Here is a 230,686-nt window from a genome sequence, read left to right as displayed (position 1 = left end):
AGGGTGATCCAGTCAATTATCGAGATGACTCTGGGAGGGTGCGGAAACCTGCTCGAAAAATATCATTATCTGAATTCCAACTGGCTTCATTGGCAAGCCTGGCTAAAGAATTGACAAAAGAAATAAGTATCTTGGATGAACAGCTTGAAAAAAGCGGAAGGTTGTTGAGGAGTAGCCCGTCGCGTGGAGCGCCAAGTTCCGCAGAGAAAAGCCTTCGGGAGTCGATGGTGCAATTACAGCTGAAAAGGCATGAGGTCGAGAAGTCTCTTGTAACAGTTAATAATGAAAGCGCCAAGCTTTCGCAGTCAACATCAGCGACGTCATCGGAGTCAGAGTCACAAGCTAGTCAGCCTACTTCGCCCACACTCGCACTAATTTCTGTGCAGGTTCGTCAATCCTCTAGCTCTTCAGTTCACCATGATCCAGGAGCGCCTCGCCAAGTAAAAGAGCATTATTTTGTCTACCCAGGCAGGTGACACACCATGAGACAGGCTACTGTACTTCTAGAAGTTGACAGGCAGAAGAGTGCCTTGAATCTCAATTCGGGTCGTGGGTACACGCCGTTTGGCTACAGGCAGGCATATTTTTCGCTGATGGGTTTCACAGGTCAGTTATGTGAGCGTGGCCTGGGGGCGTATGCGCTCGGGAACGGACACCGCTTCTATAACCCCTGGTTGATGCGCTTCCATTCTCCAGATGCATTAAGCCCTTTTCCCAAGGGGGGATAAATGCTTATGCGTATTGCGCGCTCGACCCCATAAATCATGTCGATCCTAATGGTCGATGGCTTTATACCGTCGCGAAGAACAATCTCGTGACGGCAAAAATATTCATGGAAGGAATTTATGTTGGTCAGAAGCTTGTAAAGCGCTATATCACCGGTTCAGAGGAGGGGTGGTATGAACCGAGAAAAGTTGGCGAGTATGTTTCCTACGCTTTCAAGGGGGCTGCAGTGGCGTTGTCAGCGATGTCTGAGCTTATAAGCAATCTACCAGGCCCTACGACGCCAAAAGAGCAGGATAGTTACGATCGACTAATGAGTGCCGCCGACAATTTGAAAGGCGCTGCCGCAGTTTTAAGTCTGGGTGCGACAGGTATCGAGATTCTCATCGCAAGTGTAGACATTTATGAAACGGTACAAAAAAATAGGCGAGTCGATGTGCGTCGTGAGGCCGATATGTTGAGGCAGGCCGAGCAAAATGATGATCTACTGAACAGGCTGTAAAAGGCGATGTTTGATCTGGCAAGAGGAACTTGCCGCAGTCGTTACACCCCATCCCAGTGATGACAGGGCTATAGCCGCATCTTCGCATGATGAAGGTGGATTGCCCTACCTGCCGCTGGTTCAGTACTAGGCAGCACGTAGGGCCTGGGGTTACTGAGAAATGACTTCCTTTAGATAAGGCGCCGGCTCGGCACCAAGATTGTTAAGCAAGCGTTGGCTGTACCAGTCAATAAAGTTCACCACCCCGAACTCATAGGTCTTGGAGTACGGGCCAGGCTGGTAAGCGGTAGAATTGATCCCCCGCTGATTCTCCTCCGCCAACCGCCGATCCTGGTCATTGGTGGCATCCCATACTTTGCGCATCTCCTCTGGGTTGTAATCAACCCCCTCGACCGCATCCTTGTGCACCAGCCACTTGGTGGTGACCATGGTCTCCTGCGCGCTGATCGGCCACACGGTGAACACGATCATATGGTCGCCCATGCAGTGGTTCCACGAATGCGGCAGGTGCAGGATGCGCATTGAGCCTAGGTCCGGATTCTTGATACGGCCCATCAGTTTCTGGCAGGCCTGCTTGCCGTCCATGGTCATCGACACGGTGCCCTTGAGCAGTGGCATGCGCACGATGCGGTTACGCAGGCCATGGCTCTTGTGCAGGTACGGAATCCCCTCGGCTTCCCAGGCGGCGGCCGAGGCGGCCACGTGGTCCTTGAATTCCTGGCTGGCGCGCGGGTCGTTGGTGTCGTCCCATTCCAGCAGGGTCTTCAGCAATTCGGGGTGTGAGCCACTGCAGTGGTAGCACTCGCGGTTGTTCTCCAGCACCAGTTTCCAGTTGGCCTTCTCCATCAAGGTGGTCTGCACCGCCACCTTGGTGTTCTCCATGTCGTACGGTTCCATGTAGTGGTCGAGGGTGGCGAGGAACTCGTCGATGGCTGGCGGGTTCTCGGCCAGGCTGATGAAGATGTAGCCACCGGCCACCTTCACGTTCACCGGTTTGAGGCCGTACTGGTTCATGTCGAAGTCGGCGCCCATCTCGGTGCCGGCGAACAGCAGGCGGCCATCGAGCTCATAGGTCCACTGGTGGTAGTGGCAGACCAGCTTGGCCACCTTGCCTTTGTCGCTGACGCACAGGCGCGAGCCGCGGTGGCGGCAGACGTTGTGGAAGGCATGCACCTTACCTTCGGCGCCGCGTATCACGATGATCGGGTTCTTGCCGATCTGCAGGGTGATGTAGTTGCCCTTGGTCGGGATCTCGCAAACCATGCCGGCGATCAGCCACTCCTTGTGGAAGATCTCCTGCATGTCGATCTGGAACAAGCGCTCGTCGCAGTAGAACGGCTGCGGCAGCGAGTAGGTGCGCTCGCGGGTCTGCAGCATTTCGGCGGTGGCCTTGCGTGCAGGTTCCAGTGGATCGCCCAGGCTCAGGGTTGCGGTGACGTCCATCGTGTGGTCCTCGTGGCCGCGCGCGGCCGGCTGAAGTGGCTAATCGTTGTTGTAGTGCCGCAAGGCTGTTGTTAGCGATAAACAACCTGTTGTTTTGCCGAGGAGTGTGCGTCCGGGCCGGGAAATGACCATATCCACGGGCGACATGGCCGCATCGAATTCCGACGCGCCAACCCTTGTAGCGCGGGGCTGGTCGCGATGAGCACGCCGATGTCGCGGATGGGAATGTACGGCGCGGTGCGCTTGCGCATTATCGGAGCCATGAGAATGGCCGACAGTCGGCTGCTGGAGATGAACATGTCCGATACCTTCCTTAATCCGGTTACCACCCAGACCTGGGCCAATGGCCGCCACATCGTGCGCTGCGTCAAGGTCATCCAGGAAACCTGGGACGTGCGCACCTTCTGCTTCATGGCCGACCAGCCGATCATGTTCTTCTTCAAGCCCGGGCAGTTCGTCACCCTGGAACTGGAGATCGAAGGTAAGCCTGTGATGCGTTCGTACACCATCTCCAGCTCGCCGTCGGTGCCCTACAGCTTCTCCATCACCGTCAAGCGCGTGCCGGGTGGGCTGGTGTCCAACTTCCTCCACGACACCATGCATGAAGGCGCTGAACTGCCGGTGCACGGGCCGGTGGGGTTGTTCAACGCCATCGACTTCCCCGCGGGCAAGACGCTTTACCTGTCCGGCGGCGTCGGCATCACCCCGGTGATGTCCATGGCCCGCTGGTTCTACGACACCAACGCCAATGTCGACATGGTGTTCGTGCACAGCGCCCGCTCGCCGAAGGACATCATCTATCATCGCGAGCTGGAGCAGATGGCCTCGCGCATCCCCAATTTCAGCCTGCACATCATCTGCGAAAAGCATGGGTTGGGTGAGCCCTGGGCCGGTTACCGCGGTTACCTGAACCAGCGGCTGATGGAACTGATTGCCCCGGACTACCTGGAGCGCGTGATCTTCTGCTGCGGGCCGACGCCCTACATGAACGCGGTCAAGCGCATGCTCGAGGCGGTCGGCTTCGACATGAAGAATTATCACGAGGAATCGTTCGGTGCGACGCCGCCTGAGGCGAAGGCCGACGCGGTGGAGCATGCCGAAGCGGCTGCCGATGCGCCGGAAGTGGATGTGGCCGACCTCAACCTGGTGGAGTTCGTCGGTAGCGACAAGAGCATCCGCGTGGCCCCTGGCGAGACCGTGCATGCGGCGGCCGCCAAGGTCGGGCTGATGATCCCCAAGGCCTGCGGCATGGGGATCTGCGGCACCTGCAAGGTACTCAAGCTCGGCGGCGAGGTGGAGATGGAGCACAACGGCGGGATCACCGAGGAGGATGAGGCCGAGGGTTACATCCTGTCGTGCTGCAGCGTGCCGAAGGGGGATGTGCGGATCGAGTATTGATCTACATTCGCAGGGGCCGCAAAGCGGCCCTGGTTACATGGGGTGCCTGATATTTTTGCCAGTTCCACTAGCGCCGCATCGCTGCCAATCTTCGGATGGAATTCACGGCGAAGGATTGTGGACAATGCCTACCTACTTGTTTGCCTGCGACAAGCAGAACACCCCCCTTGGCGGCATTGGTTTTTCCGATCGGGGCTTTACCGCCTATGGGGCGTTAACGTCACCGATCAGCCCGATGACAGGTTTCTGTGGACAGCCTCGGGACGCCCGGATGGATCGCTATCCATTAGGCAATGGGCACCGTCGGTACAGTCCTGCCTTGATGCGGTTCCAAGAACCTGACACGTTGAGTCCGTTCGACAAGGGCGGCATCAACGCGTACATGTATTGTGCGGGAGATCCGGTGAACCGGCTTGACCCGACTGGCGGATACTCTGCCTTGGTCTCGCAGATCATTCAGCGCTCCGGGACCATCGCATTGCATACCGCCTCGCCGCTGGCGTTGTTGTTGGGGCCAGAGCCCAAGGGGGCGTTGGCGGTGAACGCCACACGGGTTGCCCTGGCTGGTTCCGCCACCAGTGTGGTGGCAGCAGGGTTGGGGTTGGCCGGGGTGGGGGCGGCAACCTATGTTGCCAATGCCGGGACCGCTCTGCTGGCAGCGGGGGCAGGAACTCGGATTGCCAAGGCGGTCTGGGAGAACCGAGCGGAGCTCTGGCAGCATGTCAAGGAAAGTGTCAGCACCAATGTAAGGGCAGTGCTGGGCCTGCGCAGAGAAACAAGTACGCCGTCGACAACCGATGAAATGCCCAACGTTCGGGTGTTCACGCTTGACGACGTACCTGTTTCACCGACTGAGGCCAGAAGTGGCATCAGGAACTCTGCCTGATGCCGTTGGTTTAAGGTTGGCTAATCGCGGACTTGCTCCCCGATGGCTGCAAAGGTCAGGTACGGAATCGAGCCACCAGGCCGTTCAAGTCAACCGCCAGGCGCGACAGCTCGGCACTCGCCGCGCTGGTCTGATGTGCCCCGGTAGCGCTCTGCACCGACAGGTCGTTGATGTTCACCAGGTTGCGGTCCACCTCGCGGGCGACCTGAGCCTGTTCTTCCGCCGCACTGGCAATCACCAGGTTGCGCTCGTTGATCTGCGCCACTGCACCGGCGATGGTGTCCAGCGCCAGGCCCGCGCCACGGGCGATGTTCAGGGTTGACTCGGCGCGCTCGGTGCTGGTGCGCATCGAGTCCACGGCCTGCTCGGTGCCGCCCTGGATGCTGCCGATCATCCGCTCGATCTCGCTGGTGGACTGCTGGGTGCGATGCGCCAGTGCGCGCACCTCGTCGGCGACCACGGCGAAGCCACGACCGGCCTCGCCGGCGCGGGCGGCCTCGATGGCGGCGTTGAGCGCCAGCAGGTTGGTCTGGTCGGCCAGGCCGCGGATCACGTCGAGCACCTTGCCGATATCGCGGGACTGCTCGGCCAGGTGGGTGATCAGCTTGGCGGTGGACTGTACGTCGCCGCTCATGCGTTCGATGGCGCCCACGGTCTCCATCACCAGGTCGCGGCCATCGCCTGCCGAACGGCTGGCTTCGCTGGAGGCCTCGGAGGTGCTTACCGCGTTGCGCGCCACTTCCTCGACCGCGCTGGTCATCTCGGTGACGGCAGTGGCGGCCTGCTCGATCTCGTTGTTCTGCTGCTGCAGGCCACGGGCGCTTTCGTCGGTGACGCTGTTCAGCTCCTCGGCGGCGGAGGCCAGCTGGGTGGCGGAGCCGGCGATCAGCTGCAGGGTGTCGCGCAGCTTGTCCTGCATCTTGGCCATGGCCTTGAGCAGCCGCGCCGCCTCGTCGGTGCCTTCGGCGTGAATGCTGTGGGTCAGGTCGCCCTCGGCGATCTGCTCGGCGGCCTGCAGCGCATCGTCGATGGGCTTGACGATACTGCGGGTAAGCAGGAAGGCGAACAGCAGGGTCAGCACCGTGGCGGCCACCAGCAGGCTGATCACCAGGGCGAAGGCGCCGCTGTACTGGTCGGCGGCCTGGGCATTGGTGGCGCTGGTCTGGTCAGTGTTGATGCGCACCAGGGTGTCCATGATCTTGTTGATCTGTTCGGAGTTGTCCAGCAGGTCGCGGTTGAGCAGGTCGCGCAGGGCGTCCAGATCGCCGGCCTGGCTCAGCGTGCGCATGCGCGCCTCGAGCTGGCGGTACTGGTTGAGCAGCAGGCCGTACTGGTCGAAGGCGGCCTTCTCGTCGGCGGCGGTCACCAGCGGCTCGTAGGCGCGGCGGGCCTTGTCGATCTGTGCGTTGCGCTCGTCCAGCAGGCGCAGGGTGTCCTGTTGGGTGGCCGGTTCGCGGTTGAGCAGCAGGCGGTAGGACAGGGTGCGCAGGCGCAGGTTGAGCGCGGTCAGCTCGTCGAGGGTCTTGATGCTGGGCACGCTGATCTCCTCGATGGTCACGCCGGCCTGGCGGATGTTGCCCATCTGGATCAGCGAGAACACGCCGAGGCCCAGCATAAGCAGGCCGATCACGGCGAACCCGAGCAGCGCGCGCGGCGCGATATTCATATTGCGTAAGGACATGGAGGCAGTTCCCAAGGCAGAAGAGGTGCCGCGATCCATGCGACGGAAGAGGACCTGCCTGCCTATCGGTCGTGACCGGCCAGTCTTGAGTCCGTCAGGCAAAAATTGTGAGGCAGCTAACTATTTTCCTGACCAGCGGTTGATCCAGGTCGGAACAAGGGAGCCGATCCTGGGTCAACCTGAACCCGGCAAACACCTTTTGAATCCGATATTTAATGGCGGGGGCGGCAGTTTTTCCTTATCGTGTGCGCCCTTTGCAACAACCGAGATAGACGCATGTTGGAAACTTCCCTGAATCAACTCGAGCAACTGGTCAGCGACCTGATGCACAAGAACGCGCAACTGGCCGAGCAAAACGCCAGCCTCGGCCAGGAACTGGCCCAGGCCAAGGAAGAGAATGACAGCCTGCAGTTGTCGCTGATGGAGCAGGAAGAGAAGCACGGCGCCACCGCCGCGCGCATCCAGGCCCTGGTCGAGCGCGCCAGCGCGGGTGTCGTGAACGCATGAGACTGCAAGCGCAGCCGGTCAATGTCGTGTCGATCCTGGGTAACGACTACTCGCTCAAGGCGCCCGAAGGCCAGGAAGAAACCCTCTCCCAGGCCGTGCGCATGCTCAACGTCGCCCTGGCCGAAACCAAGCGCAACTATCCGACCCTGATCGGCGACAAGCTGCTGGTGCTGGCCGCCCTGAATTTGTGCTCCAAGCAGATCGAACTGCAGCGCGAGCACGACCGCACCCTCGAGCGCACCCAGGCGCAGATCGACGCCACGGTCGATGCCATCAGCAAGGCCGTCTCCGACGTCTGACTGACGCCATCGCGCGGCGACTGGTAGCAGGCTTGCCCCGCGACTAGGGCGGCCGTTGTGTCGCGGATCACTGGAACAACTGGATACTTAAGTGTATACACTTCCCGAAAAACAATAATTATCGGGGAGTGGAACATGCGCATCTGGCGGCGGAGTATCCAGTGGCAACTGATCGCAAGCATGGGCGCCGCCCTGCTGGCGAGCATCCTGGTGGTGGTGGCGATCTATACGATGGCGCTCAACCGCCTGACCGAGCGCTACCTGGTGGACACGGCGTTGCCGGCCAGCGTCGAAGCCATTCGCAACGATATCGAGCGCATGCTCGGTCAGCCGCTGGTGGCGGCGGCGGACATTGCCGGCAACACGCTCCTGCGCGACTGGCTGGCCGCCGGTGAGGCCCCGGCCGAGCTGCCGCGCTTCATCGAATACCTGGAGGCGGCCAAGCAGCGCAACCACGCCTTCACCACTCTGTTCGCCTCGACTGTCACCGGCCACTACTACAACGAGAAGGGGCTGGATCGCACGCTCAGCCGCGCCAATCCCAAGGACAAGTGGTTCTACGGCTACATCGACAGTGGTGCCGAACGCTTCATCAATATCGATATCGACGGCTCCACCGGCGAGCTGGCGCTGTTCATCGACTATCGGGTCGAGAAGGACGGCCAGCTGGTCGGCGTGGCCGGCATGGGCCTGCGCATGACCGAGCTGTCGAAGCTGATCCACGACTTCAGTTTCGGCGAGCACGGCAAAGTGTTCCTGGTGCGCAATGACGGCTTGATCCAGGTCCATCCCGACCAGCAGTTCAGCGGCAAGCGCCAGCTTGCCGAGCAGCTGGACGTCGAGGCGGCCAAGGCCGTGCTGGTGGGCGGTGCAGGCCTGCGCAGCAGCCGTTTCCAGCGTGATGGCAAGGATTACCTGGCCCTCGGCTTGCCCCTGCGAGACCTGAACTGGACCCTGGTAGCCGAGGTGCCGGAAGCCGAGATCTACGCCCAGGCCCGCCAGGCCATCTGGCAGACCTGCCTGATCGGCGGCGGCGTGGCGCTGCTTTCGCTGTTGCTGGTGGTACTGTTGGCACGCGGTTTGGTGCGGCCCATTCGCCAGGTCACTGCCGCATTGGTGCAGATCGGCGGTGGCGCGGGAGACCTCAGCCATCGCCTGGACGACTCGCGCCAGGACGAACTGGGCGACCTGGCCCGTGGCTTCAACCGCTTCCTCGACAGCCAGCGCGACCTGATCGGCGAGGTGCTGCGTACGACCGAACGCCTGCACCGGTCGGTGGAGCAGGTGACCCTGGTGGTGGACAACACCGCAGAGCGCTCGGGCCGCCAGCAGGAAATGACCGAGATGGTCGCCACCGCCGTGCACGAGATGGGCCTGACCGTGCAGGACATCGCCCAGAATGCCGGCTCCGCCGCCCATGCCTCGCAGTCGGCGCGTGACGAGGCGCTGCAGGCGCGGGAGGTGGTGCGCCGTTCCATCCACAACATCGAAGGCATGTCCGGGGAGATCGGCCGCGCCGCCGAGGCGGTGACGCAGCTGGCCGACGAAGTCGCCTCGATCGACGAAGTGCTGGCGGTGATCCGCAGCATTTCCGAGCAGACCAACCTGCTGGCGCTCAACGCCGCCATCGAAGCGGCACGGGCCGGCGAGATGGGCCGGGGGTTCGCCGTGGTGGCCGATGAGGTGCGGACCCTGGCGCGGCGGACCCAGGTATCCACCGACGAGGTGCAGCAGATGATCCACCGCCTCAAGCAGGGCGCGGGCACCGCCGTGGCGTCGATGCAGGCGGGGCAGCAGGCGACCGGCAACGGCGTCGAGTCAAGCCAGCGCACCGGCACCTCGCTCGGTGCGATCACCGATCAGGTCGAGCGCATCAGCGGCATGAACGAGCAGGTGGCCACCGCCACCGAGGAACAGTCGGCGGTGACCGAGGAGATCAACCGGACGGTGCAGGGGATTTCCGACCTGGCGCGGCAGACGGCCAGCGAAGTGCAAGGGTGTCGCGAGGAGTGCCAGGCGTTGCGTGGGCTGGCCGATGACCTGGCGCGGCAGATGGGTGGGTTCCGCCTCTAGCTGATCGCGGGGCAAGCCCGCTCCCACAAGAGGCTTGGAATGCTCGTGGGAGCGGGCTTGCCCCGTGATGACGATATATCAGGCAGCAAAGATGGCGCGGATGTCCGCCGCCAGTTCACGCACCCGGGCTTCCTGGGTATCCCACGAACACATGAACCGCGCCCCACCGCTGCCAATGAAGGTATAGAACCGCCACCCCTTGTTGCGCAGCACTTCCAGCGCATGCTCCGGCATCTGCAGGAACACGCCGTTGGCCTCCACCGGGAACATCAGCTCCACCTCCGGCAAATCGCTCACCAGCGATGCCAGCAGCTGCGCGCAGTGGTTGGCATGCTTGCCATGACGCATCCACGCGCCGTCTTCTAGCAGACCAACCCATGGCGCCGACAGGAAACGCATCTTCGATGCCAACTGCCCGGCCTGCTTGCAGCGGTAGTCGAAGTCCTCGGCCAGGGCGCGGTTGAAGAACAGGATCGCCTCGCCCACCGCCATGCCGTTCTTGGTGCCGCCGAAGCACAGCACATCGACCCCGGCCTTCCAGGTCAGTTCGGCCGGCGAACAGCCGAGGAACGCGCAGGCATTGGTGAACCGTGCGCCGTCCATGTGCAGGTTCAGGCCCAGCTCCTTGCAGATGGCGCTGATCGCCTTGAGCTCGTTGGGGCGATACACCGTGCCCACTTCGGTGGCCTGGGTGATGGTCACCACGCGGGGCTTGGGGTAGTGGATGTCCTGGCGCTTGAGGGCCACTTCGCGGATCGACTGGGGCGTCAGCTTGCCGTTGACGCTGGCGGCGGTCAGCAGCTTGGAGCCGTTGGAGAAGAACTCCGGCGCGCCGCATTCGTCGGTCTCGACGTGGGCGGTCTCGGAGCAGATAACGCTGTGGTAGCTCTGGCACAGCGAGGCCAGGGCCAGGGAGTTGGCGGCGGTGCCGTTGAAGGCGAAGAACACCTCGCAGTCGGTCTCGAACAGCTTGCGGAAGTATTCCGAGGCGCGTTCGGTCCACTGGTCGTCGCCGTAGGCGCGTTCGTGGCCCTGGTTGGCCTTTTCCATCGCGGCCCAGGCTTCGGGGCAGATGCCGGAGTAGTTGTCGCTGGCGAATTGTTGGTTGTTGTCGATCATGACGCCTGTCCTTTTGTACGACGCAGGAACGCACTCTAAACCATCGATTTGGCGGTTGCCTATACAGGCTGTTTGAGCCGGATGCGGTCTCTTGGGAGAAGCGGCGCACCGCCGCTCCCACGCAACTTTCCTCAGCGCCTTGAACAATGTCGTAAACGCGCCATTGCAAGGCGCGCGCAGGCATCTGTGCCCCGGTGCCCGGTCATACCATCGCTGCAAAGGGTGGGAAAACCCTCACCAGACAAGAAACGATCGCTGCCGGGAGATACACGATGTTCAGCAAGCAAGACCAGATCCAGGGTTATGACGACGCACTGCTGGCGGCGATGAATGCCGAGGAACAGCGCCAGGAAGATCACATCGAGCTGATCGCCTCGGAGAACTACACCAGCAAGCGCGTGATGCAGGCCCAGGGCAGCGGCCTGACCAACAAGTACGCCGAGGGCTACCCGGGCAAGCGCTACTACGGCGGCTGCGAGCATGTCGACAAGGTCGAGGCGCTGGCCATCGAGCGCGCCAAGCAGCTGTTCGGCGCCGACTACGCCAACGTCCAGCCGCACTCCGGCTCCTCGGCCAACGGCGCCGTGTACCTGGCTCTGCTGCAAGCCGGCGATACCATCCTGGGCATGAGCCTGGCCCATGGCGGCCATCTGACCCACGGTGCCAAGGTGTCGTCCTCGGGCAAGCTGTACAACGCCGTGCAGTACGGCATCGACACCACCACCGGCCTGATCGACTACGACGAAGTCGAGCGCCTGGCCGTCGAGCACAAGCCGAAGATGATCGTCGCCGGTTTCTCGGCCTACTCGAAGACTCTCGATTTCCCACGTTTCCGCCAGATCGCCGATAAAGTCGGCGCGCTGCTGTTCGTCGACATGGCCCACGTCGCTGGCCTGGTCGCCGCCGGCCTGTACCCGAACCCGATCCCCTTCGCCGATGTTGTCACCACCACCACCCACAAGACCCTGCGCGGCCCGCGTGGTGGCCTGATCCTGGCCAAGAGCAACGAAGAGATCGAGAAGAAGCTCAACGCCGCCGTGTTCCCCGGCGCCCAGGGTGGCCCGCTGATGCACGTGATCGCCGCCAAGGCGGTGTGCTTCAAGGAAGCGCTGGAGCCTGAGTTCAAGAGCTACCAGAAACAGGTCATCGAAAACGCTCAGGCCATGGCCCAGGTGTTCATCGACCGCGGCTACGACGTGGTCTCCGGCGGCACCGACAACCACCTGTTCCTGGTCAGCCTGATTCGTCAGGGCCTGACCGGCAAGGACGCCGACGCCGCCCTTGGCCGCGCTCATATCACCGTCAACAAGAACGCCGTGCCCAACGACCCGCAGTCGCCGTTCGTCACCTCGGGCCTGCGCATCGGCACCCCGGCCGTCACCACCCGCGGCTTCAAGGTCGCCCAGTGCGTGGCGCTGGCCGGCTGGATCTGCGATGTGCTGGACAACCTGGGCGACGCCGATGTCGAGGCCGATGTGGCCAAGAACGTCGCCGCCCTGTGCGCCGACTTCCCGGTCTACCGCTGAGTGGAGCAGAACACCATGCAACGTTATTCAGGCTTCGGCCTCTTCAAGCACTCCCTCAGCCACCACGAGAACTGGCAGCGCATGTGGCGCACGCCGACGCCGAAGAAGGTCTACGACGTGGTCATCGTTGGCGGTGGCGGCCATGGCCTGGCGACTGCCTACTACCTGGCCAAGGAACACGGTATCACCAACGTGGCGGTGGTCGAGAAGGGCTACCTGGGCGGCGGCAACACCGCCCGCAACACCACCATCGTGCGTTCCAACTACCTGTGGGACGAGTCGGCGCACCTGTATGAACACGCCATGAAACTGTGGGAGGGGCTGTCGCAGGACATCAACTACAACGTGATGTTCTCCCAGCGCGGCGTCTACAACCTGTGCCACACCCTGCAGGACATCCGCGACTCCGAGCGTCGGGTCAACGCCAACCGCCTCAATGGCGTGGACGGCGAGCTGATCCGCACCGAGCAGGTGGCGGCCGAGATCCCGTACCTGGACTGCTCGAAGAACACCCGCTACCCGATCCTCGGTGCCACCGTACAGCGCCGTGGCGGCGTGGCCCGTCACGATGCCGTGGCCTGGGGCTTCGCCCGTGCCGCCGACGCCCTGGGCGTGGACCTGATCCAGCAGACCGAGGTGATTGGCTTCCGTAAAGAGAATGGCGCCGTGATCGGTGTCGAAACCAACAAGGGCTTCATCGGCGCCAAGCGCGTCGGCGTGGTCACCGCTGGTAACTCCGGGCACATGGCCAAGCTGGCCGGTTTCCGCCTGCCGCTGGAGTCGCACCCGCTGCAGGCACTGGTATCGGAGCCGATCAAACCGATCATCGACAGCGTGATCATGTCCAACGCCGTGCACGGCTATATCAGCCAGTCCGACAAGGGCGACCTGGTGATCGGCGCCGGTATCGACGGCTGGGTCGGCTACGGCCAGCGCGGCTCCTACCCAATCATCGAGCACACCCTGCAGGCGATCGTCGAGATGTTCCCGATCCTCTCCCGGGTGCGCATGAACCGCCAGTGGGGCGGCATCGTCGACACCACGCCGGACGCCTGCCCGATCATCTCCAAGACCCCGGTGAAGAACATGTTCTTCAACTGCGGCTGGGGCACCGGCGGCTTCAAGGCCACCCCGGGCTCGGGCAACGTGTTCGCCGCGAGCCTGGCCAAGGGCGAGATGCACCCGCTGGCCGCGCCTTTCTCCATCGACCGTTTCTACAACGGCGCGCTGATCGACGAACACGGCGCCGCTGCCGTCGCCCACTGACCCGGAGACAACCGTCATGTTGCAAATCTTCTGTCCCCACTGCGGCGAGCTGCGCTCCGAGGAAGAATTCCACGCGTCGGGCCAGGCGCACATCGCCCGCCCGCTGGACCCCAACGCCTGCTCCGACGAGGAGTGGGGCACCTACATGTTCTTCCGCGACAACCCGCGCGGCATCCACCATGAACTGTGGGACCACGTCGCGGGCTGTCGCCAGTACTTCAACGTCACCCGCGACACCGTGACCTACGAGATCCTGGAAACCTACAAGATCGGCGAGAAACCTCAGGTTACCGCCGCCTCGAAACAGAGCACCGCGCCAGCGACCGCCAAGGGCCAAGGGGAAAAAGTATGAGCCAGACCTATCGCCTCGCCAGCGGCGGCCGTATCGACCGCAGCAAGGTGCTGAACTTCAGCTTCAACGGCAAGACCTACCAGGGCTATGCCGGCGACACCCTGGCCGCCGCGCTGCTGGCCAACGGCGTCGACATCGTCGGGCGCAGCTTCAAGTACTCGCGCCCGCGCGGGATCATCGCCGCCGGTACCGAGGAGCCGAACGCGATCCTGCAGATCGGCTCCAGCGAAGCCACCCAGATCCCCAACGTGCGCGCCACCCAGCAGGCCCTGTATGCCGGCCTGGTGGCCACCAGCACCAACGGCTGGCCAAACGTCAACAACGACATGATGGGCATCATCGGCAAGGTCGGCGGCAACATGATGCCGCCCGGGTTCTACTACAAGACCTTCATGTACCCCAAGTCGTTCTGGATGACCTACGAGAAGTACATCCGCAAGGCGGCGGGCCTGGGCCGTGCGCCGCTGCAGAACGATCCGGACAGCTACGACTACATGAACCAGCACTGCGACGTGCTGATCGTCGGCGCCGGCCCTGCTGGCCTGGCCGCTGCGCTGGCTGCCGCGCGCAGCGGCGCCCGGGTGATCCTGGCGGACGAGCAGGAGGAGTTCGGCGGCACCTTGCTCGACAGCCGCGAAACCCTTGATGGCAAACCAGCCGTCGACTGGGTCAATGCCGTCGTTGCCGAGCTGGAGTCGCTGCCGGAAGTCACCCTGCTGCCACGCAGCACGGTCAACGGCTATCACGACCACAACTTCCTGACCATCCACGAGCGTCTGACCGACCACCTCGGCGACCGTGCGCCCATCGGCCAGGTACGCCAACGCGTGCACCGTGTGCGCGCCAACCGTGTGGTCCTGGCTGCTGGCGCCCATGAGCGCCCGCTGGTGTACGGCAACAACGACCTGCCGGGCAACATGCTGGCGGGTGCCGTGTCCACCTACGTGCGCCGCTATGGCGTGGCGCCGGGCCGCAAGCTGGTGCTGTCGACCAACAACGACCACGCCTACCGCTGCGCTTTGGACTGGCACGACGCGGGTCTGCAGGTGGTCGCCATTGCCGATGCCCGCCACAACCCACGCGGTTCGCTGGTCGAAGAGGCTCGCGCCAAAGGTATCCGTATCCTCACCTCCAGCGCCGTGATCGAGGCCAAGGGCAGCAAGCACGTCACTGGCGCCCGCGTGGCCGCCATCGATGTGCAGGCGCACAAGGTTACCAGCCCGGGTGAAACCCTCGAGTGCGACCTGATCGCGACTTCCGGCGGTTACAGCCCAGTGGTCCACCTGGCCTCGCACCTGGGCGGTCGCCCGGTCTGGCGTGAAGACATCCTCGGCTTCGTCCCGGGCGATGCACCGCAGAAGCGCGTGTGCGTCGGTGGCGTGAACGGCGTCTATGCCCTGGGCGATGTGATCGCTGACGGCTTCGAGGGCGGTGTTCGCGCCGCCACCGAGGCCGGCTTCAAGGCCAGCGTCGGCACCCTGCCGAAAACCCTGGCGCGCAAGGAAGAAGCCACCGTGGCACTATTCCAGGTGCCCCACGACAAGGGCACCGCCCGTGCGCCGAAGCAGTTCGTCGACCAGCAGAACGATGTCACCGCCGCCGCCATCGAGCTGGCCACCCGCGAAGGCTTCGAGTCGGTCGAGCACGTCAAGCGCTACACCGCCCTGGGCTTCGGCACCGACCAGGGCAAGCTGGGCAACATCAACGGCCTGGCCATCGCCGCCCGCTCGCTCGGAATCGGCATCCCGGAAATGGGCACCACCATGTTCCGCCCCAACTACACGCCGGTGACCTTCGGCGCGGTGGCGGGCCGGCACTGCGGCCACCTGTTCGAGCCGGTGCGCTTCACCGCCCTGCATGCCTGGCACATCAAGAACGGCGCCGAGTTCGAGGACGTCGGCCAGTGGAAGCGCCCGTGGTACTTCCCCAAGCCCGGCGAAGATATCCACACCGCCGTGGCCCGCGAATGCAAGGCTGTGCGTGACAGCGTCGGCCTGCTGGACGCCTCGACCCTGGGCAAGATCGACATCCAGGGCCCGGACGCGCGCGAATTCCTCAACCGCATCTACACCAACGCCTGGACCAAGCTCGACGTGGGCAAGGCCCGCTACGGCCTGATGTGCAAGGAAGACGGCATGGTCTTCGACGACGGCGTGACCGCCTGCGTCGGCGACAACCACTTCATCATGACCACCACCACCGGCGGCGCCGCCCGTGTGCTGCAGTGGCTGGAGCTTTACCACCAGACCGAATGGCCAGAGATGAAGGTGTACTTCACCTCGGTCACCGACCACTGGGCGACCATGACCCTGTCCGGCCCCAACAGCCGCAAGCTGCTGGCCGAGGTCAGCGACATCGACCTGGACAAGGAAGGCTTCCCGTTCATGAGCTGGAAGGAAGGCCTGGTTGGCGGCGTGCCGGCACGGGTGTTCCGCATCTCGTTCACCGGCGAGCTGTCGTACGAGATCAACGTCCAGGCCAACTACGCCATGGGCGTGCTGGAGCAGATTGTCGAGGCGGGCAAGAAGTACAACCTGACCCCGTACGGCACCGAGACCATGCACGTGCTGCGTGCCGAGAAGGGCTTCATCATCGTCGGCCAGGACACCGACGGCTCGATGACCCCGGACGACCTCAACATGAGCTGGTGCGTGGGTCGCAACAAGGCCTTCTCGTGGATCGGCCTGCGCGGCATGAACCGTGAAGATACCGTGCGAGAGAACCGCAAGCAGCTGGTGGGCCTCAAGCCTGTGGACCCGAACGTGTGGCTGCCGGAAGGCGCCCAGCTGGTGTTCGATCCCAAGCAACCGATCCCGATGGACATGGTTGGTCATGTCACCTCCAGCTACGCGGCCAACTCCCTGGGCTATTCGTTCGCCATGGGCGTGGTCAAGGGCGGCCTCAAGCGCCTGGGTGAGCGGGTGTATTCGCCCCAGGCCGACGGCAGCGTGATCGAGGCCGAGATCGTGTCTTCGGTGTTCTTCGATCCGAAGGGCGAGCGGCAGAACGTTTGATTCCAGGATGACGGGATCTGCGAGGGAGCGCTCAAGCCCGCTCCCTCGAGGTCAGCGTGGTTCCTCGCACAAGAATTCAAGGCAGGTAAGAAATGAGCGCTATCAACGTCTTCCAGCAAAACCCAGGCTCCGATGCCAAGGCCCAGTCGCCGCTGCACCACGCCGACCTGGCCAGCCTGGTCGGCAAGAGCCGCAAGAACGCAGGCGTGACCCTGCGCGAGAAGAAACTCCTCGGCCACCTGACTATCCGTGGCAATGGCCATGACCAGGCCTTCGCCGGCGGCGTGCACAAGGCCTTGGGTCTGGAGCTGCCGGTGGCTCTGACCGTGGTCGCCAACAGCGAGATGTCGCTGCAATGGGTGGGCCCGGACGAGTGGCTGCTGATTGTCCCCGGCGGCCAGGAGTTCGCCGTCGAGCAGAAGCTGCGCGATGCCCTCGACGGCCAGCATATCCAGGTGGTCAACGTCAGCGGCGGACAGACCCTGCTCGAGCTGCGCGGCCCCCATGTGCGCGACGTGCTGATGAAATCCACCAGCTATGATGTCCACCCGAACAACTTCCCGGTGGGCAAGGCCGTCGGCACCGTGTTCGCCAAGTCGCAACTGGTGATCCGGCGCACCGCCGAGGACACCTGGGAGCTGGTGATCCGCCGCAGCTTCTCTGACTACTGGTGGCTGTGGCTGCAGGACGCGTCGGCCGAATACGGCCTGGCCATCGAAGCGTAAGGAGCATTAACCATGAGTCGGGCACCGGACACCTGGATCCTCACTGCCGACTGCCCGAGCATGCTCGGCACGGTCGATGTGGTGACGCGTCATCTCTACGAGCAACGCTGCTACGTCACCGAGCACCATTCCTTCGATGACCGGCTGTCGGGGCGGTTCTTCATTCGCGTGGAGTTCCGTGCCCCCGATGGCTTCGACGAGGACGGTTTTCGCGCAGGCCTGGCCGAGCGCAGCGAAGCCTTTGGCATGGCGTTCGAGCTGACCGCGCCGAATCACCGCCCCAAGGTGGTGATCATGGTGTCCAAGGCCGACCATTGCCTTAACGACCTGCTGTATCGCCAGCGCATCGGCCAGCTGGCCATGGACGTGGTCGCGGTGGTGTCCAACCATCCTGACCTCGAGCCGCTGGCACATTGGCACAAGATCCCCTATTACCACTTCGCCCTCGATCCGAACGACAAGCCGGCGCAGGAGCGCAAGGTATTGCAGGTGATCGAGGAAAGCGGTGCCGAGCTGGTGATCCTCGCCCGCTACATGCAGGTGCTGTCGCCGGAGTTGTGCCGGCGACTGGATGGCTGGGCGATCAACATCCACCACTCGTTGCTGCCCGGTTTCAAGGGCGCCAAACCGTATCACCAGGCCTACAACAAGGGCGTGAAGATGGTTGGCGCCACGGCGCACTACATCAACAACGACCTGGACGAAGGGCCGATCATCGCTCAGGGCGTCGAGGTGGTTGACCATGCGCACTATCCCGAGGACCTGATCGCCAAGGGGCGCGATATCGAGTGCCTGACCCTGGCGCGGGCTGTGGGTTATCACATCGAGCGACGGGTGTTCCTCAACGCCAATCGGACTGTGGTGCTTTGACATTGGGGCTGCTTTGCAGCCCATCGCGACACAAGGCCGCTCCCACAGGTAAAGCGCAAGTCTCAGGGGTTGCGCTGGCCATGTAGGAGCGGCCTTGTGTCGCGAAAGGGCCGCACAGCGGCCCCGGCTTTTGGCCTGCCGTGAACAGGCATTTGCTTGTCGCATCCAGTCACCGCCCCACCTCCTATCCAGCCCACAATTCCCTTCATTCCAGTAACACAGGCCGCCCACGGAAAGGCGGCGCTTTCCACCACCGCTGCATAAATACAAATCAAGCGAGGTAAGAAGCATGTCTGGTAACCGTGGAGTGGTGTATCTCGGCGCGGGCAAGGTCGAGGTGCAGAAGATCGACTACCCCAAGATGCAGGACCCGCGCGGCAAGAAGATCGAGCACGGCGTCATCCTCAAGGTGGTCTCCACCAACATCTGCGGCTCCGACCAGCACATGGTCCGCGGCCGCACCACCGCCCAGGTCGGCCTGGTCCTGGGTCATGAAATCACCGGTGAAATCGTCGAAATGGGCCGTGACGTCGAACGCCTGAAAATCGGCGATCTGGTGTCGGTACCCTTCAACGTCGCCTGCGGTCGCTGCCGCTCGTGCAAGGAGATGCACACCGGCGTCTGCCTCACCGTCAACCCGGCCCGCGCCGGTGGTGCCTACGGTTACGTTGACATGGGCGACTGGACCGGCGGCCAGGCCGAGTACGTACTGGTGCCCTACGCCGACTTCAACCTGCTGAAACTGCCGGACCGCGACAAGGCCATGGAGAAGATCCGCGACCTGACCTGCCTGTCCGACATCCTCCCCACCGGTTACCACGGCGCCGTCACCGCCGGTGTCGGCCCGGGCAGCACCGTATACGTCGCGGGTGCCGGCCCGGTCGGCCTGGCCGCCGCCGCGTCCGCCCGCCTGCTGGGCGCCGCCTGCGTCATTGTCGGCGACCTCAACCCGGCCCGGCTGGCTCACGCCAAGTCGCAAGGTTTCGAAGTGGTCGACCTGTCCAAGGACACTCCGCTGCACGAGCAGATCATCGATATCCTCGGTGAGCCGGAAGTGGATTGTGCCGTCGATGCCGTTGGCTTCGAGGCCCGTGGCCATGGTCATGAAGGCGCCAAGCACGAGGCCCCGGCCACCGTGCTCAACTCGCTGATGCAGGTGACCCGCGTGGCTGGCAAGATCGGTATTCCGGGCCTGTACGTGACCGAGGATCCGGGCGCAGTGGATGCCGCCGCCAAGATCGGTGCCCTGAGCATCCGCTTCGGCCTGGGCTGGGCCAAGTCCCACAGCTTCCACACCGGGCAGACCCCGACCATGAAGTACAACCGCCAGCTGATGCAGGCGATCATGTGGGATCGCATCAATATCGCCGAAGTGGTGGGGGTGCAGGTGATCAGCCTGGACCAGGCGCCGGAGGGGTATGGGGAGTTTGATGCAGGGGTACCGAAGAAGTTTGTGATTGATCCGCATAAGACATTTAGTGCGGCGTAAGATGTTAACTACAGCGCCCCTTTTGGGGCGTTGTGGTTTTTTGAAAACGGCCAGTGACTTTGCGGGTTAGTCCCTACGTAAGTCGATACTGCTATCTTGCATGGGGAAGAAGGTCCTGGGTTTGTAGTTGAAAGGTTCTGTCTCGCTAACTTCAAAGTTAGCGTCGGTAAGTGCTACTCTGCGGTCTGTTTTAAGGATTTCTAGGTCGATCTTTCCTGTATTTGGATATTCGCTACGCAAATCGAATACCGTCCCCTCATAGCCTTTTACCTTACGGCCTGAAATGTTAGATAGTTCCTGGGCGAATATTTTTCCATTGGCATCTGGTGTGGCTGAGTCGCATATTGAGATATGAATTTTTTTGAATTTTCTTACATTGATTTTATTGTCTGATAGGAAGTTGGTGAATTGTGCTGCGCTCATTGTTTTGTCGTTGGCTCGTACTGCACCTGGAAGTCCGTGAGCTTTTATGAGCAGTGAATCACGTTGAAGCTTTCTGGGCTGCGAAAGAACAAGCACCCCCTGACTGTTTAAAAGCGGTAGCACCGGCTTGTGGCCTGATGGGTCGGTTTTGTTTATGGGGTCATTTAGTACATAAGCGTACACATTAACCCCGCCGTCATCGAATGGACTAAAGCTGTCTGGTGAGTTGAAGCGCATCAGTGATGGGTTATACGTCCGATAGCCATTTCCGAGCAGGTAGAGTCCTGAGCGCGCTCTGTGTTCAGCATTGAATCCCAATAGTGTGGGTTCACTGCTATTGAGCGGGCTGTGGCCAAAAGCTGAATAAGAAATGGTGCTTTGGGCCGCGTTTGAATGTCTGATTATAGATCCATTCTTGTCTGTGCCAAGTAACACCTTTACTGATATAAGCATAGACTTTCTCGTCATGTTGCCTCCCTGAGATAGCCACCGTATTACATCATGAGTGCTTTCTGTCTAGTAATGCTCACTGGTTCGGTATTAACTATGGGATGTCGCGTTGGTCCCGTATGCGCTGAACGCTTTCATTATGAGCGGCGAGCCTGTCTAGGCTATCTTCGCGATGCTCGATAATTGGCCGCCCTATTGCGCGGCGGCGTCCGTTTCGACCGCTAGGGGGGACCTCAGTATCGCCCCATAGGCTTTTTAAATGCTGTATTCGGAGATCGAATATACGGTGTTCTGCCGCTTCGAGTGAAACACCTTTCATGTAAAACGTGCCTTCATCAATCGCGTCGCTAAAATCGCTATAGTTATCGCTCGTGATGTTTTCGAAAGCGGCTTTGTTTGATTTTTTGGTGGCTATAATTTTGGTTTTTTTTGCCAGTTTTTTTAAGTTGTTAGCTTCGGTGTCAGGTAGGTGTTTTGTAATTCCTTCGACTACGGTGTCATTGAGCAGCAATGCGGGCCAGCCGGACGACTTATCAATATTCCATGCAGTGTTTATTCTGCCGGAAAGGTTGAGGTCGAGGGCGTGTCCGGAACTGTCTGTCATGTTAACAGGGTCACCTTGGCAGTATGCGTAGCTATTCAGACCTCCACGCTCAAATGGGGACCAGCTGTCGGGCGAGTTGAAGCGCATTAATTCGGTGTTGTAACCGCGGTAACCATTGCCAAGTAAATAAGTATCATTTTTTTCACGGTGTACGCCGGTAAAGCCCAGCAAATTTGTCCTGCCATTGAAAGGACTGAAGCCGAATACGGTATAGGGGCAGGAGTGTTGCTCCTGCGGCTTATGCCGGTGCAATACAGATCCCTGCCGGTCTGTTGCCAAAAACACCGTTTTTGAGCTTCTTATAAATCGCTGTGTCATGTCGCACCCCTGGCGTTGGCTTGACTTTACATAACTCTGCGACGGAGGGGGGGGCTCAGCAACTGGCAAAAATGTCAGGTACGCAGAAGGGTCCTACCTGCTCACAGGATGTATCTCACTGACTCGATGAGGTTAAAGGAAATACCCTACGCAATCTGTCGATACACGTCTGATTGTTTGGGGAAATCCTGCCCACTAGGCTCTCCCGGTCGCTGTCGGTTTAGCGATCGGGCGTGGAAACCCGGCGGTTAGCATGGTTGTTGTCGTCATGACGGCTGTACGCGGGAGGTCTCTGGGCCTGCCGGGTTCACCATGCACCGGTCTTTCCACCCCGTGTACAGCTGTCACCCTGATGTGTGGAAGCGGAAGGGTGGCACCCAACACTGCATGGTGCCTCTATGAAAAAAATCGTCCCCGACCCACCCGAAAACCTCCACGCCAAATTCCAGCTCCCACCCGGCCAATCCCTTTCCACTGCCATCCTCGAAGGCGCCGTGCCCATCGAAGAGGTGCTGATGAACGTCTGCCATTTCATGTTCATCGCCTATACCGACGGTTACCACGCCCAGGAACTGGCGACCGAGGACGATTTGAGGCAACTCCAGGCGTCCAGCCTGCAGCATTTGACTGTCGCCTGGGGGCAGGTCGATGCGCTGGTGGGGGCGTTGAAGCAGGTGCCTGCCTCGGGGTTCTATCAGCCGGGTTGAAATAGCCGGGGCCGCTGTGCGGCCCATCGCCGGCAAGCCGGATCCCACAGGTACAGCGCAGGTCTCAGGCTATTGCGCAATACACTGTGGGAGCTGGCTTGCCAGCGATTGGGCCTCAGGGATGAACACCGATGGCCGGCCCGGAACAAACCCCCGGCGCTCCAGTCCAATCCCTCGTTTTCCGGCCATTCCGGCCGACGAGGCCCCTCCTGATGAAAGCATTCACCCTGGCAACCCTGATGACCCTGGCCGCAAGCCCGGTGTTCGCCTTCAACCTCAGCGACGCGGCCAACGCCGTCTCGGCCATGCAGAACCAGAACCAACAGGGCCAGGTGCAGGCGCCGGCCGGCCAGGCCAACCTCCTCAACACCTTGGGCAGCGAATTGAAGATCACCCCAGAGCAGGCCATCGGCGGCGCCGGGGCGATGCTGGGGCTGGCGCGCAACAACCTCAGCGGCGACGACTATGGGCAACTGACCAAGGCCGTGCCCGGGCTGGACCTGCTGTCGGGTACCAATGCGCTGGGAGGGCTGAGCGGCCTGGGGCAGTTGCTCGGCAATGACAAGAACAGCTCGGCGCTGAGCAACGCGCTGGGCGGTGAGGTGCAGAACCGCAGCGACCTGGACAACGCCTTCAAGGCGCTGGGCATGGATACCGGGATGATCGGGCAGTTCGCGCCGTTGATCCTGCAGTACCTGGGGCAGCAAGGAATTGCCGGGTCGTTGTTGCAGAACCTGGGCAGCCTGTGGAACGCCCCTGCGCCGTTGAGCCAGCCATCGGTCTGAGCGTCTGACACCGGCACTGAGCGGTCGTGGGATCAGCCTGACTTAGGCGCCAACTTGCTCAGGTGCAGCGCCACCAGCAATGCGACCGCCAGCAGGCTGGCAATGAACAGCCCTGTCCCGTTCCAGCCCCACTGGTGCCAGAACACCCCGCCGGCAGTCCCGGCGACACTTGATCCCGCGTAGTAGCAGAACAGGTAAAGCGAAGACGCCTGTCCCTTGGCCTTCAGCGCCCGGCGGCCGATCCAGCTGCTGGCCACCGAGTGCGCGCCGAAGAAGCCGAAGGTGAACACCAGCATGCCGACGATGATCATCGCCAATGGGGTGGCCAGGGTCATCAACAGGCCCCCGGCCATCACCAGGATGCTGGCCCAGAACACCTTGCGCCGTCCCAGCCTGTCGGCCAGGGCGCCGACCTGCGCCGAACTGTAGATCCCCGACAGGTAAACCACCGACAGCAACCCGACCAGCGCCTGGTTCATGTGATAGGGCCCAGCCAGCAGGCGGTAGCCGATGTAGTTGAACAGGGTGACGAAGGCGCCCATCAGCAGGAAGGCTTCGAGGAACAGCCAGGGCAACCCTGCGTCCCTGAAGTGCATGGCGAAGCCGTCCAGCAGGCTGCGCGGATTCAGGGCCTGGGGCCGGAAGTTGCGCGATTCGGGCAGCACTTTCCAGAACACCAGCGCTGCTGCCAGGGCCAATCCGCCGATGGTGAGCATCGCCGTGTGCCAGCTGACAAAGTCGATCAGCACGCCGGTGATCAGGCGCCCGCTCATGCCGCCGATGGCGTTGCCACCGATGTACAGGCCCATGGCCAGGCCGATGTGCTGCGGGTGGATTTCTTCGCTCAGGTAGGTCATCGCCACCGCCGCCAGGCCGCTCAACGATAAACCCACCAGGGCGCGCGTCGCCAGCACCAGCTCCCAGTTCGGCATCACCGCGCTGGCCAGGGTCGACAGGGCGGCGCAGAGCAGGGCGAAGACCATCACCGGCTTGCGCCCGATGCGGTCGGAGATCGGCCCGGTGACCAGCAGCCCGAACGCCAGCATGGCGGTGGACACCGACAGCACCAGGCTGCTCTGCGCGGCGTTGATGGAAAACTCCCGGGACAGCAGCGGCATCATCGGCTGCACGCAGTACAACAGGGCAAAGGTGGCGAAGCCACCGCTGAACAGGGCCAGCACGGTCTTCATGAAGGCGGGCGAGCCTTTCTCGATCCAGATATCGTTGATGACAGGCTCGGGTTCGGCAGACAGGGGGACTACGGCGGATCTCACGGAGGGTACCTCGGGCGCTGGGGCCGGTGCTGCGGTAAAAAAAGCATATAGCTGGCTAATGATTAGATCCAATATATTGTTCGACCCGTTCAAGACGTTTTACGACCTGTTTGGAGTCGATCATGGAGTTGCGTCATCTGCGCTATTTCATCGCCGTGGCCGAGGAACTGCATTTCGGCCGCGCCGCCCAGCAGCTGGGTATTTCCCAGCCTCCCTTGAGCCAGCAGATCCAGGCCCTGGAGCAGGAGCTTGGGGCCCGCCTGTTCGAGCGCACCAACCGCCGGGTCGAGTTGAGCGAGGCCGGGCGGCTGTTCCTCGAGGAGGCGCGCCAGGTGCTGGCGCAGGTGGAGAAGGCCGCCGATGTGGCGCGGCGAGCGCAGCTGGGTGAACTGGGCGAGATGAAGATCGGCTTCACCTCGTCGGCACCCTTCACCTCGCGGATTCCCCAGGCCATTCGGGCCTTCCGCCAGCGCTATCCTTCAGTGCACCTCAACCTCAAGGAAATGAGCAGCCGAGAAGTGGTGGAGGCGGTGTTCGACGAGTCCATCGAAATCGGCCTGATGCGACCGATGCCGTTGCCGGAAGGGATCGCTTGCACCGAGCTGTTCCGCGAACCCCTGGTAGCCGTGCTCAATGCATCGCACCCGCTGGCCATTGGCAGCGAACAGGGTGTACATATGCAAGCCCTGGCCCATGAGCCGTTCGTATTCTTCCCGCGCAGCTACGGCAGTGGCCTGCATGCCCAGTTGCTGAGCCTGGCGCGCCAGGCGGGTTTCAGCCCGCATTTCGCCCAGGAAGCCGGTGAGGCGATGACCATCATCGGCCTGGTGTCGGCGGGGTTGGGTGTTTCGGTGTTGCCGGCCTCGTTCCAGCGCATGCGCATCGAAGGCGTGGTGTACCGCACGTTGCTCGACGAAGAGGCCATGACCGCCGTGTGGCTGGTACGTCGCGAGGCGCCCGGCTCGGCCATGGCCAATGCCTTCATCGCCCTGCTGGCCGGGCTGGAACAGCCCGAAGGTGCTGGCTAAACCGCTGCGCTGACCACATACTCGGGCATTCGTTGATACACGGAGGTCTGACATGCGGCGCGTGGTGTTCAATCAGAAAGGTGGCGTGGGCAAGTCGAGCATTGCCTGTAATCTCGCGGCGGTCAGTGCCAGTGAAGGCTATCGGACCCTGCTGATCGACCTGGATGCCCAGGCCAACTCGACCCAGTACCTGACCGGCCTGACCGGCGACGACATCCCCATGGGCATCGCCGACTTCTTCAAGCAGTCGCTGTCCAGCGGGCCGTTCGCCAAGAAGAACAAGGTCGATATCTACGAAACCCCCTTCGACAACCTCCACGTGGTGACCGCCACCCCGGAGCTGGCCGACCTGCAGCCCAAGCTCGAGGCCAAGCACAAGATCAACAAGCTGCGCAAACTGCTCGACGAGCTGGACGAAGACTACGAGCGGATCTACATCGATACGCCGCCGGCGTTGAACTTCTACGCGGTTTCCGCACTGATCGCCGCCGATCGCGTGCTGATTCCCTTCGACTGTGACAGCTTCTCGCGCCAGGCGCTGTACGGCCTGCTGGCCGAGATCGACGAACTCAAGGAAGACCACAACGACGAGCTGGTGGTCGAGGGTATCGTGGTCAACCAGTTCCAGTCACGGGCCAGCCTGCCCCAGCAGATGCTCGACGAGCTGCTGGCCGAGGGCCTGCCGGTACTGCCGGTGTACCTGGGCAGTTCGGTGAAGATGCGCGAATCCCACCATGCCAGCCTGCCGTTGATCCACCTGGAGCCACGGCACAAGCTTACCCAGCAGTTCGTCGAGTTGCATGATCTGCTGGAGCGCAGCGCCTAGACACCCTGGCTGCGCAGCCACTCCAGCAACGACTGCAGTGGGAACGCGCCGGCCTGGCGAGCCACTTCGCGGCCGTTCCTGAACAGGATCAGGCTGGGGATCGAGCGGATGCCGAGCTGGCCGGCCAGGTTGCGGTTGGCCTCGCTGTCGAGCTTGGCCAGGCGGCAGCGTCCGGCGAGCTGACGGGCGGCCTGTTCGAACACCGGGGCGAAACTCTTGCAGGGGCCGCACCAGTCGGCCCACACATCCAGCAGCAACGGCAGGTCGCCTTTGATCTGGGCGGCGTAGGTGCCCTCGTTCAGTTCGAAGGGCTGAGCGAGCAGCACGTCCTGCTTGCAGCGGCCGCATTTGGGGCTGTCGCCCAGGCGCTCGGCGGGCAGGCGGTTGAGGCCGTTGCAGTGAGGGCAGGGGATTACCAGGGGGTCGGACATTTTATCTCCTTGATGTGGCTGGGGCCGCGTAGCGGCCCCGGGGTTCATGACGAACAGCTGATTTCCAGGTGCTTGCCCCACTCAGGTGGCCGTTCGGCATAGGCCTGCATCCCGGGCTGTTCCTCGAACGGCTTGCCCAGCACCTGATGCAGCCGCCGCACTTCACTGTAGTCGCCCGCCTCGGCGGCTTCGATGGCCTTCTGCGCCAGGTAGTTGCGCAGCACATACAGCGGATTGATCGCATGCATGCGCTCGCGGCGCCCTTCTGCATTGCCTGCTTCGCGCGCGCAGCGCGCCTGGTATTCGGTGCTCCAGGCGTCGAAGCCGGCCAGGTCGATGAAATCTTCCCGCACCACCTGCAGGGCCTGGGCCACGGGCTGCTCGCCCAGGCGACGGAAGAACAGGGTGTAGTCCACGCCCCCCCGCTGCATGCACTGCAGCAGGCGCTCGACCAGCGCCATGTCGTCGTCCTCGGCCGTGGTCAGGCCCAGGCGGCGGCGCATCAGGTCAAGGTAGTGCGCCTGGTACAGCGGCAGGAACAGCCCCAGCGCCTCCTTCAGCGGCTCGACTTCGATCACCGTGGTCAGGGCCTGGGCCAGGGCGCTGAGGTTCCAGTGGGCGATTGGCACCTGGTTGGCGTAGCTGTAGCGGCCCCGGTCATCGGAATGGTTGCAGATGAAGTTGGCGTCGAAGTCGTCGAGGAAGGCGTAGGGGCCGAAGTCGAAGGTGATGCCCAGGATCGACATGTTGTCGGTGTTCATCACTCCGTGGCAGAAGCCATAGGCCTGCCAGCGGGCGATCAGCTCGGCGTTGCGCTCGACGAGGGTGCGGAACATGGCCAGGTAGGGCTGCTCGGCGTCGCGGCACTCGGGGTAGTGCTGCTCCAGCACATGGTCTATCAGCACCCGCTGCTGTTCCGGTTGCTTGGTGTAGTAGAAGTATTCGAAGTGGCCGAAGCGCACGTGGCTTTGGGCCAGGCGCAGGAGCATGGCAGCGCTCTCGCGGGCTTCGCGCCATACCGGGGTGCTCGAGCCGATCACGCACAGCGCGCGGCTGCTGGGAATGCCCAGGGCGTGCAGGGCCTCGGAGGCGAGGAATTCGCGGATCGACGAGCGCAGCACGGCGCGGCCGTCGCCCATGCGCGAGTAGGGCGTCTGGCCGGCGCCCTTGAGGTGCAGGTCCCAGTGCTCGCCGGCATCGTTGAGAACCTCGCCCAGCAGCAGGCCACGACCATCACCCAGGCGCGGGTTGTACGAGCCGAACTGGTGACCGGAATACACCATCGCCCGTGGGTCGGCCTCTTCCCAAAGCTTGTGGCCGCTGAACAGCTCGGCGAACACCGGCAGCTCGGCCTGTGCCGGGTCGAGATCGAGCAGGGCCATGGCCGATTCACTGGCGACGACCAGGCGTGGATCGGCGATCGGGTCGGGCAGGACCTGGGTGGAGAAGGCATCGCCGAGTTGGGCGAAGCGGTTGTCGAAGGTGAGTTGGTCGAGGGACTTCACGGGGCCTGCTCCTGGATTCGGTGCCATCGAGGGCAAAGCCCTCGCCTGCATTCTGGAGGGCATGCCTGTCGTAGTCCACTCAGCTCGGCGGCGTGCTGTCCGGTTTGCCGTCCATCGGGATCAATTGCTGCTTGCCGTTCTTCGGGTCCATGAGGAACACCTCCACCTGGCGCACCGAGATCTTGATGTTGTGCGCCTTGAACTCCCGGTTGATATAGCGGTTCAGCTCGTCCAGCGTCGGGTTGCGGTCGCCCAGGTCGCGCACATGCATGCGCAGCTCGTGGTCCAGCGAGCTTTCGCCGAAGTTGAGGAAGTACACCAGCGGTTCCGGATCCTTGAGCACCCGTGGGTTCTCGTGGGCGCCCTTGAGCAGCAGGTCGCGCACCAGGTCAAGGTCCGAGCCGTAGTCGATGCCCAGCTTCAGCGTCACCCGGGTGACCGTGTCGGTCAGCGACCAGTTGATCAGCTGGCCGGTGATGAAGGTCTTGTTGGGGACGATGATGTCCTTGCGGTCGAAGTCGGTGATGGTGGTGGCGCGGATGCGGATCCTGCTCACCGTGCCGGACAGGTTGCCGATGGTGATGGTATCGCCGATGCGCACCGGGCGCTCGAACAGGATCATGATGCCGGAGATGAAGTTGGCGAAGATCTCCTGCATGCCGAAGCCCAGGCCCAGCGACAGGGCCGCCACCAGCCATTGCAGCTTGTCCCAGCTGACCCCGAGGGTGGCCAGGGTGCTGACGATGCCGACGCCGGCGATCACATAGGACAGCAGCGTGGTGATGGCGTAGGCGCTGCCCTGGGCAAGGTTCAGGCGCGACAGCACCAGCACCTCGAGCAAGCCCGGCAGGTTGCTGGCCAGGGCCACGGCGATGCCGGCGATGACCATGGCGCCGAGCAGGTCGCCGAGGCTGATCGGTACCATGCTCGCCGCCGCGCCGGTGCCGCTGCTGTATTCGTAGAGGGTGATGTTGTTGAGGTAGGCGAATACCGTGATCAGGTCTGCCCAGACCCAGTACAGCCCGCCGATGAAGCCGCCGAGCAGGGCCAGGCGGATCAGACGCAGGGACTGCTGGTTGACTTGCTCGATGTCCAGGGTCGGCTCCTCGACCACCACTTCGCCGTCGAGCCCTTCCTTGGCCGCCTGGCGTTTGCTCAGGGCGCGCTGGTAGGCCAGGCGCCGCGCCGCCACCGACAGGCCGCGCACGAATGCGGCCTCGATCACCAGCCAGAACAGCAGCAGGTAGAGGGTGTAGATCAGCCGGTCGGTGAGCTTGAGGGCGGTGTAGTAGTAGCCGAAGCACACCGCCACGAACAGGGCGATAGGCAGGGCGGTGAAGGCCACCCCGACGGCCTTGCGGAACAGCGAGGTGTTGCGGTGCGCCGGGCTGCTCAGCAGCAGGCGGCTGAGCAGCCAGGCCATCAGCGCGTAGCAGGTCAGTACCACGCCGATGCCCAGCACGTCCTCGGCCAGGGCCGATGGCTGGTGTTCGGCCACCGCCACCACGCCGACCAGGGCCAGCACCACGGTGCCGAGCCGGCGCACCCAGCCGCGCAGGAACTCGACCTGCGGCTTGTGCCAGCGGAAGTGGATCTCGGCCACGCCGCCCGGGGCGAGGATACGGTAGGCGGTGTAGAACACCAGCCAGGCCTGGGCGATCTGCCACAGGGCGGCGCCGAGGTTGGCGTTCTGCCCGCGGGCATCGAGCTGCAGGGCGTAGCTGCCCAGGGTCAGGGCCAGGGCCACCGGCAGGGCCAGGAGGATGTTGATCAGGATCGCCTGGGGCGTGTGCCACTGGCTGTCGCGCTTGAAGTGGCCGATGTCCTGGTGGACCTTGCCCAGCCGTCGGTACAGCGCCTTGCGCCGCCACAGCAGGGCGCCGATCACCAGGATCAGCGGCAGGAACAGCAGCGGCTGTTGCACCAGGCCGTCCGCCAGCTCCTTGATGCCCGCGCCCCAGGGCAGGCTGGCCACCTGTGTGGTCAGGCGCTCGGGTACCTCGCGCAGCCATTGCCAGTCCAGCGGCTTGTTGCTGGGGATCCAGAACATCTGTTCTTCCAGCGTGGTGCGCAGGTTCTGGGCGGTGCTCAGCAGTTGCTTCTGATTCAACTGCAGGGTGATGCATTCGTTGAGCAGCGCCGACAGCTCGCGGTTCAACCGCTCGAGCAAGTCGCTGCGGGTGATCGCCACTTCCAGCAGGGCCTTGCGCAGTTGCGGGGTGACATCTTCCTCGGGCTGGCTGGCCAGCAGCTTGTCCACATAGGTGGACGGGCTGCTCATCTGTTCGCGTTCCTGGTTGATCTCGAACTGGTAGAGGCGGATATCGGCGATCTGGTCGGCCAGGTTGCGGTCAAGCTTCAGGTGCGGCAGGGCCTGCTTCTGCTTGTAGAGGATCTTCGACAGCAGCAGGCTGCCCTTGAGCACGTTGATCTGTTCGTCCAGGGCCTGGTCGGCCTGGGTGAGGCTGTCGAGCTGTTGCTTGGTACGCAGGTTCTGCTGGGTCACCTCGTTGAGGCGATCGGTGCTGCGCAGCAGGTAGTCGGACAGTTGCAGGTTGGCGGTGCTCTCGGTGGCCAACAGGTTGCTGCCGCCGGCCTTCTGCGCCTCGATCGACTGGCGGGTGACGGCCTGTTGCGACTGGGCCAGGCGCTTTTCGTTGATCAGCGTCTGCAGGTCCTGGATTTCCTGCTCCAGGCGGGTGGCGCGCTCGATCAGCAGGTCGTGGCGGGCGTTGCCCAGGTCCTGCAGCACGCTGTTGCCGGCCAGTTCCTGGCGGCGCAGCAGGGTCAGCGCGTTGAGCGAGGCCAGCTCGGCGTTGAGCTGGTTGCGCTGGTCGGCGTTGATCGCCTTGCCGTTGTCCTTGCCGCTCTTGAGGCTGCTGTTGATCTGCTGGGCGCGCATCTGGTTGCCGCTGATCTCGGCCTGGGCGCGTTCAGGACGGGTCTGCGCATTGATGATCAGGCTGTTTGCTTCGGACAGCGCCTTTTGCAGATCGCCCTGCTGGGTGCTGCGTTCGCTGAGCATCTGCTCGAGCTGCGGCACCGTCAGGCTGGCGTAGCGCTGCGCCACCGGCGGGGTGGTGCTGGCCTTGAGCTTGATCAACTCGCGCTGGCTGTCGCGGATCTCCTGGGGGGCGCCGGCCAGCTGCTGCTTGAGGGCTTCGAGCTTCTTTTCGCTGTCGTCGCGGGCGTTGAGCAGCGCCAGGGTCTGCTCCAGCACCTGCTGCACGGCTTTCTGCTCGGTTTCCGGCAGCTTGCGCTCGGCGATCTTGCTCAGGCTGCTCTGGATGCCCGGGGTGGTCGGGACTTCCACCGCGCCGGCGGCGAACGAGAGGGTCAGGCACAGCCCCAGCAGGGCTGCGCGGCAATGGTCACGCAGGGACATAGGCAGAGTTCTTGTGTTACGCGGCAAATCGGAGTTTAGAGGAACAGCCCGGGTCCGGGGCGGGTACCTTCGGGGAATCTGACGCCCACTTTCTGGATCTTGTTCCCGTCCATGACCGCGACGGTCCAGATCGTGCCGTGCCATTCGATCTGGTCGCCTACTACTGGCGCGCCTCCGACCTTCTGTCGGATGAACTGCGCCAGCGGCATGTTCGCGTCCAGGCCATCGAGTTTCAGGCCATACAGCGCGGCCACCGCGCCCAGTTCGGCGTCGCCTTCGAGGACGAAGTCGCCGAAGAAACGCAGGTCCAGGCCACGCTGTGGTGCCTGGCTGAACAGCTTGCCCAGCGCCGGCAGGTTATGTTCGTGGCCGATCACGCAGAGCATGTCGCCGACTTCCAGCACGGTGCTGCCCGATGGGTGCAGCAGTTGCTCGCCGCGAAACAAGGCGGCGATGCGCGTGCCCTCGGGCATCTTCAGCTCGCGCAGGGCGGCGCCGATGCACCATTTCTCGGCGCCCAGGCGGTAGACGAACAGCTCCCACTCGCTGGTGACGTGCACTTCGAGTGCGGAGCGGGAAATCGGCGCCGGGTCCGGCGGTACCGTGACCTTCAGCAGCTTGGCCATCCACGGCAGGCTGGTGCCTTGCACCAGCAGTGACACCAGCACGATGAAGAAGGCCAGGTTGAAGAACAGCTGGGCCTGGGGCAGCCCCGCCATCAGCGGGAACACCGCCAGGATGATCGGTACCGCGCCACGCAGGCCGACCCAGCTGATAAAGCCTTTCTCGCGACCATGGAAGGCCTTGAACGGCAGCAGGGCGGCCACCACCGACAGCGGGCGGGCCACCAGGATCATCCACAGCGCCAGGCCCAGGGCCGGCAGGGCGATGGGCAGCAGGTCGTGGGGCGTGACCAGCAGGCCGAGCACCAGGAACATGCCGATCTGCGCCAGCCAGGCCATGCCGTCGAGCATGTGCAGGATGCCGTGGCGGCTGCGGATCGGCCGGTTACCCAGCACCAGGCCGCACAGGTACACGGCCAGGAAGCCGCTGCCGTGCAGGGCGTTGGTCAGGGAGAACACCGCCAGTCCGCCGGCTACCACCAGGATCGGGTACAGGCCGCTGGCCAGGTTGATGCGATTGACCAGTTGCAGCATCAGCCAGCCGCCGCCCAGACCCATCAGCCCGCCGATGCCGAACTCGCGCAGCAGGTGGGTGAGCAGGCTCCAGTGCAGGCCGGTCTGGCCGCTGGCGATCATGTCGATCAGGGTGACGGTGAGGAACACCGCCATCGGGTCGTTGCTGCCCGACTCGATCTCCAGGGTGGCGGTGACCCGCTCGTTCAGGCCCTTGCCGCCGAGCAGCGAGAACACCGCCGCGGCATCGGTGGAGCCGACGATGGCGCCGATCAACAGGCCCTGGATCAGGTTCAGGTTGAACAGCCAGGCGGCGACCATGCCGGTCAGGCCGGTGGTGATCAGCACGCCGACCGTGGCCAACGACAGGGCCGGCCACAGCGCCACGCGGAAGCTCGCCACCCGGGTGCGCAGGCCGCCGTCGAGCAGGATCACGGCGAGTGCCAGGTTGCCCACCAGGTAGGCGGTCGGGTAGTTGTTGAAGATGATGCCGCCACCATCGACCCCGGCAATCATGCCGACCGCGAGGATGATGACGAGAATGGGGATGCCCAGGCGCGATGACAGCGAGCTGACCAGGATGCTTGCGCCCACCAGTAAAGCGCCGATCAGGAACAGGCTGTTGATGGTGCTCGCATCCAAAGGTGGTACTCCGGGATATCGCGGGGGAAGGGACCTGGAAGCATGAACTAGCAGGTCGCGTGCCAATCGATTCTAACCTGATGAATTGGCAGGCTGTAAAGCGTTTCTGCAGATGTAGAAAAGGCACCTCGAGAGGTGCCTTTTCTTGTGTTGCCGCAGCAGGCTTACGCTTGCTTCACTTCACGCATCGGCTTGCCCTTCACCGGTGCATCGCCGGCCACGTAGTACTTGGCGGTGCTGCGCGGCAGCGGCTTGCGGCCACGGATCTTGTCCGAGATCTTCTCGGCGATCATGATCGTGGTGGCGTTGAGGTTGCCGGTGATGATCAGCGGCATGATCGAGGCGTCGACCACGCGCAGGCCCTGCATGCCATGCACGCGACCTTCGCCGTCGACCACTGCCATGTCGTCGGTGCCCATCTTGCACGAGCAGGATGGGTGGAAGGCGGTTTCGGCGTGCTCGCGGATGAACTTGTCCAGCTCTTCGTCGGTCTGCACGTGGGCGCCTGGGCTGATCTCGCGACCGCGGTACGGGTCCAGCGCCGGCTGGGCCATGATTTCGCGGGTCAGGCGAATACCGTCGCGGAATTCCTGCCAGTCCTGCTCGGTGGACATGTAGTTGAACAGGATGCTTGGGTGCTGGCGCGGGTCTTTCGATTTGGCCTGGATGCGACCACGGGCTGGCGAGCGCATGGAACCCATGTGCGCCTGGAAGCCGTGTTCTTTCACGCCGTTCGAGCCGTTGTAGTTAATCGCTACCGGCAGGAAGTGGTACTGGATGTTCGGCCACTTGAATTCAGGACGGGTGCGGATGAAGCCACCGGCCTCGAACTGGTTGCTGGCGCCGATGCCGGTGCCGTTGAACAGCCACTCGGCACCGATGGCTGGCTGGTTCCACCACAGCAGCGACGGATACAGCGACACCGGCTGGGTGCAGGCGTACTGCAGGTACAGTTCGAGGTGGTCCTGCAGGTTCTCGCCGACGCCTGGCAGGTCGTGGACCACCGGGATGTCGAGGCTTTCCAGCAGTGCGCGCGGGCCGACGCCGGAGCGCTGCAGCAGCTGCGGCGAAGCGATGGCGCCGGAGCTGACGATGACTTCCTTGCGCGCCCGGGCTTCGACACGCTCTTCGCTGTCACCGACCAGGTAGGTCACGCCGACGGCGCGCTTGCCGTCGAACAACACGCGGTCAGTCAGGGCGTGGGTGACGATGGTCAGGTTCGGGCGTTTCTTGGCCTGGTCCAGGTAGCCGCGGGCGGTGCTGGAGCGACGGCCGTTCTTGGTCACCGAACGGTCCATCGGGCCGAAGCCTTCCTGCTGGTAGCCGTTGAGGTCTTCGGTGCGCGGGTAACCGGCCTGCACGCCGGCTTCGACCATGGCGTGGAACAGCGGGTTGTTGCCGGCTTTCGGCGTGGCCACGCTGACCGGGCCGTCGCCACCGTGGTAGTCGTTCGGGCCGATGTCGCGGGTTTCGGCTTTACGGAAGTACGGTAGGCAGTCCAGGTAGGTCCAGTCTTCCAGGCCCGGCAGTTCCGCCCAGCCGTCGAAGTCCATGGCGTTGCCGCGGATGTAGCACATGCCGTTGATCAGCGAGGAGCCACCCAGGCCCTTGCCGCGGCCACACTCCATGCGGCGACCGTCCATGAACGGCTCCGGATCGGTCTCGTAGGCCCAGTTGTAGCGACGGCCCTGCAGCGGGAAGGCCAGGGCGGCCGGCATCTGGGTGCGGAAGTCGAAGCGGTAGTCGGGGCCACCGGCTTCCAGCAGCAGCACGGTGACGCTGGCGTCTTCGGTCAGGCGGGTGGCCAGGGTGTTACCGGCCGAGCCGGCACCGACGATGATGTAATCGAATTCTTGGGACATGAAAAGTACCCTCGTTGGCGGTGGTCAGGGAGCGCAAGCGCCCGTGCGCGAAGGCACGGGCGTGGCTAAACGGGGTTTAGAAAACCGAGTTGTAGCCGCCCAGCTCGACCTGGACCGACTTGATGCGAGTGTATTGAGCCAGCGAGCTGACACCGTTCTCACGGCCGACGCCCGACTGCTTGTAACCGCCAACCGGCATTTCCGCCGGCGACTCGCCCCAGGCGTTGATCCAGCAGATGCCGGCCTCGAGCTTGTGGATGATGCGGTGCGCGCGGCTGATGTCGTTGGTGCAGACGCCGGCGGCCAGGCCGTATTCGGTGTCGTTGGCGCGACGGATGACTTCTTCCTCGGTCTCGTAGCTGAGGATGCTCATCACCGGGCCGAAGATCTCTTCCTTGACGATGGTCATGTCGTCGGTGCAGTCGGTGAACACGGTCGGGGCCACGAACGCGCCCTTGGCGAAGTCGCCGTCCAGCAGACGCTCACCGCCGCACAGTACGCGGGCGCCTTCTTCTTTACCCTTGGCGATGTACGACAGCACGCTTTCCATGTGCTGGAAGCTGACCAGCGGGCCGAAGTTGGTGTTCTCGTCTTCCGGGTTGCCGGCACGGATGCGGGCGACGCGCTCGGCGATCTTGGCTTCGAAGGCGGCTTTCATCGAGGCTGGGATGAACACGCGGGTGCCGTTGGTGCAGACCTGACCGGAGCTGTAGAAGTTGGCCATCATGGCGATGTCGGCGGCCTTGTCCAGGTCGGCGTCGTCGCAGATGATCAGTGGCGACTTGCCGCCCAGTTCCATGGTCACTTCCTTCAGCGACGAGCTGGAGGCGCTGGCCATGACTTTCTTGCCGGTGGTGGTGCCGCCGGTGAAGGAGACTTTCTCGATGCGCGGGTGCTCGGTCAGCCAGGTGCCGACTTCGCGGCCGCTGCCGGTCAGGACGTTGAACACGCCGTTCGGCAGGCCGGCTTCGGTGAAGATCTCGGCCAGTTTCAGGGTGGTCAGCGAGGTGACTTCCGACGGCTTGAAGATCATCGCGTTGCCGGCGGCCAGGGCCGGGGCGGATTTCCACAGGGCGATCTGGATCGGGTAGTTCCAGGCGCCGATACCGACGGTCACGCCCAGCGGCTCGCGGCGGGTGTAGACGAAGGACGATTCGCGCAGCGGGATCTGCTCGCCTTCGATGGCCGGTACCAGGCCTGCGTAGTACTCCAGCACGTCGGCGCCGGTGACGATGTCGACGTAGCGGGTCTCGGAGTACGACTTGCCGGTGTCCAGGGTTTCCAGCATGGCCAGCTCGTCGTTGCGCTCGCGCAGGATGTCGACGGCGCGGCGCAGGATGCGCGAACGCTGCATGGCGGTCATCGCGGCCCAGATTTTCTGGCCGCGCTCGGCGCTTTCGACGGCTTTTTCGACGTCGGCTTGGGTCGCGCGCTGCACATGGGCGAGGACTTCGCCGGTGGCCGGGTTGATGGCTTCGAAGGTGGCGTCGCTGCCAGCGTCGACGTAAGCGCCATCAATGTAGAGTTTTTGCGTTCCGAAACGGGCCATAGTGTCCTCGCAAGTGCAGTGTGTGGTTGGCTGCCGCGTCACGCTCCTGCCGGTTGGCTGGTCGCTGCGCGCGGCTGTTCAGAGGCCTGGTCGGTTGTGCCCAGGGACTGCTGTTTCGCCAGTTGTAGATCCATGTATTCGTAAGCGATGCGTATCGCCTGGTCGGTGTCGAATGCATCACCCGACAGGGCGCCACGCAACCACAGGCCGTCGATCAGGGCCGCCAGCCCGCGGGCAGCCTTGCGCGCATGGTAGAGCGGCAGGACGCGGCGGAACTGGCAGCACAGGTTGGAATACAGACGGTGATCGTTGATCCGCTGCAACCTGTGCAAAGACGGCTGGTGCATGCTGGAGGCCCAGAAGGCCAGCCAGGTTTTCATTGCCGGGCCATTCACCTGGCTCGCATCGAAGTTGCCTTCGATGATCACCTTCAGGTGGGCACGCGGGCTGTCGTCCGTGAGTGCCTGACGACGCGCGATCACACCCTCGTTGAGCATGTTCATGATGTGGCGCATCGTCGCTGCGATCAGGCCGTTCTTGTCCTGAAAGTAGTGACTGATGATGCCGTTCGACACGCCGGCCAAACGGGCAATCAGCGCAATGCTGGCATCGCCCAGTCCGACCTGATCGACCGCCTGCAAGGTGGCTTCGATCAACTGCTGGCGGCGGATGGGTTGCATACCGACCTTGGGCATCTTGCTATCTCCTCAGGCCTGCGGGCAGACGACGAGCGGCTGCCTCGGCGAAGGCCAGTCTATTTTGTTTTGATTGAACGTTCAATCAATAAAGAATAAGCTCTGCGACAATTTGTGCCATTGACAGTTTTTCAGGCCGTCAAAGGGACACGAATCGACACCCCAGGAAATCGTGTAACCCCCGGAATACAAGGCGTTGACGGGCATGAGCGATGCAAAGGACAGATTCTGCCGAGCGGTCATGGACTGCGCGGTCGGCCCTTGGAGCGGGCCAGGTGGTCTGTGGCGAATGCGCGCACCTTCTGCTGAGTGCGTGGCAAGGCGACAGACGGCCGGTCTGTATTTTTTGCAGCGTTTCGATTCGGGATCACGGTTTCCAGGTGCCTTTTATAACACCTTGCGTAGTAGGGCTATTGCACCAATTGCGCGGGAAATAACTGTTTAGCCTCCACTGCCGCACTGCCCGGAGCATTCGTGCAATGAGTTCTGCCTCCCTGACAAAGCCTCCCGCCGAGCGGGTACGGGTCAACCGCGTGGTGTTCTACACCTCGGCGCTGATGATCCTCGTTCTGACTGCCCTGCTGATTGCTGTACCCGAAGCCGCCGGCCAGGCGCTGGGCGTTGCCCAGAAATGGCTGACCCGTACCTTCGGCTGGTACTACATGCTGGTGATCTGCGGTTACCTGCTGTTCGTCGTCTACCTGGCCTTCTCCGATTTCGGCAAGCTCAAGCTTGGCGGCAAGGACGACACCCCCGATTTCAGCTACGGCGCCTGGGCCGGCATGCTGTTCTCCTCGGGCATCGGTATCTCGCTGCTGTACTTCGGCGCCTCCGAGCCGCTGGACCACTACTTCAACCCACCCGAGGGCACCCCGGCCAGCCTCGAGGCCGCGCGCCAGGGCCTGCAGCTGACTTTCCTGCACTGGGGCCTGCACGGCTGGGCAATCTACGCCCTGGTGGGGCTTGCCGTGGGTTACTTCGCCTACCGTCACAACCAGCCGCTGGCACTGCGCTCGGCGCTTTATCCGCTGGTCGGTGAGCGTTGGGTCAAGGGTGGCGCCGGTCATGCCGTGGACATCTTCGGCATGTTCGTCACCCTGCTGGGCCTGGTGACCAACCTCGGTATCGGTTCGATGCAGGTGGCTTCGGGCCTGGAGTACCTGTTCGGCATGGACCACAGCAAGACCAACCTGCTGGTGGTGATCCTGGTCATGGCGGGCGTTGCCACCGTGGCCGCGGTGTCGGGCGTGGAGAACGGTATCCGTCGCCTGTCCAACCTGAATATCCTGCTGTTTAGCGGCCTGCTGATCTTCGTGCTGCTGGCCGGCAATACCCTGCACCTGCTCAACGGCTTCGTGCAGAACATCGGCGACTACCTCAACGGTGTCGTGCTGAAGACCTTCGACCTGTACGTCTATGAAGGCGACAACGACAAGTCCGAGCGCTGGCTGGGCCTGTGGACCGTGTTCTACTGGGCCTGGTGGATCTCCTGGGGCCCGTTCGTCGGCATGTTCATTGCCCGTATCTCCAAGGGCCGTACCGTGCGCCAGCTGGTCAGCGGCGTGCTGCTGATCCCCCTGGGCTTCACCCTGGCCTGGCTGTCGATCTTCGGTAACACCGCATTGGACCTGGTGATCAACCAGGGTGCGGTGGAGCTGGGCAAGACGGCGCTCGAACAGCCGTCGATGTCGATCTACCAGCTGCTGGAGTTCTTCCCGGCCGCCAAGATTGTCATCGGTGTAGCCGTGTTCGTCGGCTTCGTGCTGTTCCTGACTCCCGCCGACTCCGGCGCAGTGATGATGGCCAACCTGTCGTGCAAAGGCGGCAAGGTCGACGAGGACGCCCCGCACTGGATGGTGGTGTTCTGGTCGGTGGTCATCACCCTGGTCACCATCGGCTTGCTGTTCGCCGGTAACTTCGAGGCCATGCAGACCATGGTGGTACTGGCCGGCCTGCCGTTCTCGGTGGTCCTGGTGCTGTTCATGTTCGGTCTGATGAAGGCCATGAAGCAGGACGTCGCGGTCGAGAGCGAGCGCGCCGAGCTGGCCGCCCGTGGCCGTCGCGGCTTCAGCGAGCGCCTGAGCCAGTTGGACCTGCAACCGACCCAGGCCGTGGTCCAGCGTTTCATGGACAAGCAGGTCAGCCCGGCGCTGAAAGAGGCCGCCGAGCAGCTTCGCACCCTGGGCTTCGAGGTCGAGACCCGTGTTGGCCAGTCACGCAACATGATGGGCCTGCGGGTGATGATGGAAGAGGGTAACCCCTTCGTCTACGAAGCCAGCCTGGACGGTTACATGGCCGCGCCGAGCGAGGCGCCGGTCGAGGGCGAGCCGGAAGTGCGTCAGCGCTTCTACCGTGCCGAGGTGTACCTGCACGATGGCAGCCAGGAGTACGACCTGATGGGCTTCACCCGCGAGCAGATCGTGCGTGACGTGCTGGATCAGTTCGAGAGCCACCGTCAGCTGCTGGGGCGTGTTTACAGCTGATCGTGAGCGGTAACAGGCAGGGGTCTGGCGTGAAAGCGCCGGGCCCTTGTCGTTTCTGGGGCGCGCAATATGTACAGCCTCGCAGGCTGGTGGGTGACGGCATGGTGGCAGTCCACTCACCAGGAGGCGTTCACCATGACGACACCTTCGACACCCCTGTTCGATTTCAAGGGCGCTGCCGCCCGGCAGTTCGCCAACCGTCCGACCCTGCGCCAGGTGGCCAGCACGCAGGTGCTGAGCCTGCTGCTCGAACACTTGCCATGGCTGGCGTCGGTCACCCCGGCGCTGACCGACGCCGACCCGCTGATGCTCGACAGCCCTGTGCCCGGCACCAACTACTACACCACCGACAGCTTGGTCGACCTGGTGTTGCAGGCCATGGTCGCGGAGCAGCCCATGAACCTGGAAGCGCTCGAAGGGCGCCACCACAACCTCGGGCTGGTGGCGACCCACCGCTTCGCCGGCTCGCGCAGCGAGTTCGATACCCGCCGCCTGAGCGGGGTGACGGACGCCTTCAACGGGTTGCTGGCGCGCTTGCCCGAGTTCTTCTGCCAAGCGCAGCTGGACTATTGGCAGGGCCGGGGCAGCGCCGGCAAGAGCCGCGACCGGTGGCTGCAGTTGCTGTTGAAGATGGCGCTGCTGAGCAACCTGCCTGCGCAGGGGCTCGATGCCAAGGCGCAGGCGTGCGTGCGTGGCCTGATCGAGGGCGGTGCCGAGCAGCCGGCGACGTTCGTCGTGCAGGCCAGGCTGGGCTGGGATGACCAGGTGTTCACGGTCGTGCAACCCGGCCTGTTGGTGGTGGGCGAATGGGACGAAGCGCAGGTGGTGCTGTGGTGCAGGCCGTCGACCCAGGTCACGGCCTTCGCGTCGCTTGAGGCGTTTGGCCTGGCCCTGCGCGATGCGTTGGCGCTCGCGCACAGCTTCGACACGCTGAACTGGGAGCGCCATGCGCTCGAGGGCAACGTGTTCGCGCAGCAGAGTGCGCTGCTGCTGGCGAGGATGTGCGAGCACATCGCTCAGTTGCGTCTGCGTGGCCTCTCGGTGGCACGGATGGAGGCCCTGTTCGCGCAGTTGAGCGACCCCGCGCAGTGGCTACTTGGCGGCTACTTCCACGACGATGGCGTTCAGGCCAAACTCCCGCCAGGCCTGTCCAGCGCCTCGGCCAGCGACAGCTTCGCAGCCCAGGAAGCCCTGTTGAGTATGGCCTTGGCGCAAGCGCAGGCCGAAGGGGGCTCGGCGCTCGATGGCGTCCAGGACCTGCAGACCTACGCGCGCGAACGCTTGCGCGAACAGTTGCTGGCGGACTATCCGGTAGAAGCGAACTATTTTCCTGACGACCTGTTGCTGTCGCTCGCCACCGCCGAGGGCATTCCGGGTGGCGCGGGAAGCGGCGCAGGCGGGGGGGAGCCGTTGGCCGACAGGGGCGAGGTAAGCCTGACCGCCTTCGCCATCGGCAACCTCAGTTCACTGGGCGCGGCGGTCATCAAGGGCATACGGCACCGCACTGGACAATTGATCATGCCGTGGCTGACGGTCGACTACCTCAAGGGCGTGGTCCAGCGCGTCGACATCGGAGGCAAATACCCTCGCTACGTGGCGACCACCCTGGGTGACCCGTCAAGCCGGGCGCAGCGTACCCGGCACTTCGCCCGGGAGTGGCGCCAGGGGCTGTTATTCAGTGCCCTGCTGGCCAAGCTCGATGGCAAGGTTTCCGATGCCGGGCTGCAACACGTCGTCGATTTCTGCCAAGGCCACCTGGATCCTGAGTCACCCAGTAGCGTGCTGGCGCCCCTGGCCTTCAAGCGCCGTCCCGACGCCACGCATTCCGACCTGGTCCAGGCCATGTACGTATTGTTCTGTGCGCAGCCCTCGCGGGTGTTGCTGTACCGTCCGCTCTACGCCAAGGATACGCTGCTGGAGTACGCCAGCCTGGAGGCGATGATGGCGGCGATTCGCGCCTCCACCGAGCTGCAGCAGAGCCTGGTGGCGTGGATGAACCCAACGGCACGCTCCATCTATGACCACGACGGGTTCAAGGAACCGCACATCGGCAGCATCGGCATCGACCCTTATAACCTGCCGGAAAAGCCGGCCCCCGCCGAACTCGCCAGCTGCCACTGGGCCACGGGTGTGGATGAAAAGCTCTATGCCGCCAACCAGGCGTTGCGGGTGGCGCTGGCCGACGCGCAAAGCACCTCCACGGCAGAAAGCCGTTGGGCGCTGCTCGGCCAGGGCGCCTGGCTGCTGTTCGACGTGGCCAGCCTGGCGTTGCGTGGCCCGGTGGCATCGGCGGCATGGCTGGTGCAAACCCTCAGCGCCCTGGACAGCGATCTCGAGGCGGTGGCCCACAGTGACTATTTCAACCGGGACGCGGCCACGGTCGATCTGATCATCACCACCGGCATGACCTTGCTGCACGCGCACCTGCCCAAGGCTCCCCACGCCGATGCGCAGCCTTTACCCGGTGCGGCGGCGTTCACGCAAGCACCGGCCCAGGATGGCCGTTACCAGGCGCTCAAGGTCGTGCCGAGCCAAGGCCGGGTCACGTCACCTGGGCCCTTGGCATGGCCAGAGCCAGTGGTGGGCGACGCAGCCGTTGTGGACTTCAGTTGGCGTGGCAACCAGGGCTTCAACGACTTGCCGCCCTCGCGGCGCAAGGCGTTGATGGCCATGCGCTCGAACGTGGCACTCGCAGGTGAGCAGCCACAGGCATCAGGGGTTTACCGGGTGGCTGGGCAGGACTGCGTGCCGATGCTGGGCGAAGTGTTTGCCGTGAGCGCATCGGACGACGGCATCCGCGTGGTCGACCCGGCGGGTGGGCATGGCCCTTACTTGTCCTACGAGGCGGGCGCCTGGCGTGTCGATACCCGGCTGCGCTTGCGCGGTGGCATGCCCAAGCCTTCCCTGGAAAAGCAGTTCAACAGGATGCTCACGCAGATCGACCGGCTGACCCTGGAATCGAACCAGGCGGCGGGAGTTCTCAAGCCAACCCTTGATGAAGCGCTGGTATTGCAACGCAAGCACGATCAGCTCTGCGTGCTCGAGGCTGCGGAGCGAAAGCGTCGCCTGGACGCCGAGATGACAGGCGACACCTGCTTCGACAAGGTCGGCTCCGACCGCCTGATGACCAGCTACCAGGCACGACTCGCCGAGTTGAACACGGCGTTGAAGGCAAAGCGGCTCGAGGCGCTGTCGGCGCTGGACGCGGTCATGGCGCCCGATCGCAAGCAGATCGCCCAGATCAAGGTGATGCTCGAGCCCAAGTATGGTCGCTACCGGCAGCATGGCGCGGGCGCGCTCCTCGATGGCCAGTTGAACCTGCTCACGCAGTCGACGATTCGTAACGCCGATTTCGCGCTGACCGAACTCTATACGCTGGCCGACTACGCGCACATCAGTGAGATGCGCAAACAGTTCAGGGGAAAGTACCTTTTCGAAGTGGCGGAGCAATATCGGCAATTTCGTAACGAACTCATCGATCTCTGCGAGATCAACGAGCGGGTGCTTGCTTTGCACGGCGAGCTCGACGTGCTGCTGCTCGGCGTGCCGGATACCCTGAATGTCAGCGCCACGACGACGGCCCGCAGCGTGGCGCAGTTGATCATGGGGCGGCGCTTCACCACGATCGATTTGCGTTTCCAGCACGTGTTGAACCTCGCGGAGGCCGCGTTGCGGCTGGAGTCCAGGAGCATGCCGCGGCGCTTGTTGAGGTTCCAGCGGGGGCTGGTCAACCCTGCGCTGAATCGCGCCTCCTCGGCGCATGGGGATTCGTTGAAGGCCAACCTGTCGGCGGCCGACCGGATCAGCATCCTGCAAGAGGCCTGGGACGTGTACACCGCCGCGATCGTACACAGCCTGCACATCGAGCCCCAGGCCGGCGAGTTGCTCGACCCCGTGATGCTGCGCCGCTACCGGGCTCACATGATCCTGCTCAAGGAGGACGCGGGGCGCCGCTTGGTCGATGCCATCGCCGAGCAGGACGGTGCGCCGACGTCCAGCGGGCGCGTGCCTTACCCAGTCGCCCAGGAGCCCAAGCGGATAATTCGCAATGACGACGGCCAGTTGCTCATCGCCACCGAGGTAGACCACGAAGGACGGGTTGTCCTGGAGGTGCGCCAGTCGATCACCGACAAGGTCTTGCAGGTGTTCGAGCGCCAAGGGGATGCCTGGGTCGAGCGTGTTGAGGACGCGCCCGCGCCCAGCGTGCAGCCAGGCCCATCGATTGACGTCGCTGCGCAGGTCAAGGCGCTGCTCGCGGACCACCAGGACCTGCTCGACGCCGCCCAGGCGTATGTGCAGGACGATGTCAGTGGCGCGCTGCTGGATCGCCTGCTCAGTGAGCAGGTGAAGGTGTTGGAGCAAGCCTTGGCAGGCTTCGCCGAGCAGGGGGCGCAGGCGACGGCTACCGCCCCGCTGAGAAAGGCCTTGGAGGCCTTGAAGACTTACCGGGTCGAACAGTTGACCCTGCTCTACGGCAAGACCCCATACCCCACGGCCAAGGGGTTGCGCTTCCTGCATGAGCAGCAACTGATCAAGGTCGAGTACGTGCGGCGCGAGAGCTCGGTCAACACCAGCCCGTTCGATGAGTTCAAGATCGTGCGTCTGAACGCGCCGGCTGGCAGCAAGGGTCGCCCGCTTTGGGCCGCGCATTTCCACTTGCCGTCGCAAGCGGCAAACCTGGCGGACTTCACCCACGCCCACCTCAAGCTCTGGAGCCAACGCTTGTTGGGCCGGCAGTACGAGGCCGCCAGCGGTCAGCGGGTGCACCGCGGGCGTCTGGAGCAGGCCGATGTGCAGGGCATCATCCCGCTGACCTGACGCCCGCAGGGACAGGCCCGGTCTTCACGACAGGGCCTTCGATCATCAACTTTCCGGGCTCAGCAACTCGCTGCGGGTGGCCGAGACCTGCCCGTCGAGATCGATCGCCCGGCTGCAGAGGGTGACCGGAAGCTGCGCCGCCGTGATGACCTGAGACGACATCAATGCGCGTCGGTAACCAAAGGGATTGGTGCAGTCGACTGCGTCCGGCTTACCCAGCTTGAGCACGTAACGCCGCAAGTAGGGCTGGTCAGTCTGCCAGTTGATCCGTACATGGCCTGCTTGGTGACGATCGATGCTGTAGCGCACCTGCGGCGAGCCCTCGGCGAGCAGTTCCAGCGGCACGCTCAAGGCATTGGCCATTAACGCTGGCGAAGGCAGTTGGTCGGCCGACTGCACGCCGATCAGGCACAGGTGATACCTGCCGGGTTGGCTGCCGATCGGGTCGTCGATGTGGTTTTCACTGGACGCTAGGGTTGCGCTGTAGCCGACAGGATCCTCGCAGGCCAGCGCATCGCGCACGGTTTTGTAGCGGTAGTAAGGGGTATCGAGGCTGAAGCTCATGTTCCATGTCGCGGGGAGGGGCTGGCCCTGCGCGTCGCTGGCTACCCGCTTCAGCAGACGGATGGGCGGCTTCTGGACGAGTTGGAAGCCGGGCAGCAGGTCGCAGCCCTCTACGCTGAGGTCTACGTGTGCGTTGCGAAAGCATCCCATCACCCGTTGCACCGGAATCGCGAAGTTGTTCATGGGCGTACAGGCGCCACCGGGGGCGCAGGCCTGGCCGACCGCCGCACTGTTGAGCACGCTGACCACGCGGCCGTTGGCGCGTTCGATCACCGGGCTGCCTGAGGCGCCTTCGCTACGGGTGGGGCAGTCGTTGGTCTTGAGCTTGCGCCAGACCCAGGGGAAGTCGGTCACGCTGTCCACGTCAGTCTCTTTGCAATACGCCGCGCGCAAGCCGCTGTCTGGTCGGCTGGGCTCACCCACCATCACCACTTCGCTGCCCGCTGGGGCGCGTTTGCCGAGCGTCAACGGCTCGACCCCGGCGGCCATGACATCGGCCAGGCTGGCTTGCAGTTCCACCAGGGCCAGGTCACTGCCTTGCACGCTGCTCCACACTGTGCGCTTGAGGGGGAAGGCGGCGCGTGTATCGGGGGTGTCGATGAAGTAGTTGAATGTGATCGTACCTTGCGCCGGTGCGTCATGGACGATCTGGCCGTTACGGGTGCTCAGGCAGTGGCCGCTGGTCAGCACGTAGGCGGGGCCGTTGGTGGCAGATGTCTGCTCACGGCTGTCGATCAGGGTGGCGATGCATTGGGTGTAGGGCGGCACGCTCAGGCGACCGATGCCGGTCCAGTGGGCGTTTTCGCCGTTGGCATTGGTCAGCGGCGTGGGCACCGCCTGGGCGGCGATGGCGTTAAGGGTGGTCAGGGCCAGTACGCTGGCCAGGGCGTTGGTGGGGAGCATGGGCATGGGGCGGTTCTCTTCGTGGGGGGCGCCGTCACGCTGCCGTAACCGGACCCTGCGTTGTGGTGCTTATTGATGACGTCACCGCGCTGAGCAATATGTAGGCCTGCCCCGCGTTCTTGGCTGTATACGCTCCTTGGCCACCCTCAGCCTGGAGCCGCCCGCCCATGACCCCTTTGACCGATGACAAGCACGCCGTGGCGATTCAGTTCGCCAGCCGCCCGACCCTGCGCCAGGTCGCGGGGCGGCAGTTGATGCAGGTGCTGATTGAGCATCACCCGACGATTGCCGAGTACCGCCCGGAGCTGACATCTGCAGAGGTGCTGTACCTGATGATCCCCCAAGCGGATACCACCTGGCGCAACCAGCCGTTCGTCGACTACATCCTGCAAGCGCTGCTGGATCGACGCGTCCTCGATTTTTCCCGGGTGGCTGGTCTGGACTACCGCCTAAGCCTTGAGGTCCCGCGCCGGTTCTACGCCAACCCGGCCCCCTTCGAAGGTTCCGATGCCGACGTGGTCAGGCTCGAAGCGCTGACCGACGCGCTCAATGACCTGCTGGTACTGCTGCCCGAGCACTTCTGCCAGGCGCAGGTCGAGTACTGGCAAGGCACGGGCAGTGCCGGGGTCAGCCGCGACCGCTGGCTGCAACAGGCGATGAAGTCGGCCTGGTTGGCCAACCTGCCCCTGCAAGGCTTGGATGCCGAGCAACAGGGCTACGTCCATGGCCTGCTTCAAGGCGGCAAGCAATCGCCTAGCGTGAGTGTGCTCCAGGTGCAATTGAGCCAAGGCGCCGAGCGTTACCACACGCTGCTGCCGAACCTGCTGCTCATGGGCGAAAGCGATGCGCGCAAGGTGTTCCTCTGGTGCATGCCTTCCAGTGCCATCCGCGCGTTCGACTCGCTCGAAACCCTGGTCCTGTTCCTGCGCGATGCATTCGCTCAGGAGCAGGCGTTCGAGACGTTCGTGTGGAACCGCTACGAACTGGAGGGCGATGCGTTCGCCCAGCTGAGCACGTTGATGCTCGAGGCGTCGCTCGAGCGCGTGCGCCGTGTCCGCTACTCGCAACTGGCCGATGTCGACGCCCTGGAGCGCTGCTTCGCCGCGCTGTGCGACCCGTCGCGCCCCTTCATCGAGGGCTACCGCGTGAACGACCCGCAAGCCCGCGCGCTATTGCCGCCGCAGTTTCTGCACGCGGTGCCGGCCGACAGCTTCGCTTGCCAGTGCGCGCTGTTCGACCTGGCCCTGGCGCAGGCGCTGTCCGATGGTGTCGGCGCCCTGGATGGAGTGCTCGACCTACAGGCCTACGCGCGCCAGCAGTTGCGTACGCAGTTGCTGGCCGACCATCCCGACGACGCCAACTACTTCCCGGACGACCTGGAGTTGACCCTGACCATCGCCCGAGGCACACCCGGCGGTGCGGGCGCAGGCGTGGGTGGCGGCAGCGTGGCGCACCGGCGCATGAGCCTGACCGAATTCGCCATCGGCAACCTGAGTTCGCTGCAAGGCGCGCTGCTGAGCGCCGTCGAACACCGCAAGGGCCAGTTGATCATGGACTGGATGAACCCGGGCTACGTGCAGTCACTGGTCCAGCGGGTCGATATCGGCGGGCACTACCCGAACTACGTGGCGCAGTGCCTGGACGACCCTGCCCAGCGCGCGCAGCGGGTCGTGCGGTTCGGGCGCGAGTGGCGCTGCTCGCTGTTGTTCAGCGCCCTTTCGGCACGCCTGGCCAAGACCCTCAGCGAAGCGGCCCTGGGCTGCGTGGTCGACTACTGCCGCGGTGTCGTCGATCCGCAGTCGCCTGCGCAGATGCTGATGCCCTTGGCGTTCAAGCGCGAGCCCGATGCGACCTCCAGCGACAGGGCGGCGGGCATGTACGTGCTATTTTCCACCCAACCTGAATGTGTGCTGCTGTACCGGCCGCTGTACGGTAATGCCGCGCTCATCGAGTACGCCAGCCTTAGGGCGATGATGGCGGCGATCAGCCAGTCCGGTACGCTGCAGGACAGCGTCCTCGACTGGCTCACCCCCGAGGCGCGTCTTGTCTATGGCCGCGGCGGTTTTCTCGAGCCGCACCTGCTGCGGCCGATCGTCGACACCTCGGTGCTGCCTTCGCGGGTCAAGCCTGCCACCTTCGAGGCGCAGTTCTGGCAGCGCGACGTCGATGCCAAGCTGTACCAGGCCAACCGCGATCTGCTGGTGGAACTGGCCGACCGGCAATCGGTTTCCAATCGGGAAAGCCGCTGGGCGATCCTCACCCAGGGCGCCTGGTTGCTGTTCGATGTGGTCAGCCTGTTGCTGCGCGGGCCTGTGGCCACTGTTGCCTGGCTGGCGCAGGGCATCACAGGGATGCAGAACGACCTGGCGGCGCTGCGTGGCGACAACGCGTTCGAGCGCTCCGCGGCCGTGGTGGACCTGCTGCTCAACGCGTCAATGGCGTTGATGCACCTGCGCCTGCCGGGGGCGTCGGCCGTCACGCAATCGATCGTGCCTGCATCGGCCATCGAGCGCCTGCCGTTGCTGCAGCCAGCTCGCCGCGCACAGGCACTCAAGCCTTCGCAGGGCAAGGTCGGGTTAGCGGGGGCCCTGGGTGACGCGGCCACACGGCTGGACTTCTCGTGGCGCGGCGCCCAAGGGCTCAACGTGCTCACGGCCGAGCGGCGCAAGGCGCTGCAAGCCCTGCGTGTCGGGCAATCGCTTGACGGTCTGGAGGCGATTGGAAGCGGTGACCATCAAGGGCTGTATGCGCTCGAGGGACATCACTATTTGCCCTTGGATGGCGATGTGTACCGCGCTCGTGTCTCTGGCGAGGGGGTGCGCATCGTCGACCTTGCCGGGCAAGCGGGGCCTTGGGCGGTGTTCGTCGACGGCCAGTGGCGGATCGACCCGGCGCTGCGCCTGCGCGGCGGCATGCCGCGCAGTCGTCTGAAGGCGATGAAGGAGGAAAACCAGAGGTTGTTCGACAGTCTGCGTCATAGCGAGACGGTATTCGCGCAAACCAACAACCGACTGGGCAAGCTACTGGAGGACCACCGCGACCTACTGAACCAGAAGGACCGTCAGATTGCCGCATTGGAAGCCTTGCCCGCACTGGACGAGCTGAACCAGAACGTCCTCGACCTGACTCGGCGCTTGCGCAAGAAGATCAACGAGAAAGTCATCTACGAACTCAAGGCGGTGGTGGAGAACGGTATCGAGCATGACCGGCTCCTTGCTCGCCTGCACGACATGCGGATCGACGACACGGCGCTGCAAGCTTCGCTCGCGGAGCAGCGCAGTGGCGTGCGCCAGGCCCTCGTCGAGAATCTTTCGGTGTACTACAACGAGATGGCCTCGATGATCAACGAAGAGGGGCTGGATGATATCTCCAAGGATGTCGCCGTGCGCCCCGAGGGAGCGCTGGAGATACAGCACTACAAGACGTTCCTGGCCTCGCTGGAGAATGTCATCAAATGGGAGACCGACCTGGTCGACATCTCCCGAGTGCTGGACAAGGTGCTCGTGGATACCCTGAACGACACCTCGATCGTGTTCAAGAATGACAAGAACGAGGCGAGGATCAACAAGGACACCGAGCTCAAGCAGACTATCGAGCGCCGACGCCTGTCGGCCATCGACCTGGATTTCCGCCTGTTGCTCGACCTGGCCGAGGTCAGCCTCGACCGCTTGGTGGATGTCGAGGAGCGTACCTTGGAGCAGTACCTCGACTACCTGGCCAGCGAAGCCCTGAAGAGTGCGGGCAATGCCCATGGTGACCTGGCCGGGAGCGAGCTTTCGGTCAATGAGCGGATCGACGTTCTGACGGGCATCCTGGAGGCCTACGAAGAGGCCAGGGGGATGGCGGACTACCTGAGTAGCCTCGGTGGCCAGGCGATCCGGCAGGATCGTTTACAGCAGTACAAGCAGACCCTCGAAGGCCTCAAGAACTTGGCGGAAAAAGACCTGGCCGAGGCCGTCCGGGAAAAGGAACTCGAGCTGCCGCCGGTGAGACAGGCTTCCACCTACGCGCCACGCGGCGGCAGGCGCAAAGTAGTCAGGACCAGCCGCGGGCGCAGCGTCCTGGGTGAAGAGGTGGAGATCGACGGTATCGCGGTGATCCAGCAGCGGGACTTCCGCACCCAAAGCGTGATCAAGACTTTCCACAACCAGGGTGGGGAATGGGTCGAGCAAGCCTCGGGGAGCGGGGCTGACGACCTTCCGCCCGTTTCGCCCAAGGACCCGCGCATCGCGCGTCAGCGTGCCCATGCCTTGGTCGGCCAGGTGGACTCGGTAATCAACCTTGCCCGGCTGTACGTCAAGTCCGATGAAGCGCTCGGGCTTTCCGCGGTGATGGAGGGGCATATCGGCAAACTCAAGGAGGTGCAGGCCAAGTTGCCTAGGCTGACCCCTGAAGACGAGCTGTTCGACAACCTGAGCCAGGCGGTGACGCGTCTGCAGGCGACCCAGCGTGACCTGCTGACGGGCATGTACCTGGTCACCTCCCACCCCACGGCGAAGAGTTTGCGCTTTCTGTTCGAGCACAACGAAGTGACGGTTCACCGGGCCGGCCCACGGCGAATGCTGTCGGCCAAGGACTACCTGGACGTTTATGAGATTCGCCGCCGTCAGCGGGCGGGTGAGCAACAGGGCGAGGGCCTGTGGGAGGCGCATTTCCACTACCCTGCAACGACCACCGGCACACGGCAATTCAGCAAGGGCCATCTCAAGCTGTGGTCGCAGCGCAAGCTGGGGCGCAAGGCGCAACTGCATGCGGCGGCCAGCGGCAAGGACCTGCTGGCGATCTACCGAGGGGAAGTGCGACTGGGTGAGGTGGAGGGCGTTATTCCCTTCGACTGAGGCGCTCAGCGGTTCAGGTAGCGGCCTTGCTTGCCGTGCGCGGGCGTGGCCTGGTTGCCCCGTTCGGCGATCATCTGGTGCAGGCTGATCAGCTCGATGCCTTGGCTTTTCAGCCGGGGCAGTTGCTCCTCCAGGACCGCCAGGGTTTGTGGGTAGGGGTGGCCGATCAGCACCGCCGAGCCTTGCTTGCGCGCCTGGGCAATGCCCAACTGCAACTGTCCGCTGATCGCCTCTGTCGTGCGCACGTCATCGAGGAACACATCCCTCGAAACATGAGCCAGGCCGACGGTCTGCGCTTCGGCGGCTGCCACGGTGGCAGCGCTGGTGCGGCTGTCGACGAAGAACAGGTGGCGGCGCTGTAGTTCTTCCATAAGCCAGTGCATCGGCTTGCGCTGGGCAGTCATGCGGCTGCCCATGTGGTTGTTGATACCTGCGGCGAAGGGCACCTTTGCCAAGGCGGCGTTCAGGCGCCGGGCCAGCTCCTCGATCGGCGTGCCAGGGTGCCAGGCGTAGGGGCCGGTGGCCGGGTCCATGGGCATGTGCAGGATCACCGTGCGTCCGGCCTTGTGGGCCTGGCGGGCTAAGTCGGTGGCGTGCGGGGTGTCGGGCATTATCGCCATGGTCACCGGCCCAGGCAGGGCGAGGGTGCGGCTGTCACGCTCGCTGTTCTGGCCCAGGTCGTCGATGATGATGCTCAGGTAGGCCTTGCCCGGCGCCGCCTGGGCGGTACCGAGCATCAGGCAGATAAGCGTGAACAGCAGGTAACGCATTGGCAACGGTCAGTCGCCCTTGGTGATGTTCAGGCCCTTCAGCAGGCTGAGGGCCTGGCTGAGCTGGAAGTCGTTGTCCTGTGGGCGGTCCTTGCGCTTGCTGCTGCCGCTCGGACGGTCGGCGCCGCCGTTTCCGTTGCCCAAGTGACCCTGCAGATCGGCTTCCTTGAAGTTGTCGTTGTCGGCCTCGGCGGTAAGCTTGGCAGGACGCACCTCGATGTCCGGGACGATGCCCTGGGCCTGGATCGAGCGGCCGTTGGGGGTGAAGTAAAGCGCGGTGGTGAGCTTAAGCGCACGGTCGTTGGCCAGTGGTAGCACGGTCTGTACGGAGCCCTTGCCGAAGCTGTCGGTGCCCATCAGCACGGCGCGTTTCTGGTCCTGCAGGGCGCCAGCGACGATTTCCGAAGCCGAGGCGCTACCGCCGTTGATCAGCACCACCAGCGGCACGCCTTCGCTGGCGTCGGCCGGATCGGCAGAGTAGCGCAGCTCGGAATTGGCGATACGGCCCTTGGTGTAGACGATCAGGCCTTTGGTCAGGAAGTGGTCGGCCACTTCCACCGCCGACTGCAGCACGCCGCCGGGGTTGTTGCGCAGGTCGAGGACCACGCCGCGCAGCTTCTTGCCGTTGTCCTTGCGCAGCTTGGCCAGGGCCTTGCCTACCTCGTCGCCGGTCTTGACCTGGAACTGGGTGATGCGGATGTAGCCGTAGTCGTTTTCCAGCAGCTGGCTCTTGACGCTCTTGACCTGGATCACCGCGCGGGCCAGTGTCACGTCGAACGGCGTGCCGCCGTCGCGCACCAGGGTCAGGGTAATTTTCTCGCCGATCTTGCCGCGCATCTTGTCCACGGCCTCGGTCATGGTCTGGCCACGGGTTGGCGCGCCGTTGATCTTGACGATCAGGTCGCCGGCCTCGATGCCGGCGCGGGATGCCGGGGTGTCGTCAATGGGCGAGACCACCTTGACGAAGCCGTCTTCCATGCCCACTTCGATGCCCAGGCCGCCGAACTCGCCGCTGGTGCTTTCCTGCAGCTCCTGGAAGTCCTCGGGACCAAGGTAGGCCGAGTGCGGGTCGAGGTTGCTGAGCATACCCTTGATGGCGTTTTCCAGCAGGGTCTTGTCATCCACTGGCTCGACATAGGCTGCCTTGATACGGTCCATGACCTCGGCGAAGGTGCGCAGCTCGTCCAGCGGCAGCGGCGCCTTGGCGGTCACCTCGGTGGCCGGCACGGCGGCGGGCTTGGCCGTCGTCGGCTTGGCCGGCTCGGCGGCAACGGCCAGGGGCGCGCCGACGACCAGAGCGATGGTCAAGGCCAGCTGGGTGAGGCGAGGCGAGTGCAGCATGTCAAACGAACTCCTGATCCTGTTGGTGCTCCCGTTGGGAGCATCGGTGCCACCGTTTCGTGGGCGGCGCCGTAAAAGTAGCATTAACTAGCCTCGGCACCATTGCGCTGGGTCGGTTGGCCGGCCCTGCTGGCGAATCGCGAAGTACAAGCCCGCGTTGTCCTGGCCACCGCTGTCGCCTACGGTGGAGATGGCATCGCCGGCCTTGACGATGTCGCCAGCGCTCTTGAGCAGGCTCTGGTTGTGGCCGTACAGGCTCAGGTAGCCATTGCCATGGTCGAGAATGACCAGAAGTCCAGCGCCGCGCAACCAGTCGGCGAACACCACGCGCCCGCCGTGCACGGCGCGCACCTGGGTGCCGGCGCTGGCGCCGATCATCACCCCGTCCCACTTGGCCCGGGCATCGCCGCCGCGGGTATCGCCGAAGCGTGCCAGCAATCGACCATTGACTGGCCATGGAAGTTTTCCCCGGGCCGCAGAAAAAGCACCGCCGTAGCTGGCGCCATCGCTGGAAACCACTGGGCCGAGGGTGGTACGGGCCTTCTTCGGCGCTTCCTCGGGTTCCTGGGCGCTGGCCGCCGCGGCCAAGGCCTGCTGCTTGCGGCGTTTTTCTTCTTCCTGCTTGGCCAGCAGGGCGCGCTGGCGGGCTTCCTCGGCCTCGCGGGCCTGACGGGCGAGGGTTTCCTCGATGGTCTTGAGCACCTTGCCCAGGTCGGCCTGGTCCTGCTCGCGGCTCTGCAGCTTCTGGTCGCGTTCTTTCATGTCGCTGTTGAGCTTGGCCAGCACCTGCTGGCGCTTGTCGCGTTCGGCCACCAGCGCTTGACGGCGGCCGTCGAGGTCGGCGCGTTGGGTCAACAGCTGTTCCTGCTGGCGGACGATGTCTTGCTCGACATTGGCCAACTGGCGCAGGGTCTCGTTGAAGGCGCGCAACTGCTCCATGCGTGCCTTGCTGAGGTAATCGTAATAAGTGAGGGTGCGGGCGAACTTCTCGGGGTTCTGCTGGTTCAGCAGCAGCTTGAGGTATTCCTCGCGGCCATTGTTCTGATAAGCGGAACGGGCCTGGATAGCAATCAGGCGTTGCTGTTCAACGCGGGCGCTCTGGAGTTTTTTTTTCTCGTGATCAAGGCGCTCCAGTTCGCCCTCTGTCTTTTTTAGTTCTTGCTGCAGTGCCTCCACCTGTTTCTCGAGGTTGCCGATGTCGGTCTCGGTGGACTTGAGGTCTTTCTGCACGCCGGCTTTCTCCTCTTGGAGCTTGCCCAGCATCTTCTTCAGCTCGGCGATGTCCTGGCGGGTGGCGTCCAGCTGCTGCTGGGTCTGCGCGCGCTCGTCGGCGAAGGCCGGGGTGAGCAGGCATGACAGGGCGAGTAAAAAGAGGGCGCGGAGCATGGGGTTTGGCGTACCGGGGATGGAGACTGGCCTAGTATGCCCTTGCGGGCCTGCAAAAAAAACGCCCCGCGGCTTGGGCGGCGGGGCGTTGGTCTGGAATTAGGGTATTTCGGGGCCACAAAGCGGCCCCAGTACAACCCTCAAGCATCGATCAGGATCGAGGTTCCGGTCATTTCCGCCGGCTTTTCCAGCCCCAGCAGCTTGAGCATGGTCGGCGCCACATCGGCCAGTACGCCGCCTTCGCGGACCTTGACCTGACGCTTGCCGACATAGATGAACGGCACCGGCTCGGTGGTGTGGGCGGTGTGCGCCTGGCCGGTGCATTCGTCTTCCATCTGCTCGACGTTGCCGTGGTCGGCGGTGATCAGCGCTTCGCCGCCGACCTTGTCCAGCGCCTCGACGATGCGACCGACGCAACCGTCCAGCGCTTCCACGGCCTTGACCGCCGCGTCGAATACGCCCGTGTGGCCGACCATGTCGCCGTTGGCGTAGTTGACCACGATCACGTCGTAACGCTGCTGCTCAATGGCCTCGACAATACGGTCGGTGACCTCGGGGGCGCTCATTTCTGGCTGCAGGTCATAGGTGGCGACCTTTGGCGATGGGATCAGGATGCGTTCTTCGCCTTCGAACGGCTCTTCGCGCCCGCCCGAGAAGAAGAAGGTGACATGGGCGTACTTCTCGGTCTCGGCAATGCGCAGTTGGGTCTTGCCGTTCTTGGCAAGGTATTCGCCGAGTACGTTGTTCAGGCTGGCCGGGGCAAACGCCGCTGGGGCCGGAATCTTCGCCGAGTACTGGGTCAGGCCGATGTAGGCCGCCAGTTTCGGCAGGCGGGCGCGAGGGAATTCGTTGAAATCGGCCTCGACGAACACACGCGACAGCTCGCGGGCACGGTCGGCGCGGAAGTTCATGAAGATCACCGCGTCGCCGTCCTCGACCTTCACGGCTTCGCCGACACGGGTGGCCTTGACGAACTCGTCGCTCTCGTCGCGGGCATAGGCGGCTTCGAGGCCGGCCAGGGCGGTGTCGGCGGTGTAGTCGGCGACGCTGTCGACGATCAGGTTGTAGGCGGCGCTCACGCGGTCCCAGCGGTTGTCGCGGTCCATGGCGTAGTAGCGGCCGATCAGGCTGGCGATGCGGCCCTTGCCCAGCTTGGCGAAGGTGGCGTCGAGCAGTTCGATGGACGACTGGGCGCTGCGCGGTGGGGTGTCGCGGCCATCGAGGAAGGCGTGCAGGTAGATCTTCTCGGCGCCACGCTGCGCGGCCAGCTCGGCCATGGCGACCAAGTGGTCTTGGTGGCTGTGCACGCCGCCGTCGGAGAGCAGGCCGAGGATATGCACGGCCTTGCCAGCACCGACGGCCTTGTCCACCGCGCCGCCGAGCACGGGATTCTCGAAGAACTCGCCGTCACGGATGGCCTTGGTCACCCGAGTGAAGTCCTGGTACACCACACGGCCGGCGCCAAGGTTCATGTGTCCGACTTCGGAGTTGCCCATCTGCCCGTCGGGCAGTCCCACGTCCATGCCGGAACCGGAGATCAGGCCATGCGGCTGGGTGGCGCGCAGGCGGTCGTAGACCGGCGTGTTGGCAGCGAAGATGGCGTTGTATTCGGGGCTTTCGCTGTGACCGAAGCCATCCAGGATGATCAGGACCAGGGGTTTAGGCGTACTCGTCATCAATCAAACTCACGGTTGTTCAAAGATGATAAAGACACGCATTTTAGGGCAAATCCGCCAGCGACGGCGAATATTCCTCCCCTTGCCCGACAGGCGCGGCCAGGCATGCAACATGAAGACGCGTTTGCCGCCAGCCCAGTGGGCTTTGGTGGTCATGGGGCGCTGTGTATACTGGCCGCCATTTTCAATCGCCTGGAACACCCCTGATGGTTGCTCACCTGATTCAATTCGCGACAGATCACTACATCCTGGTGGCCATTTTCGTCGTCCTGCTGGTCCTGCTGCTGATCAACGAAGTCCGCCGTGGCGGCCAGAGCCTGAGCAACGGCCAGCTGACCGCGCTGGTCAACGCCGACAAGGCCGTGGTGATCGATATCCGTACCGCCAAGGAATACTCGGCCGGGCATATCGTCGGTGCGCTGAACATTCCCCAGGACAAAGTGGCCGGCCGCATGAGCGAGCTGGAAAAACACAAAGAAAAGACCCTGATCGTCGTCGACGCGATGGGCCAGCAGTCCGGCACCCTGTGCCGCGAACTGCTCAAGGCTGGTTACACCGCCGCCAAGCTCAGCGGTGGCGTTTCCAGCTGGAAAGCCGATAACCTGCCCCTGGTGAAGTGATATGAAGCCCGTCATCGTCTATTCCAGCGACTACTGCCCCTACTGCATGCGCGCCAAGTACCTGCTCGAGAGCAAGGGCGTGGCGTTCGAGGAGATCAAGGTCGACGGCAAACCCCAGGTTCGCGCCGAAATGAGCCAGAAGGCCGGCCGCACCTCGGTGCCGCAGATCTGGATCGGCAGCACGCACGTCGGTGGATGCGATGACCTCTATGCCCTGGAGCGCGCGGGCAAGCTCGACGCGCTGCTGGCGGCCTGATTCGCACTGCATTCAAGAACATTAGGAAAAGGATCTGCCATGACCGAGCAACAGACCAACGGCGCCACTGACGCCAACGCCCCACAATTCTCCCTGCAGCGCATCTACGTGCGCGATCTGTCGTTCGAGGCGCCGAAAAGCCCGCAGATCTTCCGCCAGCAGTGGGAACCGAGCGTCTCGCTGGACCTGAACACCCGCCAGAAGGCCCTGGAAGGCGACTTCCACGAAGTCGTGCTGACCCTGTCGGTGACCGTCAAGAACGGCGACGAAGTGGCCTTCATCGCCGAAGTGCAGCAGGCCGGCATCTTCCTGATTGCCAACCTCGACGCCGCTTCGATGAGCCACACCCTTGGCGCGTTCTGCCCGAACATCCTGTTCCCGTACGCCCGTGAGACCCTGGACAGCCTGGTGACCCGTGGCTCGTTCCCGGCGCTGATGCTGTCGCCGGTCAACTTCGACGCCCTGTACGCGCAAGAGATGCAGCGCATGCAGGAAGCCGGCGAAGTGCCGACCGTGCAGTAATCGCTGAAACAAGAAAGGGCGACTTCGGTCGCCCTTTTTTGTTCGTCGGTGTGCCCCGCGAAAGACCTTTCAGGCAAACCCCTGCTGCCGCCACGCCTCGTACACCGTCACCGCCACGGTATTGGACAGGTTCAGGCTCCGGCACCCCGGCCGCATCGGCAGGCGCAGGCGCTGCTCGGGGGCCAGGCTGTCCAGTACCTCGGCCGGCAGGCCACGGCTTTCAGGCCCGAACAGGAACGCATCGCCAGGTTGGTACTCGACCTCATGGAACGGGTGCGAACCCTTGGTGGTAAAGGCGAACAGCCGCGGCTGATTCAGGCTTTCCAGGCATTCGGCCAGGCTTTGGTGACGCTTGAGCGTGGCATACTCGTGGTAGTCCAGCCCGGCCCGGCGCAGGCGCTTGTCATCCAGTTCGAAGCCGATCGGCTCGATCAGGTGCAGGTCGCACCCGCTATTGGCGCACAGGCGGATGATGTTGCCGGTATTCGGCGGAATTTCTGGTTGAAAAAGGATGACGTGAAACATGCACGGCTCCAAGCATGAGGATAACGAGCATTCTACCCCCGAACCCGACCCGCGTTCGAAGGCCTTCCCGCGGGTGATCCTGTCGCTGGCGATTGTCGGGCTGATGGTGGGCATGATGATCGGACGCCTGACCACCCCGGAGGAGCGGGTGCTCGAGCAGGTGCAGGTGGTGCAGGATGGCCTGGACCTGTGGTTCAACGAAGAGCCCAGGCTGCATGGCGAGAACGTCCAGGGCACCGTGGCCATCGTGTTCGAGGCTCAGGGCAAGACCCAGCGTGGTCAGCTGAGCCTGCAGGGCAAGCCGGTGGGCTGGCGCCTGCAGAAGAGCGAAGAGGGGCTGGTGCTGACTGTGGTGGCCGCCCGCCCCCTGCGCGGTGAGTGGGCCGCAATAGAGGAGGCGGGGCGCTGGCGGGTGCAGGTGAGGCTGCATGAATAAAAGAGGGGATTTCCCGGCCTGCCTGTACCGAGGTCCCCAAAACTGGAGGTAATTGGTACATAGCAGGGAGCGTGCCAGGTCTTGTGCGCCCAGAAATACGGTGTTCCGGCCATTTTTTGAGGGCTTGCGAGGGCGAATCTGCCTTTTGCTGGTGCGCGCAGCACAGCAACGGTGCAAATGGGGCCTGATAATTTTGCCAGTTTCGGACACTGCCAGCCTCGGTTAGCTTTCGGCTCATGATTCCCGGCTCGATAGGAGTGACTGTTCATGAGCCAGTACTTGCCGATGACAGATCACCAGCGATCACCTTTCAGAGGACGCAATTTCTCCAGGGCGTATACGCCATATGGTGCTACTACGGCTGCAGGAGGCCCAATTCTCGGTTTCTGTGGGCAGCCCTGCGAGAGGCCCATTGGTATCTACCCTCTGGGCAACGGCTACCGTTGTTATTCCCCAACCGCGTTGCGCTTCCTGTCTCCGGATCGATTGAGTCCTTTTGATGAGGGAGGGATCAATGCCTATGGCTACTGCGCGGGTGATCCAGTCAACAAATGGGACCTCAGTGGCGGGGTATGGGAGCCGATATTTGGTGGCATCATGGGTATTATCGGCACGGTGGAGACAGCAAGTAGCCTGGCCACAAATATCAAACTCAGAAAGAATATAAAAACGCAGAAAGCTACTTCCAATGACCCTGCCGTGCTGAATACTGTAGAGCCCACCAGAACACGTATTCTGGAAGAGAAGATAGCAACAGGCTTGGCACTGGGCGCCACGGCAAGTGCTGGGGCTACTTTGGCTGGTGTGGCAGTGGCCGCACCCGTTGGAGTTGTTCTTGCCGGAGGATCCTTTGGCGCGTGGGCCCTGGATAAGGTGGCAGCTCGTCGTGAAGAGAAGAGACGTGAAAACCCACTAGATTTTCTGGGGCGCTCGGCAGGGACTCGCGAGAACCAGATCATTGCCGCGTTCAAGGTGGTCAGAAAGGCGATCAATGACGACATAGGGTCGATTGAATCTGCACCCAATGAGGTTTTGGCGGCTGCCAATGAGTTGAGAGAACTGGTCTGACTTACCGTCTAAGTTGATGTTGTGCGGCGCACGTGAGGACCACAAATGGCCCTCACTGGCCTGTACTCTCTTGATGGTTAGTGATCTTCACCTTCATCGTCATCCGAACCATCTACTTTCATCCCCAACTCCTTGATCTTTCGCGTCAAGGTATTGCGCCCCCACCCCAGCAACAGCGCTGCATCACGACGACGTCCGGCCGTATGCTTGAGCGCGGTCTCGATCATGATCCGCTCGAAGCTCGGCACGGCGCTGTCGAGCAAACTTGACTGGCCACGGGCCAGGGCCTGGTCGGCCCACTGGCGCAAGGCCTGTTCCCAGTTGGTCACGGGCGCTGCGTCCTGGGGCAGGTTGAGCAGCTCCGGCGGCAGGTCGCCGACCAGCACTTCGCGGCTGGAGGCCATCACCGTGATCCAACGACAGGTGTTCTCCAGCTGGCGCACGTTGCCCGGCCAGGGCAGGTTGCGGATGAATTCCTCGGTCTCCGGCTTGAGCAGCTTGGGTTCCACCGCCAGCTCCTGGGCGGCGCGACCTAGGAAATGGCGGGCCAGGGCCGGGATGTCCTCGCGCCGGTCCGCCAGGCGCGGTATATGGATGCGGATCACGTTGAGGCGGTGGAACAGGTCTTCACGGAACTTGCCGGCCTGCACCAGCGACTCGAGGTTCTGGTGGGTGGCGGCAATGATGCGCACATCCACCTTTACCGGCACATGGCCGCCGACCCGGTAGAACTCGCCATCGGCCAGCACCCGCAGCAGGCGGGTCTGGGTGTCGGCGGGCATGTCACCGATCTCGTCGAGGAACAGCGTGCCGCCGTCGGCCTGCTCGAAACGCCCACGACGCAGGTTGGCGGCGCCGGTAAAGGCGCCTTTCTCATGGCCGAACAGCTCGGACTCCATCAGGTCCTTGGGGATCGCCGCCATGTTCAGGGCGATGAACGGCGACGCCGCACGCGGGCTGTGACGGTGCAGGGCGTGGGCTACCAGCTCTTTACCTGTGCCGGACTCACCGTTGATCAGCACGGTGATGTTGGAGTGGCTGAGGCGACCGATGGCGCGGAACACCTCCTGCATCGCCGGCGCCTCGCCGATGATCTCGGGCGTGCGGGTCAGTGCCTGGGGCACTTCCAGGGCCTGCTGTTCCTGTGCATGCTGGTTGGCGCGCTTGACCAGTGACACCGCCTCGTCGACATCGAACGGCTTGGGCAGGTATTCGAAGGCGCCGCCTTGGTAAGAGGCCACCGCGCTGTCCAGGTCGGAGTGGGCGGTCATGATGATCACCGGCAGCCCTGGGTGCTGTTCGCGGATCTGGGCGAGCAGGTCAAGGCCGCTGGCGCCGGGCATGCGGATGTCCGAGATGATCACATCCGGTTGCTGGCGGGCCAGGCGGCCCATGACGCCGTCGGCGCTGTCGAAGCTCTGGGTGGTCATGCCTTCCTGCTGCAGGGCCTTTTCCAGGACCCAGCGGATGGAACGATCATCATCGACGATCCAGACGGTTTCACTTCGGCTCATGGGGCGGTGGCTCCTTGTTCCAGGGGCAGGTAGATCGAGAAGGTGGTGTGGCCGGGGTGGCTCTCGCACTCGATCAGGCCCTGGTGCTGGCTGATGATGTTCTGGGTGATGGCCAGGCCCAGCCCGGTACCGTCCGGGCGGCCGCTGACCATGGGATAGAAGAGGGTGTCCTGCAGTTCCGTGGGAATGCCGGGGCCGTTGTCGACGATCTCGATCCGGGCGACCAGGCGGTGGCGCACATGGCCGATGGTGAACTGGCGCACGGCGCGGCTGCGCAAGGTGATGCGGCCCAGGCGCAGCTCGTTCTGCCCGCCGATGGCCTGCATGGCGTTGCGCACGATGTTGAGCACGGCCTGGATCATCTGCTCGCGGTCGATCAGTACGTCCGGCAGGCTAGGGTCGTAGTCGCGCACCAAGGTGATGCAGCCCTGGCTCTCGGCCTCGACCAGGCTGCACACGCGCTCGAGCACTTCGTGGATGTTGGTCATGGCCAGCGACGGCAGCTTGTTCGAGCCAAGCATGCGGTCGACCAGGTTACGCAGGCGGTCGGCTTCCTCGATGATCACGTTGGTGTAGTCGCGCAGGCTTTCTTCCGGCAGTTCACGGGCCAGCAACTGGGCCGCGCCACGGATGCCGCCGAGAGGGTTCTTGATCTCGTGGGCCAGGCCGCGCACCAGCATCTTGGTGGTCTCCTGCTTGCTCAGCTGGGCCTCTTCCTTGGTGATGCGCAACAGGCGATCGCGTGGGTGCACCTCCAGCAACAGCAGGGTCTGGCCCAGGTGCAGGATGGGCGTGACGGCATAGTCGACGGTGATGGTCTGTCCGGTCAGCGAGGTCAGCTGCGCTTCACGCTTGGTGAACGGGTGCGCCTGCTCCACCGCCTGGCGCAACGAATTGAGCGCCTCGGTCGATTCGGTGAACAGCTCGCTAATGAACTGCCCGTGGCTGCGCTGGCCGCTGACGGCCAGAAGCATCTCCGCCGCCGGGTTCATGTACTCCAGGCGCAGTTCAGAATTGAGCAACAGCGTGGCCGTGGTCAGGTTGTCCAGAAGCAGACGGTGCTGTGCATCGCTGATGGTCATAAGGCGTCGTTGACCTCTTTTGGCACAGTGGCGCCCAAGGGCTCAGGCCTGGGGCGCGCACGGAAGAGTGCTGGATGCAGTGAAAATGCAAGAACCAAACCAAGGCTCCGAAAAGAAGCGGAAATTCCGGATAAAGACTCGGAAATGCGCGAATTCGAGCCAGAAAGCCTTGGTTTATCGATTCTTGTGACCCAAATTGGGGTACATGATGGGGCGGCTTGCGCAATCATGCACCAATATGGAGCATAGGGCGGTCAGCGCAATTTGCACAGCTGGGCGCTGGCGCGAACCAGGGCGAGGTGGCGCGTGGTGTCCTGGGCGCGTTGCTGCAGGGCGTCGGCCAAGTGGTTGGCGCAATTGGCCGGCGGGGTCTGGTCAAAGCGGGCGAGGGCGCTCAGCAGCTGTTCCTGCAGCAGATCCAGTTCCGGGCGCACGTCGTTGGCCAGGTCGCGGCGTGGCAGGGCTGGCGCTTGACGGGCGCGATGCCAGGTGTCGAGCAGGTGGTACTGCAGGAGCTTGTTGGCTTCGATCTGGTCGGCAAAAAAGGCCTCGACGCGTGCCGGATCCAGGTGGTGAGCGACGGCGGCCTGCCGCGCACTGGCCAATACCTGCTGCTCGCGGGCGCTGGCCTGCACCGGTTGTTGGTGATCCCACTTGTGCAGGGCGACCGCTTCGGCCAGGTCCAGGCGCCGGTCAATGGTGGCAAGCAGCTGATCCAGGGTTGGCGTGACGCTCGGTGAGGTGGCACAGCCGGATAGGGCGAAGCAGCAGGTCAGGGCGAGGGTGGTGGCACGCATGGCGATCTCCTTGGGAATGAAGCCTCGAGTGTCGCCTTTGGCTGTGTGGCGGCTAATAGGTGTTGTCCGATTATGAGGGTATGAAAAAGAAACGGCCTCCCGAGGGAGGCCGTCCTGATGTCATCGACGCGGGGCGCCGATCATATCAGCAGCTGTAGTACAGCTCGTATTCCAGCGGGTGCACGAAGGTGCGGACCTTGATCTCTTCTTCGCTCTTCAGCTCGATGAAGGCATCGATGAAGTCGTCGGAGAACACGCCGCCCTTGGTCAGGAACGCACGGCCCTTGTCCAGCTCTTCCAGGGCTTCCTTCAGGCTGCCGCACACTTGCGGGATGTCTTTCGCCTCTTCAGGCGGCAGGTCGTACAGGTTCTTGTCGGCGGCATCGCCTGGGTGGATCTTGTTCTGGATGCCGTCCAGGCCTGCCATCAGCAGGGCCGCGAAGGCCAGGTATGGGTTGGCCGACGGGTCCGGGAAGCGTGCTTCGATACGGCGGGCTTTCGGGCTACCGACGTACGGAATACGGATCGAGGCGGAACGGTTGCGAGCCGAGTAGGCCAGCATTACCGGGGCTTCAAAACCTGGGACCAGACGCTTGTAGGAGTTGGTCGAAGGGTTGGTGAAGCCGTTCAGGGCCTTGCCGTGCTTGATGATGCCGCCGATGAAGTACAGGGCGGTATCGGACAGGCCGGCATAGCCTTCGCCGGAGAAGGTGTTCTTGCCGTCTTTCCAGATCGACATGTGCACGTGCATGCCCGAGCCGTTGTCGCCGTACAGAGGCTTGGGCATGAAGGTGGCGGTACGGCCATAAGCGTCGGCAACATTGTGCACGACATACTTCAGGGCCTGCACTTCATCCGCTTTCTTGACCAGGGTGTTGAACTTGACGCCGATCTCGTTCTGGCCGGCGGTCGCCACTTCGTGGTGGTGAACTTCGACGGTCTGGCCCATTTCTTCCAGGGCATTGCACATGGCAGTACGGATTTCGTGGTCGTGGTCGAACGGCGGAACCGGGAAGTAGCCGCCTTTCACGCCCGGACGGTGGCCTTTGTTGCCGCCTTCGACGTCAGCGCCGGTCATCCACGAGCCTTGCTCGGAGAAGATCTTGAACATCGAACCGGAGATGTCCGACTGGAACTTCACTTCGTCGAAGATGAAGAACTCAGGCTCTGGGCCGGCGAACACGGTGTCACCGATGCCGGTGCTCTTCAGGTACTCTTCGGCGCGCTTGGCGATGCCGCGCGGGTCGCGATCGTAGCCCTGCATGCTCGACGGATCGACGATATCGCAGGTGATGATCAGGGTCGGCTCTTCGGTGAATGGGTCCAGCACGGCGGTTTCGTCGACCGGCATCAGGATCATGTCGGAGGCTTCGATGCCTTTCCAGCCAGCGATGGAGGAACCGTCGAACATCTTGCCGACTTCGAAGAAGTCTTCGTCCAGGCCATCGCGCGCCGGCATGGTCACGTGATGCTGAATGCCCTTGGTGTCCGTGAAACGCAGATCAATCCACTTGACGTCATGATCTTTGATGAGTTGAACCGACTTCGACATGTTGTCCTCCGGATGGTCTAGGGCGCAGTTGGCCGCTGCCCTGGAAAAAGGGTGTCGCTGGGCGCGGATAGTCGGCCAAGCGTACCTGCCTCACAAGGGAGCAAATTGCATGCCAGTGCCCAAAAATGGCGAGAGTGGGATGAAAGGGGGCGTTGGCGGGCATTTCTTGGAGGGGTGGAGTGTAGCTTTGCACTCATAAGATGCGTTTTTTGGTGTAACTGCACCATTGTGGTGCTTTTGTGCTGGCGTGGGCCTCATCGCGGGGCAAGCCTGCTCCCACGCAGCAGGCCGACGAGGGGTGGCGCGGCCAACATAAATCGCACCTTCTGTACAAAAGTTGCTCAAACCTTGAGCGATTTCCGCTATAATTCGCGCCCCCTATTTTCGGCAGGCCCTGTGCGCGCTGTTAAACCAATGAAACTTATCGTCAAAGTCTTCCCAGAGATCACCATCAAGAGCCGGCCGGTGCGCAAGCGCTTCATCCGTCAGCTCAGCAAGAATATCCGCAACGTGCTCAAGGATCTCGATCCTGAGCTCGCGGTCGATGGTGTCTGGGACAATCTCGAAGTGGTCACCCGCATCGAGGACGAAAAGATCCAGCGCGAAATGATTGAGCGCCTGCGCTGTACCCCGGGCATCACTCACTTCCTGCAGGTGCAGGAGTACCCACTGGGCGACTTTGACGACATCGTCGAGAAGTGCAAGCAGCACTTCGGTCACCTGCTCGCCGGCAAGTACTTCGCCGTGCGCTGCAAGCGCGGCGGCCACCACGACTTCACCTCGATGGATGTCGACCGCTATGTCGGCAGCCAACTGCGCCAGCAATGCGGCGCTGCCGGCATCGAGCTGAAGAAGCCCGAAGTGCTGGTGCGCATCGAGATCCGCGATCAGCGCCTGTACGTGATCCACAATCAGCACAACGGCATCGGTGGTTATCCGCTGGGCGCCCTGGAGCAGACCCTGGTGCTGATGTCCGGTGGCTTCGACTCCACCGTGGCGGCCTACCAGATGATGCGTCGCGGCCTGATGACGCACTTCTGCTTCTTCAACCTCGGTGGCCGCGCCCACGAACTGGGCGTGATGGAAGTGGCCCACTTCCTGTGGAAGAAGTACGGCAGCAGCCAGCGCGTGCTGTTCATCAGCGTGCCGTTCGAGGAAGTGGTCGGCGAAATCCTCAACAAGGTCGACAACAGCTACATGGGTGTCACGCTAAAGCGCATGATGCTGCGCGCTGCCGCCCGCATGGCCGACCGCCTGCAGATTGATGCCCTGGTCACCGGCGAGGCGATTTCCCAAGTCTCCAGCCAGACGTTGCCGAACCTGTCGATTATCGATTCGGCCACCGACAAGCTGGTGCTGCGCCCGCTGTTGGCCAGCCATAAGCAGGACATCATCGACCAGGCCACCGAAATCGGCACCGCCGACTTCGCCAAGCACATGCCCGAGTACTGTGGCGTGATCTCGGTAAACCCGACCACCCATGCCAAGCGTCACCGCATGGAGCACGAAGAGAAGCAGTTCGAGATGGAAGTACTGGAGCGTGCCCTGGAGCGCGCCAAGTTCATTTCCATCGACCACGTGATCGATGAACTGGGCAAGGACATCGAAGTCGAGGAAGTGGCCGAGGCGCTGCCCGGTCAGATCGTCATCGACATTCGTCACCCTGATGCCCAGGAAGACGAACCCCTGGCGCTGGACGGTATCGAAGTCCAGGCCATGCCGTTCTACGCGATCAACAGCAAGTTCAAGCACCTGGACCCCACGCGCCAGTACCTGCTGTATTGCGACAAGGGTGTGATGAGCCGTCTGCACGCACACCACCTGCTCAGTGAGGGACATGCCAATGTGCGTGTTTATCGTCCGACATAAGACGCCAGGGCTGTATGGCGGCAGCATCCGCCATCGCCCTCCCGACCGCCGGGCCCGCTGAGCCTTAAACAGTACATATTGGCCGCCTACACTGGCGGCAACCGAATCCTCTGATCGAGATACAGTTGTGATCGAAAATCTGCGTAACATCGCCATCATCGCCCACGTTGACCATGGTAAAACCACCCTGGTCGACAAACTCCTGCGCCAGTCCGGCACCCTGGAGCGTAACGAGCTCAACGACGAGCGCGTCATGGACTCCAACGATCAGGAAAAAGAGCGCGGCATTACCATTCTGGCGAAGAACACCGCCATCAACTGGAACGGCTACCACATCAACATCGTCGACACCCCCGGCCACGCCGACTTCGGTGGCGAGGTCGAGCGTGTAATGTCGATGGTCGACTCCGTGCTGCTGCTGGTCGACGCCCAGGACGGCCCGATGCCGCAAACCCGCTTCGTGACCAAGAAGGCCTTCGAAGCCGGTCTGAAGCCGATCGTCGTGATCAACAAGGTCGACCGTCCGGGCGCGCGTCCTGACTGGGTTCTGGACCAGATCTTCGACCTGTTCGACAACCTCGGTGCTACCGACGAGCAGCTGGACTTCAAAGTTGTCTACGCCTCGGCCCTGAACGGCATCGCCGGCCTGGACCACACCGAAATGGGTGAGGACATGACCGCGCTGTACCAGTCGATCGTCGACAACGTACCCGCACCGTCGGTTGACCGTGACGGCCCGTTCCAGATGCAGATCTCCGCACTGGACTACAACAGCTTCCTCGGTGTTATCGGCGTTGGCCGTATCGCCCGTGGTCGCGTCAAGCCGAACACCCCGGTTGTTGCCATCGACACCGAAGGCAAGAAGCGCAACGGTCGTATCCTCAAGCTGATGGGCCACCACGGCCTGCACCGCGTCGACGTCGAAGAAGCCCAGGCTGGCGACATCGTCTGCATCAGCGGTTTCGACGAGCTGTTCATCTCCGACACCCTGTGCGCCCCGGATACCGTCGAGGCGATGAAGCCGCTGACCGTTGACGAGCCAACCGTTTCGATGACCTTCCAGGTCAACGACTCGCCGTTCTGCGGTAAAGAAGGCAAGTTCGTCACCAGCCGTAACATCAAGGACCGCCTGGACAAAGAGCTGCTGTACAACGTTGCCCTGCGCGTTCAGGAAACCGATTCCCCTGACAAGTTCAAGGTATCGGGCCGTGGCGAGCTGCACCTGTCGGTACTGATCGAAACCATGCGCCGTGAAGGCTTCGAGATGGCCGTGGGCCGTCCTGAAGTGATCATCCGCGAAGTCGACGGCGTCAAGCAGGAGCCGTTCGAGAACGTCACCATCGACATCCCTGAAGAATCCCAGGGCAAGGTCATGGAAGAGATGGGCCTGCGTAAAGGCGACCTGACCAACATGGTTCCGGATGGCAAGGGCCGTGTTCGCCTGGAATACAACATTCCAGCCCGTGGCCTGATCGGTTTCCGTAACCAGTTCCTGACCCTGACCAACGGTGCAGGCATCCTGACCTCGATCTTCGATCGTTACGACACCATGAAGTCGGGCCAGATGTCCGGCCGCCTGAACGGTGTCCTGGTTTCGGTCGAGACCGGCAAGGCCCTGACCTACTCGCTGGAAACCCTGCAGGCTCGCGGCAAGCTGTTCGTTGAACACGGCCAGGAGATCTACAACGGTCAGATCATCGGCCTGAACAGCCGTGACAACGACCTGGGCGTGAACCCGACCAAAGGCAAGAAGCTCGACAACATGCGTGCTTCGGGCAAGGACGAAGTCATCGCCCTGGTTCCGCCGGTTCGCCACACTCTGGAACAGGCCCTGGAATTCATCCAGGACGACGAGCTGTGCGAAGTGACGCCGAAGTCGATCCGTCTGCGCAAGAAGATCCTCGATGAAGGCGAGCGTACCCGCGCTGCCAAGAAAGCCAAGAACTGAGTCACTTAGTTCAGGCTGAATGAAAACGCCCCCGGTCGAAAGGCCGGGGGCGTTTTTGTTTGCCTTGAGGAATTGGGGCCGCTTTGCAGCCCCGGGATTTCACAAGCAAAGCAGGATCAGCGGGTAGCCACCTTGGGCTTGTACGCACAATATCCCGGCCGCGGCCCGATCTTGGGGTGATTGCGGCAGGTATCCGGGCGCTTGTCATAAATGGTGCACAGCCGGCTCTTGCGGTCCAGATAGAGGCAGTCGTCGTTGCTCATCCGGGTCAGGGTGAAGATCCCCGACTTCTGGTTGAAGCGTTCGATGATGCCGTCCTTCTGCAGGCGCTTGGCGATGTTCTTCGGCGGCTCGTCCTTCTCGAACTCGTCCACCACGCCGATACGGATCAGATCCTTGATCTTCACCTCCACCGGCAAGGTGCAGCAGGTCGAGTGGCAGCCACCGCACATGTGGCTGGCATAGCGCTGCCAGGTCTCCAGGCGGTCGACTTCGGCGGCGGCGATCAGGGTCGGTTTCATGGTTACGGTTTTATTCTTGCAAGGGAAATCACGGTTTTGGGGCGCGCGATGATACCGGAGTTGTTCAATTTGTGAACAACCTTTTGCCGGTTTCTCCAGCGGTGGATGAAAACCGCGAACCGTCGCTGTCGCTCCGTGTCAGAGCGTCTAGGCTGAACAATCTCCCTGCGCTTTCGCCCATTTGCCCGAGGATGCCCCATGTCCCAGGAAACCGAAGCCCGTGACGAAAAGCACCATAGTGCAGAGGTGGCGGCCTTTCGCGCCGCCGTGCTGGCCAAGCTGACCTACGCGGTCGGCAAGGATCCGGAACACGCCTTCGACCATGACTGGTTCGAGGCCATCGCCCTGGCCGCCCGCGACCACATGGTCGATCACTGGATGGACCATACCCGCCAGGCCTACAGGCGCAGCCAGAAGCGCGTCTACTACCTCTCCCTCGAGTTCCTCATCGGCCGCCTGCTGTACGACAGCCTGAGCAACCTCGGCTACCTGGAGATCGCCCGCGAGGCCCTCGAAGGTCTGAACGTGGACCTGGAGCGCATCCGCCTGCTCGAGCCCGACGCGGCGCTGGGCAACGGCGGCCTGGGTCGGTTGGCGGCGTGTTTCATGGAAAGCATGTCGACCCTGGGCATCGCCGCCCATGGCTACGGCATCCGCTACGAGCATGGTTTGTTCCGCCAGGCGGTGGTCGATGGCTGGCAGCAGGAGCAGACCGAAAACTGGCTGGATTTCGGCAACCCCTGGGAGTTCGAGCGCGCCGAGGTGATCTACCCGATCAGTTTCGGCGGCAGCGTTGAAACCGTGCACGAGGGCAACGGCCAGCAGCGCCAGGTCTGGTCACCGGGCGAAACGGTGCGGGCCGTGGCCTACGACACGCCGGTGGTCGGCTGGCGCGGTTCCAGCGTCAATACCCTGCGCCTGTGGCGGGCCCGGGCCCTGGAAGAGCTGCACCTGGAGCGCTTCAACGCTGGCGACCATCTGGGCGCGGTAGCCGAGGTGGCCCGCGCCGAGAGCATCTCGCGGGTGCTGTACCCGGCCGACAGCACCGAGGCCGGCCAGGAGCTGCGCCTGCGCCAGGAGTACTTCTTCGTCTCCGCCTCGTTGCAGGATCTGCTGCGCCGCCACCTGAACATGCACAAGGATCTGCTCAACCTGCCGGACGCCGCGGCGATCCAGCTCAACGACACCCATCCGTCGATCGCCGTGGCCGAACTGATGCGCCTGTTGGTGGACCAGCACGAAATCCCCTGGGACAAGGCCTGGGCGCTGACCGTCGGAACCTTGGCCTACACCAACCACACCCTGCTCCCCGAGGCCCTGGAAACCTGGCCGGTGGCGCTGATGGAGCGCATGCTGCCGCGGCACATGCAGATCATCTACCTGATCAACGCCTACCATATCGATGCCCTGCGGGCCAAAGGCCTGCATGACTTCGACGTGCTGCGCGCGGTGTCGCTGATCGAAGAGGACAATGGCCGGCGGGTGCGCATGGGCAACCTGGCGTTTCTCGGTTCGCACAGCGTCAACGGCGTGTCGGCGCTGCACAGCAAACTGATGAAGAGCACGGTGTTCGCCGAACTGCACAAGCTCTACCCGCAGCGGATCAACAACAAGACCAACGGCATTACCTTCCGTCGCTGGCTGTACCAGTCCAACCCGCAGCTCACGGCGATGCTGATCGAGGCGCTGGGCCCCGAGGTACTGGACGATCCGGAAGGCAAGCTAAAGGGGCTGGCGCCGTTTGCCGACAAGGCCACCTTCCGCAAGCAGTTCGCCGCCCAGCGCCTGCACAGCAAGCGCGCCCTGGCCAGCATCATCCAGGACCGGCTGGGGGTGACGGTCAATCCGGAGGCGCTGTTCGACGTCCAGGTCAAGCGTATCCATGAGTACAAGCGCCAGTTGCTCAACCTGCTGCACACGGTGGCGCTGTACCAGGCGATCCGCAATGACCCCAGCACCGACTGGGTGCCGCGGGTGAAGCTCTTTGCCGGCAAGGCGGCGGCCAGTTATCACCAGGCCAAGCTGATCATCAAGCTGGCCAACGACATCGCCCGGGTGGTCAACAACGACCCCACGGTGCGTGGCCTGCTCAAGGTGGTGTTCCTGCCCAACTACAACGTCAGCCTGGCCGAGAGCATCATCCCGGCGGCGGACCTGTCCGAGCAGATCTCCACCGCCGGCTACGAGGCGTCCGGTACCAGCAACATGAAGTTCGGACTCAATGGCGCGCTGACCATCGGCACCCTGGATGGCGCCAATGTCGAGATGTGCGAGCAGGTGGGCGCCGAGAACATGTTCATCTTCGGCCTGACCGCCCAGCAGGTGGAGGCACGCAAGCGCAGCGGCGATTTCGGCGCCGCCGCGGCGATCGCCGCCTCCCATCGCCTGGGTGATGTGCTGCAGGCGATCCGCAGCGGGGTGTTTTCGCCGGACGACCCGGCGCGCTATGCCGGATTGGTGGATGGATTGATCGCCTATGACCGCTTTCTGGTATGCGCCGACTTCGATGCCTACTGGGACGCCCAGCGACGGGTCGAGGAGCTGTGGCACGCCCCGCAGGACTGGTGGCGCATGGCGGTGCTCAATACCGCGCGGATGGGTTGGTTCTCGTCGGATCGGACCATCCGCGAGTATGCCACCGAGATCTGGAAGGCGTTGGATTGAGGTCCATCGCGGGGCAAGTCGGGCCGCCGCGATGGCTTAAACCGACCACCGGCTGGCAGCTTGCTGAACTCAACCCCACCCGACGAGTCTCTTTGCTCGCTAGCCCGCCACTCTCCCTGTAAACTGCGGGGGTTTTCTCCCCCTATTCCTTTCGGAGCCATACATGTCCCGCGTTACCCTGAGTCGCTATCTGATTGAGCAGACCCGCAGCAACAATACCCCTGCCGATCTGCGCTTCCTGATCGAGGTGGTGGCGCGTGCGTGCAAGGAGATCAGCCACCACGTGTCCAAGGGCGCCCTGGGCGGCGTGCTGGGCAGCATGGGCACCGAAAACGTCCAGGGCGAAGTACAGAAGAAGCTCGACGTGATCTCCAACGACATCCTGCTCGAGGCCAACGAGTGGGGCGGCCACCTGGCCGGCATGGCGTCCGAAGAGATGGACAACGCCTACCAGATCCCGGGCAAATACCCGAAAGGCGCCTACCTGCTGGTCTTCGACCCGCTGGACGGCTCGTCGAACATCGACGTCAACGTTTCGGTCGGCACCATCTTCTCGGTACTGCGTTGCCCTAACCAGTACCTGAGCCAGAACGAAAGCCTGAACGAGAATGCCTTCCTGCAGCCAGGCACCGAGCAGGTCGCCGCCGGTTACGCCATCTACGGCCCGCAGACCATGCTGATCCTGACCCTGGGCAACGGCGTCAAGGGCTTCACCCTGGACCGCGAACTGGGCAGCTTCGTCCTGACCCACGAGAACATCCGCGTCCCGGAAACCACCGCCGAGTTCGCCATCAACATGTCCAACCAGCGTCACTGGGAAGCCCCGGTGCAGCGCTACGTGGGCGAGCTGCTGGCCGGCGAGACCGGTCCGCTGAAGAAGAACTACAACATGCGCTGGATCGCCTCGATGGTGGCTGACGTGCACCGTATCCTGACCCGTGGCGGCCTGTTCATGTACCCGCGCGACGCCCGCGAGCCGAGCAAGCCGGGCAAGCTGCGCCTGATGTACGAGGCCAATCCGATGTCGTTCATCATCGAACAGGCCGGTGGCGCGTCCACCAACGGTTACGAGCGCATCCTCGACATCAAGCCGCAGAGCCTGCACCAGCGCGTGTCGGTGATCCTCGGCTCGAAGGAAGAGGTCGAGCGCGTCACCGCTTACCACAAGGAGTAAGTCATGCTCGCACCTTGGCAGCCGTTGCTGGAATGGTGGTTCGGTTGGGGCACGAGTGCCCAGGCCGTGGCTGACGAGAAGAACACGCTGTGGTTCGGCAAGCATCACGACGCCGATGCCCAGGCGCTGTTCGGCGAGCTGGTCGAGCAAGCCCTGGCGGGCGGGCTCGACGAGTGGCAGCAGAGCCCCCAGGGCTGGCTCGGTCTGCTGCTGCTGCTGGATCAGTTGCCGCGCATGATCTATCGCGACACGCCGCGTGCCTTCGAGGGTGACCGGCGTGCCCAGGTAGTGGCCATGCAGGGGTTGCAGAAGGGCTGGGACTATCAGCTGCTGCCGATCCAGCGGGTGTTCGTGCTGCTTGTGCTGGAGCATGCCGAGGTGCTGGACTGGCAGAACCTGTGCGTCGAGCGTTACCAGACCTTGCTGGACGAGCAGCCCGAGGCCAACCGCCGGTTGTTCGAAGGCTTCCTCGACTATGCCGAGCAGCATCAGCGGGTGATCGCCCGCTTCGGGCGCTTCCCGCACCGCAACCTGGTGCTGAACCGCCCGAGCACCAGCGAGGAGATGGACTTCTTGCTGGAGCCGGGTTCCCGCTTCTGAATAGCCGGGCCTGCTGCGCGGGCCTTTCGCGACACGAGGCCGCTCCTACAGGGAATCGCATCCCCCTGTAGGAGCGGCCTTGTGTCGCGATGGGCCGCAAAGCGGCCCCCAGGGCCTTCGAATCAGATCCTGAAACTGCCCACCAGATGCTTCAACCGCTCGACCTGATGTTCCAGGTCGGTGCAGGCACGCAAGGTGCTCTGCAGGTTCTGCACCCCTTCCTGGTTCAGCGTATTGATCTCGGTGATGTCGACATTGATCGACTCGACCACGGCCGTCTGCTCTTCGGTGGCGGTGGCCACCGACTGGTTCATGCCGTCGATCTCGCCGATGCGCTGGGTGACGCTGCCAAGGCGTTCGCCGGCCTGGTTGGCGATGCCCACGCTGCGGTCGCTGTGCTGCTGGCTCTGGTTCATGGTGCTCACGGCCACCTGGGCGCCGGCCTGCAGCTCTTCGATCAGGCGCTGCACCTGTTGCGCCGAGTCCTGGGTCCGGTGGGCCAGGTTACGCACCTCGTCCGCCACCACCGCGAAGCCGCGCCCGGCCTCGCCGGCGCGGGCGGCCTCGATAGCGGCGTTGAGCGCCAGCAGGTTGGTCTGCTGCGAGATGCCACTGATCACATCGAGGATCTGGCCGATGTTCGCCGTATGGTTGTTCAGCGTCTCGATATTGCCGCTGGCGTCGCTGATGCGCGCCGACAGTTGGTTCATCACGTTGATGGTCTCGCCGACCACCTGCTGGCCTTCCTCGGCCAGGCCACGGGCGGCGCTGGAGTGCTGCGAGGCGAGGGCGGCGTTCTGGGCGATTTCCTGGGCGGCGGCACCCAGCTGGTTGATCGCCGCGGCCACGCTGCTGGTGCGGCTCGACTGCTGGTCGGCGTTGTGGATCGAGGCGTTGGAGGCGTTGACCACCTGGCTGGCCACGGCATTCACCTGGCCGGTGGCCGAGGCCACTTCGCGGATCGACTCATGGATCCGCTCGACGAAGCGGTTGAACGACTGCGCCAGGCTGCCGAACTCGTCCTGGGCGTGGATGTTCAGGCGTCGGGTCAGGTCGCCCTCGCCCTCGGCGATATCGCGCATGGCACGGCCCATTACGTGCAGCGGCTCCATCAGCACGCGGATCAGCAGGCCGAGCAGGGCGATGATCACCACCACCGCGATCAGCGTCGCGACCAGCGCCGAGGTGCGCAGCTCGCCGAGCATGGCGAAGGCCGCGTCCTGGTCCAGCACCAGCGCCACGTACCAGTCCGCCGACGGCACGCCGTCGACATGGGTGAAACTGATGAACTGCCGGCGGCCTTCGACCTCGACCTCTTTCAGGCCGCTGCCGATGCGCAGGTCGTTGCCGGGGTAGACATCGGCCAGGGTCTTGAGCGCCAGCTCGCCCTTGGGATGGATGAGCACCTTGCCTTCGCCGTTGACGATGAAGGCATGGCCGCGACCGCCGAAGTCCAGGGTGTTGATCAGGTTGCTGATGGTCTGCAAGTCGGTGTCGACACCGCTCACACCAATCATGCGCCCGCCCTGTTGCACCGGGGTGGCCAGGGTAATCACCAGCTTGCCGGCCGAGACCGAGATGTACGGCTCGGTGACGATGGTCTGGCCCGCCGCGCTGGCCGCTTTGTACCAGCCGCGCACGCGCGGGTCGTAGTCGGCGGCGCGGTTGCCCACCGGCACCGACTGCATGCTGCCGTCCTGGCCGCCGAAGTAGGTGAGGATGAAGTTGGCGCTGTACACCGGCAGCGCCAGGATGCGCTCAAGGCTGCCCTTGGCCGGGCCGTCGACGGCGATCTGCTGGGCCACCGAGTTCACCAGCTGGATGCGGCTGTCGAGCCAGGTTCGGATGTTGCCCGCGGTCAGGTTGCCCAGTGACTGCAACGTCGATTCGGTGTCGCTGCGTAGCGACTGGCGCTGCCGGTAGTCGTTGAACAGAACGAAACAGGTAAAGGCGACGGCCACCACGAGGGCGGCGGCCAGCAGGATCTTGTGGCTGAACTTGAGGTTCTTGGTCATTTTTCTTGGAATCTGCGCACGGGCACGAAGGGGAGGGGTGCGGCAAAAGGCCACACCACCGCTCTATGTCGACGCGCAGGAATAAAACATTAATCGTTTGCGCGCCAGGCGACCAACGGCGCACAACGAAACCTGGCCTGCCAGGGAACCACGGAGCCTTTTTCCCTTCTAAGCTCCCTGCAGGCCCTCGTACCTGCGTATCCGCCTCCAGGAGTGTCCCTTCATGTCGTTGCGTTCCCTCGCCCTGTTGTCCTTGTGCGTCGTCCTGACCGCCTGCAGCAAGATCAACCAGGAAAACTATTCCAAGCTCAAGGCCGGCATGAACAAGGCTGAGGTCGAGCAACTGCTCGGTTCGCCCAAGGAGTGCTCCGGCGCGCTGGGCATGAGCAGTTGCACCTGGGGTGACGAGAAGAGCTTCATCAGCGTGCAGTACGCGGCGGACAAGGTCCTGATGTATTCCGGGCAGGGCCTCAAATGAGGCGTCTGCACCTGCTGCTGGGCGTGTGCCTGGTGATGCTGCTCGGTGGCTGCGCCACCTCGGCCACCGACCCGCTGGCGCCGAAGACCGCAGGTGCGGTCGACCTCAAGCGTTACCAGGGCAAATGGTTCGAACTGGCGCGTCTGCCGATGAAGTACCAGGATGGCTGCGCCCAATCCGAAGCCCACTACAACCTCAAGCCCGACGGCACGGTCGGCGTGCTCAACCGCTGCCGCACCCTGGGCGATGAGTGGCTGCGCGCCGAAGGCCATGCCACGCCGCAGGAGGCCGGGCACACCGACAAGCTGTGGGTGGAGTTCGACAATTGGTTCACCCGGCTGGTGCCCGGCGTGGCCAAGGGTGATTACTGGATTCTGTTCGTAGACGAACGCTACCGCACGGCGATTGTCGGCAGCCCGGATCGCAAGTACCTGTGGATTCTTTCACGTACGCCTTCGCTGCCGGCCTGGGAGCGCGAGAACCTGTTGGCCAAGGCGAGGCAGCAGGGGTATGACACCAATCGGTTGATCTGGCGCACGCCTGACAAGCAGATTGTCGTCCGGCATTGAGCAGCAGACTGACGCGGTCCCTGCAGGAGCGGCCTTGTGTCGCGATAGGGGTGCGAAGCGCCCCCAGGATTTCAGTGTCAATGCACATATCGCCGGGTCCGCTATGCGGCCCTTTCCGACCGGTCCGACGCCTCGGCAAGGCCGCTCAGAGCCGGCGTTCAGGCTAGCAGCTGGCGCAGGACTGCCGCAAACGCCACCGCGCTTTCCTCTTCCTGCCCATGACGCCCCTGGCGCACCACCCACTGCCCGTTGACCATCACATCGCGCACCTGGCGGTCGCCGCCGGCGAACAGCCAGCGGTTCAGGATCGCATCGCCTTCGGCCACGGCCAGGTATGGATCCTGCCCATCGAGCACCAGCCAGTCCGCGCGCTTGCCCACGGCAAGTTCGCCGATCGGCTGCCCCAGCGCCTGGGCGCCACCCGCCAGCGCGGCGTCGTAGAGGGTGCGGCCAACCATCGGCTGGTTGCTGCGATACAGCCGGTTGCGCCGCTGGTCGCGCAGGCGCTGGCCATACTCCAACCAGCGCAACTCCTCGACCACGCTGAGCGACACATGGCTGTCCGAGCCGATGCCCATGCGTCCGCCCTGGGCCAGGTAGTCCACCGCCGGGAAGATTCCATCGCCCAGGTTCGCCTCGGTGGTCAAGCAGAGCCCGGCCACCGCGCCGCTGCGGGCCATGGCGGCGACTTCGTCGGCTTCGGCGTGGGTGGCGTGGACCAGGCACCAGCGCTGATCCACCTCGACATGCTCGTATAGCCACTGCAGCGGACGGCGGCCACTCCAGGCCAGGCAGTCATCGACTTCCTTCTGCTGCTCGGCAATGTGGATATGAATAGGGCAGGCCGCATTGCTGGCGCCCAGCACATCGGCGATCTGGCCCGGCGTCACCGCGCGCAGGGAATGGAAGCACAGCCCCAGCGCTTGCGCCGGTTGTTGCGCCAGCAAGGGTGCAAGCTGCTGCTGCAGGCGCAGGTACTGCTCGGTGGAATTGATGAAACGTCGCTGACCGTCGTTGGGCGCCTGGCCACCGAAGCCGGAATGGCTGTACAGCACTGGTAGCAAGGTCAGGCCGATACCGCTGGCGCTGGCGGCGGCGCTGATGCGGCGCGACAGCTCGGCAGGGTCGGCATAGGCCTGGCCATTCTGGTCATGGTGCACGTAATGGAACTCGGCCACCGAGGTGTAGCCGGCCTTGAGCATCTCGATGTACAGCTGGCGGGCGATCACCTGCAACTGCTCCGGGGTGATCCGGCCGACCAGGCGGTACATCAGCTCGCGCCAGGTCCAGAAGCTGTCGTTGGGATTGCCGGCCACTTCCGCCAGCCCTGCCATGGCCCGCTGGAACGCGTGCGAGTGCAGGTTGGGCATGCCCGGCAGCAACGGCCCGGCCAGGCGCTCGGCGCCATCGGCGCTGGCATCGGCCTCGATCGAGGCCAGTCGGCCGTCGGCGGCGACCTCCAGGCGGACATTGCGGGCCCAGCCCGAGGGCAGCAGGGCGCGTTCGGCGAAGTAGGCGGACATCGGTGAAATCCTGTTATTGTTAGCTTGTATATACATATACAGCCGTTTGCCTGCCGGGTAAACTCCGGCAAGCTACCGTTCACTCCAACCGCACAAGGATTCAACGCCGTGCCGACACCTCCTGTCTCCGCGCTGGTTGCCCAGATGGGCGAAGGGCCGGCGCCGCTCTACGCCCGGGTGAAACAGATGATCATCCAGCAGATCGAGAGCGGCAGCTGGCCGCCTCATCACCGGGTGCCTTCCGAGAGCGAACTGGTCAGCGAGCTGGGCTTCAGCCGCATGACCATCAACCGCGCCCTGCGCGAACTGACCGCCGAAGGCCTGCTGGTGCGCATGCAGGGCGTCGGCACTTTCGTCGCCGAGCCCAAGAGCCGCTCGGCACTGTTCGAGGTCAACAACATCGCCGACGAGATCGCCGGCCGTGGCCACCAGCATAGCTGCCAGGTGATTACCCTGGCCGAGGAGGCCGCCGGTTCCGAGCGCGCCCTGGCCCTGGACATGCGCGAAGGCCAGCGGGTGTTCCATTCGCTGATCGTGCATTACGAGAACGGCGTGCCGGTGCAGATCGAGGACCGCTACGTCAACGCGGCCATCGCTCCGGATTACCTCAAGCAGGATTTCACCCTGCAGACGCCTTACGCCTATCTTTCGCAGGTCGCGCCGCTTACCGAAGGCGAGCACGTGGTCGAGGCCATCCTTGCCGAGCCTGAAGAATGCACGCTGTTGCAGATCGAGCGGGGCGAACCTTGCCTGCTGATCCGCCGCCGCACCTGGTCTGGGCGCCAGTCGGTGACCGCCGCGCGCCTGATCCACCCCGGTTCCCGCCATCGCCTTGAAGGACGATTCAGCAAATGACTCAGTTGCAGTTGTTGCGCGCCCGGGATTATCCGCGCATGCCCTGGAAGAACGGTGGTGGCTTCACCGAAGAGATCACCCGCGATGCCGGCGACAGCCTGGACGGTTTTGGCTGGCGCTTGTCGATTGCCGATATCGAGGAGTCCGGTGGCTTTTCCAGCTTTGCCGGGTACCAGCGGATCATCACCGTGTTGCAAGGCGACGGCATGCGGTTGCTGGTCGATGGCCAGGCCAGCCGGCCGCTGCTGCCGTTCGATGCGTTTGCCTTCAGTGGCGAGAGCCAGGTCAGTTGCAAGCTGCTGGGCGGGGCGATTCGAGATTTCAATCTGATCTACGCGCCGCAGCGGTATCGGGCTCGGTTGCAGTGGTTCGATGGCGGCAACCGCGTGTTCAGTTCGGCGTCGACGCTGTTGCTGTTTGCCGCCGGCACTCATGTCGAGGTGAGGTTGGCTGGGGAAGAGACGCAGCAGCTTGGGCGGTATGACTGCCTGCGGATCGATGGCAACGAGGGGTTGCTGGAAATGGATATGCAGGGGCGATTCTGCCTGATCGAACTCACTTCGCGTTGAAATAACTGGGGCCGCAAAGCGGCCCCAGTTATTTCAGCCGCTCAGCGGATAGGTCTGATTTTTTTGGTTGTCCATGCTTGTACATACAAGTAAAGGTGTGTTTGTATATTGAGCACGACATACCCGCCCGCGGACGACCGCAGAGGACCTCTCCCGTGACTGACAACAACAAATACCGTGACGTAGAAATCCGTGCCCCGCGTGGCAACAAGCTGACCGCCAAGAGCTGGCTGACCGAAGCCCCGCTGCGCATGCTGATGAACAACCTTGATCCGCAGGTCGCCGAAAACCCGAAAGAGCTGGTGGTGTACGGTGGCATCGGTCGCGCCGCGCGCAACTGGGAGTGCTACGACAAGATCGTCGAGACCCTGACCCGCCTGGAAGACGACGAAACCCTGCTGGTGCAGTCGGGCAAGCCGGTCGGCGTGTTCAAGACCCACAGCAACGCCCCACGCGTGCTGATCGCCAACTCCAACCTGGTGCCGCACTGGGCCAACTGGGAACACTTCAACGAGCTGGATGCCAAGGGCCTGGCCATGTACGGCCAGATGACCGCCGGCAGCTGGATCTACATCGGCAGCCAGGGCATCGTCCAGGGTACCTACGAAACCTTCGTCGAAGCCGGCCGCCAGCACTACAACGGCAGCCTGAAAGGCAAGTGGGTACTGACCGCCGGCCTCGGTGGCATGGGCGGTGCCCAGCCACTGGCCGCCACCCTGGCCGGTGCCTGCTCGCTGAACATCGAGTGCCAGCAGAGCCGCATCGATTTCCGCCTGGAAACCCGCTACGTCGATGAGCAAGCCAAGGACCTCGATGACGCCCTGGCGCGCATCGCCAAGTACACCGCCGAAGGCAAGGCCATCTCCATCGCCCTGCACGGCAACGCCGCCGAAATCCTGCCGGAGCTGGTCAAGCGTGGCGTGCGCCCGGACATGGTCACCGACCAGACCAGCGCCCATGACCCGCTCAACGGCTACCTGCCGGCCGGCTGGACCTGGGAGCAATACCGCGACCGCGCGCAGACCGACCCGGCTGCGGTGGTCAAGGCCGCCAAGCAATCGATGGCCGTCCACGTCAAGGCCATGCTCGACTTCCAGAAGCAAGGCATCCCGACCTTCGACTACGGCAACAATATTCGTCAGATGGCCAAGGAAGAGGGCGTGGCCAACGCCTTCGATTTCCCGGGCTTCGTTCCGGCCTACATCCGCCCACTGTTCTGCCGCGGCGTCGGCCCGTTCCGCTGGGCCGCGCTGTCCGGCGACGCCGAGGACATCTACAAGACCGACGCCAAGGTCAAGGAACTGATCCCGGACGACGCCCACCTGCACCGCTGGCTGGACATGGCCCGCGAGCGCATCAGCTTCCAGGGCCTGCCGGCACGTATCTGCTGGGTCGGCCTGGGCCTGCGCGCCAAGCTTGGCCTGGCGTTCAACGAAATGGTGCGCAGCGGCGAGCTGTCGGCGCCAGTCGTCATCGGCCGTGACCACCTGGACTCGGGCTCGGTGTCCAGCCCCAACCGCGAGACCGAAGCCATGCGCGACGGCTCCGACGCGGTCTCCGACTGGCCGCTGCTCAACGCCCTGCTCAACACCGCGGGCGGCGCCACTTGGGTTTCGCTGCACCACGGCGGTGGCGTGGGCATGGGCTTCTCCCAGCACTCGGGCATGGTCATCGTCTGCGACGGTACCGATGAAGCCGCCGAGCGTGTCGCCCGCGTGCTGACCAACGACCCGGGGACCGGCGTCATGCGCCACGCCGATGCCGGCTACCAGATCGCCATCGACTGCGCCAAGGAGCAGGGCCTGGACCTGCCGATGATCACCGGCTGATCGCCGCGCTTTGGATCGCACCCTGTACGGGTGATATTGAACAACAAGAAGGGGCCCTGCGTGGCCCCAAGCGATTGGAGTAGCGAAGTGACCGAATTGACCCTCAAGCCCGGCACCCTGACCCTGGCCCAACTGCGCGCCATCCACGCCGCCCCCGTGCGCCTGCAGCTGGACGCCAGCGCCGCACCGGCCATCGACGCCAGTGTCGCCTGCGTCGAGCAGATCATCGCCGAAGACCGCACCGCCTACGGCATCAACACCGGTTTTGGCCTGCTGGCCTCGACCCGCATCGCCAGCCACGACCTGGAGAACTTGCAGCGCTCGCTGGTGCTGTCCCACGCCGCCGGGATCGGCGCGCCGCTGGACGACGACCTGGTGCGGCTGATCATGGTGCTGAAGATCAACAGCCTCAGCCGTGGCTTCTCCGGCATTCGCCGTAAAGTCATCGACGCGCTGATCGCCCTGGTCAACGCAGAAGTCTATCCACACATTCCGCTCAAGGGCTCGGTCGGCGCTTCCGGCGACTTGGCCCCGCTGGCGCACATGTCGCTGGTGCTGCTGGGCGAGGGCAAGGCGCGCTACAAAGGGCAGTGGCTGTCTGCCACCGAAGCCCTGGCCGTTGCCGGCCTCGAGCCGCTTACCCTGGCCGCGAAGGAAGGCCTGGCCTTGCTCAATGGTACCCAGGCGTCCACCGCCTACGCCCTGCGCGGCCTGTTCCAGGCCGAAGACCTTTATGCTGCGGCCATCGCCTGTGGCGGCCTGACCGTGGAAGCGGCACTGGGCTCGCGTTCGCCGTTCGATGCGCGCATCCATGCCGTGCGTGGCCAACGTGGCCAGATCGACACCGCCGCCTGCTTCCGCGATCTGCTGGGCGACTCCAGTGAAGTGTCGCTGTCGCACAAGAACTGCGACAAGGTCCAGGACCCGTACTCCCTGCGCTGCCAACCACAGGTCATGGGCGCCTGCCTGACCCAGATCCGCCAGGCCGCCGAAGTCTTGGGCATCGAAGCCAACGCCGTATCGGACAACCCGCTGGTGTTCGCCGCCGAAGGTGACGTGATCTCCGGTGGCAACTTCCACGCCGAGCCCGTGGCCATGGCCGCCGACAATATTGCCCTGGCCATTGCCGAGATCGGTTCGCTGAGCGAGCGGCGCATCTCGCTGATGATGGACAAGCACATGTCCCAGCTGCCGCCGTTCCTGGTGGAAAACGGCGGGGTCAACTCCGGCTTCATGATCGCCCAGGTCACCGCCGCCGCGCTGGCCAGCGAGAACAAGGCGCTGTCGCACCCGCACAGCGTCGACAGCCTGCCGACTTCGGCCAACCAGGAAGACCACGTGTCGATGGCCCCGGCCGCCGGCAAGCGTCTGTGGGAAATGGCCGAGAACACCCGTGGCGTGCTGGCCATCGAATGGCTGGGCGCCTGCCAGGGCTTGGACCTGCGCAAGGGGCTAAAGACCTCGGTCAAGCTCGAACAGGCGCGCCAGGCGCTGCGCAAGGACGTGCCGCACTATGACCGTGACCGTTTCTTCGCGCCGGATATCGAAGTGGCGTCCGAGCTGCTGGCCAAAGGTACCTTGACCGGCCTGCTGCCGGCTGGGGTCCTGCCTAGCCTGTAATGCCGCTGGGGCCGCTGTGCGGCCCTTTCGCCGGCAAGCCGGCTCCCACGCAGGTGTGCCGCATGCGCCCTGTGGGAGCCGGCTTGCCGGCGATGGGCTGCGCAGCAGCCCCCTCATTCTCACGACCAGAACAACAATAAGGACGTGACATGCAACAAGCTCAAGGTCTCAAGCGCGGGCTGTCGGCCCGGCATATCCGTTTCATGGCGCTCGGTTCGGCAATCGGTACCGGGCTTTTCTACGGTTCGGCCTCGGCCATCCAGATGGCCGGCCCGGCCGTGCTGCTGGCCTACCTGATCGGCGGCGCTGCCGTGTTCATGGTCATGCGCGCCCTCGGCGAGATGGCCGTGCACAACCCGGTGGCCGGCTCTTTCGGCCACTACGCCAGCACCTACCTCGGCCCGATGGCCGGCTTCATCCTGGGCTGGACCTACGCCTTCGAGATGGTCATCGTCGCCATCGCCGATGTCACCGCCTTCGGTATCTACATGGGCTTCTGGTTCCCCGAGGTCGCCCGCTGGATCTGGGTGCTGGGTATCGTCTTCCTGATTGGCGGCCTGAACCTGTGCAACGTGCGGGTCTTCGGCGAGATGGAGTTCTGGCTGTCGCTGCTCAAGGTCGGCGCCATCGTCGCGATGATCCTCGCGGGCCTGGGCATCATGGCCTTTGGCTTCAGCCAGGTGGGCACCGGGCACGCGGTCGGGGTGAGCAATCTGTTCGACCATGGCGGCTTCATGCCCAATGGCGTCAGTGGCCTGATCGCCTCGTTCGCGGTGGTGATGTTCGCCTTCGGCGGCATTGAGATCATCGGCGTCACCGCCGGCGAGGCGAAAGATCCTCAGCGGGTCATCCCCAAGGCGATCAACGCCGTGCCGCTGCGCATCCTGCTGTTCTATGTGCTCACCCTGTTCGTGCTGATGTGCCTGTACCCGTGGCCGCAGATCGGCAGCCAGGGCAGCCCGTTCGTGCAGATCTTCAGCAACCTTGGGATCGGTTCGGCCGCGGCCGTGCTCAATATCGTGGTGATCTCGGCGGCGATCTCGGCAATCAACAGCGACATCTTCGGCGCCGGGCGCATGATGTATGGCCTGGCCCAGCACGGCCAGGCGCCGCGTGGCTTCGGCAAACTGTCGAAACACGGCGTACCGTGGATGACCGTGGTGGTGATGGGCGCGGCGCTGCTGATCGGCGTGCTGCTCAACTACCTGATCCCGGAAAACGTGTTCCTGCTGATCGCCTCGATCGCCACCTTCGCCACCGTGTGGGTGTGGCTGATGATCCTGGTCACCCAGGTTGCCATGCGTCGCAGCATGAACCGCGAGGAGGTCGCCCAGCTCAAGTTCCCGGTACCGTTCTGGCCCTATGGCCCGGCCCTGGCCATTGCCTTCATGGTGTTCATCTTCGGTGTGCTCGGCTACTTCCCTGACACCCAGGCGGCGTTGATCGTCGGCGTGATCTGGGTGGTGTTCCTGGTGGCGTCCTACCTGCTGTGGTGCAAGCCGCGCGCCGGTGGTGGCGAGCAGGTCCGGGAGCCTGCCGAGCTGCATCGCTGAATTAAAAAGGAGATCCTGATGAGAACCCTCTGGCAGCACTGCCACGCCGCGACCATGACTGATGGTCGCTACGCGGTCATCGAGGACGCGGCGATCGTCACCAGCGCTGGCCTGATCGAGTGGATCGGCCCCCGCGCTGACGTGCCTTCGGTCGCGGCCGACCGCGTCGTCGACCTGGACGGCGCCTGGCTCACCCCCGGGCTGATCGACTGCCATACCCACGCGGTATTTGGCGGCAACCGCAGCGGCGAATTCGAGCAGCGCCTGCAGGGCGTGAGCTATGCCGAGATCGCTGCCCAGGGCGGCGGTATCGCCAGCACCGTGCGGGCCACCCGCGCCGCCAGCGAGGACGAGCTGCTGGCCAGTGCCCGCCAGCGGGTCCAGGCGCTGATGCGCGACGGCGTGACCACGATCGAGATCAAGTCCGGCTATGGCCTGGACCTCGAGAACGAACGCAAGATGCTGCGCGTCGCCCGGCGCCTGGGCGAGGAGCTGCCGGTGACTGTACGCAGCACCTGCCTGGCTGCCCACGCCCTGCCGCCGGAATACGCGGGCAAGGCAGATGATTACATCGATCATATCTGCGAGCAGATGCTCCCGGCGCTGGCTGCCGAGGGGCTGGTGGACGCGGTGGACGCTTTCTGCGAGCACCTGGCGTTCTCCCCGGCTCAGGTCGAGCGCCTGTTCATCAAGGCGCGCGAGTTGGGGCTGCCGGTCAAGCTGCACGCCGAGCAGCTGTCTTCGCTGCACGGCTCGAGCCTGGCGGCGCGCTACCAGGCGCTGTCGGCCGACCACCTGGAGTTCATGACCGAGGAAGACGCCATCGCCATGGCCGAGGCCGGTACCGTTGCCGTGCTGTTGCCTGGGGCGTTCTACTTCCTGCGCGAAACCCAGCTGCCACCGATGGACGCCCTGCGCCGGCACGGCGTGAAGATCGCCCTGGCCAGCGACCTCAACCCCGGGACTTCACCGGGGCTGTCGCTGCGCCTGATGCTGAACATGGGCTGCACCTGTTTCCGCATGACCCCGGAAGAAGCGCTGGCCGGTGTCACCGTTCACGCCGCCACGGCGCTGGGGCTGGGCGACAGCCACGGCTCGCTGGAAGTGGGCAAGGTGGCAGACTTCATCGCTTGGCAGATCGAACGCCCGGCCGACCTCAGCTACTGGCTCGGCGGCGACCTGCCCAAGCGTGTGGTGCGCCTGGGCCATGAGATATCCAATTGAGCGAGGCGACATGGACAAGGTATTGAGTTTCCACCAGGGCCGCCTGCCCCTGCTGATCAGCATGCCCCACGCCGGGCTGGGTCTGACGCCAGCCGTGCGTGAAGGCCTGGTTGACCAGGCACGCAGCCTGCCAGACACCGACTGGCACATTCCACGCCTGTACGACTTCGCCCGTGACCTGGGCGCCAGTGTGGTGGCGGCCGAATACTCGCGTTTCGTCATCGACCTGAACCGCCCGGATGACGACAAGCCGCTGTACGCCGGCGCCACCACCGGCCTGTATCCGGCGACATTGTTCGACGGCAAGCCATTGTTCAGGGAAGGCCAGGTGCCCTCCGTTGAGGAGCGGGCAACGTACCTGGAAGAGATCTGGCGCCCCTACCACGACATGATACGTCGCGAGCTGGACCGTCTGCGTGCCGAGTTCGGTTATGCACTGCTCTGGGATGCTCACTCGATCCGTTCACATATACCCCACCTGTTCGATGGCAAGTTGCCGGACTTCAACCTGGGTACTTTCAATGGTGCCAGTTGCCACCCGGAGCTGGCCGAGCGGTTGCAGACTGCATGTGCCCAAGCCAAAGGCTACAGCCATGTCCTCAATGGCCGTTTCAAGGGCGGGCACATTACCCGCCATTACGGCGACCCGGGTAACGATATTCATGCCGTGCAGTTGGAGCTGGCGCAGTGCAACTACATGAATGAAACCGAGCCATTTGCCTACCGCGAAGACCTGGCCCAACCGACGCAGAAGGTATTGACGCAGCTTTTGCAGGCCCTTCTGGATTGGGGCAATGAACGGTACAGGCGCTGAAGTTTTCCTGTGGAGTTGGCGACGCGCCGCGGGCCATGTGCGTCGCCAGTTCAAGCAGTTAATCAGTTGTTGATCTGCGCTATTGTGAGCTCACGCAACAGCTCCTGCTCCTCCAGATCCCTATCATTTTGCAATCTCTGTTGCAGGCTTAGCTCCTCCCCAAGCGAATGATCCTTGTTGGCCAGCTCAAGCACGTGCTGGCGGAAACGGGTTTCAATTTCAGCGAAGCGGTCGGCATGTTCGGCTCGCAGGCGTGCAACCCAGTCCGTATTTGCCAACATATAGTCGACCAGAGCATCGCTCAGTTCACTTTTGCGAACGTTTTCCAGCACTTGCGACAATTCATTAGGCGCCAGATTCGCGGCACTTCGAAAACGCATGCTGTCGGCAAGTGGAAGGTCAAGTTCCTTGGCCAGCTCCCGCCGGTAGGCCAGTCGCACCGAAACCCGGTCACCCGGGCCGGATCGCTGGCTGGCCAGTTTCTCCAGCTGTTCGATCCTGAACAGCTGCAATAGACGCCGGCGTAACGTTTGCAAGGTATCGCCAGCCTCGATGATCAGGCGCTGCCCCATCAGGTACAACTCGATATTGTTGAACTCCTGCAATGCGCCATCGTGGCAAGTCTGCGAGCCTGTTTCAGGGTCGGGCAATGCGGCTGCGGCAATATTTTCCATGAGCGGGCGCTCATCCTGGTTGCTTGCGGCTACCACCAGCATCATGCGCACGCGCTCGCAGAAGCTGGCTTGTGTGTTCGGGTCGACGTAGGGCGCAGCATTGCGCAAACGGCCTGCCAGGCGCAGCAGGTCGCTGCCTTCGAGCATGTCCCAGCAGTCGCGCAAGGCCTCGTTCTGCGCATCGTTGCCAAGCATCCAGTCTTCAAGCCTGGGTTTATCGTCGCCCAGTAGCGGGAAGTGAGGGTGATCCAGTGAGCCTTCGCTCGATGAGTCGTCAAGCATCAGGTTGTCCGGGATATCCAGGGCGAAGGAATAACTGTGCTGGCTGTCCGAGAGCGCACGCACCCGAAGAATGGTTTCCAGTGGCAAAGGGTTGTCGAACAAGGCAATCGAAGAAATAGGCATGGAGTTGCCCAGGTTCGAGAGGATGTGCTCTGGCAACTGGGTGATGCTGTTGGAACTCAAGTCCAGCAGCTCCAGCGGCAGCAAACTGTCGCACCAGCTGGGCCAGGCTTGCAGGTCCATGTTGGTCAGCGCGAGTGATTGCAGGTTGCTGGACAGCTGCGCGGGAACCTGCCTGATGGTCCCCACGCGGTTGCCTGAGAGGTCCAGCGAGGTCAGGTGCTCCAGCCCTGCGAAGACTTCCAGCATCGCTTGATCGACTTCCAGGCCCATGTTGCGCATTTCCAGGTAGTTGAGTTGGGGAAGGTGTGCCAAGGCAGACGCCAGAGAAGAAGTGGCCGCCTGATGCGTATCAATGGTCAGCCGGGTGACGTTGGGGAAACGGCTGAGCAGTTTAGCGACCTCTGAAGCGGCGCCGCTCGTGCGGGTCAGGAAGAGCGCCCGAACGCGTTCTTCAAAAAATGCCGGAAGCCGTCTGGGGAAGTGTTCGACAGCCACATCCTCCAATTGCAAGCGAAGGTATTGCTGGCCCTGTTCCTGCTGTTCCCAGAATCGGCCGATCGCTGCCTGGATACGCTGCCTGTCCGCCAACGCTGCGGGTGTCAGCGGGTTGCGCGAACTGGACGCCTGGGCCCAGCCGTCGATCGCGTCGCGCATCTGCTGGCGCTCATCGCGGATGCGTGCAAGCCGGTCGGTGAGCGCCGCGGACACATCCACGGTGATACCGGCTGTCCCGGCCCACTCGTTCAACAGCAAACGCTGCAAATGGGTTTCATTGATTGGGTTGTCTTCGAGTGCAATCACCGTCGGGCTTGGCAGGGCGTCTGCTTCATTGAGCAGGAACGATGGCAATGACCTGAGGTTGTTGTTGCGCAGGGACAGGTGGGTGATGCGTCTCAGGGCATCACTGCCAATCCCGATAGGCCACTGCGTCAGTTGCATGTTATCCAGGCCCAGGAAATCCAGAGACAGCTGATGGAAGCTAGGGCTGTTGTTCTGGGCCAGGCGGTTGCCACTCAGATTCAGGTACCTCAACTGGCGCAATGCTGCCAACTGATTGAGGTCGTTTTCGGAGAGCGCGATGTTCTGGTTGGTTAGCACCAGTCTTTGCAGCTCGGGCAAGCGCTCGGTGATGGAAGGGACAGCGAGAAGGAATAAGGACGGTGTAGCTCTGGGGTTGTACGGCCGGCTGATTTCAAGTGATTCGATCTGCGGCATCAACCTGAGCAGGCGTTGCAGCAAGCGTTCGTGCTGTGCCCAGCCGGCGAGGCTGCCTGACGGTAGATCGACCAGGCTCAAACTGCGTATGCGACGGTAGAAGAAATCGGGCAAGGTCAGGGGGACATCGGCCAAGGAAACCCGCGTGATGCGGAGCTCAGCCGTGTGCTCGCCGCTTTCATCCAGAGCGGTGTCATACCAGTGTTGCATGATTGACTCGCGCAGGCGGCTGTAGTCCTGTGCAGCTTGCTCTGTCACGGGGGAAAAGGCCTCGCTCCAGTCAGCCAGCCTGCTTTGCAATTCATTGCGCTGCTCCAGCAGCACCTGCAGGTGTTCGAGCGTCTGCAATTGCGTACGTCCGCGATTGGCAAGCGAAAACAGTACCTGATCCGCCGAAAGCCCAGTGTGTGTGGCAAGGCCTGTTGCTTCGACAGCGTCGATCAGGCGCTGGTGGGTAATGCCTTGTGTTGCAGGGCCACCCCCGCTCAGCGGATAGCCCAGGCGCCCATCGGCCAGGCGCATGGGCGAACGGTAGCCAGGGAGCACTGGTTGCATGCCCAGAAACGTCCTCAAGGTCGAGCGGGGCAGCAAGGGGAGGGCCTGTACCAGGTGCTTTAATGCTTGCCGATCTGCGACACGCAACTGCGTCATGGCCTTTGGCAGCGCTTGATATATCGCTGAGTAAAGGTCAGCGTATGCCGTGAGCCCTGCACTCGGGCGGCTTTTATCGTGAACGATGTAGCCTGCCTCGGCATGAGTGATGGTCTGGTAGGGGCGCGTGTCCTGGGGGCCGATGCTCTGCGACTGGGCAGGCCAGGACATGCGCTGCAGCACTTGCAGTTTTGTCTCGGCCGGCCAGCCTGGTAGTCGCTCAAGCGTGTGCAGGATCAGTCGGTCACTGTCCCAGTTTGGCACCCCGGACAGGTACAGCCCTTCGCAGGCGCGGGCCAGGCGAATGTGTTGCAGGTAGACGCGGATTTCCTCTCCAAGGCGTATGGGTATCTTGCCGCTGCCAAGCATTTGCCGTTCGCTGGCGCTAGCGCCGCGTTCCAGCTCAGCGATTACGGGGACCGGCAGGTTCGGATACACCCGCTGTATGGTCTCGGCTCCCGGCGCCAGATTGCTCGGTAGGCGGGCGTAAGCTCTGGAATACTCCGTTGGCCAGGTGCTTGCGTCAGGTAGCTGGCGGATGGTTTCGTCAAGCTTGAAGCGTTGCATCGTGTCTTCCAGCAAGGCCGGCAGCCGCTGGTTCTCGGCCAAGACCCGGCGCAGTACGTCTTCGTGGGTGTCGCTTACGGCGAGTATCCGTTGTAGCGTTGGCTCGTCGAAGTGGTTGTTCAAATGACCGATACGGCGTAACAGGGCGCCGCCCGACCAGCTCAGTGGCTGATCGGTTACTTGCAACCAGGCCCCGGCCCCATTATGTCGTAGCGATGGCTGATAACCGCCAGCCTTGCTGGGGTGTTCGATGCTGTAGGTGCCTCTATCCGCATTCCATTTGAGTGAAAATGCCTTGCCTTCAAGGCGTAACCAGATCTTCCCATCCTGGCGGTACAGCCCGAGCTCATCTGGTTTGGCCTGTGAGGGAAACGCGATGTCTTGTGCAAAGGGAGTCAGGTCCTTCTTCCACAAGCGCGTACTGCCATCCGGTAGCTCAACCTCCACCAGTTCCTCGATGAAGGAGGGCGTTGTCACAGCAATATGTTCTACCTCGGGCTCTTCCAGCGCGGCGCCTGTTTCGCCGACTTCTGTTCTCGTCGCTTTGGCTGCCGCGCTCAGTACGGCCATGATCGCCACGTTTTCGATCACATCGACCATGTAGGTGAAGGCTTTTTCGCGTTCGTCGTTTTTCCAGGCCTCGATGCCTTCGTATACCTCATGGGCTAGCTGGGTCACGCAGACGGCAAGCATCACCTCGCCCAGTCCGGGCACGAAGAAACCGGCGATGTTCAGGGCCGTCAGCACGCGGCCGGCGATCATTTTCCGGTGAGCCTGGGCGGTGCGCCGGTCGACGATTTCAGTCGGGATGGCGTTGAACAACGCATCTTTTTCATGGCGTTGGGCTTTCTGAAACGCCATGGCGCCTTGGAACGCGTGGCTGAAAGGCTCGGCAACCGGATACAGGGTGGCATGTGGGTCAGGGACACCCTCAAGTACCCCGCGGGCACTCCAGGTGATGGGCGTGAACCGGTCCTTGAGACGAGATATCGTCGACGCTTTGTCACGGTCGGCGATGTGTTTGTCCAGGTAGCTGATGTTGGCCTGGAGCCGGTCGCGCAAGTCGGCCTGCAAGGCCTCCAGGGTTGTAAATTCCTTGAGGGGCTCTGCGCTGTCCTCTGGGTTGTACAGGGCCACGGCCTGATGCCCTTTGGCCTGAAAGGTCATGAGCACAATCCCGGTCAGCTGCGTTTCCCACAGGTAGAGATAGCTGAACGTCACCTGCGAGGCCGCCGATAGCGGCTGGTCAAGCGGGACGGCAAGGGCTGCGGTGTACAGCGGTTCGCTGATATCGCCTTTGAGGCGGGCGAAATGTAAAGACTGCCGGAAGGCCGAGACCTCTGCTTGCCCCAGGGTCTGGTAAACGGACAGCTTGGCTTCATCGGCGCTGAGCTGCGTCGTGGCCGCAGGGTAATAGATCGCATGCACCAGTTGGTGATACTTGCCGCCGATGTCCAGCGTACGGCACAGGTCGGCGAAGTCTTCGGCGGCGATATCCACGGCATTGGTGATCGGCACGGTGCCCATGAAGCGCCGGTGATCGAGGATGACGGACTTCTTCAGCAGTGCCTTGGGTGCGTTCATCCCATGTTCGGCAGCGGTGTACTGGTCAAAGTTGTGCAGGGCACTTTGCAGCAACGAGCGTGTAGCCTGGTTCACGGCATGCGCGCGTCGCTTGTATTGGTAGGGTCGATCAGGCGTGCATCGACCAAGTGTGTGTTGTGCACATCCAGGTCGAGCCCGAACCGCTGCTTGATGGCTTCAGTCAGTCGCTGGGCGGCGTAGGCTTGCAGGTCGGGTAGTTGTTCGAACAGTTTCTGCACCTGTGCCTGGTGTTCACGGTGGCGGGCATGTTCCTCCTGCCACGCTTTGGCAATTTCCGGTAGCCGCCGGATTGCTGCGGTCAGCCAAGCTGGGGCCTGCTGCCAATTGCGCATGGCGCGATGGGTGTCTGGCGGGGCTTGCTTGAGCCAGGCGGGGATCTTGCGCTCGATGGCAGTGTAATGAGCGCTGGACGAAGTTGTGGAGGGGGGTGGCATGGTGGGCCCTTGCTAGGTATGGGGCAAGGGACTATCGATGAGTTGGCTGGCGTGTTGGAGGTAAATGTATGTGCCCGGCTCGCGGTGGTGTCCGAGAGGACGGTGCTCAAAGCGCAATTCAGGTTTATGATGGCCCACGGCCGAACCAAACCTCACACGGAGTGCGCGATGCAGACCCTCTACCCGCAGATCAAACCCTACGCCCGGCACGATCTGGCCGTGGAAGCGCCGCATGTGCTGTATGTCGATGAGAGCGGCTCGCCGGAAGGTCTGCCCGTGGTGTTCATCCACGGCGGTCCGGGCGCGGGCTGTGATGCCCAGAGCCGTTGCTACTTCGACCCCAACCTGTACCGCATCGTCACCTTCGATCAGCGCGGCTGCGGTCGCTCCACGCCCCATGCGAGCCTGGAGAACAACACCACCTGGCACCTGGTCGAGGACCTGGAGCGCATCCGCGAGCACCTCGGCATCGAGAAATGGGTGCTGTTCGGCGGCTCCTGGGGCTCCACGCTGGCCCTGGCCTACGCCCAGAAGCACCCCGATCGCGTGCACGGCCTGATCCTGCGCGGCATCTTCCTGTGTCGCCCGCAGGAGATCACCTGGTTCTACCAGGAAGGCGCCAGCCGCCTGTTCCCCGACTATTGGCAGGACTACATCGCGCCGATCCCGGCAGAAGAGCGCGGCGACCTGGTCAAGGCCTTCCACAAGCGCCTGACTGGTAACGACCAGATCGCCCAGATGCATGCTGCCAAGGCCTGGTCCACCTGGGAGGGCCGCACCGCGACCCTGCGTCCGAACCCGCTGGTGGTCGACCGCTTCTCCGAGCCGCAGCGCGCCCTGTCGATTGCTCGCATCGAATGCCACTACTTCACCAACAACGCCTTCCTCGAGCAGGACCAACTGATTCGCGACATGCCGAAGATCGCCCACTTGCCGGCGGTGATCGTGCATGGTCGCTACGACGTGATCTGCCCGCTGGACAACGCCTGGGAGCTGCACCAGGCCTGGCCGAACAGCGAGCTGAAGGTGATCCGCGACGCCGGCCACGCCGCCTCCGAGCCCGGCATCACCGATGCCCTGGTGCGCGCCGCCGACCAGATGGCCCGACGCCTGCTCGACCTGCCCCTGGAAGAAGCATGAAGGGGCTGATCCAGCGCGTGCGCGGCGCCCGGGTTGAGGTGGCGGGGGAAATCGTCGGCGCCATCGACCAGGGGTTGCTGGCGCTGGTGGCGGTCGAGCCTGAAGATTCGCCTGAGCATGCCGACAAGCTGTTGCACAAACTGCTGAACTACCGGGTGTTCAGCGACGAACAGGGCAAGATGAACCGTTCGCTCAAGGATGTCGGTGGTGGCCTGCTGCTGGTGTCGCAGTTCACCCTGGCCGCCGACACCCGCAACGGCATGCGCCCGAGCTTTTCGACGGCTGCGCCACCGGCCCTCGGCGCCGAACTGTTCGACTATCTGCTGCGCCAGGCACAGGGTCAGCACGCGGTTGTGGCCAGTGGTCGCTTCGGTGCCGACATGCAGGTGCATCTGGTCAATGATGGCCCGGTAACATTTATGTTACAAATATGAGGTCAAAAAACCCTTTGTTTGTCGAAAAACAAGGGGTTTTGTACGATAAATAGTTTGTTCAGCCTGATGCGTTGTAACGCGACCTGCTGGATAATCGCGCGCTGCATGAACCTGCGTTCGCAGGTTCGTTTCACTTTGACTCGAGCATTGTCAGGATCCGTTTGGGGAATCATTAGGCCCTCACGGGGTCCGAACAGTGCTCGCCAACCCGGCATTGGTCGCTGGCCGTTGGTTTCATGATCTGTTTTCGGCGAGGATTGCTCGTGATTGTAAGCCCCTGTATTGCACCTAGAATCCCCGGTACCCGGCTGCGCAAGGCCATGCTGGCCGGCGTGGCGCTGGTCGGCCTGATGAGCGCGGGCCAGCTGTGGGCATTCAATCTGGACGATGTTGCAGCCAAGGCAAAGGATCTGGCCGGTCAGAAGTTCGAGGCACCGAAGAGCAACCTGCCGCCGGTGTTCCGCGACATGAAGTACGCCGACTACCAGAAGATCCGCTTCCTGCAGGAAAAGGCCGAGTGGGCCAAGGACAAGACGCCGTTCAAGCTCTCGTTCTACCACCAGGGCATGCATTTCGACACGCCGGTGACCATCAACGAGATCACCGCCAACAAGGTCAGGGAAATCAAGTACGACCCGAGCCGCTTCGAGTTCGGTGACGTGCCGCACGACGCCGACGCCACCAAGAACCTCGGCTACGCCGGTTTCCGCGTGCTCTACCCGATCAACAAGGCCGACAAGCAAGATGAGATCATGACTCTGCTTGGCGCCAGCTATTTCCGCGTGGTCGGCAAGGGCCACCGCTACGGCCTGTCGGCCCGTGGCCTGGCCATCGACACCGCGCTGCCGTCCGGCGAGGAGTTCCCGCGCTTTCGCGAGTTCTGGATCGAAAAACCCAAGCCGAATGACAAGCACCTGGTGATCTACGCACTGCTCGACTCGCCGCGCTCCACCGGCGCCTACAAGCTGACCCTGCGTCCGGGCGAGGATACCCTGGTCGACGTCAAGTCGCGGGTCTACCTGCGTGACAACGTCAGCCGCCTGGGCATCGCCCCGCTGACCAGCATGTACCTGTTCGGCCCCAACCAGCCGTCCAAGGTCATGAACTACCGTCCGGCCCTGCACGATTCCGAAGGCCTGTCGATTCACGCCGGCAACGGCGAATGGCTGTGGCGTCCGCTGAACAACCCCAAACACTTGGCCGTGAGCAACTTCAGTGTCGAGAACCCGCGTGGTTTCGGCCTGCTGCAGCGCCAGCGCGACTTCAGCGACTACGAAGACCTCGACGACGAATACGAGAAGCGCCCGAGCGCCTGGATCGAGCCGAAGGGTGACTGGGGCAAGGGCACTGTCGACCTGGTCGAGATCCCGACCGCCGACGAGACCAACGACAACATCGTGGCCTTCTGGAGTCCGGAAAAACTGCCGGAGGTAGGCAAGCCGTTCGAGTACGACTACCGCCTGCGCTGGACCATCAAGGAAGACCAGCTGCACTCGCCTGAGCTGGGCTGGGTCAAGCAGACCTTGCGTTCCACCGGCGACGTCAAGCAGTCCAACCTGATCCGTCAGCCCGATGGCACCATCGCCTTCCTGGTCGACTTCATCGGCCCGAACCTTGCCAGCCTGCCGGCCGACACCGCCGTGCGCAGTCAGGTCAGCGTTGGCGACAACGCCGAAGTGGTCGAGAACAACCTGCGTTACAACCCGGAAACCAAAGGCTGGCGCCTGACCCTGCGCCTGAAGGTGCAGGATCCGAAGAAATCCACCGAGATGCGTGCCGCGCTGCTGCGTGACGTTCCGGTCGAGCAGCCCAAGCCGGCCAAGGATGCCAAGCAGGACAAGGCCGCGGCCAAGCACGCTCACGCCAAGGCCGAGAAAGCCAAGGCCGAGAAGGCTGCCGAGCAACCCGCCGCCGATGCGGCATCCACCAACGGGACCCCGGCCACCACCGAGAAAGTGCTGACCGAGACCTGGAGCTATCAGTTGCCTGCCGATGAGTAACTCAAGCGCAAGGCCGGAATCGCTGAGCGAATACCTGGCCCACCTTCCCCTGAGCGACGAGCAGCGTGCGGAACTTGCCCGCTGCACCTCCTTCAGCGAGCTGCACCAACACCTGGCGGCCCAACCGGCCGCCGGCACCACCGAGGCCGCCCAGGCTTCGGTGGGCGCCCGTCTTACCGTCGGCAGCGCCGCCGAACTGGAAGACGCCGAGATGCTCGGCGTCGATGCCGGTGGGCGGCTGTGCCTGAAGATCGCCCCGCCGATCAAGCGTACCAAGGTCGTGCCCGAGCCTTGGCGCACCAACATCCTGATCCGCATGTGGCGCCGCATGACCGGCCGCACCAACGCCCCGCAGCCGCCCAAGCGCGAGCTGCCGCCGGCGCGCTGGCGCACGGTCGGTTCGATCCGCCGTTACATCCTGCTGACCCTGATGATCGGCCAGACCCTCGTCGCCGGCTGGTACATGAAGGGCATCCTGCCTTACCAGGGCTGGTCGTTCGTCGATCTCGACGAGATCCTCAACCAGCCGTTGTGGGACACGGTGGTGCAGGTGTGGCCGTATGCGCTGCAGACCTCCATCCTGGTCCTGTTCGGCATCCTGTTCTGCTGGGTGTCGGCGGGCTTCTGGACCGCCCTGATGGGCTTCCTCGAGCTGCTCACCGGGCGTGACAAGTACAAGATTTCCGGCAGCAGCGCCGGCAACGAGCCGATCGCGCCCGAGGCGCGCACCGCGCTGGTGATGCCGATCTGCAACGAAGACGTGCCACGGGTGTTCGCCGGCCTGCGCGCCACCTTCGAATCGGTGGCCGCCAGCGGCAACCTCGACCGCTTCGATTTCTTCGTGCTCAGCGACACCAACGACACCGATATCGCCGTCGCCGAGCAGCAGGCCTGGCTCGACGTGTGCCGTGAAACCAAGGGCTTCGGCCGCATCTTCTACCGCCGCCGCCGGCGCCGGGTGAAGCGCAAGAGCGGCAACCTCGACGACTTCTGCCGTCGCTGGGGCGGCGAATACAAGTACATGGTCGTGCTCGACGCCGACAGCGTCATGAGTGGCGAGTGCCTGAGCAGCCTGGTGCGCCTGATGGAGGCCAACCCGGACGCCGGTATCATCCAGACCGGGCCGAAAGCCTCGGGCATGGACACCCTGTATGCGCGCATGCAGCAGTTCGCCACCCGCGTGTACGGCCCGCTGTTTACCGCCGGCCTGCACTTCTGGCAGCTGGGCGAGTCGCACTATTGGGGCCACAACGCGATCATCCGCATGAAACCGTTCATCGAGCACTGCGCCCTGGCGCCGTTGCCGGGCAAAGGTGCGTTTGCTGGTGCGATCCTCTCCCACGACTTCGTCGAAGCCGCGCTGATGCGCCGTGCCGGTTGGGGCGTGTGGATCGCCTATGACCTGCCGGGCAGCTACGAAGAGCTGCCGCCGAACCTGCTCGACGAACTCAAGCGCGACCGCCGCTGGTGCCACGGCAACCTGATGAACTTCCGCCTGTTCCTGGTCAAGGGCATGCACCCGGTGCACCGCGCGGTGTTCCTCACCGGGGTGATGTCGTACCTGTCGGCGCCGCTGTGGTTCCTGTTCCTGGTGCTGTCGACGGCGCTGCTGGCGACCAACACCCTGATGGAGCCGCAGTACTTCATCGAGCCGTTCCAGCTTTACCCGCTGTGGCCGCAGTGGCACCCGGAGAAAGCCATCGCGCTGTTCTCCACCACCATCGTGCTGCTGTTCCTGCCCAAGCTGCTCAGCGTCATCCTGATCTGGGCCAAAGGCGCCACCGAATTTGGCGGGCGCATCAAGGTCACCCTGTCGATGCTGATGGAGATGCTGTTCTCCATGCTGCTGGCGCCGGTGCGGATGATCTTCCACACCCGCTTCGTGCTGGCCGCGTTCCTCGGCTGGGCCGCGACCTGGAACTCGCCGCAGCGTGACGACGACTCGACTCCGTGGAGCGAGGCGGTACGTCGCCATGGTCCGCAGACCCTGCTGGGCATCGCCTGGGCTGGCCTGGTGGCCTGGCTGAACCCGAGCTTCCTGTGGTGGCTGGCGCCGATCGTCGGCTCGCTGGTGCTGTCGATCCCGGTGTCGGTAATTTCCAGCCGCACGCGCCTGGGCCTGGCGGCCAAGGACGAGAAGCTGTTCCTCATCCCCGAGGAATATGCAACGCCGCAAGAGCTGCTGGCGACCGACCAGTACACCCACGAGAACCGCTGGCACGCCCTGCATGACGGTTTCGTCCGTGCCGTGGTCGACCCGCGCCAGAACGCCCTGGCCTGTGCCATGGCCACTGCGCGTCACGGCCAGGCGGCTCCGATCGAGGCGCTGCGCGCCGAGCGCGTGGGCAAGGCACTGGAAGTCGGCCCGAAAGGCCTGGACCTGAACACCCGCCTGGCGCTGCTCAGCGATCCGGTGGCGCTATCGCGTCTGCACGAGCAGGTGTGGGCCGGGCACAACACGGCGTGGATCGATGTGTGGCGGGCGTCCATCGCCAACGATCCGCACTCGCCGCTGCTGCCGCTGCATCCGGAGAACGTGGCCCAGCCAGCCTTGGCCGGCGCCTGACCCTTCCTTGGGGCCGCTTCGCGGCCCGTTCGCCGGCAAGCCGGCTCCCACAGGTGCAACACTATCCTTGTGAGAGCCGGCTTGCCGGCGATACGAGGGCAAAGCCCTCGTTCTTCGCCATCTTTTGGCCAACAAAGTCCCCCCCGGCTCTAGGTCCTGCGCCGCGCATGCGTTAGCATCCGTCCCGATATTGCGCATCGGTCTGTCGGACCGTGCTTACAAGAAAAAATCTGCGTACTTCTTGCTAGGGGACTTGGTGATGATTAAGAAATACCTGTCGCGACTGCTGGTAGGTGCGACCGCCCTGATCGCGGTGACCGCCGCCCAGGCCGGCGCCATCGACGACGCGGTCAAGCGTGGCACCCTGCGCGTGGGCATGGACCCGACCTACATGCCGTTCGAAATGACCAACAAGCGCGGTGAGATCATCGGCTTCGAGGTCGACATCCTCAAGGCCATGGCCAAGTCCATGGGCGTCAAGCTGGAGATGGTTTCCACCGCCTACGACGGCATCATCCCGGCCCTGATGACCGACAAGTTCGACTTCATCGGCAGCGGCATGACCCTGACCCAGGAACGCAACCTGCGCCTGAACTTCAGTGAACCCTTCATCGTGGTTGGCCAGACCCTGCTGATCCGCAAGGAGCTGGCGGGCGAGATCAAGTCGTACAAGGACCTGAACAACGAGAAGTACCGCCTCACTTCCAAGCTTGGCACCACCGGCGAGATGGTCGCGAAGAAGCTGATCAGCAAGGCCAAGTACCACGGCTACGACAACGAGCAGGAAGGGGTGATGGACGTGGTCAACGGCAAGGCCGACGCCTTCGTCTACGACTCGCCGTACAACGTGGTGGCGGTGGAGAAGGCCGGCGCCGGCAAGCTGGTGTTCCTGGAAGAGCCCTTCACCTACGAGCCGCTGGCCTTCGGCCTGAAGAAAGGCGACTACGACAGCATCAACTACATCAACAACTTCCTGCACCAGATCAAGCATGACGGGACCTACGATCGTATTCACGACAAGTGGTTCAAGAGCAAGGACTGGCTGAAGGAAATGGAATAAGGCCCGGGCCAAAACCCCAGGCACTGACCTCGACGCGCAGGCAAGCCCTGCGCGTTTCGCTTTTACGGAAGTACCCCACGTGATCAAACACAAGAAAGCACAGTGGCCCTGGCATGGGCTGACCGCGCTGGTCCTGGTGGGCCTGGCGTTCAGCCTGTACCTGGCCACCTCGATGATTTCCTATGAGTGGCGCTGGAACCGCGTTCCGCAATACTTCGCCTACAAGGCCGAGGAAACCCAGCGTGCCACCAACCCCGGCACGGTCGAGGAAATCGTGGTGTCCGGCGACAATGCCCGGGTCACCCTGAAGGACGAGAACGGCGACAACCAGGTCGTCGAAGTGGCCAAGGACAGCATGCTGCTGGCCCGCGGCGACGACGTCGCCGAGGGCGATGCCATCGGCGTCACCCGCCACTGGGCCGCCGGCCCCTTGGCCTGGGGGCTGTGGACGACGCTGTGGATCTCGGTGATCTCCGGCGCCCTGGGCCTGGTGATCGGCCTGTTCGCCGGGCTGTGCCGGCTGTCGAACAACCCGACCTTGCGTGATCTTTCCACCGTCTATGTCGAGCTGGTGCGTGGCACGCCGCTGCTGGTGCAGATCTTCATCTTCTACTTCTTCATCGGTACCGTGCTCAACCTGTCCCGCGAGTTCGCCGGGGTGGCGGCGCTGGCGCTGTTCACCGGCGCCTACGTGGCCGAGATCGTCCGTGCCGGCGTGCAGTCGATCGCCAAGGGGCAGAACGAGGCGGCGCGATCGCTGGGCCTGAACGGCGCCCAGTCGATGCGTCATGTGATCCTGCCGCAGGCGTTCAAGCGCGTGCTGCCGCCGCTGGCCGGGCAGTTCATCAGCCTGGTTAAGGACACCTCGCTGGTGTCGGTGATCGCCATCACCGAGCTGACCAAGAGCGGCCGCGAGGCCATCACCACCTCGTTCTCGACCTTCGAGATCTGGTTCTGCGTGGCGGGCCTGTACCTGCTGATCAACCTGCCGCTGTCGCACATCGCCAGCCGGCTCGAGCGGAGGCTTGCGCAAAGTGATTGAAGTCCGTGACCTGCTGAAAGTCTTCGACACCCGGGGCCAGGTGGTGCGCGCGGTGGACAACGTCACCACCCAGGTCGCCAAGGGCGAGGTGGTGGTGGTGCTGGGGCCGTCGGGCTCGGGCAAGTCGACCTTCCTGCGCTGCCTGAACGGCCTGGAGCATTTCGACGAGGGCCATGTGTCCATCGGCGGTTTGCAGCTGGACGACCCGAAGAGCGATATCAACGCCTATCGCCGAGAAGTCGGCATGGTGTTCCAGCATTTCAACCTGTTCCCGCACATGACCGTGCTGGAGAACCTGTGCCTGGCGCAGAAGGTGGTGCGCAAGCGCAACAAGGCCGAGCGCGAGGCCAAGGCCCGGGCGTTGCTGGAAAAGGTCGGTATCGCGCAGAAGGCCAACGAGTACCCGTCGCGGCTCTCCGGTGGCCAGCAGCAGCGGGTGGCCATCGCCCGGGCCCTGGCGATGGACCCGAAGGTGATGCTGTTCGACGAACCGACCTCGGCGCTCGATCCGGAGATGGTCGGGGAGGTGCTGGATGTGATGAAGACCCTTGCCCAGGAAGGCATGACCATGGTCTGCGTGACGCACGAGATGGGCTTTGCCCGGGAAGTGGCGGATCGGGTGTTGTTCTTTGACCACGGGAAGTTGCTGGAAGATTCGCCGCCGCAGGAATTCTTTGCTGCGCCGAAGGATTTGCGGGCGCAGGCGTTCTTGCGGCAAGTTTTGTGATTGTGTTTAGACCTGCGTAAACCGTGGGTGCAAATGTATGTGATCAAAACTGTTCAGGCCTCTTGCTATATATTGGCGAGAGGCCTGACTGTCGAAATACCACCACCTTCCAATCAAAGAATGCTCATTTCTTGATCTTGATCTTGATCTTGATCTTGCTTCTAAGTGCGCGATAGTTCAGACGCCGCTAATTGCGACTTCAGGAGGCCGAGCGGAGTTCTTGCGGAGGGAGGTGACGGGCATGGATGCCCGTCAAGCGCTGCGCCCCAGGATGGGGCGTTCAGCGCGGTCCTCCCGGGAGCAAGAACGGAGCGAGGGGACCCCGGAGCGAAGCGTAGGGGCCGTATGAATGGAGCCAGCGGTTTTTGCCTACTTTTGCCCAAGAGCAAAAGTAGGTCGCCGTAAAGGCGAAAAGGTGACTATGCGTCGATATCGCAAATGAATGCGCATATAACTTTCAAAACACACTCTCTCAAAGTCAAAGTCAAAGTCAAAGTCAAAGTCAAAGACGGTCGGCGTCGGTTTCTATTGTTGTAAGCGCATTCATTTACGATATCGACGCATAGTCACCTTTTCGCCCTTACGGCGAGTCACTTTTTGTCAAACGCGACAAAAAGTAACCAAAAAACGCTGCGCTCCATTCATCCGGCCCTCCGCTGCGCTCCGGGTCCCCTCACTCCGGCCTTGCTCCCGGGAGGACCGCGCTGCAGGGCCCATCCTGGGCCCCAGCGCTTGACGGGCATCCATGCCCGTCACCTCCCTCCGCAAGGCCTGCGTTCGGCCTCCTGAAGTCGCGAAGGTACGGGCGGCGCCTGGGCTGACGCAGCTGTCGCTAGTGGGCTGTGGTGTTAATCTTCTGATCGCCAAAGCCAAAGCCAAAGCCAAAGCCAAAGCCAAAGCCAAAGCCAAAGCCAAAGCCAAAGCCGTCGGTCTGGTTTCAGGTCCTGGCGATCTGGGCGCGCCTGCAAGGCTTAGAGATTGAACCTTCCCACCATGCCCCGCAACTGCTGCCCCAACTGCTCCAACTCCCCACTCGAAACCGCAGTCTGTTCACTGGCCGCCCGCGTCTGTTCCGAAACATCACGTACATTGATCACGTTTCGGTTGATCTGCTCGGCCACCACGCTCTGCTGCTCACTGGCCGTGGCAATCTGCTGGTTCATCCCCTGGATCGTCGACACCGTCTCGGTAATCTGCCCCAGCGCAGCGCCAGCCTTGCGGCTGAGTTCGACGCTTTGCCCGGTCAGGCGCTTGCTGTCGTCCAGAAGGCCGGTCACCTCGTCGGTGCCGCGGTGCAGGCTGTCGATCAGCAGCTCGATCTCTTCGGTCGACTGCTGCGTGCGCTGGGCCAGGCCGCGCACCTCGTCGGCCACCACGGCGAAACCGCGCCCGGCCTCGCCGGCCCGGGCTGCCTCGATGGCGGCGTTGAGCGCCAGCAGGTTGGTCTGCTCGGACACCGACTTGATCACATCGAGAATCGAACCGATACGCTGGCTTTCACCGGCCAGGTGACCCATAGCCGTGAGGCAGTGGTCCATCTGCCTCGCCAACTGCTCGATGCGGGCAATCGCCTCGGCCACAACCTGATCACCCAGCTGTGCCTGGCGGTCGGCGGTGGTGGCCGCCTGGGAGGCCTGCTCGGCATTTTGCGCGACCTCCTGCACCGTGGCGCTCATCTGGTTCATGGCCGTGGCCACCTGGTCGGTCTCCTCGCGCTGCTGGCCGATTCGCTCGCGGGTGTCCACGCTGGCGCCGGCCAGCGCCGTCGCGGCTCTGGACAGTTGGCCGACACCCTGGTCGATGCCGCCGAGCAGCTCGCGCAGGCTCAAGGTCATCTCGCGCATGCTGGCCTGCAGCTGCCCCATCTCGTCGCGGCGCTGCACCGTCTGTACCTGGCTGAGGTCGCCACGGGCGATACGCGCGGCCTGGGCCAGCACCTGGCGCAGGGGCTGGGTGACCTGCCGGGTGATCAGCCAGGCAGCGAGGATGCCGAACACCAGTGCTAGCACAGCCACGCTGGTCAGCAGCGAACGGTCGGCCAGGGCCTCGTTGTCGCGCTGCTCGACTTTGCGCTCGCTCAGTTCAACGCTTACGGTCTGCAGCTCGTCACCCATTTTCTCCATGCCGTCCTGCAACTGCTCGACCTTGAGCGCGGCCTCGCGATATTGGTGCAGGACGTCGCGGTAGCGGTCCAGTTCCACCTGTGGGCGCTGGGTCAATGTGCCGGGCAGTTCCAGCGCGGTGATTGCCCGCAGCAACTGGCCAAGGCTGGCATTCGCCGCCTGCAGCGCGTCATCGCCCATGCTGGCAAAGCTGTCCCGGGGTGAGAAGGCATAGGCTGGCACCAGGCTTTGCTGGCTGGCGGACTCGATATGGCGGCCCAGAGTGTCCATGAGACCGACCACGCTGCTCTGCAAGCCGTCGCCCGACAGCTTCAGCAGGGCTTGGGTCTGCAGTTCGTCGATCACGGTTTCGAGCACGCCAGACTGCGCCTGCATCGCCGCGTGCAAGCCTTCGCGGCTGTCCACGGTACTTTGTAAGGTGGCGAAGTCGCCTTTCAGGCGCTGCAGCAACTGCAGCTTCTGGCTCAGCATCTGTCGCGACGAATCGAGGCCGCTGCGTTGCTGCAGCAGGGTCAGGCGGTCGTGCAACTGTTCCAGGATGGTCGCGATGCGTGTCCTGCTGACGTCGTCGGCGAGTACCCGGTAGGTGATGCGCTCGGCGCGCAGGTCACGGGTCAGATCGTTGAGTTGGCCGATGTCGCTCAGTTGTTCCGAGCGCTCGATGGCGCCGTCCAGCGCACGCCAGCCGCTGAGTGTGGTGGCCAGGGTGAGCAGCAGCACCACGGCGAAACCCAGGGTGAGCTTGAGCCCGACGCCGAGGTTGCCGAGTTGGCGGTCAAGGTATCCGAACATGGCAGGTCTCCGTCCGATTGAGAAAAGGCCATGGCAGCAGATTGCCGCCATGGCCTTTGCTCATCGGCCGGAAGTCCGTCGGACTGGACCTGCAAATTGAGTAGGAAAATTCTCTGCGGGCTGAAGGGTAGTGCCTACAGCCCGCAAGCCGCGAATTAGAGCCTGAAACGCCCCACCAGGCCCTGCAGGTGCGTTCCCAGGCGGGCCAGCTCGACGCTGGAGCTGGCGGTCTCCTCGCTGGCTGCCGAGGTCTGGTCGGAGATGTCGCGCACGTTCATCACGCTGCGGTTGATCTCTTCGGCCACGGCGCTCTGCTGTTCGGCGGCGGTGGCGATCTGCTGGTTCATCGACTGGATCGACGACACGGTGCGGGTGATGGTGCCCAGCGAGTCGCCAGCGCGGCGGGTCAGCTCGACGCTGCTGTCGGTCAGGGCGCGGCTGCTGTCCATGACGCTGGCCACGCGCTCGGTGCCGTTCTGCAGGCTGGCGATCAGTTCCTCGATCTCCTCGGTGGACTGCTGGGTGCGCTGGGCCAGGCTGCGCACCTCGTCGGCGACCACGGCGAAGCCACGGCCCGCTTCGCCAGCGCGGGCGGCCTCGATGGCGGCGTTGAGCGCCAGCAGGTTGGTCTGCTGGGCCACCGACTTGATCACATCCAGCACGCTGCCGATCTTGTCGCTCTCGGCCTTGAGCTGGCTCATCGCTTCGCTGGAGTTGACCACCTCGCCGGCCAGGCGCTCGATCTGGCTGATCGCCTCGCCCACCACCTTGTCACCCTCGCGGGCCTGCTGGTCGGCCATCAGCGCCGCTTCCGAGGCTTGCTCGGCGTTGCGCGCCACTTCCTGGACGGTGGCGGCCATCTCGTTCATGGCAGTGGCGACCTGGTCGGTCTCGACCTTCTGGTTGTTGACCCCGGCGCTGGTCTGCTCGGTGACCGCCGACAGTTCCTCGGCGGCGCTGGCGATCTGCGTCACGCCGTCACCAATGCCCCCGATGAGCTCACGCAGGCCCTGGGTCATGCGCTGCATGCTGGCCTGCAGCTGGCCCAGTTCGTCGCGCCGATCGGCCTTGAGGTCCTGGCGCAGGTCGCCGCCGGCCACGCGCTCGGCGGCGGCGAGGGTCTGGCGCAGCGGCACGATGATCTGCCGGGTGATGGCGAAGGCGGCCAGCACCCCCAGCAGCAGCGCCAGGGCGGTGGCGCCGGCCAGCAGGGTCTTGGCCTGCTGGGTGCCCTGGTCGCGCACGGTGGTTTGCGAGACGGTCATTTCCTGGCTGGCGGACAGCAGCACCTGGCCTTGCGCGGCCATGCGCGCCAGCGCCTGCTCACTGGCCGTCTGGGCGTTGCCGAACTGGTTCACCGCGTCGCGGTAGGCGGCCAGTGCGCTGGCGGCGTCGTCGAGGCTGGCGGCGAATTCGCCCGGAAGCTTGCCTGGCAGGGCCTTGAGTACGGTCATGGCCTGGTCGATGGCGCCGAGCGCGGTCTGCTGGAACTCGGCCTTGCCGCTGTAGGTGTAGCCGCGCACCTGGAAGCGTGCCTGCTGCAACAGGGCGGCGACCTGCACCACCTCCTGGTACTGCTGGATATCGCCGCCCTGCAGCAGGCGCTGCTGGACCTTGGCGATCAGCTCGGCGGCCTTGTCGGCGCTGTCGCCCAAAGTGGCGCGGCTGGCCTCGCGGCGCAGGCCGGCCTGCTTGAGTTCGGTGAAGGCCTGCTGGTACTGGCGCACGGCGTCCTGCTGCTTGTCCAGGCGCTGGCGGTCGGCGGGTAGCTCGATCTGGCCGAGCATGAACTGCACCTGGCGCTCGAGGTTGGCCAGGGCTTTTTCCAGTTCCGCCACGGCGGCGTCGTCTCGGTTGCGCTCATAGCCCAGGCGGGCCAGGCGCAGGTCCTGGGTGTACTGGTGGATCACCGAGATGTTGCCGAGCTTGTCGCCACGGCTGGTGACGCTGTCGATGCCCAGCCAGCCGGTGAAGGTGATGCCGAGGGTGAGCAGCAATACCAGGCCGAAGCCGATCCCCAACTTGCGATTGACGCTTACATTTCCCAGTGACTGGGCAAACCAACGGTACATAGACGACTCCCCGGCGCGTGGCAGTGCGGATTATTGTTCTGTTGCACAGGCCATCGGCGCGGGGCGGGGAAACTTGATGGCAAAAACTTGACTATTGCGTCAGAAAATTCGCGAGAGCAGGGCGGTGACCGCCGTTTCCACCCGCAGGATGCGATCGCCCAGCTGCACCGGGGCCAGGCCGGCCTTGCCGAGCAGCTCGACCTCGTAGGGGATCCAGCCGCCTTCGGGGCCGATCGCCAGGGTCACCGGGCCTTCCACGGCGCGCGGGCAGGCAGGGTAGGGGCCGGGGTGGCCGACCAGGCCCAAGGAGCCTTCGGCGATGGCGGGCAGGCGGTCTTCGACGAAGGGCTTGAAGCGCTTCTCGATGATCACTTCCGGCAGCACCGTGTCACGGGCTTGCTCCAGGCCGAGAATGAGGTTTTCGCGGATGGTCTCGGACTGCAGAAACGGCGTCTGCCAGAAGCTCTTCTCGACCTTGTAGCTGTTGACCAGGATCAGCCGCGGCACGCCCAGGGTGGCGACCGTCTGGAACAGCCGACGCAACATCTTTGGCCGCGGCACGGCCAGCACCAGGGTCAGCGGCAGCTTGGCCGGCGGCGGCTGGTCGAAGGCCACCCGCAGTTCGGCCTCATGGCCTTCGAGGCGGATGACCTCGGCCTTGCCCATCAGGCCGCCGATGCGCCCGACGCGCAGGCTGTCGCCCACCGCCACGCGGTGGATCTCCTGCATGTGGGTGAAGCGGCGATCGGCCAGGACGACACGGTCCGCCGACACGAAGTCGGCCTCTTCAAGAAGCAACAAGTTCACGGTTGGGTCGCAGGTGGCTGGTCGTTGTGGTCGTTGTTCGCTTCGTCCGGCTCGTGGCTGCGCTTGCGGATCAGGCTGCCGCACAGCACGCCGACCTCGAACAGCATCCACATGGGCACGGCCAGCAGGGTCTGGGAGAAGATGTCCGGCGGGGTGAGGATCATGCCGACCACGAAGCAGCCGATGATCACGTACGGACGGATCTTCTTCAGGTACTGCACGTCGACCACGCCGATCCACACCAGCAGTACCACCGCCACCGGGATCTCGAAGGCGACGCCGAAGGCGAAGAACAGGGTCATGACGAAGTCGAGGTAGCTGGAAATGTCGGTCATCATCGACACGCCCTCGGGGGTGGCGCTGGCGAAGAAGCCGAAGATCAGCGGGAACACCAGGAAGTAGGCGAAGGCCATGCCGGCATAGAACAGGACGATGCTCGATACCAGCAGCGGGATGGCGATGCGCTTTTCGTGGCGGTACAGGCCCGGAGCGATGAAGCCCCAGATCTGCTGCAGGATGAACGGGATCGCCAGGAACAGCGAGACGATCATGGTCAGCTTGAACGGCGTCAGGAACGGCGAGGCCACGTCGGTGGCGATCATCGTCGCGTTGGCCGGCAGGTGCGCGCGCAGCGGCGCCGAGACCAGGGTGTAGATCTGCTGGGCGAAGGAGAACAGCCCGGCGAAGATCAGGAAGATGGCGGCGACGCAGCGCAGCAGGCGGGTGCGCAGTTCGGTCAGGTGCGAGACCAGCGGCATCGGCTGGTCATGTTCCGGATTCTCGCTCATGGGGCTCGTGGCGGTTGGGGCGGCTCGGAGGGTGGCGTCGCGGTCGGCTGCGCGGGGGCGGCTTCGACGGCGGGTGTGGCGGGCGTTTCAGCGCTGGTCGGCGGCTGCGCCGGTGGCGTCAGCGGGTTGAGGATGCGCTTGGCCTCCTGCTCCATCTGCAGGATGTGCTCGTTGTGCAACTGGCGGCGGATGTCGTCGGCGCCGATCTCGCGCTCGACCTCCATCTTGATCGCGTTGAAGCTGCGCTTGAGGCGGCCGATCCACAGGCCCGCGGTGCGCGCGGCCCCCGGCAGGCGCTCGGGACCGAGCACCAGCAGGGCGACCAGGCCGACGAGCAGCAGCTCGCTGAAACTGATGCCGAACATGGGTCAGTCTTTCCGCTGTGGCTCTTGGACCGGCTGGGCCTGGCCCTCGATGGTGTGGCCCTGGGCCTGCTGCGCGGTGTTCTGCACCGGCGGAACCGGTTGGGCCGGCGGCGGGGTCTGCTCGGCGGGCTTGGTTTCTTCTTCGTTCATGGCCTTGCGAAAGCCCTTGATCGATTCGCCCAGGTCGCTGCCGAAGTTCTTCAGTTTCTTGGTGCCGAACACCAGCACCACGACGACCAGCAGGACGATCCAGTGTTTCCAGTCAAAAATGCCCATTTCGTACTCCTGAAAAATGTGTGTCGGTCTATCGGGCCCTGGGGCTGCCTTGCAGCCCATCACAGGGTTCAGCGAATCGTTCAGGCGACGCGGCCCCCTGTAGGAGCGGCCTTGCCGAGGCGTCGGACCGGTCGGAAAGGGGCGCAACGCGCCCCCGGCAATCTTCAGGCAGACGGCTGACGCGCAGCCTTCTCATCATGCCCGGACAATCCGAACCGACGCTCCAGCTCGTCGAGCACCGCCTGCGGATGCTGGCCGAGCGCGCTGAGCATGACCAGGCTATGAAACCACAGGTCTGCGGTTTCATAGATGACATCGCTGTAATCCTTGCTGACGGCGGCATCCTTGGCGGCGATGATGGTCTCGATGGACTCTTCGCCGAGCTTCTCGAGGATCTTGTTCAGGCCCTTGTGATACAGGCTGGCCACGTAGCTGCTGTCCGGCGCCGCGTGCTTGCGTTCTTCCAGCACCTCGGCGAGGCGGTTCAGGGTGTCGCTCATGTCAGTGTCCTGCGCTGTAGATGGCGTTCGGATCCTTCAGGACCGGGTCGACGGTTTTCCACTGGCCGTCCTCGAAGACGCGGTAGAAGCAGCTTTCGCGGCCGGTATGGCAGGCGATATGGCCCAGTTGCTCGACCATCAGGATGATCACGTCGGCGTCGCAGTCCAGGCGCATTTCATGCAGTTTCTGCACATGGCCCGACTCTTCGCCCTTGCGCCACAGCTTGCCCCGCGAGCGCGACCAGTAGATGGCGCGATGCTCGGCGGCGGTCAGGGCGAGGGATTCACGGTTCATCCAGGCCATCATCAGCACGCGCCCGGTCTTGTGGTCCTGGGCGATCGCCGGCACCAGGCCATCGCTGTTCCACTTGATCTCGTCCAGCCAGTCTTTCATCGTCGACTCCAAACCAGGCCCGCTCCCGTACCGGGCCCCTGTACGCTAGTGTGCCAGCCGACGGCGCGGCTGGCTATCGGCGCACGATAAGGTACAGGCCCGCGGCCAGCATCAGCCACGCCGGCCAGGTGGCCGGGGCGCTGAGGCTGACGGCGCCGGCGGCCAGCGTCGCTCCGCCGCCGAGCAGGCCGGCACCGAGCAGGCGCAGCGCCCAGTTGTCGCCGGCGCGGCGTCGCTCGGGCAGTTGCGCATCGTGCAGGTGCGGTTGCGACAGGCGCTCGAGCAGGTCGCGGGTCATGTCGGCCAGGTGCGGCAACTGCTCGGCCTGGCTGTACAGGTTGCCGATAACCGCCTTCGGGCTCATGCGCTCGCGCATCCAGCGTTCGAGGAACGGCTTGGCGGTGCTCCACAGGTCCAGGTCGGGATAAAGCTGGCGGCCCAGGCCTTCGATATTCAGCAGGGTCTTTTGCAGCAGCACCAACTGCGGCTGGACTTCCATGTTGAAGCGCCGGGCAGTCTGGAACAGGCGCATCAGCACTTGGCCGAAGGAGATGTCCTTCAACGGCTTTTCGAAGATTGGCTCGCACACGGTGCGGATCGCCGCCTCGAATTCGTTGACCTTGGTCTGCGCCGGCACCCAGCCCGAATCGATGTGCAACTGGGCCACGCGGCGGTAGTCGCGCTTGAAGAAGGCGATCAGGTTGCGGGCCAGGTAGTCCTGGTCCTCGGCGGTGAGGCTGCCGACGATGCCGCAGTCGATGGCGATGTACTGCGGGCTCCATGGCTTGACCGTGCTGACGAAGATGTTGCCCGGGTGCATGTCGGCGTGGAAGAAGCTGTCGCGGAACACCTGGGTGAAGAACACTTCCACACCCCGCTCGGCGAGCATCTTCATGTCGGTGCGCTGGTCCGCCAGCGTGACCATGTCGGTGACCGGTACGCCGTAGATCCGCTCCATCACCAGCACCTTGGGCCGGCAGAAGTCCCAGTACACCTGGGGCACGTACATCAGCTCGGAGCCTTCGAAGTTGCGCCGCAACTGGCTGGCGTTGGCCGCCTCGCGCAGCAGGTCGAGCTCGTCGTAGATGGTCTTCTCGTAGTCGCCGACGATCTCCACCGGGTGCAGGCGACGGGCATCGGCCGAGGCGCGTTCGGCGGCCTTGGCGATCAGGAACAGCCAAGCCAGGTCCTGGGCGATGACTGGCTTGAGGCCCGGGCGCACCACCTTGACCACCACTTCCTCGCCGCTCTTGAGCCGCGCGGCGTGGACCTGGGCCACCGAGGCCGAGGCCAGCGGCTCGACGTCGAAGCGGCTGAACACCTCGGCCACCTTAGCCCCGAGCTGTCCCTCGATCAGCGCCACGGCGTGCTGCGGGTCGAACGGCGGTACCCGGTCCTGCAGCAGCATCAGCTCGTCGGCGATGTCGGTGGGCAGCAGATCGCGGCGGGTGGAGAGCAACTGGCCGAACTTGATGAAGATCGGCCCCAGGTCCTGCAGCGCCAGGCGCAGGCGCGCGCCGCGGCTCAGCTCCAGGGGCTTGCGCGGCAGCCAGCGCCAGGGCATCAGCAGGCGCAGGCTGGCCAGCCACCAGGGCAGCAGGGGCTGTTCGAACAGCAGGTCATCGAGGCGGTAGCGGATCACGACGCGCTGGATGCGCAACAGACGGCGGACGGCGAGCAGCTTCATGCGTTATCGCTGGTATCAAGAGTGTGGGCGAGGCGGCGCAGGCGCGCCTCGAGACGTTCGATGTCGACTTTCAGCGCATCGAGCTCGCTGAACGCCGCTTCGGCTTCGCGTTTGCCGACCAGGGTGCGGGATTCCTCGGCCAGGTACTCGGAGAGGTTCTCGCCGAAACGGGCCAGACCCTGGCGGGTCCAGCGCGCGCGCAGGCGCAGGTGGCCGGCGATCAGCGCGGTGGGCACCGGGCCCAGCCAGCGCTGCAGCTCGTATTCCCAGTCCAGCTCCAGGTCTTGCACGATGCCGAACAGGTCGAGCAGCACGGCGCTGTCGCCATGCAGTTCGACCTGGGGGCTGTGCAGTACGGCGGTCTTGTCCTTGGCCAGGGCCAGCTGCGCCAGGCGCCCGGCGGGGGCACGCAGGGTGCAGTCGACCTCGCCCTCCCAGTGGGCGGCGAGCATCAGGCCTTCCTCGTCGGGCAGCACGAACACCTTCAGGGCCGGCTGCACGCAGTCGATCTCGATCACCCGGCCCTCCAGCGCCGCCAGGCGCGGGAGGGCGGTGCTGTCCAGGCGCAGGACACGGTTGAGCCCGTGCTCGGCGCTGGCGAGCAGGCCGGCCAGGAGCATCAGGGCTTGATCCCCCGGTGCACGGCGACGATGCCGCTGGTCATGTTGTGGTAGGTGACGCGGTCGAAGCCAGCCTCGACCATCATGCTCTTGAGCGTTTCCTGGTCGGGGTGCATGCGGATCGATTCGGCCAGGTAGCGGTAGCTTTCCGCGTCGTTGGTGATCAGCTTGCCGGCCAGCGGCATGAAGGCGAACGAATAGGCGTCGTAGGCCTTGGACATCAACTTGTTGGTCGGCTTGGAGAACTCCAGGATCAACAGGCGGCCACCAGGCTTGAGCACCCGCAGCATGGAACGGATGGCTTCGTCCTTGTGGGTCACGTTGCGCAGGCCGAAAGCGATGGTCACGCAGTCGAAGTGGTTGTCCGGGAACGGCAGCTTCTCGGCGTCGGCCTGGACGAACTCGATGTTGCCGGCCACGCCGCGGTCGAGCAGGCGATCACGGCCGACCTTGAGCATCGAGTCGTTGATGTCGGCCAGCACCACCTGGCCGGTCGGGCCGACCAGGCGCGAGAACTTGGCGGCCAGGTCGCCGGTGCCACCGGCGATGTCCAGCACCCGGTTGCCGCTGCGCACGCCGGACAGCTCGATGGTGAAGCGCTTCCACAGGCGGTGCATGCCGCCGGACAGCACGTCGTTCATCAGGTCGTACTTGGCGGCCACCGAGTGGAACACCTCGGCGACTTTCTTCGCCTTCTGGCTCTCGGGCACGTCCTGGTAGCCGAAGTGGGTAGTGGGTTCGGCGTGGTCGCCTTTGCGCTGGTCGGTCATATCGCTTCACCAGAAAAAAATTACGGCCATTCTAGGGGCTGCGGGCGGATTTGTCTTGGCGGGGTGTGTCATGCAGAGGGGGCGGGCATAATGGCGATTATGTCTTCATATCCAGGATCACCCGCATGACCCAGATCAGCGTCGAACGCAAACACTCCCTCGGCCGTGACGCCGCCCGTGCCAAGGCCGAGGCGCTGGTCGACAGGCTCAGCCGCGAATACGACCTCAAGGCCACCTGGAACGGCGACCGCGTCGATGTGACGCGCAGTGGTGCCAATGGCAGCGTGCACATTGGCGAGGACACCATCCGCGTCGAGCTGAAGCTGGGCATGATGCTGTCGATGATGAGCGCCAGCATCAAGGGCGAGATCGAGCGGGCGCTGGACAAGGCACTGGCCTGATTCGCCCGTACCGTCCCGATCCCTTGTAGGCGTGGCACAAGGCCGCGCCTACATCCAGCAGGCCTGAAGCGGCAATACGGCCCACCTTAGGGTGAGGATTCTAATTTTTCCGCCTACCTTCACGCTCAAGCCCTGCCTCCCAGGGCAGTTCCTCCCTCCCTTGAACGAGCATGAGGTGCAGAGCATGGCCAAAGTGAATCTCAAGCAGAAAGACGACGCCCAAGGCAGTACCCTGGGTGAGGTGCGCGGCTACGCCCGCAAGATCTGGCTGGCGGGCATCGGTGCCTACGCCCGCGTCGGCCAGGAAGGTTCCGACTACTTCAAGGAGCTGGTGAAGGCCGGCGAAGGCGTCGAAAAACGCGGCAGGAAGCGCCTGGGTAAAGAGATCGAAGCCGCCAACGGCCATCTCGACGAAGCCACCCAGGAAGTCAGCCGGGTACGCGGCAAGGTCGAGGTCCAGCTGGACAAAATCGAGAAAGCCTTCGACGCCCGTGTCGGTCGCGCCTTGAATCGCCTCGGCATTCCGTCTAAACATGACGTTGAGGCGTTGTCCATCAAGCTTGAACAGCTGCATGAGCTGCTCGAGCGCGTCGCGCACAAACCATAAGGAGAGCAGGATGGCTGGCAAGAAGAACACCGAGAAAGAAGGCAGTTCCTGGATCGGCGGAATCGAGAAGTATTCCCGCAAGATCTGGTTGGCTGGCCTGGGTATCTACTCCAAGATCGACCAGGACGGTCCCAAGCTGTTCGATTCGCTGGTGAAGGATGGCGAAAAGGCTGAGAAGCAGGCGAAGAAAACCGCCGAAGACGTGGCCGAAAGCGCCAAGTCGTCGACCAACTCCCGGGTGTCTGGCGTGAAGGACCGCGCGCTGGGCAAGTGGAGCGAGCTGGAAGAGGCCTTCGACAAGCGCTTGAACAGCGCCATCTCGCGCCTGGGCGTGCCCAGCCGCAATGAGATCAAGGCCCTGCACCAGCAGGTCGACTCGCTGACCAAGCAGATCGAGAAGCTGACCGGCGCGTCGGTGACCCCGATCTCCAAGGCCAGTGCCAGCAAGACCGCGGCCAAGCCCTTGGCCAAGGCGGCAGCCAAGCCTGCGGCCAAGACCGCTGCGGCCAAACCGGCGGCCAAGCCTGCGGCGAAAACCGCGGCGGCTAAACCGGCAGCCAAGCCAGCGGCGGCCAAACCCGCTGCCAAACCCACTGCGGCCAAAAAGCCGGCCGTGAAGAAAGCGACTCCGACCAAGCCTGCGGCAGCCAAGCCGGCCGCTCCGGCGCCCGCCGCCACCGCGGCTCCGGCTCCGAGCGCGGCCCCGGCCAGCAGCACGCCGTCGGCACCGGTGAACGCGGCCACCCAGGCCTGACACACCGCGTCGCCCTGATCGCGGGGCAAGCCCGCTCCCACGAAGCCTGCACAGGACGCGTGGGGGTGGGCTTGCCCCGTGATCGTTTCAGCCTTCCAGATAGCGCATCGCCAACTGCTCCGCCGCCCTGCGCGCCGGTGCCTGCAGATGCGGCGCCACCAGCATCATCACCTGGTATACCACCACCCCCACATCGCCCTCGCGCCCCAGCACCCGCTGGTAGTCCAGCGAGCACATCAGGGTCAGGGTGATCTGCTCCACCAGTTGCCCCAGCGCCTGGGTCTCACTGGTCACCTGGCCCTGGCCCTTGAGGCTGGCCAGCAACGCCGCCAGGGTGCGCTTGAGGGCGTTGATCAGGCTGCGCATGCCCCGCGCCAGCTTGGGCAGGCGCCCGGTGAGGTTGGACAGGTCCTGGAACAAAAAGCGGTACTGGGCCATGCGCTCGACGATCAGGTGCAGGAACAGCCAGTAGTCCTCGGCGTCCAGGCGCACATCCAGGGGCGGATCGAGCAGTGGCATCAGCTCCTCTTCGAAACGCTCGAACAGGCCGATCACCAGCGGCTCCTTGCCGTGGAAGTGGTAGTACAGGTTGCCGGGGCTGATCCCCAGTTCATTGGCGATCTCCAAGGTCGAGACGTTCGGCTCGCCCTGGCGGTTGAACAGCTGCAAGGCACATTCAAGGATACGGTCGCGGGTCTTCATCCGGTCAGCGCGCCAATACGTAGCTGCCCGGCGCGGGGCCCAGCGGTGGATAGGTGGCGTTGCCCAGTTCCTCGCGTGGCGCCTTCAGCGTGCCGGAGCGCTCACTGATCCATTCCCGCCACAACGGCCACCAGCTGCCGTCGCGCCGTTGGGCATCGTGGAACCAGGCCCGCGGGTCGCTGGAGAGCTTGGGGTTTTCCAGGTAGTAGGCCTTGGGATTGCCGGGCGGGTTGATGATGCTCTGGATATGCCCACTGTTGGCCAGGATGAAACGTCGGTCGCCACCGAGCAACAGCGCCGAGCGGTAGACCGCGTCCCACGGAGTGATGTGGTCGTTGCTGCCGGCCACGGTGAAACTGTCCAGCCCGACCTGCTTGAGGTCGATAGGTGTACCGCACACTTCCAGGCCTTCGGGGAAGGTCAGCGGGTTGAGCTTGAAGAAGTCCAGCAGGTCGCCGTGCAGGGCGGCGGGCAGGCGGGTGTTGTCGGCGTTCCAGTAGAGGATGTCGAACGCCGGCGGGGTCTTGCCCATCAGGTAGTTGTTGACCCAGTAGTTCCAGATCAGGTCGTTGGGGCGCATCCAGGCGAAGATGCGCGCCACTTCGCCGCCGTCCAGCACGCCGCGCTGGTACGAGCGGCGCTTGGCCGCCTCGATGGTCTGCTCGTCGGCGAACAGGCTGGCGGGACTGTCGAAATGGCTGTCGAGCAGGCTCACCAGGTAGGTGGCGCTGCGCACCTTGCGCAGTTGCTTCTTGGCCTGCAGGTGGCCCTGCAGGGCGGCCATGGTCAGGCCGCCGGCGCAGGCGCCCATCAGGTTGGGATCACGGCTGCCGCTGATGCTGCGGCAGGCGTTGAGCGCCTCCTCCAGGGCCTGCACGTAGCTGGACAGGCCCCATTCGCGGTGACGCGGGTCAGGGTTGCGCCAGCTGACCATGAACACCTGCAGGCCCTGCTTGAGCATGTACTGGACGAAGCTGTTGGTCGGGCCGAGGTCGAAGATGTAGAACTTGTTGATCTGCGGCGGTACCACCAGCAATGGCCGGGCGTACTGTTTCTCGCTCATGGGCTTGTACTGGATCAGTTCCAGCAGCTCGTTGCGAAACACCACCGCGCCGGGGGTGGCGGCCAGGTTGCCACCGACTTCGAAGGCCCGTTCGTCCACCTGGCGCGGCAGGCCATCGTTGTGGCGCAGGTCGTCGAGCAGGTGGCTGGCCCCGCGCAGCAGGCTCAGGCCGCCGGTGTTGAACAGCTCCTTGATCGCCAGCGGGTTGAGCAGCGAGTTGCTCGGCGCGAAGGCGTCGCTGACCAGGTTGAACAGGAACTGCGCCCGGGCGCGGTCATCGTCGGTCAGGCTGCTTTCCTCGATCCACAGGCGAGTTTGCTTCTGCCAGGCCAGGTAGGCCTGCAGGCCGCGACGGTAGAACGGGTTCTGGCTCCAAGTCGGGTCGCTGAAGCGCGCGTCGCGGGGGTGGGGTTGATAGGCGCTGTCACCGATCAGCACACGGCCCAGCTGGCCGCCCAGGCTCAGCAGATGGTGCGCGGTGTGCAGCGGGTTGCGCAGGCCGATCCGGCCGACCTGGCGCAGGGTCGAGATCAGGTCGCGACCGCGCAGGCCGGTGATGGCGTTCTGCACGTTCATGCTCGTGGCGGGGACCGGTGTCATCCCTCTGGCCGGTTTGTCCTTCATGCCAACACTCCTTCGTCAGATCCATTTCCGCGTTGGCCTCGTCGCGGGCTCGCCCGCGCGAAGGCGCACTGGGCTTGGCTGCAACTAGCCTGTGCTGACGCATAAAAAAGCCTTCCTACCCCCTTGCCGCTGGCCGGGGGTGCATGACCGCGCGTTGGCGTTCCTGCTCGAGGAATTTCATGATGATCGGCGCGACGGCTTCGGCCCGGGTGATCAGGAACAGGTGGCCGTCGTCGATTATGTGTAGCTGGGCATTGGGAATTCGCCAGGCCAGCAAGCGCATGTTGATCAATGGGATCAACGGATCGTCGTCGCCGGCCAGCACCAGAGTGGGTTGGTGGATCTTGTGCAACCAGTGGATGCTGGTCCATCCGAGTCCGGCGAACAGTTGCCAGTAGTAGCCCAGCTTGCCGCCCGAACGGACCTTGGAGGCGTGGTGCATGGCCAGCTCAGGGTCGCGCCGGAAGCCGCCGCCATAGATCAGCGGGGCGATGCGGATCACATGGGAGGGTTGCACGTAGCGCCTTGGGCTGGCCATCATCCACAGCACCTTGGGCTTGCCCGGTACCATCACCGCGCCGGCGGCGGTGGCGGCCAGCACCAGCTTCTTGCAGCGCTCCGGGTAGTCGTAGGCGAACTGCTGGGCCAGGGCGCCGCCCCAGGACACACCGATGACGTTGACCTGGCCGTAGTCCAGGTAGTCGAGCATGCGCGCGGTCAGCTTGGCCAGGCCGGGAAAGCGGTAGGGGTGGCGCGGCGTCGACGAGCCGCCGACCCCGGGTACGTCGAAGGCGATGACTTCCAGGTCCGGGTCCAGCGCCTCGATGAAAGGGAATACCAGCTCGAGGTTGGCGCCGATGCCGTTGAAGATCAGCAACGGCGTCAGGTGTGGCTTGCCCGGGCGGACCGCGGTGCGGATGGACTGATCGTCCAGCTCGACGGTCCTGAAGATGTACGGTTGCGGCATGCGCGTGACTCTGTGGTGAAGGTAGCGCCGCGATGCGCCGACTGGCCCATCGCGGCGGTTCGGTTCAACGCTCGTGCACGTATGTTCCCGGTGCGGCCTCGCCTGCGGTATAGGTGCGGTTACCCAGCTTTGTAGGCGCCTTCTTGAGTTCGCCGGCGCGCTCGCCCAGCCAGGCCTGCCAGTGCAGCCACCAGGAGTCGGCGTGCTTGATGGCGTTCTCCTGCCAGGCCACCGGGTCGTCCGGGCGGTCCTCGCCGGTCATGAAGCGTGCCTTGGGGTTGCCCGGCGGGTTGAGGATGCTCTGGATATGGCCGCTGTTGGACAGCACGAACTCGATCTTGCCGCCGAACAGGTGCGCAGAGCGGTAGCACGACTGCCACGGGGTAATGTGGTCGGCGGTGCCGGCGACGCTGTAGATGTCGCAGTCGACCTTCTTCAGGTCGATGGCGGTGCCGCACACCTCGAGGGCGTCGGGGCGGGTCAGCGGGTTATTCTTGAACATCTCGATCAGATCACCGTGGAAGGCGGCCGGCAGGCGGGTGGTGTCGTTGTTCCAGAACAGGATGTCGAACACCGGCGGTTCGTTGCCGAGCAGGTAATTGTTGACCCAGTAGTTCCAGATCAGGTCGTTGGGGCGCATCCAGGCGAATACCTTGGCCATGTCGCTGCCTTCGAGCACGCCAGCCTGGTAGGAGTGGCGCTTGGCCGCCTCCAGCGTTTGCTCGTCGACGAACAGCGCGACCTGGGTGTCGACGGTGGTGTCGAGCACGCTCACCAGCAGGGTGAGGGCGTTGACCTTTTTCTCGCCGAGCGCGGCGTAGTGGCCCACCAGCGCGGTGCAGGTGATGCCGCCGGAGCAGGCGCCAAGCATGTTCAGGTCCTTGCTGCCGGTGATCGCCAGCACCGCGTCGACTGCTTCCTTGAGCGCGTCGATGTAGGTCGAAAGGCCCCACTCGCGCTGAGCCTTGGTCGGGTTGCGCCAGCTGATGATGAAGGTCTGCTGCTGGGAGCGCAGGCAGAAGCGTGCCAGGCTCTTTTCCGGGCTCAGGTCGAACACGTAGAACTTGTTGATCTGGGGCGGTACCACCAGCAGCGGACGGCTGTGCACCTGCTCGGTAATGGGGCTGTACTGGATCAGCTCCAGCACATCGTTGCGGTACACCACCGAGCCTTCGCTGGTGCCGAGGTTTTTACCGACCTCGAAGGCCTCCATGTTCACCTGGCTGGGCATGCCGCCGTTGTTGACGATGTCCTTGGCCAGGTTGGACAGCCCGTCGAGCAGGCTCTTGCCGCCGGTCTCGAAGAAGCGCTTGACCGCGGCGGGGTTGGAAAGGGTGTTGGTGGGGGCCATGGCCTCGGTCACCAGGTTGATGACGAACTGCCCGCGGCTGATGTCCTGGGGCGACAGGTCGCTTTCGCTGATCCAGTCGTTGAGCTCCTTGCGCCAGGCCAGGTAGGTCTGCAGGTAGCGGCGGTACAGGGGGTTCTTGCTCCACGCCGGGTCAGCGAAGCGACGGTCGTCGCCTTCGGGCTGCAGGGCCGACTTGCCCAGCAGCACGTTCTTCAGCTCCAGGCCGAAATGCGCCACGTGCTTGGCGCTGTGCAAGGGCTGGCGTATTGCCTGGCGCAGCACCGTGCGCGCCGATGTCAGCAGATCCTTACGGCGAATGCCGATGACCGGGTTCAGCCCCAGGGTGTTTTCCGAGGCCTGCCGCTGCAACTCATCGTTGTTCTTGTTACTCATCTACGACGCTCCGTTGTCCTGAGACGAGTACCGGTGTGCTGTGACAGCCCGGTACTGCTACTCGGGTGACCAGTGATAAGGAACAGCGGTGCTGCGACCGGATGCGTGCCGATGATGAGCTGCGTGGGTTTCTGCGTGTGAAGACAACCTGCTTTCGCTCGCGACCTCTACATACCGGCCCGGCCCTGCCTGCCTTCAAGGCGATGCAGGGAACTTGCCAGCTCCATTGGTTACCCGACTTTCGTGTAATGCGCAAGACAGCCAATCTTTGGCTGTCATCAAGGCATTCAAGCAGATGAGATTAGAAAATGCGCTCTAAAGCCTGCGAGCCTTGAGCTAGAGCATCAATTTCACTACCGATTCGGACGGGTCGCGGGATTTGCCGGCCTTGTGCAATTCGTCGAGGTACTCGGCCCACAGCTGCTCCTGGCGCAGGCACAGCTGCTCGAGGTACTCCCAGGTGAACAATCCGGAGTCATGGCCATCGTCGAAGGTCAGTTTCAGTGCATATTGACCGGCCGGTTCCAGACCGCTGAGGCCGACGTTGATCTTGCCAAATTGCAGGATGGGATTGCCGTGGCCCTGGACCTCGGCGGACGGCGAATGCACGCGCAGGAATTCGGCGGGCAGGTGGTAGACCTCGCCGGGGGCGTAGGTGAGGGTGAGGGTCTTGGAGGCTTTGTGCAGGTTGATGGCGGTGGGGAGGCGGGCCATGGCTGGAATCTCTGGTGAGCTGATGGTGCAAGCTTCGGGAGATTCAGGGGATTGTGCAAGGGGGCTGCAAAGCAGCCCCCAGCGGTCTTACAGGATATAGCGCGACAGGTCTTCGTTCTGCGCCAGCTCACCCAGGTGGCTGTTTACGTAGGCGGCGTCGATGTGGATCGGCGTCTCGTCGTGGGCGCTGGCCAGGTCGCCGGCGCTGAACGACACTTCTTCGAGCAGGCGCTCGAGCAAGGTGTGCAGGCGGCGGGCACCGATGTTCTCGGTCTTCTCGTTGACCTGGTAGGCGATCTCGGCCAGGCGCTTGAGGCCTTCGTCGGCGAACTCGATGTTCAGGCCCTCGGTCTTGAGCAGGGCGCTGTACTGTTCGGTCAGTGAGGCATGCGGCTCCTTGAGGATGCGCTCGAAGTCTTCCGGGGTCAGCGCCTTGAGCTCGACACGGATTGGCAGGCGGCCCTGGAGCTCGGGCACCAGGTCGCTTGGCTTGCTCAGGTGGAACGCGCCGGAGGCGATGAACAGGATGTGGTCGGTCTTGACCATGCCCAGCTTGGTGTTGACGGTGCAGCCCTCGATCAGCGGCAACAGGTCGCGCTGTACGCCTTCACGGGAGACATCGGCGCCGCCGACGTTGCCACGCTTGGCCACCTTGTCGATCTCGTCGATGAACACGATGCCGTGCTGCTCGACCGCTTCCAGGGCCTTGGCCTTGAGCTCTTCCTCGTTGACCAGGCGGCCGGCTTCCTCGTCGCGGACCATCTTCAGGGCGTCCTTGACCTTCAGCTTGCGGCTCTTGCGCTTGCCCTTGCCCATGTTGGCGAACAGGCTCTGCAGCTGGTTGGTCATCTCTTCCATGCCGGGCGGCGCGGCGATCTCGACGCCCATGTTCTCGGCGACTTCGATCTCGATTTCCTTGTCGTCCAGCTGGCCTTCGCGCAAGCGCTTGCGGAACAGCTGGCGGGTGTTGGAGTCGGTGCTGGACTGCTGGGCTTCCTCGCTGAAGCTGCTGACCCGCGCCTGCGGTAGCAGGGCGTCGAGGATACGGTCTTCGGCGGCGTCCTCGGCGCGGTGGCGCACGCGCACGATCTCCTGCTCGCGCAGCATCTTCAGCGCGGCGTCGGCCAAGTCGCGGATGATCGACTCGACGTCACGGCCAACGTAGCCAACTTCGGTGAACTTGGTCGCCTCGACCTTGATGAACGGCGCGTTGGCCAGCTTGGCCAGGCGGCGGGCGATTTCGGTCTTGCCGACACCGGTGGGGCCGATCATCAGGATGTTCTTGGGCGTCACTTCGGCACGCAGCTCGGCAGGGAGCTGCATGCGCCGCCAGCGGTTGCGCAGGGCGATGGCGACGGCGCGCTTGGCGTCGTCCTGACCGATGATATGGCGGTTCAGTTCGTGAACGATTTCGCGGGGGGTCATGGACATGATGAATGTGGTCCTTCGGCAAAGTGGGTCAGCGTGGAAAAGCCCCATCACCGGGATGGGGCGCCAGAACAGCTGATCACTCGGCCAGGTCCTGCTCCTCGATGGTCAGGTTGTGGTTGGTGAACACGCAAATGTCGCCGGCGATGTTCAGGGCTGTCTCGGCGATCTCACGGGCCGAGAGGTCGGTCTTGTTCAGCAGGGCGCGGGCCGCGGCCTGGGCGTAGGCACCGCCGGAACCCATGGCGATCAGGCCGTCCTCGGGTTCGACCACGTCGCCGTTACCAGTGATGATCAGCGAGGCGTCCTTGTTGGCCACGGCCAGCATGGCTTCCAGGCGGCTCAGGGTACGGTCGGTACGCCATTCCTTGGCCAGCTCGACGGCGGCGCGCACCAGATGGCCGGAGTGTTTCTGCAACTGGGCTTCGAAGCGTTCGAACAGCGTGAAGGCATCGGCGGTGGCACCGGCGAAGCCGGCGATGACCTGGCCGTTGTACAGGCGACGGACTTTCTTGGCGTTGCCTTTCATCACGGTGTTGCCGAGGGAAACCTGGCCGTCGCCGCCCATGACGACTTTGCCGTTACGGCGGACAGAAACGATGGTAGTCAAGGGAGAGTCTCCACGCAGCGGGGCGAAAATGCCTGATGCAGACTCATATGGGGGGAGGGGGGAAGGATTTCAACCAGCGGGGATGAATGGTTGTTTCAGGTCTTTGCCGGCTCCATCGCGGGGCAAGCCCGCTCCCACGCCAGGTCGACCTTGCGTGGGAGCTCCTGCGTGGGAGCGGGCTTGCCCCGCGATAGGCGTTACTCAGGCCTCGTGGCAGACGTGCCCATCGACCAAGGTATAACGCACCGCGCCCGGCAGGCAGTGGCCGATGAACGGGCAGTTCGCACCGCGAGAGAACCACTGCTCGCCTGCCACGGTGGACGCGTTCGGATCGAACAGCACCAGGTCCGCGGCGCCACCCACCTTCAGCTCGCCGGCCGGCAAGCGCATCGCGGCAGCCGGGCCGCTGCTCAGGCGTGCCAGCAGGGTTGGCAGGTCGAGCAGGCCGTCCTCGACCAGGGTCATGGCCAGCGGCAACAGCAGCTCGACGCTGCTGATACCCGGCTCGGTGGCACCGAACGGCGCCAGCTTGGCATCGCGCTCGTGAGGCTGGTGATGGCTGCTGATCGCCTGAATCACCCCGGACTTCACCGCCTCGCGCAGGCCATCGCGGTCGGCGGCGGTGCGCAGCGGCGGCTGCACGTGGTACAGGCTGGAGAAGTCGCGCAGCGCTTCGTCGGTGAGGATCAGCTGGTACAGCGCCACATCGGCGGTGACCGGCAGCCCCAGCGCCTGGGCCTGGGCGATCAACCGGGCGCCGCGGGCGCTGGTGATCTGGGTGAAGTGGGCGCGCACGCCACTCTGCTCGACCAGCAGCAGGTTGCGGGCCAGGGCCACGGTCTCGGCGGTTTCCGGGATGCCCGGCAGCCCGAGGAAGCTGGCCATGGGGCCTTCGTGGGCCAGGCCGCCTTGCGCCAGGTCCCGGTCCTGGGAGTGGAACACCACGGTCAGGTCGAAGGTCGCCGCGTATTCCAGGGCGCGGGCCAAGGTGCGGTTGTTGGGGATTTCCTTCAGGCCGTTGCCGAAGGCCACGCAACCGGTGTCGCGCAGGGCCACCAGTTCGGCCAGTTGCTCGCCTTCCAGGCCCTTGGTCAGGGCGCCTATCGGGTAAACCTTGCTGTTGGCCGCCTCGCGGGCGCGGTCGAGGATCAGTTCGGCGACTGCCGAGGTGTCCAGCACCGGCTTGGTCTGCGGTGGGCAGCACAGGCTGGTGACGCCGCCAGCCACGGCTGCGCGGGTTTCACTGGCGATGTTGCCCTTGCGGCTGTAGCCCGGCTCGCGCAGGGAGACGCCGAGGTCGACCAGGCCCGGCGCGGCTACCAGACCGTCGGCCTGGATCGTGCGGCTGGCGTTGAAACCGGCCGGCGCCGCGCCGATGGCGGCGATGCGCCCGCCGTCCAGGTGCAGGTCGGTGATGCGGTCCAGGCCGCTGGCAGGATCGATGACCCGGGCGCCGATAATGCTGATGGTCACTGGGCGTTCTCCTGGTCGAATTGACGTTGCGCGTTCTGCCCGCTCATGGCCATGGACAGCACGGCCATGCGCACGGCGATGCCGTAGGTGACCTGGTTGAGGATCACCGAGTGCTGGCCGTCGGCCACCGCCGATTCGATTTCCACGCCGCGGTTGATCGGACCCGGGTGCATGACGATGGCATCCGGCTTGGCCCCGGCCAGGCGCGAGGTGGTCAGGCCGAACAGGCGGTAGAACTCGCCCTCGCTGGGCAGCAGGCCGCCGGCCATGCGCTCGCGCTGCAGGCGCAGCATGATCACCACGTCGACATCCTTGAGACCTTCGGCGAGGTCGGTGTAGACCTTCACCCCGTATTGTTCGATACCAATCGGGATCAGCGTCTTCGGGCCGATCACGCGGATGTCCGGGCAGCCCAGCGCCTTGAGCGCGAGCATGTCCGAGCGCGCCACCCGCGAGTGCAGGATGTCGCCGACGATGGCCACGGAGAGGTTTTCGAAGCCGCCCTTGTGCCGACGAATGGTGAGCATGTCGAGCATGCCCTGGGTCGGGTGGGCGTGGCGGCCGTCACCGCCATTGATTACTGCCACGTCCGGGCACACATGCTCGGCGATGAAGTGGGCGGCGCCGGAATCGGAGTGGCGCACGACGAACATGTCGGCGGCCATGGCCTCCAGGTTACGCAGGGTGTCGAACAGGGTCTCGCCCTTGCTGGTCGAGGAAGTCGACACGTTCAGGCTGATCACGTCGGCCGACAGGCGCTGGGCCGCCAGTTCGAAGGTGGTGCGGGTGCGGGTGGAGTTCTCGAAGAACACGTTGCACACGGTCTTGCCGCGCAGCAACGGGACTTTCTTCACGGCCCGGGCGCCGACTTCGAGGAACGAGTCGGCGGTGTCGAGGATCTCGGTGAGCAGTTCGCGGGGCAAACCGTCGAGCGAGAGGAAGTGGCGCAGCTGGCCCTGGTCATTGAGCTGCAGCGGGCGCTTGGCGTCGAGTGGCGTCATCGCGGGGGACTCTTAAAGGGCGGAAGCGGGAGCGGGAGCGAGGTCCTGGCGCTCGAGGGCGAGCGGCGTGGGTCCGGTCAATTTTACCCGTTCATGGGCGGCCAGGGACAGGGTGGCGCCGACTACATTCGGCCGGATCGGCAATTCGCCGGCATCCAGGTCGAGCAGGCAGGCCAGGGTCACGCTGGCCGGACGGCCATAGTCGAACAGCTCGTTGAGGGCGGCGCGGATGGTGCGCCCGCTCATCAGCACGTCGTCTACCAGCACCAGGTGCTGGCCTTCGATCTCGAACGGCAGCTCCGAAGGGCGCACCTGCGGGTGCAAGCCGTTCTGGCTGAAGTCGTCGCGGTAGAAGGACACATCCAGGGTGCCCAGCGGGCCCTGGTCGCCCAGCTCGGCCAGCAGGGCCTGGGCCACCCACACGCCGCCGGTGCGGATGCCGATGAAGCGCGGCTCGCTGATGCCGCGGCGGGCCAGGTGGGCGCGAAGGTCGACGGCCATCTGCCGGATCAGATCGGCGGGATTGGGTAGGCTCATTGCGTGCTCCTCGGAAGGCGGGCGCCGGCTCCAGCCGGCGGCAAAGCGGATTTAAGTGTTGGCCTCCAGCCAGCCTTGCAGCAGCAGGGCGGCGGCGATGGCGTCGACCGGGTTATCGCGGTAGCTGCCGTGGCGCCCGCCTCGGGCCATCTGCTCGCCCTTGGCCTCGAAGGTGGTCAGGCGTTCGTCGTGGGTGTGCACCGGCAGGTTGTAGCGGCCGTGCAGGCGCCGGGCAAATTTCTCGGCGCGTTCGCTCATCTCGCTGGGCGTGCCGTCCATGTTCAGCGGCAGGCCGACAACGATCGCGTCGGGTTTCCATTCCTTGATCAGCTTCTCGACCTGGTTCCAGTCCGGTACGCCGTTCTGGGCCTTGAGCGTGCACAGCTCGCGGGCCTGGCCGGTGATCACCTGGCCGACGGCCACGCCGATCTGTCGGGTGCCATAGTCGAAGCCCAGCAGTAGACGCAGTTCGGCCATCAGGCGTGGCCCGCCTGGCTGGTCAGCAGGCTGAGGTTGATCCCCAGGCTCGCGGCGGCGGCGCCCAGGCGTTGGTCGCTGGCCAGGCCAAAGATGATCTCGGGGTCGAAGGGGCAGTTGAGCCAGGCATTGTCGGCCAGCTCCGCCTCCAGCTGGCCGGCTTCCCAACCCGCGTAGCCCAGGGTGATGAGGCTCTTGCGCGGGCCATCGCCGGTGGCGATGGCGAACAGCACGTCCTGGGAAGTGGACAGCGACAGGCCCTCCAGCTCGACCGTGGCCTGGTAGCTGCGGTCGTTGCTGTGCAGCACGAAACCGCGGTCGGTCTGCACCGGGCCACCCTGGTAGATCGGGATATGCAGGGTGCTGGCGGGCGGCTCGTCGTCCGGGCGCAACTGCTCGAGGATGTCGGCCAGGTTCAGCTCCTGCGGGCGATTGACCACCAGGCCCATGGCGCCGTGGGCATTGTGCTCGACGATGTAGGTGAGGGTCTGGGCAAAGTTCGGATCGGCCATGTGCGGCATGGCGATCAGGAACTGGTGCTTGAGGTAGCTGGGGGCGAGGGTTTTCATGACCGCTAGTGTGGCGCCAGGTGGCGAGGCTGGCAAGGTGCGCGGAGGGCTGTTGGTACTCCCGTGGGAGCGGGCTTGCCCCGCGATGGCGTCAGATCAGGATTGCGCAGTGGCAAGACGGACGCGATCGCGGGGCAAGCCCGCTCCCACGATATTGTCAGCAGCTTCTACGGGTCAGTTGCTCGACAGCTTGTCCCCGCGGGCAAAGCGCCAGGTGCGGATGATCTCCAGGCGGTCGAACTCCGCCAGGTCGCCGGTGAACGGCGCGAATGGCGCCGCCAGGCGCACGATGCGCTGGGCCGCCTGGTCCAGCACCGGCTGGCCCGACGATTCCAGTACCAGCACTTCGTACAACGAGCCGTCGCGGTTGATCGACACCATCATCCGCAAGCTGCCGTACAGCTGCTGGCGCCGGGCCTCCTCGGGGTAGTTGAGGTTGCCGATGCGCTCGACCTTCTTGCGCCACTCTTCCTTGTACCAGGCGCCCTTGTCGCGCAGGGTCGAGGCGGCGTTCAGGCGATGGATGCGCGGGCGCTTGGCATACAGCTGCTGCTCATGGGACAGCTCGGCCTCGAGGCTGGCGATCTGGCTGGACAGCTGCGAGCTGTCGAAGTCCGGCACCTTGGCCTCGGGCTTGGGCTGCGGCTTGCTTTCCTTCGGCCTGGGCTCGACCTTCTGGGTTTTCGGCGCCTGGGTGGCGACCACGGACTTCGCCGGTGCGGGCGGGGTCTCTGGTTTCGCCGCCGGCGGCGGGGTGATCTTGTTGATCTTGCTGTCCTGGAACGGCGCGACCTCGGTGGTTTTGGGCACCGCCTTTTTTTCCAGGGTGCCGCTGCCCTGCTGGTTGTCCTGGGCCTGGAAGTCGGCCTTCTCGGGCGCCTTCTCACTCTTGAAGGTGGCCAGGGTGATGTCCATGGTGTGGCGGATGTCGGCCGGCTTGACCACGGTGAAGCCCACGCCCAGGATCAGCGCCAGGTGCACCAGGGCGGCCAGGAACAGGGTGAAGCCGAGCCTGTCCACCGGGCGAACGCGGGGTGGCAGCAGGTCGGCGGGGATGTCGGCAGGCAGCGTCATCAGGTATCCAGCAACCGCGAAACAGGGCGCAGGTCAGCGAAAAAGGACCGGCATCATACCCCACTCCGCGGGTTTGCCACGTGTCGGCGGTCAGCGCGCCTGCAGCTTGCGATCAATGGCGTCCATCAAACGGCCGCCGATGTCGGTGTTGTAGGCAGCATCAATCTCGCGAATGCAGGTCGGGCTGGTGACGTTGATTTCGGTGAGGTAGTCGCCGATCACGTCCAGGCCGACGAACAGCAGGCCCTTCTCGCGCAGGGTCGGGCCGACCTGGGCGGCGATCCAGCGGTCGCGCTCGCTCAGCGGCCGGGCTTCGCCGCGTCCGCCGGCGGCCAGGTTGCCGCGGGTCTCGCCGCTGGCCGGAATGCGCGCCAGGCAGTAGTCCACCGGCTCGCCGTCAATCATCAGGATGCGCTTGTCGCCGTCCTTGATCGCCGGCAGGTAGGCCTGGGCCATGATCTGCTGGGCGCCGAGCGCGGTCAGGGTCTCGAGGATCACCGACAGGTTGGGGTCGCCGGCCCGGTGGCGGAAGATCGAGGTGCCGCCCATGCCATCCAGCGGCTTGAGGATCACGTCGCCATGCTCGGCGGCGAAGGCGCGGATGATATCCGGGCGGCGGCTGACCAGGGTCGGCGGCGTGCACTGCGGGAACAGCGTGGCGAACAGCTTCTCGTTGCAGTCGCGCAGGCTCTGCGGGCGGTTGACCACCAGCACGCCTTCGGCCTCGGCCTGCTCCAGCAGGTAGGTGCTGTAGACGAACTCCATGTCGAAGGGCGGGTCCTTGCGCATCAGGATCACGTCCAGCTCGGCCAGCGGGCTGTCCTGCTCCTCGTCCAGCTCGAACCAGCGGGCCGGGTCGGCGAACACCTTGAGCGGGCGCATCCGCGCGCGGGCCTTGCCCTGGGCCTGGTACAGGTCGCGCTGTTCCAGGTAGAACAGGCTCCAGCCACGGGCCTGGGCGGCCAGCAGCATGGCCAGCGAGCTGTCCTTTTTGTAGGAGATGGACGCGATGGGGTCCATGACAATCCCGAGGCGAACGCTCATGGGGTAGTTCCTCTTGGCGGCGGGTGGCCGCGATGGCACGAAAGAAAAGTGGCTCAGGGTGGCGCCGGGCGCGCCCACGGTCAAGGGGCGGGCGGATGGAATGGCCCTCTGGACTGTGTTAAAAAGGCCAGGCACATGGCCTGCACGGCCTTTTGGCGAATTCGCTCCCAGGCAGAAGCGCAACTATGGACCAACCCCTGAAGGTGATGGTGATCGACGACTCCCGCACGATCCGCCGCACCGCGCAGATGTTGCTCGGCGAGGCCGGCTGCGAGGTGATCACCGCCAGTGACGGCTTCGACGCCCTGGCCAAGATCGTCGATCACAAGCCCCGGATCATCTTCGTCGATGTGTTGATGCCGCGCCTTGACGGTTACCAGACCTGCGCCATCATCAAGCACAACAATACGTTCAAGGACACCCCGGTGATCCTGCTGTCTTCCCGCGATGGCCTGTTCGACAAGGCCCGCGGCCGGGTGGTCGGCTCCGACCAGTTCCTGACCAAACCGTTCAGCAAGGAAGAACTGCTCGACGCGATCCGTGCCAGCGTGCCCGGTTTCGCCGCGCAGGACCCACACGCACCCTGACGCCGCCCTCGCCGGACGGCGTCTCTATTTCCTGATGGGGAAACAGCATGGCCCGAATTCTGATTGTCGACGATTCGCCGACAGAGATGTACAGATTGACCGAATGGCTGGAGAAAAGCGGCTATGGGGTGCTCAAGGCGGACAATGGCGCCGACGGCGTGGCCCTGGCCCGCCAGGAGAAACCCGATGCCGTGCTGATGGACATCGTCATGCCTGGCATGAACGGCTTCCAGGCCACCCGGCAACTGAGCAAGGACCCGGAAACCAGCGCCATTCCGGTGATAGTGGTGACCACCAAGGACCAGGAAACCGACCGAATCTGGGCCCAGCGTCAGGGCGCCCGCGATTTCCTGACCAAGCCGGTGGAGGAGGAGGCTCTGATCGCCAAGTTGAAAGAAGTGCTCGGCGCTTGACCACCCGGCCCCAGGGCGCGTCGCTGACCGCCTTCGAGCTGTTGCTGGACATCGACCGGCGCTGCCGCCTGCTGGTGGCCGACCAGCCACCGCAGGACACCCGCCTGCAGCAGTGGAGCGGCATCGGCTTTCGCATTGCCGGGCAGTGGTTCGTCGCGCCCATGGGCGAGGTTGCCGAGGTGCTGCGCGAGCCCCGCAGCAGCCGGGTGCCGGGGGTGCAGCCGTGGGTCCGCGGGGTGGCCAACCTGCGCGGGCGGCTGTTGCCGGTGATGGACCTGTGCGCGTTCTTCGGTCTCGGCCCGGCGGCGGCGGGCAAGCAACGGCGGGTGCTGGTGCTGGACCATGAGGAGCTGTTCGCCGGGCTGTTGGTGGACGAGGTGGTCGGCCTGCAGCACTTCGCCCTGAGCAGCCTCGAGCTGTCGCCGCCGCAACCGCTGATTCGCGCGGCCACGCCCTTCGTGCAGGGCCATTTCCCCCGTGAACGCAATTGGGCGATCTTCAGCCCGTTCGCCCTGGCACAGGCCCCGGGTTTTCTCGATGTGGCGTTGTAGAGGATTTTCGACGTGAACAAGCCAGGACCTTCCGTAGCCACCGCAGGCGTCTCGCCAGCCGCCCTGGCCCAGCGCCCGCGCAGTACCGCGCAGATTACCGTGCTGTTCGTGGTGCTGATCCTGTCGATCGTCCTGCTGTTCGCCAACTTCGCTTACCTCAACACCCAGGCCAACCACGACAAGCAGTACATTGGCCATGCCGGCGAGCTGCGCGTGCTGTCCCAGCGCATTGCCAAGAACGCCACCGAGGCGGCGGCGGGCAAGGCGCTGGCGTTCAAGCTGCTCAGCGACGCGCGCAACGACTTCGAGCGGCGCTGGGGCTACCTGCGCGAGGGCGACAAGACCACCGGCCTGCCAGCCGCGCCGGTGACGGTGCGCGACGAGATGGACGCGGTGCGCCAGGACTGGGAGAACCTGCGCAAGAACACCGACACCATCCTCGCCAGCGAACAGACCGTGCTGTCGCTGCACCAGGTCGCGGCCACCCTGGCCGAGACCGTGCCGCAGTTGCAGGTCGAGTACGAGAAGGTGGTGGAGATCCTGCTGCAGAGCGGCGCGCCTGCCAACCAGGTGGCGGTGGCCCAACGCCAGTTGCTGCTGGCCGAACGCATTCTCGGCTCGGTCAATACCGTGCTGGCCGGCGACGAAACCTCGGTGCAGGCCGCCGATGCCTTCGGCCGCGACGCCAGCCGCTTCGGTCAGGTGCTCGAAGGCATGCTCGCCGGCAACCCGGCGATCCAGGTCACCCGGGTCGAGGACGCCGACGCCCGGGCGCGGCTGGCCGAGATCGCCGAGCTGTTCCAATTCGTTTCGGGCTCGGTGGATGAGATCCTCGAGACATCACCCGAGCTGTTCCGGGTACGTGAGGCCGCCGGAAACATCTTCAGCCTGTCGCAGACCCTGCTCGACGAGGCCTCGCACCTGGCCAACGGTTTCGAGAACCTGGCCGGCGGGCGCACCCTGGACACCGTCGGCGGCTACGTGCTCGGCCTGCTGGCGCTGGCTTCGATCATCCTTATCGGCCTGGTGATGGTGCGCGCCACCCACCGCCAGCTGCGCGAGACCGCCGAGAAGAACGAACGCAACCAGCAGGCGATCATGCGCCTGCTCGACGAGATCGAGGAGCTGGCCGACGGCGACCTGACCGTCACCGTATCGGTCACCGAGGACTTCACCGGCGCCATCGCCGACTCGATCAACTACTCGGTCGACCAGCTGCGCGACCTGGTGGCCACCATCAACCACAGCGCCGAGCAGGTCGCCGCCGCCGTGCAGGACACCCAGAACACCGCCCGCCAGCTGGCCAAGGCCTCCGAGCACCAGGCCGAGCAGATCAGCGAGGCCTCCGAGGCGGTGGGCGACATGGTCGAGTCAATCGACCGCGTCTCGGCCCACGCCTACGAGTCGGCCAAGGTGGCCGAGCGCTCGGTGGCAATCGCCAACAAGGGCAACGAGGTGGTGCACAACACCATCCACGGCATGGACAACATCCGCGAGCAGATCCAGGACACCGCCAAGCGGATCAAGCGTCTGGGCGAGTCCTCCCAAGAGATCGGCGACATCGTAAGCCTGATCGACGATATTGCCGACCAGACCAACATCCTCGCCCTCAACGCGGCGATCCAGGCCTCGCTGGCTGGCGAGGCTGGTCGCGGCTTTGCCGTGGTGGCCGATGAAGTGCAACGCCTGGCCGAGCGCTCCTCTTCGGCGACGCGGCAGATCGAGGCATTGGTGCGCACCATTCAGGCCGATACCAACGAGGCGGTGATCTCCATGGAGCAGACCACCGCCGAAGTGGTGCGTGGCGCGCGCCTGGCCCAGGATGCCGGGGTGGCCCTGGCGGAAATCGAGGGTGTGTCGCAGACCATGGCCGAACTTATCCACAGCATTTCCGACGCCGCCCAGTTGCAGACCTCCTCGGCAGGGCAGATTTCCCACACCATGGCGGTGATCCAGCAGATCACCGCACAGACCTCCGCCGGCTCCGGCGCCACCGCTGACAGTATCCGCCACCTGGCGCGCATGGCCAGCGAGATGCGCCGCTCGGTGTCCGGCTTCACCCTGCCCAAGCCGGTGGAGCGCTCGTGAGCGAGGCGCACCTGAACCCGTCCGGCGAGCGCCACGACACGGTGGCCCTGGCCTGGACCAAGGCGCCGATCCTCGATTGCCTGGGCCAGGCGCGCCAGGCCCTGGAGCGCTTCTCGGCGGAACCGGGCGACCTGTCGATGCTGGCGTTCTTCGTCGACAACCTGCACCAGGTCCACGGCTGCCTGCACATGCTCGCGCTACCGGGCGCGATGCGCCTGGCCGAGGAACTGGAGCTGCTCGGGCGGGCCATGGCCGACGGTCAGGTGAGCCCACGCGGCGATTGCCTGGGGGCGCTGTTCCGCGGGCTCGAGCAATTGCCGCCGTACCTGGACCGCCTGCGCGGCGCGCGCCACGACCTGCCGCTGGTGGTCATGCCGCTGCTCAACCAGTTGCGGGTCTGCCGTGGTGCCGAGCCCTTGGCCCAGGGCAGCTTGCTGGGCGACCTGGGGCAACGGCTGGCCGGGGCGGCGGACTTGGCCAACCTCGACCTGTCCCTCGGCAGCTGGCGCGAGCACATGCAGGCCGGCCCGGGGCGCGATGCGCTGCGCTCGGTGGTGATGGCACTTTGCGACGACCTGATGCGCATCAAGGACCGCCTCGACCCCTTCGTCGGCGGCGAGCGCTCGCCCAGCGAGCCACTGGAGTCGCTGCTGCCGCCCTTGCGGCATGTGGCCGACACCCTGGCGGTGCTGGGCTTCCAGCAGCCGCGGCGGGTGATCATCGACCAGGTGCTGGCGCTGCAGGCACTGGTCGAAAAGGACGGCGCCGTGGATGAAGCGCTGCTGATGGATGTCGCCGGGGCACTGCTGTATGTCGAGGCCACCCTCAACGGCATGGTCGGACCGTTGGAGGAAACCACCCCCGGCAGTTTGCCCGGCTCGGACCTGGCCGAAATCCGCCAGTTGGTGCTCAACGAGTCGCTCAACGTGCTGCAGCAGGCCAAGGACCTGATCGGCGATTGCCTGGAGTCCGACTGGTCGCGCCAGCGCCTGCAGGCCCTGCCCGGCTTGCTGCAGCAGGTGCGCGGGGCGCTGGCGATGCTGATGCTGCCGGCGGCCGCCGAGGTGTTCGCCGGTTGCGCGGGCTATGTGCAGGGCTGGCTGGTGCACCTGGAGGATGAGCCGCAAGCGGACGAACTGGCGCATCTGGCAGATGCCCTGAGTGCCGGCGAAGCCTGGTTGCAATGGCGGGTGGCCGATCCGCTGGCCGACGCCCAGCGCTTCATCGACATGGCCCACGCCAGCCTGGCCGCGCTGGGCGTGCAGTGTGCGCGCGACACGGCAGCCGCCGGCGGCGAGCAGGCGCTGGACGGTATCGACGATGAATTGCGCGAGGTGTTCCTCGAAGAGGCTGGCGAGCTGCTGCCGGAGATCGAGCGCCAATGGCTGCGCTGGCGCGCCGACAATGGTCTGCGCGAGGCGTTGATCGAGGTGCGCCGGGCACTGCACACGCTCAAGGGCAGCGGGCGGATGGTCCATGCCGAAGCCGTGGCCGAGCTGGCCTGGGGCGCCGAGCACCTGCTCAATCGGGTGCTGGAAGGGCGCATCGTGCTCAGCGCCGAAGGCCTGGTGGCCCTGCAGCAGGTGTTCGTGCGCCTGCCCGACCTGCTGGCCGACTTCGCCGCCAGCCAACTGCCGCCCACGGCCGAGATCGAACAGCTGGCCGGGCACCTGCACGCGCTGGCGCTCAACGACGCGCCGGCCAGCGCCAGCATCGATGGTCTCGACCCGCAGTTGCTGGAAATTTTCCGCAACGAAGCCCAGGGCCACCTGGCCGGCCTTGATGGCTTCCTGCAGGCGGTCGATGGGCGGGGCAGCGCGGTCAGTGACAGCCTGCAACGCGCCCTGCACACCCTCAAGGGCAGCGCCGCCATGGCCGGCGTGATGCCGGTGGCGGAGCTGGCCACCGCCCTCGACCGCCTGGTGCGCGAATACAAGGGGCACCAGCTACCCCTGCGCGTGGCCGAGATCGAACTGCTGGAGGCGGCGCGTGCGCTGTTCCACCTGGGCCTGGCCCAGCTGGGCAGCACGCCGTTGGCGCCCATCCCCGGGGCCGCCGGGCTTATCGAGCAGGTCGGGCAGACGGTAGACGCCCGGCTGGCCCAGCTCCAGGCCGAACCGCACCCGCCGCGGCGGGCCCGACGCGACCCGCAACTGACGGCCACCTTCCTGACCATGGGCATGGACATCCTGCTCGATGCCGAGGCGCGGCTTGCCAACTGGCAGGGCGATCCTGCGCAGCACCACGAGCTGCACCTGCTGCTCGAGGAAATGACCACCCTCGGTCATGGCGCGCACCAGGCCGAGCTGTGGCAGGTCGATGAGGTCTGCGAAGGGCTGCTGGACCTGTATGGCGCGGTTGAGGAGGGCAGCCTGGCGGTCACGCCACGCTTCTTCGCTGTCGCCCGGCAAGCCCACGAAGCGCTGCTCGACCTGTTCGACGAGATTGCCGCCGGCCAGGACCCGAACCCACGGCCTGAATGCCTGGCAGCCCTGCATGGCCTGCTCGACGATGCCCTCGATCCTGCCGCCCTGGGGCTGGTCGGGGCGAACGGCGTGACAGCGCTGACAGCGCCAGGCGAGTTGCCGGACCCCGCGGTGGTCGAGCTGTTCCTCGAAGAAGCCGGGGATATCCTCGACGGTGCCGACCAGGCCTTGCGGCAATGGAAGTCCGATCCGGACAGCCTGTCGCCGCTGTCGGCGCTGCAGCACGATGTGCTCACCCTCAAGGGCGGGGCGCAGATGGCGGCGATCGGCGCCGTCGAGGTGCTGGCCCAGGAACTGGCGCTGCTCTATGAAGGCCTGGTGGACCGTCGGCTAGGTGCCGGCCCGGCGCTGTTCAAGCTGCTCCGGCGCAGCCATGACGCCCTGGCCGAAATGTTGCGCAGCCTGCGCGAGGGCCAGCCACCGCTGTCGGCGGTGGCGTTGCTGGGCGAGTTGCGCGAGTTCCGCCACAGCGCCCCGCCTCCCGTCGCCTCCGAGCCGCAGGAGGACAACGAAGAAACCGAGGGCGACAAGGAGCTGCTGGAGGTTTTCCTCGAAGAGAGCTCCGATATCCTCGAGAGCGCGGCCGAGTCCCTGGCGCGCTGGCAGGTCGACCCGCGCAACACGGTCGAGGTGGAGAACCTGCTGCGCGACCTGCACACGCTCAAGGGCGGCGCGCGCATGGTCGAGATCGCCGCCATCGGCGACCTCGCCCATGAGTTGGAATTCCTCTACGAACTGCTCGCCGCCGGGCGCCTGCCGTCGACGCCGGCCCTGTTCAGCCTGCTGCAGAATTGCCATGACCGCCTGGCGCACATGCTCGACGCGGCGCGCCTGGGCGAGCCGCTGCATGCGGCCACGGCGCTGATCGACTACATCCGCAACTTCTCCAGCGCCGCCCTGACCGACAGCGTGGCCGGCCAGGCCCAGGTCGAGCCGGCCCCCGCCGAAATCCCGGCCGTAGCCCCCGAGCGGGCGGGCGATATGGTCAAGGTCGATGCCGAACTGCTCGACGACCTGGGCAACCTGGCCGGTGAGCACTCGGTCATTCGTGGGCGTATCGAGCAGCAGGTCAACGATGCGCAGTTCGCCCTCAACGAGATGGAAACCACGCTGGAGCGCATGCGCGACCAGCTGCTGCGCCTGGACATCGAGACCCAGGGACGGATTTCCAGCCGTCACCAGTTCGAGGGTGACACCTATGACGATTTCGACCCCCTGGAGATGGACCGCCATTCCCAGCTGCAGCAATTGTCGCGGGCGCTGTTCGAATCCACCTCGGACCTGCTCGACCTCAAGGAGACCCTGCTGCAGAGGGCCCAGGAGGCCTACAGCCTCCTGCAGCAGCAGGCGCGGGTCAACAGCCAGCTGCAGGAGGGCCTGACCGCTACCCTGATGGTGCCTTTCGAGCGGCTGGTACCCCGTTTGCAGCGGGTGGTACGGCAGGTGGCCAGCGAGCTGGGCAAGCAGGTCGAGCTGGTGGTCGGCAACGCCGAGGGCGAGCTTGACCGCAGCGTGCTCGAGCGCATGGTGGCGCCCTTGGAGCACATGCTGCGCAACGCCGTCGACCATGGCCTGGAGGCCCGCGAGGCACGCCTGGCCGCCGGCAAGCCGGAGCAGGGCACCATTCACCTGAACCTGCTGCACGAAGGCGCCGACATCGTCATCGAGATGAGCGACGACGGCGCCGGGGTGCCGCTGGAGGCGGTACGCAACAAGGCCATCAAGCGTGGCCTGCTTGATCCGCAGGCGCGCCTGAGCGACCACGAGATCCTGCAGTTCATCCTGCGTCCCGGGTTCTCCACGGCCGAGAAGATCACTCAGATCTCTGGCCGCGGCCTGGGCATGGATGTGGTCCATGAGGAGGTCAAGCAACTGGGCGGTTCGATGAGCATCGAGTCCAGTCCCGGCAAGGGCGCGCGTTTCCTGATTCGCCTGCCGTTCACGGTGTCGGTGAACCGGGCGCTGATGGTGCACGTGGACGAGGAACAGTATGCCATTCCGCTGAACACCATCGAGGGCATCGTGCGCGTGCCACCGGCGGAGCTGGAGGCCTGTTACCGGCTCGACCCGCCGCGCTACAGCTACGCGGGCCACGACTACGCGCTGCGCTACCTCGGTGACCTGCTGCAGGGCGGCGGCCAGCCCGGCCTGCTGGGCCAGAGCGTGCCGCTGCCGGTACTGCTGACCCATTCCCATGAGCAGTCGTTCGCCATCCAGGTCGACAGCCTGTCGCCCAGCCGCGAGATCGTGGTCAAGAGCCTCGGCCCGCAGTTCGCCGCAGTGCCGGGGCTGTCCGGCGCCACCCTGCTGGGGGACGGGCGGGTGGTGCTGATTCTCGACCTGCTCGGCCAGTTGCGCGGACAGCAACGGCGTCTGGCGCGCCTGCCGGGCGTGGCCGAGGCGGCGCATGCGCTCACTGGCCCGGTGCCCCGGCGGCCATTGCTGGTGATGGTGGTGGACGACTCGGTGACCGTGCGCAAGGTCACCAGCCGCCTGCTCGAGCGTCACGGCATGAGCGTGCTGACGGCCAAGGACGGCGTCGATGCCATGGCGCTGCTCGAGGAGCACCGTCCGGATGTGCTGTTGCTGGATATCGAGATGCCGCGCATGGACGGCTTCGAAGTGGCCACGCGGATCCGTCGCGATGAGCGCCTGAGCCAGCTGCCGATCATCATGATCACCTCGCGTACTGGCCAGAAGCACCGCGATCGGGCCATGGCCATTGGCGTCAATGAATACCTCGGCAAGCCGTACCAGGAATCGGTGCTGCTGCAGAGCATCGCCCACTGGAGCCAACCCCATGCTTGAACATATTGCCGGCCAGCGCAGCAGCCTGACCGGGTTGCTGCTGCCGCTGGGCGACCGCACCTTGGTGTTGCCAAACGTGGCGGTGGCTGAGCTGATCGGACACCGTGTCATTGCTTGTGAGCCAGGGGAGCCGGCCTGGCACCTGGGCTGGGTCGACTGGCGCCAGCAACGGCTGCCGCTGATCGGCTTCGAGGCGGCTTGCGGCGGGCAGACCCCTTGCGGCGAGCGGGCGCGGGTGATGGTGCTCAACGCCCTGGGAGATACCGGGCTGCGCTACCTGGCGTTGCTGCTGCAGGGTATCCCGCGCTCGTGCAAGCTCGACAGCCAGCTGAACTATGTCGACGTGCCGTTGGCGGGGTTGGAGTTGGCGGCGGTGCAGGTGGGCGAGCAGGTGGCGCGGGTGCCGGACCTGGCGGGGCTGGAAAGATTGGTGCGTGACGCGCAACTGCAACCTGCCGCTGGCTAGGATGGTGTCTGGGCTTGCCCCGTGATAGGGGTTTCAGGAACCCGAACGGCGTAGCGAGGTCTGTGCTTGCATGTACTACGGTGAACGTTTCAACGCCTGGACCCACCTGGTCGGTGCGGTGCTGGCCTGTATTGGCGCAGTCTGGCTGATCGTCGTGGCCGGCCTGCAGGGCGATCCGTGGAAGATCGTCAGTTTCTCCATCTATGGCTTTACCCTGCTGCTGCTCTACAGCATTTCCACCCTCTACCACAGCACCCGCGGACGAGCGAAGCGGATCATGCGCAAGCTCGACCACTTGTCGATCTACCTGCTGATTGCCGGAAGCTACACGCCCTTTTGCCTGGTCAGCTTGCGCGGGCCGTGGGGCTGGAGCTTGTTCGGGGTGGTCTGGGGGCTGGCGCTGGTCGGCATGCTGCAGGAGATCAAGCCGCGTTCGGAGGCACGGATCCTGTCGATCATCATCTACGCGCTGATGGGCTGGATCGTGCTGGTGGCGGTCAAGCCGCTGCTGCACAGCCTGGGCGGTGCCGGCTTCGCCTGGCTGGCGGCCGGCGGCGTGTTCTACACCGTCGGCATCATCTTCTTCGCCTTCGACAGCCGGTTCCGCCACTGGCATGGCATCTGGCACCTGTTCGTTATCGCCGGCAGCCTGATGCACTTCGTCGCGGTGTTCTTCTACGTGTCTTAGAAATCGCCCCACAACTGCTGCGCTACCGACAAAGCCACCACCGGCGCTGTCTCGGTACGCAGCACCCGTGGGCCGAGGCGAGCGGCGTGGTAGCCGCTGACCTTGGCCTGTTCGACCTCCGCATCGCTCAGGCCGCCTTCCGGGCCGATCAGGAAGGCCAGCTTTGCAGGTTTTTCGTGACGGGTCAGCGCTTCGGCCACCGGGTGCAGCACCAGCTTGAGGTCGGCCTCGGTGTCCTTGAGCCATTCGGCCAGGGTAACCGGCGGGTGGATGACCGGCAGGGTCGAGCGACCGCACTGCTCGCTGGCGCTGATCGCCACTTGGCGCCAGTGGGCCAGGCGCTTGTCGGCGCGCTCATCCTTCAGACGCACTTCGCAGCGTTCGCTGACGATCGGGGTGATTTCGTTTACGCCCAGTTCGGTGGCCTTTTGAATCGCCCAGTCCATGCGCTCGCCGCGGGACAGGCCCTGGCCGAGGTGAATGCGCAGCGGCGAGTCGGCCTGGCCGGGGACGGCTTGGCCGAGGCTGACGCGCACGCTTTTCTTGCCTACCTCGAGCAGTTGGCCAAGGTATTCCTGGCTGCTGCCGTCGAACAGCTGCACGGCGTCGCCGGCGGCCATGCGCAGGACACGGCCGATGTAGTGGGCCTGGGCTTCGGGGAGCTCGTGCTCGCCAAGGCCAAGCGGGGCGTCGATGAAGAAGCGGGAGAGTCTCATGGTTCTACTCGGAATCTGAGTGGGGGCATCGTCCTCTGTAGGAGCGGCCTTGCGTCGCGATAGGGCCGCAAAGCGACCCCGGAAATTTCTGCTGCGAAGCTGAAAGCCTGGGGCTGCTGCGCAGCCCTATCGCGACGCAAGGCCGCTCCTACAGGGGGACGGAGGTGTTGGGGCCTAGCCCGGATCGCGGAAATCGGGGTGGAAGTCGGCCGGCACCGCCACGCTGACGCTATCACGGGTGGCGATGTCGATCCCTTCGCTGGCCACTTCGGCCAGGAAGTCGATCTGCTCCGGGGTGATCACGTAGGGCGGCAGGAAGTACACCACGCTGCCCAGCGGGCGCAACAGCGCGCCACGTGTCAGGGCATGCTCGAAGACCTTCAGGCCGCGACGCTCCTGCCAGGGGTAGGCGGTCTTGCCGGCCTTGTCCCGGACCATCTCGATGGCCAGGGCCATGCCGGTCTGACGAATCTCGGCGACATGGGCGTGGTCGGCCAGGTGCGCGGTGGCGCTGGCCATGCGCGCCGACAGGGCCTTGTTGGCCTCGATCACGTTGTCTTGCGCGAAGATGTCCAGGGTCGCCAGGGCCGCGGCGCAGGCCAGCGGGTTGCCGGTGTAGCTGTGCGAGTGGAGGAACGCGCGCAGGGTCGGGTAGTCGTCATAGAAGGCCTGGTACACCTTGTCGGTGGTCAGGCAGGCGGCCAGGGGCAGGTAGCCGCCGGTCAGGGCCTTGGACAGGCACAGGAAGTCCGGGCGGATGCCGGCCTGTTCGCAGGCGAACATCGTGCCGGTGCGGCCGAAGCCCACGGCGATCTCGTCGTGGATCAGGTGCACGTCGTAGCGGTCGCAGGCCTCGCGCAGCAGCTTGAGGTACACCGGGTGGTACATGCGCATGCCGCCGGCGCCCTGGATCAGCGGCTCGACGATCACCGCGGCGATGCTGGCGTGATGTTCGGCCAAGGTCTGCTCCATGGCCGCGAACATGTTCCGTGAGTGCTCCTCCCAGCCCATGCCTTCGGGGCGCAGGTAGCAGTCCGGGCTGGGCACCTTGATGGTGTCCAGCAGCAGGGCCTTGTAGGTCTCGGTGAACAGCGGCACGTCGCCCACCGACATCGCCGCGATGGTCTCGCCGTGGTAGCTGTTGGTCAGGGTGACGAAGCGCTTTTTCTGCGGTTTGCCGATGTTCTGCCAGTAGTGGTAGCTCATCTTCAGCGCCACTTCGATGCACGACGAACCATTGTCGGCGTAGAACACCCGCTCCAGGCCAGACGGCGTCATGGCTACCAACCGCTCGGACAGCTCAATCGCCGGCTGGTGGCTGAAGCCGGCCAGGATCACGTGCTCGAGCTGGTCGACCTGGTCCTTGATGCGCTGGTTGATGCGCGGGTTGGCATGGCCGAACACATTGACCCACCAGGAGCTGACCGCGTCCAGGTAGCGCTTGCCCTCGAAGTCCTCGAGCCACACGCCCTCGCCACGGCGGATCGGAATCAGCGGCAGCTGCTCGTGGTCTTTCATCTGGGTGCAGGGGTGCCACAGGACCTTGAGGTCGCGTTGCATCCACTGATCATTGAGGCCCATGGGCACTTCTCCTGGCGTTACGGCTCGGTTTGACCGCGTAAGCCTAAGCAATGCCGGGGGGCAGGACAACCGCTCAATGACGCCAGGCCGGGCGCCACTCCAGTTGGCGCACGTGCACGGTGCACAGCGGCAGGGTGGAGAGGACCAGGCGCTCCAAGGGGCCGGGCACATCGTGCCAGAAGGCTCCGAGCGCGCCGGGACCGGGCATGAACTCGGTGTAGTCATGGTCGCGCAGGGTCAGCCAGTAGGCGGTTGAGACGGCGCTGCCTAGGGTACTGATCTCCACCTCGAGCAGCAGGCAATCGACCGTCTGGCCGAAGATGATCTCGACATCGGATTGGCCCAGGACAATCAGTTCCGTGCCGCTACGTCCTTCGTCGGTCTTGTAGCGCGAGCTGTAGGCGATGCCATTGGAGACGATGTTCAGGCCCGAGGGCGTGCGCCAGGTGATTTCCGGCATCGGCGCTGAAGGCTGCCACCTGGCAAAGTCTTCCGTGTAGATCACCGTTGTTTCTCCGGCCTGGTTCGGGTGTGCTAACCAAGACTGCCTACCCTTGCGACAGTCAGCTACTGACAAAAATACCAGTTGCAAAAAGCACTTGATGTCACTGCGGTGGCAGGGTGGGCAGAGGTGACGTATTCTTAACGCATCTCTCCCGGGGCGTTCCTCCCCGTATCTTCTATCGCTTCTCTAACCGGAGTTCGCCATCATGGCTGCTGCTTGGGTGCGCCTGTGCGCGTTGGTATTGATCGGGGTGTCCAGCGGTGCCGCGCTGGCCAAGGACAAGACGGCGATCGTCGTCGGTGGTGGCCTGGCAGGCCTGACCGCGGCCTATGAATTGCAGGCCAAGGGCTGGCAGGTCACCCTGCTGGAAGCCAAATCTGGCATGGGTGGGCGTTCGGGGCTGGCCACCAGCGAGTGGATTGGCAACAGCAAGACCCAGCCGGTGCTCAACCAGTATCTGGAGCGGTTCAAGGTCGGCACGTTGCCGGCGCCGGAATTCGTGCGAACCCCGGGCTACCTGATCGACGGCGAGTACTTCAGCGCAACCGATCTGGTGGCCAAGCAACCGGCCACTGCCGAGGCCCTCAAGCGCTACGAGAAGACCCTCGACGACTTGGCCCGCTCCATCGAGGACCCGCTGAATCCGGCGGCCAACAGCACCCTGTTCGCCCTCGACCAGATGAACGTTTCCACCTGGCTGGACAAGCTGCAGTTGCCGGCGACCGCACGTCAGCTGGTCAACCAGCAGATCCGTAGCCGTTATGACGAGCCGTCGCGCTTGTCGCTGCTGTACTTCGCCCAGCAGAGCCGCGTCTACCGCAACGTCAGCGACCGCGACCTGCGCGCCGCGCGCCTGCCGGGCGGCAGCCCGGTGCTGGCCCAGGCCTTCGTCAAGCAGCTCAAGACCATCAAGACCAGCTCGCCGGTTACCGCCATCGTCCAGGACAAGGACGGGGTGACGGTGAAGGTCGGCGCCGTGGGCTACCAGGCCGATTATCTGGTCATGGCCGTGCCGCTGCGGGCCCTGGCCAAGATCCAGATGACCCCGGGCCTGGACAACCAGCACCTGGCCGCGCTGAAGGGCACCAACTACGGCTGGCGCGACCAGTTGATGCTCAAGTTCAAGAACCCGGTGTGGGAAAGCCGTGCGCGCATGTCCGGCGAGATCTTCTCCAACACCGGCCTGGGCATGTTGTGGATCGAACCTGCGCTCAAGGGCGGCGCCAACGTGGTGATCAACCTGTCCGGCGACAACGCTCGTCTGCTGCAGGCCTTCGGTGACAAGCAGATGGTCGACCAGGTGCTGATCCGTCTGCACGCCTTCTACCCGCAGGCCCGTGGCGCCTTCACCGGCTACGAAGTACGTCGTTACAGCACCGATGCCGGCATGGGAGGCGCTTACCTGGCCTACGGCCCAGGACAAATCAGCAAGTACTGGCGTCTGTGGGAGCGTCCGGTCCAGCGTATCGCCTTTGCCGGCGAGCATACCGACGCACTCTACCCTGGTACCCTCGAAGGTGCCCTGCGCAGCGGCCAGCGCGCTGCGAGCCAGGTCCAGGACCTGGCGGCAGGCAAGTCCTTCGACCCGGCCAAGGCCGCACCGGTTGCCGCCGCAGCCGCGGCTGGAGCAGCGGGTGCCGTGGCGGCAAAGGATAAGGGCGGGTTCTTCTCCAACCTGTTCGGTGGCGGCTCCGACAAGGCTCCGGCCAAGGCGGAGCCTGTGAAGGTCGAAGAGGCCAAGCAGGACAAGCCTGGCTTCTTCTCGCGTCTGTTTGGCGGTGCTGACAAGCCAGAGGCGAAGGCCGCGCCGATCGCCAAGGCCGAGGAGATCGCCCCGGCGCCTGCACCGGCCCCGGTCGCCCCGGCACCTGTGGCCAAGGAGGAAGCGGTTAAACCTGCCGCCACCAAGCCTGCTCCAGCCAAGCCTGCGGCCAAGCAGGCACACAAGCCCGGTACCAAGCCGGCGCCGGTGAAGAAGGCTACCGCCAAGTCGGAACCGGCCAAGAAGCCGGTGGTCAACGGCCAGGCCAAGGCCGGCTGATCTCGCTATTGACGCCATCGCGGGCTCCCGTGATGGCGTCGGCACATTCAAACGACTACCGTTAATGTTTCCTTAATAGGAAGCTTGCAGACTAAATATCGGGTTTTTAGATAATCCGAAGCAATTTTTTACGCTTTTATTCGATGCGTTAAGCGCTAGTCTTGTGCGCAGCTTTCACGGGGAATACGCCAACATGCAACTGCGCAACTCATCTTCCCGCTATGGCCTGGTCAGCATCGTCCTGCACTGGGGCGTGGCGCTGGCGGTCTTCGGCCTGTTCGGCCTGGGCCTGTGGATGGTCGGCCTCGACTACTACAGCCCATGGCGCAAGACCGGCCCCGACCTGCACAAGAGCATCGGCCTGGTACTGCTGGCCGCCATGCTGCTGCGTGTGCTCTGGCGTTTCATCAGCCCGCCACCGCCGGCGCCGGCCAACCATGGCAAGGTCACCCGCCTGGCCGCCAAGCTGGGCCACCTGGCGCTGTACCTGGGCCTGTTCGCGGTGATGGTCGCCGGCTACCTGATTTCCACCGCCGACGGTGTCGGCATTCCGGTGTTCGGCCTGTTCGAGGTGCCGGCGCTGATCAGCGACCTGCCTGACCAGGCCGACACCGCCGGGGTGATCCATCTCTGGCTGGCCTGGGGCCTGGTGATTTTCGCGGTGCTGCATGCCCTGGCGGCACTCAAGCACCATTTCATCGACCGTGACGCGACCCTGACTCGCATGCTGGGCCGCAAAGCTTGACTCTCAACCTCAATTGCAAAGGAAGGAAGTAAGGATGTTGAAAAAGACTTTTGCCGCTCTGGCGCTCGGTACCGCCCTGATCTCCGCCGGCCAGGCCATGGCCGCCGAATACAAGATCGACAAGGAAGGCCAGCACGCGTTCGTTGACTGGAAGATCAGCCACCTGGGCTACAGCTTCATCCACGGCACCTTCAAGGACTTCGACGGCAACTTCACCTGGGACAGCGCCAAGCCCGAGGCCAGCAAGATCAGCGTCGACCTGAAGACCGCCAGCCTGTGGTCGAACCACGCCGAGCGTGACAAGCACATTGCCAGTGCCGACTTCCTTGATGTGAAGAAGTACCCTCAGGCCAAGTTCGTCTCCACCAGTGTCAAGCCGACCGGTGAGAAGACCGCTGACGTCACCGGCGACCTGACCTTGCACGGCGTGACCAAGCCGGTCACCTTCAAGGCTGTGTTCAACGGTGAAGGCAAGGACCCATGGGGTGGCGAGCGCGCTGGCTTCAACGCCACCACTACGCTGAACCTGAACGAGTTCGGGATCAAAGGCCCAGGCCCGACCTCCCAGACCCTGGACCTGGATATCAGTGTCGAAGGTGTGAAGCAGAAGTAGTTCGCTACGCTGGAAACAAAAACGCCGCCCATTGGGCGGCGTTTTTGTTTGGGTTCCGCACGGGACAGGCCCGCGATTGCGTTCTTAACCCTTGCGAGTCAGCAGCGCCGGACGCTCACCCCGTGGGCGGCTCGGCAAGTCGTCCAGTTGCTCGGGCGTCGGGTAACGGTCTAGCTTGGATTCCTTGCGAATGATCACCGGCGCGCTCTGAGACTCGCGTGGGTTGCGCACGGCGGGTTCCTGGCGAGCCGATTCGTCACGGCGGTTACGGCCACCGTTGTTGTCACGACGAGCGCCGCCATTGCTGCCACCACCGTTGCGCGGGCGTTTTTCACCCGAGCCTTGGCCTTGGCGCTGTTGGCCATTACCACGGCCTTGACCTTGAGCCTGGCCACCACCACTGCGTTGGCCCTGGCCTTGTCCGCCATTGCCACCTGGGCGACGGTTGCGGCCTTGATTCTTGGCGTTCTGGTAAGGGCTGACGTAGTCGGCGCGGTTGCCGAAGTTATCCACATCGTCGTCCAGAAACTCTTCCGGGTCACGATCGGCGGGGACCGAGGGGATGGCCTTCTGGCCCTGTGCGACCTGCTGCTGGCGTGGCTTCTTGTCACGCGGCTTGCGCTGCTGCTGGCCTTGCTGCTGCTTGTCGCCAGTCTTTTCCTTGTCGGCCTGCTTCTCGCCCGCAGGTTTGTTGCGGCCTTTGTCCTTGCCCTTGTCCTTGCGTCCGCCACTGCCTTCCTTGCCGCCTTCGCCGCGAGGTTGCTGGTTGCGGCCACCGCGACCAGTGTTCTGCTGGCGCTCGCGGACTTCCGGCTTCTCGGCCTCGACCTGGGAGGCGTCGAAGCCCATCAGGTCGCCGTCCGGGATCTTCTGCTTGGTGACGCGCTCGATACTCTTGAGCAGCTTCTCTTCGTCTGGGGCGACCATCGAGATGGCCTCGCCCGAGCGACCGGCACGGCCGGTACGGCCGATGCGGTGAACGTAGTCTTCCTCGACGTTGGGCAGCTCGAAGTTGACCACGTGGGGCAACTGGTCGATGTCCAGGCCGCGGGCGGCGATGTCGGTGGCGACCAGCACGCGCACGGTGTTGGCCTTGAAGTCGGCCAGGGCCTTGGTGCGGGCGTTCTGGCTCTTGTTGCCGTGGATCGCCGCGGCAGTCAGGCCGTGCTTCTCGAGGTACTCGGCCAGGCGGTTGGCGCCGTGCTTGGTACGGGTGAACACCAGTACCTGCTCCCAGGCACCCAGGGTGATCAGGTGCGCCAGCAGGGCGCGCTTGTGGCTGGCCGGCAGGCGGTAGACACGCTGCTCGATACGCTCGACGGTGGTGTTTGGCGGCGTGACCTCGATGCGCTCGGGGTTGTGCAGCAGCTTGTCGGCGAGGTCGGTGATGTCCTTGGAGAAGGTCGCCGAGAACAGCAGGTTCTGGCGCTTGGCCGGCAGGCGCGCCAGCACTTTCTTGACGTCGTGGATGAAGCCCATGTCGAGCATGCGGTCGGCTTCGTCCAGCACCAGGATCTCGACCCGCGAGAGGTCGACGCTGCCCTGGCCGGCCAGGTCGAGCAGGCGGCCCGGGCAGGCGACCAGGACGTCGACGCCCTTGGCCATGGCCTGGACCTGCGGGTTCATGCCGACGCCGCCGAAGATGCAGGCGCTGATGAAGTTCAGGTCGCGGGCATAGACCTTGAAGCTGTCATGCACCTGGGCGGCCAGCTCGCGGGTCGGGGTCAGCACCAGCACGCGCGGTTGGCGCGGGCCGTGGCGTTGCGATTTGTCGGGGTGGCCACCCGGGAACAGGCGCTCGAGGATGGGGAGCGCGAAGCCGCCGGTTTTACCAGTACCTGTCTGGGCGGCGACCATCAGGTCGCGACCTTGCAACACGGCGGGAATGGCCCGCTGTTGCACCGGAGTGGGCTGGGTGTAGCCCGCTGCCTCGATAGCGCGGACAAGAGCCTCGGAGAGACCGAGGGAAGCAAAGGACATGGGCAATCCTGTTCTCGTGGGGGCTGGGCCCGATGGGGTGTACTGCCTGGCGCGACGGGCATCGGAAGGATGCGATCGCGTCCGGTCCAGCTGGGCGTTCACGGCGCATCCTGGATGCCAGCAGGCGGCGCGCAAGGTGCGCTGCTGCGGGTCGAGATGCCTGTTGCGAGGCCGAGCGTCCGGGCGTGAGCCTGGCGGGAAGGCTCGAGTATAACAGAGCAATCAGGGTGTGCTGCGTTCCTGCTGCTCAACGGCGAAAGGAAAGTCCTGATTGCCCAGGTAGCGGGCGTTGATCGCCGCATAGGCCGGCTCCTGCTTGAAGCGTCGCAGTTCTTCGCTGAACGCCTGTACCAGATGCTCGCGCCCTGGCTTGCGGGCCAGCCCCAGGTACTGCAGGCGGCGGCTGATCACCAGGGGCAGCGCCTCGACGGTCTGCTCCAGGCCAAGCTGGCGGCTGACATAGCGACCCACCTTGCGGTCGGTCACCAGCAGGTCTATGCGCCCGAGCGCCAGCTTGCCAAAGTTGGCTTGGTGGCTGGGCGCCGGCTCCCGGCGGAACAGCGGCGATTCAGCGAAGTCGCCGTCGTAGACATAGCCCGGCGAGGTGCCCACGGTCAGCCCGGCCAGGTCTTCTAGGCGTTTGACCGGATGGGGGCGCGAGCGGGCCTGGTAAAGGACGAACTCGACCTCTGACATGGGTTCGTCCGGGTAGACCAGGTAACCCTGGCGCGAGTCGACGCGGAAAATGTCCATTACCGCGTCCGCCTGGCCTTGCTCGACCATGGCCAGGCAGCGCCGCCAGGGCAGGAACTGCCATTGCACCTCGACGCCCAGGCGCTTGAATACCTCTTCGGTAACCTCGTAGTCGATGCCTTTGGGCTGACCGTTTTCCTGGTAGAGGTAGGGCGCCCAGTCGTCGCTGACGATGCGCAGGCGTTCGGCGTGGGCCAACGGGCTCAGGCCAGCGAGCAGCAACAGCAGGAGAGGGAGGATGAGCGTGCGCATGGCGGGAGAGTACGCTGCGAACCCGGACAAGGCCAGTGAACACCGGTCGCGGTGGCCTGCGGCACAAGCGCGAATGAACAAGGCTTTGACCTGCGCCAAAGCCTTGCCCACGACCATCAGCGTGGCAGCTTCAGGTTGTTCCAGATCGCCAGGCTCGGCTCGGCCTGGTTGAGGGTGTAGAAGTGCAAGCCCGGTGCGCCGCCTTGCAGCAGTTGTTCGCACATGCGGGTGATCACTTCCTCGCCGAAGGCCTGGATGCTGGCGGTGTCGTCGGCATAGGCTTCCAGCTGCTTGCGGATCCAGCGCGGGATCTCGGCGCCGCAAGCGTCGGAGAAGCGTGCCAGCTTGCTGTAGTTGGTGATTGGCATGATGCCGGGCACCACCGGGATGTCCACGCCCAGCTTCTGTGCGCGCTCGACGAAGTAGAAGTAGCTGTCGGCGTTGAAGAAGTACTGGGTGATGGCGCTGTCGGCGCCGGCCTTGACCTTGTGCACGAAGTTGGCAAGGTCTGCCTCGAAGTTACGCGCCTGTGGGTGCATCTCTGGATACGCGGCCACTTCCAGGTGGAAGTGGTCGCCGCTTTCCTGGCGAATGAACTCGACCAGGTCGCTGGCGTAGCGCAGCTCGCCACTGGCCATGCCCATGCCGGATGGCAGGTCGCCGCGCAGGGCGACAATGCGCCTGATGCCGGCGGTCTGGTACTCGGCGAGCAGGGCGCGCAGGTCGTCCTTGCTGTCACCCACGCAGGACAGGTGCGGGGCGGCGGGGACCTTCACTTCGCTTTCCAGCTGCAGCACGGTGTTCAGCGTGCGGTCGCGGGTCGAGCCACCGGCACCGTAGGTGCAGGAGAAGAAGTCCGGGTTGTAGCTGGCCAACTGGCGGGCGACGCCCATCAGCTTCTCGTGGCCGGCGTCGGTCTTGGTTGGGAAGAACTCGAAACTGTAGCGGCGTTCTTGTGACATCTCTCGTTCCTTCGGTGGCGCGCCCGGGGCGGCTACCTGCAAATAAAAGCCAGGACGGTTGGGGCCGGCCTGGCTCGGACATCGGTACGACGCGTTGCCAGCCAGCGCCAGGGCGATAGCCCGGCGCTGGCGCCGCTGCTTAGTAGCGGTAGGCGTCCGGCTTGAACGGACCTTCGACGGTCACACCGATGTACTCGGCCTGCTGTGGGGTCAACTGGGTGACCACGCCGCCGAAGCCGCGGACCATTTCCAGGGCCACTTCTTCGTCCAGCTTCTTCGGCAGCACTTCCACGGTCAGGCGCTCGGCCTTCTTGGCGGCTGGCAGTTCGGCGAACTTCTGCTCGAACAGGAAGATCTGCGCCAGCACCTGGTTGGCGAACGAGCCATCCATGATGCGGCTTGGGTGGCCGGTGGCGTTGCCCAGGTTCACCAGGCGTCCTTCGGCCAGCAGGATCAGGTAGTCGTCGTTCTGCGGGTCGAATACGCCAGCGCCGGTGCGGTGGATCTTGTGCACCTGCGGCTTGACCTCTTCCCACGCCCAGTTCTTGCGCATGAAGGCGGTGTCGATCTCGTTGTCGAAGTGGCCGATGTTGCAGACCACGGCACGCTTCTTCAGGGCCTTGAGCATGTTGGCGTCGCAGACGTTGACGTTACCGGTGGTGGTGACGATCAGGTCGATGCGGCCCAGCAGGTCTTTGTTGATGCCGGCTTCGGTACCGGTGTTGATACCGTCCTTGAACGGCGAGACCACTTCGAAGCCGTCCATGCAGGCCTGCATGGCGCAGATCGGGTCGACTTCGGTGACCTTGACGATCATGCCTTCCTGGCGCAGGGACTGGGCCGAACCCTTGCCCACGTCGCCGTAGCCGATCACCAGGGCCTGCTTGCCCGACAGCAGGTGGTCGGTACCGCGTTTGATGGCGTCGTTCAGGCTGTGACGGCAGCCGTACTTGTTGTCGTTCTTGCTCTTGGTGACCGAGTCGTTGACGTTGATCGCCGGGACTTTCAGCTCGCCCTTGGCCAGCATGTCGAGCAGGCGGTGCACGCCGGTGGTGGTCTCTTCCGTCACGCCGTGGATCTTGTCCAGCATGGCCGGGTATTTCTTGTGCAGGATTTCGGTCAGGTCACCGCCGTCGTCCAGGACCATGTTGGCGTCCCATGGCTGGCCGTCTTTCAGGATGGTCTGCTCGATGCACCACTCGTACTCTTGCTCGGTTTCACCTTTCCAGGCGAACACCGGGATGCCGGCGGCGGCGATGGCGGCGGCGGCCTGGTCCTGGGTGGAGAAGATGTTGCACGACGACCAGCGTACTTCAGCGCCCAGGGCGACCAGGGTCTCGATCAGCACGGCGGTCTGGATGGTCATGTGGATGCAGCCGATGATCTTCGCGCCCTTGAGCGGTTGCTCGGCTTGGTACTTGCGGCGCAGGCCCATCAGTGCCGGCATTTCCGATTCGGCGATGATGACTTCCTTGCGGCCCCAGTCGGCCAGGGAGATGTCGGCGACCTTGAAGTCGGAAAAACCAGCAGGCGTGTTTACAGCGCTCATTGAGAGCCTCCATTCGTAGTGTGCGAATGGGCGCCGTTGTGCGTTAAGCGTCCGCTTGCGCGGACAACGCCCCAACCGAGCCTGACAGGCCGAGCCTGCTGCAGCGCCCCTCGGTCGGGTGGCGGGATGGCCACCACTGCGGGAGACCATGTGAAACGGCAGGGATTATAGCCGCGGGCGTGTGACACACCCAAGACTTTCTGTCGATTAATCGAGACGATAGTCGATGTTCAATGGAGGGTGGCCGAGCGGTCTGCCATCATTAGCCCATGTGAGCCAGGCAGGTCAGGAGTACAGATGAACTTTCACACCCGCAAATGGGTAAAACCCGAAGACCTCAACCCCAACGGCACCCTGTTCGGCGGCAGCCTGCTGCGCTGGATCGACGAGGAGGCGGCGATCTACGCCATTGTCCAGCTGGGCAACCAGCGCGTGGTGACCAAGTACATTTCCGAGATCAACTTCGTCAGCGCCTCGCGCCAGGGCGACATCATCGAGCTGGGCATTACCGCCACCGAGTTCGGCCGCACTTCGATCACCCTCAAGTGCGAAGTGCGCAACAAGATCACTCGCAGGGCCATCCTCACAGTCGACAAGATGGTCTTCGTCAACCTCGGCGAGGACGGGCTGCCGGCGCCGCACGGGCGTACCGAGATCAAGTACATCCAGGATCAGTTCCCGGACAGCGCGGTCGAATAAGCGCTGGAGCGTTCGTGGGAGCGGCGCACCGCCGCTCCCTCGCCATTACTCGGGTTGTGTGCTGACCTTGCGCACCACCTTGCCGACCGTCAGCCCCTGCACCAGGATCGACGACAGTACCACGATGTAGGTGATCGACAGCAGCAGGTCACGTTCATCGCCCTGTGGCAGGGACAGCGCCAGGGCCACCGACACGCCACCACGCAGGCCGCCCCAGGTCAGCACGCGGATGGTGCCCTGCGGCACGGTCCGCCAGCGGCGCAGCAACACGATGGCTGGCGCCACGGTCAGCAGGCGCGAGGCCAGCACCGCCAGCGCCAGCACGCCACCGGCCGCCAGGTGCAGCCAGTTGAAGGGCAGCAGCAACAGCTCCAGGCCGATCAGGGCGAACAGCAGGGCGTTGAGCATGTCGTCGATCAGTTCCCAGAATCCGTCCATGTAGCGACGTGTCATGTCGTTCATCGCCAGGTTGCGCCCCAGGTTGCCGATAATCAGGCCGGCCACCACCATGGCGATCGGCGCCGACACATGCAGCTCGTAGCACATGGCCGAGCCACCGATCACCAGCGCCAGGGTCAGCATGACCTCGACCTGGTATTGCTCGACGCTCTTGATCATGCGGTAGGTGGCGTAGCCGATCAGCCCGCCGAACACCACTCCACCGATGGCTTCGCGGGCGAACAGCAGGGCCGTGTCAGACACGCTCGGGGTCTCGCCCAGCTGGATGATGCCCAGCAGCACGGTGAACACCACCACCGCGGTGCCGTCGTTGAACAGCGACTCACCTACGATGGTGGTCTTCAGCGGTTTCGAGGCGTTGGCGGTGCGCAGCGCGCCGAGCACGGCGATCGGGTCGGTTGGCGAGATCAGCGCGCCGAACAGCAGGCAGTAGATCAGCGGCACGTTCCAGCCGAACAGGGCGAACACCCAGTGCGCCAGGTAGCCGATCACCACGGTGGCGATCAGCACCCCGATAGTGGCCAACAGGCCGATCGGCCAGCGGTAGCTGCGCAGGTCAGCGAGGTTGACGTGCAGGGCGCCGGCGAACAGCAGGAACGACAGCATCCAGTGCATCAACAGGTCATTGAAGTCGATCTGGTTCATCAGGCCTTCGACGCGCTCTTCCAGGCCGGGGAAGCCGATCAGGCTCAGGCCCTGCAGTATCAGGGAGAACAGCAATGCGGTGACCATCACGCCGATGGCCGGCGGTAGGCCGATGAAGCGGTAGTTCACATAGGTGAGGAGGGTGGTGAGGCAGATAAACGCGGCAACTAATTCAAGCATCCCGAATCCTGTAACAGTGGCTTCCAAGTCGTTTCCCGAGTAACTCGGGCAGTTCTTGGATGATCTGGCGCGGGGCTCGGGACACACCTTATGACCGGAAATACCAAATTCGTTCCTCAGAACGGATTGCAGATTCTTTATGGGAGCAAGCGTTATAGTGCGTGCAGCCGCCTGGTCATTGCGCAAGGAGCCCCGCGTGCTGGCAACCTCCCTGGTACTGGTCGCAGCCCTGCTCCACGCGACCTGGAACACCCTCATCAAATTCAGCGGCGAACGCCTTCTGGTGATCGCCAGCATGGACCTGGTCGCACTGGTCTTCGCCATTCTGGCGGTGGCGTTCGTCGATTTTCCCCCGGCGGGCATCTGGCCCTGGCTGCTGGCATCGGCGCTGGCCGAGCAGCTCTACCGCTACCTGCTGATCAAAGCCTATCGCGTCGGTGACCTGGGGCTGGTCTATCCGTTGATGCGTGGTTTGTCGCCGTTGGTCGTGCTCGGACTGACCCTGGCTTTTGCCGGCGAGTCGCTCAGCCAGCAGCAGATCATCGGCATCCTGCTGATCCCCTGCGGCATGGCCTGCCTGTTGTGGCAGGGTGGTGGCGGTGATCGCCTGCCCTGGTCGATGCTGCCGGTGGTGGCCCTGATCGGCCTGTGCATCGGCTGCTACACCTGGTTCGACGGCCAGGCCGTGCGCCTGTGGGGCAAGCCCTGGGATTACCTGGTGTGGCTGACCCTGCTCAGCGCCTGGCCGTTCCCGTTGCTGGCAGGGGTGGCGCGGCGGGCACCGTTCGCCATGTTTTGGCGCACTCAGTGGCGTCTCGGGCTGACGGTGGGGGTGTGCGTGCTGCTGAGCTACGCCCTGGTGCTGTGGGCCATGCACCTGGGATCGGTGGCGGAGGCGGCGGCGCTGCGCGAGCTGAGCGTGATCCTCGTGGTGTTGCTGGGCATGCGTTACCTCAAAGAACCTTTTGGCGGGCCGAGACTCCTAGCTTGCGGGCTGGTCCTGGCCGGCATGCTGGTGATGAAGCTGTGAACCGATCCTCTGTGAACAAGGAGTCCTGTAGATGACCGTTGCCCTGTGGTGCATTCTCGTCGCGCTGTTCCTGCCGCCGCTGTGTGCATTGATCGCCAAGCTCAGCAGCGGGTATTTTGGCCTGCGCGCCAATCACGACCCGCGTGCGTTCCTGGACAAGCTGGAAGGGTTGCCTCGACGCGCCCATGCTGCCCAGCTGAACGGCTATGAGGCGTTTCCCGCGTTTGCCGCGGCGGTTCTTGTGGCCGATATCGTCGGCAATGCCGAGCAGGTGACCCAGGATGTGCTGGGGGTGGTGTACATCACCAGCCGGCTGCTCTACATCATCTGCTACCTGGCGGACTGGGCGGTGCTGCGTTCGCTGGTGTGGTTCGTTGGGATGGCGCTGATTGTGTCGTTCTTCGTCGTATCGATCTGAATGGATCGCGGGGCAAGCCCGCTCCCACGCAATCATCGTGGGAGCGGGCTTGCCCCGCGATAGCGTCTGTCAGGGTACTTTCGGCACTTCAGGCAAAGGCTGACCTTTGGGCCACAGCATCCAGATCTGTCCCTGCTGCTTCATGTTCCCCGCCAACTCGCCGGCCTCGTGGCCGGTGCCCCAGAACAGGTCCGCGCGCACTTCGCCGGTGATGGCGCCGCCGGTGTCCTGGGCGCCGACCGGACGCACCACCGGGCTGCCGTCCGGGCGGGTGGTGGAGAGCCACAGCAGGCTGCCCAAGGGGATTACCTTGCGGTCGATCGCGACGCTGTAGCCTGCGGTCAGCGGCACGTTGAGCGAGCCGCGCGGCCCCTCGTTGCTGTCCGGGCGGGTACTGAAGAACACGTAGCTCGGGTTGCTGGCCAGCAGCTCGGGCACGCGCTGCGGGTTGGCCTGGGCCCAGGCGTGGATGCTGCCCATGGTCACCTCCTCTTTCGGCAGCTGTCCCTGTTCCACCAGCCAGCGTCCGATCGGGCGGTACGGGTGGCCGTTCTGGTCGGCGTAGCCCAGGCGCAACTGGCGGCCGTTCTCCAGCTGGATACGGCCCGAGCCTTGAATCTGCAGGAATTGCAGGTCCATCGGGTCGGTCAGCCAGGCCAGCACCGGCGCCTTGGCGCCGTCGCGGTTGATCACCTCGGCGGTGTCGTAGGGTTTGAGCACCCGTCCGTCAAGGCGCCCGCGCAGGCGTTTGCCCTTGAGCTCGGGGTACACGCTGGCCAGGTCGACCACGATCATGTCCTCGGGCACCCCATACACCGGTACATGCGCGCTGTCGGTGCGGGCCAGGCTGCCGGGGTAGACCGGCTCGTAGTAGCCGGTGATCAGGCCGTTGGCGCTGTTCTGCGCCGAACGCAGGGCATAGACCTGCAGATTCTGTTCGAGGAAGGTGCGCACCTGGGCGGCATTCGCCGTTGCCGAGCCGGCTGCTTCGCAGGTGGCGGCCCACACCGGGTCGCGCCTTAGCTTCTCGCAGCCATTGCGCCAGGCGTAGAAGCCGGCCAACAGGTCGTCGTCGCTGACCTGGGGCAGATCCTTGAAAGTAGCTGGTACGTAGGTGGCGATGGCGTGGGGTTCGGGCTTGGCGCTTTCACCGCCGTTGCAGCCGGCCAGGAGCGCCAGGGCGGGCAGTGCCCAAGCGAAATGGCGCAATGCAGATTTCATGTTGTCGATCCTGTGTGGGGAAAAGCATGAAGATTCACCCCTGTTTTCTGTGTGGCTATTGGTCTTTGCCCCCGGGGCGGCGATACTGGCCGCCCGTTTTCCTGGCCGAAGAGACCGTGATGTTCAAGCGATTGACCGTAGTACTGCTCGCCGCCCTTGCCCTGAGCGCCTGTGACGGCGTCGACCCCAACTCGCCGTTGGGCCAGCGCAAGGCGATCTTCAAGCAGATGCTCAAGACCAGCGAAGACATGGGCGGCATGCTGCGCGGGCGCTTGCCCTTCGACGGCGTGAAGTTCGCCGATGGCGCGGCGAAGCTGGACAGCCTGGCCCATGCACCGTGGCAGCACTTCCCACAGGCGCGCGACGCGGGTGATAGCAGCGCGCGGGCCGCGGTCTGGGAGCGCCAGGCGCGATTTCAGGACCTGGCCCGGCAACTGGAGGGCGTCACTGGCGAGCTGGTCGCGGTGACCCGTACCCAGCCACTGGACGCAGCCCAGGTGAAGGCGCCGATGGACAAGGTCGAGGCGGCGTGCAAGGCCTGTCATAGCGAGTTTCGCAATCACTGAGCCAAGGGGCTCTTGTGGGAAGCTATCCGGTTAGCGTTCGAGCTCGTCCACGGCCTCCTGCAGCTCCTTCTTCGCCTCGGCCAGTTTGTCCTTGCGCTTGTTGATCTTCTCCGCGTCGCCCTTCTTCATGGCCTTGTCCAGGTCCTTGGTGCGCTGGTTCACTTCGTGGCGGGCGTCGAGCACCTTCTGCTCGCGTTCCTTGCGCAGACCGGCATCGGTACAGTGCTCGGTGACTTCGTCCAAGGCCTTTGCCAGGCCTGCTTGCTGGTCGCTGTTGCCATGGGCGCGGGCTTGTTCGATCTGTTCGCTGATGGCCTGGCGCTTGGCTGCGCAGCCGGTCAGGCCCGGCTGCTCTTGGGCAGCCAGCAGCGGGCTGGCGGCGAAGCCGAGCAGGGTGGACAGGGCGAGGGACGAAAGCAGTTTCATCGGGGGCTCCATATCGGGCAGGGCAGCGGAAAGCGAAATGCTGCCCTGATCCGCGCAAATTAGAAACCCTCGATTGCATGGTTGCGCAGGTTTCCGACAAGTCCCTGGACCTGCTCGTGGGCGAAAAAAGCCTGCAGTTGCTCGGCACGACCGGGCCCGACGCCAGGTTCGGCAAGCCATTGCTCGATGTTTCTGGAGGCCAGTGTGGGCCAGTCGGGGCCCAGTTGCAGGCTGGACGGCGCGGGTATGCCGAGGCCCCGCAGCCAACGCTGGAAGGGCTGTTGGCGGGCCTGAGCGAAAGCCGCATGCAATTGCCTGGCTCGTGCCTCGGCGATCCCGGGTACCTCGAGCAGCTGCTTCTGATCGAGGCTCAGCCAATCGGTCAACTGCACGATGTGGCCACTTTCGACAAGGCGTTTCCAGGTTTCGGCCCCCATGCCTGGCAGGTCGAGGCCCTGCTTGCCGCTCAACCAGGCAAGGCGGGCGATGAACTGCTGCTGGCATCCCTCGACTGCCTGCCAGCAGCTGAAGGCGTGGTAGGTCGCCGGATCCGGAGCCTGCACGATGGGGCGTCGAGCGGCACGATGCACTACGCTATGCAAGCGTGGGATAGTCATGCCGGCCAGGCTGACCGCTATCTGGTCACCCGGGCGGATATCCAGCTCCTTCCAGCGCGCCAGCGATCCGAGGCTGAGCTGGTTTATCCGGCGGTCGTCCAGGGTCACTGGCTGCAATACCAGCAAGGGCGTGATGCGCCCGGTCCGGCCGATTCGAAACTGCACATCCCTGACCTGCGCCAGCGCCTGGGTGAAGGGGTATTTCCAGGCAGCGATCCAATAGGGCGCCTGGGCGCGCCAGCGCTGCGCCGCCGGGCGACTGTCCTGGCGCAGGATCACGCCGTCGGTGGCGAAGGGCAGGGGCGAGTGGTACCAGTGCTGGCGCCAGCGCGCGGCTTCGGCAAAGCCATCGATGGCCACGCTCAGCCGCTGGCTGTCGGTGAAGCCCAGTGTTGCCAGGCGTGCTAGGCGCTCGGCCTGGTTATCCGGGCCGTGTGGCCAGTCCCAGACGAACAGTCCGATGCTTGCGCCCTGCTCTTCGCTCATCCGCGTGCGTGCCAGCATCCCGGCGACGGTGTCGCGGGCATTGGCGCTGCCTGCCTCGGCCTGCACATGGTTGTTCAGGCGCCAGTACAGCTCGCCTTGGAACACCGCGTCCAGCGGTTGGGAAAGTTGCTGCACGATGCCGCTCAGCAAGGGGATGTGCCGGCTCCAATCGTGCCCCAGTATTCCATCGCCACGGCTGAGCAGGCCTGTCAGCTGGCCCTGGCGGTAGATCAGCGAGACCGCGACGCCATCGACCTTCGGCTGCATCCAGACATTGCGTTTGCCCTGCAGCCATCGGGCTACGGCCTGCTCGTCGGCGAGCTTGCCGACGCCGGTGTGAGGTATCGGGTGGGGGGCTGTGCCGCGTGCGCTGGCCAGCGGGGAATCGCTGTGGGAGAGGCCAAAGCAGGCTTGAAGCTCCAGCAGGTGCTGGCGGCTTTGATCGTAGAGCTCATCGGCCACCAGGGCGACGCCTTGGCGGTGATACTGCTCGTCCCAGTGGGCGAGGGTGGCACGCAGCTGGGCGACCTCGGCCTCGGCCTGCGCCGTGTCCCAGGCCGGGCAGGTGCTTGCCTGGGCGACGGGGTGGTGCAACAGCAGTGCAATGAAGATCAGCAGCAATGGCATGGCCGGCATCCTTGCAAGGCGGGAAAGTGTCCTTAGCCTAGGCGGGTGACGGTGTGGGCAGCGGCGGGGATTTGTCAGCCGATATGTCACGAAAAAGCCCCTGTCGATCACTCGGCAGGGGCTTTCCGTTACTGCTGTAGGAGGTTTACAGGCCAGCTGCGTCGCGCAGGGCGGCGGCGCGGTCGGTGCGCTCCCAGGTGAAGGTGGTGAAGGTGTCGTCGCCGACGGTCTTCTGCTGCGGAGTACGGCCGAAGTGGCCGTAGGCCGCGGTCTCCTGGTACATCGGGTGCAGCAGGTCGAGCATGGTGGTGATGGCGTAAGGACGCAGGTCGAAGCACTCGCGCACCAGTTGGATGATCTTGTCGTCGGAAACCTTGCCGGTGCCGAAGGTGTTGATCGAGATGGAGGTCGGCTGGGCCACGCCGATGGCGTAGGACACCTGGATCTCGCAGCGCTCGGCCAGACCGGCGGCGACGATGTTCTTGGCCACGTAGCGGCCGGCATAGGCTGCAGAGCGGTCGACCTTGGACGGGTCCTTGCCGGAGAACGCGCCGCCACCGTGGCGGGCCATGCCGCCGTAGGAGTCTACGATGATCTTGCGGCCGGTCAGGCCGCAGTCGCCCACCGGGCCACCGATGATGAAGTTGCCGGTCGGGTTGATGTGGTACTGCGTGCCCTTGTGCAGCAGCTCGGCCGGCAGGGTGTGCTTGACGATCAACTCCATCACCGCTTCCTGCAGGTCTTTCTGTGACACCTCAGGGTTGTGCTGGGTCGACAGGACGACGGCATCGATGCCCACTACCTTGCCGTTTTCGTAACGGCAGGTGACCTGCGACTTGGCATCCGGGCGCAGCCAAGGCAGCAGGCCGGACTTGCGCGCTTCAGCCTGGCGCTCGACCAGGCGGTGCGAGAAGCAGATCGGCGCAGGCATCAGCACTTCGGTCTCGTTGCTGGCGTAGCCGAACATCAGGCCCTGGTCGCCGGCGCCCTGGTCTTCCGGCTTGGAGCGGTCGACGCCCTGGGCGATATCCACCGACTGTTTGCCGATGATGTTCATCACGGCGCAGGTGGCGCCGTCGAAGCCGACGTCGGAGCTGTTGTAGCCGATGTCGATGATGACCTTGCGCACCAGGTCTTCCAGGTCGACCCAGGCCGAGGTGGTGACTTCACCGGCGATGATCGCGACACCGGTCTTGACCAGGGTCTCGCAGGCCACGCGGGCGTATTTGTCCTGGGCGATGATGGCGTCCAGCACCGCGTCGGAGATCTGGTCGGCAATCTTGTCCGGATGCCCTTCGGACACGGACTCGGAGGTGAAAAGGGAGTATTCGCTCATCTCGATGGGTTCCTGAAATTTACCGATGTTGAATGTCGCCAGTGGCCCGCTGGAAATGCCGGACCTGGATCTGGAAACCGTTACGCAAGCCCACGTAGAGGCTGTCCCCTGGGGCCAGCCCTGCCGCGTTGGCCCAACGGGCCAGGTCGTCCTGCTCGAAGCCAAGCCACAGGTCGCCGCAGGCTTCGCGGGCCCACCCCTGGTCATGGCTGCACAGCTCGGTGACCAGCAGGCTTCCGCCCGCTTTCACCCGTCTGGCCAGCAGGCGCAGGGCCTGGGCCGGGTCGCTGAAATGGTGCAGGACCATGTTCAGCACAACGCAGTCAGCTTCCACATCCGTTGCACCCAGTGCATCGGCCAACTGCAGGTTGACGTTGTTCAGTGCGTGGCGCTCGCATACCTGGCGGGCCAGCTCTAGCATGGTCGGGCTGTTGTCCATGGCCGTGACCTGCTCGAAGCGCCTGGCCAGGTCGGGTAGGAAACCGCCGTCGCCGGGGCCGACCTCAAGGGCGCTGGCGCCATCCTCGAAGCTCAGCTTGTCGAGCAGTGCCAGCAGGCTCTCGCGGTATTGCGGCAGGCCGGCGATGAGGTCTTGCTGGGCGCGGAATTTCTCTTCCACGCGCAGGAAAAAATCCTGGCTGGTGGCGGCGCGACGCTGCTGTACCTGGGCGATGCGGGCCTGCACTGCTTGAGGCAGGGCGAAATTGTCGACTTCATCGAGCAGCGCCGCATGCAGGCGGCCGCCCAGCCGCTGGCTATCGGGCAGGGCACGGCGGTAGAAGATCGCGTTACCCTCGCGACGGGTCGCCACCAGCTCGGCCTGGGCCAGCACCTTCAGGTGATGGCTCATGCCCGACTGGCCGATGTCGAAGATCTGTGCCAATTCCAGCACGCCGAACGAGTCGTTGGCCAATGCGCGCAGTACGTTCAGGCGCAGAGGGTCGCCGCCGGCCTTGCACAGGGCGGCCAGTTCGTCGCTGCGTTGTGGGGTGACGGGCGCATTGAAGTTCATGGGGCGGGAGTCTAGACAGGGGATGCTGTCGTCGCAATAGCAATATCAAAAAGTTTTGATATTGCCTGATCAGTGGCTTCCAGGGATGCCTCGTGGGAGTGGTGTGCCCCGCGATGGCGTCAGATCAGACGGGGGGATGGGCCAGGGCTGACGCCATCGCGGGGCAGGCTCGCTCCCACAACCCCGCTTTTCTGCTCTTTTGCCAATCAATCACAGGAAAAAAGCCCGACTGCGACCATACGTCATTGCCCCCGGCCCCCCCTGTGGGCGAAAATGGTCGCCTTTTTCGCTTCACCACTTATTTCAAGCCCCAGGAGACTCAGCGATGCCCAGCCGTCGTGAACGTGCCAACGCCATTCGTGCCCTCAGCATGGATGCCGTGCAAAAGGCCAACAGCGGCCACCCAGGTGCCCCCATGGGTATGGCGGATATCGCCGAAGTGCTTTGGCGCGATTACCTGAAGCACAACCCGAGCAACCCAAGCTTCGCCGACCGTGACCGCTTCGTGCTGTCCAACGGCCACGGCTCGATGCTGATCTACTCGCTGCTGCACCTGACCGGCTACGACGTCAACATCGACGACCTCAAGGCCTTCCGCCAGCTGCACAGCCGCACCCCGGGTCACCCGGAGTATGGCTACACCCCGGGCGTCGAGACCACCACCGGCCCGCTGGGCCAGGGCATCGCCAACGCCGTGGGCTTCGCCCTGGCGGAAAAAGTGCTGGCCGCCCAATTCAACCGTGAAGGCCACGACATCGTCGACCACAACACCTACGTGTTCCTCGGCGACGGCTGCATGATGGAAGGCATCTCCCATGAAGTCGCCTCGCTGGCCGGCACCCTGGGTCTGAACAAGCTGATCGCCTTCTACGACGACAACGGCATCTCCATCGACGGTGAAGTCCACGGCTGGTTCACCGACAACACCCCGGCGCGCTTCGAGGCCTACAACTGGCTTGTGATCCGCAACGTCAACGGCCACGACGCCGACGAGATCAAGACCGCCATCGAGACCGCGCGTAAGAGCGATCGTCCGACCCTGATCTGCTGCAAGACCATCATCGGCTTCGGCTCGCCGAACAAGCAGGGCAAGGAAGACTGCCACGGCGCACCGCTGGGCAACGACGAAATCGCCCTGGCGCGCAAGGAGCTGAACTGGAACCACGGCCCATTTGAAATCCCTGCCGACATCTACGCCGAATGGGATGCCAAGGAAGCCGGCGCCAAGGTCGAGGCCGAGTGGAACCAGCGTTTCGACGCCTACGCCAAGGCCTACCCTGAGCTGGCCGCCGAGTTCAAGCGCCGCGCCGCAGGCGACCTGCCAGCCGACTTCTCCGAGAAGGCCCAGGCCTACATCAACGAAGTTGCCGCCAAGGGCGAGACCATCGCCAGTCGCAAGGCCAGCCAGAACACCCTGAACGCCTTTGGCCCGCTGCTGCCCGAGTTCCTCGGTGGCTCCGCCGACCTGGCCGGCTCCAACCTGACCCTGTGGAAAGGCTGCAAGGGCGTCGAAGCCAACGATGCCAGCGGCAACTACGTGTTCTACGGCGTGCGCGAGTTCGGCATGACCGCCATCATGAACGGCGTCGCCCTGCACGGCGGCCTGGTGCCCTACGGCGCCACCTTCCTGATGTTCATGGAATACGCCCGCAACGCCGTGCGCATGTCGGCACTGATGAAGCAGCGTGTGATCCACGTCTACACCCACGACTCCATCGGCCTGGGTGAGGACGGCCCGACCCACCAGCCTATCGAACAGCTGACCAGCCTGCGCAGCACGCCGAACCTGGACACTTGGCGCCCGGCCGACGCGGTGGAATCCGCCGTGTCCTGGAAGCATGCCCTGGAGCGCAAGGACGGCCCGTCGGCGCTGATCTTCTCGCGCCAGAACCTGCAGCATCAGACCCGCGACGCCCAGCAGATCGCCGATATCGCCCGTGGCGGTTACGTGCTCAAGGACTGCGCCGGCGAGCCTGAGCTGATCCTGATCGCCACCGGCTCCGAAGTGGGCCTGGCCGTTCAAGCCTTTGACAAGTTGACCGCTGAAGGCCGCAAGGTCCGTGTCGTGTCGATGCCGAGCACCAGCGTGTTCGACGCCCAGGATGCCGCGTACAAGCAGTCGGTACTGCCGCTGGAAGTTGGCGCGCGTATCGCCATCGAAGCCGCTCACGCTGACTTCTGGTACAAGTACGTCGGCCTCGAAGGCCGCGTGATCGGCATGACCACCTACGGCGAGTCGGCCCCGGCCAGCGCGCTGTTCGAGGAATTCGGCTTCACCCTGGACAACATCCTGGGCACCGCCGAAGAGCTGCTGGAAGACTGATTCAGACTGTGCGAGGCGAGGGCGTTGCCCTCGTTTCGCGACACAAGGCCGCTCCTACAAGGTATGGCGTACACCGTACCCTGTGGGAGCGGCCTTGCGTCGCGATGGGCCGCAACGTGGCCCCCAAAGCCATCATGCGTTAGCGAGCCATCGAATGCCCCACCCGCGTCCCTACAAAGTTGCACTCAACGGTTACGGCCGCATCGGCCGCTGTGTCCTGCGCGCACTGTTCGAGCGGGGGGCGAAGGCCGGTTTCGAGATCGTCGCGCTGAACGACCTGGCCGACCAGGCCAGTCTGGAATACCTGACGCGCTTCGACTCCACCCACGGGCGTTTCCCCGGCGAGGTGAAGGTTGACGGCGACTGTCTGCATATCAACGGCGACTGCGTGAAAGTGCTGCGCAGCGCTACCCCGGAAGGCATCGACTGGGCCGCCCTGGACATTGACTTGGTGCTGGAATGCTCCGGCGCCTACCACACCCGTGCCGACGGCCAGCGCTTCCTCGATGCCGGCGCGCCACGGGTGCTGTTTTCCCAGCCCATGGCCAGCGAGGCGGACATCGACGCCACGGTGGTCTATGGGGTCAACCAGGATTGCCTGACCGGTAGCGAACTGCTGGTGTCCAACGCCTCCTGCACCACCAACTGCGGCGTGCCGCTGCTGCGCGTGCTGGACCAAGCCTTTGGCATCGAATACGTGCAGATCACCACCATCCACTCGGCGATGAACGATCAGCCGGTGATCGACGCCTACCACCACGAAGACCTGCGTCGCACCCGTTCGGCATTCCAGTCGGTGATTCCGGTGTCCACCGGCCTGGCCCGGGGTATCGAACGCCTGCTGCCGGAACTTGCCGGGCGAATCCAGGCCAAAGCGGTACGCGTGCCGACCGTCAACGTCTCGTGCCTGGACATCACCCTGCAGACTTCCCGCGATACCAGCGCCGAGGAAGTCAACCGGGTGCTGCGCGAGGCTGCCCTGGATGGCCCGCTGAAAGGCTTGCTGGCCTACACCGAGCTGCCCCACGCCAGCTGTGATTTCAACCATGACCCGCATTCGGCCATCGTCGATGCCAGCCAGACCCGCGTCTCAGGCCCTCGCCTGGTGAACCTGCTGGCCTGGTTCGACAACGAATGGGGGTTTGCCAACCGTATGCTCGACGTCGCCGAACACTATCTGCACGTCGTACACCCAACCCGCAGCAAACAGCCCTGAAGGACTGCATTCATGACCGTGTTGAAGATGACCGACCTCGACCTGCAAGGTAAGCGCGTACTGATTCGCGAAGACCTCAACGTCCCTGTGAAGGACGGTGTGGTAGCCAGCGACGCGCGTATCCTGGCAGCGCTGCCGACCATCAAGCTGGCCCTGGAGAAGGGCGCGGCGGTGATGGTCTGCTCGCACCTGGGCCGCCCGACCGAAGGTGAGTTCTCCGCCGAGAACAGCCTCAAGCCGGTTGCCGATTACCTGAGCAAGGCCCTGGGCCGCGACGTGCCGCTGGTCGCCGATTACCTCGACGGCGTTCAGGTGCAGGCCGGTGACCTGGTGCTGTTCGAAAACGTGCGCTTCAACAAGGGCGAGAAGAAGAACGCCGACGAGCTGGCGCAGAAATACGCCGCCCTGTGCGACGTGTTCGTGATGGACGCCTTCGGTACCGCCCACCGCGCCGAGGGTTCCACCCATGGCGTCGCCAAGTTCGCCAAGGTCGCCGCCGCAGGCCCCCTGCTGGCCGCCGAGCTGGATGCCCTGGGCAAGGCCCTGAAAGCTCCGGCCAAGCCGATGGCTGCCATCGTCGCCGGTTCCAAGGTGTCGACCAAGCTGGACGTGCTGAACAGCCTGAGCGCGGTCTGCGACCAGCTGATCGTCGGTGGCGGCATTGCCAACACCTTCCTTGCCGCCGCCGGTCACCCGGTCGGCAAGTCGCTGTACGAGCCTGACCTGGTCGAGACCGCCAAGGCCATCGCCGCCAAGGTCAGCGTACCGCTGCCAGTGGACGTGGTGGTCGCCAAGGAATTCGCCGAGAGCGCCGAAGCCACCGTCAAGGCGATCGCCGATGTGGCTGCCGACGACATGATCCTGGACATCGGTCCGAAGACCGCCGAGCAGTTCGCCGAATTGCTCAAGACCTCGAAGACTATCCTTTGGAACGGTCCGGTCGGTGTGTTCGAGTTCGACCAGTTCGGCAACGGCACCCAGGTCCTGGCCAAGGCCATCGCCGACAGCGCCGCGTTCTCCATCGCCGGTGGCGGTGACACCCTGGCGGCCATCGACAAGTATGGCGTGGGTGCCGATATCTCCTACATTTCCACCGGTGGCGGCGCGTTCCTCGAGTTCGTCGAGGGCAAGGTCCTGCCTGCCGTGGCAATCCTGGAAGAGCGGGCCAAGGCCTGAGCGTGAAGGCGCCTGGCAAAGGGAGCGACCTGATGGTCAAGCAATTGCCTGTGATGATCGTGGCCTTGTTGCTGGGCGCCTGTTCCAGCAACAAGGGCAGCGAGGCCGAACCGGCGCAGCCGCCCAAGGGTGGTTGCTACCAGTCCCAGTGGCAGGCGGAGACGGCACCGGTGATCAACAAGCGCTTGGGTCCGGACGGCCTGGAAAAGTACGACGACGAACACCAGCGCAGGGCCCCGGGCTGCCCTTGATCGGGTGGTTGGCAACCTGGCAAGGGTTTCGTGGTCTTGAATACCGGGGCTGCGGCGCAGCCCCCAGCGGAGTAGTTTGATGAAAGTGCTTCTGGCCGCACTGGCCTTGGCGATCCTGGCAGGCTGCTCGCTGCTGCAGCCGGCCCAAACGGCCCCGGCGGACAACTGGACCCGCTGGGTCTGCGACAGCCAGGCCGAAGTGCTGTGGCGCTTCGCCGACGCGCAGCAGGACACAGTCGATGTCCGTCTCGGCGGCGGCGACCAAGTCCATCGGCTCAAGGCCGAGCCGGGTGCCTCCGGCGCGCTGTACAGCGATGGCATGCTGGCCTTCCACACCAAAGGTGACGAAGGCCTGGTGTATTGGGTGGCGACCAACGATCTGATTGGGCGGGGCTGCAAGGCACCGTGACTGGCCGGGCCGTGTAGATGGCCCACACTACTTGAACAGCAACCGCCCCTGCGGCAGGCTTGCATGAAACAAACGACGCTTGTCGGGAGAGAGATACACAATGGCACTCATTAGCATGCGCCAGATGCTGGACCACGCCGCCGAGTTCGGCTACGGCGTTCCGGCTTTCAACGTCAACAACCTCGAGCAGATGCGCGCCATCATGGAAGCCGCAGACGCCACCGACTCTCCGGTCATCGTCCAGGCCTCGGCCGGCGCCCGCAAGTACGCTGGTGCCCCGTTCCTGCGTCACCTGATCCTGGCCGCCATCGAAGAGTTCCCGCACATCCCGGTGTGCATGCACCAGGATCACGGCACCAGCCCAGACGTGTGCCAGCGCTCGATCCAGCTGGGCTTCAGCTCGGTGATGATGGACGGCTCGCTGAAGGAAGACGGCAAGACCCCGTCCGACTACGACTACAACGTCCGCGTCACCCAGCAGACCGTGGCGTTCGCCCACGCCTGCGGTGTGTCGGTGGAAGGTGAGCTGGGCTGCCTGGGCAGCCTGGAAACCGGTCAGGCCGGCGAGGAAGACGGCGTCGGCGCAGAAGGCATTCTGGACCACAGCCAGATGCTGACCGACCCGGAAGAGGCCGCCGACTTCGTCAAGAAGACCCAGGTCGATGCCCTGGCCATCGCCATCGGTACCAGCCACGGCGCCTACAAGTTCACCAAGCCACCCACCGGTGACATCCTGGCGATCGACCGCATCAAGGAAATCCACAAGCGCATCCCCAACACCCACTTGGTGATGCACGGTTCCTCGTCGGTACCGCAGGAATGGCTGAAGATCATCAACGAGTTCGGTGGTGATATCAAAGAGACCTACGGCGTACCGGTCGAGGAAATCGTCGAAGGCATCAAGTACGGCGTGCGCAAGGTCAACATCGATACCGACCTGCGTCTGGCGTCCACCGGTGCCATCCGTCGCTACATGGCTGCGCACCCAAGCGAGTTCGACCCACGCAAGTTCTTCGCCGAGACCGTGAAGGCCATGCGTGACGTGTGCATCGCCCGCTACGAAGCCTTCGGCACCGCCGGCAATGCTTCGAAGATCAAGCCGATCACCCTCGAAGGCATGTTCCAGCGTTATGCCAAAGGTGAACTGGCGGCCAAGATCAACTGATCCGGCACCGTTCAACGAAGGAGCCCGCAGCGATGCGGGCTTTTTTGTGCCCGTATGTCGACTGCCCACCGCTTATACCGTTAGTCGGCTAACATCGGTTCAGATGGCTTACGGCCATCTGCCTGCATTGCGTCTTCGGGGGCCGAGTCTAGAGTAATAATCGGATCCAATCACAAGTCGCAGTTGGACTTACCAAGAGAAGCAGCATGGATGGCGCTTATTCACAATCACCGGAAAGCAGCTCGGTGCTGCTGGTCGTAGACGACTACCCGGAAAACCTCATCAGCATGCGGGCCTTGCTGTCCCGCCAGGATTGGCAGGTACTGACCGCCAGTTCAGGGATGGAAGCCCTGAGCACCCTGCTCGAACACGAAGTCGACCTGGTCCTGCTCGACGTGCAGATGCCCGAAATGGACGGCTTCGAGGTGGCCCGCCTGATGCGCGGCAGCCAACGCACGCGGCTAACCCCGATCATCTTCCTCACCGCCAATGAACAGTCCGAGGCGGCGGTGCTCAAAGGCTATGCCAGCGGTGCTGTGGACTACCTGTTCAAACCCTTCGACCCGCAGATTCTCAAGCCCAAGGTCCAGGCCCAGCTGGAGCAGCAGCGCAACCGGCGCGTGCTGCAACGCCTGACCCGCGAACTGGAATCGGCGCGGGCCTTCAATGCCTCGATCCTGGAGAACGCCGCCGAGGGCATTCTGGTGGTGGACGAGTCGGGCTGCATCGGCTTCGCCAACCCGGCCGTCTCGCGCCTGCTCGATACCCCGGTGGACAAGTTGCAGGGCGCGCACATGCTGGACCTGATCCAGCTGCCCTGCGCCAACCTGTGGCACGAGTCGGACTTCTACCAGGCCTACCTGGGCCGGCAGATCTTCCGCGTGCACGACGCCCAGCTGCGTACACTCGCAGGCCAGTTGGTGCCGGTGGCGCTGTCCTGCGCGCCGCTGCCCGCCGAACAGAAGGCCATGGTGGTGACGGTGCTGGACATGTCCGTGGTGCGCAACCTGCACCAGCAGCTCGAATACCAGGCGGTCACCGACCCGCTGACCGGGCTGCTCAACCGCCGCGGGTTCTACCAGGCCGCCGAGAGCGCGCTGCTGCGCAACGAGCGCTCGGACAAGGCCAAGGCCTTGATGTACATGGACCTGGATGGCTTCAAGCGGATCAACGACCTGCTCGGCCATGAGGCCGGCGACAAGGTCCTGCGCTGGGTGGCCGATCAGCTCAAGGAGTGCCTGGGCAGCGAAGCGCTGTTGGCCAGGATGGGCGGTGACGAGTTCACCGCGTTGTTCGACGGACTGCCATACCCCGAGCAGGCCGGACGCTATGCCGAGAAGCTGCTGGAGCGGATGTCGAGCTTCCAGCAGGTGGATGGCCTGGAGGTCAACCTGGGGGTGAGCATCGGCATCGCCACCTACCCGGACTGCGGCGCCAACGTGGAAGGCCTGCTGCGGGCGGCCGATGCCGCAATGTATGCGGCCAAGCAGGCCGGGCGCCAGCAGTACCGTTTCTACGACCAGGAACTCAATGGTCGCGCCCGTTCACGACTGATGCTTGAGGGCAGCGTGCGCACGGCCATCGAGCAGAACGACTTCAGCCTGGTCTACCAGCCCCAGGTGGCGTTCGCCGACGGTCGGCTGCGCGGCTTCGAGGCGCTGTTGCGTTGGAAGCACCCGAGTGTCGGTGATGTGCCCCCCGGGCTGTTCATTCCCTTGTTGGAAGAGGCGCGGCTGATCAACCGCCTGGCCAGCTGGATCTATCGCAAGGGCGCCGCGCAGCGCAATGCCTGGAGCGAGCGCTTCGGTTCGCAGCTGGTGCTGGGCATCAGCCTGAGCCGCGCCCAGTTCACCATGCCTGGATTGGTCGATGAACTGGCCCAGGTGATCGACAAGCACCAACTGCAGCCCGATCAGCTGGAGGTGGAGGTGGCCGAGACGTCGCTGATGTACAACATCGACGCGGCGGTGAAGCAGGTGCACCGCCTGCGCGAGCTGGGTATTCGCGTGGCACTGGACGACTTCGGTGCCGGCGATTGCTCGTTGCGCATGCTGCGCGACCTGCCCATCGACACCCTCAAACTTGACCGCCACCTGGTTGCGCGGCTGCCGGACTCGGCGGCGGACATCGCGCTGGTGCGCAGCGTCATTGGCCTGTGCGCGGCCTACGACATCACGGTGATCGCCGAGGGCGTGGAGACCCAGACCCAGGCCGAATGGCTCAAGGATGCCGGCTGCGCCTACGTGCAGGGGTTCCTGGTCGCCCGTCCGCTGACCGCCAGCGATGCCGGCAACTTCCCGGTGGTTTTCCCATGGGCGTCGTGATTGGCTAAACTCGCGTCTTCCCGTTCCGAACGCCTGCCATGACCGCCTTACGCTACCTGCAAGCCTACCCGCCGCACCTGCAGGAACAGGTGCGCCAGATGATCGCCAGCGATCGCCTGGGCGACTACCTGCGCCAGCGCTACCCCGAGCGCCATGACGTGCAGAGTGACAAGGCACTGTACGGCTATGCCCAGGAAATCAAGCAGCAGTACCTGCGCAGTGCGCCGCCGCTGGACAAGGTGCTGTTCGACAACCGCCTGGACCTCACCCACCGGGCGCTGGGCCTGAACACGGCGGTGTCGAGGGTGCAGGGCGGCAAGCTCAAGGCGAAGAAGGAAATCCGCGTCGCCTCGCTGTTTCGCGAGGCGGCGCCGCAGTTTTTGCGTATGATCGTGGTGCATGAGCTGGCGCACCTGAGGGAACGCGACCACAACAAGGCCTTCTACCAGCTCTGCCAGCACATGGAGCCGGACTACCATCAACTGGAATTCGACCTGCGCGTCTACCTGACCTATCGGGAGCTGCCGGGCAACACCTGAGGGACAAGCACCCCATGACCACGGAAGTGAGCAAGACCCGCAGCAGCTTCTACCGCCGCCTCTACGTGGCCTGGCTGATCGACAGCCAGACCGCCACCAGCGTGCCGGCGCTGATGGAGGCCACCGGCATGCCGCGGCGTACCGCCCAGGACACCATCGCCGCCCTGGCCGACCTGGATATCGTCTGCGAGTTCGAGCAGCAGGCCGGCGCGCGCAACCATGCCGGGCATTACCGCATCCGCGACTGGGGGGCGATCGACAAGCAGTGGATCATCCAGCACCTGCGCCAGCTGCGCGAAGTGTTGGGTTATCCCTGAAAGGGCTCCCCGTGGGAGCGGGCTTGTCCCGCGATGGTGCGCGCAGAGCTCCCGGCAATCTCAGCCTTTACGCATGCCGATGTGCGGAATATCGTCCTCGAGGTATTCTTCGCCGACCGCTTCGAAACCATGGCGAGCGTAGAACCCCTGCAAATGCGCCTGGGCCGACAGATAGATCGATACGCCAGGCCAGCAATGGCCGGCAGCTTCCAGTCCCTTCAGCAGTAGTGGGTGGCCCAGCTTCATATCGCGCGCCTCGGGGGACGTCACCACCCGGCCAATGACGACTTCGCCGTCCTGCGATTGCGGATCGAGCAAGCGCAGGTACGCCACCAGCCGCTCACCGTCCCAGCCCATCAGGTGCAATGTGTCGCCACACAGGTCGAGCCCGTCGACTTCCTGGTAGGCACAACGCTGCTCGACCACGAACACTTCGGTGCGCAGTTGCAGGATGGCGTAGAGTTGTTCCTTGGCAAGGTCGCCATGGTGCTTGCAGATCCACTCGATGGACATGGATGGGTACTCCTTCGGTTGACCGTCGATCATCGCAAATCCTGCTGGGTTCGACGAGATCGAATGACGGTACCTGGCACTCGGCCAAAATAGAGGCTAAATGACACTATCGCCCGCTGTCGCCAGGATGCGGCTTGTGTAATCTGGACCTCTGTTGCTAGTAGAGACCGCCGTCACCAGCGTGAGCCCCCAACTGCGAAAGGAATTGAGCATGCGGCCACTGCTTTGCGTTCTTGGTTTACTCGGGCTGTTGTGCGCGGGGCCTGCCCTGGCCCAAGGCAAGCTGCGGCTGGTGGCCGACAGCTGGCCGCCGTTTACCGACACCAGCATGCCCGGTGGCGGCCTGGCCACCAGCATCGTCACCACGGCGCTGACCCGCGCCGGCTACGCCATCGAGTTCGAGGAGGTGCCTTGGGCCAGGGCGCTGATGGGCGTGGGCGAGGGGCGCTACGATGTGCTGATCAACGCTTGGTATAACGACGAGCGAACCCTGATCGGCCAGTTCTCGGGCGCCTACCTGGTCAACCGCATCCGCCTGCTCAAGCGTGAGGGCGAAGCGTTCTCCTATGCACGCCAGTCTGACCTTTATCCCTACACCATCGCCGTGGTGCGCGATTACGCCTACTCCCCAGAATTCGACAGCGACGAGCGCCTGAACAAGGTGCCGGTGCGCAGCTTCTCGTCCGCGGTGCGCATGCTGGCGGCCGGCCGGGTCAACCTGGCAGTGGAGGACGAGTACGTCGCGCGTTACAACCTGCAGCGCGAGCCGCAGCCGGTGCGGGAGGGGGTGGCGTTCGTCGACCCGCCGCTGAGCGAGAACAGTCTGCACATCCTGGTCAGCCTCAAGCACCCGGAGCATCAGAAGATTGTCGCCCGCTTCGAGAAGGCGATCGCCACGATGAAGGCCGACGGCAGCTACGACCGGCTGCTGCGCCAGCATGGGTTCTGATCGCGGGGCGATCAGGCGGGTTCGCCTTCCTTGATCAAATGCCCTGCGAGTGTCCGTAACGGTCCCAGTTGTCGGCAGATCAGCGCCAGTTGCGTCTGTACCAGCCGCTGATGCTCGTCCAGCTCCTCCGGCATCTGCTCCAGCGCGTTGGCCAGGGCTTCCTCGGCGTCGCTGTGGATTGCCACCGGCAACCGCACCGCCAAGCCATTGGCGATTTCGTCGAGGCTGCTGGCCAGGCTCCGCCCGGCGCCATCGATCAACTGCTCGTGGACCTCGGCCGGCAGCACCGTGTCGCGGTGCGCGCCCAGCCCCGAGAGGTAGCTGAGCAAGGTGTGTGACAGCACCAGGAAGCGGAAGCCGACATCGGCTTCCTTACGGAAGTGCCCCGGCTCCATCAGCATGTTGGCCAAGGTGGTGGACAATGCCGCGTCGGCGTTGTGCGCGTTGCGCCGGGCCAGGCGGTAGGCCAGGTCGTCGCGCTTGCCATGGGCATACTGCTGCATGATCTGGCGCAGGTATTCGCTGGCGCAGGCCAGGGTGTTGGCCAGCACCTTGTTCAGCCGCCGGCCCTGCCAGTCAGGCAGGAACAGGAACACCGCGAGAATGGCGATCAGGCTGCCCACCAGGGTATCGAACAGGCGCGGCAGGAACAGGCCGTAGCCATCGCCGATCTGGTTGAAGCAGAACAGCACCATCAGGGTGATCGCCGCCGTGGCCAGGGTGTAGCGGGTGGTGCGGTTGACGAAGAAAACCACCCCGGCGACCACCGCGAACAGCGACTGGATGATCGGGTTGGGGAACAGGTCGAACAGCGCCCAGCCCACGGTCAGGCCGATGGCGGTGCCGAAGATCCGCTGCACCAGCTTGCGCCGGGTCGCGCCATAGTTGGGCTGGCAGACGAACAGGGTGGTGAGGATGATCCAGTAACCCTGGGTCGGGTGGATCAGGTGCACCATGCCATAGCCCACCGACAGCGCCAGCGACAGGCGCAGGGCGTGGCGGAACAGCAGCGAGGTCGGCGTCAGCTGGGTGCGCAAGCGTTTCCACACATCCTTGAGGTTGCGGGGCGAGCGGTCGAGCAGGCTGCTGTCGCTGGCGTCGGCGAGGCTGTCCGGGTTGCTCGCGGCGCTGAGCAGCCGATCCAGGGTGGCCAGGTTGGCGGCCAGTGCCCGCAGCGAGCGCAGCAGGCCGCGCCAGGCCGGGTTGCTCTGGATGCGCAGGTGCTCGAGCGAAGCATTGAGGTCTTCCAGGGCCTCGGGGTAGCCACTGGCGAGCACGAAGGGCTGGCGCAGGCGAATCGAGCGGGCCAGCTCCTGGCAGGAAGAACCCTGTTTGCGCAGCAGGCGCTGGCAGCGGAACATCACATCGCTGTGGAAGAAGGCGTCCGTCAACGCGTTGTAGGGGTAGTGCGAGGCACTGACCCGCTCATGGATGTCCTGGGCCAGGAAGTACAGCTTGAGGTAGCGGCTGACCTTGGAGTTCGGCTGGCTGTTGCCGACCCGGTGCAGGATGATTTCCTTGGCCGCGTTGAGCGCCGCCACAACCTTGCCATTCTGCTTGGCCAGCTCCAGGCGCGTGGCCTCGACGTCGAGTGTGCGCACCGGCTCGAACAGGCTGGCCTTGAGCTTGAGGTAGGTGCCCAGCTCGAAGAACAGCTTGGCCAGGCTCTGCTGCACCGGCTGGTTGGAGAACAGCGCCTGCCACAGCACCGACAGCAGGCCATACCAGGCCGCCCCCGCCACCAGCAGCAACGGCTCATGCCAAAAGTCGCTGACTTGGCCGCCGCGCTGGTCGACGCCGATCATGGTGTAGACCGAAAGGATCAGCGTGGCCGAGGCGATCGCCCCATAGCGTTCGCCCAAGGCCCCGAGCATGGTCAGGGAAAACGCCGCCAGGGCCAGGGCGACGGCGAAGATCCAGGGGTAGGGGAACAGCAGCTCGACCGACAGCGCGGCGATGGCGAAACAGCCCAGGGTCACCAGCAGGGCGCTGAGCCGGCCCTGCCAGCCGTCGTCGGTTTCAGCCAGGGCACTGGCGATGATGCCGAGGAACAGCGGGATGAGCAGGCTCATCTCGTTCTGGTACCAGCACCAGGCCATGCTACCGGTGAGGGCGATGGTCACGCGGATGGCGTAGCTGAACTTGTCTTGGCCCCACAGGCGACGCAATGAATGGCGGAACGAGCTCGATGACATGATGGCCCTGGGCTGAGATCGGTTGAGTAGCGTCGAGGCTGTCTTGGGGCCGCGCAGCAGCTCCCAAAAATGGCGCTCCAGCACAGACCAGCAAGAAGCGTTCCGTGCTGCTGAATGGATTCTACTCTACACGAACTGCGCCGCCGCGTTGGCCGAAGCCCAGGCCCACTGGAAGTTGAAACCACCCAGGTGCCCGCTCACGTCCAGCACCTCGCCGATGAAGTACAGCCCAGGGCTCTTCAGCGATTCCATGGTCTTGGACGACACCTCGCGGGTATCGACTCCGCCCAAGGTCACCTCGGCGGTGCGATAGCCCTCGGTGCCGGCCGGGATCACTTGCCAGGCCGACAGTTTCTCGGCGATCTGGGTCAATTCTGCCGGCGTGTACTGTTTCAAGGGTTTCGAAACGAACCACTGCTCGGCCAGCAGGTTGGCCAGCTTGCGGGTGAACACCTCGCCCAGCACTGTCTTCAGCTCGCTGTTGGAGCGCTCGACTTGCTGGCCCTGCAGCCACTCCAACGCGTCGCGATCAGGCAGCAGGTTGATCTGCACCGTGTCGCCGGCTTCCCAGAACGACGAGATCTGCAGGATCGCCGGGCCGCTCAGGCCGCGGTGGGTGAACAACAGATTCTCGCGGAAGCTCATGCCATTGCAGCTCGCGACGCAGTCCAGCGAGGTGCCCGACAACTCGGTGCACAGTGCCTTGAGCTGGGGCTCGGTGATGGTGAACGGCACCAGGCCGGCGCGGGTCGGCAACAATTCATGGCCGAACTGGCGGGCGACCTGGTAGCCAAAGCCGGTAGCGCCCAAGGTCGGGATCGACAGGCCGCCGGTGGCGATCACCAGCGACTGGCAGGCGAACGGACCGGCGCTGGTCTGCAGGGTGTAGCCGCCTTCGGTCTTGTCGATGCGCTCGATGCTGGTGTTCATGCGCAGTTCGGCGCCGGCCTCGTCACACTCGGCCAGGAGCATGTCGAGGATGTCGCTGGACTTGTTGTCGCAGAACAGCTGGCCGAGCTTCTTCTCGTGGTACGCCACGCCGTGCTTGCACACCAGCTCGATGAAGTCCCACTGGGTGTAGCGGGCCAGCGCCGACTTGCAAAAGTGCGGGTTGTGCGAGAGGAAGTTGGCGGGCTCGGTGTACATGTTGGTGAAGTTGCAACGCCCGCCGCCGGACATGAGGATCTTCTTGCCCGGCTTGTTGGCGTGGTCGAGCAGCAGCACCCGGCGCCCGCGGCGGGCGCTGAGCTGGGCGCACATCAGGCCGGCGGCGCCGGCGCCGAGGATGATCACGTCGGTGGAGTGCACGAAATTACCTCTTCAAGAACTGGGGCCGCAAAGCGGCCCCAAAAAGTCTTCAGACGATACGGACTTTCAGGGCGCGCCCCTTGATCTTGCCGCTGTTCAGCCGCTGCATGGCCTGCTTGGCCACCGCCCGCTCCACCGCCACGAACGCCACGAAGTCGAAGATGGCGATCTTGCCCACCTGCTTGCCCGGCAACCCGGCATCGCCGGTCAGCGCGCCGAGGATGTCGCCCGGGCGCAGCTTGTCCTTGCGTCCGGCACCAATGCACAGGGTGGTCATCGCCGGCAGCAGCGGCTCGCCGCCCTTGCTCTTGAGGTTGTCCAGCTGTTCCCAGCGCAGCGGCTTGTTCTGCAGGTCCTCGATGGCCTGGGCGCGGTGGCCTTCGGCCGGGGCCACCAGGCTGATCGCCACGCCTTTCTCACCGGCGCGGCCGGTACGGCCGACGCGGTGCACGTGGATCTCGGCGTCACGGGCCAGCTCGACGTTGATCACCAGGTCCAGGCCGTCGATGTCCAGGCCGCGAGCGGCCACGTCGGTGGCCACCAGCACCGAGCTGCTGCGGTTGGCGAACATCGTCAGCACCTGGTCGCGGTCGCGCTGCTCCAGGTCGCCGTGCAGTGCTTGGGCGACGATACCCTTGGCGGTCAGGTGGGTGACCAGGTCCTCGCACTGCTGCTTGGTGAAGCAGAACGCCACGCAGGACTGCGGGCGGTAGTGGCCGAGCACGCGGGTGACCGCTTCCAGGCGCTGCTGTGGGTCGATCTCGATGAAGCGCTGTTCGATCTGGCTGTCGCTGTGCAGGGCCTCGACCTTGACCTGTTGCGGCTGGCGCATGAAGTCCTTGGCCAACTGCTCGATACCGGTCGGGTAGGTGGCGGAGAACAGCAGGGTCTGGCGGCGCGACGGGGTCTTGCGGATGATGTTGGCGATGGCGTCGAAGAAGCCCATGTCGAGCATGCGGTCGGCTTCGTCCAGGACCAGGGTGTTGAGGCCGTCGAGCACCAGTGTGCCTTTGTCCAGGTGCTGCTGGATGCGCCCCGGGGTGCCGACGATGATGTGCGCGCCGTGTTCCAGCGAGGCGATCTGCGGGCCGAGCGAGACGCCGCCGCACAGGGTGAGGATCTTGATGTTGTCCTCGGCGCGGGCCAGGCGGCGCAGTTCCTTGGCCACCTGGTCGGCCAGCTCCCGGGTCGGGCACAGCACCAGAGCCTGGCAGCCGAAGTAGCGCGGGTTGATCGGGTTGAGCAGGCCGATGCCGAAGGCGGCGGTCTTGCCGCTACCGGTCTTGGCCTGGGCGATCAGGTCCTGGCCCTTGAGGATGACCGGCAGGCTCTGGGCCTGGATTGGTGTCATCGAGGCGTAGCCCAGGGCGTCCAGGTTGGCCAGCATGGCGGCGGACAGCGGTAGGGTGGCAAAAGCGGTGGTTTCAACGGTCACGAGGCGGGCCTGCGGCTGGAGCGAAAAATGTCGCACAGTCTACCAGCCTCATGGCCATTCGCCCTACGACTCGACGTGCTCTTCCGGACGACGAGCGCGCCTTCCGTCTGTCGGTGCCAGTTGCAGGAAGATCGCCGCCGCCAGCATGGCCATCACGCCGATGGTGACGAAGGTCAGCTGGAAGGCGCCCAAGGTGCTCTGCACGCCATCGCCGCTGCCGGCTGCGGTGAAGCCGCCGAGCAAGGCACCGGCGCAGGCCACGCCCAGGCTCAGCGACAGTTGCGCGACCACTGACAGCAGGCTGTTGCCGCTGCTGGCGCTGGCATCGTCGAGGTCGATCAGGGTCACCGTGTTCATCGCTGTGAACTGCATCGAGTTGACCGCCCCCAGCAGCGCCAGTTGCACCAGTAGCACGGCATAGGGTGTCTGCTCGTCGACCAGCCCCAGGCTGGCCAGGAGCAGGCCCAGCAGCAGGGTGTTGCCGGTCAGCACGATGCGGTAGCCCAGGCGCTCGATCAGCGGCCGGGCGATGGACTTGGCGAGCATCGCCGCCGCCGCCAGCGGGATCATGCTCATGCCGGCCTGGGCCGGCGAATAGCCCAGCGCCACTTGCAACAGCAAGGGCACGAGGAAGGGCAAGGCGCCGCTGCCCAGGCGGGCGAACAGGTTGCCGAGGATACCGATGGCGAAGGTCCGTACGCGGAACAGCGAGGGCGAGAACAGAGGTTCCGGGTCACGCCCGGCGCGCAACCAGTAGGCGGCCAGGCATGCCATGCCGGCGAACAACAACAGCATTACTCGCAGGTGCGGCAGGTGCAGTTCGCCCAGGCCTTCCATGGCAATGGTGATCAGCACCATTGCCGCGCCGAATAGCAAAAAACCTGGGGTATCGAAACGGGTGCGTTCAGCCCCGCGCAGGTCGGGGATGAACTTCCACACCGCATAGCAGCCCAGTGCGCCCACCGGCAGGTTGAGCAGGAAGATCCAGTGCCAGGTCAGGATCTCCACCAGCCAGCCACCCAGGGTCGGACCCAGCAGCGGGCCGAGCAGGCCGGGGATGGTAATGAAGCTCATGATCCGCACCAGCTCCGAGCGTGGGTAGGCACGCAGCACCACCAGGCGCCCGACCGGCAGCATCAACGCGCCGCCCAGGCCTTGGATGACCCGGGCCAGGGTCAGGAACGCCAGGCTGTTGGCCATGGCGCACAAGAGCGAACCGAAGCTGAACAGCAGGATGGCGCTGAAGAAGATGCGCTTGGTGCCGAAACGGTCGGCGATCCAGCCCGAGGCCGGGATCAGCAGAGCCACGGTGAGCATGTAGGCAATGATCACCCCCTGCATGCGCAGCGGGTCCTCGGCCAGCGAGCGGGCCATGGCCGGCAGCGCGGTGTTGAGAATGGTGCCGTCGAGCGACTGCATGAAGAAGGCGATGGCCACCACCCAGGGGATCCAGCGGGCGGTGACAGGGTCCAGTGGTGCGCGTTCGGGCATGGGTTACCTCAATGTCCTGTGTTGCCTGGGCCGACCTCGTCGCCGGCAAGCCGCCTTCCACAGGGGTAGCGCATGCCGGTCATTGTGGAAGCTGGCTTGCCAGCGATGAGGCCGATCCTGCCGATCACAATGTCAGGGTCAGCCCTTTGACCAACGCCCCCGGCAAATGACTCGATCCGGTGCTGCGCTGCCCATAGGTGCTGGTCGAGAGGATCATCTCGCGCTCCTGGGTCAGGTCTTCGAGCTGGCTACCCAGCAGGTTGTACAGGCTGTCGTCGAAGCGCATGGTGCTCACTGGCCCCTGGATCTGCCCGTTCTCCACCCAGAAAGTGGCGAAGCGGGTCAGCCCGGTCATGCGTGCCGCAGGCAGGTCCGAATAGTTCAGGTACCACAGGTTGCTGATGTACAGCCCGGTGCCTAGACGCTCCAGAATCTTTTCGCCAGGCAGGTTGCCCGGCGCCAGGCTCAGCGCGCACGGCGACTCGTGGCTGTCTGCGCCATTGGCCTGCTGGGCGAACTCGGCGGCGCTTCGGGCGCTTACCAGCCGCTCCAGCGCACGGCCTTCGCCGATCAGCAGCAGGTCGCGACGGGGCGAGCCCTCGTCGGAGAACGCTGGGCTCAGCGAGCCGCTGACTTGCTCGCTGAAGCTCACTCGTGGGCTCAGTTGCGCGTCGCCGTTGTACAGGCGCTGCAGTGGGCTGTTGCCCGTGGCCAGGGCCTGGGCGGAGAAACCGCCCCAGCACAGCATCCCGGCGATCTCGTCCATTGCCGCCGGCGCCAGGTAGGCTCGGTAGCTGCCGGGCTTGAGGGTGATGGCCGGGCGTCCCAGGTACGCCAGCTGTTCGCGGGCCTGACGCAGGCGCGCGGCGAAGGTCTCGCCGCTCCAGGTCTGCCCGGCATAGTTGGCCTTGACCGCCTGGCCGTTGGCGTGGAACAGGCTCCAGTCGACGTTGAAACTATTGGCCTGGTGCCAGCCGAAGGCCCCGAAGGAACTGGCGAAACCCCGGCAGATGGGGCCGGCGGCATAGATGCCGACCAGGTCCAGGTCACCGGCTTCGCGCTCGATGAGGGCCAGAACTGCGTCCAGCTCGGGCAATGGCTGTTCCAGCAGGCTATGGCTGTGCCAGGCGCTGTCGTCGAGGTTCAGGTAGGGATCCACCGCCAGCAATGGCAAGGTCTGGCGCAACTGCGCCAGGGCGTCGTGCAGACGCCGTTGGTCGAGGTCGGGATCGTCGCCCAGGGTGATCTGCTGTTCGGCCTGACGCCCTTCGCGCACCAACCGCAGGTGCACGCTGGCCTGGCTGACCAGTCCGGCCTGGCGCACCTTGGCATGGTTGAAGCGCACGAACTGCGAATGCTCGGCGCTGTAGCCGAGGGTGAACTGCTCGCCCGGTTGCACGGCGGCGTTCAGGCTGTCGAGCAGGTTTTCGAAGCGTTGCTGGTACAGGGCGCTCATCAGGCGTCTCCCCCGAATACGTCGATCTGACGGAACACGCAGGCGGGCGATGCGTGACCGACCCGCACCACCTGGTTAGGCTCGCCCTTGCCGCAGTTGGGCGTGCCGAGCACCTGGTAGGTGCTGCTGTCGCCCACGGCCGAGAGGTTGCGCCAGAAGTCGGCGGAGATGCCCCGGTAGTTCGGGTTCTTCACCACGCCCTTGAGCTTGCCGTTTTCGATCAACTGCCCCCACTCGCAGCCGAACTGGAATTTATTGCGCGCATCGTCGATGGACCAGGAGCGGTTGGTACGCATCAGGATGCCGTGCTCGATGCCGCTGACCAGTTGCTCAAGCGACTGGTCGCCCGGCTCGATGTTGAGGTTGGCCATGCGGTCGATCGGCGCGCGGTTCCAGCCGCAGGCTCGGCTGTTGGCCACGCCATCCAGGCCCGAGCGCAGTTGCGAAAGAGCGCCGCCCAGGGGGCGAACCAGCAGGCCATCGCGGATCAGGAACTGCTTGCTGGCCGGGGTGCCGTCGTCATCGAAGCTATAGCTGGCCAGCTCCTCGCGAAGGGTTGGGTCAAAGGTTACGTTGAGCAGCTTCGAGCCGTATTGCAGATGGCCGAAGTCTTCGGCTTTGACGAAGCTGGTGCCAGCGTAGTTGCGCTCATCGCCGAGGATCCGGTCCAGCTCCAGCGGGTGGCCGATGGATTCGTGGATCTGCAGCATCATCTGGTCGGGCATCAGCAGCAGGTCGCGCCGGCCGCTTGGGGTATTCGGTGCCAGCAGCAGTTGCAGCGCCTCGTCGGCCACCCGGCGGGCAGCGCCGACCAGGCCACAGCGCTCGATCACCTCGAAGCCGCCCTGCTGGCCGAAGTTCTCCCGGCCCAGGCTGCGGCTCTGGCTGTCCTGGCCGTCGCTGGCGGTGACACCCAGGCCCGGGTAGACGAAGCGCTGGGCATGGCGCAGCTCGGCGCCGGCGGAGTTCAGGTAGGTCTGCTCGACCACGCTGATGCCCAGGCTGGCCTGCCAGTCCACCAGGCGTTCGTCCATGGGCACGCTGGCCGATTCGGCGGCCAGCAGGTCCAGGCATTCGGCGAGGTTGGGCAGGGGCTGTTCGAAATTGGGCGAGACATGGTCGTGGCGTCCGTCCGGGGCTGGCTGGCCGTTCAGGTCGAGCAGGCTGCTGGCCTTGATCCGTCGGGCCAGCGCCTCGGCGTGCTCCAGGGCACGTTGCAGCCCAGCCTGGGACAGGTCGGCGGTGGCCGCGTAGGCCTCGATGCCCTCCACCCGCACGGTGAGCATGGCGCCTTCATCCTGGCTGAAGAAGGGAGGCTCGGCGACGTTGCGCCGAACCGACAGTGACTGGTGCGATTGCTTCACATGGCGAAGCGAGAACAGTTCGGCCGTGCTGCGCAACGCGGCAAAACGCTGGCGCAGCAGGGTGTTGGAGTCGAACATGGAAATCTCCGTGTGTGCGGTGGCCCCCCCTAGGCTTTATACGAAAAGTGCCTGCGCGTCGATCATGCTGCGTTGAAAACAGGCTCGGAATGCTCATTTGCAACCAGCAAACTCCGCTTCCTCGCCTGTTTTCGCCTTGCCTGATCGCCGCTCGGCGACTTTTCGTACAAAGCCTAGAACCACCCCTCTTGCATGCCCAGGCACGTATCGTCGCGGGCCTCGAGCAAAGCGAGGTCATTATGGCAGCCCGGCACTTCCCAGGTGAGGAAATAACGCGCGGCCTGGAGTTTGCCCAGGTAGAAGTCGCGATCGCTGCCCTTGAGGAGGCCGACCTCGGCATGAATGGCCTGCTCCAGCCAGCGCCAGCCGATCACGCAGTGGCCGAACACCTTGAGGTACAGCGCCGAGTTGGCCAGCGCGCCGGCGACCTTGCCGCTGGCCAGGTCGCCGAGCAGGGCGAGGGTCACGCTCTGCAGGCGGTTGACCAGGTGCTCCAGGGGCTGGCGCAACGGATCGAGGTTCGGGTGATGGCTGGCGCGCTCGCAGGTGCCGGCGATCAGGCGGATCAGTTGCTTGAGCCCCGCGCCGTTGTTCTGCGCCAGCTTGCGCCCGAGCAGGTCGAGGGACTGGATGCCCTCGGTGCCTTCGTGGATCGGGTTGAGGCGATTGTCGCGGTAGTACTGCTCGACTGGGTACTCGCGGGTGTAGCCGTGGCCGCCGAGGATCTGGATCGCCAGCTCGTTGGCTTTCAGGCAGAACGCCGAGGGCCAGGACTTGACGATGGGCGTGAGCAGATCGAGCAGTTCCAGGGCTTGCCGGCGAGCCTCGGCATCCGCGGCGGTGTGGGTGTCATCGAACAGCCGGGCCGCGTACAGGCCCAGGTCGAAAGCACCCTCCACGTAGGCCTTCTGCGCCAGCAACATGCGCTTCACATCGCTGTGCTCGATGATCGATACGGCGGGGCTGTTCGGGTCCTTGTTGTCTGGAAGGCGGCCCTGTGGACGTTGGCGGGCGTAGTCCAGGGAATACAGGTAGCCGGCGTAGCCCAGCATCACCGCGCCCATGCCGACGCCGATGCGCGCCTCGTTCATCATCTGGAACATGCAGGCCAGGCCCTGGTGCGGCTGGCCCACCAGGTAGCCGACGCACTGGCCGTTGTCCCCGAAGTTCAGCGCGGTGGAGGTGGTGCCGCGCCAGCCCATCTTGTGGAACAGCCCGGCCAGCAGCACGTCGTTGCGCGGCCCCAGGCTGCCGTCGGCGTTGACCAGGTACTTGGGCACAATGAACAGCGAGATGCCCTTCACCCCGGGCGGTGCGTCCGGCAGCTTGGCCAGGACCATGTGCACGATGTTCTCCGACAGTTCGTGGTCACCGCCGGAGATGAAGATCTTGTTGCCCTTGAGCCGGTAGGTGCCGTCGTCTGCGGGTTCGGCGCGGGTGCGAATATCGGCCAGGGACGAGCCGGCGTGGGGTTCGGTCAGGGCCATGGTGCCGTAGTAACGGCCCTCGATCATCGGTTGCAGGAACAAGCGTCTCTGTTCGTCGCTGCCGAAGCTCTCGATCAGGTTGGCCGCGCCCATGGTCAGGAACGGGTAGGCCGTGGTGCCGGCGTTGGCGGCCTGGAAGTGGGCGAAGCAGGCTTGCGATACCAGGCTGGGCAACTGCATGCCGCCGACTTCGAAGTCGCGGTTGGCGTTGAGGAAGCCCGCTTCGAGGAAGGCGTCGACCGCAGGCTTCACCTCCGGGATCAGCTCGGCACGGCCTTCCACGTAGCGCGGCTCGTGTTCATCGCCCTTGCGGTTGTGCGAGGCGAAGTACTTCTCGGCGATGGTGCGGGCGGTGGTCAGCGCCGCGTCAAAGGTCTCGCGGCTGTGCTCGGCGAAGCGCGGGCGCTGGGTCAGGGCCTCGGCGTCGAGGACTTCGTAGAGCTCGAAGGCGAGGTTGCGGTTGCTGAGGAGTTGCTCGGACATGGCGGCATTCCTGGTTCGGGATGCAGCGAGTCTAGGCAAGGTGATAGGGCAGGGGACAGGTTAATTGGTTTGGGTGATATGGGGGCAGAAGTTGCCATCACCCAGGTCTCCTTGGGTTGCGCCGGGCGCTATGGATATGGGTGTTACCCGTCGCAAAGCCTTGTCACGCAATTGCGCTTATATCGATATCGATATAGTTTTATCTTTGCCGCTCATGGAGAGCTTACGCCTCCGGTATGGGCAAGCCAGGCGAGTGCATTGGCGGGAGCGTGCAGGATGCATGACGGGCAAAAGCCAATCGAATGGTTGGGTAGCAGCAAGCAGGACCTGCGGGACTTTCCGGTTGTGGCAAGGCAGCGGGCCGGGTATCAGCTGGAGCTGATCCAGGACGGTGAAGCTCCCTTCGACTGGAAACCAATGGAAAGCGTTGGGCCTGGGACGCGGGAAATCCGCATCAAGTGTCGGGACGGGGCGTTTCGGGTGTTCTATGTCGTGAGTCGACCAGAAGCGGTTTATGTCCTGCACGCGTTTCGCAAGACGACCGAGAAGACGGAAAAGCGCGATATCGATCTGGCGAGAGCGCGATACAAATTGTTGGGCGCCTGCTGAGCTGGAGTCGACAGTGTTTGAACGAGATGGATGCACAGAGGGATTTGCGATGACAAACGAACGCTCCACTTCGGTATGGGATGCGCTGTTCGACTCACCCGCAGAGGCCGAGAACCTGCGGCTTCGGGCGAAGCTGATGCGGGTATTGACCAGGATTGTCCAATCCTGGGATCTGCCGCAGAAAGACGCAGCACGGCGACTGCATCTGACTCAGCCACGTTTGAGTGACTTGCTCAACGGCAAGATAGACAAGTTCTCGCTGGATGCTCTGGTGAATATCCTGGCGAACGCCGATCTGGAAGTCGATTTTACGGTGAAAAAGAAATCTGCGTGATGGTTGCTTCGCTTTAGTTGCGCGGGCTTTTCCTGATTAGGTGAGGGCTGCCAGGTTGAGAAATCTCGGCAAGACAGTTGCTCCCACAAAAAAGGAGAGCCTGAGCTCTCCTTCTCCGTTCACCGACCGTCAGCGTCAGCCAATGGTCATCAGGCTGGCGTTACCACCCGCCGCCGCGGTGTTCACGCTCACCGCCCGCTCGATCACCAGGCGTTCCAGGGCGATCTGGTGATCGCCACTCGACAGCCCGTGCACGCCGACGATCGCGCCGGCACGCTTGGCCACCTGCTCGCAAACACCGCGCAGCTGGTCGGAGTGACCGTGGTGGATGACCGCGTCGAAGGCCACGTCGTCCTTGCTCCAGTCGGCCACCAGCTTGATCTTCGCCTGCAGCTCCTTCGGCAGACGGCCGCGCACGGTCTTGGCCGGCTCGCCGTCCTGGAACACCGCCGAGCTGCCCACGGCCAGCACCGCCGCCAGCTGGGCCAGCAGGTCGGCCTCGTTGTCGGCCAGGCACAGCACGTGTTCGCGAGGCAGCACAGTGTAGGTGTTGCGCTCGCCGGTCGGGCCTGGCAGCACGCGGGTGATGCCGCTCTGCGACTGCTCGGCGAACTGCTCGCACAGCGCGGCCAGGTCGCTCATCTGGCTGCTGGCCGCCCAGGTCTTGAGGGTGGTCAGCGGTTTGAGCTGCTGGTCGCGCAGGGTGGTGTCGGCCTTGCTGCGCGCATCGTCGGCCTGGAAGTGGCGGGCGATGGCGTCGGCCGGGCGGGTCGACAGCAGGCGGTACAGGTACAGCGGGCCGCCGGCTTTCGGGCCGGTGCCCGACAGGCCTTCACCGCCGAACGGCTGCACGCCGACCACGGCACCGACAATGTTGCGGTTGACGTACATGTTGCCGGCGTTGACGTTGTCCACCACCTTGGCGATGGTCTCGTCGATGCGGGTGTGCACGCCCAGGGTCAGACCGTAGCCGGAAGCGTTGATCTGCTCGATCAGCTGGTCCAGGTCCTTGCGGTTGTAACGCACCACGTGCAGCACTGGGCCGAAGATCTCGCGCTTGAGCTCGTCGAAGCTTTCCAGTTCGATCAGGGTCGGCATCACGAAGGTGCCGCGCTTGATCTCCTCGCCTTCGGCGATGGCCACCTGGTAGACGGTGCGGCCTTTGTCGCGCATGCCCTGGATGTGCTTCTCGATGCCGGCCTTGGCCTCGGCGTCGATCACCGGGCCGATGTCCACGGACAGGCGCTCCGGGTTGCCCAGGCGACTTTCGGCCATGGCGCCCTTGAGCATCTCGATCACGCGGTCGGCGGAGTCTTCCTGCAGACACAGAACGCGCAGGGCCGAGCAACGCTGGCCGGCGCTGTCGAAGGCCGAGGAGACCACATCGATCACCACCTGCTCGGTCAGCGCCGAGGAGTCGACGATCATGGCGTTCTGGCCACCGGTTTCGGCGATCAGCGGGATCGGGCGGCCCTGGTTGTCCAGGCGCCCGGCGATGTTGCGTTGCAGCAGGCGGGCGACTTCGGTGGAGCCGGTGAACATCACGCCCTTGACGCGCTCGTCACCGACCAGGCCGGCACCGACGGTTTCGCCCTGGCCTGGCAGCAGTTGCAGCACGCCTTCGGGGATGCCGGCTTCCAGCAGCAGGCGCACGGCCTGGGCGGCGACCAGCGGGGTCTGTTCGGCCGGCTTGGCCAGTACCGGGTTGCCGGCGGCCAGCGCCGCGGCCACCTGTCCGGAGAAGATCGCCAGCGGGAAGTTCCATGGGCTGATGCACACCACCGGGCCCAGAGGGCGGCAGCTGTCATTGCGCAGGTCGTTGCGTGCCTGCACCGCGTAGTAGCGCAGGAAGTCCACGGCCTCGCGCACTTCGGCGATGGCGTTGGCGTAGGTCTTGCCGGCTTCGCGCACCAGCAGGCCCATCAGCGGCTGGATGTCGGCTTCCATCAGGTCGGCGGCGCGTTCGAGGATCGCGGCGCGCTCGGCCGGTGGGGTGGCTTGCCAGATCGGCGCGGCGTTCAGTGCGCACTGGATGGCGTTGTCGACGTCGGCGACGGTGGCTTCCTGCACGTGGCCCACGACATCGCGGTGGTCGGCCGGGTTGAGTACCGGTGTGGCCGGCTGCTCGCTGGCGGCGCAGGCCAGCAGCGGCGTGGCTTTCCAGTCATTGTGGGCGGTGGCCAGCAGGGCGCAGGACAGCGACGCCAGGCGGTGTTCGTTGGCCATGTCGATGCCGGCCGAGTTGGCCCGCTCGCTGCCGTACAGCTCACGCGGCATCGGGATGCGCGGGTGCGGCAAGCCGATGCTGCCTTCCTGAGTGCCCATGCGCTCGATGCTGGCGACCGGGTCGGCGACCAGTTCCTGGATGGAGATCGAGTGGTCGGCGATGCGGTTGACGAACGAGGTGTTGGCGCCGTTTTCCAGCAGGCGACGGACCAGGTAGGCCAGCAGGGTCTCGTGGGTGCCGACCGGTGCGTACACGCGGCATGGACGGTTCAGCTTGCCCTCGGAGATCTTGCCCACGACTTGCTCGTACAGCGGTTCGCCCATGCCGTGCAGGCACTGGAATTCGTACTGGCCCGGGTAGTAGTTCTGCCCGGCGATGGTGTAGATGGCCGACAGGGTGTGGGCGTTGTGGGTGGCGAACTGCGGGTAGATGGCTTCTGGCACGGCCAGCAGCTTGCGGGCGCAGGCAACATAGGAAACGTCGGTGTACACCTTGCGGGTGTAGACCGGATAGCCTTCCAGGCCTTCGACCTGGGCGCGCTTGATCTCGCTGTCCCAGTAGGCGCCTTTCACCAGGCGGATCATCAGGCGGTGACGGCTGCGCTTGGCCAGGTCGATGACGTAGTCGATCACGTACGGGCAGCGCTTCTGGTAGGCCTGGATGACGAAACCGATGCCGTTCCAGCCGGCCAGCGACGGCTCGAAGCACAGGCGCTCGAGCAGGTCCAGCGACAGCTCCAGGCGGTCGGCCTCCTCGGCGTCGATGTTCAGGCCGATGTCGTACTGCTTGGCCAGCAGGGTCAGCGACAGCAGGCGCGGGTACAGCTCGTTCATCACGCGCTCGTACTGGGCACGGCTGTAGCGCGGGTGCAGGGCCGAGAGCTTGATCGAGATGCCCGGGCCTTCATAGATGCCGCGGCCGTGCGAGGCTTTGCCGATCGAGTGGATCGCCTGCTCGTAGGACGCCAGGTATTTCTGCGCGTCGTGCTCGGTCAGCGCGGCTTCGCCAAGCATGTCATAGCTGTAGCGGAAGCCCTTGGCTTCGAACTTGCTGGCATTGGCCAGGGCCTCGGCGATGGTCTCACCGGTGACGAACTGCTCGCCCATCAGGCGCATGGCCATGTCGACGCCCTTGCGGATCATCGGCTCGCCGCTCTTGCCGATGATGCGGGTGAGCGAGGAAGTCAGGCCGGATTCGTTGTGGGTGCTGACCAGCTTGCCGGTCAGCAGCAAGCCCCAGGTGGCGGCGTTGACGAACAGCGACGGGCTGTTGCCCAGGTGCGGCTGCCAGTTGCCGGTGCTGATCTTGTCGCGGATCAGCGCGTCACGGGTGCCTTTGTCGGGGATGCGCAGCAGTGCTTCGGCCAGGCACATCAGCGCCACGCCTTCCTGGGAGGACAGCGAGAACTCCTGCAGCAGGCCCTGGACGATGCCGGCACGGCCGCCGGCGCTCTTCTGGTTGCGCAGCTTGTCGGCCAGGCTCGCGGCCAGCTTGTTGGTGGCTTCGGCCTGGGCGGCCGGCAGGCGGGCCTGCTCCAGCAGCATCGGCACCACTTCCTGCTCGGGGCGGCGGTAGGCGGCGGTGATCGCCGAGCGCAGTACCGACTGCGGCAGGATGCTTTCGGCGAATTCCAGGAAGCACTGGTGGGCGTGGTCGGCGGCGACTTCGCCGGCGTCGTCGCCAGCGGCGGCATGGCCGTTGAGGTCGTTCAGGGTGGCGCCACCCTCGAGCTTCTCGAGATAGTTGAAGATCGCTTGCTTGATCAACCAGTGCGGCGTGCGGTCGATGGACTGCGCAGCTGCTTTGAGTCGCTCACGGGTCGGGTCGTCGAGTTTGACCCCAAGGGTGGTCGTCGCCATTTCTTATCCTCGTTATTGGTCACGGATGTGGCCTAAGCTGAAGGCAAGATTAGCCTGTAGGACAATTCGGGTGCAACCGGGTGCAACCCGAAATCTTCACGGTAAAGGTGCAACTCGTCTGAAGGATGTTTCCTTACAGCCGAAACGGTCTTTTTTGCTGCTTTTGCTTATGTAAAACGCTGCGTTTGCTCCGAAAAGGAGCAAAAAAGGGGCTTTATCCGAAAAACCATGGCTGGGTGCAACTTGCAAATGAAAAATGGTTGCACCTCGTTCATGTTGTTGCATAGGATTCGCCGCCTGGGTGCAACCGTCGTGCACGGCGGTCGCAAGAGATAAAAACAACGCCAGGGCACAACTCATGGGCAATCCACTAACGATCACCTTCGTGATCTACATTGCGGCAATGGTGCTGATCGGCTTCGCCGCCTATCGCTCCACCAAGAACCTTTCCGACTATATTCTCGGCGGCCGTAGTCTCGGCAGCGTGGTTACCGCGCTTTCCGCCGGCGCATCGGACATGAGCGGCTGGCTGTTGATGGGCCTGCCGGGCGCCATCTACTTTGCGGGCCTTTCCGAGGCCTGGATCGCCATCGGCCTGACCGTCGGCGCCTACCTGAACTGGCTGTTTGTCGCCGGCCGTCTGCGTGTGCAGACTGAGCACAACGGTGATGCCCTGACCCTGCCGGACTACTTCTCCAGCCGCTTCGAAGACCAGACCGGCCTGCTGCGGATCATCTCGGCGATCGTCATCCTGGTGTTCTTCACCATCTACTGCGCTTCCGGCATCGTTGCCGGCGCCCGTCTGTTCGAAAGCACCTTCGGCATGTCCTACGAGACCGCCCTGTGGGCCGGTGCCGCCGCGACCATCGCCTACACCTTCATCGGTGGTTTCCTGGCCGTAAGCTGGACCGATACCGTGCAGGCTTCGCTGATGATCTTCGCGCTGATCCTTACCCCGGTGATCGTGCTGATTTCCACTGGCGGCTTCGACCAGACCTTCGCTGCCATCGACGCGGTGAACCCGGCGCACTTCGACATGTTCAAGGGCGCGACCTTCATCGGCATCATCTCGCTGATGGGCTGGGGTCTTGGCTACTTCGGGCAGCCGCACATCCTGGCGCGCTTCATGGCCGCCGACTCGGTGAAGTCGATCGCCAACGCCCGCCGCATTTCCATGACCTGGATGATCCTGTGCCTGGCCGGTACCTGCGCAGTGGGCTTCTTCGGCATCGCCTACTTCTCGGCGCATCCTGACCTGGCAGGTCCGGTCACCGAGAACCACGAGCGCGTGTTCATCGAACTGGCCAAGATCCTGTTCAACCCTTGGGTTGCCGGTATCCTGCTGTCGGCCATCCTGGCCGCTGTGATGAGTACCTTGAGCTGCCAGTTGCTGGTGTGCTCCAGCGCCCTGACCGAGGACTTCTACAAGGCCTTCCTGCGCAAGAACGCTTCGCAGCAGGAATTGGTCTGGGTCGGTCGCCTGATGGTCCTGGCTGTCGCGCTTATCGCCATTGCGATGGCCTCCAATCCGGAAAACCGAGTGCTGGGCCTGGTGGCCTATGCCTGGGCCGGCTTTGGTGCCGCCTTCGGTCCGGTGGTGTTGATCTCGGTGCTGTGGAAGGGCATGACCCGTAATGGCGCCCTGGCCGGTATCGTGGTCGGCGCGCTGACCGTGATCCTGTGGAAGAACTACGTGGACATGGGCCTGTACGAGATCATCCCGGGCTTCCTGTTCGCCAGCATCGCCATCTTCGTGGTGAGCAAGCTGGGCAGCCCGTCGAACAGCATGGTTTCGCGTTTTGAAACTGCTGACGCGGCGTATCACGCTGACAAATAACGCCTGCTGAATCGGCGTTGTCCCTATCGCGGGGCAAGCCCGCTCCCACGTGTCCTCGGGCATTTGTGGGAGTGGGCTTGCCCCGCGATGCTTTTTGCCGGCTGCAAGGCAAGGTAAACTTGTTGCCCCCGAAGGAGTCCTCATGAACTATCGTCACGCCTTCCACGCCGGCAACCACGCCGACGTCCTCAAGCACATCGTGCTCACCCGCCTCATCGCCCTGATGTCGCGCAAGGAACAGCCATTCGCCTACATCGACACCCACGCTGGCCTGGGTCTCTACGACTTGCAGGGCGACCAGGCGAGCCGTACCGGTGAGTACCTCGAGGGCGTGGCCCGCCTGTGGAATCGTGACGACCTGCCGGAAGTGGCCGCCGACTACCTGCGCATCATCAAGCGCCTGAACCCGGATGGCGAACTGCGCTTCTACCCGGGCTCGCCCGAGCTGGCGCGTCGTTTGATGCGTCAGCAGGACCGCGCCCTGCTCAACGAGAAGCACCCTGAAGATGGGGCGCTGCTCAAGGAGAACATGAAGAAGGATCCGCGGGTCACCGTTCACCTGGGCGAAGGCTGGCACATCCCGCGGGCGCTTCTGCCGGTGCAGGAAAAGCGCGCCATCATGCTGATCGACCCGCCGTTCGAGCAGGCCGACGAGCTCAAGCGCTGCACCGTGGCCATGAAAGAGGCGATCGGTCGCATGCGCCAGACCGTCGCGGCGATCTGGTATCCGATCAAGGACCAGCGCTCGTTGACCCGTTTCTATCAAGACCTGACCAGCACCGGCGCGCCGAAGCTGCTGCGGGTCGAGCTGTACGTGCACCACCAGGATAGCCCGCAGGGCCTGAACGGCTCGGGCCTGGCCATCGCCAACCCGCCGTGGGGCCTGGAGGACGAGCTCAAGACGCTGCTGCCGTGGCTGGCCAAGGAGCTGGCGCAGACCGCTGGCAGCTTGCGCATGGACTGGTTGATCGCCGAATAGCCTAACGGCATGTGACCCTCGTGGGAGCGGGCTTGCCCCGCGATGGCGCCGGTGGATCCGCCGCTATCGCGGGGCAAGCCCGCTCCCACGCGAGTGCATCGCGCCTGACCATCTTTGCGTTATAATCCCGCCCTTTAGCCGCCATCCGCCCGAATGGCCGTTGGCGCACTTCATACCGATTTGAGAGGCTAGACCCTTGGCACTGACGATTCTTGGCCTGTCCGGCGCCCTTAGCCATGACCCTTCCGCGGCCCTGTACATCGACGGCAAGCTGATTGCCGCCGCCGAAGAAGAGCGCTTCGTGCGTGACAAGCATGCGAAGAACCGCATGCCCTACGAGTCGGCGAAGTTCTGCCTGGAGCAGGCCGGCATCAAGCCGTCTGACGTCGACGTGGTGGCCATTCCGTTCGCCCCTATCAGCCTGTTCGGCAAGGCCCGCTGGCATTACGCCAAGCGCTACTGGTACGCCCCGGACCGCGCCCTCGATGCGCTGCTGATGGGTAACCGCCGCTACAAGCGCTACCGCAAGAAGATCGTCTGGTGCCTGGAGCAACTGGGCTTCGATCCGAAGAAGATCAAGATCGAGCCGGTCGAGCACCACCTGGCCCATGCCTCCAGCGCCTACCACTGCTCGGGTTTCAAAGAGAAAACCGCGATCCTCGGCATCGACGGCAAGGGCGAGTACGCCACCACCTTCTTTGGCTATGGCGAAAACGGGAAGATCCACAAGATCAAGGAATTCTTCGATCCGGACTCGCTGGGCGGCCTGTATGGCGCGATCACCGAGTTCCTCGGCTTCGAGATGCTCGATGGCGAGTTCAAGGTCATGGGCATGGCGCCATACGGCGATGCCAGCAAGTACGACTTCTCGCGCCTGGCCAGTTTCGAAAACGGCGAGCTGGTGATCAACACCGAATACGCCAACGTCATCGGCCTGCGCCGCTATAAAGAGAAGGGCAAGGGCTTCTACTTCTCGCCCAAGCTGATCGAGTGGCTGGGTCCGAAACGCGAAGGCGACATCGCCGACGAGCCTTACATCCACTACGCCGCCAGCATGCAGGCGCTGTTCGAGAAGCTCGCCCTGCAGATGATCGACCATTACCTGGGCGACACGCTGAAAGAAACCGGCAAGCTGGCCTTCGCCGGCGGCTGCGCGCTGAACGTCAAGCTGAACCAGAAGATCATCGCCCGTGATGATGTAAAGGAGCTGTTCGTCCAGCCGGCCTCCGGCGACGCCGGTACCGCCGTTGGCGCGGCCGCCTACGTGTCCCACGCCCGTGGCGTGCCGGTCGAGAAGATGGAACACGTCTACCTTGGCCCTGCGTATTCTAATGAAGACGTGATCGCCGCCTGTGCCCGTCACCCGAGCCAGCCGAAATGGCGCAAGCTGGAGAACATGCCGGAGCAGATCGCCAAGATCATGGTCGATGGCAACCCGGTGGCCTGGTTCCAGGGCCGCATGGAGTTCGGTCCGCGTGCGCTGGGTGGTCGTTCGATCATAGGCTGCCCGAGCGTGGAAGGCGTTGCCGACCGCATCAACCACCAGATCAAGTTCCGCGAGCGCTGGAGACCTTTCTGCCCGTCGATGCTCGATACTGTCGCGCCGCAGATGATCAAGATCGATCACCCCGCGCCGTTCATGACCTTCACCTTCGAAGTCGCCGAGGAGTGGAAGACCCGCGTGCCGGAAGTCGTCCACGAGGACGGCACTTCGCGCGCCCAGGTGCTCAAGCGTGAGTACAACCCGCGCTACTACGACATGATGAAGGCGCTGGAAGACCTGACCGGCAACGGCGTGTCGTTGAACACCTCGCTGAACCGCCGCGGCGAACCCATGATCTGCTCGCCGACCGACGCCCTGAACATGTTCTTCGGCTCGGACCTGCAGTACCTGATCATGGAAGACATCCTGGTGGTCAAAGACGGTGCGCCGGCGTATGCCGACGCCTGAGGTACTGATCAGCCTGGTCATGCCGGCGTACAACTACGCGAAGCTGCTGCCGCGGGCACTGGATTCGGTGTTGTGCCAATGGGGGGATGACCTGGAGCTGATCGTGGTCAACGACGGCTCCAAGGACAATACCCTGGAGGTGTTGGCTGGCTATGCCTCCCGTTATCCGCAACTGCAGGTGCTCGATCAGCCCAATGCGGGCGCTGCCGCCGCGCGCAACAAGGGTATCGCGCACGCGCGCGGTGACTATGTGCTGCTGCTGGACGCGGACGACGAGCTAACGGTGGACGCCATCGCTACGCTGCGCGAGGTGCTGGCCGCCAATCCGGGGGCCGGCCTGGTGCTGGGGGCGCAGATCTCGGTGTTCCCCGACGGCGAGGAGCGCGTGCGCCTGCCGACACCGGTACCGCGTGCCGGGGCCTTGGCGCTGGCGCGCCGCTACTTGCTGGAAAAGCGCATTTCCATTTCGCACTGCTGCACGCTGTTTGCCCGTGATCTGCTGCTGCGCAGGCCCTATCCGCAGGGGCTGCGCAGCGGCGAGGATATTCCGGTGTTCGCCTACCTGCTGGTCAATGCCCAGGTGGCCCTGACCAACCGGCCTCTGGCGCGTATCCACAAGCATGCCGACAGCTTGCGTCACAGTCGCGAAAACGAAGAGGAATACGCCCTGGGCATGGTTCGCGAAGTGTTCGCCAGCCTGCCCGACGAATGCCAGGTACTGCGTCGGCGCTACACGGCGCAGCGCTACCTGTCACTGTTTCGCGCGGCGTTGCTGGCCGGTGACCGCCGCTCGGCGCGTCGTTTCTATGCCCAGGCCTTGCGCTTGAGCCCGTTGCAGGCGGCGCGCTGGACTTATCTGCGCAAGGCCGTGCGGTTGATCAGGGCCTGACCGATTTACAATTGACTGCTGAACAGGATGGGGAGCGCGGTGGGTTCTTACGTTTCAAGGATGGTCGGTACCTACCCGGTACGACTGGCATTTATCGGCAGCTTGCTGCTCTCGTTGATCGCCGTCCTCGGCACCACTGCGCTGGGGCGTGACGCGGCGCTCTACATGAGTGTCGCCCAGCGCATCAGCAGCGAAGGCCCGCAGGTGGCCTGGCAGGCGTTCGACTGGCCGTGGTTCACGTTCCTGCTGTCCGCCACCCATGGCGTCACCCGGTTGCCGATGGAGTGGTGCGCCTACCTCTGGTGCGCGCTGTTCATGGCCGGTACCTGTGCGTTGCTGGTCGACTCGGTACGCCAGCGCGTGCCGGCCGCCGCCGGCTGGGCGCTGCTGGTGGTGCTGGCGATGCCGGCGGTCAATCAGTTCCGCAACGACATCATTCGCGAGTATGGTTTCTGGTTCTTCAGCGTGCTGGCGCTGTGGCTGGCCTTGCAATGGCAGGTGCGGGGCGGTTGGTTGCGCGCGGCCAGCATCCATGTGGCGGTCGCCGGTGCCGTGCTGTTCCGTCTGGAGGCGCTGATGCTCGAAGGCGCCTTGGGCCTGTGGATGCTGTTTGGCCTGCGCGAGCGCGGCGGCCTGACGGCATTCGTCCAGTTCATCTGCGTGCCGCTGGTTGCTGGTATCGCGGCGGCCATGGTGCTGTTGGCCAAGGGTGGTTTGTCGTTGGGGCGAGTGGACTACTTCCTCGGCCTGGTCGACCCGCGCAAGGTGCTGACCGCTTTCCAGGCATTGGCGGAGCAGTTCGGTGACAGCCTCAAGCACAAGTATTCCCGCGACGAGGCGGGGCGAATCGTGTTCTTCGGCTTGCTGGCGGCCCTGGCCATCAAGTTCATTGCCTTGAGTGGGCCGTTCTGCCTGCCGTTCCTGCGGCGTGGCACCTGGCAGGCGCTGCGCACCTACCTGCACGAGTTCCGGCCATTTGCCTGGGCGGCGCTGATCTACAGCCTGGTGCTCTTGCTGTTCTTCATCGCCCAGCAGTTCATGAACGGTCGTTACCTGAGCTTCCTCAATCTCCTGGCGCTGCCGCTGCTGGCGGTGGGCGCGATGCTGTTTGCCCAGCGCTTCCCGCGGCTGGGCAAGGCATTGGTGGCGGTGGCGCTGCTGGTCATGCTGGCCAATGTCATCTCCACCGGTGCCGGCAAGCCACATATCGTCGAGGCGGGGCGCTGGGTCAGCGCCAACGTCGATCCGCAAGCCAAGGTCTATTTCGAAGACAGCCGTGTCAGCTACTACGCGGGTCGCGGATACCCCACGTTGCCCAAGCGTGAGCAGGTGCTGGAGGGGGCGGAGGCGCAGCAGTACAGCTACTTCGTATTCGAGGCCAAACCAGACGAACCCTGGCTCACGGCCTGGCTCGAGCAGCACCAGCTGCGCGTGCTGGCCAGTTTCTCCAATCGCAAGAAGGCGACCTTCGTGGTGATCGGTCGCTGACGGCTCAGTCGAGCAACTGGCGGAGGTTGTCCAGCAGGCGCGGGCGGGGTTTGTGCTGGCCCCGCTCCAGTTCCTGGCGATAGCCCTGCAGGAAGGTTGCGCCGTTATCCTCCCCCAGCAACCACTGGCGGTCCTGGGGGTAGCGCAGCATATGGTGGAAGTTGCGCTCGCGCTGGCTGTCGCGAAGTGCCCGGCGTTGGTGTTGCAGGTCGGCGATGTCGATCAGGCCCAGGTCGTTGTCGGGCGTCAGCACCACGTTGCCCAGGTGCAGCGAGCGGAAGTAGACCCCGGCTTCATGCAGGCGCGCAACGAACCGTCCCAATTGCGCGCGCAGGGCTTGTGCCTGGTCCTGGTCCTCCAGGCGCTGGCGCAGGGTGTCCCCCAGCAGCGGGCGGTAGTACACCGCATCGCGGGCGATGCTGGCAATGCGGTAGATGGCCAGCACCTCGGGGCAGGGGATGCCCAGCCCAGCCAATGTCCGGGCATTGCGTTCGAAGCGCGCCGCATAGGGGAACAGCAGCGCCGAGCTGAGCAGGCGCTTGCGCCGGAACAGCTTGAGCATCAGGCCGTCACGCAAGCGCAGCACCTTGTCGCCTGAGCCATCGGCTTCCAGCACCTGAGCGCCCTCGCGCAGGGCCAGGTAGGTGGGATGATCCATTGCTTGCATGCGTAACCTCCGATCGACAGGCCGGCTATCTTAGCCGACTTGTCGCGGCATGGCCCGTGCTCGGCGTCATTGGCGAAAAACGCCCTGTGCTATGATCGGCTCCTCTTTTTCGTGTGCGGATTCCCATGAGCAGTCCTGAACCTCGCCCCCAGACCACATTGGCGATCTATTTCCGCCTGCTGACCTATGTGCGGCCCTACCTCGGGCTGTTTCTGCTCAGTATTGCCGGCTTCCTGCTGTTCGCCTCGACGCAGCCGATGCTGGCCTACATCCTCAAGTATTTCGTCGATGGCCTGGCCAATCCGGATGCGGTCCTGTTCCCCAACAATCCTTACCTGGGCGAGCTGCGCCTGCTGCAGGCGGTGCCATTGATGATCGTGGCCATCGCGGCCTGGCAGGGCGTCGGTTCCTATCTGGGCAACTACTTCCTGGCCCGGGTTTCGCTCGGCCTGGTGCATGACCTGCGGGTGGTGCTGTTCAACAAGTTGCTCGAGCTGCCCAACCGCTACTTCGACCAGCACAACTCCGGGCACTTGATTTCCCGCATCACCTTCAACGTGACCATGGTCACCGGCGCGGCCACCGATGCCATCAAGGTGGTGATCCGCGAGGGCATGACCGTGGTGTTCCTGTTCTGCACGTTGCTGTGGATGAATTGGAAACTGACCTTGGTGATGGTGGCGATCCTGCCGATCATCGCCCTGATGGTCAGCAGCACCAGCCGCAAGTTCCGCAAGCAGAGCAAGAAGATCCAGGTGTCGATGGGCGACGTGACCCACGTCGCGTCCGAGACCATCCACGGCTACCGCGTGGTGCGCAGCTTCGGTGGTGAAAGCTACGAGAAGGCGCGCTTCCAGCAGGCCAGCCAGAGCAACACCGAGAAGCAGTTGTCGATGACCAAGACCGGCGCGGTCTACACCCCGACCCTGCAACTGGTGACCTACAGCGCCATGGCGGTGGTCATGTTCCTGGTCCTGTTGCTGCGCGGCGAGGCTTCGGCGGGCGACCTGGTCGCCTACATCACCATGGCGGGCCTGTTGCCCAAGCCTATTCGCCAGCTGTCGGAAGTCAGCTCGACCATCCAGCGTGGGGTGGCCGGTGCCGAAAGCATCTTCGAGCAGCTCGACGAAGCCCCTGAAGTGGACAACGGCCACATCGAGCGTGAGCGCGTGCAGGGGCGCCTGGAAGTGCGCAACCTCAGCTTCGAATACCCCGGTACCGACAAGAAGGTACTCGACGATATCAGCTTCGTCGTCGAACCCGGGCAAATGGTGGCGTTGGTCGGGCGCTCGGGCAGCGGCAAGTCGACCCTGGCCGGGCTGATTCCGCGGTTCTATCAGCACGAGCAAGGCCAGATCCTGCTCGATGGCGACGAAGTGCAGGCATTCACCCTGCGCAACCTACGTCGGCATATCGCCCTGGTGAGCCAGCAGGTCACCTTGTTCAACGATACCGTGACCAACAACATCGCCTATGGCGACCTGGCCGGCGCCCCCATCGAGGCGGTGCACAGGGCGGCCAGCGAGGCTTACGCCGACGAGTTCATCCGCAAGATGCCACAAGGCTATGACACCCTGGTGGGCGAGAACGGTGTGCTGCTGTCCGGTGGCCAGCGTCAGCGCCTGGCGATTGCCCGCGCGTTGCTCAAGGACGCGCCATTGCTGATCCTTGACGAGGCCACCTCGGCGCTCGATACCGAGTCCGAGCGGCATATTCAGGCTGCGCTCGACCACGTGGTGCAGAATCGCACCACCTTGGTGATCGCCCACCGTTTGTCGACCATCGAGAAGGCCGACCAGATCCTGGTCATGGAGGAGGGGCGCATTGTCGAGCGTGGCTCGCACAATGAGCTGCTGGCCCGAAACGGCCACTATGCCCGCCTGCATGCCCGTGAGTTCGAGGACGACGATGGTCAACCTGCACAAGCGGTCGATGCATGCTGAGTCTGTGGCGTTCATGGCGGGAGCGGGGCTGGCAGGAAATCGACCAGGCGCAGTACGCCAAAGCCTGGCACCAGTACGGTGGCAGTTTCGCCACGCACCCCGATGTGGTGGCGAGGTTGTCGGACTTCATCGGGCTGCCGGTGCGCTACCTCGGCTGGCACGTCGATGGCCAGTTGCTGGCTGCGATGCCGTGCTCCGGTCGTTACCTGGCGCTGGCCAAGGAAGTGCTCAAGCGCGAAGGCAAGCGTAACCTGCTGGACCTGGGTAACGCCGAGATCATCCTGCCGGTGGCCGAATCCGTGCAGGTCCCGGTGCGTCAGCGCGTACGCTATGTCTCGGAGCTCAACGCCGGGCGCATCGGTACCCTGCGCGATCAGCCCGAGGGGCTGGCACTGGCCCGCGAGCCCGAGGATTACTCGAAGAAGTTTCGCTACAACCAGCGTCGCGAGCTGCGCCTGCTTGAGGAGGCCGGCGGCGTGATGCGCCCCATGGCGGACTTCGAACCGGCCCAGCAGGCGGCCATGTACACCGAGTTGTTCGAGCGCCGCTGGGGCTTCGATGTGCCGGGCAAGCAAGGCCTGGTGGAAGTGTTCACCCTGCTGCGCGAGTTCATGACCGGCTCGGTGGCGCTGCTCGACGACGTGCCGGTGGCGATCCAGGTGCTGTACCGGGTGGAGGCGCCGCAGTGGATCTCGCTGGAGTACACCAATGGCGGGGTCGATCCACAGAGTCGTGACTTCAGTCCCGGCAGCGTGCTCAGCTTCGTCAATACGCAACAGGCGTGGGCCGATGCCCGGGCGTTGGGCAAGCCGCTGCGCTATTCGTTTGGCCGCGCCGATCGCGAATACAAGGATCGCTGGTGCCGCACCGTGCCGGTCTATCAGGTCTGAACCATGAGTGCACGCAAACAGCTGCTGTTGAAGAAACACCGTCGCGCCAAGCGCATCACCCTGCTGGTGGCCCTGCTAGTGCTCCTGTTGGCAGGTGTCATCGTGGCGTGGTGGCTGGTGCCGCTGCTGCTGGTGATGGGTTGGGTCGCCCACGAGGCATGGTTTGCCGACCACCTGTTCTACCGCGGCAGTGACGACTACCAGTACGTCTTCCCGGAGGATACCGAGACCCAGGCGGTGAGCATTGTCGCGGGGCAGGTACGGCTGTCGGCCGGTCTCGCCGAGGGTGAGACCCTGGTGCTGGCGGTACGCGTGCGCCACAGCTGGCTCGGGCGTTGGCTGGACCCGTTCGTCGAAGTGGGCGATGACCGCCAGGACTTCGAACGGGGTGTGGCTGGGGTGCGTTACCTCAACCTGTCGGGGCAGCGCGAGCGCCTGGCCAGCGGCGAACTGACGCTGCGTGGGCGGCGCTGTCGGCTGACCGCGCAAGCGGTGCTGCATGTCATGCGCAGTCCGGACTACAGTCGCCAACGCACGTTGATCCTGGCGCCCCATGCCGATGATGCCGAACTGGCCGCGTTCGGTTTCTACAGCCGCTGCGCCGAAGTGGCCATCGTCACCCTGACCCAGGGTGAGATCGAGGCCGAAGCCTATCAGCGCATGGGCCTGACAAAAGCCGCCGCCGCCCGGCTCAAGGGGCGCCTGCGCAGTTGGGACAGCCTGGCGGTTCCCCTGTGGGGCGGGGTTCGCCCCAGCCACTGCGTGCAACTGGGCTATTACTGCCTGCAGCTTCCGGCAATGGCCGCCCAGCCGGGGCTGGCATTTGGCTCCCGTGAGTCGGGTGAAAGCGATATTCGCAGTGTGCGCCAGCACAACCCGCTGATGCTGCCGGCCGACCAGGATGGCGCACCCACCTGGCACAACCTGGTCGCCGACCTGACGGCGCTGCTGGAGCATTACCGGCCCGAGGTGGTGATCACCCCGCACCCGGAGCTGGACCCCCATGGCGATCATGTCGCCACCACCCAGGCCATCTTCCAGGCCATCGCCCGCAGCAGCAGCAAGCCGGGCACCGCACTGCTCTACGCCAATCACCTGCACGACAACGACCGTTGGCCGATGGGCCCGGCGGGCATGGGTATCGCCTTGCCACCCGCGATCGAGCCGCTGCCCGCCGATCGTCTGTGGAGTCCGCTGCTGAGCGACGCGCAACAACTGGACAAGGCCATGGCCCTTGGCATGCAGCACGACCTGCAGGGGCCGCTGCCGTTCAAGCGCCGCCTGCGTCGCTGGATTCAGCGGTGGTTTGCCGGCCGGCGCTGGCCGGCAAGCGGCGACAACGAGTTCTTCCGCAAGGCTGTCCGCCGTCATGAACTGTTCTGGGTACGACGGATCGGCAGTTGAAGTGGTGTCATCGGCCCTGTGCTAATATCCCGCCCTTGTTCACTTTTTCAATATGGGTTGCCCATGAAGTTGTCCATGCCGCGTTTCGATCAAGCCCCGGTACTGGTGGTCGGCGATGTCATGCTTGACCGCTACTGGCATGGCGGTACTTCGCGTATTTCGCCTGAAGCGCCGGTGCCGGTGGTCAAGGTCGATCAGATCGAGGATCGCCCCGGCGGCGCGGCCAACGTGGCCTTGAACATCGCTGCCCTCGGCGCGCCCGCTTCTCTGGTCGGCGTCACCGGCCAGGACGAGGCTGCCGACAGCCTTGCCAACAGCCTGCATGCCGCCGGTGTGCGCTCGATCTTCCAGCGCATCGCCCACCAGCCGACCATCGTCAAGCTGCGGGTGATGAGCCGTCACCAGCAACTGCTGCGCATCGACTTTGAAGAGCCGTTCGCTACCGACCCGCTGTCGCTGGGCGCGGAGGTCGATGCCCTGCTTGAAGGCGTCAAGGTGCTGGTGCTGTCCGACTACGGCAAGGGCGCGCTGCAGAACCATCAGGCGCTGATCCAGGCCGCGCGCGGCAAGGGCATTCCGGTACTGGCCGACCCCAAGGGCAAGGATTTCTCGATCTACCGCGGTGCCAGTCTGATCACCCCGAACCTCAGCGAGTTCGAGACCATCGTTGGCCGTTGCGCCGATGAATCCGAGCTGGTCGGCAAAGGCCTGAAGCTGCTCGACGAATTGGATCTGGGCGCGCTGCTGGTGACCCGTGGCGAGCATGGCATGACCCTGCTGCGCACCGGCCACCCGGCCCTGCACCTGCCGGCCCGTGCCCGTGAGGTGTTCGATGTCACCGGTGCCGGCGATACGGTGATTTCCACCCTCGCCGCCGCCATTGCCGCGGGTGAAGACCTGCCGCATGCCGTCGCCCTGGCCAACCTGGCCGCCGGCATCGTGGTCGGCAAGTTGGGTACCGCCGCCATCAGCGCGCCTGAGCTGCGTCGCGCCATCCAGCGTGAAGAGGGCTCGGAGCGGGGCGTGCTGGGCCTGGAGCAGCTGCTGCTGGCCATCGACGATGCCCGTGCGCACAACGAGAAGATCGTCTTCACCAACGGCTGCTTCGATATCCTCCACGCCGGTCACGTGACCTACCTGGAACAGGCGCGCGCCCAGGGCGACCGGCTGATCGTCGCCATCAACGACGATGCCTCGGTCAGCCGCTTGAAGGGCCCGGGCCGGCCGATCAACAGCGTTGACCGACGCATGGCCGTGCTGGCGGGCCTCGGTGCGGTGGATTGGGTCATCAGCTTCCCCGAGGACACGCCGGAGAACCTGCTACGCCAGGTCAAGCCGGATGTGCTGGTCAAGGGCGGTGACTACGGTATCGACCAGGTGGTCGGCGCCGATATCGTCAAGGCCTACGGCGGCACGGTGAAGGTGCTGGGCCTGGTGGAAAACAGCTCGACCACGGCGATCGTCGAGAAGATCCGCAAGCACTGATAGGCTGCAAGTCGCGGGGTAAACCTGCTCCCACGAAACGCTGGGAGCGGGCTTGCCCCGTGTTCATTTATGCAGCGAGGTCCGCGCCCGGGCCAGCAGTTCCCGAGCCTTGTCCCCGAACCGTTCCAGGTGCGACACCGGCGCGGGCTTGCTTTCGACCAGCCCCTGCTGCTTCAGCCAGTCCTTCCAGCGCACCCGCTCATCCCGCACCACCCAGCCATCCTGACGGGCGAAGCTCTCTGCCAGCCACAGTCCGCGCGTGCCCGCGGGTGTCAGTTGGTCCTTCTTCAAGGTGTACAGCTCGGCCACGGGCTGGCCGTCCTTGAGCGGCATCAGGTAGAGATCCGGCCGCTTGCGATTGAGCCTGGCCACCAGTTGATCGCCCTCCAGGCGCTCGTCGACATGAAACAGGCTCAGCGATTTGGCCTCCTTGGGCACTTGCAGGCGCAAGTCGTAGATCAGCTGCAACGACGCCGTGGGCAGATGAACATAGGCGCGTGGCCGCTCCAGCAACATCAGGTTGGCGCAATGCACCGGGCGGGCAGCGCCCGACTCGGGCGACAGCACGAACGGCAGCGCCTCACGGTAGTGCAGGGCAGCGGCATAGGGCGCTGGCAGCCAGGTGTCGTTGAAGCGTCCGCCCAGCCAGCCTTCGGGGGTTTCCAGCAGACATTCCTCGGCCACTTCCTGGATCGCTGTGTGCAGCGGCAGGTTCAGCTCGTGGGCCGGGACGTAGCCGGAAATCAGTTTGAGCACTACATCGCCACGGTCCTGTCGGCGCTGGCGGACCAGCACCCAGTAGTCGCGGCCCTGCCAGTGCAGGGTCAGTCGTACCGACACGCCGAGGTTGGCCAGTTCTGCCACGAAGTGTTCGGGGTCGGCGACCTGGATGGCCTTGCGCCGCTGCAGGGTCTGGGCGAAATTCAGCGGCATGCCGATACTCTGGTAGGTCAGGCCTTCGGGCGTGGCCTCGACGTGCAGCGGCAGGGTCTTGAAGTTGCTTGGATTCTTGCGGATCAGCGTACGCGGCACGAGGCTCCTCCTTGCGTTGGGCCCCCGCCTGGACGGCTCAGGGCCGGCCCAGGATGCGGGCGACGGTGGCCACGTTATGGGCCAGGTGCACCGGGTTGATGGTGCCGACGATGGCACTGCTCACGCCCGGGTGGGCGAACAGCAGCTCGAAACTGGCCTGCACCGGATCGACCCCGGGCGCCAGGCAGATATGCCCGCTGGCCAGGGCTTTCTTCACCAGGATGGCCTTGCCGTGCTCGGCAGCGTAGTCCAGCACGGGCCGCTCCGCCTGCTCGTTGAGGTTGTAGGTGACCATGGCGCAATCTCCTTGCTCCAACGCCTTCAGGCCGCCGGCGACGGTCTTGCCAGACAAACCATAGCCCAGGATCTTGCCTTCCTGCTTGAGTGCGGCGAGGGCTTCGTACACGCCCTCTCGCTCGAGGATCGCCAGGTCGTTGCCGTCGGAATGCACCAGCACCAGCTCGATGCGGTCGGTTTCCAGGCGCTGGAGGCTGCGTTCGACCGAGCGGCGGGTGTGGGCGGCGCTGAAATCGAAGTGCGACTGGCCGGCCTCGAACTCTTCGCCGACCTTGCTGACGATCACCCAGTGGTCACGCTGGCCGCGCAGCAATGGGCCAAGGCGTTCCTCGCTGCGGCCGTAGGCCGGTGCGGTGTCGATCAGGTTGATGCCCAGTTCGCGGGCCTGGGCGAGCAGCAGGCGGGCGGTTTCGTCATCGGGGATGGTGAAGCCGTTGGGGTACTTCACGCCCTGGTCGCGGCCAAGCTTGACCGTGCCCAGGCCCAGCGGCGACACCCGCAGGCCGGTGCTGCCCAGGGGGCGGTGATGATCGTGCAGGGTCGGCAGGCTCATGGCAGCAGTTGCTCCCAGGCAGGCAGCGCCAGCGGTGGGCGGGGCAGGTTGGCGAGGTCCGGCTGGTTCTTCGGGTGGATGCCGTCACGTTCGAAGCTGGCCAGCACACGATCAGCGAAGTCCGGCGCCAAGGCCAGCTTGGTCGGCCAGCCGACCAGCAGGCGCTGCTGGTCGGCGAGGAAGGCGTTGTCCGGGCGTACCAAGCCCGATTGCGCCGGCTCGGCACGGTCGACGCGCAGGGTGGCCCAGCGCACCTGGGCCTGGTCGATCCAGGGCAGCAGGCTGGCGACTTCCTTTTGCGCCGCGGCGATCTGCGCGGCGGGCTCGCGGGCCACGCCGTCGGCCTCGGCGATGTCGCCACCCAGGTACCACACCCACTGGCCGTCGGCGGCCGGGTGGGTGGTCACGGTAATGCGCGGCTTGGGCCCGCCGCCCAGGCAGTGGGCGTACAGCGGCTTGAGGTTGGGCCCCTTGGCCAGGACCATGTGCAGCGGCCGGCGCTGCATGGCCGGTTGGTTCAGCCCCAGGGCGTGCAGCAGTGCTTCGGTGCCGCCACCGGCGCTGAGGACGATACGTTGGGCGCGGATCTCGCGGCCGTCGACCACCAGCCCGGCCAGGTCACCGCCGTCGCGCAGCGGCTCGACGCGCTCGCCGGCCAGCAGGCTGTCGCCCGCCAGCTGCGCCAGGTTGGCCAGCAGGCTGGGCACGTCGATGACCAGCTCGGCCAGGCGATAGACCTTGCCCTTGAACGCGCGGTCCTGCAGGGCCGGCGGCAGTTGCTCGCCCTTGACCTGGTCGACCCGGCCACGCACGGCCTTGCTGGCGAAGAAACTGGTGAGGTTGCCGGCCAGGGTGCCGGGGGACCACAGGTAATGGGCATCGGAAAGCAGGCGGGTAGCGGACAGGTCCAGCTCGCCGTTGCCGGCCAGCGCTTCGCGCCAGCGCCTCGGCATGTCGGCGATGGCCTCGGAGGCGCCGCTGAGGGCACCGTGCAGGGCGTATTTGGTGCCGCCGTGGATGATGCCTTGCGACTTGATGGTCTGCTCGCCACCCAGGCTGGCGCGCTCCACCAGCACCGTCGAATAGCCCAGGCGGCGCAGCCGGGCATTGAGCCAGAGGCCTGCGACCCCGGCGCCGACGATCAGCACGTCAGTGGTAATGGCGGATGGCATGCGGGCACCTCGAAAACTGGGACAGGTGCGCAGTATACAGTTCACATGGGAACAGTGTTCCCCGTGGATCAATGCCCGGCGGTATTGGAAAACACCTGGATCACCACCACCCCGCCGACGATCATGGCCATGCCCAGCATCGCCGGCACATCCAGTTTCTGTCCGTAGATCAGCAACGCCGCGATGCTGATCAGCACGATGCCCAGCCCCGACCAGATCGCATAGGCGATGCCCACCGGAATGCTGCGCACCACCAGGGTCAGCATCCAGAACGCCACGCCGTAACCGCAGACCATCAGCAGCAACGGCAGCGGCGTGTTCAGCCCCTTGACCGCTTTCATGGAGGCGGTGGCGATGACTTCGGCGCAGATGGCGATGGCGAGATAGGTGTAGGCGTTCATGGTGCGGGTCCTCCGTTGCTGGATGGGCATTCTAGGGAATCCCTGGATGCGGTAAAGTCATTACCTATCTACTTTGGAGATAGGTTGGTCATGACAGAATACTGGAGCCTCGAGCAACTGCGCCTGTTCGTGCGGGCCGCCGAGTTGCGTTCGTTTTCCGCCGTGGCCCGCGAACAGCGCAAGGCCCAGTCGGCGATCAGCAGCGCCATCGCCTTGCTCGAGACGGACCTGGGTGTAACCCTGTTCGAGCGCAGCAGCGGCCGGCTGCCGCGCCTGACCGAAAGCGGCGCCGCGTTGCTGGAGGACGCCCGCGAGCTGTTGCGTCAGTGCGAGCGCCTGGATGGTCGGGCACAGGCCTTGATGCGCGGGCAGGAGGCGTTGTTGCGGGTGGCCCAGGACGAGGCCATGCCCTACCAGCCGGTGATCGACAGCCTCGACGAGTTGGCGGCGCACTACCCCTACCTGGAAGTGCAGCTGGCCAGCGGTGCCCAGGGCGATGTGGCGCGCAAGCTGGTGGAGCGGCGTGCCGACCTGGGGTTGTTCTTCCACCATGAAAGCATTCCCGCCTCGTTGGAGCGGCGCGCCCTGGGCAGCGTCGAGATGGTCACGGTGTGTGCCATCGACCACCCGCTGGCACACTTGGCCAAGGTCAGCCGCCAGCAACTGGCCCGTCATCGCCAGTTGCTGATCACCCCGCAGCAGAGTGGCTACCCGGGCGGCGAGGCGATCAGCCCGCAGGTCTGGCGCGCCGACAGTTTCTACGCCATGGCCGAGTTGCTGATGCGCGGTCTGGGCTGGGCCTGGCTGCCTCGGCATGTGGTGCAGTACCCCACCTACCAGACGCAGATGGTCGAGCTGGACAGCGAGTGGCGCCCGCCAGCGCTGGTAGCGGAGCTGGCCTGGCGGCGCGACGAACCGTTGGGCCCGGCCGCGCAGTGGCTGGCCGAGCGCTTCGCCGTGCACCTGAGGGCGATTGGCTGACAGGCCTTTTCGCGCGGTTCCTAGTAAACTCCGCCGCCATGAACAGAACCCTCTATACCTTGCTGTTTCACCTGGGCCTGCCGCTGGTCGCGCTGCGCCTGTTTCTGCGCGGGCGCAAGGCGCCGGCGTACCGTGCGCGGATCGCCGAGCGTTTCGCCTGCCAGCTGCCGGCGATGCGCCAGGGCGGCATCTGGGTGCATGCGGTCTCGGTGGGCGAGAGCATCGCCGCCGCGCCAATGGTCCGGGCCCTGCTCAAGCAGTACCCGGACCTGCCGATCACGCTTACCTGCATGACCCCGACCGGCTCCGAGCGCATCCGCGCGATGTTCGAGGGTGAGCCACGGGTGCAACACTGCTACCTGCCTTATGATCTGCCGTGGGCGGCCGGGCGGTTCCTCGACCATGTGCGCCCGCGCCTGGGCATCATCATGGAAACCGAGCTGTGGCCGAACCATATCCACCAGTGCGCCAGGCGCGGCATTCCGGTGGCGCTGGCCAATGCCCGGCTGTCCGAGCGCTCCGCCCGTGGCTATGCCCGCTTCGCCGGCCTGACCCGGCCGATGCTCGAGGAGATGAGCCTGATCGCCGTGCAGACCGAAACCGAGGCCGAGCGTTTCCGTACGCTCGGTGCGCGCGACGAATGCGTGCAGGTGACCGGTTCGATCAAGTTCGACCTCAAGGTCGACGATCAATTGCCGCCACGGGCCAGCGCATTGCGTGAACAGTGGGCTGCCCGGCAACGTCCGGTATGGATCGCTGCCAGTACCCATGATGGCGAAGACGCGTTGATTCTTGAGGCTCATCGTGAGCTGCTGAAGGTCCACAGCGATGCGTTGCTGATCCTGGTGCCGCGCCATCCCGAGCGTTTCGCGGCGGTGCATGAACTGTGCGCCGGCCAGTTCACCACAGTGCGCCGCTCGAATGGCGACACGGTCACGGCGCAGACCCAGGTGCTGCTGGGCGACACCATGGGCGAGCTGCTGTTCCTCTATGCCCTGGCCGATATCGCCTTCGTCGGTGGCAGCCTGGTGGCCACCGGCGGTCACAACCCGCTGGAGCCGGCGGCGCTGGCGCTGCCGGTGCTCATGGGGCCGCATGTGTTCAACTTCCTCGAGATCAGCGCGATGCTGCGCGAGGCGGGGGCGTTGCAGCAGGTGGATGACGCCGAAGGGCTGGCCGGGGCGGTGCGTCGGTTGGTCGAGCTGCCACAGGATGCGCGGCGCATGGGCGAGGCGGGCAGGGCGGTGATGCAGGCCAACCAAGGGGCGTTGCAGCGGTTGCTGGATGGGCTGGCTGCGCTAATCCGCTGATCTGTGAGGCGATGCGGTCCCTGTAGGAGCCGCCTTGTGTCGCGAAAGGGGGGCGAAGCGGCCCCGGGATCTGCGCATTACTGCTAGATTGCCGGGGCCGCGGTGCGGCCCTATCGCGACACAAGGCCGCTCCTACAGCGACCGCGAGCTCCCTTGGCTCAAGGCCGGCGTTCGAAGTTCTTCGCCGCCGCCGCCGCCAGGTCTGGTGGCAGGAAATCCTTGTCCGGGTTGTAGTCGGCCTTCAGGTACCGCCCCAGGTCCTGTAGGTCCTGGGGGCTCAGGGTGCCGGCCGCCTGCTTCAGGCGCAGGTTGTCGAGAATGTAGTCATAGCGGCTGTTGTTGTAGTCGCGCACCGAGGTGTACAGCTGACGTTGCGCGTCGAGCACGTCGACGATGTTGCGGGTGCCGACCTGGTAGCCGATCTCGGTGGCTTCCAGCGCGCTCTGGTTGGAGATGATCGACTGCTTGCGCGCCTGCACCTGCTCCACGTCGGTATTCACCGCGCGGTGCAGGTTGCGGGTGTTCTCCACCACCTGGCGACGCAGGCTTTCGCGCTGCTGCTCGCTCTGGGTCAGGCGCGCATAGGCCTCGCGTACCTGAGAACTGGTCAGGCCGCCGCTGTAGATCGGGATGTTCAACTGCAGGCCGACGCTGGTCTGCTCGACATCGCCACCGTAGCGCACCCCGTTCTGCGAGGGGTTGGTGAAACCGAGGTTGTCGTTGTCGCCCTTCTGATACTTGGCCACCGCGTCGAGGGTCGGCGCATGGCCGGCCTTGCGCTGGCGCACGGTCTCTTCGGCGGCCGCCACGGCGTGGTTGGTCGCCAGCAGGTTGAGGTTCTGCCGTCCGGCGGTCTCGACCCAGGCCTTGGCGTCGTTGGGCGTGGGCACCTGCACTGGCAGGGTGTGGACTACGCCCTGGATTGCCGTGTACTGGCGGTTGGTCAGGGTGATCAGGGCCTCGAAGGCATCCTGCACCTGGCGCTCGGCAATGATCCGGTTGGCCCGGGCGGTGTCGTAGCTGGCCTGGGACTGCAGCACGTCGGTCTTGTCCGAGAGGCCGACGTCGAAGCGCTCGTTGGATTGGTCGAGCTGACGCTTGAAGGCCGCTTCTTCGGCCTTGGTCGAGGCCAGGTTGTCCTGGGCGCGCAGCACCGCGAAGTAGTTCTCGGCGCTCTGCAGGATCAGGTTCTGCTCGGTGGCCGACAGTTCCAGGGCGGCCTGTTCGTTGACCGACTCGGCGGCTTGCAGCTGGAACCAGCGGTCGGCGCGGAAGATCGGCTGCGCCAGGGTGGCGCTCCAGGCGTTGCCGCTGCGGTTGGAGGTGACCGACGGTTCGTCGAGCTTGGTGCGGGTGTTCATCATCTCGGCGCCGGCCGAAAGGTTCGGCAGCAATCCGGCGCGGGCCTGGGGCACCACTTCACGGCGGGCACCGTAGTCGGCGCGGGCGGCGGCCAGGTCGGCGTTATTGTCGACCGCTTCCTGGTAGACGCTGACCAGGTCGGTCTTCACCGTCGTGGGCGTATCCACTGCCCAGGCCACTCCGTGGGACGCACAAGACACGGCAATTGCCAGTGAGAGTTTGCGCAGCATAGGGCAATCCTTGATCAAATTTTATTTACTGTACTGTCGGGTATCGGGCGATGCGCCAGTGTAGTGCCGCGCGCCGTCATCAACAATCCGCCACTTGTGCCATTTATCACCCCCGGATTTACCCGCTTGGCTTTGCCGGCCACTCCAGTCTAGACTGCGCATGTTCTTGTCGGGGTGCCTTGAAGCAAAGGCTGAGATCGCAGAGGTGCGGATCCCGTTGAACCTGATCAGGTTAGCGCCTGCGTAGGGAACAAGATTGCTCTCACATCCCGGGAGCCTCTTGTGCCAGGTCCGGGATCGTCACGGCTGCTTGCAGTCCACGGCACCCCATGTCCGGCACTGCACCCGTCAACACGGGTGCGTCCACGCCTTTCAGGTTCACCCCGACATTCCACCGCCTGGAAGCTGTCTGGAGAGCCTGTGATGAGCAAACAAGAAAAAACAATCAGTCTGAGCGAGTCGGCCCAAGTCGACCAACAGTCCGTGCAACCCCTGCCCAATTCGCGCAAGGTGTATGTCGAAGGTTCGCGCCCCGACATCCGCGTGCCCATGCGCGAGATCAGCCTGCACGACACCCCCACCGACTTCGGCGGCGAGAAGAACGCTCCGGTGCTGGTGTATGACACGTCCGGCCCGTACACCGACCCCAATGTCATCATCGACGTGCGCAAGGGCCTGGGCGATGTGCGTTCGGCCTGGATCGACGCCCGTGGCGACACCGAGCGCCTCGATGGCCTGAGCTCGAACTTCGGCCAGCAGCGCTTGAACGACGCGGAGCTTGCCAAGCTGCGCTTCGCCCATGTGCGCAACCCGCGCCGGGCCAAGGCCGGCGCCAACGTCACGCAGATGCACTACGCGCGCCAGGGCATCATCACCGCCGAGATGGAATACGTCGCCATCCGCGAGAACATGAAGCTGCAGGAAGCCCGCGCCGCCGGCCTGCTGGACCAGCAGCACGCCGGCCACAGCTTCGGCGCCAGCATCCCGAAGGAAATCACCCCCGAGTTCGTCCGCGAAGAGATCGCCCGCGGCCGCGCGATCATTCCGGCCAACATCAACCACACCGAACTGGAGCCGATGATCATCGGCCGCAACTTCCTGGTGAAGATCAACGGCAACATCGGCAACAGCGCCCTGGGTTCTTCGATCGAGGAAGAAGTGGCCAAGCTGACCTGGGGCATCCGCTGGGGTTCGGACACGGTCATGGACCTGTCCACCGGCAAGCACATTCACGAGACGCGTGAGTGGATCATCCGCAACTCGCCGGTGCCGATCGGTACCGTGCCGATCTACCAGGCCCTGGAGAAGGTCAACGGCGTGGCCGAGGACCTGACCTGGGAGCTGTTCCGCGACACCCTGATCGAACAGGCCGAGCAGGGCGTGGACTACTTCACCATCCATGCCGGCGTCCTGCTGCGCTATGTGCCGCTGACCGCCAAGCGCGTTACCGGCATCGTCAGCCGCGGCGGCTCGATCATGGCCAAGTGGTGCCTGGCGCACCATAAAGAGAACTTCCTGTACACGCACTTCGACGAGATCTGCGAGATCATGAAGGCCTACGACGTCAGCTTCTCGCTGGGTGACGGCCTGCGCCCGGGCTCGATCGCCGATGCCAACGACGCCGCTCAGTTCGGTGAACTGGAAACCCTCGGCGAGCTGACCAAGATCGCCTGGAAGCACGACGTGCAGTGCATGATCGAGGGCCCGGGCCACGTGCCGATGCAGTTGATCAAGGAGAACATGGACAAGCAGCTCGAGTGCTGCGACGAGGCGCCGTTCTACACCCTCGGCCCGCTGACCACCGACATCGCCCCGGGCTACGACCACATTACCTCGGGGATAGGCGCGGCGATGATCGGCTGGTTCGGTTGCGCCATGCTCTGCTACGTCACGCCCAAGGAGCACTTGGGCCTGCCGAACAAGGATGACGTGAAGACCGGCATCATCACCTACAAGATCGCCGCCCATGCCGCGGACCTTGCCAAGGGCCACCCAGGCGCGCAGATTCGTGACAACGCGTTGTCCAAGGCGCGCTTCGAATTCCGCTGGGAAGACCAGTTCAACCTGGGCCTGGACCCGGACACCGCGCGCTCGTTCCACGACGAGACGTTGCCCAAGGAGTCGGCCAAGGTCGCGCACTTCTGCTCGATGTGCGGGCCGAAGTTCTGCTCGATGAAGATTACCCAGGAAGTGCGTGAGTATGCGGCCAAGATCGAGACCGTGGATGTGACGGTCGAGCAGGGCATGCGTGAGCAGGCCGAGCGGTTCCGCCAGGAAGGCAGCCAGTTGTACCAGAAGGTGTAAGTAGACCTTGGGGGCCGCATCGCGGCCCTTTCGCGACGCAAGGCCGCTCCCACAGGTCCTGTATATGGCTCACGTCATACGCGGAGCCTGTGGGAGCGGCCTTGTGTCGCGATACGAGGACGCAGTCCTCGCCAGCAACAACTCCAATACTCCGGCGAGCCCCCATGACAACACCCAGTCACTTCTCCCCCGACCATTGCGTCCCCACCCACCACCGGCAGTTCGGCGCCCGCGACCTGTTTGCGCTGTGGTTCTCCCTCGGCATCGGCCTGATGGTCCTGCAGGTCGGCGCCTTGCTTGCCCCGGGCCTGGGATTGGCCGGCTCGATCCTGGCGATCACGCTTGGCACGGCGGTGGGTGTGCTATTGCTCGCGGCGGCCGGCGTGATCGGCAGCGACACCGGCCTCTCGGCGATGGGCAGCCTGCGCCTGACCCTGGGTCGCCACGGCGCGCGCCTGCCGGCCTTGCTGAACCTCCTGCAACTGGTGGGCTGGGGCTCGTTCGAGATCATCGTCATGCGCGACGCCGCCAGCCTGCTGGGTGCCCGCGCCTTTGGCGAGGGCAGCGGCTGGAGCAGCCCGTTGCTGTGGACCCTGTGCTTCGGCGCCCTGGCCACCCTGCTGGCGGTCTGCGGGCCGCTGGCGTTCGTGCGCAAGGTCCTGCGCAAATGGGGCATCTGGCTGCTGCTGGGCGCTTGCAGCTGGCTGACCTGGAACCTGTTCGCCAAGGCCGACCTGGCCGGGTTGTGGCAGCGCCCGGGGGATGGTTCGCTGTCCCTGGCCCTGGGCTTCGACATCGTCATCGCCATGCCGCTGTCGTGGCTGCCGCTGATCGCCGACTATTCACGCTTCGGCCAGCGCGCCAGCCGGGTATTCGGCGGTACGGCGCTGGGCTTTTTCATCGGCAATGCCTGGCTGATGAGCCTGGGCGTGGCCTATACCCTGGCGTTCGCGCCGAGCGGTGAAGTGAATGCGTTGTTGCTGGCGCTGGCCGGTGCCGGGCTGGGCATTCCGCTGCTGCTGATCCTGCTGGACGAGTCGGAGAACGCCTTTGCCGACATTCACTCCGCAGCGGTTTCCACCGGGCTGTTGATCAAGCTCAAGGTCGAGCACCTGGCCTTGGCCATCGGCGTGTTGTGCACGCTGATCGCCCTGCTGGCACCGCTGGCCCAGTACCAGAACTTCCTGCTGCTGATCGGCTCGGTGTTCGCGCCGCTGTTCGGCGTGGTGCTGGTGGATCACTTCGTGGTCCGTCGCCGTCGCCTGCCGGTGCTGGTCGAGGGCTTGCACGGGCGGGCGCTGCTGGCCTGGGCGGTGGGGGGAGCGGCCTATCACCTGCTGGCCAGCCAGGCGCCGGAGCTTGGGGCGACCCTGCCGGCACTGCTGCTGGCAGGGGGGCTGCATCTGCTGCTATCGCTCAGCCGCGGCCGGGAAACAGCTCGGGCCTGATCACGCCGTTGAGGCGCGGGTAGGGGATCTTCAGTTCGACGTGGCCCATGGAGTACGGGGCGATGGCGTAGACCTCGTACTTGATCACCACCGCGCCGTAGGTCAGGGCGATGTGCGGCGACTGCTTGAACGGCCAGGTCTTGACGAACTCGGGGTCCTTGTCCATGCCAGTGCTGATCAGCCAGGCGCGGTGGGACTCCTCGGCGGTCTTCCAGAAGGTCGCTTCCTGGCCGGGCACCAGCATGTCGTCCAGGGTCAGCACCTTGTCCAGCTTTCGCGAGTAGTTGATGAAGCCGCGCCCTGGCATGCCGTGGGCGCCGCCGCTGTCCAGGTAGCTGGACAGCTCGACGATCACCAGCCCGTCATGCTGTTCGCGTACCTTGGCCTGCAGGTAGCTGCTGTTGCGCTTGTCGGCGCGGGCCAGGTACTGCTGTTCATAGGCTTGCAACGAGGCCGGCGGGGTGCCGCGCTGGTTGTCCTCGGTGAGCATCAGCAGGCGTTTCTCGACGAGGGCGTCGAGCTTGGGCAGGGCGGGGAAGTGCACCACGTCGATGTTGACCAGTGGGCAGTCGCTCTCGCTGCAGCCGGGCTTGACGTGTTCCCAGGCCTCGCGCTTGACCTCGAGCGGAGCGCGGTAATTGGGCGTGAACAGGCTCTGGCAGGCGCCGAGCGCCAGTGCCAGGACGGCCACGGAAGTCAGTTTGACAAGCGTCATGTTGCCTCTTTCACAACGGTGATGATCGGCCTTGGACCGCCTGCGCGGCCTTCAGTTCGCCACTAAGCTAACAGAGAGCGGCGCGCCTGTCCCGGCTGCCTGAACGGTCGCCAGAAAGGGGTGAAACCGGGCGGCGCGCAGAGTAGGATTGCGCGATGCGGTAACCGAGGTATCAAGGAGTTTGCATGACGGACACGTTGAATACAGTGCCCACCCAGGTCGAAATCACCCGGCGTGAGCAGTTGTTCAAGGGCTTCTACAAGCTCGACAAGCTGCACCTTCGCCACGAATTGTTCGCCGGCGGCATGAGTCGCGAGTTCACCCGCGAGTTGTTCGTGCGCCATGACGCCGTCTGTGTGCTGCCCTACGATCCGCAGCGCGACGAAGTGGTGCTGATCGAGCAGTTTCGAGTCGGCGCCGTGGGCAAGATCGATAATCCCTGGCTGATCGAGATGGTCGCCGGCCTGATCGACAAGGACGAGCAGCCGGAAGAGGTCGCTCATCGTGAAGCCGATGAAGAAGCTGGCCTGACCTTCAGCGCGCTGTGGCCGATGACCTGCTACTTCCCCTCGCCAGGCGGCAGCGACGAGTACGTCCACCTGTTCCTGGGCCGTTGCATCAGTGAAGGTGCCGGCGGCCTGCATGGCCTGGAGGAGGAGAGCGAGGATATCCGTGTTCGCGTGTGGGCGTTCGAGGACGCCCTGCAGGCGGTGCGCGACGGGCGTATCTGCAACGCCGCCACGATCATCGGCCTGCAATGGCTGGCACTCAACCGTGATGAAGTTCGAGGTATGTGGAAGTGAACCTGCTGCGTGAGCGCTATCGGGTCGACCTGGTCGGGCTGCAGTCGGCCTGCGAGGCCAACTATGCCCGCCTGATGCGTCTGCTGCCGGACATGCGCACCACGCAGAGCTCGCGGCGCATCGGCATGACCCAGGGCGACCAGATGCTCGGCGTGCTGGTGCTTGAAGTGCTGCTGGCCTGTCCCTATACCACGACCCTCAAGGTGCGCCAGGAGCACAGTCTGCCCTGGCTGCCGGTGCCCGAACTGGAAGTGCAGGTCTACCATGACGCGCGCATGGCCGAGGTGGTCAGCGCCGAGCATGCCCGCCGCCTGCGCAGCATCTACCCGTACCCCAACACGGCGATGCACCAGCCGGACGAGAAAGCCCAGCTCAATCTGTTTCTCGGCGAATGGTTGAGCCACTGCCTGGCCTGCGGCCACGAACTGGAAGCGGTGCGCTGAAATTGTGATGCGCGTCGGTTTCGAGTACTTGCTCGAAACCGATCCGCCGCCATAATCGGTGCTGAATCCGTTCGAGGAGACGGCCGTTGCCGCAACCACACCCACTTTCGTCACCCGTCCATGTGGTGCAACTGACCGATGCCCACCTGTTCGCCGACCCGGCGGGCACTTTGCTGGGCCTGAATACCCGCGCGAGCCTCGGGCATGTGATCGACCAGGTGCGTCGCGAGCAGCCGCGTATCGACCTGCTGCTGTGCACGGGCGACCTGTCGCAGGACGCCAGCGCCGCCTCCTACCAGGCCTTCAGCGAGCTGACCTCGAAGTTGGAGGCGCCAGCGCGTTGGCTGCCGGGTAACCATGACGAGGCCCAGGTAATGCAGGCCGTGGCGCCGGAGCTGGTGCAGGCGGTGACGGACATTGGTCAATGGCGCATTGTCATGCTCGATTCGGCAGTGGTCGGTGCCACCTTCGGCGTGTTGGCGGACGACCAGTTGGCCGTGCTGGATCAGGCGCTGAACAGTGCGGGCGAACGCCATTGCCTGGTGTGCTGCCATCACCAGCCGGTGGATATCGGTTGTGCGTGGATTGCGCCGATCGGGTTGCGAAACGCCGATGAACTGTTGCAGCGCCTGCGCGGTTATCCACAGGTGAGGGCGCTGCTGTGGGGGCATATCCATCAGGAATGGGACGAGGTGCGCGACGGCGTTCGTTTCCTTGCCACGCCTTCAACCTGCATCCAGTTCGCGCCGCGTAGCGAGGAATTCAAGGTGAGCGAGGAGCAGCCGGGCTATCGCTGGCTGCGGCTGCACGCCGACGGACGGTTGGAGACCGGGGTGGAGCGGGCGCGCGATTTCGAGGTGAAACTGGATTTCGACAGCCCGGGCTACTGAGTCGGGGGACCGCTTTGCGGTCCTTTCGCGACACAAGGCCGCTCCCACAGAGATCGTGCCCCCGGCTGTTTGAAGAATTTGCTGCGAAAATCCCCACGCTGCGCCAATGCCCTTTGAACACGCTACACTGCGCGTCTTTGCGTCCGGGGGGCAGCATGTCGGGTTCCATCCTCTATATCCATGGCTTCAACAGCTCGCCGCTGTCGAAGAAGGCGCGCCAGCTCGAGGCGGTGATGCAGCGGATCGGCCTGTCCGACCAGCTGCGTGTCCCGGCCCTGCATCACCACCCGCGCCAGGCCATCGCCCAGCTGGAGGCCGCCATCGATGAGCTCGGCGCCCCCTTGCTGGTCGGCAGCTCACTCGGCGGCTACTATGCCACCCATCTGGCCGAACGCCATGGCCTCAAGGCCTTGTTGGTCAACCCGGCGGTCGGCCCGCACCGCCTGTTCGACGGCTACCTGGGTACCCAGCGCAACCTTTATACCGACGAGGCCTGGGAGCTGACCCATGATCATGTGGCCGCCCTGGCCGAACTGGAAGTGCCGCCGCCGCAGGACGCCGCCCGCTATCAAGTGTGGTTGCAGACCGCCGATGAAACACTGGACTATCGCCACGCCGAGCACTATTACCGTGCTTGTGCCCTGCGTATCCAGGCCGGTGGCGACCACAGCTACCAGGGCTTCGCCGAGCAACTCCCGGCCCTGCTGGCGTTCGCCGGTATTGCCCGTGGGCAGTATGCGGCGCTGGATTTTTCTGTATTTTGACTTTTGCATTCACCTGACTGACGACGAGAACCCATGGCCAATCCCAGCGCTAGCGCCTATAACGCAGACGCCATCGAAGTCCTCTCGGGCCTTGACCCGGTCCGCAAGCGGCCGGGCATGTACACCGACACCAGCCGGCCCAACCACCTGGCCCAGGAAGTCATCGACAACAGCGTCGACGAAGCCCTGGCCGGCCACGCCCGCTCGGTGCAGGTGATCCTGCATGCCGACCACTCGCTGGAGGTCAGCGACGATGGCCGCGGCATGCCGGTGGACATCCATCCCGAGGAGGGCGTTTCCGGCGTCGAGCTGATCCTCACCAAGCTGCACGCCGGCGGCAAGTTTTCCAACAAGAACTACCAGTTCTCCGGCGGCCTGCACGGCGTCGGTATCTCGGTGGTCAACGCCCTGTCGAGCCAGGTGCGGGTGCGCGTCAAGCGCGACGGCAACGAGTACCAGATGACCTTCGCCGACGGCTTCAAGGCCAGCGAGCTGGAAGTGGTCGGCACCGTCGGCAAGCGCAACACCGGCACCAGTGTGTACTTCACCCCCGACCCGAAGTACTTCGACTCGCCGAAATTCTCCATCAGCCGCCTCAAGCATGTGCTCAAGGCCAAGGCCGTGCTGTGCCCGGGGCTGTCCATCAGCTTCGAGGACAAGGGCACCGGCGAGAAGGTCGAATGGCACTACGAGGACGGCCTGCGTTCCTATCTGGTCGATTCGGTCAGCGAGTACCTGCGCATGCCCGACGAGCCGTTCTGCGGCAGCCTGGCAGGTAACAAGGAGGCCGTGGACTGGGCCCTGCTGTGGCTGCCCGAAGGCGGCGACAGCATCCAGGAAAGCTACGTCAACCTGATCCCCACCGCTCAGGGCGGCACCCACGTCAACGGTCTGCGTCAGGGCCTGCTGGACGCCATGCGTGAATTCTGCGAGTTCCGCAACCTGCTGCCACGCGGGGTCAAGCTGGCGCCTGAGGACGTCTGGGAGCGCATCAGCTTCGTGCTGTCGATGAAGATGCAGGAGCCGCAGTTCTCCGGCCAGACCAAGGAGCGCCTGTCGTCCCGCGAGGCGGCGGCATTTGTCTCCGGCGTGGTCAAGGACGCCTTCAGCCTGTGGCTCAACGCCCATCCCGAACTGGGCATGCAGTTGGCCGAACTGGCCATCAGCAACGCCGGCCGTCGCCTGAAGGCAAGCAAGAAGGTCGAGCGCAAGCGCATCACCCAGGGCCCGGCGCTGCCCGGCAAGCTGGCCGACTGCGCAGGCCAGGATCCGATGCGCGCCGAGCTGTTCCTGGTCGAGGGTGACTCCGCCGGAGGTTCTGCCAAGCAGGCGCGGGACAAGGAATTCCAGGCGATCCTGCCGCTGCGCGGCAAGATCCTCAACACCTGGGAAGTCGATGGCGGCGAGGTCCTGGCCAGCCAGGAAGTGCACAACATCGCCGTGGCCATCGGTGTCGACCCGGGCGCCACCGACCTTTCGCAACTGCGCTACGGCAAGGTCTGCATTCTCGCCGACGCCGACTCCGACGGCCTGCACATCGCCACCCTGCTGTGCGCGCTGTTCGTCCAGCACTTCCGTCCGCTGGTCGAGGCCGGGCACGTCTACGTGGCCATGCCACCGCTGTACCGCATCGACCTGGGCAAGGAGATCTACTACGCCCTGGACGAAGCCGAGCGCGATGGTGTCCTGGACCGTCTGGTCGCCGAGAAGAAGCGTGGCAAGCCGCAAGTCACCCGATTCAAAGGCCTGGGCGAGATGAATCCGCCGCAGTTGCGCGAGACCACCATGGACCCGAACACCCGGCGCCTGGTCCAGCTCACGCTGGACGACGTGCAGGGCACCACCGAGATCATGGACATGCTGCTGGCCAAGAAGCGCGCCGGTGACCGCAAGAACTGGCTGGAAACCAAAGGCAACCTGGCCGAGGTCCTGGTTTGATTCGTCCGTTGCTCATGGCCTGCCTGGCGCTGTTCGCCCTGCAGGCCCAGGCCGGCGACTGGCCGCAGCTCAAGCTCAGCGGCGAGCACGTGGTCGATGGCATGCGCGGCGGCAACCTGTCGGGCCTGGCCTGGTGCCGGGGCGCATTGTGGGCGGTGTCCGACCGCGATGACGATCGTATCTACCGCCTGGACCAGGAGGGCGCGGCCTGGCAGGCCCAGCCGCTGACCTTCACCCCGCCACCGGCCCCCGATACCGGGTTGCCCTGGGGGTTGAAGTCGCGCAACTGGGCATCGTCGTTTATTCGTGGCGGCGCGCTGGATTTCGAAGGTATCACCTGCGACCAGGCTGGCAACCTGTTCATCGTCAGCGAGGCCCAGGCCGCGGTGCTGCAACTGCCCCTGGAAGGCGAGCCGAACTGGCTGAGAATCGACCAGGCCATGGTGCGCCAGGCGCGAGCCAGCGGCATGCTGCTGCATTTCAACGCCTTGTTCGAAGGGCTGGCGATCAACCCTGCGGGCGATCGCTTGTGGCTGGCCGCCGAGCGTGAGCGACGCGGGCTGCTCGCCGTGCAGCGCCAGCAGTCGGTATGGACCTGCGGGCGCGGTTGCGTGCTGCTCAGCGAAGCCGGCGTGGAAATGCAGCCGCCGCAGTTCCCCGAGGCACGCCCGGTTTCCCGCGACTTCGCCGACCTGGCCTGGTTCGAGGGCAAGTTGTTCACCCTCGAGCGCAACGCTTATCGCATCTGCCGACGCGACGCTGACAGTGGCACCGTGGAGCGCTGCTGGTCGTTCGCCGCGGACGCCCTGGTGGAATCGCGTCGCTATTCACAGCCCTATGGCCTGGCCGAGGCGCTGGTGATCGACAAGGACGGCGCCTGGATCGGCGTGGACAACAACGACCGGCCACGGGCGGATGGTGAAGCGCGGCCGGTCGTCTGGCGCTTCGGCGCGCCGGCCGGCGGCTGGAGTGCCAAGCCATGAGCCAGCCAGCGGGCAAGCGGGCGGGCAGGGTGCTGATGATCGTTGCCTGGGCGGCGGCGATGTTTTTGGCCACGCGCTTTTTCGGCCAATGGGAGGCGCGTCAGCAGAATCCCAACGCCGTGGTGCAGAGCGAGCAGGGCGACGGCTTCGTCGAAGTTCGCCTGCTGAGCAACGGCCAGGGCCATTTCGTCGCTGACGGCGTGATCAATGGCCAGGTGGTGCATTTCATGCTCGATACCGGCGCCACCGATGTGGCGATCCCCGAGGCGCTGGCCCGCGACCTGGCCCTGGCCCGTGGCGCCCCGGTGCAACTGAGTACCGCCAATGGCCGCACCGAAGGCTACCGCACCCGGCTCGACAGCCTGCAACTGGGCGACATCCACCTGCGCGACGTGCGCGCTTTGGTGGTGCCGGGCCTGGATGGCCAGGCCGTGTTGTTGGGCATGAGCGCCCTGAAACAACTTGAATTTACCCAGCGCGGCGGCACCATGCTGCTGCGCCAGAACCTGAAATGACGAGGCTCGCATGAGCGACTTACTGGACAGTCTCGAAGGCGTCGAACGCCGTTCCCTGGCCGACTTCACCGAACAGGCCTACCTCAACTACTCCATGTACGTGATCATGGACCGCGCCCTGCCGCACATCGGCGACGGCCTCAAGCCGGTCCAGCGCCGCATCGTCTATGCCATGAGCGAGCTGGGTCTGGACGCCGACTCCAAGCACAAGAAGTCGGCGCGTACCGTCGGCGACGTGCTCGGCAAGTTCCATCCCCACGGCGACTCGGCGTGCTACGAGGCCATGGTGCTGATGGCCCAGCCGTTCAGCTACCGCTACACCCTGGTCGACGGCCAGGGCAACTGGGGTGCGCCGGACGATCCGAAGTCGTTCGCCGCCATGCGTTACACCGAGGCGCGCCTGTCGCGCTATTCCGAAGTGCTGCTCAGCGAGCTGGGCCAGGGCACCGTCGACTGGGTGCCGAACTTCGACGGCACCCTGCAGGAGCCAGCGGTGCTGCCGGCGCGCCTGCCGAACATCCTGCTCAACGGTACCACCGGCATCGCCGTGGGCATGGCCACCGACGTGCCGCCGCACAACTTGCGGGAAGTGGCCAGCGCCTGCGTGCGCCTGCTCGACGAGCCCAAGGCCACCATCGAGCAGCTGTGCGAGCACATCCAGGGCCCGGACTACCCCACCGAGGCCGAGATCGTCACCCCGCGCGCCGATATCCTCAAGCTCTACGAGACCGGCAAGGGCTCGATCCGCATGCGCGCGGTGTACCGTGTCGAGGACGGCGACATCATCGTCACCGCGTTGCCGCACCAGGTCTCCGGGGCCAAGGTTCTGGAGCAGATCGCCGCGCAGATGCAGGCCAAGAAGCTGCCGATGGTCGCCGACCTGCGCGATGAGTCGGACCACGAGAACCCCTGCCGCATCGTCATCATCCCACGTTCGAACCGCGTCGATGCCGCCGAATTGATGCAGCACCTGTTCGCTACCACCGACCTCGAGAGTACCTACCGGGTCAACGTCAACATCATCGGCCTCGACGGCCGTCCGCAGCTGAAGAACCTGCGCGCGCTGCTGCTGGAGTGGCTGGAGTACCGGATCGGTACCGTCCGTCGCCGCCTGCAGCACCGCCTGGACAAGGTCGAGAAGCGCCTGCACCTGTTGGAAGGCCTGCTCACCGCGTTCCTCAACCTGGATGAAGTGATCCATATCATCCGTACCGAAGAGCACCCCAAGCAGGCACTGATCGCCCGTTTCGACCTGACCGAAATCCAGGCTGACTACATCCTCGAGACCCGCCTGCGCCAGCTGGCCCGTCTGGAAGAGATGAAGATCCGTGGCGAGCAGGACGAGCTGCTCAAGGAACAGAAGCGCCTGACCACCCTGCTGGGCAGCGATGCCAAGCTGCGCAAGCTGGTGCGCAGCGAGCTGATCGAAGACGCCGAGACCTATGGCGACGACCGTCGCTCGCCGATCGTCGAGCGTGCCGAGGCCAAGGCGCTCTCGGAAAACGAGCTGATGCCGACCGAGCCGGTCACCGTGGTGCTGTCGGAGAAGGGCTGGGTGCGTTGCGCCAAGGGCCACGATATCGATGCCACGGGGCTTTCCTACAAGGCCGGTGACGGTTTCAAGGCCGCCGCCGCCGGACGCTCCAACCAATTCGCCGTGCTCATCGACTCCACCGGCCGCAGCTATTCGGTGGCGGCCCACAGCCTGCCATCGGCGCGCGGCCAGGGCGAGCCGCTGACCGGTCGTCTGACTCCACCGCCCGGCGCTACCTTCGAGTGCGTGCTGCTGCCGGAGGACGAGGCCCTGTACGTGGTGGCCTCCGACGCCGGCTACGGCTTCGTGGTCAAGGGTGAGGACCTGCAGGCCAAGAACAAGGCCGGCAAAGGCCTGCTCAGCCTGCCCAACGGCGCCAAGGTGATGACCCCGCGCCCGGTGGCCGACCGCGAGCAAGACTGGCTGGCCGCGGTAACCACCGAAGGCCGTCTGCTGGTATTCAAGGTCGCCGACCTGCCACAGTTGGGCAAGGGCAAGGGCAACAAGATCATCGGCGTTCCGGGCGACCGAGTAGCCAGTCGTGAAGAATTCGTCACTGACCTGGCAGTGATCAGTGAGGGGTCGACCCTTGTATTGCAAGCTGGCAAGCGTACCCTTTCTCTGAAACCAGATGATCTCGAGCACTACAAGGGTGAGCGTGGTCGCCGCGGTAGCAAATTGCCACGTGGTTTCCAGCGCGTGGATAGCTTGATGGTGGAAACCCCCGCCTGAGTGCATGGGCTGTCTGCTGCGGCGCTTTCGGCGCCGCTTCAGGCGGAAATGCTGGAGTCTGGCGGCTAATTCGCGGATGATAGGGCCCGCGTGGCGCCGGCGTGGCCGGGTGCCCGGATGAATCTACATGAGTATCACTGCGGTCAGTCTGGAGACGACCGCCTGGATGGGATGAATGAAATTTCTGCGCCTTCCATTTGCGTTGCTGGTGACCGGCTTGCTGGGCCTGAGCGGATGCAGCATGCATCAGCCGGTCGCCTTGTATCAGCTCGACAGCGGTGAACCCGGCCAGCCGACCCAGGCGGCGGGCATGGCGGTGGTGCTCGGCCCGGTATCGGTGGCCGACTACCTGCAACGTGAGACCTTTCTACAGCGGCAGGTCGATGGCAGTCTGACGGCAGCCACCGATGGCCGTTGGGCCGGCAGCCTTTCGTCGGATATCGACCAGTTGCTGGTGCGCCAGCTGGCCTGGCGCCTGGACAGCCAGCGCGTGGTGCTGGCACCGGCGAGCGCCGGCTTCACGCCGGACGTGCAGGTGCTGCTGTCCATTACCCGCCTGGACTCGGGCAAGAACCAGCCCGCGATCCTGGACGCCCAGTGGCGTGTGCTGGACCGCCGTGGCCAGGTGCGTGACAACCGCATCGTCCACCTCGAGCAGCCCCATGCGGGCAGCGAGTCTGCGCAGGTCCAGGCTCAGGGGCAATTGTTGCAGAAGCTGGCCGAACAGCTGAGCACCGCCGTTAAACCACTGGCCAACCAGCCGGCCATCGCCGAGGAGACGCCACGCAAGCCGGCGGCGCCGGTGCAGGTGAAGAAAGAGCCTGAGAAACCGAAGATTCCGATGGCCTCGCCGATTCGTACCGATATGGAAGTGTTCCGCTTCTGATATCCGCAGCCACAAAAAAGCCCGCAGCGATGCGGGCTTTTTTGTGTCTTTGGTCGGGAGACTTTATCAGATCTGCGTGGGAGCGGGCTTGTCCCGCGATAGGGCTTGCCAGGGCAGCAACATTGCCTGCCCCCGACGCTATCGCGGGGCAAGCCTGCTCCCACGCAAGTCCTAGATGAGCGGTGGCGCTCAGGCGCGGCGCTCGTGCATCCGTGCCAGCTGGCGTTCCAGCATCGACGGGTAAGGCTCCATCAGGCGTTCTACACAGCACGCACCTTCCGGGCTGGCAATCGGCCGAATACGCGCACGCTGGCGCACCAGGGCGTCATCGCTGATGCGGCGCTCCACCAGCAGCAGGTTGCGGCTGTGCTGCGACAGGGCCAGGGCGTCCTGGGCCTGTTCGGTCATTAGCAGGTCGACCTGATCCAGGCCTTGCAGGTCGTCAGCCAGCACCAGGCCCAGTTGCAGCTGCAGGGTGATGCCGCTGTCGGCCACCTCGATCTGCAGGGCGTGGCCCAGGGCGCGCAGCAGCTCGCCGCAGCAGATGGCATTGGTCAGGTAGTCCTCGCCGCTGTCGCGGCTGTGGAACAACAGCAGGGTGCTGCCGTCGTTCAGGGTGTGGACTTCGCCTTCGTACAGCGATGCAGCCTGCTCCAAACAGTCGCGGTAGCGCTCCAGCAGCTCGGTCAGGCGGGTGCGTGGCAGGCGACGCAGTTGCTCCTGGGAGCCCAACTGCACGGCCAGCACGGCACTGAACTGCGGCTCGTCGGACTCGACGATGACAGGCTTGGCCGGAGCGCTTTGCTCATCCATCAGGTCGGCGAAGGCGTCGTCGTCCTCGTCGTGCCCGGCAGTCTGTACCATCGCCTTGGCCCGTGGGGCGACCTTGGCAACTGGCGCGTCGTCGAAATCGTCTTCCTCGTCCTCTTCTTCAGGCTCAGGTGGCGGCGGTGGGGCGAGGCGCGCGTGCAGTTGGCGCGCCAGATCGCCGATTTCGTCCTGGCGGTCGATGCCCGGCGTGTAAGGGTGCGGGTCACGCAACCACACGCGCAACTGCAGCAGCGGCGTCGAGATAAAGCGTCCAAGGCGCAGGCTGAGGGTCAGGGCCAGGGCCAGCAGGATCGCGGCGAGGATACCCATGCTCTGCAAGCTGATCAGCATCGGTTGCTGGAACTGGTTCATGTCCAGGCTGATGCGCAACTGGCCGGCGGTCACGTCCTGGAAGGTGATCTTGGTCTGGTAGACCCCTTCGGTTTCGCCCAGCAGGCTGTTGCGCGGGCGCTGGCCGGCCTCGGCGAGGATGCGGTTGTCCACGCTGTAGATGGCCGCATGGGCCACCAGCGGGTTCTTCACAAGGTTGCCCAGCAGCACGTTGAGGCTGAGGATGTCGTTGGACACCAGCAGCTCGGTGGCCGAGGTGGCGGTCTGGGTGGTCAGGCTCTGGCCGACGGCATCGGCCTGCTCGTGCATGGCCTGCTTGAACTGCAGGCCCATCACGCAGGCATAGATCACCAGGGCCAGGGCCACCAGGAAAATGTTGTGGCTGGCAATGCGCAGGGCCAATGGAATTCGGCGCTGGCTCAGGGCTCGGTAGATCATCAGGAAGAAGTTGTCGGGTTTTACGGGCGTGGGCCGGTTCACAGAGCGCGGCTCTTTATGGCGAGAAAGTTGCTGCGCAGTATAGCGACACGCGTTTTGTCGGCAAAGTATCGTTGGCGCCCGGCGGTCATGGAAAATCGGTAGAATGCGCATTTTTCATCGAGTTGGAGCCCCGGTCTTGCGCGAAATCGTCCTGATCAACATCACTGGTGAAGACCGTCCGGGTCTCACTGCGGCCATCACCGGCGTCCTGCTCCAGGGCGGTGTGAGTATTCTCGACATCGGCCTCGCTGTCATGCACGGCACGCTGTCGTTCGGCATCCTGGTCGACATCCCCGATAACGAAGTGGCCACGGCGCTGCTGCAGAGCGTGCAGTCCAAGGCTCACGAACTGAACTTGCAGGCCCGCTACACCCCCATTTCCGAGGCCGACTACCAGCACTGGGCCGACAGCCAGGGTGAGGCCCGCCACATCGTTACCCTGCTCAGCCGCCGGATCACCCCGCAGCAGTTGCAGCGCGTCAGCGCCATCATCAGCGAGCACGACCTGACCATCGAGCGCATCGAACGGCTGTCCGCCCGCGTGGCGCTGGACGCCCAGATCGACAAGGGCAAGGCCGCGCTGGAAATCTCGGTGCGTGGCGAGCCGAACGACGGCCAGGCCCTGCGTGCGGCGTTCTTCGCGCTGTCCGAAGAGCTGAGCATCGACATCGCCTTCCAGAAAGACGACCTGTTCCGCCGCAACCGCCGTCTGGCGGTGTTCGATATGGACTCGACCTTGATCGAGGCCGAAGTCATCGACGAGCTGGCCAAGGCCGCCGGCGTCGGCGAACAGGTCGCGGCGATCACCGAGCGTGCCATGCGTGGCGAACTGGATTTTCGCGCCAGCTTCAAGGAGCGCATGGCCTTGCTCAAGGGGCTGGACGTGAGCGTGCTCGACCAGATCGGTGCTTCGCTGCGCCTGACCGAGGGCGCCGAGCACCTGTTTGCCGAACTCAAGCGCCTGGGCTACAAGACCGCCATCCTCTCCGGCGGTTTCACCTACTTTGCCAAGCAGGTACAGGCGCGCCTGGGCATCGACTACGTATTCGCCAACGAACTGGAGGTGGTCGACGGCAAGGTGACCGGGGTGGCCGTCGAACCGATCGTCGATGCCCAGCGCAAGGCCGACCTGCTGTTGCAACTGGCCAGTCAGGAGGGCCTGCAGCTCGAGCAGACCATCGCCGTTGGTGATGGGGCCAACGACCTGCCGATGCTGTCCCAGGCCGGCCTGGGCGTGGCCTTCCGCGCCAAGCCGCTGGTGCGCCAGTCGGCCAAGCAGGCCATCTCGACGCTGGGCCTGGATGGCGTGCTGTACCTGCTGGGCGTGCGTGATCGCGAAGCGCGCGGTTGATCTTGAGCCCAAGGAGGGCGAAGCCCTCCCAGCAATCCCAAGGCAAAAAAAGGCCCTGCATGACTTGAATCATGCAGGGCCTTTTGCTTACCGGATAGTCAGGCCTGGGTCGGCTGCGCCAGCAGCTCACCCATGCGCACCGCGGAGCCGGCACCCAGGCTCTCTGCCCACTTCACCTGCTCCGGCCCGAACAGCACGATGGCGGTGGAGCCCAGCTTGAAGCGGCCCAGTTCGGCGCCCTTTTCCAGGTGGATCGGTGCACGGCTGGCCTCGTCGTAGCGGAAGGTCTTCAGCTCGCGCTTCGGTGGCGTGACCAGGCCGGCCCAGACGGTCTCGATCGAGGCGACGATCATTGCGCCGACCAGCACCACGGCCATCGGCCCACGCTCGGTGTCGAACAGGCAGACCACGCGCTCGTTGCGGGCGAACAGCTCAGGCACGTTTTCCGCGGTGGTTTGGTTGACCGAGAACAGCCGACCCGGCACATAGACCATCTCGCGCAGGGTACCTGCCAGCGGCATGTGCACGCGGTGGTAGTCCTTGGGCGACAGGTAGATGGTGGCGAATTCACCGCCCATGAACGGTGCGGCCAGGGCCGGATCGCCGCCCAGCAGCTCCAGGGCGCTGTAGCCGTGGCCCTTGGCCTGGAAGATGCGGCCGTGCTCGATCGGACCGAGCTGGCTGACGGCGCCATCGGCTGGGCAGAGGATCGCGCCGGGGGTTTCGTCCAGCGGGCGGGCTCCCGGCTTGAGGGCGCGGGTGAAGAAAGCGTTGAAGTGCTCGTAGGCACTGAGATCTTCGACCAGCGCCTCGGACATGTTCACCTGGTAGCGCTTGGCAAACCAGGCGGTGAAGGCGTTCTTGAACCAGCGTGCGCGGCACTCGGCGACGCAGCCGGCCAGCCGCGACAGCAGGTGGTGCGGCAGCAGGTACTGGCTGATGATGAACAAGCGGGATTTCATTGAGCGTCCTTAAACTTCGACGGGCGTGTCGGGGTGATTGCCCCATTCGCCCCAGGAACCGGCATAGCCCTTCACCCGTGGATAGCCGAGGGCTTTGGCCACGAGGTAGGTGAAGCCGGAGCGGTGGTGGGTCTGGCAGTGGGTAATCACTTCCTTGTCGGGGGTGATGCCCAGGTTTTGCAGGACGTCGGCGATGTCCTTGCGGATGCGCAGGTGGTTGTTCAGGTCCATGCCGGCGGTCCACTCGAAGTTGATCGCGCCGGGAATGTGCCCGCCCTTGGCCGCCAGCACCTTCTCGCCGCTGAATTCCAGTGGCCCGCGTGCGTCCCAGATGACCAGGTCGGCGGCGCCCAGGCGGCTTTGCAGGTATTCGCGGGTAGCGGTGGGTTCGCCATGCAGGTGCAGGCTCACCGGGCCGCCGGCGACTTCGGGCGTTTCGGTGGACAGCTTGTCCGCCGGCCAAGCCTGGATGCCGCCATTGAGGTAGTGGTATCCCTTGTGGCCGATGACGTCGAGCAGCCAGATGAAGCGCCCGGCCCAGCCGCCGCCCTCGTCGTCGTAGACCACATACACTGCATCGTCGCGGTGGCCGAGTTCACCGAACAGTTTCTCCAGGTCGGCACGGGCCGGCAGCAGGCCGGGTGCCGGGGGCTGGCCCAACTGGGTGCGTTTCGGGTCGACGAAGCGGGCTCCGGGGATGTGCCCGCTGCCATAGCGGTTGGCGCTGGTCAGGTCGACCAGGATCAGCCGCGGCGAATCCAGGCGCGGCAGCAGGTCCTCGGCTTCGATCACCAGGGACAGGCCGGAAAAGTCAGTCATCCACGTTCTCCAGGGTGGAAAGAGGGGCGATTGTAGCGCAAGGGTCAGGCATTGCGGGTGGCAAACACGGCCAGGGCGCGCTCCACGCATTGCGCGGTCTTGCCGAACGCCTGCACGCTGACGTCGGCCAACGGCTTGCCGTCCTGGTCGGCCACCGCCAGCATCAGTACCTGGTCGCCCACCGCCAGCGAGCGCAGCAGCAAGTGCTCGCCGCGGAAGAAAGCGCGCAGCGGTGCCGGCAGCAGGGCACTGAACTGGGCATGGTTGTCGGGTGTCAGGCGTAGTTGCCCGGCTTTTGCCATCAACTTTTGCAACAATTTGTTCTGCACGACGGGCAGCGCCATGGCGGCGGCCTCGCGTGGCAGGCCGGCGGTCTGCTGCACGCGCAGGTAGTCGGTGGTCTTGTCCAGGCTCAGCAGCATGATGCGTTGCATGCCGCAGGCCAGCAGGGCGTCGCGGGCCTGGGTGGCCAGGTGCACGGCATTGCTGAACGGGCTGGGCTGGGCCAACAGTTCCTGGCACAGCGCGCGCCAGCGGCCAAGATCCTCGGTGCTGGGTGGCGGCGGAGTAAGCATGTCCGGGTGCGGTCTGCGCTGGTGCCAGGGCCAGATCAGCGCCTCGGCCGGGTGGAACAGCGCATCACGGGCGTGATGACGGGCACTGGCCGCGGCTTGTTGGTGAACCTGCTGTTGGACATCGTCCAGGGTGGTCTGCAGGTATAGCGCGGTGAGCAGTTGCCAGCGCAGCAGGTGCGGGTTGTCCCAGCCTACCTGGGCGGCCAGGGCGAGGCCGTTGGCCAGCAGCACGGTGTTGGGTGGCTGGTTGAACCAGCGACGCAGCGCTGGCTCGTCGTCCAGGCGCTGCTGCTGGACCAGCGGGTCCTGTTCGCGGGCGATGTTCAGCACCTGAGCCAGTTGCTCGCGCTCGTCCATCAGCAGGCGATAGCCCTGGGTCACCCACTCGGGCAGGCGCCAATGCTCGGCCATGGCCTGGCATAGTTGCATGAGGCGCACGCCGAACAGTTCCCGTTCGACCTCGGCGGCGTCCTCGCTCTTGTGGATGACCCGCAGTTCCCAGTTATCCAGCAATTTGGGGTAGGCCAGGGCCAGCGGCCACAGCGGCGAGAGGAACAGCAGGCTGCCCCAGTGGATTTCCTGCCACAGCCGCGCCAGCCGGCTGGCGAACAGGCCGTTGGCCTGTTGGGTGGCGTGTTGGCTGATCAACAGGAACTGGCGCAGCACCGGCGGGATCTCGTCGGCCGGTATCGACGGCAGCCGCGCCAGCAACTGGCTGGTGCGGGCCAGCCCCAGCCGATTAAGGGCGATTTCCAGGCTTTCGGCAGGCTCCGCCAGGCTGGCGTTGGCCGGGTGGTTGGCCTCGCGCAGCACGCAGAGCACCAACGCGGGGCTGTCCTGCATCAGTTCGGCGATGTCGCGCAGGGAGCGGCGGCTGTCGTTGATGGCCTGTAGAACGCGGTCGTGGCTGTCTTTCGGCACGGGTACTCGAATCCCGTCGAGCAGCTTTACCCAGGCCTCTAGACTCGACGGAACCTGACTTGGCACCTTGGTTTCAATTGGCATATTGACATCAGTCCGAACTGGCTTTTCGCAATGAGTGGCTATAGTCTGGCGCAGTTCTGCCGATAAGTAGAAGAAGAGTTTTCAAGCTTCCGTTCCCTACCCTGACCACGACAGCAAGTGCTTCCAACTTATGGCTAAAATTATCGGCATCATCGTCGTATTCGCGAGCGTGCTCGGCGGCTACGTGCTTTCCCACGGCAAGATCGCGGCACTGATCCAGCCGTTCGAAGTGCTGATCATCGGCGGCGCGGCCTTTGGTGCGTTCCTCCAGGCCAACCCTGGTTACATGACCATGCATGTAATCAAGAAGTCGCTGAAGATGTTCGGCACCCGCTTCACCCACACCTTCTACCTCGAAGTGCTGGGCCTGGTGTACGAGATCCTCAACAAGAGCCGTCGTGAAGGCATGATGGCCATCGAGGGGGACATCGAGGACGCCGCGGCCAGCCCGATCTTTGCCAAGTACCCGGCCGTGCTGGGCGATGAGCGCATGACCGCGTTCATCTGCGACTACCTGCGGATCATGTCCACAGGCAACATGGCGCCCCATGAGCTCGAAGGCCTGTTCGACATGGAGCTGCTGAGCATGAAGGAAGAGCTGGAGCACCCGTCCCACGCGGTGACCGGCATCGCCGACGGCATGCCCGGCTTCGGTATCGTCGCGGCGGTACTGGGTATCGTGGTGACCATGGCCTCGTTGGGCGATGGCGACCAGAAGTCCATCGGCCTGCACGTGGGCGCGGCACTGGTCGGTACCTTCTTCGGTATTCTCGCTGCCTACGGCTTCTTCGGCCCGCTGGCCAACGCCCTGCGCCACGATGCGAAAGAGGAACTGAACGTCTACGAGGCGATCAAGGCCTCGCTGGTGGCCTCGGCCTCCGGCATGCCGCCGTCGCTGGCGGTCGAGTTCGGTCGCAAGGTGCTGTACCCGGCGCACCGCCCGAGCTTCGCCGAGCTGGAACAAGCGGTACGCGGTCGCTAAGCCATGGAGAACAATCAGCCCATCATCGTCAAGCGCGTCAAGCGCTTTGGCGACGGCCATCACGGCGGCGCCTGGAAAATCGCCTTCGCCGACTTCGCCACGGCGATGATGGCGTTCTTCCTGGTGCTCTGGCTGCTGTCGACGGCCACGCCCGAGCAGAAGATCGCCATCGCCGGCTACTTCAAGGATCCGATCGGCTTCTCCGAGAGCGGCACGCCCTACATCATCGACCTGGGCGGTTCGCCGCAACTGGCGCCGGAAAAGACCATCAACCCGGAAGTGAAGTCCGAACCGACGCCCGACACCAGCCTGCAGCTGGACAAGGACAAGGTCGAGACCATGGCCGAGCAGGTCGAGCGCGAGCGCCTCGAGCTCTTGCTGCAGGAGTTGCAGAACAAGGTCGAGGAAAACCCGCAACTGCAGAAGTTCAAGGACCAGATCCTGTTCGAGATCACCCAGGACGGTCTGCGCATCCAGATCATGGATGCCGAGAACCGGCCAATGTTTGACCTGGGGAGTGCACGACTGCAGCCCTATTTCGAAGATATTCTGTTGGCCATGGCCGACACCATCAAGGCGGTCCCGAACAAGATCAGCATCAGTGGCCATACCGATGCCAAGCCGTATTCCGGTACCGGCGATTTCGGTAACTGGGAGCTTTCGGCCAACCGCGCCAACGCGGCGCGTCGTGCATTGGTCGCCGGTGGCTATCCGGACGAGCAGGTGGCCCGTGTGGTCGGTTATGCATCGTCGTCGCTGTTCGATCGTGCCAACCCGTTTAACCCGGTCAACCGCCGTATCGACATCATCGTCCTGACCAAGAAGGCGCAACGCGATATCGAAGGTGAGCAGGGCAAGCCGGACGCAGCGCCACCTGCCGCTGAAGCACCGCCTGCGGGCGCTGCGCCAGGTGCGGACGCGACACCGGGCGATACGCCGATGCAGCCGCGCGAGCTGCGCCAGAAGCTGAACATCTTCGAGGATGGCGTGTTGAAGATGGATGAGGCCAAAGACCAGTAATTGACAGGGGCCGCTTTGCGGCCCCGATGCATTCAGAACCCCCGCCTGATCTTGGCCTTGAGATCGGCATGGAAGAAATCTGCATTGTCCCTGTCCGACACTACGCCGTCCCCGGCCGGTGAAGCCATGGCCCGGCCAAAGGTCTGCTCGTCATGATAGGCGCGCACGAACAGGTCTATATGCGCTCGTTCCCGCATTACTGGCCACTTGCGCAGGCTCTGCGGCAGTTCAGTCGAGTCAGGGTGGTAGAAAGTCACCCGCCGATCCGCCATGGCCGCTGCGCCCAGTAACCAGGCCGTCCACAAGTCTTCGGTATAGGCCTCGCAGAGCACTCCGATCCAGTGAGTGGCATCGGCCATGTGTTGGCAAAAGCTGCCATGCAGGTCGTCGTGGGTCTGTCCTTCACTGTCGAAGGGGACGAGTTGGGTGGGAATGCCTTCTAGTAGCAGGCGCTCGTTCAAGATGAAGGCATCGAGCCGTTCGTTCTGGTGGTAACTGATGAATACCGGCATCTGTGCT

At 64.5% G+C, this 230,686-nt stretch carries 193 protein-coding genes, 5 pseudogenes and 2 riboswitches (1 of these 200 only partly in view); of the genes and pseudogenes, 104 read left to right on the top strand and 94 right to left on the bottom strand.

The features are described from left to right. The 3 genes from AC25MA_RS04515 to AC25MA_RS04505 form a co-directional block, all read left to right on the top strand. Window positions 1-476: the 3' portion of an RHS repeat-associated core domain-containing protein gene (locus AC25MA_RS04515; RefSeq protein WP_083241987.1), read on the top strand. Its footprint begins 286 nt before the window's first position; 476 of the gene's 762 nt are visible here — the last part of the coding sequence; its start codon lies beyond the left edge, outside the window; its stop codon occupies window positions 474-476. Window positions 477-482: 6 nt separating this feature from the next. Next, entirely contained in the window at window positions 483-728 is a 246-nt protein-coding gene (locus tag AC25MA_RS04510; RefSeq protein ID WP_486971813.1) for an RHS repeat-associated core domain-containing protein, read from the top strand. A 104-nt stretch (window positions 729-832) separates the two neighbouring features. Continuing rightward, entirely contained in the window at window positions 833-1,225 is a 393-nt protein-coding gene (locus AC25MA_RS04505; protein ID WP_486971812.1) for a hypothetical protein, read from the top strand. A gap of 150 nt (window positions 1,226-1,375) precedes the next feature. Here AC25MA_RS04505 and gbcA read toward each other — a convergent pair whose 3' ends face one another. Further along, a complete protein-coding gene (gene gbcA, locus AC25MA_RS04500; RefSeq protein ID WP_028688443.1) occupies window positions 1,376-2,668 on the bottom strand; it encodes a glycine-betaine demethylase subunit GbcA in 1,293 nt (430 codons plus the stop codon). A 71-nt stretch (window positions 2,669-2,739) separates the two neighbouring features. Beyond that, on the bottom strand, window positions 2,740-2,967 hold the full coding sequence (locus AC25MA_RS04495) for a protein GbcA (protein WP_175406147.1): 228 nt from the start codon (window positions 2,965-2,967) through the stop codon (window positions 2,740-2,742). On the opposite strand from AC25MA_RS04495, the gene gbcB reads away from it, so the two are divergent. Beyond that, the gene (gene gbcB / locus AC25MA_RS04490) at window positions 2,966-4,066 is read left to right on the top strand and encodes a glycine-betaine demethylase subunit GbcB (protein ID WP_028688442.1); all 1,101 of its coding nucleotides are present in this window, start codon (window positions 2,966-2,968) and stop codon (window positions 4,064-4,066) included. The two genes, AC25MA_RS04495 and gbcB, sit on opposite strands and share 2 nt — an antisense overlap. A gap of 124 nt (window positions 4,067-4,190) precedes the next feature. After that, a complete protein-coding gene (locus AC25MA_RS04485; RefSeq protein WP_143496111.1) occupies window positions 4,191-4,952 on the top strand; it encodes an RHS repeat-associated core domain-containing protein in 762 nt (253 codons plus the stop codon). Window positions 4,953-5,007: 55 nt separating this feature from the next. On the opposite strand, the gene AC25MA_RS04480 is transcribed toward AC25MA_RS04485, so the two are convergent. Together AC25MA_RS04480 and AC25MA_RS04475 are read right to left on the bottom strand one after the other, a co-directional pair. Then, window positions 5,008-5,871 (bottom strand): methyl-accepting chemotaxis protein, encoded by an 864-nt coding sequence (locus AC25MA_RS04480; RefSeq protein WP_372454741.1) that lies wholly within the window; start codon window positions 5,869-5,871, stop codon window positions 5,008-5,010. Beyond that, a pseudogene (locus tag AC25MA_RS04475) lies at window positions 5,863-6,618 on the bottom strand (MCP four helix bundle domain-containing protein); the annotation flags it as partial. The pseudogene AC25MA_RS04475 and the gene AC25MA_RS04480, both read right to left, overlap by 9 nt. 291 nt (window positions 6,619-6,909) lie before the next feature. Between AC25MA_RS04475 and AC25MA_RS04470 the strand changes: the two are divergent. The 4 genes and pseudogenes from AC25MA_RS04470 to AC25MA_RS04455 all read left to right on the top strand — a co-directional run bounded on the left by AC25MA_RS04470 (window position 6,910) and on the right by AC25MA_RS04455 (window position 9,512). Further along, complete coding sequence (locus AC25MA_RS04470; RefSeq protein WP_028688440.1) at window positions 6,910-7,140, top strand: hypothetical protein; 231 nt, start codon at window positions 6,910-6,912, stop codon at window positions 7,138-7,140. Continuing rightward, entirely contained in the window at window positions 7,137-7,439 is a 303-nt protein-coding gene (locus AC25MA_RS04465) for a cell division protein ZapA (protein WP_028688439.1), read from the top strand. Before AC25MA_RS04470 ends, AC25MA_RS04465 begins: the two co-directional genes overlap by 4 nt. Window positions 7,440-7,574: 135 nt before the next feature. Beyond that, window positions 7,575-8,651, top strand: a pseudogene (locus AC25MA_RS04460) (HAMP domain-containing protein); the annotation flags it as partial. 123 nt (window positions 8,652-8,774) lie between these two features. Continuing rightward, a complete protein-coding gene (locus tag AC25MA_RS04455) occupies window positions 8,775-9,512 on the top strand; it encodes a methyl-accepting chemotaxis protein (RefSeq protein ID WP_372454740.1) in 738 nt (245 codons plus the stop codon). A gap of 78 nt (window positions 9,513-9,590) precedes the next feature. Here the strand turns inward: AC25MA_RS04455 and AC25MA_RS04450 are convergent, their stop codons facing one another. After that, window positions 9,591-10,631 carry a threonine aldolase family protein gene (locus AC25MA_RS04450; protein WP_486971811.1) on the bottom strand — a complete coding sequence of 347 codons (1,041 nt, stop codon included), beginning with the start codon at window positions 10,629-10,631 and terminating at the stop codon, window positions 9,591-9,593. 272 nt (window positions 10,632-10,903) lie between these two features. Here AC25MA_RS04450 and AC25MA_RS04445 point away from each other — a divergent pair, with 272 nt between their 5' ends. The 7 genes from AC25MA_RS04445 (at window position 10,904) to fdhA (ending at window position 19,873) form a co-directional block, all read left to right on the top strand. Continuing rightward, window positions 10,904-12,157 (top strand): serine hydroxymethyltransferase, encoded by a 1,254-nt coding sequence (locus AC25MA_RS04445; RefSeq protein WP_028688436.1) that lies wholly within the window; start codon window positions 10,904-10,906, stop codon window positions 12,155-12,157. A gap of 15 nt (window positions 12,158-12,172) precedes the next feature. Further along, window positions 12,173-13,423, top strand: coding sequence for a sarcosine oxidase subunit beta family protein (locus AC25MA_RS04440; RefSeq protein WP_011536148.1), 1,251 nt, complete (start codon window positions 12,173-12,175; stop codon window positions 13,421-13,423). A 16-nt stretch (window positions 13,424-13,439) separates the two neighbouring features. Beyond that, entirely contained in the window at window positions 13,440-13,775 is a 336-nt protein-coding gene (locus AC25MA_RS04435) for a sarcosine oxidase subunit delta (protein ID WP_028688435.1), read from the top strand. Next, window positions 13,772-16,789, top strand: a complete 3,018-nt coding sequence (locus AC25MA_RS04430; RefSeq protein WP_062359769.1) for a sarcosine oxidase subunit alpha — start codon at window positions 13,772-13,774, stop codon at window positions 16,787-16,789. The genes AC25MA_RS04435 and AC25MA_RS04430 overlap by 4 nt, the downstream gene beginning before the upstream one ends. Before the next feature lie 92 nt (window positions 16,790-16,881). Next, window positions 16,882-17,514 carry a sarcosine oxidase subunit gamma gene (locus AC25MA_RS04425; RefSeq protein WP_486971810.1) on the top strand — a complete coding sequence of 211 codons (633 nt, stop codon included), beginning with the start codon at window positions 16,882-16,884 and terminating at the stop codon, window positions 17,512-17,514. A gap of 12 nt (window positions 17,515-17,526) precedes the next feature. Then, window positions 17,527-18,384: a formyltetrahydrofolate deformylase gene (purU, locus tag AC25MA_RS04420; protein ID WP_028688432.1), complete on the top strand. Its 858-nt coding sequence runs from the start codon at window positions 17,527-17,529 to the stop codon at window positions 18,382-18,384. A gap of 289 nt (window positions 18,385-18,673) precedes the next feature. Next, window positions 18,674-19,873, top strand: a complete 1,200-nt coding sequence (fdhA, locus tag AC25MA_RS04415; RefSeq protein ID WP_011536143.1) for a formaldehyde dehydrogenase, glutathione-independent — start codon at window positions 18,674-18,676, stop codon at window positions 19,871-19,873. 66 nt (window positions 19,874-19,939) lie between these two features. Here the strand turns inward: fdhA and AC25MA_RS04410 are convergent, their stop codons facing one another. Further along, window positions 19,940-20,764: an RHS repeat-associated core domain-containing protein gene (locus tag AC25MA_RS04410; RefSeq protein ID WP_486971809.1), complete on the bottom strand. Its 825-nt coding sequence runs from the start codon at window positions 20,762-20,764 to the stop codon at window positions 19,940-19,942. Window positions 20,765-20,840: 76 nt separating this feature from the next. Then, window positions 20,841-21,668 carry an RHS repeat-associated core domain-containing protein gene (locus tag AC25MA_RS04405; RefSeq protein ID WP_432767482.1) on the bottom strand — a complete coding sequence of 276 codons (828 nt, stop codon included), beginning with the start codon at window positions 21,666-21,668 and terminating at the stop codon, window positions 20,841-20,843. A gap of 398 nt (window positions 21,669-22,066) precedes the next feature. On the opposite strand from AC25MA_RS04405, the gene AC25MA_RS04400 reads away from it, so the two are divergent. Both AC25MA_RS04400 and AC25MA_RS04395 read left to right on the top strand, forming a co-directional pair. Beyond that, the gene (locus AC25MA_RS04400) at window positions 22,067-22,375 is read left to right on the top strand and encodes a hypothetical protein (protein WP_236179587.1); all 309 of its coding nucleotides are present in this window, start codon (window positions 22,067-22,069) and stop codon (window positions 22,373-22,375) included. A 212-nt stretch (window positions 22,376-22,587) separates the two neighbouring features. After that, a complete protein-coding gene (locus tag AC25MA_RS04395; protein ID WP_062362576.1) occupies window positions 22,588-23,160 on the top strand; it encodes a DUF2780 domain-containing protein in 573 nt (190 codons plus the stop codon). A gap of 32 nt (window positions 23,161-23,192) precedes the next feature. On the opposite strand, the gene AC25MA_RS04390 is transcribed toward AC25MA_RS04395, so the two are convergent. After that, window positions 23,193-24,434: an MFS transporter gene (locus AC25MA_RS04390; protein WP_182321868.1), complete on the bottom strand. Its 1,242-nt coding sequence runs from the start codon at window positions 24,432-24,434 to the stop codon at window positions 23,193-23,195. Between the two features lie 122 nt (window positions 24,435-24,556). On the opposite strand from AC25MA_RS04390, the gene AC25MA_RS04385 reads away from it, so the two are divergent. Then, on the top strand, window positions 24,557-25,462 hold the full coding sequence (locus AC25MA_RS04385; RefSeq protein WP_028688428.1) for a LysR family transcriptional regulator: 906 nt from the start codon (window positions 24,557-24,559) through the stop codon (window positions 25,460-25,462). A gap of 52 nt (window positions 25,463-25,514) precedes the next feature. Beyond that, a complete protein-coding gene (locus AC25MA_RS04380) occupies window positions 25,515-26,288 on the top strand; it encodes a ParA family protein (RefSeq protein WP_028688427.1) in 774 nt (257 codons plus the stop codon). Here the strand turns inward: AC25MA_RS04380 and trxC are convergent. The 7 genes from trxC to betI form a co-directional block, all read right to left on the bottom strand. Next, window positions 26,285-26,719, bottom strand: a complete 435-nt coding sequence (trxC, locus tag AC25MA_RS04375; RefSeq protein ID WP_486971808.1) for a thioredoxin TrxC — start codon at window positions 26,717-26,719, stop codon at window positions 26,285-26,287. The genes AC25MA_RS04380 and trxC overlap by 4 nt on opposite strands. 44 nt (window positions 26,720-26,763) lie before the next feature. Continuing rightward, window positions 26,764-28,224, bottom strand: coding sequence for a protein adenylyltransferase SelO (gene selO, locus AC25MA_RS04370; RefSeq protein ID WP_486971807.1), 1,461 nt, complete (start codon window positions 28,222-28,224; stop codon window positions 26,764-26,766). A gap of 79 nt (window positions 28,225-28,303) precedes the next feature. After that, entirely contained in the window at window positions 28,304-31,609 is a 3,306-nt protein-coding gene (mscK, locus tag AC25MA_RS04365) for a mechanosensitive channel MscK (protein WP_084941999.1), read from the bottom strand. A gap of 35 nt (window positions 31,610-31,644) precedes the next feature. Continuing rightward, window positions 31,645-33,387, bottom strand: a complete 1,743-nt coding sequence (locus AC25MA_RS04360; RefSeq protein ID WP_088852232.1) for a potassium/proton antiporter — start codon at window positions 33,385-33,387, stop codon at window positions 31,645-31,647. Window positions 33,388-33,551: 164 nt separating this feature from the next. Continuing rightward, complete coding sequence (betA, locus tag AC25MA_RS04355; RefSeq protein ID WP_028688422.1) at window positions 33,552-35,249, bottom strand: choline dehydrogenase; 1,698 nt, start codon at window positions 35,247-35,249, stop codon at window positions 33,552-33,554. Between the two features lie 76 nt (window positions 35,250-35,325). Beyond that, window positions 35,326-36,798: a betaine-aldehyde dehydrogenase gene (gene betB, locus AC25MA_RS04350; RefSeq protein ID WP_062362587.1), complete on the bottom strand. Its 1,473-nt coding sequence runs from the start codon at window positions 36,796-36,798 to the stop codon at window positions 35,326-35,328. Window positions 36,799-36,836: 38 nt separating this feature from the next. Beyond that, window positions 36,837-37,493, bottom strand: a complete 657-nt coding sequence (betI, locus tag AC25MA_RS04345) for a transcriptional regulator BetI (RefSeq protein WP_028688420.1) — start codon at window positions 37,491-37,493, stop codon at window positions 36,837-36,839. Window positions 37,494-37,972: 479 nt separating this feature from the next. Here betI and AC25MA_RS04340 point away from each other — a divergent pair, with 479 nt between their 5' ends. After that, on the top strand, window positions 37,973-39,976 hold the full coding sequence (locus AC25MA_RS04340; RefSeq protein WP_028688419.1) for a BCCT family transporter: 2,004 nt from the start codon (window positions 37,973-37,975) through the stop codon (window positions 39,974-39,976). A 135-nt stretch (window positions 39,977-40,111) separates the two neighbouring features. After that, window positions 40,112-44,794 carry a dermonecrotic toxin domain-containing protein gene (locus tag AC25MA_RS04335; protein ID WP_197865925.1) on the top strand — a complete coding sequence of 1,561 codons (4,683 nt, stop codon included), beginning with the start codon at window positions 40,112-40,114 and terminating at the stop codon, window positions 44,792-44,794. A gap of 45 nt (window positions 44,795-44,839) precedes the next feature. Here AC25MA_RS04335 and AC25MA_RS04330 read toward each other — a convergent pair whose 3' ends face one another. Then, the gene (locus tag AC25MA_RS04330) at window positions 44,840-46,267 is read right to left on the bottom strand and encodes a trypsin-like serine peptidase (RefSeq protein WP_028688417.1); all 1,428 of its coding nucleotides are present in this window, start codon (window positions 46,265-46,267) and stop codon (window positions 44,840-44,842) included. Window positions 46,268-46,428: 161 nt separating this feature from the next. Here AC25MA_RS04330 and AC25MA_RS04325 point away from each other — a divergent pair, with 161 nt between their 5' ends. Beyond that, the gene (locus tag AC25MA_RS04325; protein WP_486971806.1) at window positions 46,429-51,099 is read left to right on the top strand and encodes a dermonecrotic toxin domain-containing protein; all 4,671 of its coding nucleotides are present in this window, start codon (window positions 46,429-46,431) and stop codon (window positions 51,097-51,099) included. 5 nt (window positions 51,100-51,104) lie between these two features. On the opposite strand, the gene AC25MA_RS04320 is transcribed toward AC25MA_RS04325, so the two are convergent. The 5 genes from AC25MA_RS04320 to AC25MA_RS04300 form a co-directional block, all read right to left on the bottom strand. Then, a complete protein-coding gene (locus tag AC25MA_RS04320) occupies window positions 51,105-51,869 on the bottom strand; it encodes a divergent polysaccharide deacetylase family protein (RefSeq protein WP_486971805.1) in 765 nt (254 codons plus the stop codon). A gap of 9 nt (window positions 51,870-51,878) precedes the next feature. Then, window positions 51,879-53,210 (bottom strand): S41 family peptidase, encoded by a 1,332-nt coding sequence (locus AC25MA_RS04315; RefSeq protein ID WP_028688414.1) that lies wholly within the window; start codon window positions 53,208-53,210, stop codon window positions 51,879-51,881. Between the two features lie 87 nt (window positions 53,211-53,297). Next, window positions 53,298-54,596: a murein hydrolase activator EnvC family protein gene (locus AC25MA_RS04310; RefSeq protein ID WP_028688413.1), complete on the bottom strand. Its 1,299-nt coding sequence runs from the start codon at window positions 54,594-54,596 to the stop codon at window positions 53,298-53,300. Window positions 54,597-54,736: 140 nt separating this feature from the next. Beyond that, entirely contained in the window at window positions 54,737-56,272 is a 1,536-nt protein-coding gene (gene gpmI, locus AC25MA_RS04305) for a 2,3-bisphosphoglycerate-independent phosphoglycerate mutase (protein WP_028688412.1), read from the bottom strand. A gap of 9 nt (window positions 56,273-56,281) precedes the next feature. Continuing rightward, entirely contained in the window at window positions 56,282-56,428 is a 147-nt protein-coding gene (locus AC25MA_RS04300) for a hypothetical protein (RefSeq protein ID WP_175406146.1), read from the bottom strand. 50 nt (window positions 56,429-56,478) lie between these two features. Here AC25MA_RS04300 and AC25MA_RS04295 point away from each other — a divergent pair, with 50 nt between their 5' ends. Genes AC25MA_RS04295 through secB form a run of 3 tightly spaced genes read left to right on the top strand, consistent with a single transcriptional unit; the run spans window position 56,479 to window position 57,670 of the window. After that, window positions 56,479-56,892: a rhodanese-like domain-containing protein gene (locus tag AC25MA_RS04295; RefSeq protein ID WP_028688411.1), complete on the top strand. Its 414-nt coding sequence runs from the start codon at window positions 56,479-56,481 to the stop codon at window positions 56,890-56,892. A gap of 1 nt (window position 56,893) precedes the next feature. Continuing rightward, entirely contained in the window at window positions 56,894-57,148 is a 255-nt protein-coding gene (grxC, locus tag AC25MA_RS04290; RefSeq protein WP_003249204.1) for a glutaredoxin 3, read from the top strand. 39 nt (window positions 57,149-57,187) lie between these two features. Next, on the top strand, window positions 57,188-57,670 hold the full coding sequence (secB, locus tag AC25MA_RS04285; protein ID WP_011531802.1) for a protein-export chaperone SecB: 483 nt from the start codon (window positions 57,188-57,190) through the stop codon (window positions 57,668-57,670). A gap of 69 nt (window positions 57,671-57,739) precedes the next feature. Here the strand turns inward: secB and trmL are convergent, their stop codons facing one another. Then, window positions 57,740-58,195 carry a tRNA (uridine(34)/cytosine(34)/5-carboxymethylaminomethyluridine(34)-2'-O)-methyltransferase TrmL gene (gene trmL, locus AC25MA_RS04280; protein ID WP_028688410.1) on the bottom strand — a complete coding sequence of 152 codons (456 nt, stop codon included), beginning with the start codon at window positions 58,193-58,195 and terminating at the stop codon, window positions 57,740-57,742. Between trmL and AC25MA_RS04275 the strand changes: the two genes are divergently transcribed. Then, window positions 58,194-58,631 (top strand): hypothetical protein, encoded by a 438-nt coding sequence (locus tag AC25MA_RS04275; RefSeq protein ID WP_028688409.1) that lies wholly within the window; start codon window positions 58,194-58,196, stop codon window positions 58,629-58,631. The genes trmL and AC25MA_RS04275 overlap by 2 nt on opposite strands. A gap of 267 nt (window positions 58,632-58,898) precedes the next feature. Next, window positions 58,899-59,699: an RHS repeat-associated core domain-containing protein gene (locus AC25MA_RS04270; protein ID WP_280093007.1), complete on the top strand. Its 801-nt coding sequence runs from the start codon at window positions 58,899-58,901 to the stop codon at window positions 59,697-59,699. 77 nt (window positions 59,700-59,776) lie between these two features. Here AC25MA_RS04270 and ntrC read toward each other — a convergent pair whose 3' ends face one another. The 4 genes from ntrC to glnA form a co-directional block, all read right to left on the bottom strand. Continuing rightward, window positions 59,777-61,213: a nitrogen regulation protein NR(I) gene (gene ntrC, locus AC25MA_RS04265; protein WP_028688408.1), complete on the bottom strand. Its 1,437-nt coding sequence runs from the start codon at window positions 61,211-61,213 to the stop codon at window positions 59,777-59,779. Then, window positions 61,210-62,295: a nitrogen regulation protein NR(II) gene (gene glnL, locus AC25MA_RS04260; RefSeq protein WP_062362614.1), complete on the bottom strand. Its 1,086-nt coding sequence runs from the start codon at window positions 62,293-62,295 to the stop codon at window positions 61,210-61,212. The genes ntrC and glnL overlap by 4 nt, the downstream gene beginning before the upstream one ends. A 254-nt stretch (window positions 62,296-62,549) precedes the next feature. Then, window positions 62,550-63,092, bottom strand: a complete 543-nt coding sequence (locus tag AC25MA_RS04255) for a chorismate mutase (protein ID WP_028688406.1) — start codon at window positions 63,090-63,092, stop codon at window positions 62,550-62,552. Window positions 63,093-63,237: 145 nt separating this feature from the next. Next, complete coding sequence (gene glnA / locus AC25MA_RS04250; RefSeq protein WP_028688405.1) at window positions 63,238-64,644, bottom strand: type I glutamate--ammonia ligase; 1,407 nt, start codon at window positions 64,642-64,644, stop codon at window positions 63,238-63,240. 414 nt (window positions 64,645-65,058) lie between these two features. Between glnA and thiI the strand changes: the two genes are divergently transcribed. Together thiI and typA are read left to right on the top strand one after the other, a co-directional pair. Beyond that, window positions 65,059-66,513 carry a tRNA uracil 4-sulfurtransferase ThiI gene (gene thiI, locus AC25MA_RS04245; protein WP_028688404.1) on the top strand — a complete coding sequence of 485 codons (1,455 nt, stop codon included), beginning with the start codon at window positions 65,059-65,061 and terminating at the stop codon, window positions 66,511-66,513. Window positions 66,514-66,640: 127 nt separating this feature from the next. After that, window positions 66,641-68,461 carry a translational GTPase TypA gene (gene typA / locus AC25MA_RS04240; protein ID WP_028688403.1) on the top strand — a complete coding sequence of 607 codons (1,821 nt, stop codon included), beginning with the start codon at window positions 66,641-66,643 and terminating at the stop codon, window positions 68,459-68,461. A gap of 116 nt (window positions 68,462-68,577) precedes the next feature. On the opposite strand, the gene AC25MA_RS04235 is transcribed toward typA, so the two are convergent. Further along, window positions 68,578-68,982 (bottom strand): YkgJ family cysteine cluster protein, encoded by a 405-nt coding sequence (locus tag AC25MA_RS04235; RefSeq protein ID WP_028688402.1) that lies wholly within the window; start codon window positions 68,980-68,982, stop codon window positions 68,578-68,580. Between the two features lie 198 nt (window positions 68,983-69,180). On the opposite strand from AC25MA_RS04235, the gene AC25MA_RS04230 reads away from it, so the two are divergent. The 3 genes from AC25MA_RS04230 (at window position 69,181) to AC25MA_RS04220 (ending at window position 73,420) form a co-directional block, all read left to right on the top strand. Next, the gene (locus AC25MA_RS04230; RefSeq protein WP_197865920.1) at window positions 69,181-71,646 is read left to right on the top strand and encodes a glycogen/starch/alpha-glucan phosphorylase; all 2,466 of its coding nucleotides are present in this window, start codon (window positions 69,181-69,183) and stop codon (window positions 71,644-71,646) included. Between the two features lie 163 nt (window positions 71,647-71,809). Next, window positions 71,810-72,820, top strand: coding sequence for a class 1 fructose-bisphosphatase (locus AC25MA_RS04225; protein WP_028688400.1), 1,011 nt, complete (start codon window positions 71,810-71,812; stop codon window positions 72,818-72,820). A gap of 3 nt (window positions 72,821-72,823) precedes the next feature. Further along, window positions 72,824-73,420 (top strand): DUF924 family protein, encoded by a 597-nt coding sequence (locus AC25MA_RS04220; RefSeq protein ID WP_213883206.1) that lies wholly within the window; start codon window positions 72,824-72,826, stop codon window positions 73,418-73,420. A gap of 122 nt (window positions 73,421-73,542) precedes the next feature. Here AC25MA_RS04220 and AC25MA_RS04215 read toward each other — a convergent pair whose 3' ends face one another. Continuing rightward, a complete protein-coding gene (locus AC25MA_RS04215; RefSeq protein WP_373876210.1) occupies window positions 73,543-74,268 on the bottom strand; it encodes a methyl-accepting chemotaxis protein in 726 nt (241 codons plus the stop codon). Between the two features lie 129 nt (window positions 74,269-74,397). Continuing rightward, window positions 74,398-75,435: pseudogene (locus AC25MA_RS04210) on the bottom strand (cache domain-containing protein); the annotation flags it as partial. A gap of 223 nt (window positions 75,436-75,658) precedes the next feature. On the opposite strand from AC25MA_RS04210, the gene bamE reads away from it, so the two are divergent. Together bamE and AC25MA_RS04200 are read left to right on the top strand one after the other, a co-directional pair. After that, window positions 75,659-75,913 carry an outer membrane protein assembly factor BamE domain-containing protein gene (gene bamE / locus AC25MA_RS04205; RefSeq protein WP_028688397.1) on the top strand — a complete coding sequence of 85 codons (255 nt, stop codon included), beginning with the start codon at window positions 75,659-75,661 and terminating at the stop codon, window positions 75,911-75,913. Further along, a complete protein-coding gene (locus tag AC25MA_RS04200) occupies window positions 75,910-76,482 on the top strand; it encodes a lipocalin family protein (RefSeq protein WP_062362621.1) in 573 nt (190 codons plus the stop codon). The genes bamE and AC25MA_RS04200 overlap by 4 nt, the downstream gene beginning before the upstream one ends. Before the next feature lie 158 nt (window positions 76,483-76,640). Here AC25MA_RS04200 and AC25MA_RS04195 read toward each other — a convergent pair whose 3' ends face one another. Beyond that, window positions 76,641-78,005, bottom strand: a complete 1,365-nt coding sequence (locus tag AC25MA_RS04195; RefSeq protein ID WP_069015860.1) for a formimidoylglutamate deiminase — start codon at window positions 78,003-78,005, stop codon at window positions 76,641-76,643. Window positions 78,006-78,149: 144 nt separating this feature from the next. On the opposite strand from AC25MA_RS04195, the gene hutC reads away from it, so the two are divergent. From hutC to hutG, 7 genes are all read left to right on the top strand, one after another. Next, a complete protein-coding gene (gene hutC, locus AC25MA_RS04190; protein WP_486971837.1) occupies window positions 78,150-78,860 on the top strand; it encodes a histidine utilization transcriptional repressor HutC in 711 nt (236 codons plus the stop codon). Beyond that, window positions 78,857-79,429, top strand: a complete 573-nt coding sequence (locus AC25MA_RS04185; RefSeq protein ID WP_028688393.1) for a HutD/Ves family protein — start codon at window positions 78,857-78,859, stop codon at window positions 79,427-79,429. Before hutC ends, AC25MA_RS04185 begins: the two co-directional genes overlap by 4 nt. Window positions 79,430-79,584: 155 nt before the next feature. Next, the gene (gene hutU / locus AC25MA_RS04180; protein WP_486971804.1) at window positions 79,585-81,258 is read left to right on the top strand and encodes a urocanate hydratase; all 1,674 of its coding nucleotides are present in this window, start codon (window positions 79,585-79,587) and stop codon (window positions 81,256-81,258) included. An 87-nt stretch (window positions 81,259-81,345) separates the two neighbouring features. Beyond that, entirely contained in the window at window positions 81,346-82,878 is a 1,533-nt protein-coding gene (gene hutH, locus AC25MA_RS04175) for a histidine ammonia-lyase (RefSeq protein ID WP_062362629.1), read from the top strand. Between the two features lie 149 nt (window positions 82,879-83,027). Next, the gene (locus tag AC25MA_RS04170; protein WP_028688390.1) at window positions 83,028-84,431 is read left to right on the top strand and encodes an amino acid permease; all 1,404 of its coding nucleotides are present in this window, start codon (window positions 83,028-83,030) and stop codon (window positions 84,429-84,431) included. A gap of 18 nt (window positions 84,432-84,449) precedes the next feature. After that, window positions 84,450-85,655, top strand: coding sequence for an imidazolonepropionase (gene hutI / locus AC25MA_RS04165; RefSeq protein ID WP_028688389.1), 1,206 nt, complete (start codon window positions 84,450-84,452; stop codon window positions 85,653-85,655). 10 nt (window positions 85,656-85,665) lie between these two features. Next, a complete protein-coding gene (gene hutG / locus AC25MA_RS04160) occupies window positions 85,666-86,469 on the top strand; it encodes an N-formylglutamate deformylase (RefSeq protein WP_088852242.1) in 804 nt (267 codons plus the stop codon). Between the two features lie 62 nt (window positions 86,470-86,531). On the opposite strand, the gene AC25MA_RS04155 is transcribed toward hutG, so the two are convergent. Both AC25MA_RS04155 and AC25MA_RS04150 read right to left on the bottom strand, forming a co-directional pair. After that, window positions 86,532-91,640 carry a dermonecrotic toxin domain-containing protein gene (locus AC25MA_RS04155; protein WP_486971803.1) on the bottom strand — a complete coding sequence of 1,703 codons (5,109 nt, stop codon included), beginning with the start codon at window positions 91,638-91,640 and terminating at the stop codon, window positions 86,532-86,534. Further along, a complete protein-coding gene (locus tag AC25MA_RS04150) occupies window positions 91,637-92,020 on the bottom strand; it encodes a dermonecrotic toxin domain-containing protein (protein WP_486971802.1) in 384 nt (127 codons plus the stop codon). Before AC25MA_RS04150 ends, AC25MA_RS04155 begins: the two co-directional genes overlap by 4 nt. 168 nt (window positions 92,021-92,188) lie before the next feature. On the opposite strand from AC25MA_RS04150, the gene pip reads away from it, so the two are divergent. From pip to AC25MA_RS04110, 8 genes are all read left to right on the top strand, one after another. Further along, window positions 92,189-93,160: a prolyl aminopeptidase gene (pip, locus tag AC25MA_RS04145; RefSeq protein WP_028688386.1), complete on the top strand. Its 972-nt coding sequence runs from the start codon at window positions 92,189-92,191 to the stop codon at window positions 93,158-93,160. Continuing rightward, complete coding sequence (gene dtd / locus AC25MA_RS04140; RefSeq protein ID WP_028688385.1) at window positions 93,157-93,594, top strand: D-aminoacyl-tRNA deacylase; 438 nt, start codon at window positions 93,157-93,159, stop codon at window positions 93,592-93,594. Before pip ends, dtd begins: the two co-directional genes overlap by 4 nt. A 263-nt stretch (window positions 93,595-93,857) precedes the next feature. Continuing rightward, the gene (locus tag AC25MA_RS04135; RefSeq protein ID WP_083241983.1) at window positions 93,858-95,594 is read left to right on the top strand and encodes a glucan biosynthesis protein G; all 1,737 of its coding nucleotides are present in this window, start codon (window positions 93,858-93,860) and stop codon (window positions 95,592-95,594) included. Further along, the gene (mdoH, locus tag AC25MA_RS04130; RefSeq protein WP_028688383.1) at window positions 95,587-98,160 is read left to right on the top strand and encodes a glucans biosynthesis glucosyltransferase MdoH; all 2,574 of its coding nucleotides are present in this window, start codon (window positions 95,587-95,589) and stop codon (window positions 98,158-98,160) included. Before AC25MA_RS04135 ends, mdoH begins: the two co-directional genes overlap by 8 nt. Before the next feature lie 262 nt (window positions 98,161-98,422). Next, window positions 98,423-99,220, top strand: a complete 798-nt coding sequence (locus tag AC25MA_RS04125) for a transporter substrate-binding domain-containing protein (RefSeq protein ID WP_028688382.1) — start codon at window positions 98,423-98,425, stop codon at window positions 99,218-99,220. Window positions 99,221-99,299: 79 nt separating this feature from the next. Then, window positions 99,300-100,262: an amino acid ABC transporter permease gene (locus AC25MA_RS04120; RefSeq protein ID WP_028688381.1), complete on the top strand. Its 963-nt coding sequence runs from the start codon at window positions 99,300-99,302 to the stop codon at window positions 100,260-100,262. After that, window positions 100,255-100,989: an amino acid ABC transporter ATP-binding protein gene (locus AC25MA_RS04115; protein WP_486971836.1), complete on the top strand. Its 735-nt coding sequence runs from the start codon at window positions 100,255-100,257 to the stop codon at window positions 100,987-100,989. Before AC25MA_RS04120 ends, AC25MA_RS04115 begins: the two co-directional genes overlap by 8 nt. Window positions 100,990-101,734: 745 nt before the next feature. Then, window positions 101,735-101,971, top strand: a complete 237-nt coding sequence (locus AC25MA_RS04110) for a hypothetical protein (RefSeq protein WP_463401627.1) — start codon at window positions 101,735-101,737, stop codon at window positions 101,969-101,971. On the opposite strand, the gene AC25MA_RS04105 is transcribed toward AC25MA_RS04110, so the two are convergent. From AC25MA_RS04105 to ubiE, 13 genes and pseudogenes are all read right to left on the bottom strand, one after another. After that, window positions 101,961-102,665: a methyl-accepting chemotaxis protein gene (locus AC25MA_RS04105; protein WP_373875684.1), complete on the bottom strand. Its 705-nt coding sequence runs from the start codon at window positions 102,663-102,665 to the stop codon at window positions 101,961-101,963. The genes AC25MA_RS04110 and AC25MA_RS04105 overlap by 11 nt on opposite strands. A gap of 198 nt (window positions 102,666-102,863) precedes the next feature. Further along, window positions 102,864-103,904: pseudogene (locus AC25MA_RS04100) on the bottom strand (methyl-accepting chemotaxis protein); the annotation flags it as partial. A gap of 155 nt (window positions 103,905-104,059) precedes the next feature. Beyond that, on the bottom strand, window positions 104,060-104,773 hold the full coding sequence (locus tag AC25MA_RS04095) for a methyl-accepting chemotaxis protein (protein WP_410175749.1): 714 nt from the start codon (window positions 104,771-104,773) through the stop codon (window positions 104,060-104,062). Between the two features lie 141 nt (window positions 104,774-104,914). After that, window positions 104,915-105,976: pseudogene (locus tag AC25MA_RS04090) on the bottom strand (methyl-accepting chemotaxis protein); the annotation flags it as partial. A gap of 99 nt (window positions 105,977-106,075) precedes the next feature. After that, window positions 106,076-106,783, bottom strand: a complete 708-nt coding sequence (locus AC25MA_RS04085; RefSeq protein WP_062360246.1) for a 16S rRNA (uracil(1498)-N(3))-methyltransferase — start codon at window positions 106,781-106,783, stop codon at window positions 106,076-106,078. Beyond that, window positions 106,780-107,571, bottom strand: coding sequence for a twin-arginine translocase subunit TatC (gene tatC / locus AC25MA_RS04080; RefSeq protein ID WP_062360244.1), 792 nt, complete (start codon window positions 107,569-107,571; stop codon window positions 106,780-106,782). The genes AC25MA_RS04085 and tatC overlap by 4 nt, the downstream gene beginning before the upstream one ends. Beyond that, on the bottom strand, window positions 107,568-107,936 hold the full coding sequence (gene tatB, locus AC25MA_RS04075; protein WP_028688375.1) for a Sec-independent protein translocase protein TatB: 369 nt from the start codon (window positions 107,934-107,936) through the stop codon (window positions 107,568-107,570). The genes tatC and tatB overlap by 4 nt, the downstream gene beginning before the upstream one ends. A 3-nt stretch (window positions 107,937-107,939) precedes the next feature. Further along, window positions 107,940-108,212, bottom strand: coding sequence for a twin-arginine translocase TatA/TatE family subunit (locus AC25MA_RS04070; RefSeq protein ID WP_028688374.1), 273 nt, complete (start codon window positions 108,210-108,212; stop codon window positions 107,940-107,942). Window positions 108,213-108,376: 164 nt separating this feature from the next. Then, window positions 108,377-108,712: a phosphoribosyl-ATP diphosphatase gene (locus tag AC25MA_RS04065; RefSeq protein WP_028688373.1), complete on the bottom strand. Its 336-nt coding sequence runs from the start codon at window positions 108,710-108,712 to the stop codon at window positions 108,377-108,379. A gap of 1 nt (window position 108,713) precedes the next feature. Beyond that, window positions 108,714-109,106 (bottom strand): phosphoribosyl-AMP cyclohydrolase, encoded by a 393-nt coding sequence (gene hisI / locus AC25MA_RS04060; RefSeq protein WP_011536069.1) that lies wholly within the window; start codon window positions 109,104-109,106, stop codon window positions 108,714-108,716. A 73-nt stretch (window positions 109,107-109,179) separates the two neighbouring features. After that, window positions 109,180-110,793 carry a ubiquinone biosynthesis regulatory protein kinase UbiB gene (gene ubiB, locus AC25MA_RS04055; RefSeq protein ID WP_028688372.1) on the bottom strand — a complete coding sequence of 538 codons (1,614 nt, stop codon included), beginning with the start codon at window positions 110,791-110,793 and terminating at the stop codon, window positions 109,180-109,182. Continuing rightward, window positions 110,790-111,413, bottom strand: a complete 624-nt coding sequence (locus AC25MA_RS04050) for a ubiquinone biosynthesis accessory factor UbiJ (RefSeq protein ID WP_182321849.1) — start codon at window positions 111,411-111,413, stop codon at window positions 110,790-110,792. Before AC25MA_RS04050 ends, ubiB begins: the two co-directional genes overlap by 4 nt. Further along, entirely contained in the window at window positions 111,413-112,183 is a 771-nt protein-coding gene (gene ubiE / locus AC25MA_RS04045; protein WP_028688370.1) for a bifunctional demethylmenaquinone methyltransferase/2-methoxy-6-polyprenyl-1,4-benzoquinol methylase UbiE, read from the bottom strand. Before ubiE ends, AC25MA_RS04050 begins: the two co-directional genes overlap by 1 nt. A 125-nt stretch (window positions 112,184-112,308) precedes the next feature. On the opposite strand from ubiE, the gene AC25MA_RS04040 reads away from it, so the two are divergent. The 3 genes from AC25MA_RS04040 to AC25MA_RS04030 all read left to right on the top strand — a co-directional run bounded on the left by AC25MA_RS04040 (window position 112,309) and on the right by AC25MA_RS04030 (window position 113,945). Beyond that, entirely contained in the window at window positions 112,309-112,584 is a 276-nt protein-coding gene (locus AC25MA_RS04040) for a polyhydroxyalkanoic acid system family protein (RefSeq protein WP_062360240.1), read from the top strand. A gap of 184 nt (window positions 112,585-112,768) precedes the next feature. Next, window positions 112,769-113,191 (top strand): phasin family protein, encoded by a 423-nt coding sequence (locus AC25MA_RS04035; RefSeq protein ID WP_062360237.1) that lies wholly within the window; start codon window positions 112,769-112,771, stop codon window positions 113,189-113,191. A 10-nt stretch (window positions 113,192-113,201) separates the two neighbouring features. Next, window positions 113,202-113,945 carry a phasin family protein gene (locus tag AC25MA_RS04030; RefSeq protein WP_028688367.1) on the top strand — a complete coding sequence of 248 codons (744 nt, stop codon included), beginning with the start codon at window positions 113,202-113,204 and terminating at the stop codon, window positions 113,943-113,945. 87 nt (window positions 113,946-114,032) lie between these two features. Here AC25MA_RS04030 and AC25MA_RS04025 read toward each other — a convergent pair whose 3' ends face one another. From AC25MA_RS04025 to gshB, 14 genes are all read right to left on the bottom strand, one after another. After that, on the bottom strand, window positions 114,033-114,647 hold the full coding sequence (locus AC25MA_RS04025; protein ID WP_028688366.1) for a TetR/AcrR family transcriptional regulator: 615 nt from the start codon (window positions 114,645-114,647) through the stop codon (window positions 114,033-114,035). 4 nt (window positions 114,648-114,651) lie between these two features. Next, on the bottom strand, window positions 114,652-116,334 hold the full coding sequence (gene phaC / locus AC25MA_RS04020; protein WP_028688365.1) for a class II poly(R)-hydroxyalkanoic acid synthase: 1,683 nt from the start codon (window positions 116,332-116,334) through the stop codon (window positions 114,652-114,654). 115 nt (window positions 116,335-116,449) lie between these two features. Beyond that, a complete protein-coding gene (gene phaZ, locus AC25MA_RS04015; protein ID WP_062360233.1) occupies window positions 116,450-117,301 on the bottom strand; it encodes a poly(3-hydroxyalkanoate) depolymerase in 852 nt (283 codons plus the stop codon). A 64-nt stretch (window positions 117,302-117,365) separates the two neighbouring features. Next, the gene (gene phaC, locus AC25MA_RS04010) at window positions 117,366-119,045 is read right to left on the bottom strand and encodes a class II poly(R)-hydroxyalkanoic acid synthase (RefSeq protein ID WP_028688363.1); all 1,680 of its coding nucleotides are present in this window, start codon (window positions 119,043-119,045) and stop codon (window positions 117,366-117,368) included. A 336-nt stretch (window positions 119,046-119,381) separates the two neighbouring features. After that, window positions 119,382-119,759, bottom strand: a complete 378-nt coding sequence (locus AC25MA_RS04005; RefSeq protein WP_011536058.1) for a gamma-butyrobetaine hydroxylase family protein — start codon at window positions 119,757-119,759, stop codon at window positions 119,382-119,384. Between the two features lie 87 nt (window positions 119,760-119,846). Beyond that, window positions 119,847-121,190 carry an ATP-dependent protease ATPase subunit HslU gene (hslU, locus tag AC25MA_RS04000; protein ID WP_062360228.1) on the bottom strand — a complete coding sequence of 448 codons (1,344 nt, stop codon included), beginning with the start codon at window positions 121,188-121,190 and terminating at the stop codon, window positions 119,847-119,849. A gap of 76 nt (window positions 121,191-121,266) precedes the next feature. Then, a complete protein-coding gene (hslV, locus tag AC25MA_RS03995) occupies window positions 121,267-121,797 on the bottom strand; it encodes an ATP-dependent protease subunit HslV (RefSeq protein WP_028688361.1) in 531 nt (176 codons plus the stop codon). Window positions 121,798-121,998: 201 nt separating this feature from the next. Continuing rightward, window positions 121,999-123,270, bottom strand: coding sequence for a dihydroorotase (locus AC25MA_RS03990; protein WP_028688360.1), 1,272 nt, complete (start codon window positions 123,268-123,270; stop codon window positions 121,999-122,001). Further along, window positions 123,267-124,271: an aspartate carbamoyltransferase catalytic subunit gene (locus AC25MA_RS03985; RefSeq protein WP_028688359.1), complete on the bottom strand. Its 1,005-nt coding sequence runs from the start codon at window positions 124,269-124,271 to the stop codon at window positions 123,267-123,269. The genes AC25MA_RS03990 and AC25MA_RS03985 overlap by 4 nt, the downstream gene beginning before the upstream one ends. Before the next feature lie 12 nt (window positions 124,272-124,283). After that, complete coding sequence (pyrR, locus tag AC25MA_RS03980; protein ID WP_486971801.1) at window positions 124,284-124,808, bottom strand: bifunctional pyr operon transcriptional regulator/uracil phosphoribosyltransferase PyrR; 525 nt, start codon at window positions 124,806-124,808, stop codon at window positions 124,284-124,286. A 51-nt stretch (window positions 124,809-124,859) separates the two neighbouring features. Next, window positions 124,860-125,285 (bottom strand): Holliday junction resolvase RuvX, encoded by a 426-nt coding sequence (gene ruvX, locus AC25MA_RS03975; RefSeq protein WP_028688357.1) that lies wholly within the window; start codon window positions 125,283-125,285, stop codon window positions 124,860-124,862. Beyond that, a complete protein-coding gene (locus AC25MA_RS03970; RefSeq protein WP_028688356.1) occupies window positions 125,285-125,854 on the bottom strand; it encodes a YqgE/AlgH family protein in 570 nt (189 codons plus the stop codon). Before AC25MA_RS03970 ends, ruvX begins: the two co-directional genes overlap by 1 nt. Before the next feature lie 174 nt (window positions 125,855-126,028). Next, window positions 126,029-126,928: an energy transducer TonB gene (locus AC25MA_RS03965; protein ID WP_241411131.1), complete on the bottom strand. Its 900-nt coding sequence runs from the start codon at window positions 126,926-126,928 to the stop codon at window positions 126,029-126,031. A gap of 90 nt (window positions 126,929-127,018) precedes the next feature. Then, on the bottom strand, window positions 127,019-127,972 hold the full coding sequence (gene gshB, locus AC25MA_RS03960) for a glutathione synthase (RefSeq protein ID WP_069016037.1): 954 nt from the start codon (window positions 127,970-127,972) through the stop codon (window positions 127,019-127,021). A 185-nt stretch (window positions 127,973-128,157) separates the two neighbouring features. Here gshB and pilG point away from each other — a divergent pair, with 185 nt between their 5' ends. From pilG to trhA, 7 genes are all read left to right on the top strand, one after another. Beyond that, window positions 128,158-128,559 (top strand): twitching motility response regulator PilG, encoded by a 402-nt coding sequence (gene pilG / locus AC25MA_RS03955; RefSeq protein ID WP_088851757.1) that lies wholly within the window; start codon window positions 128,158-128,160, stop codon window positions 128,557-128,559. Window positions 128,560-128,606: 47 nt separating this feature from the next. Further along, window positions 128,607-128,972, top strand: a complete 366-nt coding sequence (gene pilH, locus AC25MA_RS03950; RefSeq protein WP_028688352.1) for a twitching motility response regulator PilH — start codon at window positions 128,607-128,609, stop codon at window positions 128,970-128,972. Then, window positions 128,969-129,523: a chemotaxis protein CheW gene (locus AC25MA_RS03945; protein WP_028688351.1), complete on the top strand. Its 555-nt coding sequence runs from the start codon at window positions 128,969-128,971 to the stop codon at window positions 129,521-129,523. The genes pilH and AC25MA_RS03945 overlap by 4 nt, the downstream gene beginning before the upstream one ends. A gap of 63 nt (window positions 129,524-129,586) precedes the next feature. Continuing rightward, a complete protein-coding gene (locus AC25MA_RS03940) occupies window positions 129,587-131,611 on the top strand; it encodes a methyl-accepting chemotaxis protein (protein ID WP_486970727.1) in 2,025 nt (674 codons plus the stop codon). Further along, complete coding sequence (locus AC25MA_RS03935; RefSeq protein ID WP_486971800.1) at window positions 131,608-136,905, top strand: hybrid sensor histidine kinase/response regulator; 5,298 nt, start codon at window positions 131,608-131,610, stop codon at window positions 136,903-136,905. Before AC25MA_RS03940 ends, AC25MA_RS03935 begins: the two co-directional genes overlap by 4 nt. Next, window positions 136,898-137,371 carry a chemotaxis protein CheW gene (locus AC25MA_RS03930; protein WP_028688348.1) on the top strand — a complete coding sequence of 158 codons (474 nt, stop codon included), beginning with the start codon at window positions 136,898-136,900 and terminating at the stop codon, window positions 137,369-137,371. Before AC25MA_RS03935 ends, AC25MA_RS03930 begins: the two co-directional genes overlap by 8 nt. A gap of 70 nt (window positions 137,372-137,441) precedes the next feature. Next, complete coding sequence (trhA, locus tag AC25MA_RS03925) at window positions 137,442-138,059, top strand: PAQR family membrane homeostasis protein TrhA (RefSeq protein ID WP_028688347.1); 618 nt, start codon at window positions 137,442-137,444, stop codon at window positions 138,057-138,059. Here the strand turns inward: trhA and AC25MA_RS03920 are convergent. The 3 genes from AC25MA_RS03920 to AC25MA_RS03910 form a co-directional block, all read right to left on the bottom strand. Beyond that, window positions 138,056-138,775 carry a 16S rRNA (uracil(1498)-N(3))-methyltransferase gene (locus tag AC25MA_RS03920; RefSeq protein ID WP_486971799.1) on the bottom strand — a complete coding sequence of 240 codons (720 nt, stop codon included), beginning with the start codon at window positions 138,773-138,775 and terminating at the stop codon, window positions 138,056-138,058. The genes trhA and AC25MA_RS03920 overlap by 4 nt on opposite strands. Window positions 138,776-138,949: 174 nt before the next feature. After that, window positions 138,950-140,356, bottom strand: coding sequence for an adenosylmethionine--8-amino-7-oxononanoate transaminase (locus AC25MA_RS03915; RefSeq protein ID WP_028688345.1), 1,407 nt, complete (start codon window positions 140,354-140,356; stop codon window positions 138,950-138,952). Between the two features lie 73 nt (window positions 140,357-140,429). Continuing rightward, complete coding sequence (locus AC25MA_RS03910; protein WP_486971798.1) at window positions 140,430-140,861, bottom strand: hypothetical protein; 432 nt, start codon at window positions 140,859-140,861, stop codon at window positions 140,430-140,432. A 205-nt stretch (window positions 140,862-141,066) separates the two neighbouring features. On the opposite strand from AC25MA_RS03910, the gene AC25MA_RS03905 reads away from it, so the two are divergent. From AC25MA_RS03905 to AC25MA_RS03895, 3 genes are all read left to right on the top strand, one after another. Next, window positions 141,067-142,902 carry a flavin monoamine oxidase family protein gene (locus AC25MA_RS03905; RefSeq protein WP_028688343.1) on the top strand — a complete coding sequence of 612 codons (1,836 nt, stop codon included), beginning with the start codon at window positions 141,067-141,069 and terminating at the stop codon, window positions 142,900-142,902. 193 nt (window positions 142,903-143,095) lie between these two features. Beyond that, a complete protein-coding gene (locus AC25MA_RS03900) occupies window positions 143,096-143,647 on the top strand; it encodes a cytochrome b (RefSeq protein ID WP_069016035.1) in 552 nt (183 codons plus the stop codon). A 34-nt stretch (window positions 143,648-143,681) separates the two neighbouring features. Beyond that, window positions 143,682-144,260 carry a YceI family protein gene (locus tag AC25MA_RS03895; protein ID WP_486971797.1) on the top strand — a complete coding sequence of 193 codons (579 nt, stop codon included), beginning with the start codon at window positions 143,682-143,684 and terminating at the stop codon, window positions 144,258-144,260. Between the two features lie 84 nt (window positions 144,261-144,344). Here the strand turns inward: AC25MA_RS03895 and rhlE2 are convergent, their stop codons facing one another. From rhlE2 to ahcY, 4 genes are all read right to left on the bottom strand, one after another. Further along, entirely contained in the window at window positions 144,345-146,240 is a 1,896-nt protein-coding gene (gene rhlE2, locus AC25MA_RS03890; protein ID WP_197866592.1) for an RNA helicase RhlE2, read from the bottom strand. A gap of 222 nt (window positions 146,241-146,462) precedes the next feature. Then, window positions 146,463-147,245 carry a substrate-binding periplasmic protein gene (locus AC25MA_RS03885; protein WP_486971796.1) on the bottom strand — a complete coding sequence of 261 codons (783 nt, stop codon included), beginning with the start codon at window positions 147,243-147,245 and terminating at the stop codon, window positions 146,463-146,465. 116 nt (window positions 147,246-147,361) lie between these two features. Next, entirely contained in the window at window positions 147,362-148,207 is an 846-nt protein-coding gene (metF, locus tag AC25MA_RS03880; RefSeq protein ID WP_028688337.1) for a methylenetetrahydrofolate reductase [NAD(P)H], read from the bottom strand. A gap of 139 nt (window positions 148,208-148,346) precedes the next feature. Then, entirely contained in the window at window positions 148,347-149,756 is a 1,410-nt protein-coding gene (gene ahcY / locus AC25MA_RS03875) for an adenosylhomocysteinase (RefSeq protein ID WP_028688336.1), read from the bottom strand. Between the two features lie 21 nt (window positions 149,757-149,777). After that, window positions 149,778-149,874, bottom strand: a riboswitch (S-adenosyl-L-homocysteine riboswitch). A gap of 179 nt (window positions 149,875-150,053) precedes the next feature. Between ahcY and AC25MA_RS03870 the strand changes: the two genes are divergently transcribed. Beyond that, window positions 150,054-150,455, top strand: coding sequence for an acyl-CoA thioesterase (locus tag AC25MA_RS03870; protein WP_028688335.1), 402 nt, complete (start codon window positions 150,054-150,056; stop codon window positions 150,453-150,455). A 45-nt stretch (window positions 150,456-150,500) separates the two neighbouring features. Here AC25MA_RS03870 and AC25MA_RS03865 read toward each other — a convergent pair whose 3' ends face one another. Next, window positions 150,501-151,739 (bottom strand): cation:proton antiporter, encoded by a 1,239-nt coding sequence (locus AC25MA_RS03865; RefSeq protein WP_062360206.1) that lies wholly within the window; start codon window positions 151,737-151,739, stop codon window positions 150,501-150,503. A 196-nt stretch (window positions 151,740-151,935) separates the two neighbouring features. On the opposite strand from AC25MA_RS03865, the gene AC25MA_RS03860 reads away from it, so the two are divergent. Together AC25MA_RS03860 and AC25MA_RS03855 are read left to right on the top strand one after the other, a co-directional pair. After that, on the top strand, window positions 151,936-152,769 hold the full coding sequence (locus tag AC25MA_RS03860; protein WP_182321842.1) for a DMT family transporter: 834 nt from the start codon (window positions 151,936-151,938) through the stop codon (window positions 152,767-152,769). 31 nt (window positions 152,770-152,800) lie between these two features. Further along, window positions 152,801-153,187 (top strand): MAPEG family protein, encoded by a 387-nt coding sequence (locus tag AC25MA_RS03855; RefSeq protein WP_028688332.1) that lies wholly within the window; start codon window positions 152,801-152,803, stop codon window positions 153,185-153,187. A 69-nt stretch (window positions 153,188-153,256) separates the two neighbouring features. On the opposite strand, the gene mltA is transcribed toward AC25MA_RS03855, so the two are convergent. Next, window positions 153,257-154,408, bottom strand: coding sequence for a murein transglycosylase A (mltA, locus tag AC25MA_RS03850; RefSeq protein ID WP_088851762.1), 1,152 nt, complete (start codon window positions 154,406-154,408; stop codon window positions 153,257-153,259). Window positions 154,409-154,527: 119 nt separating this feature from the next. On the opposite strand from mltA, the gene AC25MA_RS03845 reads away from it, so the two are divergent. Beyond that, on the top strand, window positions 154,528-154,974 hold the full coding sequence (locus AC25MA_RS03845; RefSeq protein WP_028688330.1) for a c-type cytochrome: 447 nt from the start codon (window positions 154,528-154,530) through the stop codon (window positions 154,972-154,974). 30 nt (window positions 154,975-155,004) lie between these two features. Here the strand turns inward: AC25MA_RS03845 and AC25MA_RS03840 are convergent, their stop codons facing one another. The 4 genes from AC25MA_RS03840 to AC25MA_RS03825 form a co-directional block, all read right to left on the bottom strand. Then, window positions 155,005-155,400: a DUF1090 domain-containing protein gene (locus AC25MA_RS03840; protein WP_028688329.1), complete on the bottom strand. Its 396-nt coding sequence runs from the start codon at window positions 155,398-155,400 to the stop codon at window positions 155,005-155,007. A 59-nt stretch (window positions 155,401-155,459) separates the two neighbouring features. After that, window positions 155,460-157,130, bottom strand: a complete 1,671-nt coding sequence (gene ligB / locus AC25MA_RS03835) for an NAD-dependent DNA ligase LigB (protein ID WP_486971795.1) — start codon at window positions 157,128-157,130, stop codon at window positions 155,460-155,462. Between the two features lie 145 nt (window positions 157,131-157,275). Beyond that, window positions 157,276-158,466 (bottom strand): methionine adenosyltransferase, encoded by a 1,191-nt coding sequence (gene metK, locus AC25MA_RS03830; RefSeq protein WP_028688327.1) that lies wholly within the window; start codon window positions 158,464-158,466, stop codon window positions 157,276-157,278. A gap of 19 nt (window positions 158,467-158,485) precedes the next feature. Next, on the bottom strand, window positions 158,486-159,478 hold the full coding sequence (locus tag AC25MA_RS03825; protein ID WP_028688326.1) for an ArsR/SmtB family transcription factor: 993 nt from the start codon (window positions 159,476-159,478) through the stop codon (window positions 158,486-158,488). A gap of 325 nt (window positions 159,479-159,803) precedes the next feature. Between AC25MA_RS03825 and tkt the strand changes: the two genes are divergently transcribed. The 9 genes from tkt to AC25MA_RS03780 all read left to right on the top strand — a co-directional run bounded on the left by tkt (window position 159,804) and on the right by AC25MA_RS03780 (window position 169,198). Continuing rightward, window positions 159,804-161,801, top strand: a complete 1,998-nt coding sequence (tkt, locus tag AC25MA_RS03820) for a transketolase (protein ID WP_028688325.1) — start codon at window positions 159,804-159,806, stop codon at window positions 161,799-161,801. A gap of 154 nt (window positions 161,802-161,955) precedes the next feature. After that, entirely contained in the window at window positions 161,956-163,017 is a 1,062-nt protein-coding gene (gene epd, locus AC25MA_RS03815; protein ID WP_028688324.1) for an erythrose-4-phosphate dehydrogenase, read from the top strand. Between the two features lie 12 nt (window positions 163,018-163,029). Continuing rightward, complete coding sequence (locus tag AC25MA_RS03810) at window positions 163,030-164,193, top strand: phosphoglycerate kinase (RefSeq protein WP_028688323.1); 1,164 nt, start codon at window positions 163,030-163,032, stop codon at window positions 164,191-164,193. A 32-nt stretch (window positions 164,194-164,225) separates the two neighbouring features. Then, window positions 164,226-164,444 carry a hypothetical protein gene (locus tag AC25MA_RS03805; protein ID WP_069016044.1) on the top strand — a complete coding sequence of 73 codons (219 nt, stop codon included), beginning with the start codon at window positions 164,226-164,228 and terminating at the stop codon, window positions 164,442-164,444. 79 nt (window positions 164,445-164,523) lie between these two features. Continuing rightward, a complete protein-coding gene (locus AC25MA_RS03800; RefSeq protein WP_028688321.1) occupies window positions 164,524-164,853 on the top strand; it encodes an MliC family protein in 330 nt (109 codons plus the stop codon). A 100-nt stretch (window positions 164,854-164,953) separates the two neighbouring features. Beyond that, the gene (gene fba, locus AC25MA_RS03795) at window positions 164,954-166,018 is read left to right on the top strand and encodes a class II fructose-bisphosphate aldolase (RefSeq protein WP_028688320.1); all 1,065 of its coding nucleotides are present in this window, start codon (window positions 164,954-164,956) and stop codon (window positions 166,016-166,018) included. Window positions 166,019-166,224: 206 nt separating this feature from the next. Further along, on the top strand, window positions 166,225-168,342 hold the full coding sequence (locus AC25MA_RS03790; protein WP_486971794.1) for a putative bifunctional diguanylate cyclase/phosphodiesterase: 2,118 nt from the start codon (window positions 166,225-166,227) through the stop codon (window positions 168,340-168,342). 38 nt (window positions 168,343-168,380) lie between these two features. Continuing rightward, window positions 168,381-168,881, top strand: coding sequence for a M48 metallopeptidase family protein (locus tag AC25MA_RS03785; RefSeq protein ID WP_023631708.1), 501 nt, complete (start codon window positions 168,381-168,383; stop codon window positions 168,879-168,881). Window positions 168,882-168,895: 14 nt separating this feature from the next. After that, window positions 168,896-169,198 (top strand): winged helix-turn-helix domain-containing protein, encoded by a 303-nt coding sequence (locus AC25MA_RS03780; RefSeq protein WP_028688318.1) that lies wholly within the window; start codon window positions 168,896-168,898, stop codon window positions 169,196-169,198. A gap of 60 nt (window positions 169,199-169,258) precedes the next feature. Here the strand turns inward: AC25MA_RS03780 and AC25MA_RS03775 are convergent, their stop codons facing one another. Continuing rightward, window positions 169,259-169,711 carry a GNAT family N-acetyltransferase gene (locus tag AC25MA_RS03775; RefSeq protein WP_028688317.1) on the bottom strand — a complete coding sequence of 151 codons (453 nt, stop codon included), beginning with the start codon at window positions 169,709-169,711 and terminating at the stop codon, window positions 169,259-169,261. 211 nt (window positions 169,712-169,922) lie between these two features. On the opposite strand from AC25MA_RS03775, the gene AC25MA_RS03770 reads away from it, so the two are divergent. Beyond that, window positions 169,923-170,660 (top strand): substrate-binding periplasmic protein, encoded by a 738-nt coding sequence (locus tag AC25MA_RS03770; protein ID WP_028688316.1) that lies wholly within the window; start codon window positions 169,923-169,925, stop codon window positions 170,658-170,660. 11 nt (window positions 170,661-170,671) lie between these two features. Here AC25MA_RS03770 and yccS read toward each other — a convergent pair whose 3' ends face one another. The 7 genes from yccS to AC25MA_RS03735 all read right to left on the bottom strand — a co-directional run bounded on the left by yccS (window position 170,672) and on the right by AC25MA_RS03735 (window position 181,957). Further along, window positions 170,672-172,855: a YccS family putative transporter gene (gene yccS / locus AC25MA_RS03765; protein WP_486971793.1), complete on the bottom strand. Its 2,184-nt coding sequence runs from the start codon at window positions 172,853-172,855 to the stop codon at window positions 170,672-170,674. A 126-nt stretch (window positions 172,856-172,981) separates the two neighbouring features. Then, a complete protein-coding gene (locus AC25MA_RS03760; RefSeq protein ID WP_028688314.1) occupies window positions 172,982-174,163 on the bottom strand; it encodes a BaiN/RdsA family NAD(P)/FAD-dependent oxidoreductase in 1,182 nt (393 codons plus the stop codon). A 49-nt stretch (window positions 174,164-174,212) separates the two neighbouring features. Further along, complete coding sequence (gene dbpA / locus AC25MA_RS03755; RefSeq protein WP_486971835.1) at window positions 174,213-175,550, bottom strand: ATP-dependent RNA helicase DbpA; 1,338 nt, start codon at window positions 175,548-175,550, stop codon at window positions 174,213-174,215. 111 nt (window positions 175,551-175,661) lie between these two features. Further along, window positions 175,662-177,089, bottom strand: a complete 1,428-nt coding sequence (gene mdtD / locus AC25MA_RS03750) for a multidrug transporter subunit MdtD (RefSeq protein ID WP_028688312.1) — start codon at window positions 177,087-177,089, stop codon at window positions 175,662-175,664. 124 nt (window positions 177,090-177,213) lie between these two features. Next, the gene (locus AC25MA_RS03745; RefSeq protein WP_486971792.1) at window positions 177,214-178,545 is read right to left on the bottom strand and encodes a TldD/PmbA family protein; all 1,332 of its coding nucleotides are present in this window, start codon (window positions 178,543-178,545) and stop codon (window positions 177,214-177,216) included. Continuing rightward, the gene (locus AC25MA_RS03740) at window positions 178,545-179,987 is read right to left on the bottom strand and encodes a TldD/PmbA family protein (RefSeq protein ID WP_486971791.1); all 1,443 of its coding nucleotides are present in this window, start codon (window positions 179,985-179,987) and stop codon (window positions 178,545-178,547) included. The genes AC25MA_RS03745 and AC25MA_RS03740 overlap by 1 nt, the downstream gene beginning before the upstream one ends. Window positions 179,988-180,160: 173 nt before the next feature. Beyond that, window positions 180,161-181,957 carry an acyl-CoA dehydrogenase gene (locus AC25MA_RS03735; protein ID WP_062360187.1) on the bottom strand — a complete coding sequence of 599 codons (1,797 nt, stop codon included), beginning with the start codon at window positions 181,955-181,957 and terminating at the stop codon, window positions 180,161-180,163. Window positions 181,958-182,233: 276 nt separating this feature from the next. Here AC25MA_RS03735 and AC25MA_RS03730 point away from each other — a divergent pair, with 276 nt between their 5' ends. Together AC25MA_RS03730 and AC25MA_RS03725 are read left to right on the top strand one after the other, a co-directional pair. Further along, window positions 182,234-182,566 (top strand): type II toxin-antitoxin system RelE/ParE family toxin, encoded by a 333-nt coding sequence (locus AC25MA_RS03730; protein WP_028688309.1) that lies wholly within the window; start codon window positions 182,234-182,236, stop codon window positions 182,564-182,566. A gap of 49 nt (window positions 182,567-182,615) precedes the next feature. Next, the gene (locus AC25MA_RS03725) at window positions 182,616-182,900 is read left to right on the top strand and encodes a helix-turn-helix domain-containing protein (RefSeq protein WP_028688308.1); all 285 of its coding nucleotides are present in this window, start codon (window positions 182,616-182,618) and stop codon (window positions 182,898-182,900) included. Between the two features lie 135 nt (window positions 182,901-183,035). On the opposite strand, the gene putA is transcribed toward AC25MA_RS03725, so the two are convergent. Beyond that, complete coding sequence (gene putA, locus AC25MA_RS03720; protein WP_062360185.1) at window positions 183,036-186,986, bottom strand: trifunctional transcriptional regulator/proline dehydrogenase/L-glutamate gamma-semialdehyde dehydrogenase; 3,951 nt, start codon at window positions 186,984-186,986, stop codon at window positions 183,036-183,038. Between the two features lie 96 nt (window positions 186,987-187,082). After that, window positions 187,083-187,346, bottom strand: a complete 264-nt coding sequence (locus tag AC25MA_RS03715; protein WP_143496106.1) for a hypothetical protein — start codon at window positions 187,344-187,346, stop codon at window positions 187,083-187,085. On the opposite strand from AC25MA_RS03715, the gene putP reads away from it, so the two are divergent. From putP to AC25MA_RS03690, 5 genes are all read left to right on the top strand, one after another. Next, window positions 187,345-188,823 carry a sodium/proline symporter PutP gene (putP, locus tag AC25MA_RS03710; protein ID WP_028688306.1) on the top strand — a complete coding sequence of 493 codons (1,479 nt, stop codon included), beginning with the start codon at window positions 187,345-187,347 and terminating at the stop codon, window positions 188,821-188,823. The two genes, AC25MA_RS03715 and putP, sit on opposite strands and share 2 nt — an antisense overlap. Window positions 188,824-188,965: 142 nt before the next feature. After that, window positions 188,966-189,802, top strand: coding sequence for a 23S rRNA (adenine(2030)-N(6))-methyltransferase RlmJ (locus AC25MA_RS03705; protein WP_069016023.1), 837 nt, complete (start codon window positions 188,966-188,968; stop codon window positions 189,800-189,802). A gap of 196 nt (window positions 189,803-189,998) precedes the next feature. Beyond that, entirely contained in the window at window positions 189,999-191,753 is a 1,755-nt protein-coding gene (locus tag AC25MA_RS03700; RefSeq protein WP_279153049.1) for a carbamoyltransferase family protein, read from the top strand. Next, the gene (locus AC25MA_RS03695; RefSeq protein ID WP_279153050.1) at window positions 191,740-192,642 is read left to right on the top strand and encodes a glycosyltransferase family 2 protein; all 903 of its coding nucleotides are present in this window, start codon (window positions 191,740-191,742) and stop codon (window positions 192,640-192,642) included. The genes AC25MA_RS03700 and AC25MA_RS03695 overlap by 14 nt, the downstream gene beginning before the upstream one ends. Window positions 192,643-192,681: 39 nt before the next feature. Further along, window positions 192,682-194,130: a hypothetical protein gene (locus AC25MA_RS03690; RefSeq protein ID WP_486971790.1), complete on the top strand. Its 1,449-nt coding sequence runs from the start codon at window positions 192,682-192,684 to the stop codon at window positions 194,128-194,130. A 4-nt stretch (window positions 194,131-194,134) separates the two neighbouring features. On the opposite strand, the gene AC25MA_RS03685 is transcribed toward AC25MA_RS03690, so the two are convergent. Continuing rightward, window positions 194,135-194,797 (bottom strand): lipopolysaccharide kinase InaA family protein, encoded by a 663-nt coding sequence (locus AC25MA_RS03685; protein ID WP_279153052.1) that lies wholly within the window; start codon window positions 194,795-194,797, stop codon window positions 194,135-194,137. Window positions 194,798-194,922: 125 nt separating this feature from the next. Between AC25MA_RS03685 and msbA the strand changes: the two genes are divergently transcribed. From msbA to hldE, 4 genes are all read left to right on the top strand, one after another. Then, complete coding sequence (gene msbA / locus AC25MA_RS03680; protein ID WP_110734826.1) at window positions 194,923-196,740, top strand: lipid A export permease/ATP-binding protein MsbA; 1,818 nt, start codon at window positions 194,923-194,925, stop codon at window positions 196,738-196,740. Next, entirely contained in the window at window positions 196,734-197,630 is an 897-nt protein-coding gene (locus tag AC25MA_RS03675; protein ID WP_279153053.1) for a GNAT family N-acetyltransferase, read from the top strand. The genes msbA and AC25MA_RS03675 overlap by 7 nt, the downstream gene beginning before the upstream one ends. A 3-nt stretch (window positions 197,631-197,633) precedes the next feature. After that, on the top strand, window positions 197,634-199,034 hold the full coding sequence (locus tag AC25MA_RS03670) for a PIG-L deacetylase family protein (RefSeq protein ID WP_486971789.1): 1,401 nt from the start codon (window positions 197,634-197,636) through the stop codon (window positions 199,032-199,034). A 63-nt stretch (window positions 199,035-199,097) separates the two neighbouring features. Next, the gene (gene hldE, locus AC25MA_RS03665) at window positions 199,098-200,519 is read left to right on the top strand and encodes a bifunctional D-glycero-beta-D-manno-heptose-7-phosphate kinase/D-glycero-beta-D-manno-heptose 1-phosphate adenylyltransferase HldE (RefSeq protein ID WP_028688295.1); all 1,422 of its coding nucleotides are present in this window, start codon (window positions 199,098-199,100) and stop codon (window positions 200,517-200,519) included. Between the two features lie 63 nt (window positions 200,520-200,582). On the opposite strand, the gene AC25MA_RS03660 is transcribed toward hldE, so the two are convergent. The 4 genes from AC25MA_RS03660 to AC25MA_RS03645 form a co-directional block, all read right to left on the bottom strand. Continuing rightward, window positions 200,583-201,551 (bottom strand): hypothetical protein, encoded by a 969-nt coding sequence (locus tag AC25MA_RS03660; RefSeq protein WP_028688294.1) that lies wholly within the window; start codon window positions 201,549-201,551, stop codon window positions 200,583-200,585. A gap of 37 nt (window positions 201,552-201,588) precedes the next feature. Next, window positions 201,589-202,401: an aldo/keto reductase gene (locus tag AC25MA_RS03655; protein WP_186596473.1), complete on the bottom strand. Its 813-nt coding sequence runs from the start codon at window positions 202,399-202,401 to the stop codon at window positions 201,589-201,591. Further along, the gene (locus tag AC25MA_RS03650) at window positions 202,398-203,573 is read right to left on the bottom strand and encodes an NAD(P)/FAD-dependent oxidoreductase (protein ID WP_088852037.1); all 1,176 of its coding nucleotides are present in this window, start codon (window positions 203,571-203,573) and stop codon (window positions 202,398-202,400) included. Before AC25MA_RS03650 ends, AC25MA_RS03655 begins: the two co-directional genes overlap by 4 nt. A 68-nt stretch (window positions 203,574-203,641) precedes the next feature. Continuing rightward, window positions 203,642-203,974, bottom strand: a complete 333-nt coding sequence (locus tag AC25MA_RS03645; protein ID WP_028688291.1) for a DMT family transporter — start codon at window positions 203,972-203,974, stop codon at window positions 203,642-203,644. Window positions 203,975-204,064: 90 nt separating this feature from the next. Between AC25MA_RS03645 and AC25MA_RS03640 the strand changes: the two genes are divergently transcribed. Continuing rightward, entirely contained in the window at window positions 204,065-204,955 is an 891-nt protein-coding gene (locus tag AC25MA_RS03640; protein ID WP_028688290.1) for a LysR family transcriptional regulator, read from the top strand. Between the two features lie 38 nt (window positions 204,956-204,993). Further along, the gene (gene waaA / locus AC25MA_RS03635; RefSeq protein ID WP_062360171.1) at window positions 204,994-206,265 is read left to right on the top strand and encodes a lipid IV(A) 3-deoxy-D-manno-octulosonic acid transferase; all 1,272 of its coding nucleotides are present in this window, start codon (window positions 204,994-204,996) and stop codon (window positions 206,263-206,265) included. A 158-nt stretch (window positions 206,266-206,423) separates the two neighbouring features. Here the strand turns inward: waaA and AC25MA_RS03630 are convergent, their stop codons facing one another. Beyond that, window positions 206,424-207,857, bottom strand: coding sequence for a TolC family outer membrane protein (locus AC25MA_RS03630; protein ID WP_028688288.1), 1,434 nt, complete (start codon window positions 207,855-207,857; stop codon window positions 206,424-206,426). Window positions 207,858-208,017: 160 nt separating this feature from the next. Further along, a riboswitch (TPP riboswitch) is annotated at window positions 208,018-208,124 on the top strand. 156 nt (window positions 208,125-208,280) lie between these two features. On the opposite strand from AC25MA_RS03630, the gene thiC reads away from it, so the two are divergent. Both thiC and cytX read left to right on the top strand, forming a co-directional pair. Next, entirely contained in the window at window positions 208,281-210,161 is a 1,881-nt protein-coding gene (gene thiC / locus AC25MA_RS03625) for a phosphomethylpyrimidine synthase ThiC (protein WP_062360170.1), read from the top strand. 164 nt (window positions 210,162-210,325) lie between these two features. Continuing rightward, on the top strand, window positions 210,326-211,609 hold the full coding sequence (gene cytX / locus AC25MA_RS03620; protein ID WP_062360169.1) for a putative hydroxymethylpyrimidine transporter CytX: 1,284 nt from the start codon (window positions 210,326-210,328) through the stop codon (window positions 211,607-211,609). Here the strand turns inward: cytX and AC25MA_RS03615 are convergent. After that, window positions 211,578-212,324: an RsiV family protein gene (locus AC25MA_RS03615; RefSeq protein ID WP_028688285.1), complete on the bottom strand. Its 747-nt coding sequence runs from the start codon at window positions 212,322-212,324 to the stop codon at window positions 211,578-211,580. The genes cytX and AC25MA_RS03615 overlap by 32 nt on opposite strands. Window positions 212,325-212,509: 185 nt before the next feature. Between AC25MA_RS03615 and AC25MA_RS03610 the strand changes: the two genes are divergently transcribed. From AC25MA_RS03610 to AC25MA_RS03570, 9 genes are all read left to right on the top strand, one after another. Continuing rightward, complete coding sequence (locus AC25MA_RS03610; protein ID WP_028688284.1) at window positions 212,510-213,127, top strand: NUDIX domain-containing protein; 618 nt, start codon at window positions 212,510-212,512, stop codon at window positions 213,125-213,127. Next, the gene (locus AC25MA_RS03605) at window positions 213,118-213,570 is read left to right on the top strand and encodes a DUF1249 domain-containing protein (protein WP_023630808.1); all 453 of its coding nucleotides are present in this window, start codon (window positions 213,118-213,120) and stop codon (window positions 213,568-213,570) included. Before AC25MA_RS03610 ends, AC25MA_RS03605 begins: the two co-directional genes overlap by 10 nt. Window positions 213,571-213,656: 86 nt before the next feature. Then, a complete protein-coding gene (cpdA, locus tag AC25MA_RS03600; protein WP_028688283.1) occupies window positions 213,657-214,460 on the top strand; it encodes a 3',5'-cyclic-AMP phosphodiesterase in 804 nt (267 codons plus the stop codon). A 155-nt stretch (window positions 214,461-214,615) separates the two neighbouring features. Continuing rightward, a complete protein-coding gene (locus AC25MA_RS03595) occupies window positions 214,616-215,224 on the top strand; it encodes a YqiA/YcfP family alpha/beta fold hydrolase (RefSeq protein ID WP_062360166.1) in 609 nt (202 codons plus the stop codon). A 33-nt stretch (window positions 215,225-215,257) separates the two neighbouring features. Next, window positions 215,258-217,162, top strand: coding sequence for a DNA topoisomerase IV subunit B (parE, locus tag AC25MA_RS03590; protein WP_028688281.1), 1,905 nt, complete (start codon window positions 215,258-215,260; stop codon window positions 217,160-217,162). Beyond that, entirely contained in the window at window positions 217,159-218,145 is a 987-nt protein-coding gene (locus AC25MA_RS03585) for an esterase-like activity of phytase family protein (RefSeq protein WP_069016021.1), read from the top strand. The genes parE and AC25MA_RS03585 overlap by 4 nt, the downstream gene beginning before the upstream one ends. Further along, a complete protein-coding gene (locus AC25MA_RS03580) occupies window positions 218,142-218,660 on the top strand; it encodes a retropepsin-like aspartic protease family protein (RefSeq protein WP_028688279.1) in 519 nt (172 codons plus the stop codon). Before AC25MA_RS03585 ends, AC25MA_RS03580 begins: the two co-directional genes overlap by 4 nt. Before the next feature lie 10 nt (window positions 218,661-218,670). Continuing rightward, window positions 218,671-220,926 carry a DNA topoisomerase IV subunit A gene (gene parC / locus AC25MA_RS03575; protein ID WP_028688278.1) on the top strand — a complete coding sequence of 752 codons (2,256 nt, stop codon included), beginning with the start codon at window positions 218,671-218,673 and terminating at the stop codon, window positions 220,924-220,926. Window positions 220,927-221,101: 175 nt separating this feature from the next. Beyond that, window positions 221,102-221,812: a PqiC family protein gene (locus AC25MA_RS03570; RefSeq protein WP_028688277.1), complete on the top strand. Its 711-nt coding sequence runs from the start codon at window positions 221,102-221,104 to the stop codon at window positions 221,810-221,812. A 189-nt stretch (window positions 221,813-222,001) separates the two neighbouring features. On the opposite strand, the gene AC25MA_RS03565 is transcribed toward AC25MA_RS03570, so the two are convergent. Next, the gene (locus tag AC25MA_RS03565; RefSeq protein ID WP_028688276.1) at window positions 222,002-223,453 is read right to left on the bottom strand and encodes a histidine kinase; all 1,452 of its coding nucleotides are present in this window, start codon (window positions 223,451-223,453) and stop codon (window positions 222,002-222,004) included. Window positions 223,454-223,589: 136 nt separating this feature from the next. Here AC25MA_RS03565 and serB point away from each other — a divergent pair, with 136 nt between their 5' ends. Next, window positions 223,590-224,804: a phosphoserine phosphatase SerB gene (serB, locus tag AC25MA_RS03560; RefSeq protein ID WP_028688275.1), complete on the top strand. Its 1,215-nt coding sequence runs from the start codon at window positions 223,590-223,592 to the stop codon at window positions 224,802-224,804. 98 nt (window positions 224,805-224,902) lie between these two features. On the opposite strand, the gene asd is transcribed toward serB, so the two are convergent. The 3 genes from asd to AC25MA_RS03545 are packed head-to-tail and all read right to left on the bottom strand — an operon-like array spanning window position 224,903 to window position 228,165. Then, window positions 224,903-225,766, bottom strand: coding sequence for an archaetidylserine decarboxylase (gene asd / locus AC25MA_RS03555; RefSeq protein WP_028688274.1), 864 nt, complete (start codon window positions 225,764-225,766; stop codon window positions 224,903-224,905). A gap of 9 nt (window positions 225,767-225,775) precedes the next feature. Further along, window positions 225,776-226,585 (bottom strand): rhodanese-like domain-containing protein, encoded by an 810-nt coding sequence (locus AC25MA_RS03550; RefSeq protein WP_028688273.1) that lies wholly within the window; start codon window positions 226,583-226,585, stop codon window positions 225,776-225,778. Window positions 226,586-226,629: 44 nt separating this feature from the next. Beyond that, window positions 226,630-228,165 carry an HDOD domain-containing protein gene (locus AC25MA_RS03545; RefSeq protein ID WP_088852041.1) on the bottom strand — a complete coding sequence of 512 codons (1,536 nt, stop codon included), beginning with the start codon at window positions 228,163-228,165 and terminating at the stop codon, window positions 226,630-226,632. Between the two features lie 130 nt (window positions 228,166-228,295). Between AC25MA_RS03545 and motA the strand changes: the two genes are divergently transcribed. Together motA and motB are read left to right on the top strand one after the other, a co-directional pair. Next, window positions 228,296-229,147, top strand: coding sequence for a flagellar motor stator protein MotA (motA, locus tag AC25MA_RS03540; RefSeq protein ID WP_023630652.1), 852 nt, complete (start codon window positions 228,296-228,298; stop codon window positions 229,145-229,147). A gap of 3 nt (window positions 229,148-229,150) precedes the next feature. After that, window positions 229,151-230,167 (top strand): flagellar motor protein MotB, encoded by a 1,017-nt coding sequence (gene motB, locus AC25MA_RS03535; protein ID WP_197866732.1) that lies wholly within the window; start codon window positions 229,151-229,153, stop codon window positions 230,165-230,167. A gap of 32 nt (window positions 230,168-230,199) precedes the next feature. Here the strand turns inward: motB and AC25MA_RS03530 are convergent, their stop codons facing one another. Continuing rightward, window positions 230,200-230,679, bottom strand: coding sequence for a molecular chaperone Tir (locus AC25MA_RS03530; RefSeq protein WP_028688270.1), 480 nt, complete (start codon window positions 230,677-230,679; stop codon window positions 230,200-230,202). Window positions 230,680-230,686: the final 7 nt, after the last annotated feature.

Source organism: Pseudomonas sp. P65(2024), assembly GCF_057480955.1.
Note: the sequence above shows the minus strand (reverse complement) of the source record. Positions and strands in the feature narration are given on the sequence as shown.

Coding starts and splice junctions, on each gene's coding strand:
- AC25MA_RS04510 (WP_486971813.1), top strand. CDS start 483: ATGAGACAGGCTACTGTACTTCTAGAAGTTGACAGGCAGAAGAGTGCC.
- AC25MA_RS04505 (WP_486971812.1), top strand. CDS start 833: ATGGAAGGAATTTATGTTGGTCAGAAGCTTGTAAAGCGCTATATCACC.
- gbcA (WP_028688443.1), bottom strand. CDS start 2,668: ATGGACGTCACCGCAACCCTGAGCCTGGGCGATCCACTGGAACCTGCA.
- gbcB (WP_028688442.1), top strand. CDS start 2,966: ATGTCCGATACCTTCCTTAATCCGGTTACCACCCAGACCTGGGCCAAT.
- AC25MA_RS04495 (WP_175406147.1), bottom strand. CDS start 2,967: ATGTTCATCTCCAGCAGCCGACTGTCGGCCATTCTCATGGCTCCGATA.
- AC25MA_RS04485 (WP_143496111.1), top strand. CDS start 4,191: ATGCCTACCTACTTGTTTGCCTGCGACAAGCAGAACACCCCCCTTGGC.
- AC25MA_RS04480 (WP_372454741.1), bottom strand. CDS start 5,871: ATGCAGGACAAGCTGCGCGACACCCTGCAGCTGATCGCCGGCTCCGCC.
- AC25MA_RS04470 (WP_028688440.1), top strand. CDS start 6,910: ATGTTGGAAACTTCCCTGAATCAACTCGAGCAACTGGTCAGCGACCTG.
- AC25MA_RS04465 (WP_028688439.1), top strand. CDS start 7,137: ATGAGACTGCAAGCGCAGCCGGTCAATGTCGTGTCGATCCTGGGTAAC.
- AC25MA_RS04455 (WP_372454740.1), top strand. CDS start 8,775: ATGACCGAGATGGTCGCCACCGCCGTGCACGAGATGGGCCTGACCGTG.
- AC25MA_RS04450 (WP_486971811.1), bottom strand. CDS start 10,631: ATGATCGACAACAACCAACAATTCGCCAGCGACAACTACTCCGGCATC.
- AC25MA_RS04445 (WP_028688436.1), top strand. CDS start 10,904: ATGTTCAGCAAGCAAGACCAGATCCAGGGTTATGACGACGCACTGCTG.
- AC25MA_RS04440 (WP_011536148.1), top strand. CDS start 12,173: ATGCAACGTTATTCAGGCTTCGGCCTCTTCAAGCACTCCCTCAGCCAC.
- AC25MA_RS04435 (WP_028688435.1), top strand. CDS start 13,440: ATGTTGCAAATCTTCTGTCCCCACTGCGGCGAGCTGCGCTCCGAGGAA.
- AC25MA_RS04430 (WP_062359769.1), top strand. CDS start 13,772: ATGAGCCAGACCTATCGCCTCGCCAGCGGCGGCCGTATCGACCGCAGC.
- AC25MA_RS04425 (WP_486971810.1), top strand. CDS start 16,882: ATGAGCGCTATCAACGTCTTCCAGCAAAACCCAGGCTCCGATGCCAAG.
- purU (WP_028688432.1), top strand. CDS start 17,527: ATGAGTCGGGCACCGGACACCTGGATCCTCACTGCCGACTGCCCGAGC.
- fdhA (WP_011536143.1), top strand. CDS start 18,674: ATGTCTGGTAACCGTGGAGTGGTGTATCTCGGCGCGGGCAAGGTCGAG.
- AC25MA_RS04410 (WP_486971809.1), bottom strand. CDS start 20,764: ATGACGAGAAAGTCTATGCTTATATCAGTAAAGGTGTTACTTGGCACA.
- AC25MA_RS04405 (WP_432767482.1), bottom strand. CDS start 21,668: ATGACACAGCGATTTATAAGAAGCTCAAAAACGGTGTTTTTGGCAACA.
- AC25MA_RS04400 (WP_236179587.1), top strand. CDS start 22,067: ATGAAAAAAATCGTCCCCGACCCACCCGAAAACCTCCACGCCAAATTC.
- AC25MA_RS04395 (WP_062362576.1), top strand. CDS start 22,588: ATGAAAGCATTCACCCTGGCAACCCTGATGACCCTGGCCGCAAGCCCG.
- AC25MA_RS04385 (WP_028688428.1), top strand. CDS start 24,557: ATGGAGTTGCGTCATCTGCGCTATTTCATCGCCGTGGCCGAGGAACTG.
- AC25MA_RS04380 (WP_028688427.1), top strand. CDS start 25,515: ATGCGGCGCGTGGTGTTCAATCAGAAAGGTGGCGTGGGCAAGTCGAGC.
- trxC (WP_486971808.1), bottom strand. CDS start 26,719: ATGTCCGACCCCCTGGTAATCCCCTGCCCTCACTGCAACGGCCTCAAC.
- mscK (WP_084941999.1), bottom strand. CDS start 31,609: ATGTCCCTGCGTGACCATTGCCGCGCAGCCCTGCTGGGGCTGTGCCTG.
- betA (WP_028688422.1), bottom strand. CDS start 35,249: ATGTCCCAAGAATTCGATTACATCATCGTCGGTGCCGGCTCGGCCGGT.
- betB (WP_062362587.1), bottom strand. CDS start 36,798: ATGGCCCGTTTCGGAACGCAAAAACTCTACATTGATGGCGCTTACGTC.
- betI (WP_028688420.1), bottom strand. CDS start 37,493: ATGCCCAAGGTCGGTATGCAACCCATCCGCCGCCAGCAGTTGATCGAA.
- AC25MA_RS04340 (WP_028688419.1), top strand. CDS start 37,973: ATGAGTTCTGCCTCCCTGACAAAGCCTCCCGCCGAGCGGGTACGGGTC.
- AC25MA_RS04335 (WP_197865925.1), top strand. CDS start 40,112: ATGACGACACCTTCGACACCCCTGTTCGATTTCAAGGGCGCTGCCGCC.
- AC25MA_RS04330 (WP_028688417.1), bottom strand. CDS start 46,267: ATGCCCATGCTCCCCACCAACGCCCTGGCCAGCGTACTGGCCCTGACC.
- AC25MA_RS04325 (WP_486971806.1), top strand. CDS start 46,429: ATGACCCCTTTGACCGATGACAAGCACGCCGTGGCGATTCAGTTCGCC.
- AC25MA_RS04320 (WP_486971805.1), bottom strand. CDS start 51,869: ATGCGTTACCTGCTGTTCACGCTTATCTGCCTGATGCTCGGTACCGCC.
- AC25MA_RS04315 (WP_028688414.1), bottom strand. CDS start 53,210: ATGCTGCACTCGCCTCGCCTCACCCAGCTGGCCTTGACCATCGCTCTG.
- AC25MA_RS04310 (WP_028688413.1), bottom strand. CDS start 54,596: ATGCTCCGCGCCCTCTTTTTACTCGCCCTGTCATGCCTGCTCACCCCG.
- gpmI (WP_028688412.1), bottom strand. CDS start 56,272: ATGACGAGTACGCCTAAACCCCTGGTCCTGATCATCCTGGATGGCTTC.
- AC25MA_RS04300 (WP_175406146.1), bottom strand. CDS start 56,428: ATGACCACCAAAGCCCACTGGGCTGGCGGCAAACGCGTCTTCATGTTG.
- AC25MA_RS04295 (WP_028688411.1), top strand. CDS start 56,479: ATGGTTGCTCACCTGATTCAATTCGCGACAGATCACTACATCCTGGTG.
- grxC (WP_003249204.1), top strand. CDS start 56,894: ATGAAGCCCGTCATCGTCTATTCCAGCGACTACTGCCCCTACTGCATG.
- secB (WP_011531802.1), top strand. CDS start 57,188: ATGACCGAGCAACAGACCAACGGCGCCACTGACGCCAACGCCCCACAA.
- AC25MA_RS04275 (WP_028688409.1), top strand. CDS start 58,194: ATGCACGGCTCCAAGCATGAGGATAACGAGCATTCTACCCCCGAACCC.
- trmL (WP_028688410.1), bottom strand. CDS start 58,195: ATGTTTCACGTCATCCTTTTTCAACCAGAAATTCCGCCGAATACCGGC.
- AC25MA_RS04270 (WP_280093007.1), top strand. CDS start 58,899: ATGAGCCAGTACTTGCCGATGACAGATCACCAGCGATCACCTTTCAGA.
- ntrC (WP_028688408.1), bottom strand. CDS start 61,213: ATGAGCCGAAGTGAAACCGTCTGGATCGTCGATGATGATCGTTCCATC.
- glnL (WP_062362614.1), bottom strand. CDS start 62,295: ATGACCATCAGCGATGCACAGCACCGTCTGCTTCTGGACAACCTGACC.
- AC25MA_RS04255 (WP_028688406.1), bottom strand. CDS start 63,092: ATGCGTGCCACCACCCTCGCCCTGACCTGCTGCTTCGCCCTATCCGGC.
- glnA (WP_028688405.1), bottom strand. CDS start 64,644: ATGTCGAAGTCGGTTCAACTCATCAAAGATCATGACGTCAAGTGGATT.
- thiI (WP_028688404.1), top strand. CDS start 65,059: ATGAAACTTATCGTCAAAGTCTTCCCAGAGATCACCATCAAGAGCCGG.
- AC25MA_RS04235 (WP_028688402.1), bottom strand. CDS start 68,982: ATGAAACCGACCCTGATCGCCGCCGCCGAAGTCGACCGCCTGGAGACC.
- AC25MA_RS04230 (WP_197865920.1), top strand. CDS start 69,181: ATGTCCCAGGAAACCGAAGCCCGTGACGAAAAGCACCATAGTGCAGAG.
- AC25MA_RS04225 (WP_028688400.1), top strand. CDS start 71,810: ATGTCCCGCGTTACCCTGAGTCGCTATCTGATTGAGCAGACCCGCAGC.
- AC25MA_RS04220 (WP_213883206.1), top strand. CDS start 72,824: ATGCTCGCACCTTGGCAGCCGTTGCTGGAATGGTGGTTCGGTTGGGGC.
- bamE (WP_028688397.1), top strand. CDS start 75,659: ATGTCGTTGCGTTCCCTCGCCCTGTTGTCCTTGTGCGTCGTCCTGACC.
- AC25MA_RS04200 (WP_062362621.1), top strand. CDS start 75,910: ATGAGGCGTCTGCACCTGCTGCTGGGCGTGTGCCTGGTGATGCTGCTC.
- AC25MA_RS04195 (WP_069015860.1), bottom strand. CDS start 78,005: ATGTCCGCCTACTTCGCCGAACGCGCCCTGCTGCCCTCGGGCTGGGCC.
- hutC (WP_486971837.1), top strand. CDS start 78,150: ATGGGCGAAGGGCCGGCGCCGCTCTACGCCCGGGTGAAACAGATGATC.
- AC25MA_RS04185 (WP_028688393.1), top strand. CDS start 78,857: ATGACTCAGTTGCAGTTGTTGCGCGCCCGGGATTATCCGCGCATGCCC.
- AC25MA_RS04170 (WP_028688390.1), top strand. CDS start 83,028: ATGCAACAAGCTCAAGGTCTCAAGCGCGGGCTGTCGGCCCGGCATATC.
- hutI (WP_028688389.1), top strand. CDS start 84,450: ATGAGAACCCTCTGGCAGCACTGCCACGCCGCGACCATGACTGATGGT.
- hutG (WP_088852242.1), top strand. CDS start 85,666: ATGGACAAGGTATTGAGTTTCCACCAGGGCCGCCTGCCCCTGCTGATC.
- AC25MA_RS04150 (WP_486971802.1), bottom strand. CDS start 92,020: ATGCCACCCCCCTCCACAACTTCGTCCAGCGCTCATTACACTGCCATC.
- pip (WP_028688386.1), top strand. CDS start 92,189: ATGCAGACCCTCTACCCGCAGATCAAACCCTACGCCCGGCACGATCTG.
- dtd (WP_028688385.1), top strand. CDS start 93,157: ATGAAGGGGCTGATCCAGCGCGTGCGCGGCGCCCGGGTTGAGGTGGCG.
- mdoH (WP_028688383.1), top strand. CDS start 95,587: ATGAGTAACTCAAGCGCAAGGCCGGAATCGCTGAGCGAATACCTGGCC.
- AC25MA_RS04110 (WP_463401627.1), top strand. CDS start 101,735: ATGCCCGTCACCTCCCTCCGCAAGGCCTGCGTTCGGCCTCCTGAAGTC.
- AC25MA_RS04105 (WP_373875684.1), bottom strand. CDS start 102,665: ATGAGCGCCACGGTGCAGGAGGTCGCGCAAAATGCCGAGCAGGCCTCC.
- AC25MA_RS04095 (WP_410175749.1), bottom strand. CDS start 104,773: ATGAACGAGATGGCCGCCACCGTCCAGGAAGTGGCGCGCAACGCCGAG.
- tatC (WP_062360244.1), bottom strand. CDS start 107,571: ATGAGCGAGAATCCGGAACATGACCAGCCGATGCCGCTGGTCTCGCAC.
- tatB (WP_028688375.1), bottom strand. CDS start 107,936: ATGTTCGGCATCAGTTTCAGCGAGCTGCTGCTCGTCGGCCTGGTCGCC.
- AC25MA_RS04070 (WP_028688374.1), bottom strand. CDS start 108,212: ATGGGCATTTTTGACTGGAAACACTGGATCGTCCTGCTGGTCGTCGTG.
- AC25MA_RS04065 (WP_028688373.1), bottom strand. CDS start 108,712: ATGAGCGACACCCTGAACCGCCTCGCCGAGGTGCTGGAAGAACGCAAG.
- hisI (WP_011536069.1), bottom strand. CDS start 109,106: ATGAAAGACTGGCTGGACGAGATCAAGTGGAACAGCGATGGCCTGGTG.
- ubiB (WP_028688372.1), bottom strand. CDS start 110,793: ATGAAGCTGCTCGCCGTCCGCCGTCTGTTGCGCATCCAGCGCGTCGTG.
- AC25MA_RS04050 (WP_182321849.1), bottom strand. CDS start 111,413: ATGCTCCTGGCCGGCCTGCTCGCCAGCGCCGAGCACGGGCTCAACCGT.
- ubiE (WP_028688370.1), bottom strand. CDS start 112,183: ATGACCGACCAGCGCAAAGGCGACCACGCCGAACCCACTACCCACTTC.
- AC25MA_RS04040 (WP_062360240.1), top strand. CDS start 112,309: ATGACCCAGATCAGCGTCGAACGCAAACACTCCCTCGGCCGTGACGCC.
- AC25MA_RS04035 (WP_062360237.1), top strand. CDS start 112,769: ATGGCCAAAGTGAATCTCAAGCAGAAAGACGACGCCCAAGGCAGTACC.
- AC25MA_RS04030 (WP_028688367.1), top strand. CDS start 113,202: ATGGCTGGCAAGAAGAACACCGAGAAAGAAGGCAGTTCCTGGATCGGC.
- AC25MA_RS04025 (WP_028688366.1), bottom strand. CDS start 114,647: ATGAAGACCCGCGACCGTATCCTTGAATGTGCCTTGCAGCTGTTCAAC.
- phaC (WP_028688365.1), bottom strand. CDS start 116,334: ATGAAGGACAAACCGGCCAGAGGGATGACACCGGTCCCCGCCACGAGC.
- phaZ (WP_062360233.1), bottom strand. CDS start 117,301: ATGCCGCAACCGTACATCTTCAGGACCGTCGAGCTGGACGATCAGTCC.
- phaC (WP_028688363.1), bottom strand. CDS start 119,045: ATGAGTAACAAGAACAACGATGAGTTGCAGCGGCAGGCCTCGGAAAAC.
- AC25MA_RS04005 (WP_011536058.1), bottom strand. CDS start 119,759: ATGGCCCGCCTCCCCACCGCCATCAACCTGCACAAAGCCTCCAAGACC.
- hslU (WP_062360228.1), bottom strand. CDS start 121,190: ATGTCCATGACCCCCCGCGAAATCGTTCACGAACTGAACCGCCATATC.
- AC25MA_RS03985 (WP_028688359.1), bottom strand. CDS start 124,271: ATGACGCCACTCGACGCCAAGCGCCCGCTGCAGCTCAATGACCAGGGC.
- pyrR (WP_486971801.1), bottom strand. CDS start 124,808: ATGAGCCTACCCAATCCCGCCGATCTGATCCGGCAGATGGCCGTCGAC.
- ruvX (WP_028688357.1), bottom strand. CDS start 125,285: ATGGCCGAACTGCGTCTACTGCTGGGCTTCGACTATGGCACCCGACAG.
- AC25MA_RS03970 (WP_028688356.1), bottom strand. CDS start 125,854: ATGAAAACCCTCGCCCCCAGCTACCTCAAGCACCAGTTCCTGATCGCC.
- AC25MA_RS03965 (WP_241411131.1), bottom strand. CDS start 126,928: ATGACGCTGCCTGCCGACATCCCCGCCGACCTGCTGCCACCCCGCGTT.
- gshB (WP_069016037.1), bottom strand. CDS start 127,972: ATGAGCGTTCGCCTCGGGATTGTCATGGACCCCATCGCGTCCATCTCC.
- pilG (WP_088851757.1), top strand. CDS start 128,158: ATGGACCAACCCCTGAAGGTGATGGTGATCGACGACTCCCGCACGATC.
- pilH (WP_028688352.1), top strand. CDS start 128,607: ATGGCCCGAATTCTGATTGTCGACGATTCGCCGACAGAGATGTACAGA.
- AC25MA_RS03930 (WP_028688348.1), top strand. CDS start 136,898: ATGCTTGAACATATTGCCGGCCAGCGCAGCAGCCTGACCGGGTTGCTG.
- trhA (WP_028688347.1), top strand. CDS start 137,442: ATGTACTACGGTGAACGTTTCAACGCCTGGACCCACCTGGTCGGTGCG.
- AC25MA_RS03920 (WP_486971799.1), bottom strand. CDS start 138,775: ATGAGACTCTCCCGCTTCTTCATCGACGCCCCGCTTGGCCTTGGCGAG.
- AC25MA_RS03915 (WP_028688345.1), bottom strand. CDS start 140,356: ATGGGCCTCAATGATCAGTGGATGCAACGCGACCTCAAGGTCCTGTGG.
- AC25MA_RS03905 (WP_028688343.1), top strand. CDS start 141,067: ATGGCTGCTGCTTGGGTGCGCCTGTGCGCGTTGGTATTGATCGGGGTG.
- AC25MA_RS03900 (WP_069016035.1), top strand. CDS start 143,096: ATGCAACTGCGCAACTCATCTTCCCGCTATGGCCTGGTCAGCATCGTC.
- AC25MA_RS03895 (WP_486971797.1), top strand. CDS start 143,682: ATGTTGAAAAAGACTTTTGCCGCTCTGGCGCTCGGTACCGCCCTGATC.
- rhlE2 (WP_197866592.1), bottom strand. CDS start 146,240: ATGTCCTTTGCTTCCCTCGGTCTCTCCGAGGCTCTTGTCCGCGCTATC.
- AC25MA_RS03885 (WP_486971796.1), bottom strand. CDS start 147,245: ATGCGCACGCTCATCCTCCCTCTCCTGCTGTTGCTGCTCGCTGGCCTG.
- metF (WP_028688337.1), bottom strand. CDS start 148,207: ATGTCACAAGAACGCCGCTACAGTTTCGAGTTCTTCCCAACCAAGACC.
- ahcY (WP_028688336.1), bottom strand. CDS start 149,756: ATGAGCGCTGTAAACACGCCTGCTGGTTTTTCCGACTTCAAGGTCGCC.
- AC25MA_RS03870 (WP_028688335.1), top strand. CDS start 150,054: ATGAACTTTCACACCCGCAAATGGGTAAAACCCGAAGACCTCAACCCC.
- AC25MA_RS03865 (WP_062360206.1), bottom strand. CDS start 151,739: ATGCTTGAATTAGTTGCCGCGTTTATCTGCCTCACCACCCTCCTCACC.
- AC25MA_RS03855 (WP_028688332.1), top strand. CDS start 152,801: ATGACCGTTGCCCTGTGGTGCATTCTCGTCGCGCTGTTCCTGCCGCCG.
- mltA (WP_088851762.1), bottom strand. CDS start 154,408: ATGAAATCTGCATTGCGCCATTTCGCTTGGGCACTGCCCGCCCTGGCG.
- AC25MA_RS03845 (WP_028688330.1), top strand. CDS start 154,528: ATGTTCAAGCGATTGACCGTAGTACTGCTCGCCGCCCTTGCCCTGAGC.
- AC25MA_RS03840 (WP_028688329.1), bottom strand. CDS start 155,400: ATGAAACTGCTTTCGTCCCTCGCCCTGTCCACCCTGCTCGGCTTCGCC.
- ligB (WP_486971795.1), bottom strand. CDS start 157,130: ATGCCATTGCTGCTGATCTTCATTGCACTGCTGTTGCACCACCCCGTC.
- metK (WP_028688327.1), bottom strand. CDS start 158,466: ATGAGCGAATACTCCCTTTTCACCTCCGAGTCCGTGTCCGAAGGGCAT.
- AC25MA_RS03825 (WP_028688326.1), bottom strand. CDS start 159,478: ATGAACTTCAATGCGCCCGTCACCCCACAACGCAGCGACGAACTGGCC.
- tkt (WP_028688325.1), top strand. CDS start 159,804: ATGCCCAGCCGTCGTGAACGTGCCAACGCCATTCGTGCCCTCAGCATG.
- epd (WP_028688324.1), top strand. CDS start 161,956: ATGCCCCACCCGCGTCCCTACAAAGTTGCACTCAACGGTTACGGCCGC.
- AC25MA_RS03810 (WP_028688323.1), top strand. CDS start 163,030: ATGACCGTGTTGAAGATGACCGACCTCGACCTGCAAGGTAAGCGCGTA.
- AC25MA_RS03805 (WP_069016044.1), top strand. CDS start 164,226: ATGGTCAAGCAATTGCCTGTGATGATCGTGGCCTTGTTGCTGGGCGCC.
- AC25MA_RS03800 (WP_028688321.1), top strand. CDS start 164,524: ATGAAAGTGCTTCTGGCCGCACTGGCCTTGGCGATCCTGGCAGGCTGC.
- fba (WP_028688320.1), top strand. CDS start 164,954: ATGGCACTCATTAGCATGCGCCAGATGCTGGACCACGCCGCCGAGTTC.
- AC25MA_RS03790 (WP_486971794.1), top strand. CDS start 166,225: ATGGATGGCGCTTATTCACAATCACCGGAAAGCAGCTCGGTGCTGCTG.
- AC25MA_RS03785 (WP_023631708.1), top strand. CDS start 168,381: ATGACCGCCTTACGCTACCTGCAAGCCTACCCGCCGCACCTGCAGGAA.
- AC25MA_RS03780 (WP_028688318.1), top strand. CDS start 168,896: ATGACCACGGAAGTGAGCAAGACCCGCAGCAGCTTCTACCGCCGCCTC.
- AC25MA_RS03775 (WP_028688317.1), bottom strand. CDS start 169,711: ATGTCCATCGAGTGGATCTGCAAGCACCATGGCGACCTTGCCAAGGAA.
- AC25MA_RS03770 (WP_028688316.1), top strand. CDS start 169,923: ATGCGGCCACTGCTTTGCGTTCTTGGTTTACTCGGGCTGTTGTGCGCG.
- yccS (WP_486971793.1), bottom strand. CDS start 172,855: ATGTCATCGAGCTCGTTCCGCCATTCATTGCGTCGCCTGTGGGGCCAA.
- dbpA (WP_486971835.1), bottom strand. CDS start 175,550: ATGCTGGCCAACCTGGACGCCCTGGGCTACGCCTCGATGACACCAATC.
- mdtD (WP_028688312.1), bottom strand. CDS start 177,089: ATGCCCGAACGCGCACCACTGGACCCTGTCACCGCCCGCTGGATCCCC.
- AC25MA_RS03745 (WP_486971792.1), bottom strand. CDS start 178,545: ATGAGCGCCCTGTACCAGCAACGCTTCGAAAACCTGCTCGACAGCCTG.
- AC25MA_RS03740 (WP_486971791.1), bottom strand. CDS start 179,987: ATGTTCGACTCCAACACCCTGCTGCGCCAGCGTTTTGCCGCGTTGCGC.
- AC25MA_RS03735 (WP_062360187.1), bottom strand. CDS start 181,957: ATGTCCGAGCAACTCCTCAGCAACCGCAACCTCGCCTTCGAGCTCTAC.
- AC25MA_RS03730 (WP_028688309.1), top strand. CDS start 182,234: ATGCATGACGGGCAAAAGCCAATCGAATGGTTGGGTAGCAGCAAGCAG.
- AC25MA_RS03725 (WP_028688308.1), top strand. CDS start 182,616: ATGACAAACGAACGCTCCACTTCGGTATGGGATGCGCTGTTCGACTCA.
- putA (WP_062360185.1), bottom strand. CDS start 186,986: ATGGCGACGACCACCCTTGGGGTCAAACTCGACGACCCGACCCGTGAG.
- putP (WP_028688306.1), top strand. CDS start 187,345: ATGGGCAATCCACTAACGATCACCTTCGTGATCTACATTGCGGCAATG.
- AC25MA_RS03715 (WP_143496106.1), bottom strand. CDS start 187,346: ATGAGTTGTGCCCTGGCGTTGTTTTTATCTCTTGCGACCGCCGTGCAC.
- AC25MA_RS03705 (WP_069016023.1), top strand. CDS start 188,966: ATGAACTATCGTCACGCCTTCCACGCCGGCAACCACGCCGACGTCCTC.
- AC25MA_RS03695 (WP_279153050.1), top strand. CDS start 191,740: ATGCCGACGCCTGAGGTACTGATCAGCCTGGTCATGCCGGCGTACAAC.
- AC25MA_RS03685 (WP_279153052.1), bottom strand. CDS start 194,797: ATGCAAGCAATGGATCATCCCACCTACCTGGCCCTGCGCGAGGGCGCT.
- msbA (WP_110734826.1), top strand. CDS start 194,923: ATGAGCAGTCCTGAACCTCGCCCCCAGACCACATTGGCGATCTATTTC.
- AC25MA_RS03675 (WP_279153053.1), top strand. CDS start 196,734: ATGCTGAGTCTGTGGCGTTCATGGCGGGAGCGGGGCTGGCAGGAAATC.
- AC25MA_RS03670 (WP_486971789.1), top strand. CDS start 197,634: ATGAGTGCACGCAAACAGCTGCTGTTGAAGAAACACCGTCGCGCCAAG.
- hldE (WP_028688295.1), top strand. CDS start 199,098: ATGAAGTTGTCCATGCCGCGTTTCGATCAAGCCCCGGTACTGGTGGTC.
- AC25MA_RS03655 (WP_186596473.1), bottom strand. CDS start 202,401: ATGAGCCTGCCGACCCTGCACGATCATCACCGCCCCCTGGGCAGCACC.
- AC25MA_RS03650 (WP_088852037.1), bottom strand. CDS start 203,573: ATGCCATCCGCCATTACCACTGACGTGCTGATCGTCGGCGCCGGGGTC.
- AC25MA_RS03645 (WP_028688291.1), bottom strand. CDS start 203,974: ATGAACGCCTACACCTATCTCGCCATCGCCATCTGCGCCGAAGTCATC.
- AC25MA_RS03640 (WP_028688290.1), top strand. CDS start 204,065: ATGACAGAATACTGGAGCCTCGAGCAACTGCGCCTGTTCGTGCGGGCC.
- waaA (WP_062360171.1), top strand. CDS start 204,994: ATGAACAGAACCCTCTATACCTTGCTGTTTCACCTGGGCCTGCCGCTG.
- AC25MA_RS03630 (WP_028688288.1), bottom strand. CDS start 207,857: ATGCTGCGCAAACTCTCACTGGCAATTGCCGTGTCTTGTGCGTCCCAC.
- thiC (WP_062360170.1), top strand. CDS start 208,281: ATGAGCAAACAAGAAAAAACAATCAGTCTGAGCGAGTCGGCCCAAGTC.
- cytX (WP_062360169.1), top strand. CDS start 210,326: ATGACAACACCCAGTCACTTCTCCCCCGACCATTGCGTCCCCACCCAC.
- AC25MA_RS03615 (WP_028688285.1), bottom strand. CDS start 212,324: ATGACGCTTGTCAAACTGACTTCCGTGGCCGTCCTGGCACTGGCGCTC.
- AC25MA_RS03610 (WP_028688284.1), top strand. CDS start 212,510: ATGACGGACACGTTGAATACAGTGCCCACCCAGGTCGAAATCACCCGG.
- AC25MA_RS03595 (WP_062360166.1), top strand. CDS start 214,616: ATGTCGGGTTCCATCCTCTATATCCATGGCTTCAACAGCTCGCCGCTG.
- parE (WP_028688281.1), top strand. CDS start 215,258: ATGGCCAATCCCAGCGCTAGCGCCTATAACGCAGACGCCATCGAAGTC.
- AC25MA_RS03580 (WP_028688279.1), top strand. CDS start 218,142: ATGAGCCAGCCAGCGGGCAAGCGGGCGGGCAGGGTGCTGATGATCGTT.
- parC (WP_028688278.1), top strand. CDS start 218,671: ATGAGCGACTTACTGGACAGTCTCGAAGGCGTCGAACGCCGTTCCCTG.
- AC25MA_RS03570 (WP_028688277.1), top strand. CDS start 221,102: ATGAAATTTCTGCGCCTTCCATTTGCGTTGCTGGTGACCGGCTTGCTG.
- asd (WP_028688274.1), bottom strand. CDS start 225,766: ATGAAATCCCGCTTGTTCATCATCAGCCAGTACCTGCTGCCGCACCAC.
- AC25MA_RS03550 (WP_028688273.1), bottom strand. CDS start 226,585: ATGACTGACTTTTCCGGCCTGTCCCTGGTGATCGAAGCCGAGGACCTG.
- AC25MA_RS03545 (WP_088852041.1), bottom strand. CDS start 228,165: ATGCCAATTGAAACCAAGGTGCCAAGTCAGGTTCCGTCGAGTCTAGAG.
- motA (WP_023630652.1), top strand. CDS start 228,296: ATGGCTAAAATTATCGGCATCATCGTCGTATTCGCGAGCGTGCTCGGC.
- motB (WP_197866732.1), top strand. CDS start 229,151: ATGGAGAACAATCAGCCCATCATCGTCAAGCGCGTCAAGCGCTTTGGC.
- AC25MA_RS03530 (WP_028688270.1), bottom strand. CDS start 230,679: ATGCCGGTATTCATCAGTTACCACCAGAACGAACGGCTCGATGCCTTC.